Annotated in this window: 185 protein-coding genes, 10 tRNA genes, 7 rRNA genes and 1 other annotated feature (2 of these 203 only partly in view); of the genes, 192 read left to right on the top strand and 10 right to left on the bottom strand. The window is 54.6% G+C overall.

What is annotated here, in order from left to right:
- The 46 genes from mreB to FFV09_RS08225 all read left to right on the top strand — a co-directional run.
- Positions 1 to 963, top strand: partial view of a rod shape-determining protein gene (gene mreB / locus FFV09_RS08450; RefSeq protein ID WP_141447423.1) — the 3' portion only. It extends 36 nt beyond the left edge of the window; only the last 963 of its 999 coding nucleotides appear in the window; its start codon lies beyond the left edge, outside the window; it ends in the stop codon at positions 961 to 963.
- A 158-nt stretch (positions 964 to 1121) separates the two neighbouring features.
- Complete coding sequence (locus FFV09_RS08445; RefSeq protein ID WP_141447422.1) at positions 1122 to 2000, top strand: flagellar hook-basal body protein; 879 nt, start codon at positions 1122 to 1124, stop codon at positions 1998 to 2000.
- A gap of 16 nt (positions 2001 to 2016) precedes the next feature.
- Positions 2017 to 2820, top strand: a complete 804-nt coding sequence (locus FFV09_RS08440; protein ID WP_141447421.1) for a flagellar hook-basal body protein — start codon at positions 2017 to 2019, stop codon at positions 2818 to 2820.
- A gap of 92 nt (positions 2821 to 2912) precedes the next feature.
- Positions 2913 to 3131 carry a DNA-directed RNA polymerase subunit beta gene (locus tag FFV09_RS08435; protein WP_246098505.1) on the top strand — a complete coding sequence of 73 codons (219 nt, stop codon included), beginning with the start codon at positions 2913 to 2915 and terminating at the stop codon, positions 3129 to 3131.
- 229 nt (positions 3132 to 3360) lie between these two features.
- Positions 3361 to 3792, top strand: coding sequence for a 3-hydroxyacyl-ACP dehydratase FabZ (gene fabZ, locus FFV09_RS08430; RefSeq protein ID WP_141450396.1), 432 nt, complete (start codon positions 3361 to 3363; stop codon positions 3790 to 3792).
- 52 nt (positions 3793 to 3844) lie between these two features.
- Positions 3845 to 5557, top strand: coding sequence for a phospho-sugar mutase (locus FFV09_RS08425; RefSeq protein WP_141447420.1), 1713 nt, complete (start codon positions 3845 to 3847; stop codon positions 5555 to 5557).
- 215 nt (positions 5558 to 5772) lie between these two features.
- Complete coding sequence (locus tag FFV09_RS08420) at positions 5773 to 7791, top strand: DUF5693 family protein (RefSeq protein ID WP_141447419.1); 2019 nt, start codon at positions 5773 to 5775, stop codon at positions 7789 to 7791.
- Positions 7764 to 8891 (top strand): polysaccharide pyruvyl transferase CsaB, encoded by a 1128-nt coding sequence (gene csaB / locus FFV09_RS08415; RefSeq protein ID WP_141450394.1) that lies wholly within the window; start codon positions 7764 to 7766, stop codon positions 8889 to 8891. Before FFV09_RS08420 ends, csaB begins: the two co-directional genes overlap by 28 nt.
- Before the next feature lie 9 nt (positions 8892 to 8900).
- The gene (locus tag FFV09_RS08410) at positions 8901 to 9668 is read left to right on the top strand and encodes a WecB/TagA/CpsF family glycosyltransferase (protein ID WP_141447418.1); all 768 of its coding nucleotides are present in this window, start codon (positions 8901 to 8903) and stop codon (positions 9666 to 9668) included.
- A gap of 101 nt (positions 9669 to 9769) precedes the next feature.
- Positions 9770 to 10891, top strand: coding sequence for an MraY family glycosyltransferase (locus FFV09_RS08405; RefSeq protein WP_141447417.1), 1122 nt, complete (start codon positions 9770 to 9772; stop codon positions 10889 to 10891).
- Between the two features lie 239 nt (positions 10892 to 11130).
- On the top strand, positions 11131 to 14709 hold the full coding sequence (locus tag FFV09_RS08400) for an S-layer homology domain-containing protein (protein ID WP_141447416.1): 3579 nt from the start codon (positions 11131 to 11133) through the stop codon (positions 14707 to 14709).
- Positions 14710 to 14899: 190 nt separating this feature from the next.
- Positions 14900 to 15241, top strand: coding sequence for a hypothetical protein (locus tag FFV09_RS08395; RefSeq protein WP_141447415.1), 342 nt, complete (start codon positions 14900 to 14902; stop codon positions 15239 to 15241).
- A 564-nt stretch (positions 15242 to 15805) separates the two neighbouring features.
- Positions 15806 to 18832, top strand: a complete 3027-nt coding sequence (locus FFV09_RS08390) for an S-layer homology domain-containing protein (RefSeq protein WP_170314967.1) — start codon at positions 15806 to 15808, stop codon at positions 18830 to 18832.
- 208 nt (positions 18833 to 19040) lie between these two features.
- The gene (gene metK, locus FFV09_RS08385) at positions 19041 to 20246 is read left to right on the top strand and encodes a methionine adenosyltransferase (RefSeq protein ID WP_141447413.1); all 1206 of its coding nucleotides are present in this window, start codon (positions 19041 to 19043) and stop codon (positions 20244 to 20246) included.
- Between the two features lie 177 nt (positions 20247 to 20423).
- Positions 20424 to 24860 carry an Ig-like domain-containing protein gene (locus tag FFV09_RS08380; RefSeq protein ID WP_141447412.1) on the top strand — a complete coding sequence of 1479 codons (4437 nt, stop codon included), beginning with the start codon at positions 20424 to 20426 and terminating at the stop codon, positions 24858 to 24860.
- 292 nt (positions 24861 to 25152) lie between these two features.
- The gene (locus FFV09_RS08375; protein WP_141447411.1) at positions 25153 to 27849 is read left to right on the top strand and encodes a stalk domain-containing protein; all 2697 of its coding nucleotides are present in this window, start codon (positions 25153 to 25155) and stop codon (positions 27847 to 27849) included.
- 83 nt (positions 27850 to 27932) lie between these two features.
- Positions 27933 to 29129 (top strand): sensor histidine kinase, encoded by a 1197-nt coding sequence (locus FFV09_RS08370; RefSeq protein ID WP_141450392.1) that lies wholly within the window; start codon positions 27933 to 27935, stop codon positions 29127 to 29129.
- Complete coding sequence (locus tag FFV09_RS08365; RefSeq protein WP_141447410.1) at positions 29101 to 29826, top strand: response regulator; 726 nt, start codon at positions 29101 to 29103, stop codon at positions 29824 to 29826. Before FFV09_RS08370 ends, FFV09_RS08365 begins: the two co-directional genes overlap by 29 nt.
- 225 nt (positions 29827 to 30051) lie before the next feature.
- Positions 30052 to 32262, top strand: a complete 2211-nt coding sequence (locus FFV09_RS08360; protein ID WP_246098504.1) for an ATP-dependent helicase ComFA — start codon at positions 30052 to 30054, stop codon at positions 32260 to 32262.
- Positions 32259 to 33146 carry a ComFC family protein gene (locus FFV09_RS08355; protein ID WP_141447409.1) on the top strand — a complete coding sequence of 296 codons (888 nt, stop codon included), beginning with the start codon at positions 32259 to 32261 and terminating at the stop codon, positions 33144 to 33146. Before FFV09_RS08360 ends, FFV09_RS08355 begins: the two co-directional genes overlap by 4 nt.
- Before the next feature lie 138 nt (positions 33147 to 33284).
- Positions 33285 to 33689 carry a TIGR03826 family flagellar region protein gene (locus tag FFV09_RS08350; RefSeq protein WP_141447408.1) on the top strand — a complete coding sequence of 135 codons (405 nt, stop codon included), beginning with the start codon at positions 33285 to 33287 and terminating at the stop codon, positions 33687 to 33689.
- Between the two features lie 191 nt (positions 33690 to 33880).
- The gene (gene flgM, locus FFV09_RS08345; protein ID WP_141447407.1) at positions 33881 to 34150 is read left to right on the top strand and encodes a flagellar biosynthesis anti-sigma factor FlgM; all 270 of its coding nucleotides are present in this window, start codon (positions 33881 to 33883) and stop codon (positions 34148 to 34150) included.
- Positions 34151 to 34282: 132 nt separating this feature from the next.
- The gene (locus FFV09_RS08340; RefSeq protein WP_141447406.1) at positions 34283 to 34783 is read left to right on the top strand and encodes a flagellar protein FlgN; all 501 of its coding nucleotides are present in this window, start codon (positions 34283 to 34285) and stop codon (positions 34781 to 34783) included.
- 20 nt (positions 34784 to 34803) lie between these two features.
- Entirely contained in the window at positions 34804 to 36405 is a 1602-nt protein-coding gene (gene flgK, locus FFV09_RS08335; RefSeq protein WP_141447405.1) for a flagellar hook-associated protein FlgK, read from the top strand.
- Positions 36406 to 36435: 30 nt separating this feature from the next.
- Positions 36436 to 37350 (top strand): flagellar hook-associated protein FlgL, encoded by a 915-nt coding sequence (gene flgL, locus FFV09_RS08330; protein ID WP_141447404.1) that lies wholly within the window; start codon positions 36436 to 36438, stop codon positions 37348 to 37350.
- 24 nt (positions 37351 to 37374) lie between these two features.
- Positions 37375 to 37944: a DUF6470 family protein gene (locus FFV09_RS08325; RefSeq protein WP_141447403.1), complete on the top strand. Its 570-nt coding sequence runs from the start codon at positions 37375 to 37377 to the stop codon at positions 37942 to 37944.
- Positions 37945 to 38051: 107 nt separating this feature from the next.
- Positions 38052 to 38507 (top strand): flagellar assembly protein FliW, encoded by a 456-nt coding sequence (gene fliW / locus FFV09_RS08320; RefSeq protein WP_141447402.1) that lies wholly within the window; start codon positions 38052 to 38054, stop codon positions 38505 to 38507.
- Position 38508: 1 nt separating this feature from the next.
- A complete protein-coding gene (gene csrA / locus FFV09_RS08315; protein WP_141447401.1) occupies positions 38509 to 38748 on the top strand; it encodes a carbon storage regulator CsrA in 240 nt (79 codons plus the stop codon).
- Positions 38749 to 38888: 140 nt separating this feature from the next.
- Complete coding sequence (locus tag FFV09_RS08310; RefSeq protein WP_141447400.1) at positions 38889 to 39704, top strand: flagellin N-terminal helical domain-containing protein; 816 nt, start codon at positions 38889 to 38891, stop codon at positions 39702 to 39704.
- A gap of 216 nt (positions 39705 to 39920) precedes the next feature.
- On the top strand, positions 39921 to 40736 hold the full coding sequence (locus FFV09_RS08305) for a flagellin N-terminal helical domain-containing protein (protein ID WP_141447399.1): 816 nt from the start codon (positions 39921 to 39923) through the stop codon (positions 40734 to 40736).
- Between the two features lie 214 nt (positions 40737 to 40950).
- Complete coding sequence (locus FFV09_RS08300; RefSeq protein WP_141447398.1) at positions 40951 to 41766, top strand: flagellin N-terminal helical domain-containing protein; 816 nt, start codon at positions 40951 to 40953, stop codon at positions 41764 to 41766.
- Between the two features lie 214 nt (positions 41767 to 41980).
- Positions 41981 to 42796: a flagellin N-terminal helical domain-containing protein gene (locus tag FFV09_RS08295; RefSeq protein WP_141447397.1), complete on the top strand. Its 816-nt coding sequence runs from the start codon at positions 41981 to 41983 to the stop codon at positions 42794 to 42796.
- A 167-nt stretch (positions 42797 to 42963) separates the two neighbouring features.
- Positions 42964 to 44850: a glycosyltransferase family 2 protein gene (locus tag FFV09_RS08290; protein WP_141447396.1), complete on the top strand. Its 1887-nt coding sequence runs from the start codon at positions 42964 to 42966 to the stop codon at positions 44848 to 44850.
- Positions 44851 to 44908: 58 nt separating this feature from the next.
- The gene (locus FFV09_RS08285) at positions 44909 to 46831 is read left to right on the top strand and encodes a glycosyltransferase family 2 protein (protein WP_141447395.1); all 1923 of its coding nucleotides are present in this window, start codon (positions 44909 to 44911) and stop codon (positions 46829 to 46831) included.
- Positions 46832 to 46884: 53 nt separating this feature from the next.
- The gene (locus FFV09_RS08280) at positions 46885 to 47673 is read left to right on the top strand and encodes an FkbM family methyltransferase (RefSeq protein ID WP_141447394.1); all 789 of its coding nucleotides are present in this window, start codon (positions 46885 to 46887) and stop codon (positions 47671 to 47673) included.
- A gap of 134 nt (positions 47674 to 47807) precedes the next feature.
- Positions 47808 to 48194, top strand: a complete 387-nt coding sequence (locus FFV09_RS08275) for a flagellar protein FlaG (RefSeq protein WP_141447393.1) — start codon at positions 47808 to 47810, stop codon at positions 48192 to 48194.
- Positions 48195 to 48205: 11 nt separating this feature from the next.
- On the top strand, positions 48206 to 49687 hold the full coding sequence (gene fliD, locus FFV09_RS08270) for a flagellar filament capping protein FliD (protein ID WP_141447392.1): 1482 nt from the start codon (positions 48206 to 48208) through the stop codon (positions 49685 to 49687).
- A gap of 27 nt (positions 49688 to 49714) precedes the next feature.
- Positions 49715 to 50119, top strand: coding sequence for a flagellar export chaperone FliS (fliS, locus tag FFV09_RS08265; protein ID WP_141447391.1), 405 nt, complete (start codon positions 49715 to 49717; stop codon positions 50117 to 50119).
- Positions 50112 to 50447 (top strand): flagellar protein FliT, encoded by a 336-nt coding sequence (fliT, locus tag FFV09_RS08260; protein WP_141447390.1) that lies wholly within the window; start codon positions 50112 to 50114, stop codon positions 50445 to 50447. Before fliS ends, fliT begins: the two co-directional genes overlap by 8 nt.
- Positions 50448 to 50699: 252 nt before the next feature.
- Positions 50700 to 50897: a cold-shock protein gene (locus tag FFV09_RS08255; RefSeq protein WP_141447389.1), complete on the top strand. Its 198-nt coding sequence runs from the start codon at positions 50700 to 50702 to the stop codon at positions 50895 to 50897.
- Between the two features lie 207 nt (positions 50898 to 51104).
- A complete protein-coding gene (locus FFV09_RS08250; protein WP_141447388.1) occupies positions 51105 to 51827 on the top strand; it encodes a hypothetical protein in 723 nt (240 codons plus the stop codon).
- Between the two features lie 304 nt (positions 51828 to 52131).
- On the top strand, positions 52132 to 54696 hold the full coding sequence (locus FFV09_RS08245) for an LPXTG cell wall anchor domain-containing protein (RefSeq protein WP_141447387.1): 2565 nt from the start codon (positions 52132 to 52134) through the stop codon (positions 54694 to 54696).
- Positions 54697 to 54963: 267 nt separating this feature from the next.
- Complete coding sequence (gene hpf, locus FFV09_RS08240) at positions 54964 to 55530, top strand: ribosome hibernation-promoting factor, HPF/YfiA family (protein WP_141447386.1); 567 nt, start codon at positions 54964 to 54966, stop codon at positions 55528 to 55530.
- 197 nt (positions 55531 to 55727) lie between these two features.
- Positions 55728 to 58175 (top strand): preprotein translocase subunit SecA, encoded by a 2448-nt coding sequence (gene secA, locus FFV09_RS08235; protein ID WP_141447385.1) that lies wholly within the window; start codon positions 55728 to 55730, stop codon positions 58173 to 58175.
- A 240-nt stretch (positions 58176 to 58415) separates the two neighbouring features.
- Positions 58416 to 59532 (top strand): peptide chain release factor 2 gene (gene prfB, locus FFV09_RS08230; protein WP_237401851.1). Its coding sequence is split into 2 segments (ribosomal slippage): positions 58416 to 58487 and positions 58489 to 59532, totalling 1116 coding nucleotides; the frame shifts between segments, so codons are not numbered across the junction.
- 9 nt (positions 59533 to 59541) lie between these two features.
- A complete protein-coding gene (locus FFV09_RS08225; RefSeq protein WP_141447383.1) occupies positions 59542 to 60423 on the top strand; it encodes a YitT family protein in 882 nt (293 codons plus the stop codon).
- A gap of 77 nt (positions 60424 to 60500) precedes the next feature.
- On the opposite strand, the gene FFV09_RS08220 is transcribed toward FFV09_RS08225, so the two are convergent.
- Positions 60501 to 61481: an Rpn family recombination-promoting nuclease/putative transposase gene (locus FFV09_RS08220; RefSeq protein WP_141447382.1), complete on the bottom strand. Its 981-nt coding sequence runs from the start codon at positions 61479 to 61481 to the stop codon at positions 60501 to 60503.
- Between the two features lie 299 nt (positions 61482 to 61780).
- On the opposite strand from FFV09_RS08220, the gene argC reads away from it, so the two are divergent.
- The 8 genes from argC (at position 61781) to FFV09_RS08180 (ending at position 72287) form a co-directional block, all read left to right on the top strand.
- Positions 61781 to 62833: an N-acetyl-gamma-glutamyl-phosphate reductase gene (gene argC, locus FFV09_RS08215; protein ID WP_141447381.1), complete on the top strand. Its 1053-nt coding sequence runs from the start codon at positions 61781 to 61783 to the stop codon at positions 62831 to 62833.
- A 38-nt stretch (positions 62834 to 62871) separates the two neighbouring features.
- Entirely contained in the window at positions 62872 to 64101 is a 1230-nt protein-coding gene (gene argJ / locus FFV09_RS08210; RefSeq protein ID WP_141447380.1) for a bifunctional ornithine acetyltransferase/N-acetylglutamate synthase, read from the top strand.
- Between the two features lie 190 nt (positions 64102 to 64291).
- Complete coding sequence (argB, locus tag FFV09_RS08205) at positions 64292 to 65059, top strand: acetylglutamate kinase (protein WP_246098552.1); 768 nt, start codon at positions 64292 to 64294, stop codon at positions 65057 to 65059.
- Between the two features lie 158 nt (positions 65060 to 65217).
- Positions 65218 to 66405, top strand: a complete 1188-nt coding sequence (locus FFV09_RS08200) for an aspartate aminotransferase family protein (RefSeq protein WP_141447378.1) — start codon at positions 65218 to 65220, stop codon at positions 66403 to 66405.
- A 103-nt stretch (positions 66406 to 66508) separates the two neighbouring features.
- Complete coding sequence (gene argF, locus FFV09_RS08195; RefSeq protein ID WP_141447377.1) at positions 66509 to 67465, top strand: ornithine carbamoyltransferase; 957 nt, start codon at positions 66509 to 66511, stop codon at positions 67463 to 67465.
- A 156-nt stretch (positions 67466 to 67621) separates the two neighbouring features.
- Positions 67622 to 68854, top strand: a complete 1233-nt coding sequence (locus FFV09_RS08190) for an argininosuccinate synthase (protein ID WP_141447376.1) — start codon at positions 67622 to 67624, stop codon at positions 68852 to 68854.
- A gap of 684 nt (positions 68855 to 69538) precedes the next feature.
- The gene (argH, locus tag FFV09_RS08185; RefSeq protein WP_141447375.1) at positions 69539 to 70942 is read left to right on the top strand and encodes an argininosuccinate lyase; all 1404 of its coding nucleotides are present in this window, start codon (positions 69539 to 69541) and stop codon (positions 70940 to 70942) included.
- Between the two features lie 199 nt (positions 70943 to 71141).
- Positions 71142 to 72287, top strand: coding sequence for a GGDEF domain-containing protein (locus tag FFV09_RS08180; protein WP_141447374.1), 1146 nt, complete (start codon positions 71142 to 71144; stop codon positions 72285 to 72287).
- Between the two features lie 141 nt (positions 72288 to 72428).
- Here FFV09_RS08180 and FFV09_RS08175 read toward each other — a convergent pair whose 3' ends face one another.
- Positions 72429 to 73217 (bottom strand): alpha/beta hydrolase, encoded by a 789-nt coding sequence (locus tag FFV09_RS08175; RefSeq protein WP_141447373.1) that lies wholly within the window; start codon positions 73215 to 73217, stop codon positions 72429 to 72431.
- Between the two features lie 291 nt (positions 73218 to 73508).
- Between FFV09_RS08175 and FFV09_RS08170 the strand changes: the two genes are divergently transcribed.
- The 3 genes from FFV09_RS08170 to FFV09_RS08160 are packed head-to-tail and all read left to right on the top strand — an operon-like array spanning position 73509 to position 76514.
- Entirely contained in the window at positions 73509 to 74084 is a 576-nt protein-coding gene (locus tag FFV09_RS08170; RefSeq protein WP_170314966.1) for a prepilin-type N-terminal cleavage/methylation domain-containing protein, read from the top strand.
- Entirely contained in the window at positions 74065 to 74640 is a 576-nt protein-coding gene (locus FFV09_RS08165) for a pilus assembly FimT family protein (protein WP_141447371.1), read from the top strand. The genes FFV09_RS08170 and FFV09_RS08165 overlap by 20 nt, the downstream gene beginning before the upstream one ends.
- 38 nt (positions 74641 to 74678) lie before the next feature.
- The gene (locus FFV09_RS08160) at positions 74679 to 76514 is read left to right on the top strand and encodes a hypothetical protein (RefSeq protein ID WP_141447370.1); all 1836 of its coding nucleotides are present in this window, start codon (positions 74679 to 74681) and stop codon (positions 76512 to 76514) included.
- Positions 76515 to 76715: 201 nt separating this feature from the next.
- Here FFV09_RS08160 and FFV09_RS08155 read toward each other — a convergent pair whose 3' ends face one another.
- The gene (locus FFV09_RS08155) at positions 76716 to 81752 is read right to left on the bottom strand and encodes a choice-of-anchor A family protein (protein ID WP_170314965.1); all 5037 of its coding nucleotides are present in this window, start codon (positions 81750 to 81752) and stop codon (positions 76716 to 76718) included.
- A gap of 425 nt (positions 81753 to 82177) precedes the next feature.
- Between FFV09_RS08155 and FFV09_RS08150 the strand changes: the two genes are divergently transcribed.
- The 13 genes from FFV09_RS08150 (at position 82178) to FFV09_RS08090 (ending at position 98814) form a co-directional block, all read left to right on the top strand.
- Entirely contained in the window at positions 82178 to 83842 is a 1665-nt protein-coding gene (locus tag FFV09_RS08150) for a GspE/PulE family protein (protein ID WP_141447368.1), read from the top strand.
- A gap of 40 nt (positions 83843 to 83882) precedes the next feature.
- Positions 83883 to 84932 (top strand): type IV pilus twitching motility protein PilT, encoded by a 1050-nt coding sequence (locus FFV09_RS08145; RefSeq protein WP_141447367.1) that lies wholly within the window; start codon positions 83883 to 83885, stop codon positions 84930 to 84932.
- Positions 84932 to 86137: a type II secretion system F family protein gene (locus FFV09_RS08140; protein ID WP_141447366.1), complete on the top strand. Its 1206-nt coding sequence runs from the start codon at positions 84932 to 84934 to the stop codon at positions 86135 to 86137. Before FFV09_RS08145 ends, FFV09_RS08140 begins: the two co-directional genes overlap by 1 nt.
- A gap of 146 nt (positions 86138 to 86283) precedes the next feature.
- Entirely contained in the window at positions 86284 to 86787 is a 504-nt protein-coding gene (locus FFV09_RS08135) for a prepilin-type N-terminal cleavage/methylation domain-containing protein (RefSeq protein WP_141447365.1), read from the top strand.
- 171 nt (positions 86788 to 86958) lie between these two features.
- Entirely contained in the window at positions 86959 to 87714 is a 756-nt protein-coding gene (locus FFV09_RS08130) for a prepilin peptidase (RefSeq protein WP_141447364.1), read from the top strand.
- A 15-nt stretch (positions 87715 to 87729) separates the two neighbouring features.
- A complete protein-coding gene (gene pilM / locus FFV09_RS08125; protein WP_141447363.1) occupies positions 87730 to 89415 on the top strand; it encodes a pilus assembly protein PilM in 1686 nt (561 codons plus the stop codon).
- Complete coding sequence (locus FFV09_RS08120; protein ID WP_141447362.1) at positions 89396 to 90049, top strand: hypothetical protein; 654 nt, start codon at positions 89396 to 89398, stop codon at positions 90047 to 90049. The genes pilM and FFV09_RS08120 overlap by 20 nt, the downstream gene beginning before the upstream one ends.
- A 512-nt stretch (positions 90050 to 90561) precedes the next feature.
- Positions 90562 to 91248: a cell division ATP-binding protein FtsE gene (gene ftsE / locus FFV09_RS08115; RefSeq protein WP_141447361.1), complete on the top strand. Its 687-nt coding sequence runs from the start codon at positions 90562 to 90564 to the stop codon at positions 91246 to 91248.
- Positions 91238 to 92146: a permease-like cell division protein FtsX gene (ftsX, locus tag FFV09_RS08110; RefSeq protein WP_141447360.1), complete on the top strand. Its 909-nt coding sequence runs from the start codon at positions 91238 to 91240 to the stop codon at positions 92144 to 92146. Before ftsE ends, ftsX begins: the two co-directional genes overlap by 11 nt.
- 49 nt (positions 92147 to 92195) lie before the next feature.
- The gene (locus FFV09_RS08105) at positions 92196 to 93599 is read left to right on the top strand and encodes a murein hydrolase activator EnvC family protein (RefSeq protein WP_141447359.1); all 1404 of its coding nucleotides are present in this window, start codon (positions 92196 to 92198) and stop codon (positions 93597 to 93599) included.
- A gap of 116 nt (positions 93600 to 93715) precedes the next feature.
- Positions 93716 to 95179 carry a S41 family peptidase gene (locus FFV09_RS08100; RefSeq protein ID WP_141447358.1) on the top strand — a complete coding sequence of 488 codons (1464 nt, stop codon included), beginning with the start codon at positions 93716 to 93718 and terminating at the stop codon, positions 95177 to 95179.
- Positions 95180 to 95249: 70 nt separating this feature from the next.
- Complete coding sequence (locus FFV09_RS08095; RefSeq protein ID WP_141447357.1) at positions 95250 to 96668, top strand: PDZ domain-containing protein; 1419 nt, start codon at positions 95250 to 95252, stop codon at positions 96666 to 96668.
- Between the two features lie 292 nt (positions 96669 to 96960).
- Complete coding sequence (locus FFV09_RS08090) at positions 96961 to 98814, top strand: methyl-accepting chemotaxis protein (RefSeq protein ID WP_141447356.1); 1854 nt, start codon at positions 96961 to 96963, stop codon at positions 98812 to 98814.
- Positions 98815 to 99006: 192 nt separating this feature from the next.
- Here FFV09_RS08090 and FFV09_RS08085 read toward each other — a convergent pair whose 3' ends face one another.
- Together FFV09_RS08085 and FFV09_RS08080 are read right to left on the bottom strand one after the other, a co-directional pair.
- Positions 99007 to 99759, bottom strand: coding sequence for a response regulator transcription factor (locus FFV09_RS08085; protein ID WP_141447355.1), 753 nt, complete (start codon positions 99757 to 99759; stop codon positions 99007 to 99009).
- A gap of 133 nt (positions 99760 to 99892) precedes the next feature.
- Positions 99893 to 101140 (bottom strand): sensor histidine kinase, encoded by a 1248-nt coding sequence (locus FFV09_RS08080; protein ID WP_170314964.1) that lies wholly within the window; start codon positions 101138 to 101140, stop codon positions 99893 to 99895.
- Positions 101141 to 101342: 202 nt separating this feature from the next.
- On the opposite strand from FFV09_RS08080, the gene FFV09_RS08075 reads away from it, so the two are divergent.
- From FFV09_RS08075 to FFV09_RS08065, 3 genes are read left to right on the top strand one after another with little or no spacing between them, the layout of a single operon-like run.
- Complete coding sequence (locus FFV09_RS08075; RefSeq protein WP_141447353.1) at positions 101343 to 102278, top strand: ABC transporter ATP-binding protein; 936 nt, start codon at positions 101343 to 101345, stop codon at positions 102276 to 102278.
- Between the two features lie 31 nt (positions 102279 to 102309).
- On the top strand, positions 102310 to 103473 hold the full coding sequence (locus FFV09_RS08070; protein WP_141447352.1) for an ABC transporter permease: 1164 nt from the start codon (positions 102310 to 102312) through the stop codon (positions 103471 to 103473).
- Entirely contained in the window at positions 103466 to 104641 is a 1176-nt protein-coding gene (locus FFV09_RS08065) for an ABC transporter permease (protein WP_170314963.1), read from the top strand. The genes FFV09_RS08070 and FFV09_RS08065 overlap by 8 nt, the downstream gene beginning before the upstream one ends.
- A gap of 141 nt (positions 104642 to 104782) precedes the next feature.
- Here the strand turns inward: FFV09_RS08065 and FFV09_RS08060 are convergent, their stop codons facing one another.
- Both FFV09_RS08060 and FFV09_RS08055 read right to left on the bottom strand, forming a co-directional pair.
- Positions 104783 to 105628: an OmpA/MotB family protein gene (locus FFV09_RS08060; RefSeq protein ID WP_141447350.1), complete on the bottom strand. Its 846-nt coding sequence runs from the start codon at positions 105626 to 105628 to the stop codon at positions 104783 to 104785.
- A complete protein-coding gene (locus FFV09_RS08055; protein ID WP_141447349.1) occupies positions 105625 to 106404 on the bottom strand; it encodes a flagellar motor protein in 780 nt (259 codons plus the stop codon). Before FFV09_RS08055 ends, FFV09_RS08060 begins: the two co-directional genes overlap by 4 nt.
- Positions 106405 to 106842: 438 nt before the next feature.
- Between FFV09_RS08055 and uvrB the strand changes: the two genes are divergently transcribed.
- From uvrB to FFV09_RS08030, 5 genes are all read left to right on the top strand, one after another.
- Complete coding sequence (gene uvrB / locus FFV09_RS08050) at positions 106843 to 108843, top strand: excinuclease ABC subunit UvrB (protein ID WP_141447348.1); 2001 nt, start codon at positions 106843 to 106845, stop codon at positions 108841 to 108843.
- A gap of 172 nt (positions 108844 to 109015) precedes the next feature.
- Complete coding sequence (uvrA, locus tag FFV09_RS08045) at positions 109016 to 111892, top strand: excinuclease ABC subunit UvrA (protein ID WP_141447347.1); 2877 nt, start codon at positions 109016 to 109018, stop codon at positions 111890 to 111892.
- Positions 111893 to 112231: 339 nt separating this feature from the next.
- Positions 112232 to 113284, top strand: coding sequence for a S1C family serine protease (locus FFV09_RS08040; RefSeq protein WP_141447346.1), 1053 nt, complete (start codon positions 112232 to 112234; stop codon positions 113282 to 113284).
- Between the two features lie 13 nt (positions 113285 to 113297).
- A complete protein-coding gene (locus FFV09_RS08035) occupies positions 113298 to 115199 on the top strand; it encodes a stalk domain-containing protein (protein WP_141447345.1) in 1902 nt (633 codons plus the stop codon).
- A gap of 325 nt (positions 115200 to 115524) precedes the next feature.
- Positions 115525 to 118038, top strand: coding sequence for a U32 family peptidase (locus FFV09_RS08030; RefSeq protein WP_141447344.1), 2514 nt, complete (start codon positions 115525 to 115527; stop codon positions 118036 to 118038).
- Positions 118039 to 118174: 136 nt separating this feature from the next.
- Here the strand turns inward: FFV09_RS08030 and FFV09_RS08025 are convergent, their stop codons facing one another.
- A complete protein-coding gene (locus FFV09_RS08025; protein WP_246098503.1) occupies positions 118175 to 120523 on the bottom strand; it encodes an O-antigen ligase family protein in 2349 nt (782 codons plus the stop codon).
- A 527-nt stretch (positions 120524 to 121050) separates the two neighbouring features.
- On the opposite strand from FFV09_RS08025, the gene FFV09_RS08020 reads away from it, so the two are divergent.
- The 13 genes from FFV09_RS08020 to FFV09_RS07960 all read left to right on the top strand — a co-directional run bounded on the left by FFV09_RS08020 (position 121051) and on the right by FFV09_RS07960 (position 136722).
- Positions 121051 to 121971, top strand: coding sequence for an NAD-dependent epimerase/dehydratase family protein (locus tag FFV09_RS08020; protein ID WP_246098551.1), 921 nt, complete (start codon positions 121051 to 121053; stop codon positions 121969 to 121971).
- Positions 121972 to 122111: 140 nt separating this feature from the next.
- Positions 122112 to 123269 carry a class I SAM-dependent methyltransferase gene (locus FFV09_RS08015; RefSeq protein WP_141447341.1) on the top strand — a complete coding sequence of 386 codons (1158 nt, stop codon included), beginning with the start codon at positions 122112 to 122114 and terminating at the stop codon, positions 123267 to 123269.
- Positions 123270 to 123493: 224 nt separating this feature from the next.
- Positions 123494 to 126688, top strand: coding sequence for a glycosyltransferase (locus FFV09_RS08010; protein WP_141447340.1), 3195 nt, complete (start codon positions 123494 to 123496; stop codon positions 126686 to 126688).
- A gap of 42 nt (positions 126689 to 126730) precedes the next feature.
- The gene (locus FFV09_RS08005; protein ID WP_246098550.1) at positions 126731 to 127510 is read left to right on the top strand and encodes an ABC transporter permease; all 780 of its coding nucleotides are present in this window, start codon (positions 126731 to 126733) and stop codon (positions 127508 to 127510) included.
- A gap of 37 nt (positions 127511 to 127547) precedes the next feature.
- Positions 127548 to 128837, top strand: coding sequence for an ABC transporter ATP-binding protein (locus FFV09_RS08000; RefSeq protein ID WP_141447338.1), 1290 nt, complete (start codon positions 127548 to 127550; stop codon positions 128835 to 128837).
- A 16-nt stretch (positions 128838 to 128853) separates the two neighbouring features.
- Positions 128854 to 129825 carry a glycosyltransferase gene (locus FFV09_RS07995; RefSeq protein ID WP_141447337.1) on the top strand — a complete coding sequence of 324 codons (972 nt, stop codon included), beginning with the start codon at positions 128854 to 128856 and terminating at the stop codon, positions 129823 to 129825.
- A 215-nt stretch (positions 129826 to 130040) separates the two neighbouring features.
- Entirely contained in the window at positions 130041 to 130784 is a 744-nt protein-coding gene (locus FFV09_RS07990) for a sugar phosphate nucleotidyltransferase (protein WP_141447336.1), read from the top strand.
- Between the two features lie 16 nt (positions 130785 to 130800).
- Entirely contained in the window at positions 130801 to 131349 is a 549-nt protein-coding gene (rfbC, locus tag FFV09_RS07985; RefSeq protein ID WP_141447335.1) for a dTDP-4-dehydrorhamnose 3,5-epimerase, read from the top strand.
- 57 nt (positions 131350 to 131406) lie between these two features.
- Entirely contained in the window at positions 131407 to 132429 is a 1023-nt protein-coding gene (rfbB, locus tag FFV09_RS07980; protein ID WP_141447334.1) for a dTDP-glucose 4,6-dehydratase, read from the top strand.
- Positions 132426 to 133271 (top strand): dTDP-4-dehydrorhamnose reductase, encoded by an 846-nt coding sequence (rfbD, locus tag FFV09_RS07975; RefSeq protein WP_141447333.1) that lies wholly within the window; start codon positions 132426 to 132428, stop codon positions 133269 to 133271. Before rfbB ends, rfbD begins: the two co-directional genes overlap by 4 nt.
- Positions 133272 to 133280: 9 nt before the next feature.
- Entirely contained in the window at positions 133281 to 134207 is a 927-nt protein-coding gene (locus tag FFV09_RS07970; protein WP_141447332.1) for a glycosyltransferase family 2 protein, read from the top strand.
- Between the two features lie 182 nt (positions 134208 to 134389).
- Positions 134390 to 135343, top strand: a complete 954-nt coding sequence (locus FFV09_RS07965; protein WP_141447331.1) for a glycosyltransferase family 2 protein — start codon at positions 134390 to 134392, stop codon at positions 135341 to 135343.
- Entirely contained in the window at positions 135316 to 136722 is a 1407-nt protein-coding gene (locus tag FFV09_RS07960; RefSeq protein ID WP_141447330.1) for an undecaprenyl-phosphate glucose phosphotransferase, read from the top strand. Before FFV09_RS07965 ends, FFV09_RS07960 begins: the two co-directional genes overlap by 28 nt.
- 135 nt (positions 136723 to 136857) lie before the next feature.
- Here the strand turns inward: FFV09_RS07960 and mraY are convergent, their stop codons facing one another.
- Positions 136858 to 137811 (bottom strand): phospho-N-acetylmuramoyl-pentapeptide-transferase, encoded by a 954-nt coding sequence (gene mraY, locus FFV09_RS07955; protein ID WP_141447329.1) that lies wholly within the window; start codon positions 137809 to 137811, stop codon positions 136858 to 136860.
- 323 nt (positions 137812 to 138134) lie between these two features.
- On the opposite strand from mraY, the gene galU reads away from it, so the two are divergent.
- The 83 genes from galU (at position 138135) to rpsI (ending at position 217743) form a co-directional block, all read left to right on the top strand.
- Positions 138135 to 139031 carry a UTP--glucose-1-phosphate uridylyltransferase GalU gene (gene galU / locus FFV09_RS07950; protein WP_141447328.1) on the top strand — a complete coding sequence of 299 codons (897 nt, stop codon included), beginning with the start codon at positions 138135 to 138137 and terminating at the stop codon, positions 139029 to 139031.
- Between the two features lie 95 nt (positions 139032 to 139126).
- A complete protein-coding gene (locus tag FFV09_RS07945; protein WP_141447327.1) occupies positions 139127 to 139840 on the top strand; it encodes a glycosyltransferase family 2 protein in 714 nt (237 codons plus the stop codon).
- On the top strand, positions 139837 to 140232 hold the full coding sequence (locus FFV09_RS07940; RefSeq protein ID WP_141447326.1) for a DUF2304 domain-containing protein: 396 nt from the start codon (positions 139837 to 139839) through the stop codon (positions 140230 to 140232). The genes FFV09_RS07945 and FFV09_RS07940 overlap by 4 nt, the downstream gene beginning before the upstream one ends.
- A complete protein-coding gene (locus tag FFV09_RS07935; protein ID WP_141447325.1) occupies positions 140216 to 140677 on the top strand; it encodes a GtrA family protein in 462 nt (153 codons plus the stop codon). The genes FFV09_RS07940 and FFV09_RS07935 overlap by 17 nt, the downstream gene beginning before the upstream one ends.
- Positions 140677 to 141969 (top strand): ArnT family glycosyltransferase, encoded by a 1293-nt coding sequence (locus tag FFV09_RS07930; protein WP_141447324.1) that lies wholly within the window; start codon positions 140677 to 140679, stop codon positions 141967 to 141969. Before FFV09_RS07935 ends, FFV09_RS07930 begins: the two co-directional genes overlap by 1 nt.
- Before the next feature lie 237 nt (positions 141970 to 142206).
- On the top strand, positions 142207 to 142911 hold the full coding sequence (gene pcrB, locus FFV09_RS07925; RefSeq protein WP_141450389.1) for a heptaprenylglyceryl phosphate synthase: 705 nt from the start codon (positions 142207 to 142209) through the stop codon (positions 142909 to 142911).
- 223 nt (positions 142912 to 143134) lie between these two features.
- A complete protein-coding gene (pcrA, locus tag FFV09_RS07920; RefSeq protein WP_141447323.1) occupies positions 143135 to 145480 on the top strand; it encodes a DNA helicase PcrA in 2346 nt (781 codons plus the stop codon).
- Between the two features lie 17 nt (positions 145481 to 145497).
- Positions 145498 to 147510, top strand: a complete 2013-nt coding sequence (gene ligA / locus FFV09_RS07915) for an NAD-dependent DNA ligase LigA (protein WP_141447322.1) — start codon at positions 145498 to 145500, stop codon at positions 147508 to 147510.
- A gap of 451 nt (positions 147511 to 147961) precedes the next feature.
- Positions 147962 to 149513 (top strand): 16S ribosomal RNA (locus FFV09_RS07910).
- A 100-nt stretch (positions 149514 to 149613) separates the two neighbouring features.
- Positions 149614 to 149689 (top strand) — tRNA-Ala (locus tag FFV09_RS07905).
- A gap of 255 nt (positions 149690 to 149944) precedes the next feature.
- Positions 149945 to 152881, top strand: a 23S ribosomal RNA gene (locus FFV09_RS07900).
- 210 nt (positions 152882 to 153091) lie between these two features.
- Positions 153092 to 153208 (top strand): 5S ribosomal RNA (gene rrf, locus FFV09_RS07895).
- Together the 16S, 23S and 5S rRNA genes with 1 tRNA gene alongside form the textbook arrangement of a ribosomal RNA operon.
- A 126-nt stretch (positions 153209 to 153334) precedes the next feature.
- The gene (locus FFV09_RS07890; protein WP_141447321.1) at positions 153335 to 154381 is read left to right on the top strand and encodes a LacI family DNA-binding transcriptional regulator; all 1047 of its coding nucleotides are present in this window, start codon (positions 153335 to 153337) and stop codon (positions 154379 to 154381) included.
- Between the two features lie 171 nt (positions 154382 to 154552).
- A complete protein-coding gene (locus tag FFV09_RS07885; protein ID WP_141447320.1) occupies positions 154553 to 157003 on the top strand; it encodes a hypothetical protein in 2451 nt (816 codons plus the stop codon).
- 304 nt (positions 157004 to 157307) lie between these two features.
- The gene (locus tag FFV09_RS07880; protein ID WP_141447319.1) at positions 157308 to 158675 is read left to right on the top strand and encodes an ABC transporter substrate-binding protein; all 1368 of its coding nucleotides are present in this window, start codon (positions 157308 to 157310) and stop codon (positions 158673 to 158675) included.
- A 75-nt stretch (positions 158676 to 158750) separates the two neighbouring features.
- Positions 158751 to 159674: a carbohydrate ABC transporter permease gene (locus tag FFV09_RS07875; RefSeq protein WP_141447318.1), complete on the top strand. Its 924-nt coding sequence runs from the start codon at positions 158751 to 158753 to the stop codon at positions 159672 to 159674.
- Complete coding sequence (locus tag FFV09_RS07870; RefSeq protein WP_141447317.1) at positions 159671 to 160540, top strand: carbohydrate ABC transporter permease; 870 nt, start codon at positions 159671 to 159673, stop codon at positions 160538 to 160540. The genes FFV09_RS07875 and FFV09_RS07870 overlap by 4 nt, the downstream gene beginning before the upstream one ends.
- A 125-nt stretch (positions 160541 to 160665) precedes the next feature.
- Positions 160666 to 166011, top strand: a complete 5346-nt coding sequence (locus FFV09_RS07865) for a DUF5695 domain-containing protein (protein WP_170314962.1) — start codon at positions 160666 to 160668, stop codon at positions 166009 to 166011.
- A 180-nt stretch (positions 166012 to 166191) separates the two neighbouring features.
- A complete protein-coding gene (locus tag FFV09_RS07860) occupies positions 166192 to 167370 on the top strand; it encodes a right-handed parallel beta-helix repeat-containing protein (RefSeq protein ID WP_246098501.1) in 1179 nt (392 codons plus the stop codon).
- 292 nt (positions 167371 to 167662) lie between these two features.
- The gene (locus FFV09_RS07855; RefSeq protein WP_141447315.1) at positions 167663 to 168130 is read left to right on the top strand and encodes a CtsR family transcriptional regulator; all 468 of its coding nucleotides are present in this window, start codon (positions 167663 to 167665) and stop codon (positions 168128 to 168130) included.
- Positions 168131 to 168178: 48 nt separating this feature from the next.
- Positions 168179 to 168703 (top strand): protein-arginine kinase activator protein McsA, encoded by a 525-nt coding sequence (gene mcsA / locus FFV09_RS07850; RefSeq protein WP_141447314.1) that lies wholly within the window; start codon positions 168179 to 168181, stop codon positions 168701 to 168703.
- A 15-nt stretch (positions 168704 to 168718) separates the two neighbouring features.
- The gene (gene mcsB / locus FFV09_RS07845; protein WP_141447313.1) at positions 168719 to 169783 is read left to right on the top strand and encodes a protein arginine kinase; all 1065 of its coding nucleotides are present in this window, start codon (positions 168719 to 168721) and stop codon (positions 169781 to 169783) included.
- Between the two features lie 66 nt (positions 169784 to 169849).
- On the top strand, positions 169850 to 172312 hold the full coding sequence (clpC, locus tag FFV09_RS07840; protein ID WP_141447312.1) for an ATP-dependent protease ATP-binding subunit ClpC: 2463 nt from the start codon (positions 169850 to 169852) through the stop codon (positions 172310 to 172312).
- 286 nt (positions 172313 to 172598) lie between these two features.
- Positions 172599 to 173978: a DNA repair protein RadA gene (gene radA / locus FFV09_RS07835; RefSeq protein ID WP_141447311.1), complete on the top strand. Its 1380-nt coding sequence runs from the start codon at positions 172599 to 172601 to the stop codon at positions 173976 to 173978.
- Positions 173979 to 174016: 38 nt separating this feature from the next.
- On the top strand, positions 174017 to 175090 hold the full coding sequence (disA, locus tag FFV09_RS07830; RefSeq protein ID WP_141447310.1) for a DNA integrity scanning diadenylate cyclase DisA: 1074 nt from the start codon (positions 174017 to 174019) through the stop codon (positions 175088 to 175090).
- 171 nt (positions 175091 to 175261) lie between these two features.
- Positions 175262 to 175960 (top strand): 2-C-methyl-D-erythritol 4-phosphate cytidylyltransferase, encoded by a 699-nt coding sequence (ispD, locus tag FFV09_RS07825; protein ID WP_141447309.1) that lies wholly within the window; start codon positions 175262 to 175264, stop codon positions 175958 to 175960.
- On the top strand, positions 175960 to 176448 hold the full coding sequence (ispF, locus tag FFV09_RS07820; RefSeq protein WP_141450385.1) for a 2-C-methyl-D-erythritol 2,4-cyclodiphosphate synthase: 489 nt from the start codon (positions 175960 to 175962) through the stop codon (positions 176446 to 176448). Before ispD ends, ispF begins: the two co-directional genes overlap by 1 nt.
- 35 nt (positions 176449 to 176483) lie before the next feature.
- Positions 176484 to 177941, top strand: coding sequence for a glutamate--tRNA ligase (gltX, locus tag FFV09_RS07815; protein WP_141447308.1), 1458 nt, complete (start codon positions 176484 to 176486; stop codon positions 177939 to 177941).
- A 415-nt stretch (positions 177942 to 178356) separates the two neighbouring features.
- A complete protein-coding gene (gene cysE, locus FFV09_RS07810) occupies positions 178357 to 179034 on the top strand; it encodes a serine O-acetyltransferase (protein WP_141447307.1) in 678 nt (225 codons plus the stop codon).
- Positions 179035 to 179065: 31 nt separating this feature from the next.
- Complete coding sequence (cysS, locus tag FFV09_RS07805) at positions 179066 to 180469, top strand: cysteine--tRNA ligase (protein ID WP_141447306.1); 1404 nt, start codon at positions 179066 to 179068, stop codon at positions 180467 to 180469.
- Between the two features lies 1 nt (position 180470).
- Positions 180471 to 181040 (top strand): Mini-ribonuclease 3, encoded by a 570-nt coding sequence (locus FFV09_RS07800; RefSeq protein WP_141447305.1) that lies wholly within the window; start codon positions 180471 to 180473, stop codon positions 181038 to 181040.
- 55 nt (positions 181041 to 181095) lie between these two features.
- Positions 181096 to 181842, top strand: coding sequence for a 23S rRNA (guanosine(2251)-2'-O)-methyltransferase RlmB (gene rlmB / locus FFV09_RS07795; protein WP_141447304.1), 747 nt, complete (start codon positions 181096 to 181098; stop codon positions 181840 to 181842).
- 9 nt (positions 181843 to 181851) lie between these two features.
- Positions 181852 to 182373, top strand: a complete 522-nt coding sequence (locus FFV09_RS07790) for an NYN domain-containing protein (protein WP_141447303.1) — start codon at positions 181852 to 181854, stop codon at positions 182371 to 182373.
- Positions 182374 to 182554: 181 nt separating this feature from the next.
- Positions 182555 to 183202: an RNA polymerase sporulation sigma factor SigH gene (sigH, locus tag FFV09_RS07785; RefSeq protein WP_141447302.1), complete on the top strand. Its 648-nt coding sequence runs from the start codon at positions 182555 to 182557 to the stop codon at positions 183200 to 183202.
- A gap of 233 nt (positions 183203 to 183435) precedes the next feature.
- Positions 183436 to 183585 (top strand): 50S ribosomal protein L33, encoded by a 150-nt coding sequence (rpmG, locus tag FFV09_RS07780; RefSeq protein WP_087801972.1) that lies wholly within the window; start codon positions 183436 to 183438, stop codon positions 183583 to 183585.
- 21 nt (positions 183586 to 183606) lie between these two features.
- Complete coding sequence (gene secE, locus FFV09_RS07775) at positions 183607 to 183798, top strand: preprotein translocase subunit SecE (protein ID WP_026293958.1); 192 nt, start codon at positions 183607 to 183609, stop codon at positions 183796 to 183798.
- A gap of 24 nt (positions 183799 to 183822) precedes the next feature.
- Positions 183823 to 184356: a transcription termination/antitermination protein NusG gene (nusG, locus tag FFV09_RS07770; RefSeq protein WP_141447301.1), complete on the top strand. Its 534-nt coding sequence runs from the start codon at positions 183823 to 183825 to the stop codon at positions 184354 to 184356.
- A gap of 24 nt (positions 184357 to 184380) precedes the next feature.
- A complete protein-coding gene (gene rplK / locus FFV09_RS07765) occupies positions 184381 to 184806 on the top strand; it encodes a 50S ribosomal protein L11 (protein ID WP_018978381.1) in 426 nt (141 codons plus the stop codon).
- Between the two features lie 90 nt (positions 184807 to 184896).
- A complete protein-coding gene (gene rplA, locus FFV09_RS07760; protein WP_141447300.1) occupies positions 184897 to 185589 on the top strand; it encodes a 50S ribosomal protein L1 in 693 nt (230 codons plus the stop codon).
- Between the two features lie 74 nt (positions 185590 to 185663).
- Positions 185664 to 185795 (top strand) — a sequence feature (ribosomal protein L10 leader region).
- A gap of 104 nt (positions 185796 to 185899) precedes the next feature.
- Positions 185900 to 186406 (top strand): 50S ribosomal protein L10, encoded by a 507-nt coding sequence (rplJ, locus tag FFV09_RS07755; RefSeq protein ID WP_141447299.1) that lies wholly within the window; start codon positions 185900 to 185902, stop codon positions 186404 to 186406.
- 89 nt (positions 186407 to 186495) lie between these two features.
- A complete protein-coding gene (gene rplL / locus FFV09_RS07750; protein ID WP_141447298.1) occupies positions 186496 to 186855 on the top strand; it encodes a 50S ribosomal protein L7/L12 in 360 nt (119 codons plus the stop codon).
- 165 nt (positions 186856 to 187020) lie between these two features.
- A complete protein-coding gene (locus tag FFV09_RS07745) occupies positions 187021 to 187620 on the top strand; it encodes a class I SAM-dependent methyltransferase (RefSeq protein ID WP_170314961.1) in 600 nt (199 codons plus the stop codon).
- A gap of 448 nt (positions 187621 to 188068) precedes the next feature.
- On the top strand, positions 188069 to 191620 hold the full coding sequence (rpoB, locus tag FFV09_RS07740; RefSeq protein WP_141447296.1) for a DNA-directed RNA polymerase subunit beta: 3552 nt from the start codon (positions 188069 to 188071) through the stop codon (positions 191618 to 191620).
- A 40-nt stretch (positions 191621 to 191660) separates the two neighbouring features.
- Positions 191661 to 195275 (top strand): DNA-directed RNA polymerase subunit beta', encoded by a 3615-nt coding sequence (gene rpoC, locus FFV09_RS07735; protein ID WP_141447295.1) that lies wholly within the window; start codon positions 191661 to 191663, stop codon positions 195273 to 195275.
- Positions 195276 to 195427: 152 nt separating this feature from the next.
- Positions 195428 to 195676: a ribosomal L7Ae/L30e/S12e/Gadd45 family protein gene (locus FFV09_RS07730; RefSeq protein ID WP_141447294.1), complete on the top strand. Its 249-nt coding sequence runs from the start codon at positions 195428 to 195430 to the stop codon at positions 195674 to 195676.
- A 160-nt stretch (positions 195677 to 195836) separates the two neighbouring features.
- Positions 195837 to 196259, top strand: a complete 423-nt coding sequence (gene rpsL, locus FFV09_RS07725; RefSeq protein WP_026293957.1) for a 30S ribosomal protein S12 — start codon at positions 195837 to 195839, stop codon at positions 196257 to 196259.
- Between the two features lie 46 nt (positions 196260 to 196305).
- Positions 196306 to 196776, top strand: coding sequence for a 30S ribosomal protein S7 (rpsG, locus tag FFV09_RS07720; protein WP_141447293.1), 471 nt, complete (start codon positions 196306 to 196308; stop codon positions 196774 to 196776).
- A 49-nt stretch (positions 196777 to 196825) separates the two neighbouring features.
- Complete coding sequence (gene fusA / locus FFV09_RS07715; RefSeq protein WP_141447292.1) at positions 196826 to 198904, top strand: elongation factor G; 2079 nt, start codon at positions 196826 to 196828, stop codon at positions 198902 to 198904.
- A 101-nt stretch (positions 198905 to 199005) separates the two neighbouring features.
- A complete protein-coding gene (tuf, locus tag FFV09_RS07710; RefSeq protein WP_141447291.1) occupies positions 199006 to 200196 on the top strand; it encodes an elongation factor Tu in 1191 nt (396 codons plus the stop codon).
- Positions 200197 to 200502: 306 nt separating this feature from the next.
- Positions 200503 to 200811: a 30S ribosomal protein S10 gene (gene rpsJ / locus FFV09_RS07705; RefSeq protein ID WP_028609655.1), complete on the top strand. Its 309-nt coding sequence runs from the start codon at positions 200503 to 200505 to the stop codon at positions 200809 to 200811.
- A gap of 39 nt (positions 200812 to 200850) precedes the next feature.
- A complete protein-coding gene (gene rplC / locus FFV09_RS07700) occupies positions 200851 to 201474 on the top strand; it encodes a 50S ribosomal protein L3 (protein WP_141447290.1) in 624 nt (207 codons plus the stop codon).
- A gap of 30 nt (positions 201475 to 201504) precedes the next feature.
- Positions 201505 to 202128 (top strand): 50S ribosomal protein L4, encoded by a 624-nt coding sequence (gene rplD, locus FFV09_RS07695; protein ID WP_141447289.1) that lies wholly within the window; start codon positions 201505 to 201507, stop codon positions 202126 to 202128.
- A complete protein-coding gene (rplW, locus tag FFV09_RS07690) occupies positions 202128 to 202421 on the top strand; it encodes a 50S ribosomal protein L23 (RefSeq protein WP_141450384.1) in 294 nt (97 codons plus the stop codon). Before rplD ends, rplW begins: the two co-directional genes overlap by 1 nt.
- 14 nt (positions 202422 to 202435) lie before the next feature.
- Positions 202436 to 203266: a 50S ribosomal protein L2 gene (gene rplB, locus FFV09_RS07685; RefSeq protein ID WP_141447288.1), complete on the top strand. Its 831-nt coding sequence runs from the start codon at positions 202436 to 202438 to the stop codon at positions 203264 to 203266.
- A 70-nt stretch (positions 203267 to 203336) separates the two neighbouring features.
- The gene (gene rpsS / locus FFV09_RS07680) at positions 203337 to 203615 is read left to right on the top strand and encodes a 30S ribosomal protein S19 (RefSeq protein WP_141447287.1); all 279 of its coding nucleotides are present in this window, start codon (positions 203337 to 203339) and stop codon (positions 203613 to 203615) included.
- 39 nt (positions 203616 to 203654) lie between these two features.
- Positions 203655 to 203987, top strand: a complete 333-nt coding sequence (rplV, locus tag FFV09_RS07675) for a 50S ribosomal protein L22 (RefSeq protein WP_141447286.1) — start codon at positions 203655 to 203657, stop codon at positions 203985 to 203987.
- 12 nt (positions 203988 to 203999) lie between these two features.
- Positions 204000 to 204665, top strand: a complete 666-nt coding sequence (gene rpsC, locus FFV09_RS07670) for a 30S ribosomal protein S3 (protein WP_141447285.1) — start codon at positions 204000 to 204002, stop codon at positions 204663 to 204665.
- A 2-nt stretch (positions 204666 to 204667) separates the two neighbouring features.
- Complete coding sequence (gene rplP, locus FFV09_RS07665; RefSeq protein WP_141447284.1) at positions 204668 to 205102, top strand: 50S ribosomal protein L16; 435 nt, start codon at positions 204668 to 204670, stop codon at positions 205100 to 205102.
- Positions 205092 to 205292: a 50S ribosomal protein L29 gene (gene rpmC / locus FFV09_RS07660; RefSeq protein ID WP_018978360.1), complete on the top strand. Its 201-nt coding sequence runs from the start codon at positions 205092 to 205094 to the stop codon at positions 205290 to 205292. The genes rplP and rpmC overlap by 11 nt, the downstream gene beginning before the upstream one ends.
- A 52-nt stretch (positions 205293 to 205344) precedes the next feature.
- On the top strand, positions 205345 to 205611 hold the full coding sequence (gene rpsQ, locus FFV09_RS07655; RefSeq protein ID WP_141447283.1) for a 30S ribosomal protein S17: 267 nt from the start codon (positions 205345 to 205347) through the stop codon (positions 205609 to 205611).
- Between the two features lie 35 nt (positions 205612 to 205646).
- Positions 205647 to 206015 carry a 50S ribosomal protein L14 gene (gene rplN, locus FFV09_RS07650; protein ID WP_018978358.1) on the top strand — a complete coding sequence of 123 codons (369 nt, stop codon included), beginning with the start codon at positions 205647 to 205649 and terminating at the stop codon, positions 206013 to 206015.
- A 58-nt stretch (positions 206016 to 206073) separates the two neighbouring features.
- Positions 206074 to 206430, top strand: a complete 357-nt coding sequence (rplX, locus tag FFV09_RS07645) for a 50S ribosomal protein L24 (protein ID WP_141447282.1) — start codon at positions 206074 to 206076, stop codon at positions 206428 to 206430.
- 32 nt (positions 206431 to 206462) lie between these two features.
- Positions 206463 to 207005, top strand: a complete 543-nt coding sequence (gene rplE / locus FFV09_RS07640) for a 50S ribosomal protein L5 (RefSeq protein ID WP_141447281.1) — start codon at positions 206463 to 206465, stop codon at positions 207003 to 207005.
- 72 nt (positions 207006 to 207077) lie between these two features.
- Positions 207078 to 207263, top strand: coding sequence for a type Z 30S ribosomal protein S14 (locus FFV09_RS07635; protein ID WP_037291562.1), 186 nt, complete (start codon positions 207078 to 207080; stop codon positions 207261 to 207263).
- A 33-nt stretch (positions 207264 to 207296) separates the two neighbouring features.
- Entirely contained in the window at positions 207297 to 207695 is a 399-nt protein-coding gene (rpsH, locus tag FFV09_RS07630; protein ID WP_141447280.1) for a 30S ribosomal protein S8, read from the top strand.
- Positions 207696 to 207726: 31 nt separating this feature from the next.
- Complete coding sequence (gene rplF, locus FFV09_RS07625) at positions 207727 to 208269, top strand: 50S ribosomal protein L6 (RefSeq protein WP_141447279.1); 543 nt, start codon at positions 207727 to 207729, stop codon at positions 208267 to 208269.
- 85 nt (positions 208270 to 208354) lie between these two features.
- A complete protein-coding gene (gene rplR / locus FFV09_RS07620; protein ID WP_141447278.1) occupies positions 208355 to 208723 on the top strand; it encodes a 50S ribosomal protein L18 in 369 nt (122 codons plus the stop codon).
- Between the two features lie 23 nt (positions 208724 to 208746).
- Positions 208747 to 209247, top strand: a complete 501-nt coding sequence (gene rpsE, locus FFV09_RS07615; protein ID WP_037291553.1) for a 30S ribosomal protein S5 — start codon at positions 208747 to 208749, stop codon at positions 209245 to 209247.
- A 13-nt stretch (positions 209248 to 209260) separates the two neighbouring features.
- A complete protein-coding gene (gene rpmD / locus FFV09_RS07610) occupies positions 209261 to 209446 on the top strand; it encodes a 50S ribosomal protein L30 (protein WP_037291550.1) in 186 nt (61 codons plus the stop codon).
- 57 nt (positions 209447 to 209503) lie between these two features.
- Entirely contained in the window at positions 209504 to 209944 is a 441-nt protein-coding gene (gene rplO / locus FFV09_RS07605) for a 50S ribosomal protein L15 (RefSeq protein ID WP_141447277.1), read from the top strand.
- Entirely contained in the window at positions 209944 to 211242 is a 1299-nt protein-coding gene (gene secY / locus FFV09_RS07600; protein ID WP_141447276.1) for a preprotein translocase subunit SecY, read from the top strand. Before rplO ends, secY begins: the two co-directional genes overlap by 1 nt.
- 89 nt (positions 211243 to 211331) lie before the next feature.
- Positions 211332 to 211976: an adenylate kinase gene (locus FFV09_RS07595; protein WP_141447275.1), complete on the top strand. Its 645-nt coding sequence runs from the start codon at positions 211332 to 211334 to the stop codon at positions 211974 to 211976.
- A gap of 5 nt (positions 211977 to 211981) precedes the next feature.
- Positions 211982 to 212734: a type I methionyl aminopeptidase gene (gene map / locus FFV09_RS07590; RefSeq protein WP_141447274.1), complete on the top strand. Its 753-nt coding sequence runs from the start codon at positions 211982 to 211984 to the stop codon at positions 212732 to 212734.
- A gap of 9 nt (positions 212735 to 212743) precedes the next feature.
- The gene (locus tag FFV09_RS07585; RefSeq protein WP_141447273.1) at positions 212744 to 213052 is read left to right on the top strand and encodes a KOW domain-containing RNA-binding protein; all 309 of its coding nucleotides are present in this window, start codon (positions 212744 to 212746) and stop codon (positions 213050 to 213052) included.
- 2 nt (positions 213053 to 213054) lie between these two features.
- Positions 213055 to 213270 carry a translation initiation factor IF-1 gene (gene infA / locus FFV09_RS07580; protein WP_018978345.1) on the top strand — a complete coding sequence of 72 codons (216 nt, stop codon included), beginning with the start codon at positions 213055 to 213057 and terminating at the stop codon, positions 213268 to 213270.
- 108 nt (positions 213271 to 213378) lie between these two features.
- Positions 213379 to 213492, top strand: coding sequence for a 50S ribosomal protein L36 (rpmJ, locus tag FFV09_RS07575; RefSeq protein WP_037291536.1), 114 nt, complete (start codon positions 213379 to 213381; stop codon positions 213490 to 213492).
- A 21-nt stretch (positions 213493 to 213513) separates the two neighbouring features.
- Positions 213514 to 213882 (top strand): 30S ribosomal protein S13, encoded by a 369-nt coding sequence (gene rpsM, locus FFV09_RS07570; RefSeq protein WP_141447272.1) that lies wholly within the window; start codon positions 213514 to 213516, stop codon positions 213880 to 213882.
- A 19-nt stretch (positions 213883 to 213901) separates the two neighbouring features.
- Positions 213902 to 214297 carry a 30S ribosomal protein S11 gene (gene rpsK, locus FFV09_RS07565; RefSeq protein ID WP_037291530.1) on the top strand — a complete coding sequence of 132 codons (396 nt, stop codon included), beginning with the start codon at positions 213902 to 213904 and terminating at the stop codon, positions 214295 to 214297.
- Between the two features lie 70 nt (positions 214298 to 214367).
- Positions 214368 to 215312: a DNA-directed RNA polymerase subunit alpha gene (locus tag FFV09_RS07560; protein ID WP_141447271.1), complete on the top strand. Its 945-nt coding sequence runs from the start codon at positions 214368 to 214370 to the stop codon at positions 215310 to 215312.
- Between the two features lie 34 nt (positions 215313 to 215346).
- A complete protein-coding gene (gene rplQ / locus FFV09_RS07555) occupies positions 215347 to 215712 on the top strand; it encodes a 50S ribosomal protein L17 (protein WP_018978341.1) in 366 nt (121 codons plus the stop codon).
- A 137-nt stretch (positions 215713 to 215849) separates the two neighbouring features.
- Positions 215850 to 216635 (top strand): tRNA pseudouridine(38-40) synthase TruA, encoded by a 786-nt coding sequence (gene truA, locus FFV09_RS07550; RefSeq protein ID WP_141447270.1) that lies wholly within the window; start codon positions 215850 to 215852, stop codon positions 216633 to 216635.
- 258 nt (positions 216636 to 216893) lie between these two features.
- Complete coding sequence (gene rplM, locus FFV09_RS07545; protein WP_141447269.1) at positions 216894 to 217331, top strand: 50S ribosomal protein L13; 438 nt, start codon at positions 216894 to 216896, stop codon at positions 217329 to 217331.
- A gap of 19 nt (positions 217332 to 217350) precedes the next feature.
- Positions 217351 to 217743 (top strand): 30S ribosomal protein S9, encoded by a 393-nt coding sequence (gene rpsI / locus FFV09_RS07540; protein WP_141447268.1) that lies wholly within the window; start codon positions 217351 to 217353, stop codon positions 217741 to 217743.
- 92 nt (positions 217744 to 217835) lie between these two features.
- On the opposite strand, the gene FFV09_RS07535 is transcribed toward rpsI, so the two are convergent.
- The gene (locus FFV09_RS07535) at positions 217836 to 219590 is read right to left on the bottom strand and encodes a methyl-accepting chemotaxis protein (protein ID WP_141447267.1); all 1755 of its coding nucleotides are present in this window, start codon (positions 219588 to 219590) and stop codon (positions 217836 to 217838) included.
- Between the two features lie 247 nt (positions 219591 to 219837).
- Between FFV09_RS07535 and FFV09_RS07530 the strand changes: the two genes are divergently transcribed.
- The 18 genes from FFV09_RS07530 to FFV09_RS07445 form a co-directional block, all read left to right on the top strand.
- On the top strand, positions 219838 to 220530 hold the full coding sequence (locus FFV09_RS07530; protein WP_141447266.1) for a phosphoadenylyl-sulfate reductase: 693 nt from the start codon (positions 219838 to 219840) through the stop codon (positions 220528 to 220530).
- 47 nt (positions 220531 to 220577) lie between these two features.
- The gene (sat, locus tag FFV09_RS07525; RefSeq protein WP_141447265.1) at positions 220578 to 221747 is read left to right on the top strand and encodes a sulfate adenylyltransferase; all 1170 of its coding nucleotides are present in this window, start codon (positions 220578 to 220580) and stop codon (positions 221745 to 221747) included.
- A gap of 132 nt (positions 221748 to 221879) precedes the next feature.
- Entirely contained in the window at positions 221880 to 223016 is a 1137-nt protein-coding gene (locus FFV09_RS07520; RefSeq protein ID WP_141447264.1) for an Mrp/NBP35 family ATP-binding protein, read from the top strand.
- A 45-nt stretch (positions 223017 to 223061) separates the two neighbouring features.
- Entirely contained in the window at positions 223062 to 223682 is a 621-nt protein-coding gene (locus FFV09_RS07515; RefSeq protein ID WP_170314960.1) for a stage II sporulation protein M, read from the top strand.
- A gap of 109 nt (positions 223683 to 223791) precedes the next feature.
- Positions 223792 to 224019, top strand: coding sequence for a hypothetical protein (locus FFV09_RS07510; RefSeq protein ID WP_141447263.1), 228 nt, complete (start codon positions 223792 to 223794; stop codon positions 224017 to 224019).
- Positions 224020 to 224683: 664 nt separating this feature from the next.
- Positions 224684 to 226236: ribosomal RNA gene (locus FFV09_RS07505) — 16S ribosomal RNA — on the top strand.
- A gap of 124 nt (positions 226237 to 226360) precedes the next feature.
- A 5S ribosomal RNA gene (gene rrf / locus FFV09_RS07500) occupies positions 226361 to 226477 on the top strand.
- Positions 226478 to 226489: 12 nt separating this feature from the next.
- Positions 226490 to 226566: transfer RNA gene (locus FFV09_RS07495), tRNA-Ile, on the top strand.
- Positions 226567 to 226592: 26 nt separating this feature from the next.
- Positions 226593 to 226668, top strand: a tRNA-Ala gene (locus FFV09_RS07490).
- Between the two features lie 188 nt (positions 226669 to 226856).
- A 23S ribosomal RNA gene (locus FFV09_RS07485) occupies positions 226857 to 229790 on the top strand.
- Positions 229791 to 230000: 210 nt separating this feature from the next.
- Positions 230001 to 230117 (top strand): 5S ribosomal RNA (gene rrf / locus FFV09_RS07480).
- A gap of 31 nt (positions 230118 to 230148) precedes the next feature.
- Positions 230149 to 230224: transfer RNA gene (locus tag FFV09_RS07475), tRNA-Asn, on the top strand.
- 3 nt (positions 230225 to 230227) lie between these two features.
- Positions 230228 to 230301 (top strand) — tRNA-Thr (locus FFV09_RS07470).
- Between the two features lie 8 nt (positions 230302 to 230309).
- Positions 230310 to 230381, top strand: a tRNA-Glu gene (locus tag FFV09_RS07465).
- A gap of 7 nt (positions 230382 to 230388) precedes the next feature.
- Positions 230389 to 230464 (top strand) — tRNA-Val (locus tag FFV09_RS07460).
- A 15-nt stretch (positions 230465 to 230479) separates the two neighbouring features.
- A tRNA-Gln gene (locus FFV09_RS07455) sits at positions 230480 to 230554 on the top strand.
- A 5-nt stretch (positions 230555 to 230559) separates the two neighbouring features.
- Positions 230560 to 230635: transfer RNA gene (locus FFV09_RS07450), tRNA-Lys, on the top strand.
- An 18-nt stretch (positions 230636 to 230653) separates the two neighbouring features.
- Positions 230654 to 230686, top strand: a tRNA-Leu gene (locus tag FFV09_RS07445) (it continues 49 nt past the right edge of the window).

Here is a 230686-nt window from a genome sequence, read left to right as displayed (position 1 = left end):
GCGAACGTGCTGATTTACGTAAAGGGCAAAGGCGTCGTCATCGATGAGCCGTCGGTTGTGGCAGTGGAGAAAGAGTCGAAACGCGTGCTGGCTGTCGGCGAAGAAGCGCGCCGCATGGTCGGACGCACGCCCGGCAATATCGAAGTGGTGCGGCCGCTGCGCGACGGCGTCATCGCGGACTTCGATATTACGGAAGCGATGCTGCGTTACTTTATTAACAAAGTGGGCGGTCGCAGCTGGTACAGCAATCCGCGGATTTTGATCTGCGCGCCGACCAACATCACCTCCGTCGAGCAAAAAGCGATCCGTGAAGCGGCCCAGCGTACCGGAGCGAAAGACGTTTATCTGGAAGAAGAACCGAAAGCCGCGGCGATCGGAGCCGGCATGGACATTTACCAGCCGAGCGGGAATATGGTCGTCGATATCGGCGGCGGCACGACCGACGTGGCCGTCCTGTCGATGGGCGACATCGTGACGTCCTCCTCGATCAAAGTGGCGGGCGACACGTTCGACGAATCGATTATCCGTTATATCAAAAATAAATATAAGCTGCTGATCGGCGAACGGACGGCGGAAGATCTCAAAATCAATATCGCTTCCGTGCATCCGGACGGACGCCAGGCCGAAGTCGATATCCGCGGACGGGACATGGTAAGCGGCCTGCCGCGCACCGTGTCCGTCACGTCGGCCGAAGTCAAAGAAGCGCTGGACGAGTCGGTCGCTTTGATCGTTAGCGCCGCGAAGTCGGTGCTGGAACGCACTCCGCCGGAACTGTCGGCCGATATCATCGATCGCGGCGTCGTGCTGACGGGCGGGGGAGCCCTGCTGCACGGCCTGAACGACCTGCTGGCCAGCGAACTGCGGGTGCCGGTCTGGATCGCGGAAGACCCGATGCACTGCGTAGTCAAAGGAACGCAGAAGATGCTGGACCATCTCGATCAGACCGCAAAGAAAAAATTCTGATTTTCGCTTAATTATTTTCCGAATCTGCCGATATATATAACACAAGGCCGAGGGGCTTTTTTAAAGGCGCCGACGGCAGGGGAACGGACGGAGACAGCCGGGATTCATACACGAAGGAACAGACCGCATCCGCGATATCGGAAAGGGGAACACATCGAATGCTTAGAGGATTATACACGGCAACCGCAGGCATGATGACGCAGCAGCACAGACACGACACCGTTACGCAGAACATCGCCAACCTGAACACGACGGGGTACAAGCAGGTAGAGAGCGTGGCGCGTTCTTTTCCGGAAGTCATGGTGGCGCTGCAGAACGGTGACGAAGGCCGCGACAACCGCAGCGTGGGCAAGTTGAACACGGGCGTGTTCGCCGAAGAAAGCATTTCGATGATGGTACAGGGCGACGTGACGGAGACGCTGTCTTCGGACGACCTGGCTCTCACTTCCGATATTCAACTGGCCAATCCGCAGGGCGGCAACTTCGTGTTCGACGCTTCCGGCAAAGCGGTTCAGGGGAACGGCGATACGGTCTATAAGCCTCAGGCGTTTTTCAACGTACAGAATCCGCAGGGCGGCGTCAGCTACACGCGTGACGGCGACATGCATCTGGGCGTCGACGGACGTCTCCTGACCTCGATGAACCAGAGCGTGCTCGGACAGGACGGACAGCCGATCGTGCTGGCCGGCACGATGGACGACTACTGGGTACGGGAGAACGGAACCATTTTCAACAAAGCGACAGGGGCGGCTTCGGGCCGCATCGGCATAACGGTCGCGGAACGGCCGAACGAACTGACGCGAGACGGCGAAGGCTTGTTTACGGAGAAGACGCAGGGCGGAGCTTCGCTCCGGGCGGCTACCGACGCCGACCAGTTCGACGTGAAGCAGGGTTACCTGGAGCGCTCGACGGTAGACGCGGCCCAGTCGATGGTCGACATGACCGCCGCGCTGCGTGCATATGAAGCGAACCAGAAGGTCGTGCAGTTCTACGACAAGAGCCTGGAAAAAGCAGTTAACGAAGTCGGAAGAGTCTAACTAAGGGGGCATATTCATGAATAACTCGATGATCGGCGCCGCGGTAACGATGAACGGCCTCCAACGGAAGCTCGACCTCATTTCGGACAATATCGCAAACGTCGATACGGTCGGCTACAAAGCCAAGCAGGGCAGTTTCCAGGACGTCTTGACGCGCGTGCAGCAGCAGGGAGATTCGTTCCAACTGGGCGGACGCCGCACGGATGCCGGATACAACCTCGGCTTCGGCGCGCGAATGAGCGAAGTCACGATCGACCTGACCCAGGGGCCGCTTAAGGAAACGGGCAGCCTTTCGGATCTCGCGATCGAAGGCAACGCCGTATTCGAAGTTCAGGTAAACGGCGAGAAAGCGTGGACGCGCGAAGGCGGATTCCAACTCGCTTCGCTCGGCGACGATGCCCGGAACGTATATCTGATGACGAATCAGGGACACCCGGTCATGGGCACGAACGGACAGCCGATCCGCATCCCGGCCAACTCCAAGCTGCAAGTAGACAGCGACGGCAGCGTCCGGGCGCTGAATCCGAACGGCACGAGCACGGCGGCCGGCCAGATCTCGCTGGCGCGTGTGAATCGTTCGGAAGGACTGGTTCAGACGGAAGGCAACACCTTTGTGCTTGCCGAGGGCGCGAACGAAGCGGAAGTACTCGGCAACGCCGGACAAGCCCAGGTCAGACAAGGTTACGTGGAGCAATCGAACGTCGACCTGACCGCGCAGATGACCGAACTGCTGCAGGTGCAGCGCGCGTATCAGCTGGCCGCTAAGGCGCTGACTTCAAGCGATACGATGGCGACGATCGCCAACGGCATCCGTCAGTAATCGAATCACGTATAACTAAAAGTAATCAACAATAAGTCCGAAGCTCCGGCAGATGCCTGGGGCTTCGGACTTTGCGGCAAGGAGGGGTAGAAGTGGAAAAGGTGATGGACGAGCAGAACGAAGTTCCCGTACGCCGTAAAAGAAAGTTCGGCAGAAAGGCGCTGCGTTTTACTCTTTTCCTGCTTTTTTTCATCGTATGCCTGGCCGGAGGACTGGTGTTCGGCTACGTGTACGTCGGCAAGCAGCCGCTGGAAGAAGCTTTTCAGCCGGAAACGTGGGTGCACGTGTTCGATCTGGTGTTTGCTCCGTAGCAGCGGCGGGGACGCAAGCCTTCGGCACCAAGCGCGAAGTTCGCTCGGGAACGGCGTTTTGGCACGGTCCAATATTTGAAAAAGCCATGCCCTGTCGGGTAAGGCAGAGCCGCTTGTCGGGCCATTCGGCCCGGGGCGGCTTTTTTGATGCCCGGTTTTCCGCGATTTCTTTTTACGTCGGGAAACTGTATAATGATGGGGGAAATTGCCGAAGGGAGTTTTGCTCGTGATTTTGGATTCGCAGCAGATTCAAGAGATTATTCCGCACCGTCCGCCGTTCCTGTTGGTGGACCGGATTCTGGAGGTCGAACCGGGCAAGCGCGCGGTCGGCATCAAAAACGTAACCGTTAACGAACCTTTCTTTGCCGGACATTTTCCGGGTTATCCGGTCATGCCGGGGGTATTAATAGTTGAGGCTCTCGCCCAGGTCGGAAGCGTCGCGATGATGATCGTGGAAGAAAACCGCGGCAAGCTCGGGTTTTTTGCCGGCATCGACGGATTCCGTTTCCGGGGGCAGGTCAAGCCCGGCGATACGCTGCAGCTTGAGGTCGAGATGACCCGCTTCAAAGGGATGATCGGAAAAGGACACGCCGTGGCGAAAGTGGACGGAAAAGTGGTAGCCGAAGGCGACATGATGTTTGCGCTTGCGAACCGCGAATAACCGCACGGTTGCCTCTTCACCCCAACAATCCGGACAGGGAGGTACAAGAATTATGTTGAACGAAAAAACCGCGGCGGTGGTCAGCCAATGGCTGGAAGACCCAAGCATCGACGAAACGACCAAACAAGAGCTGCGCGCGCTGGAATCGCAGCCGGAAGAACTGGAAGATCGCTTTTACCGGGAGCTTGAATTCGGAACGGGCGGACTGCGCGGCGTGATCGGCGCCGGCAGCAACCGCATGAACCGGTATACGGTAGGCAAAGCGACGCAGGGCCTGGCTGAGTACATACTCGAAACGGCGCAGGGCAAAGACGGGCAGCCGTCCGTCATCATCGCGCACGATTCGCGCCATTTCTCGCCTGAATTTTCGCTCGAAGCGGCATTGGTCCTGGCGGCGAACGGAATCGTGGCCAAGCTGTATCCTTCGCTGCGCACGACGCCGCAGCTGTCGTTCTCGGTGCGCCATCTGCAGGCCGACGGCGGCATCATGGTCACGGCGAGCCATAACCCGCCGGAATACAACGGCTACAAAGTGTACAACCATGAAGGCGGACAGCTCGTACCGCATGAAGCGGAACGCGTGATCAGCCTCGTGCAGGGCGTGCAATCGTTCTCCGCAATCAAGCGTATCACCCGCGAAGAAGCGGAAGCGCAGGGTCTGCTGGTCTGGCTCGGCGACGCCGAAGACGAAGCGTTCATCGAGACGGTCGCAAGCCTGTCCCTGAGCCGCGAGCAGTTGGCCGCGGGCCAGGGCAGCGATCTGCAGGTCGTGTTCACTCCGCTGCACGGAACGGGCAATCTGCCGGTACGCCGCGTACTGGAGAAGATCGGCTTCAAGAACGTCGCTGTCGTGCCGGAGCAGGAGCAGCCGGACGGCGACTTCCCGACCGTCAAATCGCCGAACCCGGAAGAACGCGAAGCGTTCACGCTCGCGATGAAGCTCGGGGAACAACTCAATGCCGACATCCTGATCGGCACCGATCCCGACTGCGACCGCGTAGGCGCCGTCGTACGCAACAAGGAAGGCCAATACGTCGTCCTGAGCGGCAACCAATCGGGCGCGATCATGGTCGATTACGTGCTGGGCCGTATGAAAGAAGCGGGTACGCTGCCTAAGAACGGCGCGGTCATCAAAACGATCGTGACCAGCGAGATGGGTGCGGTTATTGCCCGTCATTACGGCGCGGAAGTGCTGAACACGCTGACGGGCTTCAAGTACATCGGCGAGAAAATGAACCAGTTCGAACAAAGCGGGGAGCACACTTTCCTGTTCGGCTACGAAGAAAGCTACGGCTACCTGGCCGGCAACTACGCACGCGACAAGGATGCGGTGCTGGCCTCTATGCTGCTGGCCGAAGCGGCGGCCTACTACAAGACGCAGGGCAAGACGCTGTACGAAGTGCTCGAAGGTTTGTACGAGCAGTTCGGCACATTCGTCGAACGCCTGGAATCGCGGACGATGAAAGGCAAGGACGGACTGGCCAAAATCCAGTCGATCATGTCCGATTGGCGCGAGAACCCGCCGACCGAAGTGGGCGGCGTCAAAGTCGTGCAGACGCTCGATTACGCGCAGGGCATCGACGGCCTGCCGTCGGAGAACGTGCTGAAGTACATGCTGGAGGATGACTCCTGGTTCGTGCTGCGTCCGTCGGGCACCGAGCCGAAGATCAAAGTCTATTTTGCGGTACGCGGCGATTCGCTCGCGGACGCGGAAGAAGCGGTAGGGCGCCTTGTGGCTGCCGTCACCGCGCGCGTGGATGCTTAACTTTAACACTTAAGTCGGCTTGGAACGATTGCTGTACCTACATCGAGACGACCGCGAACCCGCTTGTGCGCGTTCGCGGAAGTTTTTCCGGAATTCCCGAGGATGCCTCTTGCCAAAGCGCGCCGAAGCGGCGCGTTTCGGCAGGGGGCGTCTGACTTATACAACTTGAACAATGCCGGATGCGCAAGTCGTGCCGGCAAGGAGGTATATCGAACTTGAGTCAGAAGTGGCGGCAGTGGAACAAAGCTGCAAGTAAAGTGTTGTGGATCCTGGTGATCCTGGGAATAGTGGCTTCTCTTCCGGTCGCGTACGACCGCATCCGGACAGAAGGCACGTCCAAAAACGTGGAAATGATTTTCGATTACCGGGACCTGATCCAGGTATCGTCGTACCAGGGCAATCCGAACGCTTTTATCAATGAACAGCTCGACGTACTTCAAGAAGCCGGCATTCATACGATGGCCATTTACCAGGCTACGCTGACCGAGCTGTCCAACTCCCGCAGAATTACGGTATACAGCGAGCAGGATGCGGCACGTCTGACCGGCAAAGTGCTGACGGCCAACGAGAACGCTACATATCTGCTGTTTACGGACGCGGAGAGCCAGAGCCGGATCGAACCGATCATCCGCAAAGCGTTCGCCAGTCAGGAGATCGCCGTTGCGGACTGGTCCCTGAACGGACGAAACGGTCTGAAGATCGCGACTCCGCTGCAAAACGCCGTGCTCAAAACGATGGAACCCGACCCGATCTCGATGGAACGATTGGAGCAAAAAGGATTCCATCTGCTGCCGCGTATGGGCAACAGCGCCATTTACGATCAGGAAGCACTGGCTTCGCTGCTCGATCGATTCAAAGCCGCAGGCGTGGACCGCATTTTGTTCGACGGTGAAGAAACGCCGGGCTATGCGGAAGAGCCGGAAGACCGGCATCTGGACGAATTCGCCCAACTGCTGAACGAGCGCGGAATCGGTATCGCCGCGATCGAGAATCTGCGCGGAGCCCAGCGCGGGTTCGAGACGTTGGCAAAAGAGACCAACTATAACGTCGCCCGCCTCTATTCGCTCAGCGGACGCGACTCGGCGCTCGATCCGGACATTCTCGCCGATCGTTTCGCCCTGGCCGCCAAAGACCGCAACATCCGCATGATGTTTATTCATACGGCGGTTCAGACGAACAGCGTCGAAGGCAAAATTACCGACACGATCGAGAATATCGTCGAAAGCCTGGAAGGACCGGAAGGCGCTATCCAGCGCATTCAAAATTACGGTTTCGAAATGGGCACCGCGTCCGCGTTTGACGTGGCCGAAATGGCCGGGCAGAACTATTTCCGCTGGATCGCCATTATCGGAGCGGTCGCTCTGGTCGCGCTGCTGGTCTCCATTTTCGTGCCGCCGCTGACCCTGCTGTCCTTCGTGTTGGGATTGGTCGGAGTCGCCGGACTTTACGTGCTACGTCCGCATGTCATGGAGCAGGCGCTAGCGCTGTTCGCCGCGATCAGCGCGCCGACGATCGCGATGGTCTTCGCCGTTCGCAAAATCGATCGCCTGCATGAGGTTGGGCAGACAATGAGCACCGGCAGGCGGTTGGCGCACAGCATTTTGCTGTTCCTGCGCACGAGCGCAATGTCGCTTATGGCCGTTCCGTTCATCATCGCGCTGCTCCATCACGTTACGTACCAGCTCGTGCTGGACCAGTTCCGCGGAGTCAGCCTGCTGCATTTGGCACCGATCGCGCTGACCGCGTTGTATGTATTGTTTTATCGTAAAAACTCGGCATTCGGCAGCGTGGGCAAAATCATGCGCATGCCGGTTACGATCGCGATGGTCGTCATCGTGGCGATCGCCGGAGTGGCCGGACTTTACTACCTGTCCCGTACCGGAAACAGCGGCAGCGCAAGCTCCCTGGAGATCGCGTTCCGCAACCTGCTTGAGAATACGGTCGGCGTGCGTCCGCGTACCAAAGAATTCCTGCTGGGCCATCCGATCTTCATTGCCGGTATTTTCGTAGCGCTGAAATATCGTCATGCAATCTACGTGCTTATCATCGCGTCGATCGGCCAGCTGTCGATGGTCGATACATTCGCCCATATTCATACGCCGATTTGGATCTCCCTCGTCCGCGATCTGCTCGGAATCGGCTTCGGCATTATCGTCGGCCTGGTGTTCGTGCTCTTATGGCAAATCATCGAAAGGTGTTGGAAGAAATGGTCTCCGCTGCTCGCAAGATTGTAATATCGGGCTACTACGGATTCCGCAACAGTGGGGACGAGGCGGTGCTCAAGTCGATTCTGACCGCGCTGGAACAGGAAGGGAAACGGATCGGCATCGCATTCGAGCCGATCGTTCTCTCCGGGGATCCTTCCTGGACGTCGGGTATTTACGGCGTCAAGGCGGTGCACCGAATGAATATGAAGGAAGTGCGCCAGGCGATCAAGGAAAGCGACGGACTGATCAGCGGCGGCGGAAGCCTGCTGCAGGACGCGACCAGTGCCAAAACGATTCCTTACTACATCGGCGTGATCCGGCTGGCCCAATGGATCGGCAAGCCGGTGTTCATCTACGCGCAGGGCGTTGGTCCGGTCAGCCGCAAGTTTTTCTACCCGCTGATCCACGGTGCGTTCAAACGCAGCGCTTACGTATCGGTGCGCGATCAGGAATCCGCGCAGCTGCTGCATGCGATGCGGATGGACGGAAGCCGGATCGAAGTGGTGCCGGACCCGGTGATGGGACTGCCGCTGCCCGCGGGCGCGACGTCGAAATTTCCAGCCGAGAAGCCGGGCGACCTGCCGAAGATCGGCATCTCGGTCCGATTCTGGAATCCCGACCGGACCGAACTTGCGGGCATCGCCGACGGCCTGCGCAAATTGGCGGAGAGCCGCAGCGTCCACTTTTGCTTCCTGCCTTTTCACCTGCCGGACGACGAAGCCGCTTCGAATTACGTGATCGAACGGATGGGCGACGTCAAATCGCTCGGTTCGAAGATCACGACGCGTCAGACGGAAGATCCTCAGGCGATGCTGCTTGAAGTCGGCCGCTGTTCGGCGCTTGTCGGCATGCGTCTGCACAGCCTGATCTATGCCGCTTCCCAGCGTATTCCGCTTGCCGGCATTTCGTACGATCCGAAGATCGACAATTTCCTCGGCCGGTTAAAAGTCAAAGCGATCGGCACGAGCGAAGAAGTGCGCCCGGAGCGTCTGGCCGAAGAGCTGGCGCATCTGCTGGACGACGCCGAGAGCTGGAAATCGGACCGCGAGCCGCTGATTGCCGGTCTTCAAAGCGAAGCGGCGCGTCCCGCGCGGGCGATCGCCGAATATTTTGCACAAAAAGGATGAGCGAAACTTATGAGTCAAATCCATCTTGAAGACGGAGTCCGGCAGGTGCCGGTCACTTCGATCCTCGGCGTGAACGTCTCGAAGCTGGGCATGCGCGATACGGTCGACGTGCTGGAACGCGCCGTCGCTTCGGGCAAACCGCATCAGATCATTACGGCGAACCCGATCATGATCATGGCGGCGCTCGAGAGCGAAGACAATATGCGCGCGATGCGCGAAGCCGAACTGATCGTGCCGGACGGCGCGGGCGTCGTGTGGGCAGCCGAAGAATTCGGCGATCCGGTCGCCGAACGCGTCGCCGGATTCGATCTGCTGCACGAGCTGATGAAGCGCGGCGAGCAGTTGGGCTGGACCGCGTACCTGCTGGGAGCGGCGGAGGAAGTGGTTCAGGAAGCGGCAAGCCGGTTACAGAACCAATATCCGAAGGTTCGAATCGTCGGCGTCCGCAACGGATATTTCGGCGAGTCCGAAAATGCCGGCGTGATCGAACACATTCGCCAGGCGAAGCCCGATCTGCTGTTCGTGGCGCGGGACGCCAAGACGCAGGAGCCGTGGATCGCGCGCCATAAGCAGGAATTGGGCGCCGCGGTGATCATGGGCGTGGGCGGAAGTTTCGACGTAATCTCCGGCAAAACGAAGCGCGCTCCGGTGTTCATGCAGAAGCTGCGCCTCGAATGGTTTTACCGGCTGGCGAAGGAACCTTCGCGCCTGCCGCGGATGATGGCGCTGCCCCGGTTTATGCAAACGGTCAAAAAAGCGAAAAAAAGCACGGAATAAGCAGCTTTTTACGCCGAAAATCGCATATTCGTGCTGGCATTCAGCCGCGGGGCGCGGTATAATGATTCCCGGTTGAAACACATTGGAGGTTTGAGACAAACATGTTCATTGTCTATATTCTCGGTTTCGTACTTGCGCTCGGATTGGCTCTCGGTTTGACTCCGCTCGTCAAGCGGTTCGCCATCAAAGTCGGAGCGGTAGACGTGCCGAACGCAAGAAAAGTGCATACGCGCATCATGCCAAGACTCGGCGGACTCGGAATTTTTCTCGCTTTCGTCATCGCGCTGCTTGCCGTTCTGCCCTTCCTTCCGTTCGATTTGTCGCAGCGGGACGGGAACTTTATCAAGGCCTTCCTGACGGCCGGTACGATCATCGTGCTGACCGGTGCCCTGGACGACCGGTTCGACCTGAACGCCAAACTGAAGTTTCTTATTCAGATCGGTGCGGCTTCCGTCGTCGTGTTCGGATTCGGCATCAAAGTGGATTTCGTCAACATACCTTTTATGGATGCATATTCTTCGCTTGAAAACTGGATCGCCATTCCGCTGACCATCTTCTGGATCGTCGGCGTGACGAACGCGGTCAATCTGATCGACGGTCTCGACGGCCTGGCGGCCGGCGTGTCCGGCATCGCGATCGGCACCATCCTCGTGATGGCGCTGATCAACGGCAACCTGCTGGTAGCGATGCTCTGTCTGCTGCTGCTCGGCGGAATCGTCGGTTTCCTGTTCTTCAATTTCCATCCGGCCAAAATCTTTATGGGCGATACCGGCTCTCTTTTCCTCGGATTCAGCCTGGCCATGCTCTCGCTGCTCGGCTTCAAGCAGATCGCCGTCCTGTCCTTCATCACGCCGCTGATCATCATCGGCGTGCCGCTGTCGGATACGTTCTTCGCGATCGTGCGCCGCAAGCTGCAGAAGAAGCCGATCTTCGCCCCGGACAAAGGCCATTTGCACCACTGCCTGCGCGAACTCGGGTTCAGCCACCGCCAGACGGTGCTGATCATTTACGGCATCGCGGCATTCTTCGGCATTCTGGCCGTCATCCAATCCGCTTCCGCCATGTTCGAAGCGAACTGGGTCACGTTCGTCGTCATCTGCGTCATGATGTTCTTCCTGCAGATCGGCGCCGAAGTCATCGGCCTCGTCGGCCAGACCAAGCGTCCCGTGCTGCGATTCCTGGCGCGCTTCAAGGTGAAGCCGGGCGACCGGACGGAACCTTGAGTCATTTTCGCAAGCATCAAGAGCCTTATTCCATCTTTCCAAGATGGGGTAAGGCTTTTTTTATTCATAAATTAAGGGTTTTTTATAACATATTGCAGGGACAGGGCCGATAAAAAAGATAACGACGCGTAGTAAGAGTAAGCAGGAACAGTAAAGCGGGAAATGAGGGAGATCCATTGCGGAATGGCAACAACAACACGACGTTCATTGAACGTACGTCGAAAAGGGGAGCTGTACAAGTGGGTAAACAGGGCATTAAGTCTCTGCTGAGCTTAATGATGGCAGTCGTATTGATTTTCACCCTGCTTCCGGTCTATCCGGCAGCAGCGGCAGGCGGAAGCTTGAAAATCACCAATTTGAGTCCCGATATCAAGGCGCCTACCAACAGCGCCAACGGCAAGATTGACATTATCGGTACGTTTCAGGATGTGAACACGTCGACGATCACTTACGTGATCGAATCGATGGTAGGAGATAAGGTTGTCGGCAGCAGCAGCGGCGGCGACCGTCAACCGGATACGGGAGACAACAAGACGTTCAAGTTTTATCAGGTCAACGTGAAATCGGGACTTAACCGGATTACGGTCAAAGCGACCACCACGACCGGCCAGGAAGTTTCGAACCAGGCTTACGTCACGTTCATCGATGCTCCTAACCTTTCTTCCGTAAAAGTCGGAGCCGAAGATACGCAGGAAAACGTTCCGTTCGTCGTATCCTCGCAGACGCCTTCCATTACGGTAGAAGCTCCGAACGCAGCCGACGTCACGCTGAACGGCAATTCGATGTTCAGCGGCGGAGCCGGCACGTTCTACGCCACGCCGACGTTGACGCAGGGTTCCAACAAGCTGACGTTCGTAGTCAAGTCGGCTACGTCTTCGTACGCGGAGACACGGACACTCGTGTATTACGACGGCAACGCACAGGTATACAATACCAAGATCGGTACGACGGCGATCGAGCCGAATACGACCGTCGAAGGTTCGCCGTCCGGACAGCTGTCCGGCGAAGTCGTCATCGCCATGCCGGCAAGCGGCACGGCACCGAACACGCTGGACGGCAAGATCACGTTTAACAAAATCGTAGACAACACGCCGCAGGTGTATACGAACTTCAATGAAGCCAGCGTTACGCTGACGAAAAAAGATACGGTAGGCACTTCGCTGGTCATCTACAGCTTCCGGACGACCGCCTCCGTGGATGCGCTCGATTCGGGCTCGTATCAACTCGACCTGCGCGTCAACAGCCAACAGCGCGCAACCGTAAACTTCAAAGTGCGCGGAACGAACGATTCTTACATCAAAAGCATTTACCAGCTCTACGGAGTGACGAACGGCGCAAGCAGCATCAGCTCTTACAGCAGTAAAGTTCTTTTCGATGCGGGCACGTCTCCGTATGTTTCCGTTCCTGAACTTCCGCTGTGGATCGCCGTCGATACGGGCAACTCCGCCGCGGTCAATATCAAAGTCGACGGTACGGCGCTGCCGGCCGGCAACTACAAAGCTTTTACCGATTCGAGCGGCACAGGCTATAACGTGTACCAAATCACCAAGCTCCAAAGCGGACGCCAGACTCTGACTTTCGAATACGGAAGCGATTCGGTCTCCGTTCCGATCAACTATCAATCCGCTCCTTATATCCAGGTGACCAACCTGTATAACGAGCAGGTCTTCACGAGCGCCGAAGACGTCAAATCGGTTCAAGGCCGCCTGATTAACTTTACGGCAGCCACCAATACGGTTACGGTCGAATACAGCGGACGGACCAAAACCGTGACGTCTACGGACGGAACGTTCTCGCTCAGCTCCGCGGATTTCCCGCTGACGCTGACGCCGGGCTCCAACACGCTGACGCTGTCGGGTACGACGGACGGCAAAAAAGTCTCGACGACGCTGAATTTGTATCTGATCGAAAACGACAGCATTCAAATCGAAAATTTCCATCCGCTTCCGGTCAATTCCCTGACTCAGGACAATGCACTCTTTATTCCGGGGGAAAAAGACAAGTATACGACGAATGAATTGTCGATGGACGTCGAGTTCGCCATTACGCCTGCCGATACGGCAGACGAAATCATCGTGCGTCTGGACGGCAACAAAAAAGAAACGCGCCTGACTCGCGGAACCGGCACTTCGTGGTCCCAGTCCACGGGCGAACTGAGAGTAAGTTCCAAAGCAGGCACCGTAAACGGGTTTATTATCGAAGATCTGTCCCTTCCGACGACGGGCGACCTGAAAGTAACCGTATTTGTACGCAAAGGAACTTCGACGACATCGAAGACGCTGACGGTAACGCGCGAACTGCGTCCGTACACGATTTTGTCGCCGAAACTGCCTAACGAAAGCGTCATTACGCAAAACTTCCTGGATATCAGTATCCAAGCCGAAGGCGCGACAAGCGTGCTCGTGGGCAAACTGACTCTTGAAAAAGGCGACAAAGACATTTTCCGCGGCCGTCTTACCGGATTGAAAGCGGGCAAAAACACTGTTAAGTTCGTAGTCAATGCCGGAAAGACCAAAACCAACGGAACGTTCGAAGTGAACTACTCGTCCGAAAACGTACAGGGCGCGCAGTACAGCACGACGATGCCTTCCGGCGGCAAGCTCAAACTGTTCAAAGGGGATCTGCAAATTTCCCTGCCAAAAGGAACGCTGCTGAGAGAAATTAACCCGACGCCGGGCAGCCAGTCTCCGACGATCAGCTTGTTCGACAAGCAGGAATTGATCGCGGGAATCGCGAGCCCTCTGGATGGACGCACGCTTAAAATTTACAATCAAGTCAACGTAAACGACGGTCAGGGCGGATACCGCGACGGCCAGTTGAAACTGCTGGAATCCAACGGTACGATGATCAGCCGCATGGTGCCAAAGCCGCACTTCGGTTATGCTTCCAACTTGTACTGGACCGATGCCGGGTACTTCACGTCGACCGCTACAAGCGACGATTACAAAACCGTTCCGGGCAACCAGCCTTACACGACTCCGGGCTTCGAAAGCCGTTCGTCCAAGCAGTGGCTGGAACCGACCCAAACCGGTACGATCACCATCAAGTATGACCCTAAACTGGTCGATGCTTCGGCCGGCAACCTGGGGATCTGGAGATTGAACGGCAACGAATGGATCAACTTGGGCGGTACCGTCAACAAATCCGCTAAAACCGTTACGGCTCCGCTCGACGGATTCGGTTATTACGCCGTACTCGGCCTGCGTTACAGCTACGGCGACGTCATTGCCCAATCCGACCTGCGGGAATCCGTAGAGATGATGATGTCCCGCGGCGTGATGAAAGCCAAAGATGCCAACGAATTCGGCGTCAACGAAGTCATTACGCGCGGCGAGTTCGCGACGATGCTGGTGAGAATGCTGAACATTCCGCTGGATTACGACGAAGACATCACCAAACGTACTTTCGATGACGTGGGTCCCGTGACGAACCAGTACATGGATTATCGCTACATCGAAACGGCCGTACGCAAAGGGATCATTCGGGGTACGGGTCCGAGAGTGTTCATGCCTTACAACACGCTCAGCCGCGAAGATGCCACGATGATGATCGCCAGAGCGATGAACCTGAAGCTTACGGATAACACCAAAGCCAAAGCCGGTCTCGAAAAAGCGTTTACCGACGCCACGACCATCAATGCCAGCTACGCAGGCGCCGTTCTCGCGGTGACCAAAGGCAAGTATATGGAAGGCAAGGCCAACAAACTCGAAGAAGGCCAGAAGAAGGCGACGTACCGCTTCGATCCGAAAGCGACGTTCACGCGTGCCGAAGCTGCCGACATCGCAGTCAAGGTTATGAAGAAAATGAAGTCTCTGTAAGCTTGCAAGAATGATTTCGATTTAACGCAACTAAACTGAAGCATGGAGCGTCTCTATATTTTGGAGGCGCTTCTTGCTTTTTCTATGTCTGTACGCTTGAAAGATTGTCTAAAACCGTTTTTGTAATTTAAAGCAGTTTACGTTAAAATAACGAATAACAATACTTACTGCGAAGGTGGAAAACGTAGCGATGAAACCGATTAAGTCGAAAGCCCAGATCGATTACATGAAAGCCAAAACAAAGTTCGAGGAACGTTCCAAGGTATTGGAAGCACGTGTAGCCGAAGAACAGAAGACCGAAGAGGTTGAACAGGAACTGATGGAGAAGCTGGTCATCGAGACCGGATTCCACGACGCGTTCAACGAATTGGCAGAAGCCGAGAACGAGCTGATCTCGTGGTCGCATGCCACGATCAAGCACGACAAGACGTACAAGGACAACAAGAAGCCGATCGACGAAATGTACGAGAAGCTCGATGTCGATCCTCAGATGCGCGCCCGTATCATCCAGCTGGCTCTGCGTATTCGTTAAAAGCGGCTGCGTCCGGAGTTTGTAACCTTCTATAATAGAAGAACAAGATAGAAGAACACAAAAAGCGTCGATTCCCGGCGCTTTTTGTGTTTATAAAGATAAAAAGCGGTTTAAGTAAATGAGTGGACATCTCTCATAATGAGGAAAAGCGCTAGAAGTTACAGACATTTTAGAAAAACGAAAAAAACTTTTAAAATGCCGCAACTTTATTGTAACCTTCAGCGTCTAATCTATTGAGTGTCAAAACAAGACGCCTTTAGCTCCTGATTTTCCAAAGATTGGCCTTAAATCCGTAAAGTTGTGAGCGCTTGTGCGAAAATGGACTTTACGGCGGTTAGCGACCAATGTATAATACGGGAAGCGGGACTGGGTATCCTTTGTCTTTGCACTTACTTAACTACCGGTTTCAAGTTTCTGTGATACCCGTCACAGACCTTATTTATACTTATTTACCTGCTCTACTCTGGAAAGGGGGTGCAATCAGCGATTGGTAACATGAGCGAATGCGAACCGACTACAGACAAAAAAAACACAGCTTTACTCCAAGGAGGAGAACAAACAAGTATGAAGAAAATTGTATCCCTGGCCCTTTCTACGGCTATGGCTCTCTCGATGTTCGCTTCGGTAACATCGGCAGCAACGCTTACTACGCAAGAAAAGTATAACGCACTGGTTACTCAAGGTATCTTCGCCGGCTACCCAGACGGCAACGCTTACCTCGACAAAGACATGACTCGCGCTGAATTCGCGAAAGTAGTAGCTCTGCTGACTGGTCTGGAAACTTCGACTACTGGCACGAACTCCTACCAGGATCAAAACTATGCGAACGCTTGGTACAAGCCTTTCGTTGAAGCCGTAACGAAAGCCGGCTACATGCAAGGTACAACAACTGGAACTAAAAAACTGTTCAACCCGAACGGTAAAGTAACAGTTCAAGAAATGGCAGCTACACTGGTACGCGCAGCTAAGCTCGAAGTTCCAACTACGGGCATCAACAATAGCGCATCGGCTTGGGCCAAAGGCGAAGTACAAGCTGCAATCAACGCTGGCCTGATCAGCGGAACGTCGAACTTCACGGCAGCAGCAACACGCGGCCTGCTGGTTGACACAGCTTACTCGTACCAAACTGCAGTCGTTAAACCGGCTGTAACTTCGTACGAAGTAACAGACAACGGCGCAACTGTAGTGTTCACGCTGGCTAACGGTGAAAAAGTAACAGTTAAACCTACAACGGCTCTTAAGCCTAACGTAGCTACAACTGTAACATTCACTTACGACGGCAAAGATTACAGCGAAAGCGTAACTTGGAAAGTAACGGACGCTACTAAGGTTGACAGCGCTGCTGCAAGCAACCTGAAGCAAGTAACTGTAATGTTCGACGGACAAGTGGACAAGGTTTCCGCAGAAAACGTCAACAACTACAGCATCCCGGACGTAACGATCGAAAGCGCTATGCTGTCGGCCGACAACCGTTCGGTTACCCTGCTGCTGGCTGACACAGCCAACAACATGCTTACTAACAACCGTCAAACTTCGGTTAAAGTTAGCAACGTGAAGCAAAACACTGGAGCGACTGTAATCTCCGGCACTGTAAACTTCACACCTTCGGACGTAGCAGTTCCAACAATCACTGAAGTTAACGCTCTGGGCACTGGCGCAGTAGAAGTTATGTTCAGCGAGCCAGTTGTAGCTAGCTCCATCACAGTTGCCGGCATCAACATCGACGGCCGCGCAGTAGCTGCAAACTTCAACTACGACTACGACAGAAACTCGGTTGTGATCGAGACTCCTCTGACAGTAGGCGAGCACACAATCAGCCTGTCGGGCGTACGCGATTACTCGGGTCTGGTAATGGCTCCGGTACAACGTACATTCACAGTAGTTGCGGACACGACTGCTCCTACGATCGCTTCGACAACTTCGAACGATCTGCGTGAAGTGACTGTAACATTCAGTGAGCCAGTTCGCAGCATTGCAAGCGCACGCGCTAACAATGTATCGACTCCAGCAAACGTTGAACTGTCCGGCAGAACGGCTAAACTGACGTTCTCCAGCAACCTGAGCTTCTCCGCTAACACGATTACGCTGACTGGCGTAACGGATTACAGCGGCAACGCTGCTCAAACGCTGACAGCTACAGTAACGCCTACACTGGATCTGACTGCTCCTACCGTACTGGGTACTAGCGTTGGTACAGCAAACGGCAACTACTATGTAGACGTTCAGTTCAGCAAAGCTGTAAACGTTGCTGGAACCGAAGCGGGTTCGGCTCTGAACCGTAACAACTACACGCTGAGAAGCACAAGCGGCGCAGTTGTAACGAGCGCAGGTCTGACTAGCGAAGGACATCCGGTTGTAGCTCCTGCAACACAAGGAACGAACAACCGTACCGTTCGCATCACGTTGGGTCCTACAACGGCTCTGACAGCAACTAGCTACACGCTGGAAGTAGCAGGCGTACGTGACGTGACAACGGCTCAGAACATTCTGACTCCGTACAGCGCACAAATCAACCTGACTCAAGCGGCTGCTGCTACCCTGGAACGCACTTGGGTTAGCGGATCGTGGGTATATGTTCAATTCTCCGGTCAAATCGCAACTAGCGGAACAGGGAACGCTTTGGAAGCAAACAAATACCGTCTGGCTAGAGCACTTCAAAACGGTACAGCAGCTGGAACTACTATTCTGACTGATCGCAATGCAGATGTAGAACCAGTAGGTGCAAACACAGTGCGCATCTACGCTAGAAACTTCTTGAACAATTCTGGTTCTGCTACAATTCTGGAAGGACAAGAATTGGTAGCAAGTTATGTAGGTAACACTTCCGGAAACTTCTTCACGACTCCGAACACTGAAGGCCGAGTTGAAGCAAGAAAAACTATTACTAATGCACGTGAATCGATCGGCGCTAACGGAACTCCAAGCGTAGGCAACGATCGCACAGTTGCAGTAACATTTGATGCTCCAGTATCCGGAGCAACAACAAATAATGTTACATTCAACTATGTAAATGCTGCAGGTGTAGAAGCGGTTGCGACTCCTTCTAACGTTGTTGCATCGAACAGCAACAAAACAGTAACGGTTACACTGCCAGATACTGTACCAGCTGATTTCACTAATGGCAGATTGGTATTCAGCACATTGAATGACCAGTTTGGCAACTCGGCTGCTCAAACTGTTCGTGTAACAAATGCAATCAGACCAGTTGGAACAGCAGCAACTGTTACAGCTCGCACTTACGCTAATTCGACAGATACCCTTACAGTACAAATCCCAGTTACAAGAGGCGTATATGTAAACGGTGGTGCTGAATCTGCTGCAAGATTGTTCACGCTCAACCTGGGTACGAACACTCCTGTAAAAGCAACAAGCGTTACTACAGCTAATAATGCTGTTGCAAGCAACACTTTGACAGTAATTTTCAACGTTCGTGATGCCGGCGCAGCTAGCGCTTCCGCAATCATTTCGTTCGATGGAACTGCTAACGCTACAACTAAGCAAATTGGCACATCTTCGGTCGTAAACGCAGATGACAATGCAGCTCTTGCTACCTTCAGCGTTAACGCTACTGTACCAGCACGTCAACAATAATTTCCTAATCTGATTTAATTCTCAATCAGACAAAGTTACGGAAAAACACCCCGGGACGCCGGGGTGTTTTTTTGTTTTATTTGACACCCCATCCCAAATCCGCTACCATTACAACCGAGGATGGAATCATTAACCTTTTCCCGATTGGGAAAGGTTCGTTTTTTGTATACGGGAAATTTTAAGGTGGAATTCAAGGAGGTACACGCTTATGTCGCTTCAAGGACGGCGTTTATTTACGTCTGAATCCGTAACGGAAGGTCATCCGGACAAGATCTGCGATCAGATCTCCGATGCGGTTTTGGATGCGTTTTTGGTTAATGATCCGAATGCCCGGGTAGCTTGCGAAGTCGCTGTTGCGACGGGACTGGTACTCGTCATCGGCGAGATCAGCACGAAATCGGAATACGTGGACATTCCGGCCATCGTGCGTAACACGATCAAGGAAATCGGGTATACCCGTGCCAAATACGGGTTCGATTACAATACGTGCGCGGTGCTGACTTCGCTTAACGAACAGTCGGCTGACATTGCGCAGGGCGTCAATTCGGCGCTGGAGACACGCGATCCCGAGCAAATGAAGCTTGAAACGGAAAACATCGGTGCCGGCGACCAGGGACTCATGTTCGGCTTCGCGTCGAATGAGACGCCGGAACTGATGCCGCTTCCGATCGCGCTGTCGCATCGCATTGCTCGCCGCTTGGCGGAAGTTCGCAAGAACGGAACGCTCGAATACCTGCGGCCCGACGGCAAAACGCAGGTGACGATCGAATATGACGGCGATACGCCGGTTCGTGTCGATGCGATTGTCGTCTCCACGCAGCATGCCGAAGAAATCACGTTGGAGCAAATTCAGCGCGATATCAAAGAACATGTTATTCTGCCGGTTGTACCGGCCGAACTGCTGGACGACGCCACCCAATACTTCATCAATCCGACCGGGCGTTTCGTGATCGGAGGCCCGCAGGGAGACGCAGGACTGACGGGACGTAAGATCATCGTCGATACGTACGGCGGTTATGCACGCCACGGCGGCGGCGCTTTCTCGGGCAAAGATCCGACCAAAGTCGACCGTTCCGCGGCTTATGCGGCCCGTTACGTAGCCAAGAACCTGGTAGCCGCCGGGTTGGCCGACAAATGCGAGATTCAGCTGGCGTATGCGATCGGCGTAGCCAACCCGGTTTCGATCAGTATCGATACGTACGGAACCGGTACGGTCAGCGAAGAGACGCTTGTGAAGCTTGTGCGCAAGAACTTCGATCTGCGCCCGACTGGCATCATTCGCATGCTGGATCTGCGCCGCCCGCTGTACAAGCAAACGGCAGCCTACGGCCACTTCGGACGTACGGACATCGATCTGCCTTGGGAACGTACGGACAAAGCGGAAGATCTCAAAAGCCAGGCAGGCGTCTCTTAAAGGTTCGTTTTCCTGTTCGTTTACAGCGGTCATTACGTGAAAAAGGGTCTCCTTCGGGAGGCCCTTTTTGCGCTGCATCCCTCCACGTCCGCGGGCTGCTTGGCTAATCATTTTCTTGCTCTCTTCCGATATAGAAAAAGACGGTCTGTTACGGATTTCGGAAGGAGAGATGTACGAATGAAAAATAAAATCGCATTGGCCATGGCTTCCTTGATGATGATCAATCTGCTTGCGCCCGCCGCATGGGAAACGATGGGTGGAGCGCAAAGCTCGAATATCGCGGCCGCTGCCGAGGCGGAAGCGACCGCTTCCGTTCAAGTGTATTCGCCCGCCGTCAAAGCGCCCAACGTGTCTTTGACACCCGGGTTTTTGCTGACTTTTGATCGTGCGGTCAAGTTGGCCGAAGGGGCAGCGGACAAAACTTTCGTGTTGAAAAAACAAAGCGATAACACGACGGTACGCACAATCAGAGGCAGAGAACTTCAATTTCAAACCGAAGGGACTCAAGTGGTGCTTCCAAGCGATCAGCTCAAGCTTGAGCCCAACACCGGCTACTATATTTTGGCCGATGCGGGCATACTGTCTCCGGTTCTGAAAGATACGGAGATTCAGCAGGGCGTTTCCGCCAAAGTCTGGACGGGCATTACGAGCGCAATCACCTGGACGTTCAAAACGGGGGCGGAAGCCGATACGACCGATCCCGAATTGACCGCAACGAGCCCGTCGAACGACGAGATCGGAGTGAAAAGCGGCTTCAAAATGGGGTTGGCTTTTTCGGAAGCCGTTGCCGCGGCAGAAGGCGATATTGTCTTGACGCAAGAAGATCCGGCGCTGCCGGATAACAAAGCGATTCTTAAAATTCCCGTTCTCTCGGAAAAGGTAAGCGGATTGGGTACGGCTAACGTATCGATCAAACCGGATGCGGAATTTTTGAAGCCCGGCGTTCGATATCGGGCGCATGTCGATGCCAACGTGTTTGCGGACATGTCGGGACGATTCTACGCCAAGGCGATCGACTGGACGTTCCGAACCGAGTCGGCGAACAACGTGGCACCGACGATTTTAACGCAAAATCCGCAGAACGGCTTGTCGGGAGCAGGGACGGACGGAACGTTGTCGATTCGGTTCAGCGAGCCGGTCGTACCGAATAAAGGGACCGAAGCTTTGCCAAACAAAGGCGGCGTCTCGATTTATCGGCTGAACGACGGTAAACTCATTCAGACGCTGACGCCAAGCGAATTCAAAATGGACAGCGAGACGGGTGCGCAGGCGTCCGCTTCTTACAAAGGACTGGAACGCGGCACGACTTATTATGTACTGGCCGATGCCGACCTGTTCCGCGATTTGGACGGCACGCCGTTCGCCGGCATTCCGACTTCCCGGACGTGGACGTTTACGACGACGGGAGACGCTTTGGCTTTGTCCGCAATGACTCCTCAGACCGGGACGACAGGCGTGACGGCCGGCTCCAACCTGCAGCTGACGTTCAGCCGTAACGTGTATCCGAACAGCGGCACGGGAAGCCTTCGAATCGTCAGAAACGACGGAGTCACGGATACCGTGACGCTGGGCTCCGGACGCATTACCGGCGGCGGAACGAAGACGATGACCATTACGCCGGCGACGCCGCTTGTGAGCGGGTATACGTATACGGTGGAAGTTCCGGCCGGCCTGTTCGGAGATTCGGAAGGCAACGTCTATCCGAAAGCCGGACAGCCTCTGACTTGGAGCTTTTCGACGATGGCGGATACGGGACTGCTGCAAATGTCCAGCCTGTATCCGACCGATCGCAGTACGAGCGTCCCTACCGATGCCAAGCCGACTATCCGCTTCAACCGAAACGTGGCTTTGAGCGGCACGGGGATTACGTTGTATCGCAGCGGAGGAGCGAAGGTCGAAGCGGAAGCTGTCGTCAATCCCGCCAACGCGGCGGAAGTCATCCTCACGCCCAAAGAGAAACTTGCGCCGGGAACGTTCTATTACGTCGACTTGGAAAATGGTGCGGTCAGAGATCGGGTGAATACCGGGATTGCTTTTGCCGGGATCAAAGGGAGCACGTCGTGGAGCTTCCAGACGTCTTCTTCCGACAGCACGCTGCCGGTCATCCAAAGTGCCAAAATGGACAGCCCTACATTGATTCGTCTCGCCTACAACAAGTCGCTGAACGTGTCGCAGACGCCTCTGCTGGCCAGTTACACCGTATGGGTGAACGGAGAGAAGCGTGTGCCGGGCAGCGCGTATATTAGCGGAGACAGCGTGTATATCCGTTTGGATACGGGAATTGCGGTCGGCCAGGACGTGAAAGTGTCTTACGATCCCGGAGTCCGTCCGCTGATCGATTATAACGCGAACGCGGCCGCTTCCCTGTCTTCTTACGCGGTAACGAACGGGATCGACAGCGCCATGCCTAAGCCAAAAGAAGGCAACGTATACGGCAGCATGATTACGTTGATTTTCGAGAACGGCGTTAAAGCGCCTACGTCGCAAGCCGCAAGGCAGTTTACGGTAACGGCAGGCGGACGCAGCTATGAGGTTCGTTCGCTCAGCAGCAGTGCCCAGGCGCTTCTGCTGTATCTGGATGCGGCAGTGCCGGACGGAGCCGTCGTAAAAGTGAACTACACGCCTGCCGGATATCCGCTGCAGGACGTGCTGGGTCAAAATATCTCCGCCTTTTCCGACTTCAGCATTCGAAACCTGATGGATACCCGTCCGCCGGAGTTCGTGAATGCGGAACTTGCCGGCACGGAGTTGGTCCTGAATTACAACGAGACGCTCAGAACGGACGCGCTGCCGACCAACAGCCAATTTTCGGTACTGTCGGGCGGCAACCCGGTATATGTGAACGGAGTCAAAGTTACGGGCAGCCAGGTTCGCTTGACGCTTGCTTCTTCCTTGATCGCAAACGGAAATATCACGGTATCGTATGTTCCGGGGACGTTGAAGCTGGCCGACCTTAACGCCAACGCCGCCGGTTACCTGAATCTCCAACCGGTCGATGCGGCTTCCGGCACCAGCGGAATTCGTACGGCGAGCGGGAATGCGGGACAGGTCGCGGTAACGTTCACCGGTTCCCTGCTTACGCCGGCAGAAGCGGCTTACAAGCAGTTTTCGGTTACGGCGGACAACAACGCACTGGAAGTGACTTCGGCTTCGTTCGCGGGCAGCACCCTGACGCTCAAACTCGGAACCGAATTAAAAGCCGGGCAAGTCGTTATGTTGTCCTATATGCCGGGCGGAACACCGCTCAAGAACGTATCGGGAACACCGGTCATCGGCTTCAACCGCATGCCGGTACAAAACGTCACCGGAACGACGAAGGCGACAGATCCGGCGACTACGCCCGCAGCGGACGGATCGATTCTACCGGCATCCGAATTCGGCAAGGAAATGACGATTCTTGCGCGCTCTGCGGCCGTTTCGTCCGATGCGACTTCGGCGCTCAATACGAATACGCACCGGTATACGCTTAATGCGGCCGAGCTGCAAAAAGCGTTGGATGCCGCTTTTGCGCGCAGCTCCAAAAACGGCGCCGTCGTTTTTGAAGTACCCGACGCGGAAACGGCCGGAGTCGTCGCGATTCCGATCCAGCCATTGAAAGACGCTTACGCCAAACACGATGGCCTGTCGTTTACGGTTCGGCACAAAGACATCGCCTACGAACTGCCGCTGGCTTCGCTGGCCGGCGTATCCGGCGGAAGCGATGCACAGCTGAACGTACAGCTTGAGACGGTGCCTGCGGCCTCGCTCGGTCGCACCATCACCATGCTGAGCGATGCGGACGCGCAAATGCTGACCGGTCCCGTCGATATTCGAACTTCCGTCAGTCCGTCGGGCAGTGCCCAATCTTCCGGCCAAAACGTTGACCTGCTGGGCACGTACCGGCTGAAGCTGAACGTGAACGCTCCGGCCTCGCGGACGTCCGTCGTCTATTTCGACGGCACGTCGACCTCCCCGTCTTTTGTGCCGACCAAAACGAATGCACAATCCGCGGGCATGCTGTTGACCGGGGATTTCACGGGCGGACGTACGCTGATTCCGGTCAATTCGACCCGCACGGTCAGCGGAGCAGCCGGACATTGGTCGCAGGACACGGTTAACGAACTGGGCGCCAAATATGTGCTGAGTCCGACTTTGTTCAATGCGTTCGCTCCAAAAGCCAACATGACGCGCGGCGAGTTTGCCGAACTCATCTCGCGCGGCTTCGGATTAAGTTCCGACGCCGCGGCTGCGGCCGCTTTTAGCGATATCGGATACAGCAAAGTGCCGATCGGATCGATCGGTGCCGCCGTCAAGGCAGGCATCATTAACGGAAATACCGACGGTACGTTCCGACCGAATGATTCGATCACGCGCGAGCAGATGGCGATCATGATGGTCCGGGCGTTGAATTATACGGGAACCGAGCTGACGCTTGACGGCAGCGCAAGCCAGGTATTGTCCTCTTTCAAAGACAAAGCCAAGATCAAATTCGTTGACGAAGCCGCCAAAGCGGTACAAGCCGGCGTCATTCAAGGAGCGAGCGGCGGTAAATTTAATCCGCAGGGCAGCGCGACCAAAGCGGAAGCGGCGACGATGCTGCAGCGCGTTCTCCAAAAATCGGGATATTTGAACTAAATTCCTGCCTAAATCAAAAGTCCCAAGCATTTTCTTCTTCTTCAACCAAACTTTATACACGTGTAAACAAAAGCGATCATTTCTTCGGATTATTTGAGGAAATGATCGCTTTTTCTCTTTTCATTTTGCTGAAGTAAGGTAAAATTAGTTATTGTGATTTCTTTTTTGTCGAATTTGCAGGAACTTTTTTACGCCGTTTCAGTCTATTAGAATAGTGGCGTATATAGGTCTACACTACACAGTCGTACATACGCGAACGAATCTGCACAGATAGGGAGCGAAACTCAACCTCATGAACAAGCAGGGCAGCAAAACGTTGAAAACGAGCCGAAAGTGGATGATCGCCGCGCTGGCCGGAGCCTTGATCGTACAACCGCTGGCCGTACCGGGCTGGGGAGCGCTGACAGGTACGTACACCGCTTCCGCGGCGGCAGCCGTGTCGATCGAGAAGGCGTCGGAAGAGATCATTACGTCGGGCGCCAAACTGATGACCTATAAATATTCCGTACCCCGCTCGGGCAAAACGGCTTCGGGACTGGCGGACGTGATCCAGGTGGATCTGAAAAACCCGTACGTGAAAATGGATGTCATGACCGGACGCGGCGGCAAGTTTACCACGCTTCAGACCGTCAGCGGCATGGCCAAAGAAACCGGTGCGGTAGCCGGCGTCAACGGGGATTACTTCAACACGGCGGCGGAAGGGGCTCCGATGGGCGCGCAGGTATCGAACGGCGTCCTGATGTCCAGCCCGTCGGATCTCAAAGGCATGTACGCGTTCGGCGTGACGAAGGACCGCAAACCGGTGATCGACCAATACGATTTTGCGGGCACGGTCACAGCGAACGGCGGGCAGCCGTTTGAACTGTCCGGCATCAATTTGGTCTCGTATTCGACAGAGTCGGGCAAAACCTACAGCCACGTGGACGCGATGTACATGTACACGGAAGCGTGGGGCAACGCGGAACGTCCGAAGAACAGCGCGACGATTCCGTCCGAAGCGCTCGTGCAAGACGGCGTCGTGACGAAAGTCTCGCTCGGCAAAGCGCTGGAAGGCACCGTCCCGGCAGGCGGCTACATTTTGCGAGCGCACGGAACGGCGGCGGCGTATCTCAAAGCGAATCTGACCGTCGGCGCCAAAGTCCAGACCGATTACAGCCTCGTGTCCAAAACGAACGGGCAAAAGCTCGATCCGAATTCGCTGGAAGTGATGATCGGCGGGCATACCATTCTGGTCGATAACGGCAAAGCGTCTTCGTTTTCCCGCAATGTCGATTCGATCGGCGGATACCGCGCACGGACGGCGCTCGGCTACTCCCAGAGCGGACAGTACGCGTATATCGTGACGGTGCAGGACAACGACGGCAGCAGCGGCATGTCGCTGACCGAGCTTCAGGGACTGATGACGAGTCTCGGTATCTGGAAAGGCATGAACCTCGACGGAGGCGGATCGACGACGATGGTGACGCGTCCGCTCGGCGAAGAGCAGGCGCAGCTGACGTTCACGACCGAATACGGCGGAGAGGTGCAGCGCAGCGTCGTCAACGGGCTCGGCGTCTATACGACGGCTCCGGCAGGCCAGTTGAAAGGCTTCGCGGTCAGCGGCAAAAAGCAGTTGCTGATCGGCGAGAGCGCAAGTTACAGCGTCAAAGGGTACGATACCTACTATAATCCGATCGCCGCGTCGAGCATCAATCCGGCGTGGAAATCGAGCAATGCGAACGTCGCGGTCAGCGGAAGCACGTTTACGGCGAAAAAAGCGGGCACATCGACGATTACGGCCACAAGCGGCGGAGTGACTTCCACTTTGCAGGTCGAAGTCGTGGGCGCGGATTCGTTGTCGGCGCTGAATCTCGGCACGGTCTCGGCTCCGCTCAAGGCAGGCACGACGATTCCGCTGCCGGCAACGGCGACGCTGAAGTCCGGCGCTACGGTCAGCATCGATCCTTCGGCGCTGCAGTGGGAGTTCGTCGGGTTCAAAGGCAGCATCAAAGACGGGGCATTGAACGTGACTTCGGTCGATGCCGGAACCAAAGTCGGCTATGCGATCGCAAGCTACGAAGGGTTCAAAAGCATGCTGACGCTGGCGGACGTTCAGGAGAACAGTTGGGAAAACTTCGAGAACGTTACCTACGGATTGGGCTTTACCGGCAGTCCGTCGGCGGTGACCGGCAGCGCGCAGATCAAAGCGGGGAGCGGCACGCATGCCAACTCCAAAGTGCTGCGGATCGACTACGATACGACGGGAGGCACGGGCAACAAGTACGCCTACGCCAATCTGAACGGTTCGTCCGGCAAAACGCTATCATCGGGCGCAGGTTCGATGAGTCTCGACGTATTGGGCGATAACAGTTACAATTGGCTACGTGCCGAAGTTGTCGGCGCCGACGGCAAAACCGTCTACGTCGACCTGGCCAAAAGCCTGAACTTTACCGGTTGGAAAACACTGACCGTCAACTTGAACCAATACGGCAGCATCGCGTATCCGGCCAAGTTGAAACGGATTTACGTGGTGAATCTGGCAGAAGGACAAGACGAACGTTCGGCCAGCGGCTTCGTGGAAATCGATAATATCAAAACGATGTCCACGGCTTCCGCGGGCTCGCTGGACCTTCCGTCCGGTGTAACCGCGAAGATGACCGTCGGTTCGAAAACGCTGCTCACGAACGGAACTTCCAGCACAATGGATGCGGCTCCGGTCGTGCAGGGCGGCGTCACCTATCTGCCGGTCAAATATATCACCGATGCGTTCGGAGGAACGTCGGGCTGGGAAGCGAAGACCGGTTCGATTGCCGTTCGGCGCGGCGATCAACTGCTTGTACTGAATTTGAATAAAAAGGACTATATCCTCAACGGAAAACGCAAAACGGCCGAAGCGGCGACGATAAGTATCTCTAATAGGACTTTAGTCCCTGTTAGACTTGTTTCCGAGCAGCTCGGATTGTCCGTAAAATGGGAACAAAAAACGAAGACCGTGACTATCGAGTCATGATACGATAGGTTCTGAACGATCACCCTTACAATAGGAAGGCTAGCAAAAAGGTGAACGCCAGAAGAATGGAGTCGATTTTGCCCGTGGATTTCCAAGCGGATGCTTTAGACCGAGTCATCAAAAATGCCATTCAAGTCGTGGAAGACAGCAAGTATCAAATTTTTGAGATATTGGATCAGTCCCGCGCCGAACTCAACTCACTCACCGAAGAACTGCAGAAGGTCATCAAGGATACTTCGGACACCGCCGACAAAGTCGACGATCTCGAAGGTAAATTCCGTCTTTCCCGTATCCGGCTCACGGAAGTGAGCCGGGATTTCGTAAAATATACGGAGAATGATATTCGGCAGGCTTATGAACGGGCGACGCAGTTTCAGTTGGAGCTTTCGGTGTATCGGGAGAAAGAAGCTTATTTGAGAGCCAGGCGCGATGAGCTTCAGCTTCGTGTGCGCAATTCGATGAACGCGATCGAGCGCGCCGAGACGCTGGGCTCGCAGATGAGCGTCGTCACCGAATACTTGTCCGGCGGAGAAGTCGGTCAGGCGACCAAAATGCTGGAATCCGCCAAAACCCGTCAGATGGTCGGCCTGAAAATCATTCTGGCTCAGGAAGAAGAACGCAAACGCATTTCCAGGGAAATTCATGACGGTCCGGCGCAACTAATGGCTAATATGGCGCTCCGGACCGAAATCGTCGAGCGCATGCTGAGCAAAAAAGATTACGGCCGCGTTCAAGAAGAAGTGGCGGATCTCAAAAAGCAGGTACGTTACAGCCTGGAAGAGATCCGCAAAGTTATTTTTAACCTCCGTCCCATGGCGCTTGACGACCTCGGATTGATTCCGACGCTTCGCAAGTACACGCGCGATTACGAGGATAAGAACCGGATTCGTACCGTATTCGAGACGAGGGGCAAAGAGTATCGGCTCTCTTCCGCAATGGAGGCTGCCGTCTTCCGTTTGATTCAGGAGGCGCTCACCAATGCGGCCAAGCACGGGGACCCGACTCATGTCGTCGTCGAGATCGCCTACCAGACGCAGCTTGTCAAAATCTCGATTCGGGATAACGGGCGCGGTTTTAACACGGAAATCTTGGAGCAAAAGGCGAATCAGCATGTGCACTTCGGTCTGATTGGAATGCGGGAAAGAGTCGAGCTGCTTGAGGGAAGAATGGAGATCGAATCAGCCGAGAATCAAGGAACTAAAATCGTGATCCATATCCCGACGAATGTAGAAAATGGAAAGGGGTATGAAGATGGAGAGCATGAACTCGGAACAAATTAAAATTAAAGTGCTTTTGGCTGACGATCACCAGTTGTTCCGTGAGGGATTGAAAAGGATTTTGAACATGGAGGACGACATCGAGGTCATCGGGGAGTGCAGCGACGGCATTCAGGTGCTGGAATTTTGCAATTCCCTCAAACCCGACGTCATCCTGATGGACATCAACATGCCCAACGAGAACGGCGTGGAAGCGACGGCGAAACTCCGCGAGATTTTTCCGGATATCAAAGTCATCATGCTGTCGATTCATGACGATGAAAGCTATGTCTTCGAGACGCTTCGCAAGGGAGCAAGCGGCTATCTCTTGAAAGACATGGAAGCGGAATCGCTGATCAACGCAATCCGCAGCGTAGCGGCCGGCCACGCCTATATTCATCCCAAAGTGACGGGCAAACTGATTCAACAGCTGCAGCGCATGACGTTCGTCAACGAGCGCGGCGCGATGTTCGAAAGCACGCAGAACGAGGAAGCCGGCGTCAAGTTCATCGGCGGGGAAGACAATCCGCTGACGCGCCGCGAAGCGGAAGTGCTGCGTCTCATGTCGGAAGGCAAGAGCAACAAGGCGATCGGCGAGTTCCTGTTTATCAGCGAGAAAACGGTCAAGAACCATGTCAGCAGCATTTTGCAAAAGATGGAAGTCGAAGACCGTACGCAGGCCGTAATCAATGCGATCAAAATGGGCTGGGTTACGCTGTAAGTTAGACGATTCGCGAAGGCAGGAAGACGCATTTTTATTTCATGAGCGAAAGTAGGGAATTGATAGAACTTGGAAAAGGTTAGTAAGTGAACAAAATAACGTAAAATCCGAAACGGTCCCAGACCGGTCGGAAGGAATGAAGCACACTCCTTATACGCTCCCAAGAGCGAAAAGGGTGTGCTTTTTTTGTGGAATTTTCTAAAAAATTTGGTGGGAGGCCTGAACATGAAAGCTTCATTGTATGCGGCGGGAGACGGGCACGAGAGAAAATTATATCTATCGCTAGATTTGAAAGCGGACTTTCTGTGGTGGGGAGAGTTGGGCGCCGCGGGATACGGCAAGGCCGGCTCGCTGCCTATGCAATTGGTTTCTTCCGGCATGCCGCTGCAGTGGGCCGCGCGGCTGAGCGGGAAAACCGTGCCCGAATCGGCGGACCGTTGGAGTCACCGGGAGTGGGAGCGGTATATTCGCCGGTGGCTCGCACCTGAGCTTGCGGCCGAAGCCCCCCATTCGATCGCTTCGCTGCTCGGGATGGAGGAGGAGGCGGCGGACTGCCGGAGCGCGGGGCAAAGCTGGACAGGAGCGGCAGGACGGGAACCGGGCGAGCCCGACATCGATCAACTGGAAAAGAAACAGCGTTTGAACGAGCAGGCCACCGTACTCGGAGAACTGCTGGAAGGCCGGTCGCTGCTCGGCCGCGAACTGCTTGCGATGATTCGCGAGATCGCCCCGGAGCTGGAACGCGATTGGAAAGCGATCGTGCAGTGGGCGTATTTGCAGGGACGGCTCACCTTATCGGGCGCGGTGGAGAAGACCGCGGGAGCCGGCCCAAGTCGGCTTTTCGGCCGACTGAACGGGCAAGCGCGCATGTGCGGCTTGTCCGGCGGCCGCTTCGCCGCCGCGGCCCGCGCCGCGCATCGCTGCGTGCGCTGCGGCAGCGAAGCTGCGGGCGGCCCCTGCGCCGCCTGCGGCTCGGCGGACTGCGCACGCTGCGAAGCGTGCCGTGCGCTCGGGCGCAGCCGCTCCTGCGAGCCGCTGCTGCAGAGCCTGCCGCGCGCGCCGCGCCGCGGCGGGCAGGGCGGCCCGGGCGCTGCGCCGCCCGGGCCCGGGCTTCCGGCCGATGCGGAGCCGGAAGCCGCCCTGCGCGCGAGACTCGCGCGCTGGAAGCTCAGCCCGGCGCAGACGGCCGCGTCTGAGCTTGCGGTCCGGTTCCTCGAAGCGGAACCGGGACCTGCGCGGCCCGGCAGGGCCGGGCGCGAACCGCGTGCGCCGCGCCGCGTGCCGCACGCTTCGGCGCCGCCGCCCCGGCGAGCCGGCGCCCTGCGGCTCGCCGCCACCGCCATGCTTGGCGCGGCCTGGCCCGGCGCGCGGCCGGACACGTCCGGCTATGCCGCGGCCGATCCGGCCAGCCGCTTTCTGCTCTGGGCGGTGACAGGCGCCGGCAAGACGGAAATGCTGTTTCCGCTGATCGAGAGCGCGCTGCGCCGCGGAGGGCGCGTATTGGTCGCGACTCCGCGGCGCGACGTCGTGCTGGAACTTGCGCCCCGATTGCGCAGGGCTTTCCCGCACGAGCCGCTGACGGCTTTGTATGGGGGCAGCGAAGAACGCTGGCAGAGAGGTCGGATCACGCTTGCGACGACCCATCAGCTGCTGCGATTCGCGCGGGCGTTCGATCTGGTCGTGATCGACGAATTGGACGCTTTTCCTTTTCACGGCGATCCGATGCTGTCCTATGCCGCCGAGACCTGCCGGACAGACGGCGGCAGGACCGTTTACCTGTCCGCCACGCCGCCGCGCGGCATGCTGGCGCTCGTCCGCCGCGGCCGGCTGGCCTGCGCCAAAGTGCCTGTGCGCTACCATCGGCATCCGCTGCCTGTGCCGGAACCGCTGCGTATGCTTTCGCTTGCGGAGTGTCTGCGCCGGGGCCGCCTGCCGGACGCTTTGCTGCGCAGATGCGGGCAATCGCTGCGCCGGGGTGCCCAACTTTTCGTTTTTGTTCCGAAAATTGTGTACGCCGAACGTCTGGCCGCCCTGCTGCGCCGAGCTTTTCCGGGCATAGCAGTCGGCGCCACTTCTTCGCAAGACGGAAAGCGCGGCGACAAAGTGCTGTCTTTTCGCTCCGCCGAGTTCCGGATTTTGGTCACGACGACCATTTTGGAACGCGGCGTGACCGTTCCCCGCAGCGACGTCTATATTCTGGATGCGGACAGCCGATTGTTCGACGAAGCTTCTCTCGTACAGATGGCCGGTCGCGCGGGCCGGTCGGCCGAAGATCCGTCGGGCCGCGTCGTGTTCGCTTCCGCGCAGCATACGGCTGCCCAGGCGGGAGCGCGCCGCCAGATCCGCCGGATGAACAGATGGGCCAAGCCTTTTCTGCTGACCGCCCCCGGCGAAGACCCCAGTCCTGTTCGTTCGCCCGGAGAGCCAAGACGATGAACGGATTCCCGAATCCCTCTGCCACTCTGCGCCGTCTGCTGTCTCCGCGGCTCGACACCTGCCTGGCCTGCGGCCGTCCCGCTCTTTTGGGTGCGTCGCTGCCGCTGCTGTGTCGGCGCTGCGCCGCCCTCGTGCCGTGGATCACGGAGCCCCGCTGCCTCGTCTGCGGGCGGGCGCAGGGCTGTCCCGATTGTCTGCGCCCCGATGCGGCCCGCCGGGCCTTTACGCTGAATCGCAGCGCGGCGCTGTATGACAAGACGATGCGGGAATGGATCGCCGCGTACAAATACGGCGGACAGGAGCTGTTCGCCGAACCGTTCTCGCTCATGCTGGAACAGGCGTACCGCCGGATGCGCAGCGAGTTGTCGGCGCGAAGCGAAGCGGACTCGGCGCATGCGGACAGGACAGTGATCGAGAAGCGGCTGCTTTCCCGTTTTCGGCATGCTTTCCGCTCCGATGCCTGGAGTGCGGACTGCGTCACATGGGTCCCGGTCAGCGCGGAGCGGCTGGAGGAACGGGGCTTTAATCAGGCGGAGCGGATGGCGCGCCGTTTGGCGAAGCATATGCGGCTGCCGGCCCACGAACTGCTTGCGCGTACACGGCATACCGGCAAACAGAGTTTCAAGACGCGGGCGCAGCGGCTGCATAATCTGAACGGCGCTTTTTGCCCCGCTCCTAATTTGGACCCCCGGATCTTTAAGGAATGGGACCTTATAGGAAGAACAAAACAACCCGGAGGGTCTTTTCCTATTCGAATCCTATTGATCGACGATATTTATACGACGGGAACGACCGCCGCCGTCTGCGCTTCGGCTTTGCAGAGACTGGAAGAACGTTCGGGACGCCCCGTTTCCGTCTACAGCCTGACGCTCGCCCGTTCGTAAAAGCGCTTGTAATCGCTCTGCTTTCGGTTAAAATGGGAGAAGCGGGATGCTTTTTAACGGAAAAGAGAACGATATCCGATATATAATTCGAGGTTTGTTTTTTTATAGGAACAACGAAAGACGAGGAGGCACTTCAAGATGAATTTGGCGAACTGTCCGCGCTGCGGCAAGGTTTTCGTGATGAATTACAAAGGAATCTGCGCCAACTGCGCAAAAGATATCGAGAACGAATACGAGGCCTGCGTCAAATATTTGCGCGATAACAAAGGCGCCCACATGCAGGAGTTGTCGGACGAGACCGGCGTCAGCATCCGGCAGATCACGACGTTTATCCGCGAAGGACGCATCTCCACCGCGAGCGCGCCCAACCTGAGCTACGAATGCGAAGTGTGCGGAACGTTTATCCGGGAAGGAAATATGTGCGATTCCTGCCGGACCAAGCTCGCCGGAGACCTGCGCCAGGCCGGCAAAGAGACCGCGCCCGTTCAGAAAAACAATTCGACCGGCGCCTACAAGGCGTTCGACCGCAACCGGCCGCTGTAAAATTCGTGCAGCTTTACCCAGCAATAGGAATAGCGAAACGGAAATAGCCCGAATTTACGCTTGACAATTTAATTTTTTTCTTTGAATAGCTCTAAACAATGTTTGAAGAGGCGCCGATAAACTTAGTATAAGCTTATCGGTGCTTTTTCCTAGCCAGCGAAAATACAAACCTTTAGGAGGTTGAATATATTATGAAGATCAACGAACCATCGAGAATCGGTGCCTTGAACCCTTACCAACGGACCCAAGAGACGCAGCGTACCGAAGAAACGAAGAAGACGGCGCGCAAGGACGAAGTTACGATTTCCACGGAGGCGATGGAGATGCTGCAAGCTGCCAACAAGCCGGCTGAAAGCGACCGCGCTGCACGTATTCAGGAATTGAAGCAGCAGGTATCTGCCGGAACTTATTCGGTGGACGCAAATAAAATTGCCGAGAAACTCTTACCTTTTCTTACGTAATGACCGATAAAGGTTATAACGGAATGGGGGACTTTTTCAGAAGCCCGGCAGGTCCGGAGCTTTTGGGGAAGTCCTCTTTTTAAATACAGAGCATTCAACTACAAATATATAAAGAAGACAGGTGAACGAACAGTGGCATTGAACCGACTGATTGAGATTTTGGAACAAATGGAAGCGGCGCACAAGCGGATGTTGGAACTTGGCGAACAGAAGAAGACGGCAATCATGGCAAACGACGTCGATCGTGTGATTGTCATCAACAACCAGGAGTCCAAGATCGTCAAAATGATCGGAGCACTGGACCAAGAGCGCACGGAAGCAGCTTTTTCTTTTATGCAGGCAATGGGAATCAAGTCAAATTTGAACCTCAAGCTCAGTGAACTTACCCGTCTGGTTTTTGATGTCGAGGACAAGGCTCGTCTGGTAGACGTTCAGCATAGACTTGCCACCATACTGCAGAAGCTCAAATCGCTCAACGACATTAACCAGCAGTTGACCGAGCAGTCGCTTACATTCATTAATCTTTCGATTGATCTGCTTGTCGGAACTCCGACAGACAGCCACACATATACGCATCCGGCCAGCACATCTACCGGTTATCGCAATCAAGGCTTCTATAATGCAAGAGGGTAAAAGGGGGATTAGCGAACAATATGGCATCTACATTTCATGGAATCGAGACGGCGCGTCGCAGCTTGATGACTCAAAGAACGGCACTGGATACGACAGGACATAACATTGCGAACGCAAATACGGAAGGGTATACGCGTCAGCGCGTTAACATGCAAGCGTCCATTCCTATGGAAGCCTATGGTGCAATGCGTTCGCTTAACCCCGGACAGCTGGGTACCGGCGTGGAATTTACAAGCATTACTCGGATTCGCGAAAGTTATTTGGATACGCAGTTCCGGAGCGAGAACAGCTCTTTGGGAACGCTGACAACTCAAGCGGATGCTCTAAGCAAACTGGAAGGGATCGTTAACGAGCCTTCCGACACCGGTTTACGTACGGTAATGGACAAGTTTTGGAAATCCGTATCGGATTTAAGCAAAGATACGGAGAGCATGACCGCGCGGAAAGTAGTCAAAGAGGCCGCTCTTGCTCTGACGGATACGTTTAATCATACGTCCAAACAACTCAGCGACATGAATGCGGATCTCACCTCGAATATCGCACTCAAAGGAAAAGAGCTTCAGTCCAACATCGATTCGATCGCGGATCTGAATCGATCGATTTCGCGAATCGAAAGTCTGGGCGACAATGCCAACGATCTCCGCGACCAGAGAGATTTGCTGACCGATAAACTTTCCAAGCTCGTAAATATTACGGTCACGGATACGGATGCCGGTTACAACATCAGTATGGGCGGGCAAGCTCTTGTAAACGGTACGACGGCTACGCAGCTTCCTGTAGACCAGCCTGCGGCCAAAGGGAGTGCGCTGGAGACGATTCTGAGTACGGCAACCGGCGGCGAAATTCACGGGATGTTCCTGGGTCGTGACAAATATACGGCCGATTACCAGGTTCAATTGGACCAAATTGCAAATACGTTGGCTAACGGAAACGTAGATGTCACTTTCCCGGCCGGTTCTTCTTTCCCTGAGGGCACCATGTTATCCAAAGAAGTCGTGCTCTCAAACGGTGCAACACTCCCTGCAAATACGGCTTTCCCAAAAGGCGCATCTTTAAAAGACGACAGTACGTTAACGGTAGCAGGTATTAACGGATTGCAGCAAATGGGCTTGACTACGGACGGTAGTTCACAGCGGGGAGTTCCTCTTTTCGTAAGTACGGGCGGAGGAACGACGATCACAGCATCTTCGATTGCTCTCAATTCCGTCATTGCCAACAATCCCGACAAGCTGGCTTCTTCAATTCGTACCGATGCTAGCGGAAATGCGATCAAAGGCAATAATGGGCTAGCTTTAATCATGGCAGATTTGAAAAATAGCAAATTTACTGTTACAGATGCCGCCGGAAATACCACGAATGCCACAATCGGCGATCGTTACAGCGGAATGGTAGGTCAACTTGGTATTCAAGCGCAGGAAGCTAATCGCAAAATGGCAAATGCAGAATCGTTGAAGACCCAGGTCGATACGAATCGCCAGTCGGTCAGCGGGGTATCGCAGGACGAAGAAATGACGAATTTGGTCAAATTCCAACAAGCGTATAACGCTTCGGCCCGTTTTATGACCACCTATGATGAGATGCTCGATAAATTGATTAACGGTACGGGAACAGTCGGAAGATAAAATCGAAATAAGAAGGGAGTCGTCATAATTATGAGAGTAACGTCAGGGATGATGAGCAATCACTTATTGAATAACCTGAATCGAACAGCATCGAAAATGAATGATACCCAGCTTCAAATGACAACAGGCATGAAGATTAACAAGCCTTCCGATGATCCGACAGGCATCACTTATTCGCTGCGGTATCGGCAAGAGCTGTCTTCGAACGAACAGTATCAACGCAATACGGACAGTGCGTTATCGTGGTTAGGATTTAATGATGATGTGCTGACCGAAGTTAATTCCGTCATGCAGCGTGTGCGTGAATTGACCGTTCAAGCATCGACAGGAACCAATTCCCAAGAGTCGCATAACAGCATCCAGGCCGAAATCAAACAGCTCAAAGAGCAAATGATCGATGTCGGTAACAGCCAATTTAACGGCAAATACATTTTTAACGGCGAAACTTACGATCAAAAACCGTACGGGTTTGCCAAAGTAAATGGAGTTTCCGACACTTCGGCTGCTCGATCGCTTGTTTTGGATCAGGGTCAGGTTAAATATACGGTCGGCGCCGGGGTGCAAATGTCTATCAATACTTCGGGGAATACGGTATTCGGCGGCGATGAAGCCGATAACATGTTTGCTATTTTCAATAATCTTGAAGCGGCACTTGATAATGGTGACTTGAAAGCGATCGGTGCTCAGTTGGATATGATCGATTCGCGAACAAATAAGTTTGCTGTTGTTCATGCGGAAGTCGGTGCAAAAACGAATCGTCTTGAATTGATGGAGAACCGTCTTGGGAATTTGGAAACTAACTTGACCGAACTTCAATCCAAAACGGAAGACGCTGATTATGCAAAATTGATGATCAAGTCGAAGATCGAAGAAAGCGTCTATAATGCCTCCCTGTCTGTTGGAGCCAAAATTATCAGCACTTCCCTGGTTGATTTTATGAGATAAAGCCGCGGAAAGGTGGGTGCTTCCATGCCTTCTATTCCTCAAATTCAAATTAGGCAAACTCCGGCCAAGATTGGGATCGAAACGACGCGTGGACAGATGGAGATTCGTCAGCCCAAGCCGCAGATGCAGCAGGAAACTCAGGCTGCACAGCTGTCTATCGAGCAGTACAAACCTCAGCTGACCATTGACCAGAGCAAAGCTTTTGCAGCATATACGGGTGGGACGATGCGAGAACTGAATGATCGTCTTGTTTCGGGGTATCAGCAAAATTTTATGCAGGCTTTGGCTAAGCGTGTCGATGCGGGCAATCAATTGGCTGCCATTCATAAGCCGGGCAACACCATCGCAGAGATCTATGGAACAGACAACAAGGCGCTGCCGATACCGGAATCTCGAGGACCGGCTTCAATGGGAAATGTACAAATTCGTTTCGAGACGCCACCGCCCAAAATCGATTTTAGAGCGGCTAAAGTAGACATTCGAATCGAGACACAGCCTGTAGAGATCAATTACACGGTAGGCAGTATCAACATGTATTTGCTTCAGAAGAACACGTTTGAGATTATTCCGCCTTCGATTGATACAATTGGATAAATGCCTTAACATGAGTCGTGACACGCAATAGATTGTGGTGCCCGGCTTTTTTTTATTCTATAATCGCAATACAGGATTTTTAATCGAGAAATCGAGGAGTGATCGGATTGATTATCGAGACAGCCACTTTGGGCAGTACAGAAATTACGGTAGAGCAGATCTATCATTTTGAAAAAGGTATCCCTGGTTTCGACGAAGAAACAGAGTTTGCGCTTATTCCCGTAGAAGATAGTCCGTTTTTTCATTTCCAATCTCTAAAAGAGAAACATCTGTCTTTTTTGCTTGTCGATCCGTTCGTGTTTTTCCCGGAATATGAATTTGAACTTGGAAGTTCTGAAAAGGAAGCGTTGGGAATTCATTCAGATGTAGTCGTACGCAGCATAGTAACTTTGCATGAAGAAGTCGAGAAATCCACAATGAACATTTTGGCGCCAATCGTACTGAACCCAAAAAAACGCAAGGGTCTTCAAGTTGTTTTGCATAATTCTTCCTATCCTACCAAACATCTACTCTGGCCAAGTGAGCTGGAATCTGCTATAAACCCTGTCGAAGGAGGGGAATGATATGTTGGTGCTTTCCCGGAAAAAGGGAGAAACAATCGTAATTCAAGATAATATCGAAGTTACGGTGATTGCTGTAGAAGGCGAGACTGTGCGCATTGGCATACAGGCACCGAAACAAGTCGATATTTTTCGTAAAGAAGTCTATGAGTTGATTCAGCAATCCAATCGGGAATCCGCTGCTCCGGCTTCGCAAGACGTTGCACGTCTGATGAAGCATATGAAAAATAGCCCTAAAAAATGATTGGCAAAACTGAAATTTAGCTATAAACTTACAGGCTTTACATCCGATATATATAGTAAGCTGGTGGAGAGCTGAAAAGCTCAACGCCAGAACCACCACATGGATGTGGAATTAACCAACTTCAGGGAGGAACTACCACAATGATTATCAACCACAATATTTCGGCCATGAACACACACCGTCAGCTGAGCACCAACTCTGCGAACACTGCAAAATCGATCGAGAAACTGTCTTCGGGTCTTCGGATCAACCGTGCAGGCGACGACGCTGCCGGCCTGGCGATCTCCGAGAAAATGCGCGGTCAGATCCGCGGTCTGGATATGGCTTCGAAGAATGCTCAAGACGGCATCTCGCTGATCCAAACGGCGGAAGGCGCCCTGAACGAAACGCACAGCATTCTGCAGCGCGTACGCGAACTGTCGGTTCAATCGTCCAATGATACGAACACGAACGACGACCGTGCAGAACTGCAAAAAGAAGTAGCGGAACTGACGAAAGAAGTACAACGGATCTCGACAGATACCGAGTTCAACACGAAGAAATTGTTGGACGGTGCTGGAGTCAGCGGAGCGGTCCTGCATATCGGTGCCAACGCGAGCCAAGCGATCACGTTGAGCATTGCTAACATGGGTTCGGCTTCTCTGGGTATCGATACGGTGAACATCGCTACGCAAACCGGAGCCAATGCCGCTATCACGGCACTGGACGCAGCGATCAAGAGCGTGTCGGCCGAGCGTTCGAAACTGGGTGCGAACCAGAACCGTCTGGAGCACACAATCAACAACCTGGGCACGACGTCGGAGAACCTGTCGGCTGCGGAATCCCGTATCCGCGACGTCGACATGGCGAAAGAAATGATGAGCCAAACGAAGAGCAACATTCTGGCTCAAGCTTCGCAAGCGATGCTCGCGCAAGCGAACCAACAGCCGCAGGGCGTACTGCAGCTGCTTCGTTAATACTTCAACGCCAAAGCGGCTCTCCTTCGGGAGAGCTGCTTTTTTTTGGAATTCTTTATCTAAAGTTTATAATTAAATTTAAAAAAGCAATAAAAACCTAAACAGAAAGATAAGATCGACCGATATATATAATAAGCTGGTAGAGAGCTGCAAAGCTCAACGCCAGAACCACCACATGGATGTGGAATTAACCAACTTCAGGGAGGAACTACCACAATGATTATCAACCACAATATTTCGGCCATGAACACGCACCGTCAGCTGAGCGCCAACTCCGCAAATACCGCAAAATCGATCGAGAAACTGTCTTCGGGTCTTCGGATCAACCGTGCAGGCGACGACGCTGCCGGCCTGGCAATCTCCGAGAAAATGCGCGGCCAGATCCGCGGTCTGGATATGGCTTCGAAGAATGCTCAAGACGGCATTTCGTTGATCCAAACGGCGGAAGGCGCCCTGAACGAAACGCACAGCATTCTGCAGCGCGTACGCGAACTGTCGGTTCAATCGTCCAATGATACGAACACGAACGACGACCGTGCAGAACTGCAAAAAGAAGTAGCGGAACTGACGAAAGAAGTACAACGGATCTCGACAGATACCGAGTTCAACACGAAGAAATTGTTGGACGGTGCTGGAGTCAGCGGAGCGGTCCTGCATATCGGTGCCAACGCGAGCCAAGCGATCACGTTGAGCATTGCTAACATGGGCGCGGCTTCGCTGGGTATCGATACGGTGAATATCGCTACGCAAACCGGAGCCAATGCCGCTATCACGGCACTGGACGCAGCGATCAAGAGCGTGTCGGCCGAGCGTTCGAAACTGGGTGCGAACCAGAACCGTCTGGAGCACACGATCAACAACCTGGGCACGACGTCGGAGAACCTGTCGGCTGCGGAATCCCGTATCCGCGACGTCGACATGGCGAAAGAAATGATGAGCCAAACGAAGAGCAACATTCTGGCTCAAGCTTCGCAAGCGATGCTCGCGCAAGCGAACCAACAGCCGCAGGGCGTACTGCAGCTGCTTCGTTAATACTTCAACGCCAAAGCGGCTCTCCTTCGGGAGAGCCGCTTTTTTTGGATACGGCTAATCAATAAGAAAATAAATTAAAATAAAAAATTAATAGATCTAAATAAAAGTAATAATTAACCGATATATATAATAAGCTAGTGAAGAGCAGCCAAGCTCAACACCGGCACAACCACATGGATGTGGGAATAACTAATTTCAGGGAGGAACTACCACAATGATTATCAACCACAACATTTCGGCCATGAACACGCACCGCCAGCTGAGCGCGAACACCGTGAACACCGCAAAATCGATCGAGAAACTGTCTTCGGGTCTTCGGATCAACCGTGCAGGCGACGACGCTGCCGGCCTGGCGATCTCCGAGAAAATGCGCGGCCAGATCCGCGGTCTGGACATGGCTTCGAAGAACGCTCAAGACGGCATCTCGCTGATCCAAACGGCGGAAGGCGCGATGAACGAAACGCACAGCATTCTGCAGCGCATCCGCGAATTGGCGGTCCAGTCTGCGAATGATACGAACACAAATGACGACCGTGCGGAACTGCAAAGAGAAGTAGCGCAGCTCAACAGTGAAGTAACGCGGATCTCGACAGATACTGAATTCAATACGAAGAAATTGTTGAACGGTGCTGGAGTCAGCGCAGCGGTCCTGCATATCGGTGCCAACGCGAGCCAAGCGATCACGCTGAGTATCGCCAACATCGGAGCATCTGCACTGGGTATCGATAGTATTGCTATCGGCACGCAAACCGGAGCCAACGCGGCTATCACGGCACTGGATGCGGCGATGAAGACTGTATCAGCCGAGCGTTCGCAATTGGGTGCGATCCAGAACCGTCTGGAGCACACAATCAACAACCTGGGCACGACGTCGGAGAACCTGTCGGCTGCGGAATCCCGTATCCGCGACGTCGACATGGCGAAAGAAATGATGAGCCAAACGAAGAGCAACATTCTGGCTCAAGCTTCGCAAGCGATGCTTGCGCAAGCGAACCAACAGCCGCAGGGCGTACTGCAGCTGCTTCGTTAATACTTCAACGCCAAAGCGGCTCTCCTTCGGGAGAGCCGCTTTTTTTGGATACGGCTAATCAATAAGAAAATAAATTAAAATAAAAAATTAATAGATCTAAATAAAAGTAATAATTAACCGATATATATAATAAGCTAGTGAAGAGCAGCCAAGCTCAACACCGGCACAACCACATGGATGTGGGAATAACTAATTTCAGGGAGGAACTACCACAATGATTATCAACCACAACATTTCGGCCATGAACACGCACCGCCAGCTGAGCGCGAACACCGTGAACACCGCAAAATCGATCGAGAAACTGTCTTCGGGTCTTCGGATCAACCGTGCAGGCGACGACGCTGCCGGCCTGGCGATCTCCGAGAAAATGCGCGGCCAGATCCGCGGTCTGGACATGGCTTCGAAGAACGCTCAAGACGGCATCTCGCTGATCCAAACGGCGGAAGGCGCGATGAACGAAACGCACAGCATTCTGCAGCGCATCCGCGAATTGGCGGTCCAGTCTGCGAATGATACGAACACAAATGACGACCGTGCGGAACTGCAAAGAGAAGTAGCGCAGCTCAACAGTGAAGTAACGCGGATCTCGACAGATACTGAATTCAATACGAAGAAATTGTTGAACGGTGCTGGAGTCAGCGCAGCGGTCCTGCATATCGGTGCCAACGCGAGCCAAGCGATCACGCTGAGTATCGCCAACATCGGAGCATCTGCACTGGGTATCGATAGTATTGCTATCGGCACGCAAACCGGAGCCAACGCGGCTATCACGGCACTGGATGCGGCGATGAAGACTGTATCAGCCGAGCGTTCGCAATTGGGTGCGATCCAGAACCGTCTGGAGCACACGATCAACAACCTGGGCACGACGTCGGAGAACCTGTCGGCTGCGGAATCCCGTATCCGCGACGTCGACATGGCGAAAGAAATGATGAACCAAACGAAGAGCAACATTCTGGCTCAAGCTTCGCAAGCGATGCTTGCGCAAGCGAACCAACAGCCGCAAAGCGTACTGCAACTTCTTCGTTAATCCAGAAAAAACAAAAAGACTGCCATATTGGTGGTCTTTTTGTTTTTTTATTACATATTTACTTTAAAGAGCTGATGAGTTTGATTTTGCAGCGCCTAATAATAAAAAGTAGTTAGACCGATAAAGAAATATAGGGTTTTTTACTCAGGAATGAGAGGGAAGAAATAATGAAAAAAACAATTGCTCTGTGCATGATCGTCAAAGACGAAGAAAAGCATTTGAAAAAGTGCTTGGATAGCGTAGCATCGGTGGTCGATCAGATTGTTATTGTAGACACAGGATCAACAGATCGAACTCTTGAAATTGCCGAGCAATATCAAGCAGAAATTCATCATTTTGAATGGATCAATGATTTTTCGGCGGCAAGAAATAAAGCGATCAAGTATGCCCATACAGATTACATTCTTGTTCTGGATGCGGATGAATATTTACCTGAAGATGCTGATCTGCAAAACGATATCTCTTCAGAAGACGATTATTATTTTGTGAAAATTCACAATTTGCTTTCTGGGGAACGTGCTCTCAACCATTTAGCTATCCGTTTATTTGCGAATCATAAAGGATTAAATTATAAAAATCGATTACATGAACATTTGGATGTTACAGGCGAAGGTGCTCACTTAATTGCCGGGCATGCAAATTCTGTGATCATGCATGTAGGTTATACAGATGATATGATGCAGGATCGCAATAAAGCTAATCGTAACCTTGCTCTAATTCTTAAAGGAGCGGAAGAAGATCCAAGCGCTTATAATTTATTCAACCTAGGAAGAACTTATTTTTGGGTAGGAGAATATCAAAAGGCAATGACTTTTTTGAAAAAGGCTTATTCTCTAAGTAAGGGACTTACAATCTTACCTGAGCTTGTAACAACGCTTTGCAAAGCATTGGGTGAGCTGAAGCGATATGAAGAAGCATTAGTTATTTTGATTGATGCGGTTAATGTATATCCTAATGAAACAGACCTTCTTCATTTGAAAGCTTTATTCTTCAAGGAAATCGGTTATAAAAAAGATGCGATCCGTACAATGGAAGCATGCATTGAACTTGGTGACCAAGGAATCACTGTATCTGAAGGGAACGGTGGATACATTGCACATTTGAGACTCGCAGAATGGTATGAAGAAGTTAATCAAATCGAAAAAAGTTATGCACATATTGAACAAGCTCTTCATATGAAAAATGATTTGACGGTTGGGATTTATAAATATGTTGAGATCTTATCTAAAGCGGGGGTTACGGGAGAAGATGCTTACTTAAGTATAAAAAACTTATACCCTCTCTCAGGGATTCAAAGTTTAAAAAACATTATAGAAGTTTTTTACAGTCTGAAAAGTCCTCTTCTCCTTCATTGTTTGAATGAGTATGCAGTTAACGTAGAGGAGCATATCACTGCATTAGCGCTACAGTATGCAAAGCGTTATACCGAAGCAAGAAAAATGTGGCTAGCCCTGAATTCGATTCCAGAAGTTAATGGAATCGACGTTATAGTATTGGCGATTTTGCAAGAAGATATCGAATTGCTGAATAAAGGATTTATGGCATTAAACCTCAGTAAATCCGAGAAAAAAGCTATTACCAGCCTTGTAACTAGAGAAAGTCATAAGGAATTCAAGGTTACATCAACTTTAGAAAAAGTTTTTGATTATATTCTTGTTCAACTGATTAAGCTTCAAGAATTTGAAGTATTTGAGCAAGTTTTGAATAATGTTTGGGATTCTTCAAAGGAATTGAATTTTATTATTTGTAAAAGATTAATGGAATACGGATTTTCCGATACAGCCTTAGATCTTTTAATGAATGAGTATCAAAAGCGCCCTAATGAATTCAACAGTGTTGAGCTGCTGGCAAGGATTTGTGAAAAACAAGAACAGCCTGAAAATGCTATATTCTTTTATGCACGCTTGGTCGAAAAACGTTCAAATTATAAAGATTATGAGAATTTGTACAACTTCTATGAGCTTTCAGGAGATAAGAATAACGCAAAAATGATTTCTGATTATATAAGGGAAGCTTATCCGTTGTGTGAATGGGTTAGAGAAAAAAATGCTTAACCTTATAAAATAGAAATTTATTTAATAAAGCGAGATGAAAATGATAGGAGTGACAATTGTGACAGCGAAAAGAGTTTTAATTGGTAGTCCAATCAAGCAAAAGCCAGTTATTCTTAAAGAATTTTTATTGTCTTTATCCGAGCTTGATCAAGAAGGTTTGGAACTGAGCTACCTTTTTGCTGATGACAACGAAGAAGTGTTATCGAGTAAGCTTCTTGAAAAATTTGCTCAAACTCATTCAAATGTTACTGTTTATAAAAGTGAGAGTAATGACAAATATGTTAAAGATGATTTCACTCACAATTGGAATGAAAAGTTAGTTTGGAAGGTAGCCAGGCTTAAAGATATCATGATACAAATTGCTAAAGAATTTAATTATGATTATTTATTTTTAGTGGACTCAGATATTGTATTAAATCCTGCTACTGTGAAACATTTAATTTCTTTGGAAAAAAGCATTATCTCTGAAGTGTTTTGGACTAGATGGAAACCGGAGATTCCAGAACTTCCTCAGGTATGGCTGACTGATCATTACGACTTGTTTTATAAACATAGAAATGAAATTTTATCTGAAGAAGAACTGAGTAGACGGGAACAAGAATTTATTGCCAAGATGCGAATTCCAGGGGTGTATGAGGTGGGAGGGTTAGGGGCCTGTACATTACTTAGTAAAGAAGCCTTGCAAAAAGGAGTCAATTTCAAAGAAATTAAAAATATTTCCTTTTGGGGAGAAGATCGTCATTTTTGCATAAGAGCAGCAGCGCTCGGCATACCTTTATTTGTAGATACTCACTTTCCGGCCTATCATATTTATCGAGATAGTGATCTTAAAGGGATAACCGGATATAAACAAAGTATCAAAGAGAAAAATAGCAGTGTAGAAGTAAGTAAAGCTGTAAATATTGCAAAACAAGGAATGGAAGCGTTAGGAACATTCCATTATGCTCTTGGGTATGCAACAGATTGGAAGCTGTTTTTCGACGAGAATGCAGGGAAAAGTATCGAAGAAAATATTCAGGAACAAAAAGAAATGACTATTAAAAATCATTTGAAAGTAAATGCTTACGTAGAAGAACTAAAGTATGCAGCCTACGACAACAGTACCAACACCCACACTGTAGAATTCGAATTGTACAATTATATTCTAAAGCAAGGGGAAAAAGCAGCAGAACATTATCGTTGTACTTGCAATATTACTGAGATGGATCAGACATTTAAAATTACTTCGTTTTCAGTAGAAGAACAACTGCCGTTGGGTATTCAACCTTCTCATCATAAAAGACCAGGAAAAATCACACTTTCTATGGTAGTAAAAAATGAAAGCGATAGATTTTTGAAAGAGGCTCTAGCACAACATGTGAAATACATTGATAGTGCTGTTATTATTGACGATGCCAGTGAGGATACAACGGCTTCCATTTGTAAAGAAATGCTTTCCAGCGTTAAGCATACCATTATAAAAAATAAAGAATCAAAGTTTAACAATGAAGTAGAATTGAGACGACAGCAATGGGAAGCGACGATCCAAGAAGACCCGGATTGGATATTGAATGTAGATGCCGATGAAGTTTTTGAAGAACTTTTCAATACAAATATCCATGTAATTGTTCAGAGGGCAGATGTTAAAACCGTTTCTTTCCGCTTATATGATATGTGGGATTCGACACATTATCGAGAAGACGAATATTGGTATGCTCACAATACTCTTCGTCCTTTTATGATAAGATATTGCCCGGATGCAGAGTATGAATGGCTAGAAGAAAAGCAGCATTGCGGACGTTTTCCTAAAAACATTTTAAATATTGGATTGAATGCAAAGTCCGATTTGAGACTCAAACATTTAGGCTGGAGTAGAAAAGAAGATAGAGAATTCAAATACAAACGGTATCAACTACTTGATGTTGAAAAAAATGATATTCGTTCTCAACAGTATGAATCTATTCTTGATGAAAATCCTAATCTGATTGCCTGGAAAGATTAACGAAGCAGATTTTGCAGTACTTTATTTAAATGAATAAAGGAGATGACACAAGTATGCATGGTACATACATTGGCGGAAATAAAATGTTGATATCTCCAGTATTTGGTGGAAAATTGATAGTGCCTTCGAACGATTTAAGTTTGTCACCTGACTTAATTATTAATGGGGTAATCGAAGGCCCCTTGACAAAGTTCTTGGCCAAGCAGGTGAAGCAAGGTGACATAGTAGTTGACGTTGGCGCAAATATCGGCTATTTTTCAGTTCTTTTAGGATATTTAGTAGGTAGTGGAGGTCGTGTTTTCAGCTTTGAAGCCAATAAATACTTATATGAATATTTGATTGATAACCTTTCTATAAATTATCTTAGAGATAGAGTTTCCTCATACAATATTGCAATTTATTCAGAAAGAAAAAAGCTTGATTTTTATGCCTCAAAGAAATTTATGGGGAATAGTTCGATTCATGAGCATAGCGATGAATACAAAGCTAACTATGAAGATGAATTCGAAAAATTAGAAGTTGATGCTATTACCTTACCAGAAGCTATTGGGAATATTGAAGAAATTAAATTTTTGAAAATCGATATTGAGGGCGGCGAGCTCCAAGCTTTTATAGGAATGGATGACTGGTTAAGAAGCGGCAGGATTAAAACAGTAATTTTTGAATTGAACCAAGGAATGCTGCAAGGGGATTGGGAAGACTTTACTTCCATGATTCTGAATTACGAGCAATCAGGAAAAACTTTTTATGGGTTATCAGACGAAGGAGATTTAATTGCAATTAAAGTGAATGATGTTATTGAACTAGGGGGATATCCGTTTGTGGTAATGAGTGAGCAGTAATAGCTGGATAGGAAGAAAAGAAGGCTGTCATAAAGATATGACAGCCTTCTATTAATGTAAGTCACTTCTTTGCTATTCATTTTTTTTGATTTTGTCCGATAAAAAAGATAAATAAAACAAGTGGAGGTTGTCAGATGAATCTGCAGTTTTCTGTATCGGCCAGTCCTGCGGGAGGGCTTACAAAAGCCGTTCAAACAAGCAGCGTTTCTTCCACTATAGACAACCAGATGATACAAGCAGCGAGAAACACAGGGGAATTGACGAAATTGGAACATCAAGGAGTTTCTATTTCGATCAGCGACGAACAACTGCTCAAAACGATCGATCGCGCCGTGAAAGCTATGCAAGGACCGGAAACGACGCTTGAGATTAACATTCATGAGAAAACGCATCAGTTGATGATTAAAGTGTTAAACAAGGAAAGCGGAGAGCTGATTCGCGAAATTCCGCCTGAGAAAACACTGGATCTTGTAGCCAAAATGATGGAAATTGCGGGAATCTTGGTCGACCAGAAAGTATAGGGGGAATCGAAATGCGTATCAATGGTTTTTCGGGCATGGATATCGACAGTATGGTCAAGTCCCTTATGACTGTTCAACGTGTGCCTTTGGATAAGATGAATCAGCAGAAGCAGACGCTTCAATGGACACGTGACAATTATAGAGAATTCAACAGCCAGCTTGTTAATTTCAAGAATAAATTGTCCGACTTTGGCAAACAATCGACGACCAATACTCAGGTATCTACCGTTTCGGGTAATACCACTGCCGTCAAAGCAGAAGCAAATGCAAGTGCCAGCGTAGAACCTATGGAAGTGATCGTGAATAAACTTGCTACCAAGTCGACGGCTTCAAGTACGGCTGAATTGACGGCAGGCACTGCAGCTACAACCCTCAAAACGACACTGTCGCAAATTACGGGTGCAGGGTCGTCGGACAATTATAAAATGAAGATCAATAACAAAGAGATCGATGTATCGTCCAGCGACACCATAGAAGCTGTAATTATTAAAATCAATTCATCTGGCGCAGGGGTTACGGCTAGTTTTGACCAAATAAGCGGCAAGTTCTCTGTTTTGGCCAAAGAATATGGAGCTGCCGCAAATGTTAACATAGAATCCGGAGCTGCAACCGCAACTAGCGGAGATCTCTCGGGGCTGCTTAAATTATCCGTAACAAATGCCGTAGATGGACAGGTGACGATCAAAAACGCAGCTTATCCAAGTGGCAGAACGTTCGACACTTCCGATAATACGCTTAACGTAAACGGAATAAAGTTGACCATGCTGCAAGCAACCGGAACAAGCGGCTCTTCAATCGTCAATACCCAGTCCGATCCTACCAAAGCGTTGGATTCGGTAAAAGCGTTTGTCAACTTGTATAATGAGCTGGTTGACAAAATTAATACCAAAACCACTGAAGCCCGCTATAAAAATTTCACGCCATTATCCGATGAACAGAAGAAGGAAATGAAAGAGTCCGAAATCAAGCAATGGGAAGATAAAGCAAAAAGCGGTTTGTTGAAAGGCGATAGCATTCTGACATCCGCTGCTTCGAATATGCGATCGACTGTAGTAAGTTATCTCGGAGATTTAAGTTCGGTAGGGATTACAACCGGGCTTTATCACGAAAATGGCAAATTGAAGATTGATGAAGAAAAACTCAAAAACGCTTTGAGCACAGATCCACAGAAAGTGCTTAACATTTTTCAAGGTTCAAGCGCGGATCCTTCCAAAAAGGGACTTTTTGCGGATTTGAGCAAACAGGTTAATGGTACTTTGGATCAAATGGTGTCCAAAGTAGGTACGTCCAAATTCGATACTGCTGTTACGGGAGTGTTCAAGCAGGAGAGCATGATAGGACGACAGATCAAAGACTACGACAAAAGAATCAGTTCCATGACTGTACGCATGAATGCTATGGAAACTCGTTATTATAAGCAATTCTCTGCCATGGAAGAAGCGATGAGCAAAATGCAGGCACAGTCCTCCAGTCTGACTAATTCCTTAGGTTGATCATTAATCCAGTAAAGGGTGGGACAATTGATTAATTCTCCTTATGAAAGATATCGCCAATCTTCCGTTCAAACTTCTAATCCGGCACAACTTGTAGTGATGTTGTATGATGGAGCAATCCGTTTTGTGAATACGGCAATGAACGGACTTAAAGAACGCAAGTACGAGACGGTCAATACTAATCTGGGTAAAGCGCAAACGATTATCAGCGAATTGATGTCGACTTTGAACTTTGCTTATCCGATTTCGAAAGAACTCTTTTCTCTTTACGAATATATTAATCACCTTTTGATTCAGTCCAATATCAAAAAGCAGGAAGAACCGGCTGTCGAAGCTTTGGGGTACTTATCCGAACTGAGAGAAACGTGGTTGGAAGCCAGTAAAGCTTACGCTGCGGCTGGTGGAATATCTGCCGGAGTTTCTCATGGATAATTGGATTGCTCAATTGGAGGAGCTTACTCACCGAGCGGTGAATCAAGTCGAATCTATGCCTTACGAGGAATTTGAGCAGTTTGTGGAAAAAAGGCAAATCATTATCGATCAGTTGGAAAGCATTTTGATGGTAACCGCCGCAAATCCTCAACAAAAACAACGGTTATCCCAAGTGTTACAGCATGATGCGATTCTTTTGAATCGAATGAATACGCTGAAAGAAGAAGCTCATTCGAAGATCCAACAACGCGGACAAGCCAAAGCGCAAAGAAGCGCCTATGAAAGCCATTATTCTCCGGAAGCCATACTTATGGATCGACGCAAATAACATTCAAATTCCCCTGTTTTCTCTGTTTCGATACAGAGAGAGCAGGGTATTTGTTTTTTAATCCCTTTACTTGATTTAAGCCCTAGATTTGTGATTGCAAAAGGAGTTTTTGACTAATTATTTCGAATGATTATGATGTAACATATTGTAATGTAATCATTTTATATTCCAATTGACAGTCGCGAAGACAGGGTGGTATATTCGAGTAGTGGATCACACATTTTTATCTGATAACGAAGGGAATGTTCGTGCATGCAAGGTAAAGTGAAATGGTTTAACGCAGAAAAAGGTTACGGTTTCATCGAGACGGAAGAAGGCGGCGACGTTTTCGTTCACTTCTCGGCGATTCAAATTGAAGGATTCAAGACGCTGGAAGAAGGACAAGCCGTTGAGTTCGACATCGTTGAAGGCGCTCGCGGACCGCAAGCTTCCAACGTTACTCCTCTGTAAGTCGCGACAGCCGTATACCTGACCTACATAGAGAATTGTGCGTCAACGATTTATGCTGGTTGGAGACACATGGCTCAGCAGGAAGGCCCCGCTTATGCGGGGTCTTTTTCTGTTGATCTTATGAAATTCAGAAAAATTGACGATATAGCATATGAGTTATACAAAAACTGATTATATGTACTGAGAACAAGGAGTGGAAGTAGAATCATGGAAAAGAATATCGTTTATTTGTATTCAGTAGTTTTTAACGTTCTAAAGTATGTATCCGTATTGAATTTGTTTAAATTGATAAGAGTGAACCAATTGGTTTTCAGAAAGGTCACAGAACCTTCGGTTCGAATTGAATTATGGGTTTTTTTTAATTTTGCTTTAGCTTTATTGTCTGTTTATCTGGTTTACTTTTTTAAAGACTATAAAGCGATTACAATTCTGCTTTTAGGATATGGAATTATTAGAGTTTTTGAGATCGTGATTACGCAAATCAACATTTTATTGTTTGACCAATATAGAGCTGAACGAAAAAAGTATGGGGAAATACAGGCAGCAGAAGTTTTGGGAGACTATGCGGAAGCTGAACGTCTGCGTAAAGAAACGGCTTATACGATTGCTGGATTTCGAAGAATGGCCATTCTGCTTATACATAATTTTTTTGAGATCATTTTCTGGTTTACGGTTTCTTACCAAGTCATTGATCAGTCTTTCAAAATAGATGGCGACTTCGGGAACCCATTGGGTCAGGCTTTGTACATCAGTTTTGTTACTATGACTACATTTGGATCTCCTAACTTTGGCATTAAGGATAATTGGAGCCTGACTGTTATCTCGATTCAGTCCGCTATCGGAGTTGTAATGACTTTATTGACTTTTGCTCGCTTTATTTCTCTTCTGCCTCAGACTAAATCTGCAAACATACTGGAAAAAAAACAATAAAACTTGCAAACTGAATTTAAAATAAAAATTTAGGACTTTATCTTTTGATAGAGTCTTTTTGGCTTTTTAAATTTTCACACGGTCTTTAGATATGAAAATATCCCTTTATACCTAAGTTTTCGCTTTTCTCTAGCAAAAGATTTCTTTTATTAGATAAAAATAAATTAAAAGAAAAAATACAAGGAGAAACCGGTTTACAAGGCGTTTTTTGCGTTTAACAAGAATAGAGTAAGGATAGGGACTATTTTACTGGTTTTTCGTCCCGTACATTAGTTCGACCACATCTAAGGAGGGATCACACAAAGTGAGGGGAAAGAACAAAAAAGTATGGGCCATTTTGATTGCCCTGGTACTCGTCTTACATACTATGCTCGGCGCGGGAATCGGTCAGGCAAGGGCGGAGGAAGCGGCGCCAGCCGGAGAGACCGTTGAGCAGCAAGTCACATCCTCGACGGAAGGCAGCGTCGTTCAAGCGGACGTGCCATCCGAATCCGGACAGACCGGAGACCCAATCGTCGTTGAAGAAAGTCCTATAAGCGCAAACGAAGCAGCGGTGGAAGAAGTTCCTGCCGCGGACGCCGGAACTCCTGCCGTGGAAGCGGAAGAAGAAACGGCTCCGGCAGCGGATGCCGCGGCTCCTGTCGCCGAAGAAGAAACAGCTCCCGCAGAGAGCGTAGAGACGCCTGCCGTTGATACGGAAACGCCGGCGGCAGATGAATCGACTCCTGCGACCGACGAAGAGCAGACGCCGGAAACCGACGTCGAAACTCCTGCAAGCGAGGAAGAAGCGGCTGCAACCAAAGAAGAAGCAGACAAAGCGAAAGCCGAACTTGCTGCTAAAGAAGCAGCAGAGGCAGACGCAAAAGTAACACCCGTGATCGAAGAAAACATCATCACGAACGTGTCGATCACGAACCAAAACGGAAGTGTGATCGATGCCGACCACCCGGTTGACGTCAACGATGCGCTTCAACTGAATTATCAGTTCGCTCTCCCGGACGGTAAAGGATACGGAGAAGGTTCGACCTTCGATTTCAACGTTCCTTCGCAATTCCCGATTTACAACGCAGTCAATGCCCCTCTGTTCGCTACCGATAGCTCGGGCGAGACGATCGGTACGCTTCAAGTTACCACGGACGGTCACGTCAAACTCACGTTTAACGATTACATTGCCAAGCATTCCGATGTAAAAGGCAACTTGACGATCGGTACGGTACTGACGGAACAAACCGTAAATAACCAGGAGCAGGTTACTATTTCTTTCCCGATCGCGGGCGGACTCGTACCGGTTATCCTTTATGTCACAAAACCGGACAATACCGATCCGATTCGAAACGATGCCAACCTTTTCTACAAACTGCATACCTCTACCAATTACGCGGATAAACAGGCTGCATGGGGTATTTTCATCAACAAAGATATGCTCTCGCTTAACAAGGTTGTCGTAAAGGACACGTTCCCGAACGGTGGGCTTGAACTGGTCAAAGCTTCGATCGCTGTCGAAGTCGAAGGCACTGAAAATGGCAAAGGAAACGGTCAGTACAGTGCTTATGCAGGCAGCTACACGGTAGAAGTTTTGGAAAACAATTTGCGTAAAGGGTTCGTCGTAACTTTCAATGAGCCTGTAACGCAAAGTCTTCGCATTACTTATACGACCAATTACGACAGCAGTAAATTGACGGACGCTACAGTGAATCAAGGATTCGTCAATCGTGCGAATCTGACTGCCGAGATCCTTGGCAAAGACGGACAAGGCCCTGCGGAACAGATTACCAAAGAATCGCAAATCGCCTTCTACGAGCCTTTCGTTGACAAAGACGGCGCGCAGAACGGAGATCGCCTGAATTGGTCGATCACGATCAACAAAAACCAGTCCACGATCACCAATGCGACCATTATCGATACGGCGGGCAACAGCCAGACGCTGGATCGCGAATCCTTCCGTCTGTACCAAGCGGCCGTGGATCGCAATGGCGTGGTAACCAAGACGGGTACCCTGCTGACAGAAGGCACGGATTATATGTTGAATATGGCAGCGGACGGCACAACCGGATTTACCCTGTCGTTCAACAATCCGATCAATTCCACTTACGTGCTGGAATACGCTTCGACCTTTAACGCCGCTGAGACGAAAGACCTTACGGAAATCGTCAACAACGTTCGTTTTACAGGTGAAGGCATTCGGGGCGGGATCGTGGAAAGTCAAAGCAAAATCACGGTACGCGTAACGACGGGTTCCGGTTCGGGTTCCGGGACGATCCCGGTAACACCGCCGACGACGCCACCAACAACGCCGCCGACGACGCCACCAACAACGCCGCCGACGACAGAGACGCCTCCGCCAACGACGACGCCACCGACAACGGAGACGCCGCCAACGACGGTAACGCCGCCGGATACGACTGTACCGGAAAATCCGGTTCCCGTAGGACCGCCGGTCATCGTGGTGCCGACTCCGCCGACGCCGGTAACGCCGACGCCGGATACGACGATTCCGGACGATACAACGCCGGTTGGACCTCCGGTCGTGCCGACTGAGCCGGATACGACGATTCCGGACGACACGACGCCGGTTGGACCTCCGGCCGTGCCGACGGAACCGGTTATGCCGATTCCGGACGAGACGATCCCGCAGGGACCTCCGATCGTTCCGGTTCAAGAGCAGCCGATTCCGATGCAGCCGATCGTTTCGATCCCTGACGACTCCGTGCCGCAAGGAATGCCAGTAGTCGAAGGAACGGTAGTGCCGAACGAAGAGACACTGCCGCAGACCGGCGAAAGCAGCAGCCTGCCGTACGTGATGGCCGGTGCCGGCCTGATCCTGTTCGGACTGCTGATGAGACGCCGTTCCGCTAAAAACGCCGAATAAGCGCTTTTCGCGGCAAATACGAAGCAGCCTGCCCCCGTTTTCGCGACTCCCGCGAAAGCGGGGGTTTTTGCATGCGTGCGGCTTTGGCTTTTATGCGTACATGCGTTCCTGCGTTTGCCCGGCGGCTTTTAAGGTTAAAAGAGAAGATAGCGGCAAGTCGGAAACGGAGTCCCGGACGAGGTGATCCGATTTGCCGATAAAGCGTTAACACTCTTTTTACTCGGCGTTAACGCTGTGCTATAATGGTGATATAAGGAGGAGTGCCCTATGGATTTTGCGATTCGCGGACAACACATTGAAGTTACTGACGCTCTGAAGGATTACATCGACAAGAGACTCAGCCGACTCGAGAAGTACTTCGATATTCCCCCTGCTACGGAAGGTACGGTTACGCTTAGCGTGACGCGCGGCATTCACAAAGTAGAGGTGACGATCCCTCTTCCAGGCGGCGTGTTCCTGCGCGCGGAAGATCGGAGCGACGACATGTACACGTCGATCGACTCGGTGCTGTCGAAACTTGAGCGCCAGATTCGCAAACACAAGACCAAAATGAACCGCAGGTTCCGTCAGGACGAAAGCCTCAAAGGGTTGTTCGTCGACGAGGGTGCCAACGCTTCCGTCTCCCCGTCCACGGACGAGGAAGAGGCCGAGGACGAACTCCAAGTGGTACGCAGCAAGCGATTCCTGCTCAAACCGATGGACGTCGAAGAAGCTATTCTGCAGATGAACATGATCGGCCACAACTTCTTCGTCTTTTCGAACATCGAATCCGAGACGGTCAACGTCGTGTATCGCCGTAACGACGGCAAATACGGCCTGATCGAACAGGAATAAGGCACGACTTTCACAAAAAAATCAAATTTTTTTAAGAAAAAGGGCCTTATCCGCATCGGATGAGGCTCTTTGTGCGTATATAATATGTTGGAAGTTTTACGGAAGAGCGGCCAGGCGGCCTTTTGCGCGGTTGCCCGTGCCCGCTCAAGCTGGTACAATTTAGGCAAACCATCCGTTTTGCACGAAAGGGGCACAACATGTTAGGACTTGTCAAAAAAATCTTCGGGGATATGAACGAACGGGACGTCAAGAAGTTCATGCGCACCGTGGAGATCATCAATAAAATGGAACCCGATTTCGAGAAGCTTACCGATGACGAATTGAAGCATAAGACGGTCGAGTTCCGTGAGCGCCTGGCCAAGGGCGAATCGGTTGACAGCCTGCTGCCGGAAGCTTTCGCAACGACGCGTGAAGCGTCCAAGCGTACGCTCGGCAAGCGCCATTACGACGTGCAGTTGGTCGGCGGCATCGCCCTGCATAACGGCCGGATCGCGGAAATGAAAACAGGGGAAGGCAAGACGCTCGTCGGCACCCTCCCGGTCTATCTGAATGCTCTCGTCGGCAAAGGCGTGCACGTCGTTACCGTCAACGATTATCTCGCCCAGCGCGATAGCGAGGAAATGGCTCAAGTCTACAATTTCCTTGGCATGACCGTAGGTCTCAACCTGAGCGGCATGGAGCACTCGCAGAAGCAGGAAGCTTACGGCTGCGACATCACGTACGGCACGAACAACGAGTACGGGTTCGACTACCTGCGCGACAACATGGTGCTGTACAAAGAGCAAATGGTACAGCGCCCGCTGTATTTCTGCATCATCGACGAAGTGGATTCCATCCTGATCGACGAAGCGCGTACGCCGCTGATCATCTCCGGCCAGGCGCAAAAATCAACCGAGCTGTATTTCCTTGCGGACCGTTTCGTGAAGCGTCTGCAGGTGGAAGAGGATTACACCGTCGACATCAAGATCAAATCGGTCTCGCTGTCGGATAAAGGCGCGGCCAAAGCCGAGCGCGACTTCGGCATCGACAATCTGTACGACCAAAAGCACGTCATGCTGAACCATCATATCGTGCAGGCGCTCAAAGCGAACGTAATCATGCGCCGCGATGTCGACTACGTCGTCGTCGAAGACGAAGTTGTCATCGTCGACGACTTTACGGGCCGCCTGATGGCCGGCCGCCGTTACAGCGACGGCCTGCACCAGGCGATTGAAGCGAAGGAAGGCATCACGGTTCAGAACGAGAGCATGACGCTCGCGACGATCACGTTCCAGAACTACTTCCGGATGTACCGCAAGCTGGCCGGCATGACCGGTACGGCAAAAACGGAAGAAGAAGAATTCAAAAAGGTATACGGCCTCGAAGTGCTGCAGGTGCCGACGAACCGGCCGAACCAGCGTCAGGATTCGCCGGACGTCGTCTACAAAAGCGTCGCCAGCAAATTCCGTGCGGTCGTAACCGAGATCGAAGAACGCCATGCCAAAAACCAACCGATCCTGGTCGGTACGGTCTCGATCGAGAACTCCGAAGTGCTGTCGGAAATGCTGAAGAAAAAAGGCATTCGTCACCAGGTACTGAACGCGAAGTACCACGCCGAAGAAGCCGAAATTATCTCCAGCGCCGGTCAACCGGGCGCGGTTACAATCGCGACCAACATGGCGGGACGCGGTACCGACATCATGCTGGGCGAAGGCGTGCAAGCTGTAGGCGGCCTGCACATCATCGGTACGGAGCGCCACGAATCGCGCCGGATCGATAACCAGCTGCGCGGCCGTGCCGGACGTCAGGGCGACCCGGGTTCGACGCAGTTCTACCTGTCGCTCGGCGACGAACTGATGAAGCGTTTCGGCGCGGATAACGTGCTGAACATGATGGAGCGCCTGGGCTTCGAAGAAGACCAGCCGATCGAGAGCCGCATGATCACCCGCGCGGTGGAATCGGCGCAGAAGCGGGTCGAAGGCAACAACTTCGATACGCGCAAAATCGTGCTCCAATACGATGACGTGATGAACCAGCAGCGCGGCGTGATCTACAAGCAGCGTATGGAGCTGCTGGAAGCCGACAACGTCAAGCAGATCGTGCTCGACATGATCCGCGGCACGATCGAGCGGATCGTCGAAGCGCATACGGGCGACGATATCCCGGAAAACTGGGAATTGGAGCAGGTGGCCGAGTATATCAACGCCAAGCTGCTTGAAGAAGGCGAGATTACCCGCGACGAGCTGTGGGGCAAAGAATCTTCGGAGATTACGGAGTACCTGTACGACAAAGTCGAACAGCGCTACAACGAACGCGAAGCTTCCCTCGGCGAAGCGATGGTCCGCGAATTCGAGAAAGTCATCGCGCTGCGCGCGGTCGACCGGAAATGGATGGATCATATCGACGCCATGGATCAGCTCCGTCAAGGTATCCACCTGCGGGCATACGGCGGTACCGATCCGCTGCGCGAATACCAGTTCGAAGGTTACGAAATGTTCAATCAGATGATCGCCGGCATCCAGGAAGAGGTGGCGACGTACATCATGAAAGCACGCGTCGAATCGAACCAGCAGCGCGAAGCCGTGATCGACGAGAAGAAGATCAGCACCAACAGTCCGACGCCGGAAAAGAAAGCTTCCCGCAAAGACCGTCGCGCCCAACGTTAATCGTACACCCTCCTGCATGAGCAGGTAACAGCTCCCCGATGAGTTCGGCGGCTGCGTTCGGAATCCCGCGGCACGACCGCCGGATTCCGGCGTACCGCGGCGCGAGCCCGGGCATACGGCCCGGTTTCCGAAGTTCTTTTCGGAAGCCGGGCCGAAGGGCTGTTTACGGGCGGTTTATCCGCCGACATAAACGAGAGAAGCCGCAAGCGGCTTTTTAGACTACCAACGAGGTGAAGAAAAATGATCGATCCGAATGTCAGACACGATCTGCGCGAGTTGACGCAGAAATTAACCAACCTTAGGGGGTCACTTTGACTTAGATCTCAAAGAAGAAATGATCTCCAACTTCGAAGAGAAAATGGCCGCTCCCGGTTTTTGGGACGACAGCGATAAAGCGCAGGCGCTGATTGCGGACATGAACGCGGTCAAAGGCTCGCTTGACCAATATCTGAAAATGCAGCAGGATTTCGACGACGCCGTGCTGATGGCGGAACTCGCCGACGACGAAGACGATCAGGAAATGGCGGATGAAGTGGCGGCAAGCGTAGCCGATCTCATGACGCGCATGGGCGAGTTCGAACTGCAGCTGCTGCTGAGCGAACCTTACGACAAGCTGAACGCCATTCTGGAGCTGCATCCGGGCGCCGGCGGCACCGAGTCGCAGGATTGGGGACTTCAGCTGCTGCGGATGTATACGCGTTGGGCCGAGAAGCGCGGCTTCAAAGTCGAGACGCTCGATTACCTGCCGGGCGAAGAAGCCGGCATCAAAAGCGTGACGCTGCTGATCAAAGGCCATAACGCCTACGGCTATCTCAAAGCGGAAAAAGGCGTGCATCGCCTCGTCCGCATCTCGCCGTTCGATTCATCGGGCCGCCGCCATACGTCGTTCGTATCGTGCGACGTCGTGCCGGAGATCGACGACACGATCGATATCGATATTCGCACGGAAGACCTGAAGATCGACACGTACCGCGCAAGCGGCGCGGGCGGTCAGCATATCAATACGACCGATTCGGCCGTCCGGATTACCCACCTTCCGACCGGCGTGGTCGTGACGTGCCAGAATGAACGCTCGCAGATCAAAAACCGCGAACAGGCCATGACGATGCTCCGTTCCAAGCTGTATGAACGGGAGATCGAAGAACAAAAGCGGCAGTTGGCAGAGATTCGCGGCGAACAGTCGGAGATCGGCTGGGGCAGCCAGATCCGCTCGTACGTGTTCCATCCTTACAGCATGGTCAAAGACCATCGCACGTCGCATGAAGTCGGCAACATCGGCGCGGTCATGGACGGCGATCTGGACGGATTCATCGACGCTTACTTGCGCAGCCAGCTGAAGATCGAACCGTCGGAGTAAGCGGGAGCCATGTCAACGAGCAAAGGCGGCAGAAAGCCGCTGGTCCCGCTTCACGGCGCCAAACGAAACGCCCTCGATACGACGCTGATTGTCGTGGGCGCTTTTATTACGGCGATCGCGTTCAACCTGTTCCTGCTGCCGAATCAGATCGCGTCCGGCGGCGTGTCCGGCCTGTCGATCATTATCAAGGAATGGTTCGATTTCGAGCCTGCTTTTACCCAGTGGATCTTCAATATCCCGTTGTTTATCGCCGGGGTGATTTTTCTGGGCAAACAGTACGGGGCGCGCACGCTCGTCGGTACGATTTGCCTGCCGCTTTTCATCTTCCTCACGCGCGACTGGCCGATCTCGACAACCAATCCGCTGCTCGGTTCGCTGTATGGCGGAATCGGCGTCGGCTTGGGCCTCGGACTCGTGTTCCGCGGGCGCGGCTCGACCGGCGGCCTGTCGATCGTGGCGCATCTGCTGCAAAAGTTCAGCGGACTCAGCCTGTCGCTGAGCGTCATGCTGGTCGACGGCACGGTTATCGTGCTGGCCGGCTTCACGTTGTCGTTCGAAAATGCGCTGTATGCACTGATCGGGCTGTACGTGACGGGCAAAGTGATCGACGCGGTGGAGATGGGCCTCGGGTATACGAAAGTGGCCTACATTATTACGGATAAGCGCGAAGAGCTTACCCGGGTGATTTTGCAGGACCTCGACCGCGGCTTGACCGAACTCAGCGCACGCGGTGGCTATACCGGCGAGTCCAGGCCGATGCTCATGGTCGTAATCGGCCAGAGCGAGACGAGCCGGCTGAAGACGCTGGTGCGCTCGGTCGATCCCGAAGCGTTCGTCGTGATCAGCAACGCGCAGGAAGTGCTGGGCAAAGGATTCAAGATCCAGATCTGAGCGAAAACCTGCGCAAAACAAAAACCGCTTCCGGAGTCTCTCGACTTTGGAGGCGGTTTTTGCATATGGAATCGGATCTAGGTCGACAGCCGGTCGATCTCTTCCCGCGTCAGGCCGGATAACCGCATCGTCTGTTCGGCGCTCATGCCTTCCGCGAGCAGATTGCGGGCGATTTCCTGCCTCGCTGCCCGTTCGCCTTCGGCTTTGCCTGCCGCCATACCTTCAACCTTGCCTTCTTCCAAGCCTTTACGCCGCATTTCGTAATACTCGTCGCGCAGCGCTTTTGTCAGATTCGAAATCATGCTATCCACTCCTTTGGGATCGTTGAACTCGTCGAGAATATGGCCGATCTGTTCGGTTTCCTTCGGATTGATCAGTTTGAACCACGATTTGAACAGCCGGAAAAGTTCGGGACTGAGTGTTTGCAGCATGCGGCTCGACTTCTTCAACTGTGCGGTGAACGATTCGGCACCCGGATGCTGCTCCACGAGAAAGATGAGCCCCATCAAGTTATCCATCTCCTGCAGTTTGCGTTCGTCAAGCCGTTTGACGTCAAGGAGCACGTAACGAAAATTCAACAGTTCTTCGCCGAAATGCTGCTCGCCGCCCAGCATTTCGCGAAAAGAACGGGCCGCGGTCCATGCGGAACTTCCATTGTATAAAACGATCGGCACGATCGCGGGCAGCCGATAACTTTTTCTGCGCACCTCGGCGGGCGGAGCGTTAAGGCTGACGTCGCGCCAGATCTCCGTCATGTACGTCAGCAGCCGGTGCGGCATCTCGAAGTCGACCCGGGATTGGAACTCCAGCAGCAAATAAAAGTAAAACTCCTGTCCCCGTATACAGGCTCGGTAGACGAGATCCGACTCTTTTTCCTTATAATCGCTCAAAATATACGACTTGTCGACCCGCAGCAGGTCTTCCCCGGCAATTTGCCGCGCCCATTCGCCGGGCACGAAGTTCTGCAGCAGTTCGGCGAACAGGGAACGGCTGGACAGCAGCGATTTGTAGGCTTTGTCGTAAGGGTGATGCAGCGGTCTTTTTCGATCCGGATGCATAGCGCAATCTTCCTCTCGGGAACAAATGATTCAAAGGAGATCGCGCCGGGGTCGGAAGATGCGCCGGATCTTTTCTTTTTATGAAGTATACTCTTTTCATGAAGAAAAGGGAATGTATGTTCCTGTTTTCGTATCTGCTTTTTTTCTCCTTGCACGGAATGTAAACTTTTTCGCGCAAGGTTGTATTTATATGATACCGAACGTATAATAATACATATTATTCACGTTCTATGCACGGTATATGCATGTATGCCACATATTCATTCGAAAGAACCTTATAGAGCGGAGGCCAGGAAGAAATGAGCAAAGACAAGATCAAAGCGGCGATCGTAGGCGCGACCGGTTACGGCGGGGCGGAGCTGATCCGTCTGCTCCAGGCGCATCCCCATGTCGAAGTCAGCTGCGTGCTGTCGTCGTCGAGCAGCGGCGTTCCGCTGAGCGCGAGCTTTCCCCATCTGACGAACCTTATCGAACTGGAGCTTGAATCGATCGAGCCGGCGAATATCAAAGCCAAAGCCGATGTCGTCTTCCTGGCCACGCCTGCGGGCGTAAGCGCCGAGCTGACGCCTAAGCTGCTGGAACAAGGACTCAAAGTCATCGATTTGTCGGGCGATCTTCGTCTCAAGGACGGAGCCGTCTACGAGAAATGGTACAAACGTCCTCCGGCATCCGAAGACGTGCTGGCCCAGGCGGTATACGGGCTGAGCGAGATCTACGGTGAGTCCGTCGTCGGGCGTGCGGCGATCTCGAATCCGGGCTGCTTTCCGACGGCGACGCTGCTCGGCCTGATCCCGGCGGTGAAAGCGGACTGGATCGACCCGGCGACGATCATCATCGATGCCAAAACCGGCGTGTCCGGCGCGGGACGCGGAACCGGGCTCGGCACGCATTACGGCGAGATTAACGAAAGCGTGAAAGCCTATAAGGTCAACGCGCATCAACATATTCCGGAAATCGAGCAGGTGCTCGGCGAAGCAGCCGGCGCGGAAGTGGTCGTGACGTTCACGACACACTTGATTCCGATGACCCGCGGCATTCTGAGCACGATGTACGCTTCGGTCAACGAAAAGCGGAGCACGCAGGAATTCATCGATTTGTATCGAACCTTTTATGCAGGGCGTCCGTTCGTGCGCATTCGGGAAAACGGCGTCATGCCGGCAACCAAAGAAGTCTCGGGCTCGAATTACTGCGATATCGGGTTTTCGGCGGACGAACGGACCGGCCGCGTCACGATCGTGTCGGTCATCGACAATATGGTCAAAGGCGCGGCGGGACAGGCGATCCAGAACCTGAATCTCATGATGGGCTGGGACGAAGCGGAAGGTCTCCGTTTCGTTCCGATGTATCCTTGATTCCATAGCGATTATATACCGAAAGGCGGAAGCGGCTCATGGCAGTTCCTTCTTATACCGTCGTCGAAGGCGGATCAATCATTACGCCGAAGGGATTCCGGGCATCCGGTCTTCACTGCGGTTTGAAAAAAACGGACAGAAACGATATCGGCGCCATCGTGTGCGAGGTTCCCGCTTCGGCGGCGGCCGTCTATACGACGAACCTGTTCCAGGCGGCTCCGCTGCAGACGACCCGCGACAGCCTGGCGAACGGCGTGCTGCGCGCGGTCATTGTGAACAGCGGCAACGCCAATGCGTGCACGGGGACCCAGGGCGACGCGGACGCGTCCGAAATGCGCGATCTGGCAGCTAAAAGTTTCGGCGTGAACCCGGAAGACGTGGCGGTCGCTTCGACCGGCGTCATCGGAGAGAATCTGAAGATGGACTGCGTGCGAAGCGGCATCGCCCGCCTGGCGGACGTGCTGGCAGGCGACGCGGATGCCGGAGAACAATTCAGCCAGGCGATTCTGACGACCGATCTGGTCAAAAAAGAGCTGTGCGTCTCGCTGCCGATCGACGGGCAGACCGTGACGATCGCGGGCGCGGCCAAAGGCTCCGGCATGATTCATCCGAACATGGCGACCATGCTGGCCTTTATGACGACGGATGCCAAAATCGGCAGCGAAGCGCTGCACAAGCTGCTGCGGCGCACGACCGAAAACACGTTCAACATGATTACGGTGGACGGCGATACGAGTACCAACGACATGCTGGTCGTTATGGCGAGCGGTCTGTCGGGGCAGAAGCAGGAGCTGGACGAAGCCCATCCGGATTGGGCGGCTTTCGCCGAAGCGTTCGTGCGGGTCTGCGAGCATCTGGCCAAAGCGATTGCCCGCGACGGCGAAGGCGCGACCAAGCTGGTCGAAGTAACCGTAAGCGGCGCGGAGAGCGAAGAGTCCGCACGGGCCGTCGCGAAGACGGTCATCGGCTCCAGCCTCGTCAAAACGGCCGTATACGGCGCGGACGCCAACTGGGGACGCATTATCGCGGCCGTCGGACGCGCGGGCGTGCCCGTTCATCCGCATACGGTCGATATCAAGCTCGGCGATATCGTCGTGCTGACGTCTTCCCAGCCGGTCGCGTTCGACGAAGAGTTGGCGCTGGAATATTTAAAAGGCGATACCGTGACCATCTCGGTCGAGCTGAACATGGGCGAAGCGCAGGCGACTGCCTGGGGCTGCGACCTGACTTACGATTACGTGCGCATCAATGCGGCGTACCGGACATAAATCGAACCTATTGCCGTACCAAGCGCGGCCGGCGCAGGCCGAACCGCGAATCGATACAAAGCCGGAAGTTACCGGCGCATCTGGAGGGATAGTCATGCAGCGACAGTCGTACCGCTTCCCGCACGACAAAGGGTCTTCGGCCCCGCTTCGGCAGGATTCGGACACATCCGACGTGCAAGCCTCGTTCGTCATGAAATGCGGCGGCAGCACGCTGGCCGCTTTGCCGGAAGCATTCTTTGCCGATCTGGCGCAGCTTCAGGCAGACGGCGTGCGGCCGGTCATCGTGCACGGCGGCGGCCCGGCGATCTCCGACAATCTGGAGAAGCTCGGCATTCCGACGGAGTTCGTGCACGGCCTTCGCCGCACGACCGAAGAAGTGCTCGACGTCGTGGAAATGGTGCTTGCCGGAACGATCAACAAATTGATCGTGCGGCGCATTCAGTCCGCCGGCGGCAAAGCGCTCGGGCTGTCCGGCTCCGACGGCTCGCTGATCCAGGCCGAGCCGGTCGCGAATGCCGCCGAAGTCGGCCTGGTCGGCGACGTCGTGCGCGTGGAAGCGGACATCGTCGCCGGCGTGCTGAGCATGGGCTACATGCCCGTCATCGCTCCACTGGGCGTCGACGCCCAGGGACAGCGCTATAATATCAACGCCGACACGGCGGCCGGCGCGGTCGCTTCCTTCGTCGGCGCGCGGCGCATGATCGTCGTGACCGACGTGCCCGGCATCCTCAAGACGGTCGACGGCGTCAAAGCGGCGCTGCCGTCCGTCACTTTTGCCGAGATCGAAGACATGATCGCAAGCGGCGAGATCTACGGCGGCATGATCCCGAAAGTCCGCGCCGCGATGAAGTGCCTTCACGGCAACGTCGAAGAAGTCGTGATCGTCGACGGCAGCGAAGAGAGAGTGCTGAGCCGGCTTCTGTCCGGCGAAGCGATCGGAACGACGATCCGGCGATAACGTTCGGAAGAACGGACTTGAACAATACCCTAATCCCTGATTTTTGTGAATGATGACCCCGATGAAGCAGGCCAAGCGGAGGGAGAAGTGCAGGGAAGAAGCGCCAACGCACTTCTCCCGCAGCTTCTCGCCGAACCCAGGAAGGAGCGTGCAAGACCATGACCGAAGAAAGCGCATTGTTTCAAACGTACGCCCGCAACCCGCTCGCCCTCGTCAAAGGCGAAGGCAGCTGGCTGTGGGACGACCAGGGCAACAAGTATCTCGACTTCATGAGCGGCCTCGCCGTCACCAATCTCGGCCACGCGCCGAAAAAGGTCGGAGACAAGCTCAAGGAGCAGATCGATACGCTGTGGCATACGTCGAATCTGTTCGTCATTCCGAAGCAGGAAGAAGCCGCGAAGAAGCTTGCCGAAGTCGCGCAGGCCGACGCCGTCTTTTTCTGCAACAGCGGCGCCGAATCGAACGAAGCCGCGATCAAGCTTGCGCGCCGTTATTTCCAGAAGGTGAAGGGCGAGGAACGCTACGAGATCATCACGCTCGGCAAATCGTTCCACGGCCGCACGCTGGCTACGCTGACCGCGACCGGCCAGGACAAAGTCAAAGAAGGCTTCCTGCCGCTGCCAGCCGGCTTCGTCACCGTGCCTCCGCATGACATTACGGCGATCGAGCAGGCGATCAACGAGCATACGGCCGCCGTCATGATCGAAATGGTGCAGGCCGAAGGCGGCGTCTATCCGCTGGATCAGGCGTACGCGCAGCAGATCGAACAGCTGTGCCGCGACAAAGGCATCCTGCTGATCGTCGACGAAGTGCAGACCGGCATGGGCCGGACCGGCGCCTGGTTCGCGCATCATCGCTACGGCATCAAGCCGGATATTTTCACCGTCGCCAAAGGCATCGCTTCAGGCTTCCCGGCCGGCGCCATGATCGGGCGCGCCTATCTCAAAGAAGCGTTCACCGCGGGCAGTCACGCGACGACGTTCGGCGGTACGCCGCTGGCTTCGTCCGCGATCATCGCGACGATCGAGACGATGCAGGAAGACCGCCTGCCGGAGCGGGCCGCGGCAATCGGCGATCTGCTGATGAACAAGCTGCGCGAGCGTCTGCACGGCAATCCTTTCGTCAAGGAAGTACGCGGACTGGGTCTGCTGATCGGTATCGAATGCGCGGAGCCCGTCAGCGAACTGGTCATGGCCGGACAGCGCCGCGGCCTGCTGTTCGTGTCGGCCGGCCCGAACGTGATCCGCCTGCTGCCGAACCTGTACGTGACCGAAGAACAAGTCATGCAGGCGGTCGAGATCGTCGCTTCGGTGATCGAGGAGAAAGTACCGACGCCGAGCGCGTAGGCGCGGGCGGCGCCGACAGAGCGTTCGGCGAACCGGGCGACGGATGCCGGGTTCGCGAACGCTCTCTTTTTACGAAATCGACGCATTCCAAGGAGGACTTGATATGGATCTGACTCAACAGGCGTACGGGGCGGCTCTCAAAGGGCGCGACCTCGTCGAACTGACCGACTATACGACGGAAGAAATCCAGTACCTGCTCGATCTCGCGATCGAACTCAAACGCAAACAGAAAACCGGCGAGACGTTCCGGCCGCTGGAAGGCAAAACGCTGGGCATGATCTTCGAAAAATCGTCCACGCGCACCCGCGTTTCGTTCGAAGTGGGCATGTTCCAGCTCGGCGGACACGCTCTTTTCCTCAGCAAAAACGATATTCAGCTCGGACGCGGCGAAGCGATCCCGGATACGGCCGGCGTTCTGTCCCGCTATCTCGACGGCATCATGATCCGGACGTTCGGCCACGAAAACGTGACGGAGCTCGCCAAATACGCGGATATTCCGGTCATCAACGCGCTGAGCGATCTCGGCCATCCGTGCCAGGTACTGGCGGATTTGCAGACGATCCAGGAGCACAAAGGATCGCTGCGCGGCCGCAAGCTGGCCTACATCGGCGACGGCAACAACATGGCCCATTCGCTGCTGCTCGGCGGCGCGAAGATGGGCATGGACGTCAGCATCGCGAGTCCCGAAGGCTACGAGTCGGATGCCGATATCGTGCGCCAGGCCCGCGAGATCGCGAACGTCACCGGCGCGAAGATCTCGATCGTGCGCGACGCGCGCGAAGCGATCGAAAACGCCGACGCCGTGTACACGGACGTCTGGGCGAGCATGGGCTTCGAGGAAGAACAGAAAGTGCGCGAGCTCGCGTTCAAGGATTATCAGGTGAACGAAGAGCTGGTGCAGCATGCCAAGTCCGATTATCTGTTCCTGCACTGCCTCCCGGCGCATCGCGGCGAAGAAGTGAGCGCGGGCGTGATCGACGGCAAAAACAGCGTTATTTTCGACGAGGCCGAGAACCGGCTGCATGCGCAAAAAGCGGTCATGGCGACGCTGATGGCGTAACGATCTCCCCGGATCGTCGATCGCAAGGGGCAAAAAGAAGGGCGGCCGATCCTGCGCAGGCAGGAGAACGCCGCTCTTGCGCCGAACAAGGATAGATCGAAGTGATACAGGAACGCAGACAAGCATCGAACTTTTAGAGCGGAGGATCATATACTTATGGCAAAAGAAAAAATTGTACTCGCCTATTCCGGCGGACTGGATACGTCGATCATTTTGAAATGGCTCAAAGAAACGTATGACGCGGAGATCATTGCTTTTACCGCGGACATCGGGCAAAAGGAAGAACTGGACGGCCTGGAAGAAAAGGCACTCGCGACCGGCGCTTCGAAAGTGTACATCGACGACCTGCAGGCCGAATTCGCTTCGGACTTCATCTATCCGATGTTCCAATCCGGCGCCCTGTACGAAGGGCAGTATCTGCTCGGCACCAGCATCGCGCGTCCGCTGATCGCCAAGCGGATGGTCGAAATCGCCCGCGCCGAAGGCGCGACGATGATCGCCCACGGCGCGACGGGCAAAGGCAACGACCAGGTTCGGTTCGAACTCGGCGTCGCCGCGCTTGCCCCGGACATCAAAGTGGTCGCTCCGTGGAGACTCGACACGTTCCGCGAGACGTTCCCGGGCCGCGCCGAGATGATTGCCTATGCGGAGCAGCATGGCATCCCGGTCACCGCTTCGGCCGCCAAGCCGTATTCGACCGACCGCAACCTGCTGCATATCAGCTATGAGAGCGGCGTGCTCGAAGATCCGTGGTTCGATCCGAGCGCTCCGGAGAACAAAGAGATGTTCCTGCTCAGCGCCGATCCGCAGGACGCGCCCGACAAGCCGGAAATGCTGGAGATCGAATTCGAGCAGGGCAACGCCGTCGCCCTGAACGGCGAAGCGCTCAGCCCGCTGCAGGTTATGGACAAGCTGAACGAACTCGGCGGCAAGCACGGCATCGGCCGCGTCGACATGGTCGAGAACCGTTTTGTCGGCATGAAGAGCCGCGGCGTGTACGAGACGCCGGGCGGCACGATCCTGTTCACCGCCCACCGCAAAATGGAATCGCTGACGATGGACCGCGAAGTCATGAACCTGCGCGACTCCCTGCTGACCCGCTACAGCACGCTCGTCTACAACGGCTTCTGGTTCGCGCCGGAACGTCTTGCGCTCCAGGCGCTGGTAACGGAAAGCCAGAAAAACGTAACCGGCACCGTCCGCGTCAAGCTGTACAAAGGCAACGTCATCGGCGCCGGCGTCAAAAGCCCGGTCAGCCTGTATAACCCGGACATCGCCACGATGGAAGCCGACCCGAGCCAGGCTTACGACCAGAACGACGCGACGGGCTTTATCAGCCTGAACGCGCTGCGCCTGAAAGTCGCAACCAGCGTAGAACAAAACAAATAAGACCGAAGGCGCAAAAACCGTTCCTGCGCACAGGACTTTGCACAGCCCTTCCCGTTCCTCCCGAACGGGGCCCCGGTCGAACAGGAGCCGCATAGCCGCTCCGCCTTCGACCCATCGGCCGCACAGGAACGACGAAGTGTTCCGCCTGCGGCCCCGGCTCTACCCGGTCGAACAGGAGCCGCGCAGCTGCTCCACCTTCGACCCCCGGCCTCTGGCCGCACAGGAACGACGAAGTGTTCCGCCTGCGGCCCCGGCCCTACCGGTCGAACAGGAGCCGCGCAGCTGCTCCGCCTTCGACCCCCGGCCCCTGGCCGCACAGGAACGACGAAGTGTTCCGCCTGCGGCCCCGGCCCTACCGGTCGAACAGGAGCCGCGCAGCCGCTCCGCCTTCGACCCATCGGCCGCACAGGAACAACGAAGTGTTCCGCCTGCGGCCCCGGCCCCAAGTCCCGGCCGAGCGCCGCACCAGGCAGCGAACAGCTGCCCTCACCGAGCGCCTCCGCTCGCCTGACAGCTGCGGCCGCCGGAGGCAGGCCGGGCAGCGCCACCACGCACCCGCACCGCCAATACACGCACACCCCCCGCCGCCCGCGACCAAAAGTTCTGCAACGTTCGGGTGTCCAGAGGGCAGACGCCCTTTGGGGCCCTCCCTCGGGGAGGGTTTGGGAGGGGAAAGGAGTTCAGATGAACAAACTATGGGGAGGCCGCTTCACGAAGCCGACCGACCGTCTGGTGGAAGAATACACCGCCTCCATCAATTTCGATAAAGCGCTGGCCGAAGAAGATATTCAAGGCAGCCTGGCGCACGTGGCCATGCTGGGCAAATGCGGCATCATTCCGCAGGAAGACGCCGACACGATCGCGGAGGGCCTGATCAAGGTGCTGCACAAGATCGAAGCCGGACAGGTGGAATTCTCCGTCTCCGACGAAGACATCCATATGAACATCGAGAAGCACCTGATCGAAGAAGTCGGTCCGGTCGGCGGCAAGCTGCATACGGGCCGCAGCCGGAACGACCAGGTGGCGACCGACATGCACCTGTATCTGCGCAGCCGCGTCGTCGAGCTGACAGGCCTCGTGCAGGCTGTGCAGCAGGCGCTGCTCGATCAGGCGAAGCAGCATACGGACACGATTCTGCCGGGCTACACGCATCTGCAGCGCGCGCAGCCGATCCTGTTCGCGCATCATCTGCTCGCTTACGTCTCGATGTTCCAGCGCGACGCGGAGCGCCTGATGGACAGCTACAAGCGGATCAACATCCTGCCGCTCGGAGCGGGCGCGCTTGCGGGCACGACGTTCCCGATCGACCGCCATTTCGTCGCCGAACAGCTCGGCTTCGACGGCGTGTACGAGAACAGTCTGGATGCCGTCAGCGACCGCGACTTCATCCTGGAGTTCCTGGCCGGCGCGTCCATTCTCATGATGCACATGTCCCGCCTCTGCGAAGAGATGGTGCTGTGGAGCAGCACGGAATTCGGCTTCGTCGAACTCGACGACGCGTTCTGCACGGGCAGCAGCATTATGCCGCAGAAGAAAAATCCGGACGTGGCCGAACTGGTCCGCGGCAAGACCGGACGCGTGTACGGCAACCTCATGGGGCTGCTGACCGTGCTGAAGTCGCTGCCGCTCGCCTACAACAAAGACATGCAGGAAGACAAAGAAGGCATGTTCGATACGGTGGCGACGCTTGACGGCGCACTGCGCCTGTTCGCTCCGATGATCGCGACGATGAAAGTGCGGACCGGCCGCATGCGCGAAGCGGTCAACAAAGACTTCTCGAACGCGACCGATATCGCGGACTTCCTGGTCGGCAAAGGGCTTCCTTTCCGTCAGGCACACGAAGTCATCGGCAAAACGGTGCTGTACTGTATCGAGAACGGCAAGTATTTGCTCGATCTCAGTCTGGACGAGTTCAAAAGCTTCTCGGACCTGTTCGACGAAAAGATCTATGCCGTGCTCCAGCCGGAGAACGTGGTCAACGCCCGCAACGTATACGGCGGTACCGCAGCTCCGCAGGTGGAAGCGGCGATCGGACGCGCGGAAACGACGCTCGGATGGACGACGGATTGGCTGAACGGCCGTCTGTAACCGTCTATGCCCGCTCTGCCGAATCCGTAACCGACTAAAGGCCTCCTTCGGGAGGCCTTTTTTTCGTGCAAAGTCCGGGTTCAAAGCGCCAAAGTGCATTTGCAGAAAGCCGCGAATGGGGTAGAATATAGGAAAAGCGGCTGTGTAACGCTGACAGCGGCTCAATTTGCATGGGTGCAGACTGCGAGGCCAAACTTTTATGTTCAAAGACCTGTTCGTCAATTTCACGATCCTGGCGACGCTGCTGTTTTTCGGCAACGTATTTTTTAACCGCTTTCGCAAATCTTCCTGGGCGGTCGCTTCGGCTTCGAGTGCCTGGCTGCCCTGGGCAACGGGAATCGCGCTCGGCTTGGTCGGCATCGTCCTGATGGAATTTTCGTTCCCGATCGGCCGGAATTCGGTCGTCGACCTGCGTCAGACCGCGATCATTATCGCGATTTACGTCGCGGGCATCCCCGGAGGGCTGGGAGCCGGCCTGCTGATCGGCGTGTTTCGCCTGTTTTTCTTCGGCGAGTTCGGCCTGTCTTCGTACGTCGGCGGCACGAACGCGATCGTCACTTTTATTTGCGTGGCTCTGGTGCTGCGCAAAGGACGGCTCGAACCGCTCCGCTGGGCGGCGGCTTTCGCGATTCAATTCGTGCTGCTGATGATCAGTTTGTATATCATGGTAGGGACGACCGCCCTGCATATCATCCCCGTCTATTCCGTCATTATTGCCGGTACCGGCGTGTTTACCTTTTTCATGCTGCGCCATCTTAACAACTCCAATGAACTGTTCGCTTTCATGGAAGATGCCGCGCACCGCGATTTTCTGACCGGTCTGCATAATCCCCGTTCTTTTCATTTCGCCTACGACCGCCGAATGAAGCGCACGCTGAAGAACGATGAAGGATTTGGCCTCATTTTGCTCGATATCGATCATTTCAAGCGCGTCAATGATACGCACGGCCATCCGGCCGGCGATCTTGTGCTGCAGCAGCTGGGCAAAATCCTGATGTCCTGCTCGCCGGCCGACAGCTACTGCGCGCGCAACGGCGGCGAAGAATTCGCGGTCGTGCTCGATCGCCGCGAAGAAGACGCGGTCATGCGGCTGGCGGAGAAAATCCGTGCGGCGGTGGAAAGCCATGCTTTTCTGCTCGATGACGGAACGAAGCTGAAGCTGACCGTTTCGATCGGGTACGGCCGCACGGAAGAAGGATCGCCGAGAACGCTGTTCCGCCGGGTCGACGACGCGTTGTACCACGCCAAGGAAAGCGGACGGAACCGGATCAGCAAAGCGTCCTCCGAGATCGGAAGCGGCGAAAGTCCTCCGGACTCCGGTTCCGCCCCGAACCCGCCTTCTTGAAGAAGGTGCGGGTGCAGGCCGTGCGCGGGAGGCGGGAGCGTCCGAACACGGCGGCCCGCCCCGAGCAGTCCGCATCGAAAAGCCCTTGTTCCGATTTCCCGGACAAGGGCTTTTTTTAACGCATCCAAACGCAGGACCCGCTTATTTCTTCGGCTCGCCGAGCGGCAGCCATTCCAGCACGCGCTGGATCATCGTATCCCAATAACCCCATTCGTGCTCGCCCGGGCCTTCCTCGTACGTAAAGTCCAACCCGCTGCTTTCGGCCGCTTTTTTGAACGTTTGATTGTCTTTGTACAAAAAGTCTTCCGTGCCGCAGCATTGGTACAGCTTGGGCTTCGGTGCGGACCCTTTTGCCGTGCGATCGAGCAGGAACAGCAGATCGTCTTCGCTGCCGCGCACTTTTTGCTCGCCAAAAATCGTGTCCAGCAGGCCGGCGCGCGGATTGTTGCCGTTCTCCACCATGGAAGCAATATCGAGTGCCCCCGAGAGACTGGCTCCCGCCGCGAATCGATCCGGCCGGCGCAAAGCCAGCTTGAACGCGCCGTAACCGCCCATCGACAGTCCCGCCGCGAAGTTGTCTTCGCGTTCGGCGGACAGCGGGAAGAACGAGCGTGCCAATTCCGGCAGTTCTTCGCTAATGAATTCCCAATATTTTTCGCCGTGCGCCATGTCCGTGTAGAAGCTCCGGTGTACCTGCGGCATCACGATCGCGATACCGTAGGCGGCGGCGTAACGTTCGATCGACGTACGCCGCACCCAGATCGTGTCGTCGTCCGACAGGCCGTGCAGCAGATACAACGTTTTGTGCGGTCCCGGCCGTTTGACGTTTTCCATGCCGATCTGCGAACGGGTCTGCTGCGGCAAGATGACGTTCATCGACGTGCTGAGACCAAGCGATTCGGAAAAAAAGTTGCAGGTAAGTAAAGCCATGCTGTAAGTTCCTCCTTCGTGGGTTTCTTCAAAACCGGGCGAATTCGCGGTCTGCGCTGTCGGTCCGATTTTAAAGAAAACGCTTTATCGTAAACCATTTCGGGTTCGGTCCGGGCAATTCCTGCACAACAATCCAACTAGGGCCGAAAGACCTAAATAATCGTTGCCGGTCCCACAAGCGGAACATATAATGAAAGAAGCGAAAAAGACCGATATATAAGCGAATGCCGCCTGTGAGGCCGTCGTTTTGACGGAGATTTGTAGGCGTGCCGGAAGGAGGAGACCTTTTTGTTGGATCGGCTTAAAAAGGAACAGGGATTCACGTTGATCGAAGTGCTGGCGTCGCTGCTGATCCTGTCGATCGTGGCCCTGGCCTTCACCGCTTACTTTAGCAATGCGCTGACTTTCGCGAAGAGCAACCAGAACAAGACGATCATGTCGAATCTGGCCCGCAACGCGCTTGTGTATATGCAGAAGCAGGATTTTGACCGGATGGAAAGCTATTTCGAATCGGGTATCGCGACCGTCGTTCGTCCGGGCAATTCCCCAGGTACCGAGCGGGTCGGCATCGCGCCGGAGACGTTCGGAAGCTGCACCAATGATACGTCGGGCGTGTGCGTATTCCGTGACATGTTCGAGAACCGCAATCTGGAACCGCTGAGAGCCGTGCTGGAGCCGCGGGTGAACGGCGTCCAATACCGGGTCGTGATCGAATATCAAAAAGAGTTGAACCGTACGGAGGCCGAAGGAGGCGCTCTGCTGCTGCCGATTCGGGCCACGGTCACGACGGCGGAAGCCGGATCGGGCGGACCGGGAGCGGACGCGGTAACGGTGGAGGGATACGTCAATGCGCAATCGATTCGCTAACATGTGGAAGCGCGAAGAAGGCGTCACGCTTATCGAGCTGATCGCCGTGCTGTCGTTAATGTCGATGATCCTCGGGATCATCTCGACGACGATCTTCTTCGGCTTCCGAAGCTACAACACGGTCGGCGTGGAGAACCGGCTGCGCGAAGAAGGCGACATCCTGATGTCGTCCATCATTACGGAACTGTACGTGTTTGCCCCGGACCACGTCTATCCGCTGGCGAACGGAACCGGCTTCCGCATGCTGCACGTAACGGCCGACGGAACCGAAGATCCTTCCGACGCCACGACCGTAAGGATCAATGCCGAGACGGGACAACTGGAAATTCAAAAAGCGAACGTCGATTATTCCAAGATGGCGGACCCGTACCAGTCGACGAAGATCAACGGCACAATCGTGCAGGGGCTGTCTTCGATCACGCTTGAAGGCGACACGGCCGGCGGTTTCGACTATTATACGACCGGGTCGATCAACATCAAGCTTGCGCTGACGCTCGGTACGGGAACGGGAACGGACGGTTCGCAAATCGAATTGGAGAGCCGTTTCGGCTTCTGATGAAAACACAGACACAAGGGAAAGGGGAACAGGCTCCGATGAGACGTTTCCGCGAAGAAAAAGGCTCGGCGCTCGTAATGGTCATGTTCATGATGCTGATCCTGACGCTGCTGGGCGTAGCGGTACTGAGCGCGACCGTCGGCGGGGCAAGACGCACGCTGACCCGGGAGAATGATATCCAAAGCTTGCAGCTGACGCAAAAAACGCTGGACGAGTCGGTGGCGTACATCGCGGCCAACCTGGACGGCAAACAGATCAAAGCGGATATGCTGGGCTCGACTCTGCAGAGCGTCGTGAACAGCATTCCGGCCCTTGCCGCAGGGGGAGAGTCGGCCGAGTCGGAAAACGGAGTCAAGACCGAAGTGGCTCTGGCTTCGACGCAGCTGATCTCCGCCAAGCCGCAAGCGGATTTCGGCGGCAGCACGGTCAAAGGCAGCACTTCCTATACGGTGACCCTGATCGCCAAGAGCGACGTGAACGGAGTCGACCGCGTGCTGAGACAGAAAGTGCGCGTCAGCGTGTATCCGGACTTTCTGAATTATGCGTTCGGTTCCGAAGAAGATCTGATTCTTAACGGTTCGCCGCAGATCAAAGGCAATATCTATGCAGGTAAAACGCTCCGCGTCAGCAACGTGGCGAATTATGCCTATAACGCTCAAAGTTTGCAGAAGCAAAGTCTGTTCCCGAAAATGGAAGAACGGGACGGCGGCGTGAAGCCGTTGGCGTTTATCCAGTCGCTGGACCAGTTCAACCTGTCCGAGAACAACTACCCGGCAAGGCAGGTTAATCGCGGAGCAGACGGCGCCGCTCTGAGCGGAGAGCTGACGAAAGCGAACGTGCTCAAAGCGCTGGGCATCGATCTGAGCCAGGTGCGCGTTCGCAAAAGCGAGCAGTTCGTCCGGGTAGACGTCAATCAATCGTTCAAGGACAAATTCGCGCAGGCGTTCAATCTGGGCGATGCCGCGGTTCCGGAAGATAACGCGGCCATGTCCGCTTATTTGAAAAGTTACCCGAATGCGCTGCGCATGCCGACCGAGCCGATCAAGCCGATCCGGCCGGTGAATCCGGCTTCGACCGACCCGCAGACGCAGAAGAAGTACGAGCAGCAGCTGGACGAATACGAAAAAGCGTACACGCAGTACATCAAGTTTGATCTCCCGAAGTACGAGAAAGCGCTCAGAGACCTGGCGACCACCCTTACGAATATGCAAGGTACGGTCGTCTTCGACGGCGATCTCAACGTGGACGGAGAATGGCTGAGAGGCTTGATCCAGACCAGACGGGACCCTTCTTCCTGGTTGATCGTGAACGGCAGCCTGACGATCAACAATACGATCGACAAGGCGCCGCTTAATCTGTACGGCAGCGTTCTCGTGACGGGTTCCGTGAATTTGCAGGGCCATATCAACGTGGACTCCACACTGTTCACGCTGGGCAGCACGAAGATTCAGGATGCGACCATTACCGGAGCCGACGGCAGCAAAGAAATCGTGCTCATCTCCAAAGGGCCGATCCTGCTCAACCGGGTCGATGCTTTCACCCCGGCCGCTGTCGCCCAAACGCTGCGCGGGTTTTTCTACACCGACGCAACGGCCGAACTGTACGGAGTAGGCTCGAATTTCGATCTGCAGGGCGGATTTTTCGCCAAAGGCAATCTGACCGTGAATGCCGTCGTCGGCAATTCGACGGAAGACGCAAGCCGTCAAATGATCAATTTCGACGATCAGGCTTACGGCAAAGCGAGCCGCTTCAAAGTCAATTACAACGACGGCGTGTTCGAGCACCAGGGATTGGCGCTGCCGCGGGTCGATCAGGTCAGCGTGAAGGCCGAGAAGATCGAATTGATTCAAGAGTCCGAGATCACTGCGCCTTAGCCTTAGAGCGGCCGCTTTGCGGCTTGGTCACCAAAGGCGGAAAACTTCCGCAAGCAGCAAGAAGCCCCTACCTGTACAGGTAGGGGCTTCTTTTTCATACACGGGATAAGGACAAGGCCGAACGGTCAGCCGCCGCGGTTCAAGCGAACCTGCGGGCGGCGCCGTGCGAGCAAATCCAGTGAATCGAGCGTATCAAACGTATCAGTAGCGGTCGCCGTCGGTCGGCGCATTCGGATCGACCGCTTTGGCGACGATGACCCGGGTCGAAGTGGTAATGGCTTCGGAATTCGGCGTTCTTTTGTAAGAAACGGTGACCAGGACTTCCTGACCTTCCAGCAGGCCGGTAACGAGCCCGTTCTTGTCCACGCTGACCGCGGATGGGTTTGCCGTCGTCCAGACCAGCTGGCTTTGAATATCCTGCAGCGGAATGGAGATCGGGTTGATCATCAGCGGTCCGCGGCTGATCAGGTCGAACGGCATGCCTTGTTCGACTTTGACCGTCGGAGGCAGCAGGAGCGCCGTCACGACCGGCTTGATCGTGACCGGACGGGTCACGGTGAAGTCTCCGGCCGGCGTAGTGAGCACGGCCGTTACGTTGACCTTGCCCGCGGTCGAGCCGGTCAGGGCGGCGGTACTGCCCGAGCTTGTGCCCGACGGAGCGGCACTCGTTCCGAACTGGGCATACGGATTGGTGCCGGGACCGGAGTTCGGGATGTTCGCTACCGACCATTTGACCGGAGCGAGGCTGCCCGGGTAATTGGCCGGCAGCAGGGAAGCGCTCATGTTGATCGAATCGCCGACGTAGACCGTATCCGGCCCTGTCATGGCGAAGTCCAGTACCCAAATCGTCTTGGTGACGGTGCGTTCAACCGGGTTGTCTCCGGCCGTGCGTACCGTGACGCTGACCGTAACCGGACCCGGCGCGACGCCCTGCAGAGAGGCCGTCTTCGAAGGAACCGGGCTGCCCGGCGTCAGCACCGCATTGCCTTGTCCGTCGGTGACGGTCCAGGAGATGCTGCCGATATTGGCGGTAGCCGGCAGAATCACCGTGCTGAGGTCGATCGTGCCGCCTTTTTTGACCGTATCCGGTCCGTTGATCACGACGCTGTCGAGGTTGTCGATGACGGTGATGTCTTTGAACGCGACCAGAGGCCGGCTCGTATTCGTTCTCGTGTTCGTAATGGTTGCGGTCGCTTCCAGACGGATCGTGCCGCTTTTGACGCCGGTCAAGTGGAGCGAGGTCGGATCGACCTGTTGACCCAAAGTGACGTTGGCCACGTTGGAGCTGATCACGCGCCACTGCACGCCGTCGATACGCAGGTTGGACGCATTGACTACGGCTTTGAGATCGCGGATCGTCTGTCCGACGTTGACGGACGAACTGCCTTCGATCGTCAATGCCGGCGCTTCGACCGTAATGGTCGCCGTGCCTACGATGCCGCTGCCGTCGGAAGCCGCTGCCGTGATACGGGCGGTGCCCGGCTGCAGGCCGGTGACGCTAAGGCTGGACGATTTGCCGTTGTTCGTGCCGTTCGGATACGAGATCTTCACGGCAGGGTCCGGACTGGACCAGGTGAGCAGCGGCGCCGGATTCGTCGTGCCGTCCGTCATGACGACGTTCGGGACGAGAACCGTCGAGTCGCCGACCCAGATCGATTGATCCGGCAGAGCGATACTTCTCGTCTTGACGATGGCGTTGAAGGTCACGTCCGGGAACTGGATCGTGCGATTTTCGCCCGGCGTCGAAGCGGCGGACGGAGCCGCTCCCCCGAACGTGCCGCTGCCGATCGACGTCCAACCGGTCGTCTTGTAACTGCCGGCTACGATCGTGCCGGAGATATCGCCGCCGTTGAAGTTTACTGTCGCCTGCGGAGCGAGCAGCGTGCCTCTCAAGCCGACCGAAGTCAGCGTGACCGAACCGGTGCCCACATAGTTGACGATCACTTTGTCGGCTGTGGCGCCAATCAGGTCGAACCCGCCCGAGAACGTGACGTTTCCTCCGACGACGTTCAATATGGCCGTGGAACCGGCAGGCACTTGAATCTTGAGGTTATTCAGGTTCGGAAGCTGGGAGCCGTCCACTTTGAATACGTTGACCGCAGGATCGGTTCCCTTGAACACGATGCCGCTCTGGTCGGAAGCATCCCGCGCCCCGTTTGCGGTCAGGGCGCCGTACGTGTTGGACAGATTTGTCAGCTGCTGCTTGACGGCTTCGAAATCCGAGACGCCTTTGGCGTTGGTCGCATTCTTCTGCGTGTCGAACTGCGACTTGACGGCGGCCGGCGTGGAAGCGGTGACGTAAGGGCTCGTGAAATTCGACGTGCCTCCGTAGACGACGCTGCCTCCATTCATTCCGCCGCCGGTCAACGCGAAGTTGCCTGCCGTGCGGAAGTTCAGGCCGTTATCCACGTAATAATTGTTCAGGGTCAGGTTGCCGCCGGCCCATACGGAAGAATTGCTCAAACCGTTGTTGCCGTTCAGGTTCACATTGCCGCCGGCGAGGATCGTCGTGTTGCTGATCCCGAAGCCGGTCGAAGTGAAAGCTCCTCCGGACAAAATCGGTCCTTTGCTGATCGATCCGCCGTTGATCGTCAGGTCGCCCTTGGTCGCTACGGTAGGGAACGCCGCGTCATAACCCGGCAGTCCTTCGCCGATGCTGAAATTGCTCAACGCCGCGGGGCCGCTGAACAAGGCGCGTCCTTGCATCGAGCCTCCGGTAATCGTGGTCGTGTCCGGACCGAGCGTGATGAGACTGTAGCCGTTCATCAGGGAAATCGTGCCGGCCCCCGCTGCGGCATTGTCGGCCGCGTGCACGTCCTCGTAAGACAAACGGGCCTGGTTCAGGTTATAGGTCGCTTTTGCCGTCGGAATCGTATTCAGATGGAACGAGAATAGGCTGCCGGCGTTCGGCACGTACGAGCTGCCGTTCAGCGTATACGTGATTTTGTCGAACGTCTTGCTCAGCGTATAGCCGGCGGCGAGCGTGCCGGTCTTGGTCATGCCCGGCGGCAGGGCGCCCGAGATCTCAAGGCCGGCCGGAAGTTTCTCCGTATACGCGACGTTCGAAATCTCCAGCGTTTGCAGGCCGTTCTCGCCGGTGCGGATATCCGCGGCCGGTATCGACTGCGGCGTCACTTTGTACGTCATGCCGACCGTGCTGCCCGTCAGGAATTCGTAGTTGGCCGGGATCGTGTCCAGCGTGCGTTCCGTCAGCAGATTCGCCGATACTTTTTGCAAAGTCAGGTCGATCGTTTTGACGGCGGTCGCACCCTGCTTGTCGCGGGCCTTGATTTCGATCTGAACCGTTCCCTGCTGCAGCAGCAGCGGATTTTTGAACTTCTCGATGATGACCGAACCTTTCGGCACGTTTTTCTCCGCGATATTCATGCTGTCCACGTACTGTCCGTTGACTTTGAAGCGAACGGAAGAGTAGACGGTAGGGTCCTGCAGGTCAAGGTCGTCCACCTGGTAGCTGAATACCAAATCTTTCAAATAAGAAGGTTTGGTCGTTTCCGCCGCCGTCGGCGAAATGACGGTGACGCTCGGCGCGTGGTTCGAACCGATAAAGGCGCGGAACATCGTGTTAACGAACAATTTTTGCTCCCATTCCGGGAAGTTCGTATTCGTATGGCCCGTGCCGGAGTACGTGACGTTGCCTTTGGAATACGTGTAGTAGTGGTCGTAGCTGTCGTCGCTGTCGCGCTTGTAGTTGGCGGCGTCCGCGTCTTCGCTCACGATGTTGTACCACGGAACGATGTTCGGGTCTTCGAGATCCAGCATGTAGTATTGGTCGTGCGTGCGCGCGATTTGTCCGACGTAACCGTTCGTATTGCCCGGCTTGAGCGAAAGGTCGAACGGGAATTGGGTCAGCAAGCCGCTGTTGACGATTTTGGTACGGGTGGACGGGTTGGGCGCTCCCAGACCCATATTCGTGTACGCGCCGGTCTGGCCGGTCGTTTTCTGGAAATTTTTGATCCAGGGATTGGAGGCGCTGCCGATCATCGTATCGTGCGTGAACATGACGGCCTGGCCGGTATTGATAAAAGCATTGACGCCCGCCGCGGCCGCGTCGGTCAGGGAGCCGGACGTCTGCGTGTTGTAGTTGTCGACGAACCCGAACATGACCATGTCGTACTTGCCGTTCAGGTTGGCGTAGGAGTTCGCATTGCTCGCCATGTTGAATTCGTTGAACAGAACCGGCGTGATCTGGATATCGTAATCGTTTGTCCGCAGATACGACGGATTCATGTTGTTGGTTCTCAGCATGCTGCTGTTATCGTTGTTCGGCATAACCTGCAGCACGCGGATAACGGTCTGCTTGTCGCGTACCCGGAAAGCTCCTTCCGCGTAATCGCTCAGGCCGTTCGCCGTCAGTTCCAGTTTCCAATAGATCGGACCCGAATAAGTCTGCGGCAGTTTGTACGTCAGCGTGCCGCTGCGGGAAGAGAGCGTGGAGCTGGCGACGACGTTTTCTTCCGACAGCGGAAGCACCTTGTCGACGCTGGCATACAGCTTGGCATTCACGGGCGTGTTGAAATCCCGGACATTGTTGGCATTGAACGTAAAGCTCAGCGTGTTGCCGGTCGTATAGACCGTCGTCGAACCGGCAAGGAAGTCGGCCGGCTTGGAGACGATTTCGACGTGGGGCCGCTGCTTGTACAGCGCGCTGCCGCTTTTGATATTCGCCGCAACGGTGCTGACCAGGTTCGAATCCGACACGAACAGCGTATTGCTCGCACGGCTCGCGGCGCTGGCATACTTATTGTAGAGAGCGTACAGGTTGCCGCGCGGACTCTGACCGGCGATCGAGGTGTGGAAAATAACCGGCAGGCCTTTGAGGATGTACTCGGCCTCGATTTCGCCCGCTTTGAGCTTGGTGATGTCGTTCATGATCGCGGTGGTGTTGTGGGCGGCCCGCTGCTCGTTGGAAGGGCCGGTGGTGAAAGTCTGTGCCTGCGTCGTGCTGTACGAGCCTTTGCCGAAGTAGATGGCGTCGTACTTGCCTTCCAATTCGGTGCGCATCGCGACGAACGTCTTCATGCGCATCGTGTCGACCGTAACGTTGGCCGTTCCGGCCAAAGCGTCATTCAGCGCGTAAGTTCCGTTGTCGACGATCTCAAGAATCTTGATCTGGTAAGGCGGCTCCGTATCGGCCAACGCTTTCCACATGCCGAAAGGCACGCTTACCGCGACGATCGCCAACACGAGAGCCAAAATACCCACGTACTTTTTCTTCACTAAAATTCCTCCTCGGATCGCCGGTTCGTAATAAAATCGGGTGATCATGCACTTCGCTTGCTTATCGTTCCGTGTACCTATGAAAACCTGGAACAGGGAGTGTTTGTCTAAGTAAATTGTCAAAATCGAAACGCTGTGGTATATAATCATTTTAGGTCATAAGACTTAGGTTCACAACACTATTTACACACTCCGCCTGTATAAATCGCGTGAAATTATATTTTTTCGAATATTTTCGATTTTTTTCTGAAATCCTCTAAAAAAGCCCTCCCGATTCTACGATATAAAGAAAGACGCTTCGGTCGATGGTCCCTGTTTTTATAAACCGTATGGCTTATGCGCTTGTAGATCCCTATTCTTTTTTCGGTTGGAAACGGCAAAGTTTGAATCTCAAATTTCAATAAATATGCGGAGATGAAGCGGGAATGGCAATCATTAAGAAAAGGCTCGGCGATTTGCTCGTCGAGAACGGCATTATTTCCGAAGAGCAGCTGCAGCAGGCACTCGTCGAGCAGCGGGAGACCAAGCGCAAGCTCGGCGACCATCTGATCGCGCAGGGCACGATCACGGAGCAGCAGCTGATCGAAGTGCTGGAGTTCCAGCTCGGGATTCCCCATGTCAGCCTGTTCAAATACCAGATCGACCCGGCCATCACGCAGATCATTCCGGAGAGCATGGCCAAGCGCTATCAGGTACTGCCATTTATGAAAGAAGGCGGCAAGCTGATGGTCGCCATGGCCGATCCGCTCGATTACTTCGCGATCGAAGACCTGCGCATGAGCACGGGCTTCCGGATCGAGCCGGCCATCTGTACGCGGGACGAGCTGCAGCGGGCGATCGCCCGGCATTACGGCCTGCGCGATTCGATGAACCAGATGATGGGCGAACTGCCGAGCGCGGAAGAGATCGAAGAGACCGAGATTACCGACGAGGATTCGCCGATCGTCAAGCTGGTCAACCAGATGATCCAGCAGGCCGCCCAACTGCGCGCTTCCGACATTCACGTCGATCCGGGCGAGAACAATCTGGCGATCCGCTACCGGATCGACGGCTCGCTGCGGACCGAACGGATGATTCCGAAGCAGATGCAGGGCTTTATCACGGCGCGCCTGAAGATCATGGCCAAGCTGAACATCGCCGAGCGGCGCCTGCCGCAGGACGGAAGGATCAAGATGCAGGTCGATTACCGCATGATCGATATCCGGGTATCGTCGCTCCCGACGGTGCACGGCGAGAAGATCGTACTTCGTCTGCTCGACCTGACGACCGGCGTGCAGTCGATGGACAAGCTCGGCTTCGACGACCGCAACTCTACCGTGTTCAAGGAAATGATCGAACGCCCGTACGGCATCATGCTGCTTACCGGTCCGACCGGCAGCGGCAAGACGACGACGCTCTATTCCGCGCTGAACCATCTCAATACCGAAGAAGCGAACATCATTACCGTCGAAGACCCGGTCGAGTACCAGATCGAAGGCATCAATCAGGTTCACGTGAACCCGGCCATCGGCCTGACGTTCGCGGCTGGCCTGCGCTCCATTCTCCGTCAGGATCCGAATATCGTCATGGTCGGGGAGATCCGGGATACGGAGACGGCCGAGATCGCGGTTCGCGCTTCGCTGACAGGCCACCTGGTGCTGTCGACGCTGCATACGAACGACGCGGTCAGCAGCGTAACGCGTCTGCGCGACATGGGCATCGAGCCGTACCTGATCGCTTCGTCGCTGATCGGCGTCGTCGCCCAGCGGCTGGTCAGGAAAATATGCCCGGAATGCAAAGCGGAGTACACGCCTTCGGAACAGGAGAAAATTCTCATGCACAGTCACGGGATTTTCGCCGATAAGCTATATAAAGGAAGAGGATGCGGCAACTGCAGCACGACCGGCTACCGAGGCCGGGTCGCGATCCACGAAGTGCTGCCGATGAGCGACGCGCTGCGCCGCCTCGTCAACGAATCGGGTACCATCGAAGACATGCGCAACGTGGCCAAGCGCGAAGGCATGAAGTCGCTGCTCGAAGACGGCTTCCGCAAAGTCGGCATGGGCATCACGACGCTTCAGGAAGTCATGAAAGAAACGGTAGCCCACTAAACGCAAGGGCTTCCGACGAACGGCGGAGGAGCTGCAGAAGATGAACGAACACAACCGGACAATCGAAGAGCTGCTGCGCGAGATGCACGCCAGAGGATCGTCGGACCTGCATATCGCGGTCGGCGCGCCACCGAGCGTACGCATCCACGGTTCGCTGATGCCGCTGGCCGGCGAACCGGTCAGTCCGGCGGAAGCGGAACGAATGGCGGCCGACCTGCTCGGCGAAGAACGCGCCCTTCGCTTCCGGACCGAAGGCGAACTCGACTTCGCCTATGCCCTGCCGGGCGCGGACCGGTTCCGGATCAACGTCTACCGGCAAAAAGGCCATGCGGCGATCTCGGCCCGTTCCATTCCGGAACGCATTCCGACGATGGAGCAGCTCGGCCTTCCCGGGGCGCTGGCTTTGCTGGCGCACCGGCCGCAGGGACTGATTCTCGTCACCGGCCCGACCGGCAGCGGCAAGTCTTCGACGCTCGCAGCCATGATTCACGACATCAATACGAAGACCAGCAAGCATATCGTTACGCTGGAAGATCCGATCGAATTCATGCACGACCATCGCAAATCGCTCGTCCATCAGCGCGAAGTCGGACTGGATACGGCAAGCTTCGCGGACGGCCTGCGGGCCGCGCTCCGGCAGGACCCGGACGTAATCCTGGTCGGCGAAATGCGGGATCTGGAGACGATCTCGGCGGCGATTACGGCCGCGGAGACGGGCCATCTGGTGCTGGCGACGCTGCATACGACGGACGCGCCGAAGACGATCGACCGGATCATCGACGCTTTCCCGGGCCACCAGCAGCCGCAGGTGCGCACCCAGCTCGCTTCGGTCCTGACCGCCGTCATCTCGCAGCGCCTGCTGCCGAACCGCGGCGGGCAGGGGCGGACCTGCGCGACGGAAGTGCTGATCAATACGCCGGCCGTCGCCAACCTGATCCGCTCGGAGAAGATCCACCAGATCCGCAGCGTCATGCAGACCGGCAAAGCGCACGGCATGCACACGCTGGAGATGAATATCCGCGAGCATTTGCAGCGCGGACAGGTTGATCCGGCGGCCGCCAAAGAGTACATGACGGAGGTGACCGCCTGATGGCGCAGTTCGAATATCAGGTGCGAACCGGCAGCGGCAAGCGGCTCAAAGGCAAGATGAACGCGAGCGACAAAGCCGCCGCCATGGAAGAACTCCGCAAACGCGGATTGAAAGTCTTCTCGCTCGTCGAGAAGAACAATACGGTCTTGTCCAAAGAAATCTATATCGGCAATCCGGTCAAGTCGATCCATTTCATCATCTACTGCCGCCAGTTCGCCACGCTGATGCGCGCCGGCATCACCATCGTGGACGCGACGACGATCCTGGCCGGACAGACCGAGAGCAAAGCGCTCAAAAGCGCCTTGATCCAGGTCTCGTCGAGCCTGCTCAAAGGCATTCCGTTCTCGCAGGCCGTGCAGGAACACCGCAAAATCTTTCCGTCTCTGTTCGTGAGCATGGTGCGGGCGGGGGAAGAGACGGGGGACCTCGAAGGCACGCTGGATCGCCTGGCGATGTTCTTCGAGAAGCAGCACTCGACCCGGGAAAAAGTGAAGTCGGCGCTGACTTACCCGGCGACGGTCGCCGTCTTGGCGATCGTATCCACGGTGTATCTGCTGTGGGCGATCGTGCCGCAGTTCATCACGATGTTCGATTCGTTCGACGCGGAACTGCCGGCGATCACGATTGCGGTTCTGGCGCTCAGCAACAGCATCCAGCATTACTGGTACTTATGGGGGCTCGCGATCCTGATTCTTATCGCCGCTTTCTTCGTGGCCAAGCGTACCGAACAGGGCGCGTACTGGATCGATTACATGAAGCTCAAAGTTCCGGTGTTCGGCAAGCTGAATCAGAAAAGCTCGATCGCGCAGTTCACCCGTACGTTCTCTTCATTATATGCAAGCGCCGTGCCCGTCCTGCAGTCGCTGACGATCGTCGAAGACGTCGCCGGCAACCGGGTCATCGGCCAGGTTATCCGCAGCGCCGGCGATTCGCTCCGTCAGGGACGTTCGCTCTCGGGGCCGTTGGAAAAATCGTGGGTCTTCCCGCCGCTCGTCACGCAGATGATCGCGATCGGCGAAGAGACCGGAGCATTGGGGGACATGCTCGCCAAAGTCGCCGATTTCTACGAGATGGACGTGGACAACACGGTCGATCGGTTGAAATCGCTGCTGGAACCGCTGCTGATCGTGTTTCTGGCGGCGGTAGTCGGAACGATCATGGCCGCGATCATGCTGCCGATGTTTACGTTATACAGCAGTTTTTAAAAAAAGCACGCGGCTCTTCATGAAGCGCTATGCCCAGAGTTCGGTATAGATATGTGGAGCGCCGCGAAATCGGCTTTCGCAGACGCGGAAGTCGAAAGGCAAGACCCGGTAAAATCCGGAAAATAAAACCACGGGAGTGACACAAGATGAACGAAGCAGCAGGAATGGTCAATGAAGTAGAAGTCAAGAAAGCCGGCAAATCGAAGTTCATGCAAAGCGTACTGAGAAAAATGGGCAAAGAAGAAAAAGGCTTCACCCTGATCGAGCTCTTGGCCGTACTGGTTATCATCGCGATCATCGCGGTTATCGCGATTCCTCTGATCGGTAACATCATCAACAAGTCGAGAGACAACGGCGACTTGAGCACGGCGAGCCAAGTTTACAACGCTGCTAGAATGTACGTTATCGATACGAAAAACGGAGATTTCCAAAAGGCTGCTACAGTAACTCTGAAAGAAATGGTTGATGGAAAGTACATTGAAAAAGACATTGTACTGCCAAGTTCCAAAGCAGCGCTGGTTGAAGGAACTCAAGTTACTTTTGATAAAACTGGAGCCTTGACAGAAGTTATTTTGAATGATGGTGAAAAATATACATTTACTGCTAAAGAAGTATTGAGTGCTACCAAAACACCGGCTAAAACTCCTTAATAAATAATGATTATTATCTAAGTTTAGAGCATAGAACAAACCGGAAAAACCCACCCGTTTTTCCGGTTTCTCTTTATCTCTTGAACTTTTATCTTATCCGAAAATTGGAGGGCAACAGCGATTGGAACAACCTTTTGGACTGGAGCGCCTTACTCCAACGTACCTTACCTGATGACTATTTTTATCGCCATCTACGTCACCGTCGTGGGCCTGTTATTCGGCTCTTTTTTCAATGTCGTCGGCCTTCGGGTTCCTGTAGGGGAGTCCGTCGTGCATCCGCCGTCGCGCTGCGGGAACTGCGGTACGCGTCTGGGCGCCAAAGACATGGTTCCGGTATTCAGCTATATGTTTTCAAAAGGTAAATGCAGGCACTGCGGGATCAAATTCTCGCCGATCTACCCGCTGTTCGAAGCGGCGACCGGAATCCTTTTCCTCTGGATGTTTCTGCGCTTCGGCCTGACGGGGGCAGCCGGGCTCGGTCTCGTGCTGGTCAGCCTGTGCGTGATCGTCACGGTGGCGGATTTGAAATACATGCTCATTCCGAACAAAGTGCTGCTCTTTTTCGCGCCGATCCTGATCGTGCTGCGCCTGGCGTTCATGGACGCGCCGTGGTGGCATTACGGATTGGGCGGCCTGTTCGGCGGCGGGCTGATCCTGTTGATCGTGCTGCTGACCCAAGGCGGCATGGGCATGGGGGACGTCAAGCTGTTCGCGCTGTGCGGATTCGTGCTCGGGATCGGGCCGGCCGTGCTCGCGTTCATGCTGGCCTGCGCGCTGGGCACGATCGTGGGCGTACTTCTGATTTCTTTTAAAATCGTGCAGCGCCGTCAGCCCGTTCCGTTCGGACCGTGGCTTGCGCTGGGCACGCTGATCGCTTATCTCTACGGAACGCAGATTATCGGCGGATATTTCTCGCTGATCGGTTAGGAGGACACACCAGGCATGCTGGGACTCGGAAGCAAAAAAGCGGGACTTACGATCGAACAGACCGGGGTCCGCTTCATCCAACTCAAAAACAACAAAACCTGGGAGATCGAACAGCAGAGCTTTTTGCCGCTCGAACCCGGAACCATTATCGAAAACCAGATCGCCGACGAGGAAAAGCTGCGTACGCAGATTCGGGATTGGGTCGAGCAGGAGGGCCTCAAAGGCAGCCGGGTCGCGCTGTCGGTGCCGCCTTCGCAGGTCATTATCCGCAAAATGAACATCTCCGCCGTCAATCCGAAGCAGGTGGAACAGCTGGTCGCGCTCGAAGTCGAGACCGGGCTGCATCTGCCGTTCGAAGAACCGGTGTACGATTTCATCCCGATCGGCCGCGAGAAGATTACGCAGGAAGACGGGATCGAAGAAGAAGTGACGCGGGTGCTCGTATTTGCGGCGCCGAGCCGGCTGATCAACGAATATATCGGCATTTTGGACGAAGCGGGCGTCAAGACGGACAGCGTGGAAGTGTCGGCGACGGCGCTTGCCCGGATGACCGGAATCGCGCAGAACAAGCCTTTTGCCGATACGATGCTCGTGCATCTGGAACATTCGCAAATGGACGTCTACATGTTCCGCGAAGGCAATCCGGTGTTCATGCGCACGATCAACCTGCTCGACCTGGCCGACGAAGCGCCGATGTTCCAATCCGAGTCCTACCTGGCCCAAAAAGCCGCGCTCGGGGAAGACAGCCTGTCGACCGAGCAGATCGTGGAAATTACAGCCGAAATCTCGCGTATGCTCAACTTCTACCAATACAGCCTGCATGACGGCGCCGCGCGGATCAACGAGCTGGTCGTCACCGGCCCGGAAGCGATTCGCCGGCAGCTCGTGAACGAACTGCGGCTTGCGCTGGCGGAGATCGATATTCAGGAACTGCAGCTGGAAGCCGTGCCCGGCAAAAGCGAAGATTCGTCGCTCAACCTGTACCGCGTCGCGGTCGGGGCCGCGCTGCGGGACGACAAGAACAGCCTGATCGACCTGCTGCCGCGGGAAGACCGCGACGTGAAGGTGCTGCCGTATGCGCTCGTTGCGCTGCTGCTGATCTGGGTGCTGGCGGCAGGAGGCGTGACGGTCACTTATCTGGCTCAAAAAAGCGAACTGGCCGACCGGACCGCGCAGGTCGCGTCGCTTCAGTCGGACAGCCAGGTCAAGCAGCTCGAATTGGCCGGCCTGCAAGGAGGCGGAGGCTCTCCGGCCGCGCTGATCCTGCAGCTGGAAGCCGCGCGCATGGACGCGACGGCGGTATTGGAGCAGTTGGACGCCCAGCTTCCGAAGCGCGGCGTCATCCGCGACATCTCCTATTCGCAAAGCAGCACGATCGACCTGACGGTCGACGTGGGCAAGATCGAAGACGCCGCGGCTTATCTGGCCCGGTTGAAGCGTCTCGATTTCGTCTCGAACGCCACGATTGCCAGCCTCGCGGAAGAAGGCGACACGGGGAACGGAAGCACGGCAGGCGCGACCGGCTTGTACGCGGCCGTGTACAGCGTGTCCCTGCAGGGGATGCAGGCCGCTGCTGCGCAGAACGGAGCGGACGCGGCCGCCGACTCGACGCGGTCGATCGGCAACGCGATCGCGCCGGGTGCGGCGTCTTCGGATCTTACGACACAGGAGGAAAGCGTCAATGATGGAACGAATCCATAATAACCGTCAGGCGCTCATACTGGGCGTCGCCGTGCTGTTCATGCTACTGCTGGTGCCTTACATGCTCATGATTCGCCCGCAGTCGGAAGAGATCGCCGCAACCGACGGCGAGATTGTCCGGCTCCAGCAGGAGAACGGGATTTACCAGCGCAAAATCGACGAGCTGACGACCGAAGGAACGAGCGAGCTGAGCGAGGAAGAGATCGCGCGCCGGCTGCCGGCCGATCCGAATCAGGAGCAGATCGTAAACGATCTCTACAACGTGGGACTGGCTACAAGCGTGCGCCTGTCCGACGCCACGTTCGCGAACGAAAACACGGCGGGCGGCGATCAGGCGGCGGCGAGCGCAGCCGAACCGGCTTCCGGCCAGGTGCGTTCGATCTACGTGACCGCCAATATTCAGGGCAGTTACGCCGCCATCAAGGCGTGGATGAGCGCGATTCAGGACCTGCCGCGTCTGACGTCCGTGGAACAATTCACGCTGAACAAGCCTTACGACTTCAACGGCGCGCTGCTTGAAGCGACCGTAACGTTCACGGCCAGCTATGTGCCGCAGTCGGCTCCGGCCGATGCGGCCGCGGGGACAGACCCGGCCGGCGCAGCGGCGGACGGAAGCGGCACGGCTGCTCCGTAACGGGGCGTCTTCGGCGAAGTGGACGCGGCCGGGGAGCATCGGTTATACTGGGTGTGCGCGTGCGCGCCGGACTATATGCCCGGCGGGTCGTTGAACGCACCGCGCGGCGTTCGTTCGGAAATCGTAGGCTCCCGGTCGGCGCATCGGGTTCATCATAGTCGGAATCAAGGAATCAAGGCCGGAACGAGTCTTTTCGGCCCGGGGAAGTCCCCCGTAAGCTTCGGAGCCGCTTGCTAGCGTGCCCGAAGCTTTTTTGCAAGAGGTCGCAATAAGAAAAACCTCCCCCTTCGCTTTGTGCAGGATGGGAAGACCGGCTCTCTACTCATATGGATACAAATTTGTTACAATGAACTACATAGAGGAGAGTTGAACGGGCACGAACGGTTAAGCAGCGACGTTCGGGCTTGAATAGATACAGGGCCGCGGCACGTCCGGCGGCACCGGGGAACGAGAGGCGCGCGGGGGACGCGAATGCGCCTTGAGCTTCAAATCCAAATTCGGGAAGTGATACCGTGATCGACATGCAGGATGTGTGGAAGACATATCCGAACGGAACCCACGCGCTTCAAGGGGTTTCGCTCCAGATCGACCGCAGCGAATTCGTCTACGTCGTCGGCCCTTCGGGCGCCGGCAAATCGACGTTCATGAAGCTGATCTACAGGGAAGAAGTGCCGACCAAGGGACAGATTTCCGTGAACGGATTCAACCTCGGCAAGCTCAAGCAGCGCAATATTCCGCTGCTGCGCCGGAATATCGGGGTTATTTTCCAGGATTATCGTCTGCTGCCGAAACTGACCGCTTACGAAAACGTCGCCTTCGCGATGGAAGTCATCGAGGCGCCGAGAAAGATCATGAAGAAAAGAGTCATGGAAGTGCTCGACCTGGTCGGGCTGAAGAGCAAAGCGAATCGCGAACCGGCGCATCTGTCCGGCGGCGAGCAGCAGCGCGTGGCGATCGCCCGTGCGATCGTCAACAACCCTTCGGTCATCGTCGCGGACGAGCCGACCGGCAACCTCGACCCGGAGACGTCGTGGGGCATCATGCAGCTGCTCGACGAGATCAATTTCCGCGGCACGACGATCGTCATGGCGACCCACAACAAGGAGATCGTCAACACGATGCGCAAGCGGGTCTTGGCGATCGAGAACGGGCACGTCGTGCGCGACCAGCTGAGGGGAGAATACGGTTATGAATTTTAATACCCTTCTGCGGCACTTTCGCGAGGGCACGAAAAACGTATTCCGCAACGGCTGGATGTCGGTCGCTTCGATGCTGTCCATCATCGTGTCGCTGGCTCTGCTCGGCGTCGCCCTGCTGCTCGTCCTGAACCTGGACCGGGCCGCCGACGCGGCCGACAAGCAGGTCGAGATCAGCGTCTACCTCAATTTGGATATTCAGCAGGCCGAACGCGAAGTGATCGAGCAGGAGATTCGCAGCATGCCCGAAGTGCAGCAGCTGACGTTCATTTCCAAGGAAGAAGGACTTGAGACGATGCGCGAAAGACTCGGCGACGCCATGGTCAAAGGCTACGAGGAGACGGGAACGAACCCGCTTCCGGATACGCTTCAGGTGCAGGTCGTCGAAGCGACGACGGTGCCGTTCGTGGCGGACAAGATTATGGCGCTGAACGCGGCGCATACGGACGAGCCGATTTACGAAGTCGATTACGGAAAAGGCACGGCGGAACAGCTGTTCAAATGGACGCAGACCATCCGCATCGTCGGACTGGTGCTCGTCATCGGGCTCGGCGCCATGGCCATGTTCCTGATCGCGAACACGATCAAGGTCACGATCATCGCCCGCCGCAGGGAGATCGCGATCATGAAGCTGGTCGGCGCGACCAACCGCTTCATCCGCTGGCCGTTCTTTATCGAGGGCGTGCTCGTCGGCATGACGGGTTCGGCGCTGACCCTGGTCATTTTGCTGTACGGCTACTATCGGGTGGAGCTTGCCGCGGCAGGCTGGGCGCAGACCCTGTTCACCCTCATTCCGCTGCAGGAAATCTGGCTCTGGTTCAGCCTGCTGATCCTACTGCTCGGATTCCTGATCGGAGCTTGGGGCAGCACCATTTCGATCCGTAAATTTTTGAAGGTCTGACGCGACGACGCCCGCAACAATAATTCGGAATAAAGGATGGGAAACCGCTTTGAAAAAAACAGCTTCGGTATTGGCCGGCCTTTTGTTGGCCGCAGCGATCGTTCAGCCCGCCAGCCTCCATGCCGCTTCCGCTCCTTCGACAGACAAGATCGATCGCCAGCTTCAAGAGCTGCAGCAGAAGGAAAAGAAAGCGCAGGCCCAGAAAAAATCGGCGGAATCCAACAAAAAGAAAGCCGAGCATTACAAAAATAAAACGGCGGAGTACCTGGAGCAGGTGCTGGCGAATATCGAAGCGGTAGGCAGCAAGCTGACCCAGGTTACCGTGGAGCTGTCGGAGACCGAAATGCAGCTGGAGCAGACCGAACAAGATCTCGAAGCCGCCAAGAAGCGCATCGCGGAGCGCGAAGGGCTGCTCGATACCCGCGTTCGTATGATGTACACCGACGGCGCCGTTTCTTATCTCGACGTATTGATGGCTTCGGCCGATTTCGGCGATTTCCTCGGCCGGGCCGATTCGATCAAGCGGATCATCGGCCAGGACAACACGATCCTAGAAGACCACAAGCGCGATCAGCAGATCGTGATCGAGAAGCAGGCGGATCTGGAGACGCAGCATGCCAAGCAGAAGACGCTGCTCGCCGAAGTGGAAGCCCACAAAAAAGAGCTCGACTCCAAAGAGCAGGAAAAGCGCGAGCTGATCGCCAAGTACGAGCTGGACATCGAAGAAGCCGGCGAGATCAGCCAGGAGCAGGATTCCATGCTGGTCGAGTTCGCGACGAAGCGTTCCGATCTGGAACGCGAGAAGCGCGAGATCGAAGAAGCGCGCCGCAGAGCGGCGGCAGAAGCGGCGCTGCGCGTCGCGCAGGAGAAAGCGCGTCAGGCTGCGGCGGCCCAGCAGGCCGAAGAACAGCGTCTGGCCGAAGCGGAAGCCGCCAAAGCGCAGGCTGAAGTGCAGGCGGCGCAGTCTCCGTCTTCGAGCGACTATTCGTACAACGCGGAGAGCACTCCGGCGCCCGAAGCGACGCCGGATACCGGTTCGACGGCCGCGCCCGGCAGCGGCTTGATGCTGACGCCGGTCGATCATTACCGGATGTCGTCGGGCTTCGGCACGCGCGTGCACCCGATCACGGGCAAAATCAAGAAGCATACGGGCGTCGATATGGCCGCTCCGCAGGGCACCGACATCCATGCCGCCGAAGGCGGCGTCGTCACGGTAGCCCAGTGGTGGAACGGTTACGGCAACACCGTCGTAATCGACCACGGCAACGGCATCTGGACGCTGTACGGCCATATTCGCGACGGCGGCGTCATGGTCTCGTCGGGCCAGACGGTGCAGCGCGGACAGAAGATCGCCGAGATCGGCTCGACCGGCAATTCGACCGGTCCCCACCTGCATTTCGAAGTGCGCGAAAACGGCGAACCGGTCAATCCCGGCCCTTACCTGGGCTGGTAAGTTCCACTAACGGAAGATTTCAGGCTTTCAAGGTCCCGCCCGGCGCTTTTTCGGGGCGGGTCTTGCGCTTCATATTCGGAACGTAAACTTAGGATATTTCCAAGGAGGCTTGCACCATGGTGAAAAAACGGACAGCGGTTCTGTTGGTCATTCTGGCAATGATCATCGGAGGGGGAGCGATGCTGGCCTTGACGAATTATCCGATCTTCGCAAGCAGCGGAGCGAGTTCAAGTGCAAGCGCAAGTACCGGACTGAGCCGGGTCGACATGAACAAGCTCAATGCGGCGGTCAAGCTGATCGAAGACAACTATTACAAGGAAGTGGATCACGAGAAGCTCGTGACGGGCGCGATCAACGGCATCGTCGGCTCGCTCGAAGATCCGTATTCCGCTTATATGCCGGCCGAACAGGCGAGCGAGTTCAACGAGTCGATCCAGGGTTCGTTTACCGGAATCGGCGCGGAAGTGGAACTGAAGAACGAACAGGTGACGGTCATCTCCCCGATCAAGGGATCGCCGGCTGAAAAAGCGGGCGTGCAGGCCAAAGACGTCCTGCTGTCGGTCGACGGCGAATCGCTGGCGGGGCTTGACCTGCAGACGGCCGTATCCAAAATTCGCGGTCCCAAAGGCAGCAAAGTGACGGTCATGATCAAGCGTCCGGGCACGCAGGACCCGATCAAGTTCGAGATTACCCGCTCGGATATCAAGCTGGAGACCGTGAACGCGCGGATGGAAGACGGCGGCATCGGCATTATCGAAGTGACGCAGTTCTCGACCAACACGGGCGAACGGTTCAAGGAAGAACTGTCCAAGCTTGAGCAAAAAGGCATGGAAGGGCTCGTGATCGATCTGCGCAGCAATCCGGGCGGCCTGCTCGACGTCGTCGTCGACATGTCCAAGGAATTCGTGCCGAAAGGCAGCATCATCGTGCAGGAAGAAGAACGCGGCGTGGCGCGCAAAGTGTTCCGTTCGTCGGGCACGGCAAAGCTCAAAGATTACCCGGTCACGGTCTTGATCAACGGCGGCAGCGCAAGCGCGTCGGAGATCATGGCGGGCGCGCTTCAAGAATCCGCGGGAGCCAAGCTGCTCGGGGAGAACTCGTTCGGCAAAGGCACCGTGCAGACGAGCGTTCCGAACGAACTCGGCAAAGGCACGCTGCTCAAACTGACCATCGCCAAATGGCTGACGCCGGATGCCGAATGGATTCACGAAAAAGGAATCAAACCGGACGAGAAAGTCAGCCAGCCGGACTATTTCACCGTCGCTCCGATCAACAAGGAGAAGACATGGAAATCCGACATGAACAACGAAAGCATCAAAAGCGCGCAGGTCATGCTGAGCGGACTCGGCTATGACACCAAGCGCAAAGACGGATATTTCGATGCCGAAACGAAGAAACAGGTTCAAGCGTTCCAACAAGCGCAAAAGATGACGGTCAGCGGCATGATCGACGAAAAAACGGCGGTCGCTCTCGAAGCGGCCACGCTTGAAGCGATTACCGATCCGGCCAACGATACCCAGTTGAATCGGGCGATCAAGGAATTGAAGCAGGGAACGCTCGCTCCGGCGTCGAACTCCTAAACTTAGCGGTTTGAACGAAAAGAAGGCGCGAGCCTTCTTTTTTTAGAAGCGGGACGAAAAGGAGAAACCGATGAACGCATACCTGGAAATCATCCTGTCGGCACTGCTGGAACTTGTGATTCAGCCTTTCTATTGGGCGGGGCTTTTGATCCTGCTGTTATATTATCGTCGTCAGGGGCTGCTGGAGCGCAAGCTGTTTCATATCCGGCTGCACGGATACGGCGGCTTTGCGGCGCGTGCGCTGCTCGGCGGATTATGCGCCGGCGCGGCCGTGTCGCTGGTGCTGGCCGGGCTCGGCTTTACGTTGACGCCGCAGGGCGCGACCGCCGTATGGGTCACGGCCCTGATCCTGCTCGCGATCCGCGTCCGCTTCGCGAACTTCGCGTATGCGGTCGGCGCGCTCGGCGCGCTGCAGTTTGTGCTGGGCCTTGTTCCCGGGCTGCCGCAGGGCGGCTTCTGGGGCACGGCGTTCGCGGCCGTCGAAGGGCTGAACGTGCCCGCGCTGCTCGTGCTGGCCGCCCTGCTGCATCTGGCGGAGAGCGGATTGATCGCCTGGCAGGGCAAGTCGTTTGCCCTGCCGACCTACATACCGGGCAAGCGCGGCCGTCCGGTCGGGGCTTACGTCCTGCGCATGCTGTGGCTTGCGCCGACGCTGCTGCTCGTGCCGTCGGAGAACGGCCCGATCGGCACCCTGCCGTGGCAGCCGCCGCTGAACGGCTGGCTGGGCCTGCCGGAGGCGGCCGGCTACACGCTGCTGGCGCTGCCGGTCATGTTCGGCATGGCGGAAGCGACGTGGACGCTGCTGCCGGAGCGCAAAGCCGCCCGCGCGGCGCGGCGCGGGCTTATGTTCGGCGCGGCGCTGCTGGCGCTTGCGTTCGGCGCCGTCTTCTGGCCGCCGATGACGCTGATCGCGGCTGTCGCGGGCATCGCCCTGCGCGAAGCGCTGCTGCGCGACGGCGTCCGCGAAGAAGACGGCCAGCAGGCGATGTACGCGCACGAAGGCCGCGGACTCAAGGTCCTGGCCGTCCAGCCCGGCAGTCCGGCCGAGGACATGGGCATCCTGCCGGGCGAGACGCTGCTCAAAGTCAACGGCAGCCCGGTCTTCACCGAGCAGCAGATGCACGAAGCGCTGCGCATGAACTCGGCGTTTTGCAAGCTGCAGGTGGAGAACCGCCGCGGAGACAGCAAGTTTCTCCAGCGCCCGATCTATGCGGGCGACCATCACCAGCTGGGGTTCGTGTTCGCGCCGGACGACGCTTCGCTGTCCGAACAGCCGTACCGGCCGCTGTCGCTGCCGGGCCTGTGGAGCGTGCACGCCGAGCAGGGCCGCGCCGGCGCGGCGCCCGCCCTTCTGCCGCCGGCCCCGGCTGCCGCCGATAACGGCGCCCGGTCGATAAGCGGTCCGGAAGGCGAGACGTCCGGGCAGGCTGCCGCGGACCCGGCGGATGAAGCTGCGGACGTATCGGCCGCTTCTTCGAAAGCCGATTGAATCCGGCGGTGCCTCATGACACGGATATAGGTTCGATCCACACAAGACGGAATTCCCCGCTGCGGGAATTCCGTCTTTTTTTGCTGTATTCGGCAGAGTAACGGATTATAACTGACATGATCCTTTCGGCCTATGTATGAATAGGTCAAATGTATCCGCTTACGCAGAAAAAGTCACAAAAAAGGGTGTTTTATTCATAAAAACCATGCACAGAATTTACGGGAAGCTGATAGAATGAAGAAAATTGAGCAACAGAGAGACTTTCAGACTAGTTGAGGAAGCGGTGAACGAAATGCGAAACTTCAAGGTTCAAACTAAAATTTTGGCGCTTACCCTGCTGTCGGGAATCATGCTGCTGGTTGTCGGGTACACCGGTTTTTCCGCAATGAAGACGATGGCCGAAAAATCGGAAAACATGTATCGGAACAACGTGCTGTCGCTGAACTCGATCGGACAGGTCAGCTCCAATAACAGCGCGATCGAAGCTTACGTCATGGAGATGATTTTGAACGAGGATTATACGGCGAACCAAAATTTGTCGATGAGCATCAGCGATCGCACGGCGCGCAACGCGATGGCGTACGCGGCGCTGGAAGAGACGGCGCTGAGTCCGAACGCCAAAGCGCTGTACGATACCTATAACGGACTGACGCCGGAGTATTTCAACGTCCGTTCGCGGATCGTCGATCTGGCATCGCGCAATCAGGGCGAAGAAGCGTACCGGTTGTTCCAGGCGGAACTGCAGCCGATCCGCGAGGAGGTCAACCGGACCGTCAACCAGCTGAACTCGCAGCTGCTCAGAGAAGCGCAGGGCAACAATGCCGCTTCGCTGGAAGCGGCCCAGAGCTCGACGCTGCTGATCCTCGTCTGCATCGCCGTGGGCGTGCTACTGGTCGCGGGCGGCGGGCTGCTGATCGCCCGCCTCGTCGCGCGTCCGCTGCGCGGCATGCAGAAGATGATGGAACAAGCCGAGAGCGGAGATCTCAGCGTGCAGGGCACGTATTTGTTCCGCGACGAGATCGGACAGGTGACGCTGTCGTTCAACCGGATGATCGACGGGCTGCGCGACATGGTCCGCCGGATCGACGAGAGTGCCGTTACGCTGTCCGCTTCTTCGCAGCAGCTTACGGCGGGCGCGGAACAGACGACCGGAGCGGCCGAGCATATCGCGACTTCTTCGGCGGCACTGACGGACGGCTTCGAGACGCAGGCCAAATCGATCGCCGGCGTCAGCGGCTTCGTGGACGAGATGGAGAACCATATGCGTCTGCTGGACCAAAACGGCAAAGGCATCGCCAATTCTGTCCGGTTGGCCAACGAAGCGGCCGAACTCGGCAGCGAGGAAGTGCGCAGGACGATCGGCCGTATGAACGAGATCGAGCGCAGCGTGACGCAGGCGCTTGAAGTCGTGACCGGACTTCGCCGCCGCTCCGAAGAGATCGGCGCAGCCGCCGGACTGATCGATCAGGTCGCGCGCCAGACTAATCTGCTGTCGCTCAACGCTTCGATCGAAGCGGCAAGAGCCGGAGAAGCCGGCCGGGGCTTTGCCGTCGTCGCCCAGGAGATCCGCAAACTGGCGGAAAGCTCGGCCGAATCGACGCGCACGATCAGCGAGATCATCGCGGCGATTCAGACAGAATCGGAAGCGGCCGTCGACTCGTTGAACGAAGGCGCGCAGCGGGTGAAGCTCGGCGTGGAGAGCGGCCGGGAGATCTCGGAAGTGTTCGGCCGAATCCGCGGTTCGGTCTCGGGTGTGGCCCAGGAGACCGGCCAAGCGAGCGAATTGATCGATACGCTGCTCGAGCAGACAACGCAGGTAGCCGACGCGATGCGCGAAGTCAGCTCGATTGCCCAGCAGGGAGCCGCCGGCATCGAAGAAGTCAGCGCCGCCGGCGAAGAGCAGCTGTCCACGATGGAAGAAGTGCAGGGTTCGGCGAAGTTCCTCTCGCAGCTGGCGGAAGAGCTGCAGGGCACGCTTGCCCGCTTCAAGCTGGACCAGGCGGAAGTTTCCGCCGCTTCGCCTGCCGAAGCCGCCGAAGCGCAGCGGCTGGAGCGCGAAACGTTCGGCGCGCAGGCGGAGCCGGCCGACGATGCCGGCACGCGCGAGCCGAACGCCCCGGCCGCCAACTGGAATCCGGTCGCTTGACCGCGCTCGGCCCGCCGATTGCCCGGTCTATCCATGCCTAAGCGCCCCGCTCAAAAAGCCCGACATCCGGAAGTTTCCGGGCGTCGGGCTTTTTTGCTGAGCTTTGTTCCGGGACTTGTTCCAGCGCGTGTTCCGGCCTTTGTTCCGGAACTTGTTCTGCCGTTTTTTCTCACGAAGATTCCCCCCGAACCGCTACCGTCTGCGCAAATAAAAGATCGCGATCTGCGTCCGGTCGCGCAGCGACAGCTTGGACAGAATCTCCGTGACGTAATTTTTGACCGTGCCTTCGCTCAGGTACAGCCGGCCCGCGATCTCGCGGTTGGACAGTCCTTCGGCGATCAGGCCGACGACCTGGCATTCCGACGGAGTCAACCCGTACTCCGCCAGCCGTGCCCGCGCGTCCGCCGCGTGCCGCGCTTCGGACGCCTCTGACGCCGGGGCCGAAACCGCCTGAACCGCCGGAACTGCGCCGGCCGCAGCGGCATGGGGAGCCTGCGCCGCCATCCGAGCTTTTTGTGACGCAGGAGGCGCCAGCAGTCCCGCCAGCTTGGCCGCGATATCGGGATGGATCAGCATGCTGCCTTCGTGCACCGTTTTGATGCCTTTGATAATCCGGTCGGGCGGAATATTTTTGAGCAGGTAGCCGCTCGCGCCTCCGCGGATCGCTTCGGCAATGAATTCGTCGTCGTCGAACGTGGTGAGCACGAGCACGCGCACATGCGGGAAGCGCGACTTGATCTGCCGCGTGCCTTCCACGCCGTCGCATACCGGCATGCGGATGTCCATCAGCACGAGATCGGCCGCTATGCCCTGCTCCAGCAGCTGAAGTGCTTCTTCGCCGTTGCCGGCCGACCCCACGACCTCGATCTCGGGGTCCATGCCGAGCATGATGTGCAGACTTTCCCGGATGAAAATATCGTCGTCGGCGATGATGAGCCGGATCATGCGGTTTCCTCCTCTTGCGCAGCCAGCGGCGAATGACCGCCGGCTGCGCCTTGTTTGTCAGCGTCTTCGCTGTCGTCTTCACTGTATTCTGCGCCGAGCTATTCGCTGCACGCTTCGCGGCGCGCGTTCGCCTTCATTCCGCCGCTTTATGAACGCGGACCGGCAGCCGGGTCACCACGGTGAACGGCGGGCCCGGCTCGATCCGCAGTTCGCCGCCGAGGTGCCGCGTACGCTCCGCCATGCCGCGTATGCCCATGCCCGGACGAATCTTCGTCCGTTCCGGCTCCGCCCGCTTCTGCCGCGCAAATTCCGCAGCCGGCACTTGAAGCGGCACATCGTCTGCCCGCTGCGCGCCGTCCGCCCGCTGCACCGCTTCCAAACGCTGCACGTCCGCGTCGTCTGTCCGCCCGCTCCGAATCTCCGTCACGACGGCGTCCGGCTCGTAGATGAGCGTCAGTTCGACGTAGTCGGCTCGGCCGTGCCGCAGCGCGTTGGTCAGCGCTTCCCGCGCATTTTGGTACAGCGTCACGCGGTAGCTCGGATACAGCGCGTAAGGCAGGCCGCGGATCAGGTACGAAGTGCGGATACCGGCCTGCTCGCCCGTCTCGCCGAGCAGGCGGTCGAGCGCGTACTCGTGCTCGGCGCGGCTTGCCGTCGTGCCTTTTTTGACCGACAGCCGGATCTCTTCCATGCTCTCTTCGAGCTGCCGGCGAATCTGCTCCAGCATCGCCGCGGCCCGTTCGCGTTCCGTCGGCAGGATATGCAGCGCCGCTTCCATCATCATTTTGATACGGATCAGCCGGTGGCCGATATCGTCGTGCAGTTTGCGGGCGATCCGCACGCGCTCTTCGTCCTGCGCTTCCTCTTCGATCCGCGCCGCGAACGCCGCCAGGCGCTCGCGTTCTTCGTGCAGCTCAAAATGGCGCAGCCGCAGCCCGTCGTAGCGCCGCCGGATCTCGCGTTCGCTCCGTTCGCTGCCGCCCAGCAGCCCAAGCAGGCCCGCGCTCAGCAGAAAAGCCAGATTGGCGTTGACCCGCGTCGGAACGTCTGCGCCGGCCAGCGCCAGATTCAGCGCCAGCAGGTGGGCAGCCGCCAGCAGCCCTTCGGGAACCGTCCCGCTGCGCAGGTATCCCGGCAGGCTCGACAGGGAGAGGAACAGCATCGCCGGCCCGAACCGCTCCGTCAGCCAGAACGCGCACAGAAGCTGCGCCGCATGCAGGGCGATGCGCAGCCGGTCCGGCAGGCCGAAGCGTTCCGCCGCCGTCAGCGCCGCGAACGCCAGCACGCCCGTCGTATACGTTGGCAGTTCGCCGGGCTGCGCGGTGTACAGGCCAGCCGCCGCCGAGACGAAGATCAAGCCTCCACGTATCGCAAACTTCACTTGGCCTCCACTCCCGTGTTCGCAGTTTGACGCCGTGCGCGCCTTTTTCCGATTATAGCATGCGTACCCGGCCAAGACGGAGGTGACTTTGGTCATGCCTGGTTTTGAACTCATGACTTTTTGTACCTGCAAGCGGCGCCGAACCTACGTACAATGCGAGTATAAGCCGAAGCAACGGGCATAACGAAAGGGGAACGAGGCAATGTCTTTTATCGAAATCAACGACGTGGTGAAGCGCTACGGCAGCCGCATTTCGGTCGACCATCTGAGTCTGAACGTGGAAGAAGGAGAGGTGCTGGGGCTGCTCGGGCCGAACGGCGCAGGCAAAAGCACGACGATCGGCATGATCTGCGGGCTGATCGGCATCGACAGCGGCGAGATCCGCGTCGGCGGCATCTCGGTCCGGAAGTCGCCGATCGAAGTCAAGCGCATGCTCGGACTCGTGCCGCAGGACCTGGCGCTGTACGAAAAAATGTCGGCCGCGGAAAACGTGACGTTTTTTGCGCGATTGTACGGCCTGCGCGGCGCCCTGCTCAAGCAGCGGGTCGGGGAAGCGCTGGAATTCGTCGGGCTCGAAGACAAGGCGAGAGAGCTGCCGGCGACGTTCTCGGGCGGCATGAAGCGGCGGCTCAATATCGCCTGCGCGATCATGCACCGGCCGAAGCTGATCATCATGGACGAACCGACGGTAGGTATCGATCCGCAGTCGCGCAACCATATCCTCGATTCGGTGCGCGAGCTGAACCGGGCGGGCTCGACGATCGTCTATACGAGCCATTACATGGAGGAAGTTGAAGCGGTCAGCTCCCGGGTGGCGATCGTCGACCGCGGGCATCTGATCGCTTCCGGCAGCCAGGCGGAGCTGCGCGAGCGGGCGGCCCAGCAGGAACGGATTCTGCTGCAGGCTTCGCCGGTGACGGACGAGCTGCTGCGTGAACTCAAGGAACATCCGCGCATCGAAGCCGTCGAAGCGGAAGGCGACCGGATCACGCTCTATCTGCCTTCCGCGCAGCGCAGCCTGCAGGATGTGCTGTTCATCTGCGCGCGGCACGAAGCGCTGATCGCCTCGCTCGAATGCGAAGCGCCGAACCTCGAATCGCTGTTTCTGAATTTGACCGGCCGCACGCTGAGAGACTGAAGCTGAGAAACGGAAGAGGAGGAGAAACGGAATGCGAACTTTTTATGTCGTGGCGCTCCACCAGTTAAAAAGAACGCTGAGGATGCGGACGGTGCCGATCAATTTGTTTCTGCTGCCATTGATTATTATTTTCCTGCTCGGCACGGCGCTTGCGGGAGTGACCGACGCCGGCAATACCGAAGACGCGAACATCGAGCCGGTGAGACTCGCGTTTGTGCAGGGCGAAGTCTCGCCGCTGGTGGACGGTTATTTGGCGGAAGCGGGCGTGGCCGCTTACATCGACGTCGTTGAAGCGGCGGACCGGGCGCAGGCGGACAGCATGCTGCGATCCGGCACCGCGGATTACGCACTCGTCGTGCCTGCGGACTTCGACGGAGCCGTCATGTCCGGCGGCGCAAGCTCGCTGGAACTGATCCGCGGCAAGAGCCAATCCGACAACCGCGTCGCCGAAAACGTGCTGCGTCCGTTCGTCGACGCGATCAACGATCGTTCGGCGGCAGCCGGGCTGCTCGGCCCGCAGGTGCTTGAGGCGTACGCGCAGCTGCCGGCTCCGGCTTCGCAGGTGCAGAGCGGCGCGCTTGGAGCCGAAGGGACCAGCTATACGGCGTTTCAATATTACGCGGCGTCGATGCTGATCATGTTCGTCATGTACGCCGGACTCAGTCTGAGCAGCAGCCTGTACGGCGAACGGGAGAACCGGACGCTGCAGCGCATGTATGCGATGCCGATTCGGCCGGTGTATCTGTTCGCGGGCAAAGTGGCCGCGGCCGGCGCGGTAGCGGGTATGCAGGCGCTGACGATCGTGCTCGTGTCCAAATGGGTCTTCGGCGTCGATTGGGGCGCACAGCCGCTGCTGCTGATCGGCGTATGCCTGCTGATGATCCTGTTCACGATGGGCATGTCGATCGCGGTCACGTTCCTGACGACGTCGCAGGCGCAGAGCGCTTCGATCATTCAGGGATTGATCGTGGGCATGACGTTTCTCAGCGGAGGCTTCGTGCCGTTCGAAGGCTGGCTGCAGCGGCTGGGCGACTTCACGATGAACCGCTGGGCCGCGGAAAGCATGCTGCGCATGATGCTGCACGAACCGTCCGCGCACGTCGGCGCGTCGATCGGTATCCTGGCCGCAGTCAGCGTCGGCGTGCTTGCGATCGCGCTCGCGATCTATGCCAGAAAGGGGTACGCGTATGAATAGTGTATGGATGGCCTGGAATTTGATTCGGCGGGCGCTCGGCAGCTTCAGGGGCGTACTCTCGTACCTGATCCTGCCGGTAGCGATCGTCTCCGGCGCAGTCGGGCTGCTCGGCAGCGGAATTTCGTCGCCGCCCGCGCCGGTCGGATACGTCAATCTGGACGCGGGGCCGGCGGGAGAACGTCTGCTGGGCGAACTGGGGCAGCGGGAGAACAGGGAGCTGAGCGAGGCGTCAGGCGAAGAGACTCTCCGGCAGGCCGTGACCGACCGGGATCTGGCGTTCGGCATCGTGATTCCGGCCGATTACAGCCGTTCGCTGCTGAGCGGAGGTTCGGCCGCGCCGATCTACTACCAGCTGAATCCGACCGAAGATTCGATTCTGCTGAAGCTGACGCTGGACGGGCAGCACAGACGGTTGGCGGATGCGGCGGCCTTGATTCGTTCTGCGGAAAAAGAAAGCGGGAACGCCGCGGCCGGAGGGATGTCGGCGGAGACCCGCTTCGCCGAACTGCTCAAAGCGCAGGGCAGCGAAGCGGTGAAGACGGTGCTGACCGATGAACAGCTGTATCCGCGCCAAGGACTGAACAACGTAATCGGCTTTACGCTGCTGTTCCTGATGGGCTTGTCCGGCACCTGCGTATCGCTGATCCTCGAAGACCGCAGGCAGGGTACGATGGCGCGCGTCTATACCGCACCGACGAGTTCGTTGCAGATCGCGCTGGGCAATTTTCTCGGCTGCTTCGCGCTCGGTTGGCTTCAGATCGCTCTGCTGCTGCTCGTGACGCGGGGATTGCTGCGCTACGATTACGGCGTGCCGGTCTGGCTGCATGCCGCGGTACTGACCGCGTTCATGCTCGTGACGATCGGCCTTGCGAGCGCGGTAGCCGGCCTCGTGCGCAACGCGGACAATGCGCCGATGCTCAACACGCTGATCATTACGCCGACCTGCATGCTCGGCGGCTGCTTCTGGCCGATCTCGATCATGCCGGGATATTTGCAGACCGCATCGAACTTTGTGCCGCAGAAATGGGCGATCGAAGCCGTGCAGCGGATCGCGGACGGCGGCAGCTTGAGCGAAGCGGCTCTGCCGCTGCTTATCCTGCTGCTGATGGCGTTCGTGCTGCTTGCGATCGGCTCGGTCATCTTGAAGCCGGGCGAGAGCGCGGCCTGAACGCACAAAAACACCCGGTCGGCCTTCGCGTCAAATGCGGAGGCTGCCGGGTGCTTTTTTGTGCTCATTCATGGCAGTGTGGGACAGAAGTCCGGGAAAAGCGGGCTATAAATCAAAAGAGGGTCACGCGTTCTGCCGGAATCACTCGGCCGAAGCCGCGGGCGCCGTCGTTCCGTCGGATCGAAGCTGACGCAGCACCGTGATCTCGACCCTGCGGTTCTGCTGGCGGCCCGCAAGCGTGGCGTTGTCGCCGACCGGGCGCGTGTCCGCGTAGCCGGCGTACTGGAACTGCGTCGGGTTCAGGCCGCGGTTGTCGATGAAGTAGCGCAGTACCGATAGTGCCCGGTCGCCGGACAGCTCCCAGTTGTCCGTATAACGTCCGCCGCGGATCGGCTGGTTGTCCGTATGGCCTTCGATGCTGATCGCGGCGTCGATGCTGCCGAACAGGCTGGACAGCCGGTCCAGGATGCCGGCGGCGCCGGGCTTCAGCTGCGCCTGGCCGACGTCGAACAGGAAGCGGTCGCTCAGCGTGATCGAGATGCCCTGCGGCTTGTCGGCCACGAAGATCTGGTCCTGCAAATTGTTGTCCGCCACGTAGGATTCGATCGTCTCCAGAAAACCGGCCAACTGGCGTTCCTGCTCGCGAAAAGCGAGTTCGCGCGCCGTCGGTTCGGTCTCCGGGTCCGGCGCGATCTGCGCGTCCCCGCCGCCGGACGGAGCGCCCGAGCCGTTCCCGGCGCTGCCGGGCGTCTGCTGCCCTTGCTGTCCGGTGATCTTCGGTCCGCCGTCCAGAATGCTGCTGCCCGCCTGAAACGTCGTCTGAAGCGAACCGGAGACGGCTTCGTATTTTTCCGCATCGATCGTGCTGACCGCGTACATGATAATGAAAAAGATAAGCAGGAGCGTCAACAGGTCGGCATACGTGATCAGCCAGCGTTCCTGCTGATGCGAAGGGCCTTCGTTGCGGCGTCTGCGGCGTCTGCTCATCGGCGATCCGCTCCAACCGGTCTTTCGTCTTCATAATCGTCGAGGTAGGTCGACAGTTTTTTGCGGACCATATTCGGATTCTCCGCGTTCTGAACGGCAAGCAGTCCTTCGAGCATCATCTCCATCACTTGGACCTCCTCTTCGCCGCGCGCCCGGATCTTGGAAGCGATCGGCAGGAAAATCAGGTTGGCGCTGGCGACCCCGTACAGCGTGGCGATAAAAGCGACGGCGATCGACGAGCCCAGATTGGCCGGTTCCGTCAGACTGCCGAGTACGCGAATGAGTCCCATGACCGTTCCGATGATGCCCATCGTCGGGGCGTACCCGCCGGCGGATTCGAAAATTTTGGCGTAACCGTCGAACTTGTCCTGCTTTTTGTCGATTTCGAGTTCGAGGATATGCCGCATCAGCGGCTGGTCGCTTCCGTCCACGATCAGGCCGAGCCCTTCGCGCATAAAAGGATCTTCGTGCGTTTCCGCGGTCTTCTCCAGCGCCAGGATGCCCGAGCGTCGCGCGGTCGAAGACAAGGAAGCCAGGTCTTCGACCAATTCCCCGGCGTTCAGGCCGCGCGAGCCGAACGCGACCTTCAGCGCCTCGGGCAGCGTGCGCAGCCTTTTCCACGGAAAACTGATGACGACCGCGGCCGCCGTTCCGCCGAATACGATCAGGGCCGCGGCCCCCTGCAGCAGGCCTCCGGCCTGTCCGCCTTCCCACAGAAATCCGCCGATCAGCGCAGCGAATCCCGCAATGATTCCGATAATGATAGTGATGTCCATGCGTTCGTTCCTCTCTGCGGCAAAAGCTTGAAATAAGCATCTTCCGTTTTCATAAATAATTGCAACAGGGGTGGAAAAAGAGTATACTTAACGGGAACAGGTATTCTTATCTTCCGGCAGCCGGCGGGCGGAGGACGTTCCGTCCCTGCCGCCCGAATCCGCTTTTTCGAAGCGGATTTTACTTCATGTCCGGTCGCCGGAAGGCGAACGCAGTCTTTATTTTCGACCGACGCGCGAGGCCTTGAGCCGTTGCTCGGCGGACCTTTTCCGCGTTTTCGAACCGGGGGAGTCCGACCGCCGATCGTTTTCCGCGCGGAAATCTGGTTATTTACAATATAAGCATCCGGACGGCGTATCAAACGAAAGCGATGCGTCGGTTTTTTCTTATTCTCTGCTTCAAATACTATCACTTCAAACGACGAGGGTGAAATAGGGCCAATGAGCGATATTGAAATCAGCAGCAAACCGTTCGAGATCGTCTCGGAGTTCTCGCCGCAGGGCGACCAGCCCCGGGCGATCGAACAACTGGTCGAAGGGATTCACGCAGGCAAGAAGCACCAGACCCTGCTCGGCGCGACCGGCACGGGCAAGACGTTCACGATCGCGCAGACGATCTCGAAATTGAACCGTCCGACGCTTGTCATCGCCCACAACAAGACGCTTGCCGCCCAGCTGGCGAGCGAATTCAAGGAATTTTTGCCGAACAACTCCGTTGACTACTTCGTCAGCTACTATGACTATTTCCAGCCGGAAGCCTATGTTCCTTCTTCCGATACGTATATCGAAAAAGATTCCAGCATCAACGAAGAGATCGACCGGCTGCGCCACTCCGCGACCAGCTCGCTGTTCGAGCGGCGCGACGTCGTCATCGTGGCGAGCGTCTCGTGTATCTACGGCCTCGGTTCGCCGCAGGAATACGGCAACCTGCTGCTGTCGCTGCGCGTCGGCATGGAGAAATCCCGGCAGGAGATTTTGTCGCGTCTGGTCGATATCCAGTATCAGCGCAACGATATCAACTTCGTCCGCGGCACGTTCCGCGTACGCGGCGACGTAGTCGAGATTTTCCCGGCTTCGCGCGAAGAACATGCGGTGCGGATCGAACTGTTCGGCGACGAAATCGAACGGATCAGCGAGATCAACGTGCTGACCGGCGAGATCACCGGCGAGCGCGACCATGTCGCCATCTTCCCGGCGTCCCACTTTGTCACCCGCGAAGAGAAAATGAAGATCGCCATCACGAATATCGAGCGGGAGCTGGAAGAACGCCTCGCCGTATTCAAGGAAGAAGGCAAGCTGCTCGAAGCGCAGCGGCTGGAACAGCGCACGCGCTACGACATCGAGATGATGAAGGAAGTCGGATTCTGTTCCGGCATCGAGAACTATTCCGGTCCGCTGACGTTCCGCGAACGCGGCGCCACGCCGTACACGCTCATGGATTATTTCCCGGACGACCTGCTGATCGTAATCGACGAATCCCACGTGACGCTGCCGCAGATCCGCGCGATGTACAACGGCGACCAGGCGCGCAAGAACGTGCTTGTCGATTACGGGTTCCGCCTGCCTTCGGCGCTCGACAACCGTCCGCTGAAGTTCGACGAATTCGAACAAAAAGCGGATCAGCTCATCTACGTCTCGGCGACGCCGGGACCGTACGAGATGGAACACTGCCCGACGATGGTCGAGCAGATCATCCGGCCGACCGGCCTGCTTGACCCGATCATCGAAGTGCGCAAGACGGACGGACAGATCGACGATCTCATCGGCGAGATCCGCGACCGTATCGAGAAGGACGAGCGCGTGCTCGTCACGACGCTGACCAAGAAAATGTCCGAAGATCTGACCGATTACCTCAAGGAAGTCGGGATCAAGGTCCGCTACCTGCACTCGGACATCAAGACGCTGGAACGGATCGCGATTTTGCGCGACCTGCGGCTCGGCGTTTTCCACGTCCTCGTCGGCATCAACCTGCTGCGCGAAGGCCTCGACCTGCCGGAAGTGTCGCTCGTCACGATTCTCGACGCCGACAAGGAAGGTTTCCTGCGTTCCGAGCGCTCGCTGATCCAGACGATCGGCCGGGCCGCCCGCAACTCGGAAGGCCGGGTTATCCTGTACGCCGACAAGATCACCGAGTCGATGGACAAGGCGATGAAGGAAACACAGCGCCGCCGCGAGATCCAGCATGCGTACAATCTGGAGCACGGCGTGACGCCGCAGACGATCAAGAAGAAAGTGCGCGACGTCATCGAAGCGACCAAGGCGGCCGAGACCGGCGCGGACTTCCTGTCCGGCATCGACGGCAGCACGAAGCTGACGAAGAGAGATCGCGAGAAGCTCGTTATGCGTCTGGAAAAAGAAATGAAAGAGTCCGCCAAAAACCTCAACTTCGAACGCGCCGCCGAACTGCGCGACGCCCTGCTGGAACTCCGCGCCGCGGAGTGACCCGCAGCCTTTCCCTATACTCTATACGTACAGTCAAGCGTCCGCATCCGTGCGGGCGCAATCTTTTTCCCAAGACCCAGGACTGTTCCGGCCGAGCATTTCTACAAAAATCGCAAAAACACTCTGCCGGACAAGTCGACAAACAGAATGATTCATGTGGAGGTTGAGGCCGGTGGCAAGCGAAAATATCGTAATCAAAGGTGCCAGAGCACACAACTTGAAAAATATCGACGTCACGATCCCCCGCGATCGTTTCGTCGTCCTGACGGGCCTCAGCGGCTCGGGCAAGTCTTCGCTCGCATTCGATACCATCTATGCCGAAGGCCAGCGCCGTTACGTCGAGTCGCTGTCCGCTTACGCGCGACAGTTCCTCGGCCAGATGGAGAAGCCGGACGTGGATTCGATCGACGGATTGTCTCCCGCCATCTCGATCGACCAGAAGACGACGAGCCGCAACCCGCGTTCGACCGTCGGCACCGTCACGGAAATTTACGACTACCTGCGGCTGCTGTTCGCGCGAATCGGCAAGCCGCATTGTCCCGATCACGGCGTGGAGATCACTTCGCAGACCGTCGAACAGATGGTGGACCGCATCATGCAGTTCCCGGAGAAGACCCGGATGCAGATTCTCGCGCCCGTCATTTCCGGCAAGAAGGGCGAACACAAGAGCCTGTTCACCGAAATTTCCAAGCAGGGCTTCGTCCGCGTGCGCGTCGACGGCGAGCTGCGCGACCTGTCCGAGACGATCGAGCTTGAGAAAAACAAAAAGCATACGATCGAAATCGTCGTCGACCGGATCGTGATCAAGGAAGACGTCCAGACGCGTCTGGCCGATTCGATCGAGACGGCGCTGAAGCTGTCCGGCGGACAGCTGCTCGTCGACATCATGGGCCAGGAAGAACTGCGGTTCAGTTCCAACTTCGCCTGCCCGATCTGCGGATTCAGCATGGAAGAACTGGCGCCGCGCATGTTCTCGTTCAACAGCCCGTTCGGCGCCTGCCCGGACTGCGACGGACTCGGCGTGAAGATGGTCGTCGATCCGGAACTGCTGGTACCGGACGAGCGCAAGACGATCGAAGACGGCGCGTTTACCGCGTGGAGCGGCGGACTGTCGAACTACTATCCGCAGTTTCTCGCCGCGATGTGCGAACATTACAAGATTCCGACGAACGTGCCGGTGTCCGAACTGACGGCGGATCAGACGAACAAGATTCTGTACGGCACCGACGGCCAGAAAGTCAAATTCCGCTATGAAGGCGACTTCGGCCGCAGCAAGGAAGTGACCGTCGCGTTCGAAGGCATCATTCCGAATCTGGAGCGCCGCTACCGCGATACGTCGTCCGAGAGTATGCGCGAATATATCGAAGGCTTCATGGGCACCAAGCCGTGCGGCACGTGCAAAGGCCAGCGGCTGAAGCGCGAAATTCTGGCCGTGACGGTCGGGGGAGTCAGCATCTCGCATGTGACGGACCTGTCGATCTCCAAAGCGACGGAATTTTTCAACGAACTCGAACTGTCGGAAAAAGAGCGTTCGATCGCGAACCTGATCCTCAAGGAAGTGTGCAGCCGCCTCGGTTTCCTCGAAAACGTCGGCTTGACGTACCTGACGCTCAGCCGCGCGGCCGGCACGCTGTCCGGCGGCGAAGCCCAGCGGATTCGCCTTGCGACGCAGATCGGGTCTAGCCTCATGGGCGTGCTCTACATTCTCGACGAGCCGAGCATCGGCCTGCACCAGCGCGATAACGACCGCCTGATCAAGACGCTGCTGCATATGCGCGATCTCGGCAACACGCTGATCGTCGTCGAGCACGACGAAGACACGATGATGGCCAGCGATTATATTATCGATATCGGGCCGGGAGCCGGCGTGCACGGCGGCCGGATCATCGCGGAAGGCACGCCGCAGGAAGTTATGGACAATCCGGACTCGCTGACAGGCCAGTATTTGAGCGGGCGCCGCTTCATTCCGGTTCCGCTGAGCCGCCGCAAGCCGGGCGAACGCTGGCTGGAGATCCGCGGCGCGAAAGAAAACAACCTGAGCAACGTCAACGTGAAGGTGCCGATCGGACTGTTCACGGCGGTCACCGGCGTGTCCGGTTCCGGCAAGTCGTCGCTCGTCAACGGCGTGCTGCACAAAGCGCTGGCCCGCGACCTCAACCGGGCGCGCGTCAAGCCGGGCAAGCACAAAGAGATTCGCGGCATGGAACACGTCGACAAAGTCGTCGAAGTCGACCAGTCGCCGATCGGCCGCACGCCGCGGTCCAATCCGGCGACGTATACCGGCGTGTTCGACAACATCCGCGACCTGTTCGCGACGACGAACGAAGCCAAAGTGCGCGGCTATCAGAAAGGCCGCTTCAGCTTCAACACGAAGGGCGGCCGCTGCGAAGCGTGCAAAGGCGACGGGATCATCAAGATCGAGATGCACTTCCTGCCGGACATCTACGTGCCGTGCGAAGTGTGCAAAGGCAAGCGCTACAACCGCGAGACACTGGAAGTGAAATACAAAAACAAAAACATTTCCGACGTGCTGGAGATGACGATCGAAGACGCGGTCGAATTTTTCCAGAACGTACCGAAGATCAGCCGCAAGCTGCAGACGCTGCTTGACGTCGGTCTCGGCTACGTCAAGATGGGCCAGCCGGCCACGACGCTGTCGGGCGGCGAAGCGCAGCGCGTCAAGCTCGCTTCCGAGCTGCACCGCCGCAGCACCGGCAAAACGATCTACATCCTCGACGAGCCGACGACGGGCCTGCACGTGGACGATATCGATCGCCTGCTGAACGTGCTGCACCGCCTCGTCGAATCGGGCGATACCGTCCTCGTGATCGAGCACAATCTCGACGTGATCAAGACGGCCGATTACCTGATCGATATGGGACCGGAAGGCGGCAGCGGAGGCGGAGACGTCGTCGCGACCGGCACGCCGGAGCAGGTGTCCAAAGTCAAAGGGTCGTATACCGGCCATTACCTGGCTCCGGTCCTCGAACGCGATACGCAGCGGACGCGGCAGGAAGCCGAGCCCGAAGCCCAGACCGCGGACAAGTAAGTCCGCTTCTGAATCCGGAGCCGTATTCGGACCGTATTCGCCCGGAGATTCATTCGAAAAAAAGATGCAAGCAAGCGACGATTGCGGAAGAACGGCGTTCCGCCGCGATCCGGAAGCGGCTGCCTAGAGGCGGCCGCTTTTTTTCTTTTCTGCCGCAAGCGAAAATAGTTTATAAAAACGTCTTCAATTTTTCTAAAAGATGGAATAAAGTGAAGAGAGAAGTTCGAGTAGGGCAGAAAATCGGCAAATGGCGGCTGTCTTGTTCTGCCCGGCAGGGCGAAAAGAACGTATTCACCGTGCCGGAACCCGGACCTGCGAATAAAGAGGGGTGTCGACGAGATGAGTAAAACAGGAACAAAAGCGGCAGGTCTGCTGCTGTCGGGCGCGATCGCAATCGGCGGTTGGGGGATATCCCCGCACACGCACGCCGCGGCGGCAGCGTCCGCAAAATCGTCCGCCCCGGCCCAAACGATTCCGCAGATCATTGCGAAAGTCTCGCCTTCGGTCGTCGGCATTATCGGCGAAGTGCCGGTCGGCGCTTCGGAAGATTGGGGCGGCGAAGACAGCGGGAGCGCGGAGGACGGCTACGATCTCGCGCACGGCTCCGGCGTCATCATCCGTTCGAACGGCTGGATCGTGACGAATGCGCATGTCGTGGAAGATATGGACCATATTCAGGTTGTCACGTCCGAAGGCAAATCGTACAAAGTGCGGGAAGTGTACAGCGATCCGACCAGCGATCTGGCGCTGATCAAGATCAACGTCTCCGGCTTCAAGCCGGCCACTTTCGTCTCGACGAAAGAAACGACGCTCGTAGGCGAGCCGGTTATTGCGATCGGCACGCCGGTCTCGCTGTCGCTGCGCAATTCGGCCACGCTTGGCATCGTTAGCGGCCTGAACCGCGCGGCCGGCGCGGAATACCGGCTGATCCAGACCGATGCGACCATCAACCCGGGCAACAGCGGCGGTCCGCTGGTCAATATGCGCGGCGAGATTCTCGGCATCAATTCGATGAAATACGCGGCCGTCGATATCGACAATACCGGATTTACGATTCCCGCGGCCACCGTCCAGTATATCGTGAAGCAGCTGTTCGCCCAGGGAGAAGTGATTCGCGCCGGGCTGGGCCTTGAACTCGAAGAAAGCTTTTCGGCCACCGTCGGCCTGCCTTCGGAAGATCCGCTGACCGTCAGCGAAGTGATGTCGGACGAAGCCCGCAGAGCGGGCGTGCGCGAAGGCGACGTGCTGTACAGCGTGGCCGGCCACCGGATCACCGCGCTCGTCGATTTGAACGAACTGATGAAAGCGTACGTGCCCGGACAGACGGTGCGCGTGCTTATGCAGACGGACGGCGATATCGTGGAACGCCGCATCGTGCTGACGAACGAGTAGAGGAGGAGAGCGGTTGAGACTGGCTAAAAAAAGTATCGCGCTGTGGTTCGTGCTGCTGCTCATGATCGGAACGTCGGTGCCCGCTTTCGCGGCCGAGACGGTTACGCTGACTTTGCAGGTACGCCTCGGCAGTACGAAGGCGCTTGTGAACGGCAGCGAGCAGAAGATCGAGAAGCCGTACACGCAAAATGGAATGGTCATGGTTCCGCTGGGCGTCTTCCAGCGGGCATTCGGAACGACAAGCCGCCTCGAAGGCGACAACGTCGTTCGCGTTAGCTACGGCGCGCGCGTCGCGACGTTTACGATCGGCAGCAAGACCGTCTGGACGAACGGCACCAAAAAGGTATGGGCCGCGGCGCCGGTCATGAAAAACGGCACGCTGATGGTACCGCTGCGTCCGGTCGCGGACCTGATGGGCGCCGGGGTCAAAACGAATGCCGGCACGGTCACGGTGACGTTGAAGTCGGATAACGGCATCCCGGGGCAGCCTGTGAAGCCGGGAGAAGACGCGGAAGAGATCACGGGCCGGGTCGGCAGCAGTTATGCCGGCTGGTCGATCGATTCGCCGGCCGGTTCGATGGCCGAATTGGGCGACGACGAATATTCGGCGGCGATCGGCGATGCGGACGGCACGTACATGCTTCAGATCCATGTCTGGGACGAAGAAGCCGGCACGTCCGTGCCCGTCTCCGATCTGCTGGAGCAGTTGGAGCAGGAAGCGCTGGACAGCGGCGAGACGATCGTCGACCGCCGGACGGTCCCGAACGCCGGACGGCCTTACGCGCGGTTGATCAGCCGCGATCTGGACGGCATTTATTGGGAAGCGCGCCGCTATGACGACAAAGGGCGCATCTACAGCCTCTACCTCGGCGATTCGCTGATCGAGGATTACCGGGCCTTCGAAGATCGGGCGCCGCTGCTCGATTCGTTCCGAACTTCGTTCGCCACGTCGGGGATGCAGACGAAAGACCTGTCCGCCGTCGTCGACGGGCAGATGAACGTCTCGGCGCCCGATTACGGCGTGTCGATGAAGATTCCGGCCGAATGGTCGCCTGCGGCATCGGGCTTGTTCCAATACGGCGGAGAAGACGGTTCGGTCCTGGCGATGCAGGTCATTTCGGCCGAACCGGGCGAGACGCTGGACGGTTGGCATAACCTGCTCAAGCAAAGAACCGGCGAACTGTTCCTGCCCGAGTATCTCAATCCGATCGTCAGCGAATCGCTGACAGTGTCCGGGCAGGACGCCAGGATCGAGAAGATGACTTACAATCTCGGCAGCGGAAGCGTCTACTGGAACTGGCTCGTCCTGAGAGGCAAAGAGCATTTCTACGTGCTGCGCTACTCCGCGCCGGAAGGGGCTTACCGGGAGCAGACGCTCCGGCGGATCGCCGATTCGGTGGAAGTCGATTTCAGCGTCGTCGAAGATTCGTTCGGCAAGCTCGGACAGATTCCCTATCTCAAAGACAAGACGCTTAACATAAGCAAAAGCACGCCCGAGATGAAGATCAGCGTGCCGGCTTACTGGACGCCGCAGGCGATGGCCGATTCGGAGTTCGATCTGGGTTATTTCCTGCCGGGCGGTTCGTTTGAACTGACCGATGTCGAAGAAGGTCCGGAAGCGGCGGTGGCCCAGGCCGTTCGGCGCTACGCCGACTGGAAGCTCGACGACGCCACGCTGAAGCACGAAGCGCCGCAGCGGACCGAATTCGCGGGCGTTCCGGCCGTACGTATCGCGTATACGGGCACGGACGGCAATGCTTACCGGGCCGAGGATATTTATTTCCGGCACGGCGGCACGACGTATTGGATTCATTACCGGATCGATCTCGGCATGGCGACGCAGCCGCAGCTGGACGGTATCGAACGCGCGCTGCGCTCGGTCAAGTTTCTCAAGTCATCCATAACGGGTTCATAGCTCATCCATAGCTCATCCATAGCGCGACATTGGGGAAGACCGGTACCGCCGGAGGGCGGGCCGGTCTTTAAAATTTTGAAAAAGAGCGAAATGCTTGTAGGCATGAAGGTTACAGTCTGTTAAAATAAGTGAGATAAACGTCGTGATGAAGTTTGGGCGACGAATTGAAGTGCGTGTACAGGATGCTAATGATTCCCGCGGGGTTCGGCCCGGCGGGATTTTTGTCGGATATGCGAATAAGGAACGAACATTATACGGCGGCCGCTGCCAGGGCAGAGATGCATCATTGACGGAAAAAGCGGCCGCGCGGAGGGATCTTACTGTTATGAATACTCAAGGCATTACGAGACGCGACGTCGAACTGCTGGCTCCGGCCGGCGATTGGGATTGCATGCGCGCAGCCGTCGCAAACGGGGCGGACGCGGTCTTTTTCGGAGTCGAAAAATTCAACGCCCGGGCACGCGCCAATAACTTCCGGATGGACGAACTGCCGGAAATCATGGGCTTTTTGCATAGCTACGGGGTCAAAGGATTTTTGACGTTCAATATCCTCGTATTCGAAAACGAACTGGAAGACGCGCGCGAACTGATCGACGCCTGCGTCGTAGCCGGCGTGGACGCGGTCATCGTGCAGGATTTGGGTCTGGTCAAAATGATCCGCGAAATCTCGCCCGACTTCCCGATTCACGGCTCGACGCAGATGACGATCACGTCGCCGGAAGCGGTCGAGTTCACGAAGCCGTTCAACATGGAGCGGGTCGTGCTGGGCCGGGAGAACAACCTCAAGCAGATTCGCAAGATCGGCGACCAGGCCAAGCTGCCGATGGAAGTGTTCGTGCACGGCGCGCTGTGCGTGTCGTATTCGGGGCAGTGTCTGACGTCGGAAATGTGGGGCGGACGTTCCGCCAACCGCGGTGAGTGCGCGCAGGCGTGCCGCCTGCCGTACGACCTGATGGTCGACGGCGAGCATAAGCCGATGGGCGATATCGCTTACCTGCTGTCGCCCAAAGACCTCGCGGCAATCGATATCATGCCGGAGCTGATCGAAGCGGGCGTGACGTCGTTCAAGATCGAAGGCCGCCTCAAGACGCCGGAATACGTAGCGAACGTGGTCAGCAAGTACAATGCCGCGATCAACCGCTATTTCGACGGCGACGACGCGAAGCCTTCGGAAGAAGAAGTGCGCGAACTGCAGCAGAGCTTCTCGCGCGGCCTGACGCACGGCTTCCTGGACGGTACGAACAACAAGCAGCTCGTGGAAGGCACTTTTCCCAAGAGCCGCGGCGTATACCTCGGCCGCGTGGAACAAATTTTGCGCGACGGCGTCGTCTGCCGCATCGAAGCGCCGCTCAAGCGCGGCGACGGCATCGTGTTTGACGCCGGAGACCCGACGAAGAAGGAAGAAGGCGGCCGCGTCTACGACGTGCGCCGCAAAGGCGTCAAGCTCGAAGGCGAAGCCGGACAAGGCTGGGTCATCGACATCGTGCCGGGCCGCAATGACGTTGACCTGCGCCGCCTGCACGTGGGCGACCGCATCTGGAAGACGAACGACCCCGCGCTTGATCGCCGCCTGCGCCAGACGTACGAGACGGACAAGCCTTACCGCGTGTTCCCGTTGACCGTCAAAGTCATGGGCAACCCGGGGCAGCCGCTCGTCTCGATCTGGACCGATACGGACAAAGGCACGACCGTGCGCGTCGAATCCGAGATGGAACTTGAGATCGCCAAGAAGCGTCCGCTCGGCTACGAGATTCTGGAAGAGCAGTTCGGCCGTCTCGGCGGCACCGTCTACCAGCTGGAAGAGCTGGACGTGCAGCTGCACGGCGACGTCATCGTGCCGATGCGCGAGCTGAACGCCATGCGCCGCCGCGCCGTCGACGAACTGTCCGGCGAGCGTCCGAAGCCGCCGGTCTACGTGCAGCGCGATATCGCCGTATACGGCGATTCCAAGCAGCCCGCGCAGCCGATGGAGCGCTCCGAAGCGCGCATCACGGCGCTGTGCCGGAGCCTGCCGCAGGTCGAAGCGGCACTGGAAGCCGGCGTAGGCATGATCTACGCCGACTTCGAATTCATCAAGCAGTTCCCGGCGGCCGTCGCAGCCGTACGGGCAGCCGGCAAGCAAATCGCGCTGGCGACGCCGCGCATTCACATGCCGGGCGAGAACGGCTACCACGCGAACATTCTGCGTCTTGCGCCGGATGCCGTGCTCGTCCGTAATACCGGTGCCCTGTATTACTACCTGCGCCACCGCCAGGAGAACCCGGATCAGAACCATCCGGAACTGATCGGCGACTTCTCGCTCAACGTAGCGAACCACAAAGCCGTCGACTTGTTCCTCGAAGCCGGCCTCGACCGCGTTACGCCGTCGTACGACCTGAACATCCAGCAGATGGTCGATCTGCTCGGCCGTTCGCAGACGGACAAGCTGGAGATCGTCATCCATCAGCATATGCCGATGTTCCATACCGAACACTGCGTCTACTGCACGTTCATGAGCGAAGGCACCGACTTCACGAACTGCGGCCGCCCTTGCGAAGAGCAGCGCGCGTCGCTGCGCGACCGGATCGGCATGTCCCACCCGGTCCGCGTCGACGAAGGCTGCCGCAACACTGTCTACAACGCCATCGAGCAGTCCGGCGCCGAGTATCTGAACGAGTTCCTCAGCGCCGGCGTGCCGAGCTACCGGATCGAGTTCCTCGAAGAAACGCCGGAGCAGGTGCACGAAGTGCTCGACCTGTACACCCGCGCCCTGAACGGCCAGATCAGCGGTTCCGAAGTGTGGCGCAAGCTCAAAGCGACGAATCAGCTTGGGGTAACGAGAGGGCAGTTGGTGAAGTAAGCCGGATCCATGTTCGAAAAAGACCGCAAAAAAGCCGCGCATTTGTATGCGCGGCTTTTTGTTATCTTTGGACGCCTCCGTCGATCCCTCGGCAACGACGAACGGCTTCGGATCAAAATAGAGATTAAAATGCAGATCAAAATTCGATCGAAGAGAGCGTATCGATCTGTTCTTTGGCCGAAGAATCGGCTTGGATCACTTTGTCGTACACCGCCTGATCCGTCTGACCGGATTTTTTGAGCGCGATCAGATACCAGCGGGCGGCTTCCAGATTGTCCGGATTGGCATAGTCGTCCGTCAACATGCTTTTGAGCAGGGTCGCCGCTTCTTCCGGTTTGCCCGCCAAATAATTCGATTTGCCGGCATTCAACGTCAACTGCGGAGTGATCGCGAACTCGCGGCCCTGCAGCTGGCCTTCCGGAAGCGTCTTCAGATGTTCGACGCCGGCCTGCATTTTGGCGTAGGCGGCCGCTCCCTGCTCGGCATACAGCTTCTGGGTGTCGAAGTCGCCCTGCCCAAAAGCCTGATAAGCAAGATTGGAAGCTTGCAGGATCACCTGGTTGTACCACTGCATATCCCAGGCGAATTGATCCAGATTGTCCGCATACAGCATAAAGCTGCTTTTGGCATCGTTTTTCAGCGCATAGACCGAAGCCAGTTGGTTGATCAGTTCTTTGCTGCTGCGTTCTTTGGCGAGGGCGGCTTTGAGGCGCGACTCGGCTTCGTCCAGGTAGTTGACGTCCTGCGTGCTGTTATACACGCCCTGCAGCAGCGAAGAGAGCTGCGACACGGTCGACGGGTACGTCGGCCGGGCGTCGAGCGCCCGGTCGAGCGGCTCGCGGACCTGTTCGTAATTGATCTGTCCCGTGCCCTGCAGCAGGGCCGAAGCTTCTTCGCCGGCTTTGATCGAAGCGAGATAACGGCTGGATACGACCACCAGCACGATCGCGACGACGCTGCCGACGACGGCATACAACGTCGGGAAGCCCGTGCCGCTGCTTTCGCCTTCGACTTTTTCGGTCTTTTTCTTTTTCCCGAACAGAGGCTTGGCCTGGATGCCCGCCGCCATGCCGCCCAGCGTAAAGAATACGAGCAGGCTGATGTAGACGTAGCTCATGTTGAAATCGAGCAGGCTGTGCATCAGAATCGAGAACGCGATCAGGAAATAGAAGAAATGAGCGTGTCGTTTTTCTTCGTTTTCTGTCCGGTAATAACTGCGAATATACTGATAGAACACGTAAACGAGGAACGACAGCAGGATCAAAAGTCCTACGATACCGGTCTCGTCCAAATATTGCAGGAAGTAGTTGTGCGTCTGGTTGCTGATGTACGGATTGTTTTGATACTTCTCGTACAGGGCTGCCCAGGCCCCGCCGCCGCCGCCGAGTACCGGATAGTCGGCCACGAGCTTCAGCGAGTCTTTGTAGAACGTAATCCGTTCCAGGACGCTGTGCTGCTGGAAGTTGATGTTCTCCACGCGTCCGCGCATATTTTCCGGCAGCGCGTTGCGCAGTCCGGTTCCGATCAGCAGGAAAGCCAGCACCGCAATGACGAGGACGCCGCCCAGCGGAAGCCAGAGGCTTGCCGTTTTGCGCGCCGACCATCCGGCGAACTTCGTGTCCAGCCACGGCTGCACGTAGCGGCCCACGAGCCAGACCAGCGCCGCATTGACCGCCGAAGCCCCGATCAGCAGGCCCCAGCCCTTGAACGCGTCTGCGCCGTTATAGACCTGGTTCAGGCTGAGCCCGAGTTGCGTGATCGGATTGAGCACGATCAGCGCAAGGCCTACCGAAAGCAGCAGGTTGATCGTCCAGACGATCTGCCGGGCCGGCTTGAGCAGCAGCAGCACGAGCACGAATACGATCGGCAGCATGACCAGTCCGCCGCGCGAGAGCGTGAGCGCGATCGACAGCACGATCGGCACGAGCATGAAGCCGTGTATCAGCCGGTCATAGACCTTAACCGAGCGAATGGCCGTAAACAGAACCGCGAACAGCATCGCCATCAGGAAAGCGGCGTACGTATTCGCGTACTGGAACACCGAAGCCAACCGCAGACCGTTGGAGTCCGTCATGACCGCGTCGGCGTACACGCCGTTGCTGACGATATGGGTGAACCAGCCAACCAGGCTGCCCGCGAACAATCGCTGGCCGAACCAGTTGATGAAGCCGTAGATCACGACGAAGTAAGTCGTCCAGAGCAGCGCGGCACGCATGACCCGCCCGGCTGCCCGATGCTGAAGCAGGAATACGCCGATCGAGAAAAACGCCGCGTTGGCGCACATGATCAGAATCATGTCGATCGCCATGTAATGCGAAACAGCCGGGATCAGCGAGAGTATGTAGGTCAGCGGAAGCAGCCATACCCATACCGCCGTAATCTCCCGGCGATCCGTGATGCGCATATGCTTCACGAACGCCGCCGCGCACAGCAGCATCAGCGCAGCCGCCCAGATCACCGCCCAATAGATCGGCCTCTCGAACATGGCCTGCTGCCCGTTAAACAATCCCTGCTGGAAAGGCGCCCAGATTAAGAATATAATGAGGGCTGATACGAGCGTCCAGATTAGCGTTGAGCCGTTAGTCATCTGTTCAATGGGTGTTCGTTCCTTAGTGCTCGACTCGTCATACATATTACCGTATACTTGGTTAGTCAAGGTGATAGCTCCTTAGTTTGAAAATGATAGTATTTTTAATGATTTACACATGAAACATATATTTAAGTGTAACATCGATACAACTTATCGGTAACAAATGAATCACCAACTCCGTAATAAAAATTAATACGTAATTTAATATCATTGTAACAGGGAGAAAGTAAGCTTAAAATATTTTTTTGATTTTTAAGTGTTCCTTATTTTTTAAAAAATAATCATATAAACAAATGAATTATATTTTAATGTTGTTTTTCAAACAATTCTGGAGCAGATAGAGTAATATTATGTAACTTTTAATGAATTATTTAAATGAATAATTTAACCGCTGATCCGAATAAGAAAATTCTAACGTGAAAATGGAGGAGCAAATGCAAAGTATACTAATTATTGGATGTGGATATTTAGGCTCACATCTTGCTAATTATTTCAATCAAAAAAAATGGAATGTGACGATTGTTGGAAAAAAATCTACTTATGAAAAGCATTTAGATAAGAATGTTACATTTAAGGAACTCGATATAAATACATTCGTCAATTTTGAGACTTTAATCAAACCAGGGGATACTGTTCTTTATGCCATAGGGTCGATAAATGCAACAAACACATTTAATGACTTAGAAAAAGATATTTTGAATAATTACATTCCCTTTTTAAAGTTACTTGATCATTGTTTTCAAAATAAAATTTCTAAATTTGTATTTCTTTCATCTGCAGGTACAGTTTATGGCGATTCAGATAAATACGCTACAGAAGATGATTGTCTTAATCCAGTAAATATATACGGTTTGCAAAAATTATATTTTGAAAATTTGATCAAGATTAAACAATATGAAACAAATCGATTTCCTTTTCTTATTTTGAGAGTGTCTAATCCTTATGGTGGCATACAAAATCCTCAGAGAAATCAAGGGATTATCCCTGTACTTATTGATAAAATTAGTAATAGCGAGGAATTTGTTTTTTGGGGGGACACGGCAGCAGTAAGAGACTTTATTTATATTGACGATTTCTTAGAAGCTACGTATCGATCAGTAATGAATGTATCTAATGAGATTGTTAATATATCTAGTGGAGTTTGTACTAGCATATCAACAGTTATTCAAACTGTTGAAGAAGTCATGGACTCGTCAGTCTATTTAACAAAAAAAGCATCAACAAATAAAACTTTGATGAAGAATAAAGTGGACAACACCAAAATGAGTAGTTTGACTGGCTATCATCCTTCAATATCTTTAAAACAAGGAATAGAAAAAATGATCTTCGAAACCCTTAGATAAAATTATGGTTCTACTTTATTTAATACGAAGAAAGTAAAAATTATAAACAAAAAATTTCTTTACAGACTTTATTTTGCATTTAGGTGCAACTTCAACGAACTATTTTATGAATGATTTTAATCAGGAGGTTTTAAGAACTTATGAAATATACAGGTGAAAGATTTATCCCCGATAGTGATGGGTTGGAGATTGAAGCAGAGCACGTTCATCGTTATTCTATCATATCTAAAAACTTGAGAGACATGAAAGTTTTGGATGCAGGATGTGGTACCGGGTATGGTTCTTTATTGATGTCTCAGTATGCTGATAGTGTAGTGGGAATTGATATCTCTGAAGAATCAGTAGAGTGGTGCAAACAAAAATATGTAGCACAGAAAAATTTAAGCTTTGTACTGGGTTCACTGGAAGAGCTTCCGTTTGCTGATGAAGAATTTGATTGTATCATCTGTTTGGAAGTGATTGAGCATGTAGATCAAGCTATTCAAAAACGCTTTCTAGAAGAAGCAAAACGTGTGCTTTCTAAGAATGGAATATTGATTATTTCAACACCCAATAAGTTGCTTTATACGGACCGAAGTGGATATCACAATCCATATCATATTCATGAATTTTATGTTGAGGAGTATAAGGAATTTTTACAGCGAGAATTCATGTATTTGAAAATGTATAATCAATCTCTTTATGCGGTATCAAGTATATTTGAAGAAATGCATGCTGATCATAAAGTACAGCTATTAAAAAATGCTGACATTGATGAAAATGGAAAATATATGATCGCTATCTGTTCCAATAATGAGCAGGCATTTTCGAATTTAAACTTAAATTCAGTTTACAAATATGATAATCCTGCTGGACTCAATATTGCGTCACTATATGTTGCTTCCGATGAGCAGCCGTATTCTCCAGAACATAAAGAAACGGGAGTCATGGTCAGTTATGAAGATAACAAGTTTTCAGTGACATTCGATCTCACTCATCATAATAATATTTCTAAATTAAGATTCGACCCGATTGAGGATAACTTTTGTATTTGTAATATTGAAAAAATTCAAACGGATGGCATTACGCATGACGCTTTACCATTAAATGCACTTCAATACTATCGACAAGGTTTTTTATTCATTAATATTGATCCTCAGTTTGAGGTTAGAGGTGATTTTGAAAATGCTACATACATTACGCTTAATGGATATTTTAAAATCTTGTCGCAAGTTGAAGTTAGTGAATTTGTAGATGTTTTTTACAATAAAATGATCATCGCTATGAAAGAGAATCAAAATGAAGAAGAATCTACTTGAATAGCAAGTATACTTGAATATTTCTGGAATTTATTTAAGAAAAATCTAAATTAGAGAAAAATTTTCAAATGATTAAACAGCTGGTACAACAAATCGTTCCTTGGATTTATTGTATACCAACCAATATAATACGTTGATCTTACTTTTGTACTTTGACTTGCATAAGCAGGATCGTGTGATATCAAAAAGTAATCATTATAAATTTTTCATATGGCGGTGTTGAAATGCAAGTTAGCGTGATTATAGCAGTATATAACCGGGCTTCACTTTTAACTGAACTGCTCGAACAATGGAGAAAAGTTAATAAAGTAACGAATTATGAATATGAATTGATTTTCTCTGATGATGAATCTTCTGATAATTCAGTAGAGGTCTTAAAAGCTTGTCATGATCTTCCTATGCGGGTCTTAGAAAATAAGCATGGAGGAGCTTCTAAAGCGAGAAACCATGCTTATCAATATGCAAAAGGGGAATTGATAATATTCACGGGAGATGATATTTTCCCTAGTTTGAATTTTGTTAATGAACATTATGAAGCATATTTGAAAAATGGTAGCAATTTTGCTTCGCTTGGATGTATTGATTGGCGCCCTGGTATTAAAATGAATCATTTAATGAAACATATTACGGATATTGGTTGTGAACAATTCGGCTTTGTGGGTATGCGACCTTTTGAAGTTGTGGATTTTCGACATTTCTATACATCTAACATAAGCGTAGCTCGTGAAAAGCTTGAACAAGTAAAAGGGTTATTCAGTTTAGAATTCAAAAAGTATGGATTTGAAGATGTTGATCTAGGTTATCGCTTACATAAAAAAGGTGTTCAAATCATCTATAATCCCAATGCTTTAGGCTATCATGATCATATTTACGATAGTGTAGAAAAATTTTGCAAAAGGCAAGAGTCTGCTGGTGGAGAATTGAATACATTCAAACGTCTGCATCCTAACCTTAATAAAGAAGAAATAAAATTGGATATTGATGAGTTCCATTACAAATACAGTGAGTATATTGATGAGAATTTAAAAGTTGACATGATAGGAGACGGAGGACGAATACTCATATATTTGATGATTCAAATGACAAAGATTATGGAAAGACTAATGCGGTACAAGCAATATGATTTAATCGAGAAAATATGTTCCAAATTGTACTCGATTATATTTAGGTACTATATGTATTTGGGATTAGCGTATGATTACGCTGGTTTGCCTAACTTGCCTAAGTATAAAGCTAAAAGATATACATTTAGATATTTGTTTTTTGGAAGAGCACAGATATTTTATGATAAAAGCAATCAGTTTACAGAAACAAAATCAGAAGTTTTTCATACTGCGGGTTCGAAAATTGTTAAGTTGAGTATTGATATACCTGCTGTAGATTTAGGACGAATAAGATTTGATGCATTAGATGATTTTTGCAAAATTCGTCTTTTAAGTGCTGTAGCATATGTTAATCAAGTGAAAAAGGAAGATATCTTATTTGAATATACAAATGCAAAAAAAGTGAAGAATCAGAAATATAATTTTTCGAATCAAATCGATCCTATACTAATCAGTAAAGAATTGCCGAAAAATACGGAATACATTGAAATCAAATATCAAGTTAATTATCTTTTGTTCAAAAGAATAATATATCAATTTCGTAATGTTGCTAAATTGGGAAAGAGAATTTTGAAGAAAATCTTAAATGGTCCTAAGCCTGCTAAGAGAGCTAATCAACCTTTGATCGATGGAAATATTGTTGCAAAGAGAAAAGTATGGATTACTGTTAAAACGCCATCTCACATAAATCAAAAGGGCTTAATTGAACAGTATTCTTCTATATGTTCCCATCTTGAAGACGTGAAAATAACTGCCGATACTAGGCCAAATACTGAAAAATCCTATACCGAATATATTTACGAAATCTCAAATATGCATCATAGTCTCGAACCCGTACAATTCTTAAATGCTAGCCTATGTCTGTTACAGTATAATTATGATTTTATCATTTTATCGGATGGATTAAGCTCGTATCCTAATATCTACAACTTTTCATTACAAGATTGTACACTTATAGCTGCTTCATATGGAAGCTACAATCAGTTGGTGAATGGTGAAGCTAACACGGCTGCTCGAGGGAAAATATTGCGTATCCCTGGTAGCAAAAAAATTGAACAGCAGATTGATTTAACAGATGCCATTCCTAATATAAATAAATTAGAGGATGGTACATTAAGAATCTGGAAGCCAGAAACGAAGTTATTATTCAATGATCAGTCCAGTTTTTCACTCAAAGCCAAGAATAAGCCGGTAGTATTCGTATTACCTGTATTTATGGCTGTAGGAGGGGTAGAGCGGAATACAATTGAATTAATGAGTCGCTTAAAGAGTGATTATGATTTTGTTGTTATTACCTTTGAATCACATCGATTTGAACAAGGAAGCCTATTTTACCAAATTGTACAGCTAGGTATTGATTATTATGACTTTGCTGAAATCTCTTCTTTTGAAAATTATAATTATTTATTAGAAAAATTGAATTTTTCTTATTCTACAGATTTAGTATGGATATGTAACAACTCACCATGGATGATGAATAATTCAAGCGAGATAAGAAGGATATTTCACTCTATTCCAATCGTTGTTCAAGATGTCTATGATTATCAGTACGGCTGGATTGAATATTACAACCGACCTGCTATTCATTCATATGATCGTTACATTGCGGTTAACAAAAAAATTCAAGAGAAATTTGTTAACGCATATGGAATTTCGGCTGCTGATATTGATTTGATTTATTCTGCAACGGATACTGAAAAAATAAAAAAAATGACAGAAGAAGGGTATATGAGGGATTCGGTTCTTCAAGAATTAAATTTAGATGCTAAGAAAAAATATTTTGCCTTCATTGGTCGATTTACTGAGCAAAAGCAGCCTTTGAAATTAACTGAACTTGCTAAATATATTGTAGAAAAGTATGAACATATAGATTTTATTATGGTTGGTGATGGAGAGCTATCTGAAAAGGTCGATGAAAGAATAAATCAATATCAATTAAATGATAGAATCCATAGAATTAAGTACATTTCAAATGTATCTCAGTTTGTCAAAGCGTTAGAAGGGTTGTTTATTACTTCTCTCTACGAAGGCTTACCTATTGTTACAATTGAAGCCATGTGCGTAGGAACACCTATATTTTCTACAGATGTTGGAGATATCGGATTATTTGTAACTGAAAATAACATTGGAAAAGTATCACAAAGTAATGAAATAGGGCAGCTGAAAAAAGAATTCGACAATTTCTATTCTGATTTAACCTTGTACAAAGAGAATGCAAGTAAAAATGCTTTTCAAAATATTGATTTTTTCTCATCTAGGAGAGCCGCAGAATTGATGAAAGATTCTTTCCAGAAAGCTTTAGAAAAATATGAATAGCAGACTTGTTTTAATTAAAGGAGAGAGCAACTAGTGAGTGTAATGCGAGAATTTTGGAACAACAGAAAATTGCTCATAAATATGTCCAAAAGTGATTTTAAAAACCGATATTCTGGATCTTACTTCGGTGTTCTGTGGGCAGTTGTTCAGCCTCTTATGACTATCCTGATTTTTTGGTTTGTATTTCAAGTTGGATTTCGAGCACAACCAATTTCAAATGTACCATTTATTCTTTGGTTGTGCGCAGCAATGATTCCTTGGAACTTTTTTGCAGACGCAGTGATCAATTCAACAGGTGCTTTTACAAGTTATTCTTTTGTAGTTAAAAAGCTTGTTTTCAAAATAGCCTTATTGCCTTTAGTTAAAGTCACAGCATCGTTTTTTTTGAATATAGCTTTTAATATTTTGCTAATTTTGATTTATAGTCTTTATGGAGACTTTCCAGGGATTCATTTATTGAGCATTCTTTATTTCAATATTTGCTTGTTTGCGTTAATCACAGCTTTATCTTATTTTTTAGCTACACTAAATGTTTTCTTCAGAGACACTACACAAATTGTAGGGATATTTCTTCAATTCGGAATATGGCTCACTCCAATTATGTGGCAGGAATCTATAATTCCTCATAATTTACTGTGGTTAGTTAAATTAAATCCTATATATTATATTATTAATGGATATCGAGATGCTCTTATTGAAGATAAGTGGTTTTTCGAACACCCTACTCAAACTATTTATTTTTGGGGGATTACTTTATTATTAGCTTTGATATCACTGGTTTTCTATAAAAAGATGAAATCTCACTTTGCAGACGTACTATAAGAACAGATTGGTTTACGCAGATATAGGAGGTAATGTTTTGGAAGAGCGCTTGATTGATATAAATGCCGTCTCTAAAATTTATAAGCTATATAATCAGCCGATGGATCGTGTACGAGAAGTTTTGAATCCTCTGAAGAAAAAATACCATAAAGATTTTTATGCAGTAGACAATCTTACTTTTAATGTTAAAAGAGGAGAGACCGTAGGCATTATCGGTAAAAATGGATCAGGAAAATCAACTTTGTTAAAAATGATAGCAGGCGTATTATCTCCTTCTTCAGGAACAATTGAAGTCAAAGGGAATGTATCGGCTTTACTTGAATTGGGAGCAGGATTTAATGGAGATCTATCTGGTTTAGAAAACATTTATTTGAATGGAACGTTATTAGGTTACACTAAAGAATATGTAGATAATAGTATACCGGAAATTTTAGAATTTGCAGACATAGGAGATTTTATTTATCAGCCAGTTAAAACATATTCTAGCGGCATGTTTGTGAGACTTGCTTTTGCTATCGCTATCAATATTAATCCGGAAATATTGATAGTTGATGAGGCTCTGAGTGTAGGAGATATGCGTTTTCAACAAAAGTGTTATCGTAAAATTCGTGAAGTCAAAAAAACCGGTACAGTGTTGTTTGTAAGTCACGATACAGGGATTTTAGCAAGTTTTTGTGATCGTATAATTTGGATGGACGAAGGAAAGATATTCAAAGAAGGTAGACCAGATAAAATCCTAGACGAATATCAAGCATTTATGAGCTATGATATTAAAGAAATGCAAGCAGTTACAACCTATAATGGTGAATATCAAGTTAACTCTGAAGTTGATTCTGAAGTAAAGAGTGCTTTATCTGGAATAATTCGTGCCCAAACTTTTGGCAATGGAGATGGTTTTTTTGAAACAGTACGTTTAATCAATCTAGAAACAGGTGCGGAAGCAAATGTGGTTGCGGGAGGAGATAAAGTTGCTCTCGACTTCAAGGTTAAATTGAAAAAAAAAGTTGATATGCCGATATTTGGGTTCACTCTTAAAGATGCCTTAGGAAACTCAGTCATTGTAACAAATACACATTTTGAAAAAGTTGAGCTAGAAACTTTGGAATCTAATAAGTCCTATCATTACCAATTCAAAATGGAATTTCCCTATCTGAGAAACGGAAAATATTCCTTAGACATTGCTTTAGCTACAGGAACTTATCAAGCTCATGAGCAGATCCAGTGGATTAACGATGTACTAGTCATTGTGGTAAGAGATATGCGACCATATCAGGAAGGACGAGGGTATCTTGTCCCCAAAGATATAAACTTCGAAAAAATATTATGAGAGGGAGATGCTAAGAATGTTTTTCAAAAAAAAAAGTAGTATACCTCAGGCAGATAAAATTTCTGTAGTTATTCCGTTGTACAACCATGAACAATTCATTGAAGAAGCAATTAATAGTGTCTTGAATCAGACGTATCAGAATTTAGAGCTAATTATAATTGATGATGGTTCCAAAGATCGTTCCCTAAATATCGCTCAATCTTTTAATGACCCACGACTGCAAGTGATTGCTCAGGAAAATAAAGGAGCACATAATACTATTAATCGTGGATTAGAGCTTGCAACAGGTGAATATCTCACGATATTAAATTCAGACGATGTATATGAAAAAGAACGATTCGCTAAGTTGATCAAATATTTTCATGAAAATAGAGAAGTTAAGCTGTTATGCTCTTACATCAAGATAATTGATGAGAAAGGGAAAGTTTTAGGAGTGAAGCAAGGTTGGAGAAATATGGAACCTTGGCCAGTGGCGGATAAAAAAAAATCCTTTGCAGGAGCGAATGATTTTACTAAAAACTTAATAATGTCTAACTTCATTTCAACTACAAGCAATATGATGTTTACTAAGGAATTATACGAATCAATTGGAGGAATGCGTAATTTGCGTTTTGCGCATGACTGGGATTTTGCTCTGAGAGCTGCTGATTTTGGAGAATGCGTTCTTATAGAAGAAGCATTAATACGTTATCGCATCCATGGAACAAATACGATCCATACTAATCGAAAACATATGTTATTTGAGATCTGTTGGATCTATGCGGCGCACATTCATCGTTTTGAAGAAAAGAAAATTTTCGCTGAGAACCTGATTACAGATATCGAACAATTAATAGAATCAATTAATCTACAAGGCAATGATAAGCTCCTTTGGGTTTTGCTTATGTACCTAGAAGCAGCTACTAGAAAAGGGGAAAAGGAACCTGAATTAATTTTTTTGAATGATGCGAAGCTTAGAGAATCTTTGTATAAATATTTACAAGAATAGACCAATTAACATTCATTTTTATAAAAACTCTTAATACTTAAGGGTTTTTAAAATTAGCCTTTTTGTGTCAAAATTCGTTGCTTTCTGTATTTCATTTACCTTTTCATATTTATGGAATCATAGGTTCACAATTTCTGTAGTAGTTTCTATTCCTATTTCATTTTTTCAAAACTAATTAATTACAAATAGAAGGAAAAGTAGAGGAGAGATATGCGATGAAAGGTATAATTTTAGCTGGGGGTACTGGCTCACGCCTTTATCCGCTCACCAAAGTTACAAATAAACACCTTCTCCCAGTAGGGAAATACCCGATGATTTTCCACTCGGTTTACAAATTGAAGTCTGCCGGAATCGAAGACATTCTTATTGTAACAGGCAAAGATCATATGGGCGATGTTGTAAACCTACTCGGCAGCGGGTCGAATATGGGCGTATCTTTTACATACAAAGTACAAGACGAAGCCGGAGGCATTGCCCAAGCTTTGAATCTTGCCGAGCACTTCGTCGGTGAAGATCAAATGGTCGTGATCTTGGGAGATAACGTCTTTGAAGACGATATTACACCGTTCGTTGAAAACTTCCGTACCCAGATGCTTGGGGCCAAGATTCTGATCCAAGAAGTCCATGATCCTAAGCGCTTCGGTGTTCCGGAAATCGACGGGGATAAGATCGTATCGATCGAGGAAAAACCACAAGAGCCTAAAAGCAGTTATGCGGTAACCGGCATTTACATGTTTGACCGGAGCGTGTTTGATATCGTCAAAACGCTCAAGCCGTCCGCTCGCGGAGAACTTGAGATTACCGACGTGAACAACGCTTATATTGCCAACGGGCAGTTGACTTATGATGTGCTCACAGGCTGGTGGACGGATGCCGGGACTCATGCTTCCCTTGCGCGTGCCAATGAATTGGCTCAAGAGATCATCTTTGGAGAAGAATTCGGCAAGCTCAAACTTTGACAGGAGGGATTTGACTATGAAGGTTACTCCTTTAAGACTCGAAGGGGCTGCGTTGATCGAACCTATCGTACACGGCGATCATCGCGGATTTTTCATGGAAAGTTACAACGAAACCCTGATGCATGAAGCGGGCGTCAAATATAACTTCATCCAGGACAATCAGTCTTTATCTGCTCAGCCCAGCGTACTACGAGGCCTGCACTACCAACTGAACCCCAAAGCCCAGACCAAGCTGCTTCGCGTCGTCGCCGGTGCAATCTACGACGTCATCGTCGATATCCGCCGCGGGTCGCCGACTTTCGGCCAATGGGAAGGGTTTATCTTAAGCGAATACAATCATCGCCAACTGCTCGTTCCGCAAGGTTTTGCGCACGGCTTCTGCACGTTGGTTCCCAACACTCAGGTCATGTACAAAGTCGACGAGTATTACTCGCCGGAGCACGACCGGGGCATCCTGTGGAATGATCCGGCACTTGGCATCGACTGGCCAACGTCCAACCCGGTCTTGTCGGAAAAAGATCAAAAGCATCCGCTGCTGCAAGACGCGGAACTGAACTTCGAATAAGATACAGGGCTCTCCGCAAGGAGAGCTTTTTACACGAGAACAGGAGGCAACTAACCCATGAAACTACTCATCACCGGCGGAGCCGGCTTTATCGGCAGCAACTTCGTGTTATACATGCTTCAGCAGCATCCCGAGTACGAAATCGTCAACGTGGATGCGCTCACCTATGCAGGCAACCTGGAGAACCTCAAGGCCATTGAGCAGAATCCGAAGCATACGTTTGTCAAAGCCGACATCTGCGATGCGGCCAAGATGGACGAGCTGATCGGGCAGGGCGTAGACATCGTCGTCAACTTTGCGGCGGAATCGCATGTGGATCGCAGTATTTTGGAACCGGACGTGTTCGTGAAGACGAACGTGCTCGGCACTCAGGTGCTGCTCGACGCGGCCAAAAAGCATAACGTGACCAAATTCGTGCAGGTGTCCACCGACGAAGTGTACGGGACGCTCGGCGAGACCGGCCTGTTCACGGAAGAAACGCCGCTGACGCCGAACAGTCCTTACTCCGCTTCCAAAGCGGGCGGCGATCTGCTCGTACGCGCTTACCACGAGACGTTCGGACTGCCTGTCAATATTACGCGCTGCTCCAACAACTACGGCCCGTATCAATTCCCGGAGAAGCTGATCCCGCTCATTATCTCCAAAGCGCTGAACGACCAGCCGCTGCCGGTATACGGCGACGGTCTTAACATCCGGGATTGGCTGTACGTCGAAGACCACTGCAGCGCGATCGACCTTGTCATTCACGAAGGGGTGAACGGCGAAGTGTACAACATCGGGGGCAACAACGAGCGGACCAATCTGCATATCATCCGCACGATTCTGGAACAGCTCGGCAAGCCGGAATCGTTGATTACGTATGTGCAGGACCGTCCGGGCCATGACCGCCGCTACGGTATCGATCCGGCGAAGATCACGAACGAACTCGGCTGGAAGCCGAAGCATAATTTCGAGACCGGCATTCGCGAGACGATCGCCTGGTACCTGGACAACAAAGAATGGTGGACCCGGATTCAATCCGGCGAATACGAACAGTATTATGCCCAGCAGTACGGCGAACGACTTGGAGAATCGCAATGAAGGTGCTCGTTACCGGCGCGAACGGACAGCTCGGCAGCGACGTCGTGGCTTTGCTGAAGCAGGAGGGCCATGAAGTCCGAGGGTGCGGCCGGGCAGAACTTGATATCGCCGATCCGCGGCGGTGCGATGAAGTAATCGGCGATTTTATGCCGGAAGTCATCATTCACTGCGCTGCCTACACGGCTGTCGATGCGGCGGAAGAAGACGCGGACGGCGCTTATCGCGTTAACGCTGCCGGAACGCGCAACCTGGCCGTCGCCGCCGAACAGGCCGGAGCCAAGTTCGTGTATATCAGCACGGACTACGTGTTCGACGGACAGGCCGATCGCCCGTACCGGGAATACGACAACACGGCTCCGCAGACCGTCTACGGCGAGAGCAAGCGGGCGGGCGAAGTGCTGACCCAGTCGCTCAGTTCGAAATATTTTATCGTGAGAACTTCGTGGGTATACGGGCCGCGCGGCAGCAACTTCGTCAAAACGATGCTGAAGCTGGGAGCGGACCGTGACAGCGTGAGCGTTGTGCATGACCAAGTGGGCTCGCCGACGTATACGGTGGATCTGGCCGTCTTCCTGCTGCAGCTGATCCAAACGGAAAAATACGGCGTTTACCACGCATCCAATGCCGGACATTGTTCCTGGCACGAGTTTGCGGAAGCGATATTTGCGGAAGCCGGCCTTGAAGTCGACGTGCTGCCGGTCACGACGGAGCAGTTTCCCCGTCCGGCCAAGCGCCCGGCGTACTCGGTGATGGACCACACGGCGATCCGCGCCAACGATCTCGAAGACCTACCGCATTGGCGGGACGGATTGCAGCGTTTTATGACACAAGCCAAGCAATGAGGGTGAACGATGAACAGAGTCGAAGTACTGCTGTCCGCCTATAACGGGGAGAGCTATATCCAGGCGCAGTTGAACAGTTTGTCCGGGCAGGGGCATGGGGGATGGTCGCTTCGCGTTCGTGACGACGGTTCTTCCGACGCAACGGCCGCGATCGTCGAACGGTATCGGACATCGGAATCCCATGACATCGTTTTGGAAAAAGGCGAGAACATAGGCGTTATCCCGAGCTTTTTCGAACTGATTCGCCAAGCGGATGAGACGGCCGACTACTTCTGCTTCTGCGATCAGGACGACGTCTGGCTGCCGGATAAAATGGAGCGGGCGGCAGGTCGTCTGTCCGATGTGAAGGCCGGCGTTCCGGCGATGGTGTTCACGTCGACGCAGCTGGCCGACGCGGACTTGAATCCGCTGGGACAATGGCCGGAGCGGCCGCAGCGGGAACCCGCTTTTTATAATGCGCTCGTGCAGAACATCGCGGTCGGCGCCACCGTCACGTTCAACCGCGCGGCGCTGCAGCTGATTCGGGAGCATATGCCGCAAACGGACAAAGTGCTCATGCACGACTGGTGGTTGTATCTGTGCGTGTCCGCGTTCGGGGAAGCGATCTACGATCCGCAGCCTTCGATCCTGTATCGGCAGCACGGCGGCAACGCGGTCGGCGGCGAAGTGTCGGCGCTCGGCAAGCTTAAGAAAAAATGGGGCAGCTTCCGCAAGCATCGGGGGGCGCACAAGCTGGTCGCGCAGGCCAGGGAATTTCATCGTCTGTATGGCGGGCAGCTCGGCGATTCCGAGAAGCTGCGGCAGCTGGAAGCCTTTATCGCGCCGCGGACGACTCCGGGGCAGCGCGCGGCTTACCTGAGAAGCTCCAAGCTGTACCGCCAGTCCGCTCTGGAGAACAGGCTGTTTCGCCTGCTGATTCTGAGCGGTTATATTTAAATCGGGGCCGTTATGAAGTTCATGGGGAACACTTCCAAGTCTTTCCTTAACCGAATCCAAAGTTCCATTCCTGCGATCTCTGTGGTACTCTGTATAGAGGAATCCGGAGGTCTTTTTTTCGTTCGTCTTTTTTTGACCACATAGATATTTATCATTACATTTGTCAGGAGCGTAATCAGATCATGGACGTAAGTATACTGATTCTCAACTATAATACGTGCCAGCTGACGACAGACTGCATCCGTTCGGTGTTTGCTTCGCAAACCCGCTACCGCTACGAAATCATTCTGATCGACAACAACTCGTCCGATAACTCGGTCGAGGTCCTGTCGCGTACTTTCCCTTCTATCCCGCTTATTGCCAATCGCGAGAATGTCGGGTTTGCCAAAGCCAACAATCAGGGCATGAAGATCGCCAAAGGCCGCTACGTGCTGCTGCTCAATTCGGATACGGTCATTCAGTCCGATACGCTGCAAACGATGGTGACTTACATGGACGAGAATCCGCACGCGGGCGCGGCAGGCTGCAAAGTGCTGCTGGCCGACGGATCGCTCGACAAGACTTGCAAGCGGGGGCTGCCGACGCCGTCCGCTTCGTTCTACTACATGTTCGGCGTGTCCAAGATGTTCCCGGACAAGCCGAAGTACAACCAGTACCAGCTAAGCTACCTGGACCCGGACGAAGAGCACGCGGTAGACTGCCTCGTCGGAGCTTTCATGCTCGTGCGCGCGGAAGCGATTCGGGAAGTCGGCATGCTGGACGAGAACTTTTTCATGTACGGCGAAGACCTGGACTGGTGCTACCGCATCAAGCAGGCCGGTTGGGCGATCCTGTATTATCCGCGGACGTTCATCCTGCATTACAAAGGCGCCAGCAGCAAGCGTCGGCCGGTCAAGCTGCTGTACGAGTTCCATCGGGCGATGATCTTGTTCTACCGCAAACATTACCGGGAAAAATACGCCTGGCCGGTCAACGGATTCATTTACACGGGGATCGGAGTGAAGTTTGCGATGACGCTCGTGCGCAACCGGCTGCGTCCGGTCAAGGATACGCAGGCTCCGCCTCCGGGCGGGGGAGAAAGTTCGGCTCTGCCGGGTCGAGGTGAAGCATGCTCCGCAAAAATCAGCAATTTCTGACCCAGGTCTACATGGTCGCCGACATGGCGGTCATTCAGGCGTCGTTTCTGCTTGCCTGGTGGCTGCGGTTCGAGAGCGGGTTGTTCGGCTTCGTCTATCCGATTCCGATCAAGTATTACCTCGTCTGGAGTCTCGTGTACGGCGCGATCGCGCTGCTCACCGGGCTGATCAGCGGCCTGTATTCGCCCAAGCGGCGCAAACGGTTCGCGGACGATTTCATCCGGGTCGTGCAGACGCATGTCATCGGTTTTTTCCTGCTGCTCGGCACGATGTATTTTGCCAAAGAAATCAATATTTCGCGTTCCTACTTATTCCTCTACATGGCGCTGAGCGTCGTACTTATCGTGCTGTATCGCTATGTCGTCAAGCAGGTGCTGCGAACGATGCGGCGCCGCGGCTATAACAAGCAGTACATGCTGATCGTGGGCGCGGGAGCGCTCGGTCGGCGGTTCTATCTGAATCTTCAGCATCATCCGGAACTCGGGTACGACGTGGTCGGGTTTCTGGACGACGAGCTGGATTGGAAAAAAGGGCAGACCGAATACCCCGAAGTGCTCGGCAAACTGGACGATTTGCAGGCGATGCTCGATCGCTTCCGCATTATTGACGAAGTCATTCTGGCGATGCCGTACGGCCATTCGGACCGGTATCCGGAACTGATGGAGATCTGCGAGCGGGCCGGCGTACATACGATGATCGTTCCGGACTACTACGACTTTTTGCCGACCCGTCCCGTGTTCGACAATTTTGCCGGCATGCCGCTGATCAACGTGCGCGAAGTGCCGCTCGATCTGGCCGCCAACCGCTTTTTCAAAAGGCTGTTCGACGTTGTGTTCGCGGCAATCGCGGTCATCCTGACGTCGCCGATCATGCTGGCGGTGGCGATCGGAGTGAAGCTGACTTCGCCCGGGCCGGTCATTTTCAAGCAGGAGCGGGTCGGGTTCAACCGGCGGACTTTTCAGATGTACAAGTTCCGCTCGATGCAGGCTCAGGTATCCGATGACGAAGATACGGGCTGGACGACGGAGAACGATCCGCGCCGCACCAAATTCGGCACGTTCATCCGCCGCACCAGCCTGGACGAGCTGCCGCAGTTTTTCAACGTGCTGCTGGGACAGATGAGCGTCGTCGGACCCCGGCCGGAACGGCCGCATTACGTGGAGTTGTTCCGCGAACGGATCCCGAATTACATGCTGAAGCATCACGTGCATCCCGGCATTACCGGATACGCCCAGTGCGCCGGGCTGCGGGGCGACACGTCGATCGAGAAGCGGATCGAATACGATTTGTTTTATATCGAGAACTGGACGCTTCTGTTCGACATTCGGCTCGTGTTCATTACGGTGTACAAGATGCTGACGGATCGGAATGCTTATTAAAATAAGGAAAAGAACGGGTTTCGGCATTTTGCCGATATCCGTTCTTTTTATTTGAGTTCCCTATTTCCTGATCAACGCGTATTGCAAAAAGACCTGCTGCCTCTCGAAAGGCAGCAGGTCTTTTATAGTCCAAGCTTACATCCACAAATACCAGATCAACCAGCTCAAGAACGCTCCGAGCCACGAGACGTTGCCGAATACGGCCACGATTTTGCGTTCGTTCCAGCCGTATTTCAGACTGTAATGGTAATGGATCGGCGTCATGCGGAAAATCCGCTTTTTGGTACGTTTGTAGTAGGCGACCTGGATAATGACCGAGAACTGTTCCGCAAAATAGATGACGAACAGCAGCGGGACGAGAATCTCGACTTTTTCGATGACCGCCATCAGCGACAGCGAGCCGCCGATCGCAAGCGAACCGGTGTCGCCCATGAACGCTTTGGCCGGATATTTGTTGTACAGGAACAATCCGAGCAGCGCGCCGACCATAACGAGCGAGAACAACTTGATCGCCGGCTCGTCCGAGATGACGAAGAAGAACAGGTAGGTCGGAATGGCGACGATAATCAGCAGGCCGTCCAGACCGTCGGTGAAGTTGATCGCGTTGGCCGAGCCGACGATGAACAGCAGCATGATCACGAAGTAGACGGCGGCCGGCAGCGTCCAGACGAAGCCGCCCGGGAACGCGATCGTCGGCTCGACGCCGAAACTGTTCATCGCGATCAGCAGCAGCGCAATCGTGAACGTGAACTGCATGACCAGTTTGGCTTTGCCCGAAATGCCCTGTGGGTCCTGGAAAGCGGCTTTTTTGAAATCGTCGCTGAAGCCCACGATGCCGAGCAGGATGAATGAAGCGGCCAGCAGCCACATCATCGGCGTCGGCTGGGCGATCAGCGAGATAAGCACGCCGATCATGAACACCATGCCCGCCATGAGCGGCGTACCTTTTTTGGCCTGATGATCGGGCGGCAGTTCCTTGCGGATCGGCTGCAGCCAGCCGATGCGGCGAAGCGTGCGAATCCAGACCGGCGACAGCAGGGCGACGAGGACAAACGAGAGGATAGCGGCGATCAATGTGTAAAAATTCATGGTTTTCAGTATTCTCCAATCGGCATTTCGGATTTTGAAGCGGCTCTATCGGTTAATAATAGACATCGAGGTTATGTAGGACGCGAATGCGAACGCTGTAACTCCCTTATTTTAAGCAATTTGTACGTCCGCTACAAGAGAAGCCGGACACAATTTGGCTTTTTCCGGTTCACGCGTCTAGAATGAGAGCAGCCGGGCAGGAACGTCGGCTCCTATTTCATTCGCTTTTATGCGAAACCGGCAAAGCGGACCCCGCGGCCGGATGCAATCGATCCCTGGATTCACCTACATAGTTAAGTCCACATTTTCTAGGAGGAATTATAATGAATACACAGAAAATCCGCAAAGCGATCATTCCGGCAGCCGGTCTCGGCACGCGCTTCCTGCCGGCTACCAAAGCCATGCCCAAAGAAATGCTGCCGATCGTCGACAAGCCGACGATTCAGTATATCGTCGAAGAAGCCGTGAAATCGGGTATTGAAGACATCATCATCGTGACGGGCAAAGAAAAGCGCGCCATCGAAGATCACTTCGACACTTCGTTCGAGTTGGAGCACAATCTGGAAGAGAACGAGAAATGGGCGATGCTCGAAGAGGTGCGCAACGCCTCCAACATGGCCGATATTCATTATATCCGCCAAAAAGAACCGAAAGGTCTCGGCCATGCGATCTGGTGCGCCCGCAAGTTTATCGGCAACGAACCGTTTGCCGTTCTGCTCGGCGACGATATCGTCGAATCCGACACGCCGTGCCTCAAGCAGATGCTCGACGTGTTCGACAAGCATCAGGCTTCGGTCGTCGGCGTGCAGGAAGTGCCGTGGGAAGACGTGTTCCGTTACGGCATCGTGGACAGCGAAGCGATGGAAGGCGAAGATCGCACCTTCCGCGCGAACGGCCTCGTCGAGAAGCCGGACCGGGAAGACGCGCCGTCGAACCTGGCTATTATGGGCCGCTACATCCTGACTCCGGAAATCTTCGATATTCTGGAACATCAGACGACCGGCGCGGGCGGCGAGATCCAGCTGACGGACGCGATCGCGACGCTCGGAGAGACGCAGGAAGTGCTGGCGTACAACTTCGAAGGACAGCGTCACGACGTGGGCGTCAAGCTCGGCTTTATCGAGACGACGATCCATTACGCGCTGCAAAAAGACGAAATGCGCGAGCCGCTGGCCGCTTATATGAAGAAGGCACTGGCCGAACTCGAAGAAAAGCGTTAAAATAGCACAAACAAGAAGCCCGGCCGCGAGGCCGGGCTTCCTTGTGACGTTCTAACGCCAGATTTGACTATAAGAGGCCAAAGGGGAACTGCGCATTGCCGCCTAATCCGAAAGTGTTGTTGATCATTCCCGCTTTCAACGAAAGCGAAAGCATCGGCCCGCTGCTCATCGCGCTGCGGGAGCAGGGGCTGACCGCGCTTGTCGTCAACGACGGCTCGACCGACGAGACCGCCGAAGTCTGCGCCGCCGCCGGGGCGGACCTCATCACCCTGCCCTGCAATCTCGGCATCGGCGGAGCCGTGCAGACCGGCTACAAATACGCGTACGCGCACGGCTACGATATCGCGATCCAATTCGACGGCGACGGCCAGCACCGGGCGGAGTTCGTTCCGGCGCTGATCGAACCGCTGCTCAGCGGCCGGGCCGACCTGTCGATCGGCTCGCGCTATATCGAGAAGGAAGGCTTCCAGTCGACCTTGCTGCGCCGCGCCGGCATCCGGTATTTCAGCGGGCTGATCCGCCTGATCAGCGGGCAGACCGTCACCGATCCCACCTCGGGCTTCCGGGCGGTCAACCGCAGCATCATGGCGATGTTCGCCGCCCAGTATCCGACCGATTACCCCGAACCCGAATCGATCGTGCACGTGCTGCGCCTCGGCGGCCGGATCGTCGAAGTGCCCGTGCTCATGTCCGAACGGGTCGGCGGCCGCTCGTCGATCCGCAGCCTGCGCTCGGTCTATTACATGATCAAAGTATCGCTGGCGATCCTGATCGACGCGCTGCGCAGAAGCGGGGCGAAGTCGCTATGATTACCCTCAAGCTGCAGCTGCTGCTGATCCTGTTCAGCGTCGTCGTCTTCGCCGTCTTCATCAACCGGACGCGGCGGTACAAGCTCGAACTGAAATACGCGCTGGTGTGGATTTTCCTGAGCACGGCAGGCGTAATCGTGGCCGTTTTCCCGCAGATCTTCTTTTTCATCGCGGACGTCATGGGGATCGAAGTGCCTGTGAACGCGGTGTTCCTGCTTGCCGTCTCGGCCATTTTCCTCATCCTGTACAGCATGACCGCTTCGCTCTCCAATCATTCCCGCAAGCTGCGTACGCTGACCCAGGAACTCGGATTGATGCGCCACCGGATGGAGCAGTTGGAACGCCGGCTGGAACGGACCGAAGGAGGGACGGCGGATGCGGACGAACGATAGAACGCGGAAGCCGGGCCAAAGCCTGCTGCGCCTGCTGCCGCCGTTTCTGCGCGACCATCTGCCCGATTTTATCAAGTACGGCGTGATCGGGGTCGGCGGGACGCTGCTTCAGACCGGGACCCTGCTGCTCTACGTGGAAAAAGGGCACGGCAGCCCGTTGGTCGGATCGACGCTCGGATTCGTGCTGTCGCTGCTGTTCTCGTACGCCGCCAATGCCAGATGGACGTTCAAGCAAAGCAAGCGTTCGGCTTCCGTTCTGGTCAAGTATACGGTCGTGTCCCTGGTGGGGCTGCTGCTGAACCTGCTGATTCTGTACCTGTTCGACCAAGTGTTCGGTTGGTGGTACGTATACGGACAGATTACGTCGATCGTACTCGTCCCGATTCATAACTTCATTTTGAACAAAGCGTGGGCGTTCCGGACGCCGAAGCGGGAAAGAAGGTAATGGTGTTCTCCTTAAAAAATGAAACCGCGCAAACGCGCAGACGCCTGCTGCTGCTGTGCCTGCTCGTATTTGCCGCAAGCTGTATCGTTTCGCTCGCCTACGGCGACCGGCTGCTGCTCGGCTCGTACGCGAAGATGAACGACGACGACGTCAAGTACGCCCAGACCGCCGACCGGCTGCTGGAGACGGGCGTGCTGTCCTATAATACCGGCGAAGCGCCGTCCACGTTCATCATGCCGCTGTTTCCGCTGCTGCTGGCCGGCGCCAAATGGATCGCGGGCGAAGCCGGAGGCGTCATCTTGCTGCGGCTTCTGCAGGGAGCCTTTCAGGCGTTCGGCGTGTATCTGATGTTCGTGCTGGCTCGGCGGGTATTCGGCAGCGGACGGACCGCGATGACGGCAGCGGTGCTGCTCGCTGTTTATTTGCCCGACTACTTCGTCTCCGGTTCGATCCTGACCGAGTCCGGCTTCCGGCTGTGCCTGATGCTGAGTGTCTGCTGGCTGTTCAAAGGGCTGGACAAGCCCGGTGTTCTCAACTGGGCGCTGTTCGCCGTCTTCTGGACCGCGCTCTGCTATTTCAAGCCGCATGCCGCGCTGCTGCCGCTCGTGCCGGGGCTGTTCTGGTTGGCGCGGCGGTATGCTTTCGACAAAATGCTGGGTTATACCGCGGTCATTCTGGGCGTGTTCGCCCTGTTGATGTCGCCGTGGTGGATACGCAACTACGAGGCGTTCGGCCGGTTCATTCCGTTTACCGAAGCGGTCGGCAGTCCGATGATTCTCGGCTCGACCGCGTTCGGGCAGGTGCCGGACGGCTTCTACGACAAATACCCCGAATACGGGGGCGACGTCATGAGCGGTTCCGACGACTCGATGGCGCAGGCCGCCGGGCGCATGGTCGCCTACGGGTTCATGCACGAACCGTTCAAATACGCGGCGTTCTACACGGCAGGCAAGTTCGGCGGGTTGTACGGTATCGCTTACTGGGAACGCCCGATTATGGGCCTGACCTGGGCGCCGTATTTCCCGATCCATGCCGCGTACGTGCTGCTCGGCCTTTACGGGATATGGCTGGCGTATCGAAAAAAATGGAGCGGCGCTTCCGTGCCGCTCGCCGTGCTGGCCTACTTTACGCTGATCTACGTGCCGTTTATCGCGATTCCGCGTTACGGCTACCCGAACCTGTTCCTGTTCGCGCTGTTCGCCGCGCCGGCGCTGCTGGCGCTGCATGACCGGTACCGGGCCCGCCGCGCCGCGCTTCGCGGGGAAGGAACGGCCGTCCGCTCAGATCTGTAAGCAGCGCGCAAGAGCGGCTTGCGCAAGCCGCATGCGTTACCCCGAACCTGCCCCGAACCGCCCCGCTGCCGGGGCGGTTTTTGGTTCGCCCAATGGCTGTTCCAAACTGTTCGCATTCCATGCGAACAAAGAATTGACACGCCTCTGCACGTAGCATAGACTTATGTTGGAACAGCCTGCCTGAACGCCCCGATGGAGCCGTGCCGGCAGGCCGACAAGGCGGATGGAGGAATGGCATTGAGTCACCTATTCGAGACATGGCGACATGTTTTCAAGCTGGATCCGGATCGGGAATTGTCCGATCAGGATCTGGACGCGATCTGCCTGTCGGGCAGCGACGCGATTCTGGTCGGCGGGTCGAGCGGCGTCACCTACGACAACACGGTCGATCTCATGTCGCGCATTCGGCGTTACGAACTGCCCTGCGCGCAGGAGGTCTCGACGCTGGATTCGGTCGTGCCGGGATTCGATCTGTACCTCATTCCGATGATTCTGAACACGGATCGGGCGGAATGGATTACCGGGCACCACCGGGCGGGCCTGGAGAGCTTCGGGGAAGTCATCCCGTGGGATATGCTGGCCGCCGAGGGGTACATCGTGCTGAACCCCGATTCCACCGTCGCGCACCTGACCGGAGCGCAGGCGGAGATCGACGCGGCTGCCGCCGCGGCCTGCGCCCGTATGGCCGACAAGCTGATGCGGCTGCCGATCGTATACGTCGAATACAGCGGCATGTACGGCGATCTTGAGCTCGTGCGCGAAGTGCGCCGGGTGACGGGCGAAGCATCCGTCTTCTACGGCGGCGGCATTCGCGATTACGGGACCGCCCTGGCGGCGGCCGAAGCCGCCGATACGGTCGTCGTCGGCAATATCGTCTACGACGACCTGAAGGCCGCTCTCGATACCGTTCGCGGCGTCCGGAGCGCCAAATCGCCGACCTGAGCTTTAATCAATCCCTTTTGAAGCGGACTCCGCTTTCGGTACGCGCAGCCGCGCGGATATCGGAGTCCTTGCAGCAGCCTATCCCGGAATGCATAATCTTGTGCATTCCTTGTACGCTTTTGTCTCTTGATCTTTTATGTTGGATTATCGATTATTCATTCCCTATCTCAACCGACGCCAATGCGCAGCGTCTCTCCGAGCGCAACGAAAGGAGCACCACATCATGTTTAACCTCGACGAATCGATCGCCCGCCTGAATCCGCAGCAGCGCAAAGCCGCTCTCAAGACGGAAGGCCCGCTGCTGATCATGGCCGGTGCGGGCAGCGGCAAGACCCGGGTGCTGACGCACCGGATCGCCCACCTCATCCGCGCCAAGAAGAGCGCGCCGTGGGGCATTTTGGCGATCACGTTCACGAACAAAGCCGCCCGCGAGATGCAGGAACGGGTCTCGGCGCTCGTCGGACCCGAAGGCAAGGAGATCTGGGTCTCGACGTTCCACTCGATGTGCGTCCGCATCCTGCGCCGCGATATCGACCGGATCGGGTTCTCGTCCAGCTTTTCCATTCTCGACTCCGGCGACCAGCTGTCCGTCATCCGCAACTGCATGAAGGACCTGAACCTCGACACGAAGAAGTTCGAACCCAAAGCCGTTCAGGCGCTCGTCAGCGCGGCGAAGAACGAACTGATCACGCCCAAGATGTACGAGCAAAAAGCCGGCGGAGACTTTATGGAGTCCATCGCGGCCAAAGTGTACGGCATGTACCAGAAGCGCCTGCGCAGCAACAACTCGCTCGACTTCGACGACCTGATCATGAAGACGATCGAGCTGTTCAACGAAGTGCCCGAAGTGCTGGAGTCCTACCAGAAAAAATTCCGCTACATCCACGTCGACGAATACCAGGATACCAACCGCGCGCAGTACATGCTGTGCCGCATGCTGGCCGACAAGCACCATCAGATTTGCGTCGTGGGCGACAGCGACCAGTCCATCTACCGGTGGCGCGGCGCCGACATCACGAACATCCTGAATTTTGAGCAAGATTACCCGGAAGCCGAAACGATCCTGTTGGAGCAAAATTACCGTTCTACCGCGAATATCCTGAATGCCGCCAACAGCGTCATCGGGCGCAACACCGGACGCAAGCCGAAGAACCTGTGGACCGATCAGGAAGGCGGCGCCAAAATCCGCGTGTTCCGCGGCAGCACCGAGCATGACGAAGGATACTTCGTAACCGGTGAGATCCACAAAAATATCAAAAAAGGCATGGTCTACAAAGACCACGCTGTTCTGTACCGCACGAACGCCCAGTCCCGGGTCATCGAGGAAATTCTGATCAAGTCGGATATTCCGTACCAGATCGTCGGCGGCATCAAGTTCTACGATCGCAAAGAAATCAAGGATCTGCTCGCCTACCTGCGCCTGCTGTCCAACCCGGACGACGATCTCAGCCTCGTGCGCGTCATCAACGTGCCCAAGCGCGGGATCGGCGACACGAGCGTGGCCAAGCTGGCCGCGGCGGCGACCGAGCGGGGCATTTCCATGTTCAAGGTGCTCGAAGTGGTGGACGATCTCGGCTTTGCCGGGCGGACCCGCAACGCGCTGGTCGAGTTCTATGACATGATCGTCGCCCTGCACCGCATGGTCGATTATTTGTCCGTCACCGAATTGACCGAGAAGATTTTGGAGATGAGCCAATACCGCGTCGAGATGCAAAAAGAAAACACGCTGGAGTCCAAAGCCCGTATCGAGAACATCGACGAGTTCCTGTCCGTTACGCTGGAGTTCGAAGCGCGGACGGAAGAGAAGACGCTCGTCGCGTTCCTGACCGACCTTGCGCTGATCGCGGACATCGACACGGTCAACGACGACGAGAAAGACAAAAATCCCGACGATGCCGTCGTCCTCATGACGATGCACAGCGCCAAAGGCCTGGAGTTCCCGGTCGTGTTCGTTATCGGCATGGAGGAAGGCGTCTTCCCGCACAGCCGGGCTTTCCTCGACAATGACGAACTGGAAGAAGAACGCCGCCTGGCCTACGTGGGCATCACCCGCGCGGAAAAGCAGCTGTACCTCTCCTGCGCGCAGATGCGGACGCTGTTCGGCCGCACGACGGCCAATCCGCCTTCCCGGTTCCTGCAGGAGATTCCGGAAGAGCTGAAGGAAGATACCGGAGTCAATCCCGACCGGTACCGCCGCGGCGGCGATCCCGACAAAGGCTACGGCAATTCGCGCGGCGGCGGACGGGGCTTCGGCGGCGGATCGTCGACCGGCGGCTTCGGCCGTCCGGCTTCGAGCACCGCGCCTACGGGCATGGGCCGACCGGCCGTCGCTCCCCGCGGTTCCGGCGTGACCGTCACCCCGGCGGGCGGCAAGCCTGCCGCGCGCAGCACGAACAACACCGGCGCGTTCCAGGTCGGCGACAAAGTCGCGCACGGCAAATGGGGCGAAGGCACCATCGTGTCGATCAAGGGCAGCGGCAACGATACGGAGTTGAACATCGCTTTTAAAGCGCCGACCGGCATCAAGCGCCTGCTGGCCGGATTTGCGCCGATTACCAAAGTCGAATAAAAAAGGACGGGAAGACGATGGATGCGATGCACGAGATGGAAGGGTTGGTCGAGCAGCTCAACCGCTACAGCTACGAATACTATACGCTGGACCGGCCGACGGTCAGCGACAAGGAATACGATGTACTCTACGACCGGCTGATCAAGCTGGAACAGGAGAGCGGCTTCGTTCTGCCGGATTCTCCGACGCTGCGGGTAGGCGGCGAACTGCTCAAAGGGTTTGCGCCGCATCGGCATCTGGCTCCGCTCTGGAGTCTCGACAAAGCGCAAAACGAAGAAGAGCTGGGAACCTGGAATACGCGGACGCTGAAGCTGTGGAACGACTACAACACCAAGAATCCCGAAAATCCGCTGCCGGAACTGGAATATGCGTTGGAACTGAAGTTCGACGGGCTGACGCTGAACCTGACTTATACGGACGGCAAGTTGGTGCAGGCGGCGACGCGCGGCAACGGCACGGTCGGCGAAGGGATTTTGGAACAGGTCAAAACGATCCGCTCCGTGCCGCTGTCCATTCCGTTCAAGGACGGCACGATCGAAGTACAGGGCGAAGGCATCATGAACCTGTCGGCGCTGGAGACGTACAACAAGACCGCGCAGGAACCGCTCAAGAACGCCCGGAACGCCGCGGCCGGCGCGCTGCGCAACCTGAATCCCAAAGTGACGGCGAGCCGCAAACTGAGCGCTTTCTTCTATAATATCGGGTACAGCGATACGAAGACGTTTGCGAGCCACCTGGAGATGATGGACTTTTTGCGGGACAATCACTTCAAGGTGAATCCGTACATTTTCTATTTCAACAAGTTCGAGGACGTCATGGAGCAGCTGCACGATATCGTCAAAGGGCGCAGCGGGCTCGATTACCTGATCGATGGTGCGGTTATCAAAATCGTCGATGTGCGCACGCGCTCCGTGCTCGGCTATACGGGCAAGTTTCCGCGTTGGGCGGTTGCGTACAAGTTCGAAGCGGAAGAGACAACCACCGTGCTGGAGTCCGTATCGTGGGAAGTGGGCCGCACAGGCAAAATCACGCCGATCGCGCGGCTTGAAGCGGTGGAACTTGCCGGTGTCACGGTCAAAAACTGCACGCTCAACAACGTCGGCGATATCGAACGCAAAAATCTCAAGCATGCGCTGGGGACGAGAGTGTTCATCCGCCGCTCGAACGACGTCATTCCCGAGATTCTGGGCAAAGTGACGGAAGAGAGCGACGGCGAAGAGATCGTCTATCCGGAAAATTGTCCGGCGTGCGGTTTCCCGCTCGTTCAGCGCGGCGCGCATCTGTTTTGCGATAACCGCTTGTCTTGCAAACCGCAGGCGATCGGACGGATTGCGCATTTCGCTTCGCGCGACGCGATGGATATCGAGACGTTCAGCATCAAGACGGCGACGCAGCTCTACGACGAACTTAACGTTCGCGAGCCTGCCGAACTGTATGAACTGGAGCAGGAGTCGCTGGTCAAGCTGGAGCGGTTCGGGGAACGCAAAGCCGCCAATCTAATCGAAGCGCTGGAGCAGAGCAAGACCCGCGACCTGGCTTCGTTCCTGTTCGGCCTCGGCATTCCGAATACCGGCAAGTCGACGACGAAGATGTTGGCGGAACATTATCGGGATCTCGATAAAGTGATGAACGCGACGGCTGAAGAATTGATCGAGCTGCCGGACGTGGGCGGAATCGTAGCCGAGAGTATCGTGACTTTCTTCAACGATCCGTTCATGCGGGCGGGCGTCGAGAAAATGCGGGAGTTGGGCGTACAGCCGACCGTTCCTGCAGCGCCGCCCGAAGTCAAAGCCGATTCCTATTTCAGCGGCAAAACGGTCGTGCTGACCGGTACGCTGCATCAGCTGACGCGCGAAGAAGCGGCGGAGCGCCTGGAAGCGTTGGGAGCCAAAGTGACCGGCAGCGTGTCCAAGAAAACGGATATCGTAATTGCCGGAGAAAAAGCGGGCAGCAAGCTTACCAAAGCGCGGGAGCTGGACATTGAAGTCATTGAAGACGAAGACGAGCTTGTGCGGCTGCTGAACGAATAGCGGCTGTTTGAAGGAAGAAGGGGCCGGGCAGCCGGCCTTTTTCTTTTCGTTCAAAGGATGTAGAAAAAGCAATTCAGAAAAAGCCTTGCATTATTGTTAGCTAGGTGGTAAGATATTTCTTGTCGCTTCTGACAGCTGCTCAACACCATAAAACATCGGGTTGTGAAACTTGAGAAATAAGTTGTTGACAACGAGAACGACGCATGATAAGATATAAAACGTTCGGCAAACAAGTTGCCGGTCGCAAGTTCTTTGAAAACTGAACAGTGAGTGAGTTGCGACAATGCAGATTGTCGTAAGAATATAAGGTTCTTGAGCAATCGAGAATCGCCACGTTTTAACGAGCACATGGTGCTTTCTTGACAAGTCAACTTCAAGACCATCCGCTTTATCCGAATCCAGGCCCTATGGGGTCTCTAATCGGAGTCGCGGGTGCAACAGAGGTTGCACCTTAATGGAGAGTTTGATCCTGGCTCAGGACGAACGCTGGCGGCATGCCTAATACATGCAAGTCGAGCGGACTTGAAGAGGAGCTTGCTTCTCTGACGGTTAGCGGCGGACGGGTGAGTAACACGTAGGCAACCTGCCTTTTAGCCTGGGATAACTTCCGGAAACGGATGCTAATACCGGATACATCGTTTCTCCGCATGGAGAGATGAGGAAAGACGGCGCAAGCTGTCACTGAGAGATGGGCCTGCGGCGCATTAGCTAGTTGGTGGGGTAACGGCTCACCAAGGCGACGATGCGTAGCCGACCTGAGAGGGTGAACGGCCACACTGGGACTGAGACACGGCCCAGACTCCTACGGGAGGCAGCAGTAGGGAATCTTCCACAATGGGCGAAAGCCTGATGGAGCAATGCCGCGTGAGTGATGAAGGTTTTCGGATCGTAAAGCTCTGTTGCCAGGGAAGAACGTCCGGGTGAGTAACTACACTCGGAGTGACGGTACCTGAGAAGAAAGCCCCGGCTAACTACGTGCCAGCAGCCGCGGTAATACGTAGGGGGCAAGCGTTGTCCGGAATTATTGGGCGTAAAGCGCGTGCAGGCGGCGGGTTAAGTCGGATGTTTAAGATCGGGGCTCAACCCCGATTCGCATCCGAAACTGGCCCGCTTGAGTGTAGGAGAGGAAAGTGGAATTCCACGTGTAGCGGTGAAATGCGTAGAGATGTGGAGGAACACCAGTGGCGAAGGCGACTTTCTGGCCTATAACTGACGCTGAGGCGCGAAAGCGTGGGGAGCAAACAGGATTAGATACCCTGGTAGTCCACGCTGTAAACGATGAGTGCTAGGTGTTCGGGGTTTCGATACCCTGGGTGCCGAAGTTAACGCATTAAGCACTCCGCCTGGGGAGTACGGTCGCAAGACTGAAACTCAAAGGAATTGACGGGGACCCGCACAAGCAGTGGAGTATGTGGTTTAATTCGAAGCAACGCGAAGAACCTTACCAGGTCTTGACATCGGCATGACCGGCTTAGAGATAAGCTTTTCCTTCGGGACATGCCAGACAGGTGGTGCATGGTTGTCGTCAGCTCGTGTCGTGAGATGTTGGGTTAAGTCCCGCAACGAGCGCAACCCTTGACTTTAGTTGCCAGCATCTTGGATGGGCACTCTAGAGTGACTGCCGGTGACAAACCGGAGGAAGGCGGGGATGACGTCAAATCATCATGCCCCTTATGACCTGGGCTACACACGTACTACAATGGCCGGTACAGAGGGCTGCGAAGCCGCGAGGTGGAGCCAATCCCAGAAAGCCGGTCTCAGTTCGGATTGCAGGCTGCAACTCGCCTGCATGAAGTCGGAATTGCTAGTAATCGCGGATCAGCATGCCGCGGTGAATACGTTCCCGGGTCTTGTACACACCGCCCGTCACACCACGAGAGTTTATAACACCCGAAGTCGGTGAGGTAACCGCAAGGAGCCAGCCGCCGAAGGTGGGATAGATGATTGGGGTGAAGTCGTAACAAGGTAGCCGTATCGGAAGGTGCGGCTGGATCACCTCCTTTCTATGGAGAATCGTTTCCTGCAACGGAAACATTCAGTCCCGTCTCTCTCGGGAGTTAAAAATTAGAGACTCACTCACTGTTCGGTTTTGATGGAATTTGCGGGGCCATAGCTCAGCTGGGAGAGCGCCTGCCTTGCAAGCAGGAGGTCAGCGGTTCGATCCCGCTTGGCTCCACCATAAATTTCATCTGTTAAATATGGATTCAGACCGATTTGGTGTGTCTGGAAACATTAAAAAGGGTCATTTCTTGTAGATTCAAGAGATTTCGAACTAAGAGATTTCGAATTAAGAGATTTCGCTTAGCGCGTGAACCATTTTTGATCCACACGAAGTGATGCACCCAAAAATTGTTCCTTGAAAACTGGATACCGAAACGAAAAACTTCGCGTCTGGACTATTCTTCTTACGAAGACGTAGTTCCAAATGAAGTTTGGTTAAGCAAGTAAGAGCGCACGGTGGATGCCTAGGCACCAGGAGCCGACGAAGGACGCGACGAACCGCGATAGTGCTTCGGGGAGCTGTAAGTGAGCGTTGATCCGGAGATTTCCGAATGGGGGAACCCAGCTGGACTCATACCCAGTTACTGACCGAGTGAATTCATAGCTCGGCAGAGGCAGACCGGGGGAACTGAAACATCTAAGTACCCCGAGGAAGAGAAAACAATAGTGATTCCGTCAGTAGCGGCGAGCGAACGCGGAACAGCCCAAACCAGAGAGCTTGCTCTCTGGGGTTGTGGGACGTCTCACACGGAGTTACAAAGGAGTTTGGTAGGCGAAGAGGTTTGGAACGACCCGCCACAGCAGGTGATAGCCCTGTAGCCGAAAGCAAGCTCTCTCCGAGACGGATCCCGAGTAGTGCGGGGCACGTGAAACCCCGTATGAATCCGGCAGGACCATCTGCCAAGGCTAAATACTCCCTGGTGACCGATAGCGAAGCAGTACCGTGAGGGAAAGGTGAAAAGGACCTCGGAAGAGGAGTGAAATAGAACCTGAAACCGTGCGCTTACAAAAAGTCAGAGCCCAATTAAGGGGTGATGGCGTGCCTTTTGTAGAATGAACCGGCGAGTTACGTTTACATGCAAGGTTAAGGTGAGAAGCCGGAGCCGCAGCGAAAGCGAGTCTGAATAGGGCGACGTAGTATGTAGGTGTAGACCCGAAACCGGGTGATCTACCCCTGTCCAGGGTGAAGGTGCGGTAACACGCACTGGAGGCCCGAACCCACGTACGTTGAAAAGTGCGGGGATGAGGTGGGGGTAGCGGAGAAATTCCAATCGAACCCGGAGATAGCTGGTTCTCCCCGAAATAGCTTTAGGGCTAGCCTCGGATGAAGAGTTGTGGAGGTAGAGCACTGATTGGGTGCGGGGCCCGCCAAGGGTTACCAAGTCCAGTCAAACTCCGAATGCCATCAACTTATATCCGGGAGTCAGACAGTGAGTGCTAAGATCCATTGTCAAAAGGGAAACAGCCCAGACCATCGGTTAAGGTCCCCAAGTGTGTGTTAAGTGGGAAAGGATGTGGAGTTGCCCAGACAACCAGGATGTTGGCTTAGAAGCAGCCACCATTTAAAGAGTGCGTAATAGCTCACTGGTCGAGTGACTCTGCGCCGAAAATGTAACGGGGCTAAACACACCACCGAAACCATGGCTTGATGCGCTTGCGCATCAGGGGTAGGGGAGCGTTGAATACGGATTGAAGGTGTACTGGAAAGAGCGCTGGACTGTATTCAAGTGAGAATGCCGGTATGAGTAACGAAAAGATCAGTGAGAATCTGATCCGCCGAAAACCCAAGGATTCCTGAGGAAGGCTCGTCCGCTCAGGGTTAGTCGGGACCTAAGGCGAGGCCGAAAGGCGTAGTCGATGGACAACAGGTGGATATTCCTGTACCGCCGTAAACCGTTACGAGCAATGGAGTGACGCAGGAGGGAAGGGACGCGGACTGATGGAAGTGTCCGTCCAAGTAACAAGTTTTGTCGGTAGGCAAATCCGCCGGCTTTAAGAACAAGTTGCGATGGGGAGCGAAAATTACAGTAGCGAAGGTCCTGGGCTCACACTGCCAAGAAAAGCTTCTAGCCAGGTGAAGGCGCCCGTACCGCAAACCGACACAGGTGGGTGGGAAGAGTATTCTAAGGCGCGCGGAAGAACTCTCGTTAAGGAACTCGGCAAAATGACCCCGTAACTTCGGGAGAAGGGGTGCCCCGGTAGTGTGAATAGCACGAGGGGGCCGCAGTGAAAAGGCCCAAGCGACTGTTTAGCAAAAACACAGGTCTGTGCGAAGCCGCAAGGCGAAGTATACGGGCTGACGCCTGCCCGGTGCTGGAAGGTTAAGAGGAGGGGTTAGCAGCAATGCGAAGCTCTGAATTGAAGCCCCAGTAAACGGCGGCCGTAACTATAACGGTCCTAAGGTAGCGAAATTCCTTGTCAGGTAAATTCTGACCCGCACGAATGGCGTAACGACTTGGGCGCTGTCTCAACGAGAGATCCGGTGAAATTTTAATACCTGTGAAGATGCAGGTTACCCGCGACAAGACGGAAAGACCCCATGGAGCTTTACTGCAGCTTGATATTGGACTGGGGTGCGATTTGTACAGCATAGGTGGGAGCCTTAGATCTCGGAGCGCCAGCTTCGGGGGAGGCGCCGTTGGGATACCACCCTGATCGCATGCTAGTTCTAACCTCGTACCGTAATCCGGTACAGGGACCGTGTCAGGCGGGCAGTTTGACTGGGGCGGTCGCCTCCTAAAATGTAACGGAGGCGCCCAAAGGTTCCCTCAGAATGGTTGGAAATCATTCGCAGCGTGTAAAGGCATAAGGGAGCTTGACTGCGAGACGGACAGGTCGAGCAGGGACGAAAGTCGGGCTTAGTGATCCGGTGGTACCGCATGGAAGGGCCATCGCTCAACGGATAAAAGCTACCCTGGGGATAACAGGCTTATCTCCCCCAAGAGTCCACATCGACGGGGAGGTTTGGCACCTCGATGTCGGCTCATCGCATCCTGGGGCTGAAGTAGGTCCCAAGGGTTGGGCTGTTCGCCCATTAAAGCGGTACGCGAGCTGGGTTCAGAACGTCGTGAGACAGTTCGGTCCCTATCTGTCGTGGGCGTTGGAAATTTGAGAGGAGCTGTCCTTAGTACGAGAGGACCGGGATGGACGCACCGCTGGTGCACCAGTTGTTCCGCCAGGAGCATCGCTGGGTAGCTACGTGCGGAAGGGATAAACGCTGAAAGCATCTAAGCGTGAAGCCCCCCTCAAGATGAGATTTCCCACACGCAAGTGGTAAGACCCCTTGGAGACGACGAGGTAGATAGGCAGGAGGTCGAAGCGTAGCAATACGTGTAGCTGACCTGTACTAATCGGTCGAGGGCTTATCCTATAGACTTGCGCAGCCAGACTCTTCGGAAGCATCCGCTTCGGTTGAGACTTCTGCGCGAGCAAACACTTCATGACGCGAAGTGGATCGTTTCGGATCCGGTTTTCAAGGTGCAAACCTTGTACAAGACAGAGCTTGTTTAGGAAACACAGGCCCAATCGGGATATTCGTTTCCTAAAGACAATCTGTTCCGGCTTACTTCGTAAGCCTAGGTTTGGTGGTGATGGCAGAGGGGTTCCACACGTTCCCATCTCGAACACGACCGTTAAGCCCTCTAGCGCCGATGGTACTTGGACCGCAGGGTCCTGGGAGAGTAGGAAGCCGCCAAGCCAAAGAAACCACTATCGATTTTAATCGGTAGTGGTTTTTCTTTTTTGTTTTAACGTTAATTTGAATCTGGATTATGTAAATGCTATAATAAATGATAATGTGAAATGTTTGGTAAAGGTGAAAAACATGAAAAAAATCGGGATCAAAGAGATCGCCCTGCACGCGGAAGTATCGACAGCAACCGTTTCTTACGTGTTGAATGGTACTCGCAACGTCAGCTTCAAAACCAAAGAAAGAGTATTGAAGGTTATTGAAGAGCTCAATTATATGCCGAACGATATCGCCAAAAGTCTCAAAAGCAACAAAACGAATACGATCGGGGTCATTGCGGAAGATCTCACCGTTTTTAACGCCCCCGAAATCATCGACGGAATCAACGAATACGCCGAGAAAAACGATTTGCAGATCCTGCTGACGAATCTGCGCCTGCAAAAGCGGGTAGGGTACGATTACGCGAATACGGAAGCCTACCAGAAGCGGGCGCAGGAAGCCGTCTCCAGTCTTTTATCCAAGCAGGTGGAAGGCATTATCTACGTAGGCGTTCATGCACGTGACATCACGGGGCTGATTAATACGTACGAGAAACCGATCGTGTACACGTATTGCTATGCGGAAGGCGAAAGTTCTATCCAATACAACGACGAGCAGGCCGCTTACGATGCCATGGCCTATCTGGTGGGCAAAGGACATACCCGAATCGGGATCATTAGCGGGTTGATGGATTCGATCCCTTCCAGGCTGCGCTTTAATGGCTATTACAAAGCGATGACCGAATTCCAGCTGCCGTTTGATCCGCAGTTTATACGAATCGGCAACTGGAGCTCGGAGTCCGGGTACCGGCTCACCGGTGAGCTTATGCAGCTTACGAACCGGCCTACGGCTCTTTTGATCATGAACGATTTGATGGCCGTGGGTGCTCTGAAGGCAGCTGCGGAACAAGGCGTATGTGTACCAAGCGACCTGTCGCTGATCGGGTTCGACAACCGGGAATTCAGTGCGTACTTGAGCCCAGGCATTACGACGATGGACGTTCCTCTGCACGAGATCGGCATCCTGGCCATGAAGACACTGCGCAGCAAGATCGACGGCCAACCCGTTCCGGAGGAAGAAGCTCCTCTTTGCACCTTGATCGAACGGGAGTCGGTCGCCCAAATCGAACCGGAGAAGCTATAGCAAGAAGTAGCTTCTTTTTTTTGCGTAAAAAGAGAAGGTCGATGTCGCACGAAGGTCTGAGTGAATCCAGCATCCGGGCTCAAAATAAACAAGTTGATCAAGATTTGACGATGTGCTAGAATGAATAAAATATTTAAACGTTTAAATACCGAGAATATAAGGAGGATACTCTTGAGACATCTTTATAACGATACGTTTAAAATGGCTGTATCCGAGCAGGGGACGGTTGAATCGTTGTTCCTGATCGAAGACCCCGAACAGATGAACTGGGTCATTGATTCGGAGTATGCGGAGGAAGCCGGCTACGCGGATCGGCATAAGAGCCTTGGGCAGTGGACCGCGCAGGTTGACGGCGAGACGATCGAGAGCATCAACTTGAAGCCGCATATCGAAGGGTTGGGCGACCAAGCGGTAATCGTCAATTTTGCGCATCCCAAATTCGAAGTTCGCATGCAATATTTGTTGACGGACGAAGGCGAGTGGACATGGCATATCCGGTGTTCCAATCCAACGGGCGAAGCTGTTAACGTCACCGGATTTCACAGCTGGTTTTCGCTGGCTTATATCATGTTCCGCGATCGCAGCGTACTCCGAAACATGAATCATTCCTGTGCGGTATTTCCACATCTGGGCGGAGACTTCTCCAAATTCGCGGCGGTACGCAGAAGCGATACGGCGCCTCATCTGGGCATCTACAGCACCGGCGAACGGGTAAGCGCTTTGGGGACGCACTGCAGCTACCTGAATCGCTTTTTGGATCAGGTCTCTCCTTCGCTGGACGGAATACTGTATCATCGGCTCTCCCTGGTGGAAGACGGCAGCTCCATGCCGCAGTCGGCAGAGCACGATTGGATCTACGGAGACGGCTACGTCTCGCTAACGCTTGAACCGGCAGAAGAGAAAAGATGGAGTTTCGTTTTTGCTCCTTTCGGCGATCAAGAAGAATTTTACCAAAAGGCAAAGATGTACGGACATCCGTACTGGGACTATTCGCCGGTCACGACGACGGAAGGAAAGTTCTGGGCCGAAGTCGAACTGCCGGAGCATAATGCTCTGCGCGCCGTTACGCTGTTTGGCGCAGCTGGCGAATCGATCACCGAAACGGACCTTCTGCCGAAGTTCAAAGCGGTACATACGGAAAAATCTAAACGTTTACGCGTCGTCGTTCCAGTGAAGTCGGCGGGAGAGCTCAAGCTGGTCGCCGAGTTCGAAGACGGAAGGCGCGACGTATTGGTGGGCAGCGTGCTTGAACCGGTGCATCGGATCATGGAGGAGCGCGCACGGTGGTTATGCGAGCACAGCTTCAACGGGATCGACGGAGAGCGTCCGTACGCGTCGCTGCCGCTGTCCAATCAAGGGGAGTCGCTGGGCAAACTGACCTTTATTTTAATGAAAAACCGGTTGGCGCCTCCGGAGCCGGCAGAAGTGCAAAAAGTCGAGTTGGCCGCATTTTTCGATGTAAGGGATCATTGGTTTGAACAAGGGCAGTTCGCGGTTCCTACACCGTTATACGGTTCGTTCTATCGCATTTACGATTTTGATTACATCGGCCACGTCTATTACTTGCTGTCCAAGTTCGAGCCGCCTTTGCTGCGCTATGCCAATCCCGAGACTTATTTGAGTTGGGCGGCCGAAGTGATGTGCATGAGACTTGATCCGGAGTGCCATTTGAACGTGCGCGAAAAAGAAGAGTCCCAGCTGGTCGGAGTATTTACTTTGTACATCGTTGATTTGTTGGAAGATCTGAGAACGCACGATTTGCTGCATCTGTACCATGAACTCAATCGGCTGTGGGTGAGCTTCGCCGCCAAATTGAAGCAGGATTCAAGCCGGTACGAAGGAGCGATCACCGAACACTTTTACGACAATGCCGGATTTGGACTGACCTGCGAAGCCCTCTGCCTGGCCGGGCACCTGGAAGAAGCCGAACGATATGCGCCCCTCGTTACCGCCAACATAGGGTTCAGCAACGACTACAGAGCCAATGCCCCGGATCGCTGGTGGGAAGCCCTGTCCTACATGACCCATTCCCTCTGGGGAGGATTGGTGGCCGGCGCTGCTCGCGCTTCCTATGAAAAGCTCGAAGACGTACAGCTGCTCAAAGGCGGCTACCGAGCGACAATGGCGATGTTCAACTGCTACGACTGGAACGTCCGCTCGACGCCGCGCCTCTTGCAGCGGGGAGAAGCCGCGTCCACGTACAGTATCGCCGCCCCGAATTTGAACATGCCGGAGCTCTCCCGGAACCGCTTCGGGCAGTCCATTTTCAAGCATTCCGACGATCCGCTGTTCAGCCATCTGTTCGCGGACGTCGAAGGCGACGATTGGGACATGGGCGAAGAATTGGTCGCTTATCTGCTTGGTTTCGGTTCGACAACCTATCTGTATACCGATGACGAAGGAGAACTGAAATGTATCAACGGTTTTATCGAGCCGGTGGACAAAGGATGGGAGATTACGAGCTACGCCGCTTATCCGACGAGATATGTCATGCTGGAGAGAGGGCTTTGTTTCATGTCGCCGCAAGGAGAACTTCTCAAAAAGATAAGATTCGTTAACGGAAAGTTCAAGCAGATCTACGCGGAAAATCCGAATACGGCCGCAATTGAAGCCAATCATTAATTTAATTGATCGTAGGTTAATAGTTGAACAAGTTCAAATAGTTATAAAAATAGTTTAAAAAGAGCATTTTCAAACGTAATAATCGGTGCTATACTTCCCTTGTAAACGCTACCAATCATGCAGGAAGACACTTCAGGCAGAGACAGGAGCGCTTCAAAAACGGAAGGTCTTCTTGGTCCGGGACGTCCACAGAGTCGTTTCGGACAAAATCTAAACGTTTAACATTCAGTTTGCGGGAGCTGAGACGGTCGGGACGGGGGATGGCAGGCACGCGTTTCATAAAGTTTAGAGGGGGTCACGAACGATGAAAGCAGCAAAAAGACTGGGAGCAGGACTTATGATCGGGGCGTTGATGTTCAGCATGCTGGGCTGCGGAAACCCGGACACGAATGCCGGAGCCGGCGGTTCCGACAACGGCAAGGTCAAGATTTTGTATTCGATGTGGGGAAGCGCGGCAGACGGCAGCAAAACGCAGGAGGTCGCGGACAAGTTCAACGCTTCGCAGGATCGAATCGAAGTCGAAGTGCAGGCGGTTCCGTGGGAAAGCTACATGACCAAGTTGAATACGCTTGCAACGGCGGATCAACTGCCCGACTCGGGCATGATGAAGGAAGACGGCGTCATTCAATGGTCTACCGAAGGCATGCTGAACGACGTCAGCTCCATGTACGAAGGAAGCGAGAGCCAACCGCTTGAGAGTCTGGCGTACAAAGCCAACGGCAAGACGGTCGCGTACGCCGCGGCGAACGAAGTGCTGCTGCTGTATTACAACAAGGACATGTTCGACAAAGCCAAAGTTCCTTATCCGCCGGCCGTGCTCGACAAAGCCTGGACCTGGGACGACTTCGTGGCAACGGCCAAGCAGTTGACGATCGACAAAAACGGGAAGCATCCCGACGAGGCCGGATTCGATCCGCAGAGTATCGTGCAGTACGGCGCATCTGTCGAAAACCTGCCGTGGCAGTTGGAGACATGGGCGCTGAGCAATGGCGGAGGCTATTACTCGGCAGACGGCAAAGAAGTTCGGATCGGGGAAAAACCGAGCATCGATGCGATCCAGAAAGTCGCCGACCTGTACCTGAAAGATCACGTGGCGCCTCTGTCCGTCGGACAGACCGATGACGGCGTGCAGCGTACCGTCATTGCCGGCACTACCGCCATGGCTACAAACGGGGCCTGGAATGTAGGCACAAGCTTGAATACGGCCAAAGAAGAAGGACTGAACTACGGCGTAGCCGTGCTGCCTTACATGCAGGACAAAGTGACCATCAACACGGGCGGAGCCAACGTCGTCTTTTCCCAAAGCAAGCATCCCGAAGAAGCGATGGAATGGTTGAAATGGTACAACTCCGAAGAAAACAATTGGTCGCTGATCTCTTCCGGCATCTGGATGCCGACATTGGAGAAATGGTACACGGATGAAGCGTTGACCCGCAAATGGGTTGAGAATCCGAACTTCCCGAAATACGAAGAATACAAATCGGCTGTCGTGGACTATGCGCGTTCGTCCGCCGCAAGACCGGCCGCGTGGTTCTATACGAATAACACGACGGATTTCAATACGCTGCTCGGATCGATCCTGGGCGATGTCTGGACCGGGAAGAAGAGTGCCGAAGAAGTCATCACGCAAAACCTTGACGCTTTGAAAGCCGCGCACGCAGGCAGCAACTAAACAAGGCGGAAGGACCGCCGTGCGGCAAGCGGGGCGGTCCTTTTTTTAACGGAATAGAGAAAGGGGGAGCGCACTATGGGGACTCTTCGTAAAATCAAAAAAAGCGGGTTCCGAATTCTTTTCAGCGAGTCGGGCGTGGCGTACATCTGTTTGATTCCTGCGTTCATAGGGCTGTTATTTCTGACGTATCTGCCTCTGTTGGGCGTGGTGGGCATCAGCCTGACGAATTGGAGCGGATTAAGAAGCCCCGATTTCGTCGGTTTGGACAATTACGTCAAACTGTTCACGACCGATCCCTACATCAAGGATTCCATTATCGCGACGCTTTACTTTGCGGTAATCTCGGTGATCGGGAGCATGTTCTATTCGCTGTTCATCGCTCTGCTGCTCAATCGCAAAATACCGGGGAGGGCTTTTTTTAGAGCCGTGTTCTACGTCCCTTACGTGCTGCCGGCCGCCGCGGTCTACGTGGGATGGTCGTGGCTGTACGAAGGGAACTTCGGATTTTTCAACTACGTACTCTCCGAGCTCGGCCTGGACAAAATCTTGTTCATTGCCGACTCCAGTTACGTGATCCCGTCGCTGGCCCTGATTTCGGTATGGCTGTCGGGCAACTTGATCGTGATCTTTTTGGCGGGGCTTCAGAACGTTCCGGCGATCTACCATGAAGCGGCCGAGATGGACGGAGCCAACGGATGGCAGCGGTTTATTCATATCACGCTTCCTTCGATGTCGCCGATTATTTTCTACAACTTGTTGATGAGCCTGATCTTTAACATTCAGGTCGTTACGCCGGCGCTTGCTTTGACCAACGGCGGACCGGGCAATTCGTCGCGATTCCTGACTTATCTGATGTACGATCAAGCGTTCGTCAACCATAAGTTGGGGTACGCCAGCGCCACGACGGTCGTCATCTTCGCGATTCTCTCGGTCTTTACGTTCTTGTTGTTCAAAACGTCCAAACGCTGGATTTACAACGAAGGAGGCGACGACAAATGAGCACGGCCTCTTACACCCGCCTCACGAGCCAGAAGCGCCGGAAAAGAACGATGAACATCCTCACTTTTATCGCGGTGATCCTGCTGGCCGTAGTCGCTATTTTTCCGATCTGGTGGATCTTCCGGACGTCGCTCATGTCGAGTGCGGAAATCTACCGATACCCGCCTTCGTTGTTCCCTGACAAGTGGCTGTTCTCCAATTACGAGAAAACGTTGGAAGTGTTTATGTTCTGGAAGTACCTGTGGAACACGATGCTGATCATCGTTCCTTCGTGCCTGGCGGGAACGTTTACGGCGACGCTTTGCGGATACGCGTTTGCCAGACTGAGATTCCGGGGGAAAAACTGGATCTGGATGCTGTGCATCGGCTCGATGCTGCTGCCTCCGATGGTTACGCTCGTTCCGCTGTATATCGGCTGGACGCGGGGTCTCGGGGTGAGCGACAGCTATCTGCCGCTTATCATTCCGTACTTCTGCGGCGGCGGCGCTTTTAACATCTTCCTGATCCGGCAGTTCATGATGTCGATCCCCAAAGAGCTGGATCAAGCGGCCACGATCGACGGAGCCGGGTACTTCCGGATACTGTTCAGCATCCTGATGCCCGCGATCCGTCCGGCGATGATCGTCATTGCCTTGTTCATCTTCATTGGACTGTGGAACGATCTGCTGCAGCAGATGATCTATATCAACTCCAGCGAAAAATATACGATAGCGCTCGGATTGACCAACTTCAGGGGACAGCTGAAAAGCGACTGGGCTTTGACGATGGCGGCGACCTGCTTGTCTTTTGCTCCCGGAGTGATCTTCTACCTGATCGGCCAACGTTATTTCGTGGAAGGCATCACGCTGACCGGATTGAAGAATTGATCGACAGAAGGCTCAGCCTACCGCGTGGGCCTTCTATTATATGTATAGTCCACACAGTCGTCAGGTCAGGTCCAAAACGTCGGGTCCGCTTCATGAACGTCAAAAAGAAACAAGGAGGCTTGATGATGAGAGCGTTTACAAAACGGCTGATTTCGTTATCCCTTTCTTCCCTGCTGTTGGTTCAAATGGTACCGCCGCAAGCGAACGTGGCTTCCGCCGCCACAGCCAGTACCAGTACCCCGAAGGTTGATATCTCGAACCCCAGCCTGTCCGTCAAAATCGGAGGATTGGGACAGATCGAACAACTGTTTATCAAAAACAATCCGCTGAACAAAAACGCGCAGCCGATCAATTTCGTGCTGCCCAACGACACGCTGCCCCAGAACGGCGTCCAACACCAATGGATGGGCGAGATGCTGTTTTCTTACCGGACCGGCAATACGGCGCAGTTTCCGAATAACCGGAACGGATTCGTGGAAGTGGATACCAACAAAACGCTGGCGGCGGGAGGATCGACGACGGCTTCCAATCTCAATGCCCAGAATCCCTATATAAACAAAACCGCTTCATCCGACGGCAAAAAAGTCGAAATCAACTATATCGGACAAAATCTGAACTCTACCGTCGATCGGGCGATGAAAGGGTTCGACGTCAAATCCGTATTCGATATGGGTACGACCGACGGCTCCATGCAGTGGTCCATTACGGTCAAGAACAAAAGCAACAAATATATCGAATTCGGCGATATCGGCCTGCCGATGCCGTGGAACAACAAGTATCTGAACGTGTCGGACACGTATGACAACCGACTGACGGTACACAACTTTGCCGGTGCCGACAGCGGCTACAGCTATGCGATCCGCAACAGCGGCGAAGGCAACTTCATGATGTTCACCCCGGTGCCGGAAAGCGGCTCCCGGATCGAATACGTCGATTATTGGATGAACGAACAGGGCGAAGTCCGCTCCGGAGACAAGTTCTCCAACTGGACCGGCGACAGCGGCGGCTGGTTCCCGGGACTGAACGTGCTGTACATTCACTCCAAAGACATCCAAAAAACCGGTCGCGGGTACTTCAAAGACGCTACCAGCCTCGTTCTGGCGCCGAACCAGGAGAAAACGTACAAGTTCAAGTTTTCGGCCGTACGGGCGGGAGACAACCAGCCGCAGCAAAACGCCGCCAGCCCGAACAACGCTTCCACTTCCATGGAAGAACGGGAGCAGAACCTGCGGTCCGTCTTGTACAAATCGGGCATGATCGACGCGGTCGCGCTGCCCGGCTTCCAGACGGCCATCAACATGCCGGTCAAACTTGATCTGCATTACGACGACAAATTGGTCAACGTGCAGTCGATCGATATTCAAAACGTGCTGGAGAACGATCCGTTCGACGCCGGTCATATTCCCGCGATCAAGCCCGGCGAGACGCGGGAAGCCATGATCAACAACTCCCGTACCGGCCGCGGACTTCCGCAAGGCAATCCCGGCTATACGGAATCGTATGAGCGGCTGGAGACGAAGATCGTCAACGGAGAGCAGCATCATATTTATGCGCTCAAGTTCGGCAATCTCGGCAACAACAGCGTTCGCGTGAATTACAAGCTGAAAGTCGGCAGCCAGTGGGTCAACAAATTCACGCAGTACGAATTCAACGTGCTGGCCGAGCTGGACCAGACGACGGAAGCGCATGCCAAATTTATGGTGGAAAAAAGGCAGGATAACGATCCGAACAGTCCGACGTACGGCAACTATCGGGACTGGTTCCTGACGGACGGGCTCGATCAAAACGTAGGGCATTGGGGAGACGATTGGAGTCATGGCAGCATCAACTTCATGACGATGAAAAACTATCTGGCCCCCAACGAAGACGAGATCCGTTCCATCGAACGGTATTTGATCGATTTTATGTGGGAACGCTTCATGAAGCATACCCATGACAGCTTTACCGTAGCGAACTGGCTCAGGGATTCGGGATCTTTTACCGATAAAGACAAACCGTATTCCCGCGAATTTTCCGAGATCATGGTCGCAACCGGATTTTTCAACATGTACCGGATCCAGAAAGCTTATCCTCACCTGCTTGAATACCGCGAATCGCCGCAGTATTATCTGGAAAAGGCGTATGGCATCTACTATAACCGGATTTCGAGCGATGCGGTCGGATACTACGGCGAGCAGCAGATTCCGGACATGATCGAAGCGTTAAAAGAAGAAGGCATGAATACGGAATACGAAAACCTGAAAAACAAGTTCGCCCTGACCAAAGGACGGAGCATGACGTTTGCCCCGTATCCTTATGGCTCGGAATTCGAATACGACAACACGGGCGAAGAAGGCGCCTATGCGGCGGCGAAGGCGCTTCGCGCCTATTATCCGCAGGACGGCCAGGCGGCTGAAGCCAAGCGCAGCATGCAGATGGCCGACTGGAAAACGCGGGCGATGCGCGGGCTCCAACCGAACTGGTTCCATTATTCCGTTCCGGTATTCCGCGGCGGCGAAGGCTGGTGGAACTTCCAGTACACGGCGTCGCTGGCCGGCTACATCATGGATGACTGGCTGCGGTATCAAGCGGACGGCCGAACGCCTGCCCAGACGGCGGTCGCGCAGCAGCGCAACTATGCGGCGAAAATTTCGAACTTCAATGCGATCAACATGGGGCAGATCTCCTCGCAGTCTGTCGGCGGCACGTCCTGGAGATATTCCATGTACAAAGGAGGCACCGGTACGAAGAACGTATTCGACGAAGGCTCCCGCGTCATGAGCAACGGCTGGAACGATTTTTCCGGCGAAGCCGGCGAAGGCCTGTACGGCTCCCTGCTGAGCATCAGCTCGGACGTCGTGACCGATCCGGTATTCGGGCTGTTCGGCTACGGAACGTTGGTTACGGATGACGGCAGCAGCTACAAGATCACGCCGAAAGACGGTTTTGGCAAACGGATCAACCTTCTTAACGAGAAGATCTACCTGGTCTCGCAAAATGAAAAAATCCAAAACGCCGAAATCAAAAAAGACGGCACCTTATTTAAGCTGTCTCTCGTGAATCTCGACAAAAAAGAGCACGCTTCGAGAATTCGTATGGACGGAGCCGGACTGCAAAATGGATACTATACGATGAAGCTGAACGGACAAACGGCCGGACAGTTCTACGTGAACAACAACAAAGGAACGGCGATGTTCCAAATGACCGGCGCCCCGACGGCGGAATTGACGATCGAAAAGCTGACTTCGGGTACGAACCAGGCACCGCAGGTGAAAGCGGAGGTCTCGACGCCTGCACCGCAGGCGCTCAAATCGTTCATGCTGAACGGAATCGTAAGCGACGACGGCGCTCCGGACGGCAAGCTGACGTACAAGTGGGAAACGGTACGTACTCCGCAAAACGCCAAGTTAACTTTTGGCTATCCGAATGCCAATACGACCAAAGCGACCGGCACGCGGGCAGGCAGCTACACGGTCAAGATCACGGCTGCCGACGGTCAGAAGCAAAGCTCCAGCGAATTGACGTTCCAGCTGGCCGCTCCGCAGGACAAGCAGCCTCCGCAGATTAGCGAAGCGGCAGCCGTTCAAGACGCGAACAACGAAAGCATTGTCGTCTTGTCCGGCAAAGCGATCCCGGACCCTGTCTACGGAGCCGCGTTCGAGCCCCAACTGACGTATGCCTGGACGCTGAAGTCCAAACCGGCGAACGCAGGCGAAGTGAAAATCGTCGGCGCCGACAAGCCGACGGCCTATGCACGGGTAAGCAAAGCGGGCTCCTATACGTTTACGCTCACGGCAGGCGACGAAGGCAAGATATCAAGCAAAGACGTGACGATCTCGCTTGCGGCCGACCCTTCGGCCGTCTATCGGATCGCAAGCAGCATTACGGCAAAAGGAACCGCTCCGGCGCTCCCGAACGCGATCAGCGTGTTGTCGGATGCCGGTTACAAGGAAAGTCCGATCCGATGGAATCCGGTTGATCCGCGCAGCTATGCGAACGCCGGCAGCTTCACCGTGCGCGGCACGGTTCAAGGCAGCACCGACGAAGTCACCGCTGCGGTGTTCGTGGTCGAAGGGCCGATCTCCAACGCGGCCTTGACCGCCACGCCGGCCGCAAGCTATATCAGCAGCGGCGGCGCTTTTATCGAAGCGTTGAATAACGGCGTCGAACCGCGCGATTCCGGAGACTTCTCGCCGAATCGCGGCGCTCCGAACATGGCCTGGCACACTTGGGAAAGAGAAGGAGACCCGGCTTGGGTAACGTACGAATGGGCGCAGCCGATTCTCGCTTCCTCGACCGATATGTACTTCTTCCAGGATCCGTCCGGCAACTTCCGTCCGAAAGACATCAAGCTGACGCTGCGCGGCGAGGACGGCAAATGGTATACGCCCAGAGCGCTGCGCGGCGTGGACAATCAACTGAACAAATACAATACGGCGACGTTCGAGCCTGCCTACATTACGGGCATGCGGCTGGACATGAAGCCTTCTGCCAGCGGAGTCGGTATGTTGGAATGGAAAGTGAACGGCTATGCCAAATCGGCAGGCCCAGCAGCAGGTACAGCGGTAGGCAAGCCGGAATTAACCAAACTGCTCAATCATGCCAACGCTTTGAAAGCCGCGCAGTTCGTCGACGAAGGCCTTGCGCCGATCTCGGAAGCCAAAACGAACGCTTCCGCCTTGATCGAGAAGCCGAACGCGACGGAAGCGGAAATCGCTCTGGCGTACGACAAGCTGTTGGCCGATCTGAGACTGCTGCGCCCGCTTGATCAGAATATGGCGTACGCGGCTTCGGTCTCGACGAGCCATACTTCTCCGTGGGAACAGCTCGGGGCGGTCAACGACGGCCGATATGCCCAAAACGACGCTCCGAGATGGGGCACGTGGGGACATGCGGGAGCCCAAGAGTGGGTGCAATACGACTGGCCGCAGGGAGCCGAGATCGCCCAATCCGACCTGATCGTCTGGGCGGACCAACAAGGCATTCAAGCGCCGACCCAATACGAATACTCTTATATTCCGTTCGATAGTCAGACGGGCGAATGGGTAACGGCGGCGACGATCGACGCCAACATTGCCGCCGTGCCGAACACGCCCGCCGGTTCGTCCAACCTGCACGAATTCGACCAGCCTTTGCGGGTCAAAGCGATGCGCGTAACCCTGACCAAGCCGGCAGGCGGCAGCGCGGTCGGCGTCGGATTATGGGAATGGATCGTGACGACGCCGGAAGGCCAAGCACAGAACCGAAGCCGGCTTCAGGAACAGGAACTGACCAAAGAGCAAGAACTCAATAAGGGAAAAGAACCGAACCTGACAGAAGGAAAAGAAGAAGCGCCGAGTGAGAAACAGCAGCCGGTGCCGAGCCAAGAACCGAACAAAGCACCGAATCAAGAACCGAACAAAGAACCGGCCCAACAACCGGAACCGGTTCGGGAAGGGACGCTTCCGCAAGAAAAGCCGCTGGATCAGCCGGCACCCGTTCCGGGCAGCTAACGGAGCGGCTGCACACCTCTGGCAGCTGAACAAGCGGGACGATCGTCAAATCTCATAAAAAGTACGGAAAAACATCATGTTTTTCCGTATTTTTTTGCTTTTGGATTTATTTTGTTTGGGAAAAGATAAATATGGGTATGTGGTGGAAGGAAAACAGACATAAAGGAGTGGATGAGAAATATGAAGCAAAAGAAAAATGCGAAAACGGCGTGGAGGCGGATCGGCGTGCTCGGAATCGCAGGGCTGCTCGCTTGGCAGGCTCCGGCGATGTACCCGGGAGCGTCGAACACCGTTTACGGCAGCAGCGCGATTTCCGCGCAATCGCTGCAGGGGGTCAAACCGCAAAATTCGGTGTCCGTGACGGCTTACGGAGCGATCGGCAACGGCAAAACCGATGCTCTGGCTTCTTTTAACCAAGCGATCAAAGCCGCCCGCAATCAGCGTAAAACGCTGTACGTGCCGCCGGGCAACTACCTGCTCAGCGGGATGCTGCAGGTCACGGGCGTGCAGATCGTCGGAGCGGGTGCGGAGCGGACCGTGCTGACGTCGACGAATCCGGCCGCCGGATCGATTAATCTCAAAGGCAAAAATCCGGAATTGAGCCAGCTGACCCATGTATACAAAAATACGGGACGGCGCGACGGTTCCGATAACAAGAACAGCGTGACGGTACTGGGCGCTTCGGACTTTGCGATTCGCGACGTGCGGATTATCGGCGCCGGCACGGCCGGCATTCTGGTCCGCGACGGTGCGACCGACGGCGTCATCGCCGGCAACGTTATCAAAAGCACCCGGGCCGACGGTATCCATATCACAGGCGGCAGCAGCCGCATCACGGTCGAAAACAATACGGTGAAGCAGACCGGCGACGACGCTATCGCCGTAGTCAGCTACCAAAAAGACGCAGCAGCGACGAGCGACATCGTTATTCGGGGCAACTCGGTCGGCTACGCATCCAAGGCGCGGGGCATATCGGTCGTCGGCGGAAGTTCGGTCACGATCGACAAAAACGCGATCAGCAACACGGAAATGGCCGGCATCTACATCGCGGTCGAACGACATTGGAATACGCGAAGCGTAAGCGGCGTGAACGTGAGCGGCAACAAGATCGTGAATGCGGGAACCCGTCCGACCGACGACCATCCGAACGTGCTGGTGTTCGCGGATCAGGGCAGCATCGACGAAGTCCGGTTTACCGGCAACCTGATTTCCGATTCGGTCAATGCGGGCATCGGTGTATGGGGAGACGGGCAAATCGGCAATATTTACTTCACGTCGAACCAGATCACGAATCCGGGCGGATCGGCCACGACGTTCAAAAAAGGCGAGATCCATGCCGAAGGCAACAGCGGATTCTAAGCGGAATTCACCATGGAACGGGGACTGCGGATTTCCGCGGTCTTTTTTTGCTTTCGATTTCCTGCGGCGCTTGGCAATTCAAAAAAACATGATATAATATATACAAAGTCAAAGAAAGTCAAAGTCAACGGAAAGAATATTCGTACAAGACTCTGTGACACGCCGCAAACGGACGGTGCCTCAAAAAAACCAGACGTTTCTTCCTTTTTGCGGAAGGGTTATTTTAAGAGTAGGCTCCACATCCGGACAATAGGCCGAGCGGCGGCTCAGGCAGATAGTGGAGGGTGGATCGATGCGTAATATTTCCGATATCATCGAACATTATTTAAAAACGGTACTGCAGGAAAGTCACGGAGGCATGATCGAGATTCAGCGCAACGATTTGGCCGATCGCTTTTCCTGCGTGCCTTCGCAGATCAATTATGTCATCAGCACGCGTTTTACGTTGGAAAAAGGGTATCTGGTCGAAAGCAAACGGGGCGGAGGCGGCTATATTCGTATCCAGCGGATCGATCTGCCGATGCATTCCGAGCTGCATGCCCACGTGCACGAGACGATCGGCAGCGAGATGAGCCAATCCGCGGCCGAAGGCTTGATCTACCGGCTGGTGGAGGCGAACCTTATCACCGGGCGCGAAGCGGCGCTGATGCGTTCGGCCGTTCTGCGCAATACGCTGCTGCTCAAGCTTCCTTACCGGGACGAGATGAGAGCGCGCATCATGAAGGCGATGCTGATCGCTTTGATGGGACAATCGGACTGACCGGAACTTTTGTTGTTCGGGCGTTTATTTTGCGAAGGAGGTGGGCGAGTGCTTTGTCAGGAATGCCAGCAGAGGCCCGCAACCCTGCATTTTACGAAGATCATCAGCGGCGAAAAAAACGAATTCCATATTTGTGAGCACTGCGCAAGGGAAAAAGGCGAGATGCTGCCCGGCCATTCCGGCGGCTTTTCGATCCACAATCTGCTGTCCGGCTTTCTCGATTTTGATATGGCCGGCAAAACGCAGTCCGGAAGCGCGGCGCAGGCTCCGCGGCTTCAATGCGAAGAATGCGGGATGACGTATGCGCAGTTCCGCAAAATCGGGCGGTTCGGATGCAGTTCCTGCTACAAGCATTTTGACGGCAAGATCGATCCGCTGCTCAAGCGCGTTCACGGCGGTACCGTGCATGTCGGCAAAGTGCCGAAGCGCGGAGGCGCCGACCTGCAGGTGCAGCGGGAGATCGAGGCGCTCAAGCAGGAGTTGCAGGAACGGATTGAAAAACAGGAATTCGAAACGGCCGCGCAGCTCAGGGACCGCATCCGCGAACTTGAACTGAAGCGGTCCCAGCGGTAGAGGAGGAACCGAACCATGTCGGATTTTGCGTTTACGGAACATGCGCTGAGCAGTTGGATGAAAGCCGAAGGCCAGGACTCCGATATCGTGGTCAGCAGCCGGGTGCGTATCGCGCGCAATTTGCGGGCGCTCCCGTTTCCGCTCGTGGCGAGCGAAGAGCAGGCCGAGGAAGTGCGCGTCCGGCTCGTCGAAGCGGCCGAACAGGCGTCAGGAGAGCTCGGGACGCTGCACGCGATCCGGCTCGACGAGCTGAACGAGATCGACCGGCAGGTGCTGGTCGAGAAACATCTGGTCAGTCCGGCGCTCGCCAACGAGTCGCAGGAAGCGGCCGTCGTCCTCAGCGACGACGAATCGCTCAGCATCATGGTCAACGAAGAAGACCATCTGCGTATTCAATGCCTGTACTCCGGCTTTCAGGTCAAGCGTGCCTGGGAGCGGGCGACGTCGGTGGACGACGTGCTGGAAGCTTACGTCGATTACGCGTTCGACGACCGGCGCGGGTATCTCACCAGCTGTCCGACAAACGTGGGCACGGGGCTCCGGGCGTCGGTCATGGTCCATCTGCCCGCTCTCGTCATGACCCACCAGATCGGCCGCGTCCTGAACGCGGTCTCCCAGGTGGGACTGACCGTTCGCGGCATCTACGGCGAAGGCAGCGAAGCGCAGGGGAATCTTTTCCAGATCTCCAACCAGATTACGCTCGGCCAGAGCGAAATCGAGATTGTGGACAACCTGGAAGGAATTGCGGCCCAGATCATCGAATATGAACGTCAAGCACGCAGCAGGCTCGTCGCGGAGTCCAAGATCCGGTTGTACGACCGGGTCATGCGCTCGTACGGCATTTTGACCCATGCCGCGATCATCGACGGCAAAGAAGCCGCTCAGCGGCTGTCCGATCTTCGGCTGGGCGTCGATCTGGGCTGGATCGAAAAGTTGACGACGACGCTGCTGAACGAGTTAACCATTTTGACGCAACCTCATTTCCTTCAGAAAACGTTCGGTGCTACAATGAATGCAGCGGAGAAAGACATGTACCGGGCGCAGCTGATCCGGGATAAGCTGGTCAAAAGCAAGGAATAATACCCGGTTCGGCGGTCGGATCCGTATTCGGCCTGGAGCTTACTACTTTGTGGAGGTGCTTTGTATATGATGTTTGGCAGATTTACGGAACGTGCGCAAAAAGTGCTGGCTCTTGCCCAGGAAGAAGCGGTAAGACTCGGACATAACAATATCGGCACGGAACATATCCTGCTCGGTCTGATTCGCGAAGGCGAAGGAATCGCGGCCAAAGCTTTGATCGGCCTCGGCCTCGGACTGGAACAAATCCAGAACGAAGTCGAGACGCTGATCGGGCGCGGCCAGGAACAGCCGACCAATATCGCCTATACGCCGCGCGCGAAAAAGGTCATTGAATTGTCGATGGACGAAGCGCGTAAGCTCGGCCACACGTATGTAGGCACGGAGCATATCCTGCTCGGCCTGATCCGTGAAGGCGAAGGCGTAGCGGCTCGCGTGCTGAACAACCTCGGCATCAGCCTGAACAAAGCCCGCCAGCAGGTGCTGCAGCTGCTCGGCAGCAGCGAAGCGGTATCGAGCCACCACGGCACGCCGGCCAACGTCAGTACGCCTACGCTGGACAGTCTGGCGCGCGACTTGACGGCCTATGCCAAAGACGGCAATATCGATCCGGTCATCGGCCGCAGCAAAGAGATCGAACGCGTGATCCAGGTGCTCAGCCGCCGGACCAAAAACAATCCGGTGCTGATCGGCGAACCGGGTGTCGGCAAGACCGCGATCGCGGAAGGCCTGGCGCAGAAAATCATCAATAACGAAATTCCGGAAACGCTGCGCGAAAAGCGCGTCATGACGCTCGATATGGGCTCTGTCGTGGCGGGCACCAAATACCGCGGCGAATTCGAAGACCGCCTCAAAAAAATCATGGACGAGATTCGCCAGGCGGGTAACGTCATCCTGTTCATCGACGAACTGCATACGCTGATCGGCGCAGGCGGGGCGGAAGGCGCGATCGACGCGTCGAACATCCTCAAGCCTTCGCTGGCGCGCGGAGAACTGCAGTGCATCGGGGCGACGACGCTGGACGAATACCGCAAATATATCGAGAAAGATGCCGCGCTTGAGCGCCGGTTCCAGCCGATCAAGGTAGAACCGCCTTCCGTGGACGAAGCGATTCAGATTCTCCACGGCCTGCGCGACCGTTACGAAGCGCATCACCGCGTCAAGATTACGGACGAAGCGATCGAACAAGCCGTCAAGCTGTCGGACCGTTACATCACGGACCGCTTCCTGCCGGACAAAGCGATCGACCTGATCGACGAAGCGGGTTCGAAAGTCAGACTGAACTCCTACACCGTACCGCCGAACCTCAAGCAGCTGGAAAATCGTCTCGACGATATCCGCAAAGAAAAAGATTCGGCCGTGCAGAGCCAGGAGTTCGAGAAAGCGGCTGCGCTGCGCGATACCGAGCAGAAGATCCGCGAAGAACTGGAAATGACGCGCAACCAGTGGAAAGAAAAGCAGGGACGTACCGATTCCGAAGTGACGCCCGAAGATATTGCGGACGTGGTGGGCAGCTGGACCGGCATTCCGGTCAACAAGCTCAAGGAAGAAGAGACGGACCGCCTGCTCAACATGGAAAGCCTGCTGCATGACCGGGTCATCGGCCAGGACGAAGCGGTCGTCGCCGTCAGCCGGGCAATCCGCCGCGCCCGTGCCGGCCTCAAAGATCCGAAGCGTCCGATGGGCTCCTTCATCTTCCTCGGCCCTACAGGCGTCGGCAAGACGGAGCTGGCGCGTGCGCTGGCCGAGTCGATGTTCGGCGACGAGAACGCGGTCATCCGCATCGACATGTCCGAGTACATGGAGAAGCATTCGACTTCGCGCCTCGTCGGAGCGCCTCCGGGATACGTGGGCTATGAAGAAGGCGGCCAGCTGACCGAGAAAGTACGCCGCAAGCCGTACTCCGTCGTGCTGCTGGACGAGATCGAAAAAGCGCATCCGGAAGTGTTCAACATTCTGCTGCAGGTGCTGGAAGACGGACGCCTGACCGACTCCAAAGGCCGCGTGGTCGATTTCCGCAATACGCTGATCATTCTGACGTCCAACGTCGGCGCGGACGCGATTCGCCGCAATTCGACGCTCGGCTTCACGGCCGCGGTCGACAGCGGAGCGGAATACAAGAACATGAAAGGCAAAGTCATGGAAGAGCTGAAGAAAAGCTTCCGTCCCGAGTTCCTGAACCGGATCGACGAAAGTATCGTCTTCCATTCCCTCGACGAGAAACATATCGCCGAGATCGTGACTTTGATGTCCGAAGAACTGCGCAAACGCCTGAACGAATACGGCGTGAACTTCAAGCTGACCGACGCCGCCAAAGCGTTCCTGGCCAAGGAAGGTTACGATCCGGCTTACGGCGCGCGTCCGCTGCGCCGGGCGATCCAGAAGCATATCGAGGACCGTTTGTCCGAAGAACTGCTGACGGGCCACGTCTCCAAAGGCGATTTCTTGATGATCGACGAGAAAGACGGTGCGCTGTCCGTCGAGAAAGCCGAAGAACAGCCGGCCGTATCGGTGGAGAAATCGGAAGAATAACGGTATTGCCGGAACGAGCGCAGCCGACTGCGAAGTTCCGTTCTCCATACTACCCAGCCCGGACCGGGCGATGCTGCGCGCTTTCCCGGTCTGCCGGCGGCCTAAGGCCGGATCGCGGAATTTTTTCCGCGGTCCGGCTTTTTCGCGCAGCGCCGGATTTTGCCAATTCGTGAACCCTTACTTTTGGAAGCAATAAATGATAAACTTTTAAGGAAGAGCTTTCCGCATTTGCCGGAGGCGAGCGGACGGTTTCGGACTGCCGGAAGACCGGCGAGAGAGGAGATCCATGGCCAAGACGAAAACGAAGTTTTATTGCACCGAGTGCGGCTATGAGTCGCCGAAATGGTACGGAAAATGTCCCGGCTGCCAATCGTGGAATTCCATGGTGGAAGAAACGGTCAGCAGCAGCGTGAAGACCCAGGGGATGGGCGGCATGAATTCTTCCCTGCTGCAGGGTACGCAGAAGCCACTGTCCATCGTGGATATCGAAGGCGGGCAGGAACCCCGCGTAGATACGAAGATCGGCGAACTGAACCGGGTGCTCGGCGGGGGCATGGTACCCGGTTCGCTGATTCTCGTCGGCGGCGATCCCGGCATCGGCAAATCGACGCTGCTGCTGCAAACGTCGCATTCGCTTGCGGCCACGGGACTCAAAGTGCTGTACATTTCCGGCGAGGAATCGGTGAAGCAGACGAAGCTGCGCGCCGAGCGGCTCGGCGCGCTGTCGCCGCAGCTGTACGTCCTGTGCGAGAGCAACATGGAGCAGGTCGAGCTTGCGATCGAACAGATCGCGCCGGACTTCCTCGTCATCGACTCTATTCAGACCGTGTACCAACCGGACGTGACGAGCGCGCCGGGCAGCGTCTCGCAGGTGCGGGAATGCACGGCCCGGTTCATGCGGATTGCCAAGAACGGCGGCATCGCGACCGTGCTGGTCGGCCATGTCACGAAGGAAGGCGCAATCGCCGGACCGCGGATGCTGGAACATATGGTCGACTGCGTCTTGTATTTCGAAGGCGAGCGCCATCACACGTACCGGATTTTGCGGGCGGTCAAGAACCGCTTCGGATCGACGAATGAAATGGGCATTTTCGAGATGCGCGAGGAAGGCCTCGAAGAGGTCACCAATCCGTCGGAGCTGTTCTTGTCCGAGCGGGCCATGGGCGTATCCGGCACGACCGTCGTCGCCAGCATGGAAGGCACGCGTCCCGTGCTGGTCGAGCTGCAGGCGCTGGTCGCGACGACGCATTTCCCTTCGCCGAGAAGAATGGGCACCGGCATCGACTACAATCGGCTGAACCTGATCATCGCCGTGCTGGAGAAACGGATGGGCCTGTACATGCAGACGCAGGACGCCTACGTCAACGTGGCGGGCGGCGTCCGGCTGGACGAGCCGGCGGTCGACCTGGCCGTGGCGGTCTGCATCGCCTCAAGCGTCCAGGACAAGCCGACACGGCCGTACGACGTCGTCTTCGGCGAGATCGGCCTTACCGGCGAGGTGCGGGCCGTGTCGCGGGCGGAGCAGCGCGTCAAGGAAGCGTTGAAATTGGGATTCAAACGGGTTATTTTGCCCGCGAAAAGTTTAAAAGGATGGAAGCACCCGCAAGGGATCGAGCTGATCGGCGTAGAGACCGTTTCGCAGGCGCTCAAAGCGGCGCTAGAGTAGGGCGTTGACCGCAGGGTCGACGCAAGGGGAGGCAGGCAATGAAAGAATCGGAATCCGTAAAAATGAATGAACTGCTCAAACTCGTCGCACCGGGAGCGCCTTTCCGCGACGGGCTTGAGAACGTGCTGCGTGCCAAGACCGGCGCCCTGCTGGTTGTCGGCTACAGTCCCGAAGTGATGGAAGTGGTCGACGGCGGCTTTTCCATCAACTGCGATTTTTCGCCGAACTATTTGTACGAGCTGGCCAAAATGGACGGCGCGATCATCTTGAGCGAAGACCTCAAGCGTATTCTGTACGCCAACACGCAGCTGATCCCGGACTCGGCGATCTCGTCGTCGGAGACGGGCATCCGCCACCGGACGGCGGAGCGGGTCGCCAAGCAGACCGGCAAGCTGGTCGTGTCCATCTCGCAGCGCCGCAACATCATCACGCTGTACCTCGGCAACCTGCGGTATACGCTCAAAGAGATCGGCGTCATTCTGACCAAAGCCAATCAGGCAATTCAGACGCTTGAACGGTACAAGGCGGTGCTGACGCAGGCGTTGACCAACCTGACCGCTTCGGAATTCGAAGAGCTGGTCACGCTGACCGAAGTCGTCGGCGTGATCCGCCGCGTCGAAATGGTGCTGCGCATCAAGACGGAGATCCAGCGCTACATCAGCGAACTCGGCAACGAAGGCCGGCTGATCTCCATGCAGATGGAGGAGCTGGTCGGCAATACCGAGCGCGAAGTGCTGCTGCTGCTCAAAGACTACACGGCTCAGCCCGGCGATGAGAAAGCGAGAGAAATTCTCGCTTCGCTGCGCCGCTCGACCGACGACGAACTGCTGGATGCGGCGCATATCGTGCGTCTGCTCGGTTATCCGGCTTCGACATCGCCGGCCGACGAGATGCTTACGCCGCGCGGCTACCGCGTGCTGAGCAAGATTCCGCGCCTGCCGAATGTGATCGTGAACAACCTGACCGAACATTTCGGCAGATTGGGACAGGTCGTGAAGGCGGAGCTGGAAGAGTTGGACGAGGTCGACGGTATCGGCGGAGCCCGGGCCCGGACGATCAAGGAAGGCCTGCGGCGCCTGCAGGACCAGGTGTTTATCGATCGCCAGGTGTAACCGCCGCATGATCCGAAAAGCGTCTTCCCAGGGAAGGCGCTTTTTCGCCGTGCAGGCCCGCGATTTTTTCGGATCGGCGTTTTCGGGGCTGCCGTGTAGTTTTCGCCCCCTCCCGGGGGTATACTAAAGAGACGCGAAAAAAGCGAAACGGGCACAAAGGCGGGCGGGAAAATGGAACGAAACTTGAGCGTGATCGTGGTCGCGGCCGGCCGCGGTTCTCGCATGGGCACCAAAGAAAGCAAGCAGTTTCTTGAACTGGGCGGACGTCCGCTGTTTCTCCGATCGGTCGAAGCGTTCGGGCGATTCGGCGCGACCGCGGAAATTATCGTCGTGACCGGGACCGCCGACGTCGAGCGCTGCGCCGGGTATATCGAAGAAGCGGGCTGTCCGCTCGTGAAGACGGTCGTGGCCGGCGGATCGGAGCGTCAGCATTCCGTGTACGAAGGCTTGAAGGCGGCGTCCTTCCCCTGGGTGATGGTCCACGACGGCGTGCGGCCGTTCGTCCGGGAGCGGGACATCGCGGCCTGCTACGACGAGATGCGGCGCAGCGGGGCGGCCGTACTGGCCGTGCCGGTCAAGGACACGATCAAGACCGTCGAAGCCGGCAGCCGGATCGTCGATACGCCCGACCGCAGCCTGCTGTGGGCGATCCAGACCCCGCAGGGGTTCCGGACGGAAGAACTGCTGCGCGCGCACGAGCTTGCGGCCGGCGAAGGCTTCCTCGGCACCGACGATTCGATGCTGGTCGAACGTCAGGGCATCGCGGTAAACGTGGCCCGGGGCGATTACGCAAATATCAAGATTACGACGCCGGAAGATTTGGATTATGCGGAGTTTTTGCTTCGGGCGGAAACGAAGGAGAGAACATGATGATCAGAGTGGGACAAGGATTCGACGTGCATCAGTTGGTGGAAGGCAGGCCGTGCATTATCGGGGGCGTGACCATTCCGCATGAAAAAGGACTGCTCGGGCATTCGGACGCCGACGTGCTGCTGCACACGATCAGCGACGCCATTCTGGGCGCGCTGGCGCTGGGCGACATCGGCCGCCATTTTCCGGATACCGATCCGGAATTCAAGGACGCGGACAGCCTGAAATTGTTGGAACACGTATGGAAAATGGCGGAAGAACGCGGGTACTCTCTCGGCAACGTGGATGCGACGATCATCGCGCAGCAGCCGAAAATGGCGCCGCATATTCCGCAAATGATCACCGTGATCGCCGGGGCGCTTGGCGCGGACGAGTCGCAGGTCAACGTCAAGGCGACCACGACCGAATGGCTCGGTTTTGCCGGACGGGGCGAAGGCATCGCGGCCCAGGCCGTTGTCTGCTTGACGAAGGGTATGCTATCATCTTGAAAGAGTTTTAGAAACGATACGGGAGGCACACAATCATGACTCAGGAAATACGCGTACGTTACGCACCGAGCCCTACGGGCCATCTGCATATCGGCAACGCCAGAACGGCGCTGTTCAATTATTTGTTCGCGCGCAGCCAGGGCGGCAAGTTCATCGTGCGGATCGAAGACACGGACGTCAAGCGCAACGTTGTGGGCGGCGAAGAAAGCCAGCTCAACTACATGAAATGGCTCGGCATCGAGTGGGACGAAAGCATCGACGTCGGCGGCGAATACGGACCTTACCGCCAGACCGAACGGCTTGATATTTACAAAAAATATTGGCAGGAGCTGCTCGACAAAGGGCTGGCCTATTTGTGTTACTGCACCGAGGAAGAGTTGGAAAAAGAACGCGAAGAGCAGATGGCCGCGGGCGAAACGCCCCGCTATTCCGGCAAGCACCGCGATCTGACACCGGAGCAGCGCGAAGCTTTTGCGGCGGAAGGCCGCGTGCCGAGCGTACGTTTCCGCGTGCCGGCGAACAAGACGTACACGTTCGACGATATGGTCAAAGGCGAGATTTCTTTTACCACCGAAGATACGGGCGACTTCGTCATCGTGAAGCGCGACGGCATTCCGACGTACAACTTCGCCGTCGTGCTTGACGACCACCTCATGAAGATCAGCCACGTGCTGCGCGGGGAAGACCATATCTCCAACACGCCGCGCCAGCTCATGATCTACGAAGCGCTGGGCTTCGAGCCGCCGCGCTTCGGCCATATGACGCTGATCGTGGGCGACGACCACAAAAAGCTCAGCAAGCGCAACGAGTCGATCATCCAGTTCATTTCGCAGTACGAAGAACTCGGTTACCTGCCGGAAGCGCTGTTCAACTTCATCGCGCTGCTCGGCTGGTCCCCGGAAGGCGAAGAAGAGATCTTCACGCGCGAGCAGCTGATCTCGATCTTCGACGCCAAGCGGCTGTCCAAAAGCCCGGCCGTGTTCGATCCGAACAAACTGGCGCATATCGACAATCATTACATCAAACACGCGGACGCGCAGCGGATCGCCGACCTCGCCATTCCCCATCTGCAAAAAGCGGGGCTGCTGCCGGACGAGCTTGACGCCGACCGTCGGGACTGGGCGGAACGCCTGGTCGAGCTGTACCGCGAACAGATGAACGCCGCTTCCGACATCGTGGCGCTGTCCGAGATGTTCTTCCGCGACGAAGTGCACTTCGGCGACGAAGAGCGCGAAGTGCTGGCGGACGAAAAAGCGCCGGTGGCGCTGGGCGCTTTCCTGGCCAAAGTCGAAGCGTCCGACGAGTTCTCGCCGGAACGCATGGCCGCGCTGATCAAGGAAGTGCAAAAAGAGAACGGCATCAAAGGCAAGCAGCTGTTTATGCCGATCCGCGTCGCGCTGACCGGGCAGATGCACGGACGCGACCTCAACCGCACGATCTACCTGCTCGGCAAAGAACGCGTCATCGAGCGCCTGAAGGCGCAGACGGCCTAAACGCCGCACGATTCCGATTGTCAGACCGCGGCGATTCGTTTATAATGGCTAAACAACATCTATCCGATCACGCCTTTAATCGAATATTTCTATAGCGAAGAACAGGAGAAGTACGTCGTACGCCGAATCCCCCAGAGAGGACGGCCGAACGTTCCCTGCCCGTAGAGGCAGAGGACGCGGGCTGGGAACCGTCCGGAATCGGCAGACCGAAATGCGCCTGGGAGCTGCGGATTCGAAGCCCGTCTTTTTGCGAAGACGCGGTCTAGAGTCCGCCGGCCGGTCCCCGTTACGGGCTTTGAACGAGATGGACGCCGGTCGACGGCCGTCCAAGCAGAGTGGAACCGCGGTCTAACGCCTCTGCAGCATAATGCTGCCGGGGCGTTTTTATTTTGGGCAATGGAAGCGAGGAAGCGTAATGTTCAAATCGGTCAAGTCCGATATCCGTGCGGTATTCGACAACGATCCGGCGGCGAGAAGCATGTTTGAAGTCGTGTTCACCTACTCGGGCCTGCATGCGATTTGGGCGCACCGGGTAGCGCATAAGCTGTACAAGTGGCGGCGGTTCACGCTGGCGAGATTCGTGTCGCAGGGCAGCCGCTTTTTTACCGGAATCGAGATACATCCGGGCGCGACGATCGGACGCCGCCTGTTTATCGACCACGGCATGGGCGTCGTGATCGGCGAGACGTGCGAGATCGGCGACGACGTGGTCATCTATCAGGGCGTCACGCTCGGAGGCACGGGTAAAGAAAAAGGAAAGCGGCATCCGACGATCGGCAACAACGTCGTGGTCGGATCGGGCGCGAAAGTGCTCGGTTCCATCACGATCGGCGACCAGAGCAATATCGGTTCGAATTCCGTCGTCCTCAAGGAAGTGCCGCCGAACAGTACGGTCGTGGGCATTCCGGGGCAGATCGTCCGGCAGCACGGGCGCAAGGTCGACCGGCTGAACCACCAGATGCCGGACCCTTCGCACGACGCGATCTGCGAGCTTCGGCGCCAGATCGGGGAGCTGCAGCAGGAACTGGAACAGGTGCGGCGCGGCGGGTACGAAGAACGTCCGCGCGCGGCAGGCGGAGACAATCGGGAATAAGCAGCGAGAACGAGAGAGGAACGTGAATGGAATGACCCTGCAAATTTACAATACGATGACGAGAGAAAAAGAAAAGTTCGTGCCGGTGGAGCCGGATAAAGTGAACATGTACGTGTGCGGTCCGACCGTATACGACTATATCCATATCGGCAACGCGCGCCCCGTCATCTTTTTCGACGTGGTACGCGCTTATTTGGAAGATCGGGGCTATGCGGTCAATTACGTGGTCAACTTCACCGACGTGGACGACAAACTGATCCGCAAAGCGGAAGCGATGGACACGACCGTGCAGGAAGTGGCGGAGAAATTTATCGCGGCGTATTACGAAGACCTTGAAGGACTCGGCGTGGAAAAAGCGACCCTGAACCCCCGCGTGACGGAAAACATGGACGACATCGTCGCTTTTATCGGCGAACTGGTGGAGACCGGCCATGCTTATCCGAGCGGCGGCGACGTGTATTTCCGGACGTCCAGCTTCGAGGAATACGGCAAGCTGTCGCGCCAGAACCTCGACCAGCTGCAGTTCGGCATCCGGATCGAAGTCGACGCGCGCAAAGAAAACCAGGAAGACTTCGTGCTCTGGAAAGGCGTAAAGCCGGGCGAGATTTTCTGGGAAAGCCCGTGGGGACCGGGACGTCCGGGCTGGCATATCGAATGCTCGGCGATGGCCCGTCGTTATCTGGGCGATACGCTCGATATTCACGGCGGCGGACAGGATCTCCAGTTCCCGCACCACGAATGCGAGATCGCCCAATCCGAATGCCTGACCGGCCACCCGCTGTCCAATTACTGGATGCATAACGGCTACGTCAATATCGACAACGAGAAAATGTCCAAGTCGCTCGGCAACGGCATCACGGTGCAGGATCTGCGCGGCCGTTACAAAAAAGAAGCGCTGCGCTATTTCGTCCTCTCGACGCATTACCGCAACCCGCTCAACTTCAGCCAGGACAATATGCAGCAGGCGCTCAACAGCGTGGAGCGGATCGAGAACGCCGTCGCCGGCGTACATCACCGCCTCGGAGCGGCCACGGACGCTTCCGGAGGTGTCACGCCGACGCTGCGCGTCAAGCTGGACGCCGTGCTGAACGATTTTTACGCCAAAATGGACGACGATTTCAACACGCCGGATGCGGTGACCGCCCTGTTCGAATGGGTGAACGAAGCCAACCTCGTGCTGCGCGGCGAAGTGGCGCGCAAGGCCGACCTGGACGCGCTGCTTGAAGCATTCGCCAAGATGAACGCCGTGCTGCGCGTGGCGGCCGAACCGGGCGCCGAACTGCTGGACGAAGAGGTCGAAGCGCTGATCGCCGAACGCGTCGAAGCCCGCAAGACCAAAAACTGGAGCCGTTCCGACGAAATCCGCGACCTGCTGGCCGAACGCGGCATCGCGCTGGAAGACACGCCGCAGGGCATGAGATGGCGGAGAAAATAAGATGACCGGACACGACAGACAAGACGGAGCGGAGACGGGCGGGCCGGAACGGGAACTGCCGGAACAAGCGGCCCGTGCGGAGGAGCGGACGGACCTGCTGTTCGGCTTCCCGCCGTCCAAAGCGCCGGGACTGCTGCCGCCGATCGTGCTGGCCTATATCGGCGACGCGGTGTTCGAGGTCGCGATCCGGCAGTATCTGATCGGGCACACGAACCTGCGTCCGCACCACCTGCACCGCGAAGCGACGAAATGGGTCTCGGCCGGCGCGCAGGCCCGGATGCTGTTTCGCATCGAAGGGGAATTGACGGAAGAAGAAGCGGATATCGTCCGCCGCGGCCGCAACGCCAAGTCGGGCTCCATTCCGAAAAATGCCGACGCGCTCGACTACCGGCATGCGACGGCGCTGGAAAGCCTGGCCGGGTATTTGTATTACCGCGGTCAGGCCGGCCGATTGGAACAACTGATCCGCCTGGGGCTTGCGCCGGAGATCGAATCGGCGTCCGGCGGAGAGGCGGGCGGGTCCGAAGCGCCGGGAATGCCGGAATCGACAGAACCGCCCGAAGAGACATGAGACATCATCTTACAGAGCGGCGGCCGAACGCCGCCGGCGGAAGGGGAACGACAGCATGGAAGAAGAATTGATTGCCGGCAAGCACTCGGTCGCCGAGGCGCTCAGAGCCGGACGCAGCATCAACAAGATCTGGATCGCGGAGGGCACGCAGCAGAAGCAGATGCAGCCGATCCTGACGGAAGCGAAAAGCCGCGGCGTCGTCGTGCAGACCGCCGACAAGCGCAAGCTGGACACGCTCGTGCCGGGCATCCAGCACCAGGGCGTCGTCGCGCAGGCCGCGCCGTATATCTACGCGGAAGTGGAAGACCTGCTCGCCGCCGCGGCGGCCAAGGACGAAGATCCGTTCCTGCTCATTCTGGACGAGATCGAAGATCCGCATAATCTCGGTTCGATCCTGCGTACGGCCGACTGCACGGGCGTGCACGGCGTCATCATTCCGAAGCGCCGGTCGGCCCAGGTCAACGTCACGGTGTCCAAGACGAGTGCCGGCGCGGCGGAATACGTGCCGGTCGCGCGGGTGACGAACCTCGTGCAGACGATCGAGAAGCTCAAGGAGTCGGGCGTCTGGATCGCGGGTACCGACGTCCGGGCCGAAGGAGAGATCTACGACACGGATATTTTCAAAGGACCGCTCGCGATCGTGATCGGCAACGAAGGCGAAGGCATGGGCCGTCTCATTCGGGAGAAATGCGACGTGCTGATCAAGCTGCCGATGCAGGGCCGAATCAATTCGCTGAACGCTTCCGTTGCCGCAGGCGTCGTCATGTACGAAGTGCTGCGCCAGCGCGGCAGCAGAAAGTAGCGTGTAACGATGGCCGATTTGCGGGATGTGCTTCTGGTGGACGGCTACAACATGATCGGAGCCTGGCCCGACCTGGCTTCGCTGTCGCAAATCGACATGAATGAGGCGCGCGACCGCCTGCTCGAACGCTTGGCCGATTATCAGGCTTTCACGGGGCGGCGCGTCATCGCCGTGTTCGACGCTTACCGGGTACCGGGCAAAGGCCGGACGTTCGAGCAGGGACGGGTCGAAGTGTATTTTACCCGGGAAAAGGAAACCGCGGACGAAGCGGTGGAACGCTTTGCCGGGCAGTTTCGCAGAAAGCGGCGCGACGTGTACGTGGCTACGAGCGACTTCGTGGAGCAGAGCGTCGCGTTCGCGCAGGGCGCGCTGCGGATGCCGGCGCTCGAACTGCTCAGCGAAGTGGAGCAGAGCGAGCGCGAGATCAGCAAGCGGATCGCCGAACAGGCGCGGAGCGAAAGCCGCAATACGATTGACGGCAAACTGACGCCCGAGCAGCTGCGGCTGTTCGAACGCTGGCGCCGCGAATAGAAATCGCGGCACGGCGCGGAAGGAAGCGTTTTTTTGCAAGCGGTGACGCAAAAAGGAATTTTCCGGTATCCGCGCCCACTTTTAGGTGCCGCGCGGTTGACGTTGGAAGGTGACATAATATATACTGAGGCTAACTTTTACGACAGGCTCGAAACTTGCGCCGCGGCCGGAGGGATTGCTGGTGAGTGTAGATCTCAAAGACGTCATAGTTTCACCTTACGATTTCCAATGCGACGAAGAAGTCGTGGAGGCGTTTCGTGCCGGAGATAGCGAGGCACTGGAATATCTGATTAACAAGTACCGTAATTTCGTGCGCGCAAAAGCCCGGTCTTATTTCCTGATCGGAGCCGACCGCGAAGACATTATCCAGGAAGGCATGATCGGCCTGTACAAAGCGGTTCGCGATTTTCGCGGCGACAGGCTGGCTTCTTTCAAGGCGTTCGCCGAGATTTGCATTACGCGGCAGATCATTACGGCGATCAAGACGGCGACCCGGCAGAAGCATATTCCGCTGAATTCGTACGTGTCGCTGGACAAGCCGATTTACGAAGAAGACTCGGACCGGACGCTGCTCGACGTCATCTGCGTATCCCAGGTGTGCGATCCGGAAGAACTGATCATCAATCGGGAAGACTTCAATGGACTGGAACACAAGATGGCCGAGATTTTGAGCGAGCTCGAACGGCAGGTGCTTATGCTGTACCTGGACGGGCGCTCCTATCAGGAGATCGCCGTCGACCTGCGGAGACACGTGAAGTCGATCGACAACGCGCTGCAGCGGGTCAAGCGCAAGCTGGAACGGTATTTGGAAATTCGGGATCAGGTATAAGGCGTTCGTTTGCGATCTACATAGGCAGCAAGGCGGCCCGGCAGAGGGCGAAAAGGGAAGGCTCCGGGATCGGAGCCTTTTTTTGCGGGGACGAAAAGCATTGTCCTTTCAAGCTTTTTCGTTGACAGTATATACCGGCTATGCTAAAGTGTCTTAGGTAGGCCTAAAATCATGATTTTAGGCTCAATACGAGTTCTTCTTGATTGAAGGATATCTTCGGGAGGTGTACATCTATGCGGGTTATTATCACGTTGGCATGCACGCAGTGCAAGCAGCGCAATTATACAACGATGAAGAACAAACGTAATCACCCTGACCGCATGGAGATGAAGAAGTATTGCAAGTATTGTAACTCGCAAACTCCTCATCGTGAGACCAGATAGTTTGTTGGAGGTGTCGTCGGCGTGAAAAAGAGCTTCAAGTCTATGTTTTCCTTTTTCTCCGAAAGCTGGGCTGAACTTAAAAAGGTTCGCTGGCCCAATCGCAAAGAACTGACCAATTACACGCTTGTTGTTTTGGGCACGATTGTTGTGATGGCTGTATTCTTTTGGGTAATCGACATTGGACTCTCCTATGCGATTGAAGCGATAATTTAAGGAAGGGCCTGTAGGTGGCTTGATATGGAAAAAAGATGGTACGTCGTTCATACCTATTCCGGGTATGAGAACAAAGTCAAAGCCAATTTGGAAAAGCGCGTAGAATCGATGGGCATGGAAGACAAGATTTTCCGGGTTCTTGTTCCGATGGAAGAAGAAATAGTCGACAAAGACGGCAAGAAAAAAACCGTCATGCGTAAAGTCTATCCGGGTTATGTCTTGGTGGAAATGATCCAGACCGATGATTCTTGGTACGTTGTTCGCAACACGCCGGGCGTCACCGGGTTTGTAGGTTCGACGGGTTCCGGTTCCAAGCCGACAGCCCTGCTTCCGGAAGAGGTAGAACAAATTCTGAAGCACATGGGCATGTCCGAGCCGAAACCGAAGATCGAATTCGATCTGAAGGAATCCGTGCGCATCAAAGTGGGGCCTTTTGCGAACTTTGTCGGAACAGTGGAAGAAATTCTGCTGGAGAAGAGCAAGCTCAAGGTACACGTCAACATGTTCGGGCGGGAAACGCCGCTTGAATTGGATTACACGCAAGTCGAGAAGATTTAACTAAGCGCAAGGAGGTGTTTCTCAATGGCAAAGAAAGTCATTAAAATGGTGAAACTTCAAATTCCTGCAGGTAAAGCTAACCCGGCGCCTCCAGTAGGTCCAGCACTGGGTCAAGCAGGTGTGAACATCATGGCATTCTGTAAAGAATTCAATGCTCGCACAGCCGACCAGGCAGGTCTGATCATTCCGGTCGAGATCTCCGTATTTGAAGACCGTTCTTTCACTTTCATCACGAAAACTCCGCCGGCTGCAGTTCTGCTGCGTGTCGCTGCGAAGATCGAGAAGGGTTCGGGCGAACCGAACAAGAAGAAAGTGGCTACCGTTAACCGCGATACCGTTCGTCAAATCGCCGAACAAAAAATGCCTGACCTTAACGCAGCGAGCGTAGAGTCCGCTATGCGTATGGTTGAAGGTACAGCCCGCAGCATGGGCATCACGATCCAAGACTAGTTCTTGAACTATCGTTCCAAAGCCGAGCCCCAAGGCAGTGCGGCATATGTGGGAGGGTAACCCGCTAACACCACAAAGGAGGAATACACAATGGCTAAACACGGTAAAAAATACGTAGAAGCTGCTAAGCTGTTCGACAGCGAAACAGTTTACGAACCAGCCGAAGCTGTAAGTCTCGTAAAAAAGACGGCAACAGCTAAATTCGACGAAACTGTCGAAGCGGCAGTGCGTTTGGGCGTAGACCCACGTAAACAAGACCAAGCCGTTCGCGGCGTCGTTGTCCTGCCACACGGCACAGGCAAAACGCAGCGCGTATTGGTATTTGCAAAAGGCGATAAGGCGAAGGAAGCGGAAGCTGCCGGAGCTGACTTCGTAGGCGATCAGGACATGATCAACAAGATCCAACAAGGTTGGTTCGAGTTCGACGTCTGCGTAGCAACGCCTGACATGATGAGCGAAGTCGGTAAACTGGGTCGTCTGCTCGGCGGTAAAGGCCTCATGCCTAACCCTAAAGCAGGTACAGTTACTTTCGACGTTACCAAGGCTGTGCAAGAAATCAAAGCCGGTAAAATCGAATACCGTCTGGACAAAGCAGGCCAAATCCATGCACCGATCGGCAAAGCGTCGTTCAGTGAGGATCAGTTGAACGAGAACCTGAAAGCACTGATGGAGGCGCTCAACCGCGCTAAACCTGCTGCTGCCAAGGGCGTTTACCTGAGAGGCGTAGCGATGTCCGCAACGATGGGACCGAGCATTCGCGTTAACACAACTTCTTACAAATAAAAAAGTGTTGACTCCGGTCGATATTTTCGATACATTGTAGAAGCTGTTTCATTCCGTTATCCGTAACGGTCTGGTAAATTTGAATATGCTTACCGTAGACAGTAGGTGCTTTCGGGCTTAATTTCCTACCGAGGTGTGTGATAGAATTTCAGCTCTGCTGATTCGTCAAGCCTTCGTACTTCTGCGGAGGCTTTTCTTATTGCATACGCCGCACGTTAAGTTTTACTTGAATGTGGCAAAAGTGGAGGCGACCGCATCGTCCGCTGCGGCGGTTCGGCGCTTCACTCCAATTCAACAGGAGGTGTACGATTTGGCTAACGCAAAACTGATTCAATCCAAACAAGAGTCGGTAGACGTAATCGCCGGTAAACTGCGCGAAAGCGTATCGACCGTGGTTGTCGACTATCGTGGTCTGAACGTTGCTCAAGTTACCGAGCTGCGTAAACAGCTTCGCGAAGCGGGCATCGAGTTTCAGGTTCTGAAAAACTCGCTGGTTCGCCGTGCGGCTGCGGCTGCCGAACTGAGCGAGCTCGAAGGAGTCCTTACAGGACCTACCGCGATCGCGTTCGGAACGGAAGACGTTGTGACTCCAGCCAAAATCCTGAACGACTTCGCGAAAACGAATGACGCTCTGGAACTTAAAGGTGGAGTTGTAGAAGGTCGCGTAGTAGGAGCCGAAGAACTCAAAGCTCTGGCTTCCCTGCCTTCCCGCGAAGGTTTGCTGTCCATGCTCCTCAGCGTGCTTCAAGCTCCGGTGCGCAACTTCGCACTGGCAGTCAAAGCCGTTGCGGACAAAGACGAACAGCAATCCGCGTAATAAGCTTTTTGCATCGCACAAGCTTCATCCCGTATTACAATCGACAGCCTTAACCGGCTGATCCCACATACCCAAATGGAGGTTCACTCATGAGTAACGAGCAAATTCTTGAAGCCATCAAAGGCATGACTGTACTGGAACTGAACGACCTGGTTAAAGCAATCGAAGAAGAATTCGGCGTAACTGCAGCAGCTCCAGTAGCAGCAGCAGGCGGCGCAGCAGCTGTTGAAGCTGAGCAAACTGAATTCGACGTTATCCTGACAAGCGCTGGCGCTTCGAAGATCAACGTTATCAAAGCGGTTCGCGAAATCACAGGTCTCGGCCTGAAAGAAGCAAAAGAAGTTGTAGACAACGCTCCAAAAGCAATCAAAGAAAAAGTAAGCAAAGAAGAAGCCGAAACAGTACAAGCTAAACTTGCTGAAGCAGGCGCTTCCGTAGAAGTTAAGTAATTTCTTTTTCAAACGAGCATTACACAGGGCAGACCCTCGAAGTTATCCTGCTTCGGGGGTCTGTTCTCGTATTTCATGCCAATCCCGAAATAAGCCGGCTTTGCTTCGTTTCTTTATTTCGGAATGGCAGGCGGATCTCCGATCAACGGCAAAGGGGTTGAAACTGTGTCGGATCATTATTATTCCAATCGTCCTTCCGCAGCGCATGACCGCAAAACGGTCGAAGTCGAACTGCGCGGCAAGAAAGTGCGACTCGTGACGGATGCCGGTGTCTTTTCCAAAAGCGGTCTGGACTACGGAAGCCGCGTGCTGATCGATGCCCTGGATTTTCCCGCGGGAGCTTCGGTGTTGGACGTAGGCTGCGGGTACGGTCCGATCGGAATCGCAGCGGGAATCATGGGCGCTTCAAGCATTACGATGCTGGACGTCAACGAAAGAGCGGTCGAACTCGCGGGCGAGAACGCCGCGGCCAACGGCATTGCACAGGCCAAGGCCATGCAGAGCGATCTGCTTGAAGCGGTATCGCAGCAGAGTTTCGACGTCATTATCAGCAATCCGCCGATTCGAGCCGGCAAAGAGACCGTTCACCGGTTGTTCGACCAGGCTTACGGATGTTTGAATCCGAACGGCGCGTTATGGATCGTCATTCAGAAAAAGCAGGGAGCTCCGTCGGCGAAAGCCAAACTGGACACTCTGTTCGACCGGGTGGAGGAAGTAACGAAAGACAAAGGTTATCGCATCTACAAAGCGGTCAAAGGAAGTTAAGCGAAGGTCGAACATTCTTTTGCGAAAAACGCGGAGAAGGGCTTGACCGGTCCGAAAGGCCGTGTTATAGTTATAAAATGTCAGTATAGAATGCCCTACGTGGCTTTAGCATATCAAAATTTCAAGCGGCTCCGCAAAACAGCAAAGAAGCGCGGTTTTGTTTGGGGCTTCCTATTTTGATAGGGCTTTGCGCGTACAACGGCATTTCTGAAGACATCGTGAAAGATATCCAGCGACGTTTCAATTCCAGCTTCGATTTATTTTGATCCGTTCATGCGACGCTCTTTTTTCGAATAAACTCGATAAGGGCTTTTCTGCATGTATGGGTCGCGACTCTTTTGAACTCATTATACGTGATTCAAAGTAGGGGTCGCAATGGAATTTTTAAACTCGGCATTTTTCATCCAAAAGTGCCTAAAGTTGAGTAGACATTGAGGGGTGAGTATAGTTGACGGGACATCTTGTTCAATATGGTCGACGCACTCGGCGGAGTTATTCGCGAATTCATGAGGTGCTCGAAGTTCCGAATCTGATCGAGATTCAGCAGAAATCTTACGAATGGTTTCTTGAGGAAGGCCTGCGGGAAATGTTTCATGACATTTCGCCGATTCAGGACTTCACCGGTAATCTCATTCTGGAATTTATCGATTACAGTCTTGGAGAACCGAAATACACGACAGACGATGCCAAAGAGCGTGACGTAACGTACGCGGCGCCGCTTCGTGTGAAAGTCCGCCTGATTAACAAAGAAACGGGCGAAGTCAAAGAGCAGGAAGTATTTATGGGCGACTTCCCGCTGATGACCGAAACCGGTACGTTTATCATAAACGGTGCGGAACGGGTTATTGTCAGTCAGTTGGTTCGCTCTCCAAGCGTCTACTTCAATAATAAAGTGGACAAAAACGGAAAGAAAACATACAGCGCGACTGTCATCCCGAACCGCGGCGCATGGCTCGAACTCGAGACCGATGCCAAAGACATCATCTACGTCCGGATCGACCGCACCCGGAAAATTCCGGTTACGGTACTGCTCCGTGCGCTCGGTTTCGGCAGCGATGCCGAAATTCTGGATCTGCTCGGCAACGACGAGTATATCCGCAACACCCTCGACAAAGACAACACGGACTCGACGGAGAAAGCCCTGATCGAGATCTACGAGCGTCTGCGTCCGGGCGAACCGCCTACGCTGGACAACGCGAGAAGCCTGCTGATCGCACGTTTCTTCGACCCGAAGAGATACGATCTGGCAAGCGTTGGCCGCTACAAAATGAACAAGAAGCTTCATATCAAAAACCGCTTGTTCAATCAAAAACTGGCAGAAACGCTGATCGACACCGTAACGGGCGAGATCATCGCGGAAGCCGGCCAGATGGTAGACCGTCGACTGCTCGACGAGATCCTGCCTTACCTGGAAAGCGAGCACAGCGTGAAGACGTATCATGTCGCAGGCGGCGTTCTCGACGCCAACGACATTCCGATGCAGTCTATCGAAGTGTTCTCGCCGATCGAAGACGGCAAAGTCGTTAAAGTCATTGCCAACGGTCTGATCGACAAAGGCGTCAAGAACATTACGCCGGCCGACATCATCGCTTCGATCAGCTACTTCATCGACCTGCTGCACGGCATCGGCGATACCGACGATATCGATCACCTCGGCAACCGCCGTCTGCGTTCCGTAGGCGAGCTGCTGCAGAACCAGTTCCGGATCGGTTTGTCCCGGATGGAACGCGTTGTGCGCGAACGGATGTCGATTCAGGACGCGAACGTGATCACGCCTCAGGCGCTGATCAACATACGTCCGGTCATCGCGTCGATCAAGGAGTTCTTCGGTAGTTCGCAGCTCTCCCAGTTCATGGACCAGACGAACCCTCTGGCCGAACTGACGCACAAACGCCGTCTGTCCGCTCTCGGACCCGGCGGTCTGACCCGCGAACGCGCGGGCTTCGAAGTTCGAGACGTTCACGCCAGCCACTACGGCCGGATGTGTCCGATCGAGACGCCGGAAGGACCGAACATCGGTCTGATCAACTCCTTGTCCACGTTCGCGCGGATCAACGAGTACGGCTTCATCGAAGCGCCTTACCGCCGCGTCGATCCGAAGACGAACAAAGTCACGGAAACGATCGATTACCTGACCGCAGACGAAGAAGACAACTACGTGGTTGCCCAGGCTAACGCCCAGCTGACCGAAGACGACTCCTTCGCCGACGACATGGTTATCGTCCGTTACAACAAACAGGCCGACAACATCCTGCCGATGCCGAGCGATCGCGTCGACTACATGGACGTTTCGCCGAAACAGGTCGTATCCGTCGCGACGGCGCTCATCCCGTTCCTTGAGAACGATGACTCCAACCGCGCACTGATGGGATCGAACATGCAGCGTCAGGCCGTTCCTCTGTTGATTCCGAAGGCACCGCTCGTCGGTACCGGCATGGAACACAAGTCGGCCAAAGATTCGGGCGTATGTATCGTAGCCAAGCATGACGGCTACATCGAACGTTCGACCGCCAGCGAAATTACGCTGCGCCGCGTTGAGAATGTGGACGGCCAGGAAGTCAAAGGCGACTTGGTCACTTATAAATTACACAAATTCATGCGTTCGAACCAAGGCACATGCATCAACCAGCGGCCGATCGTTCGTGCGGGTGACGTTGTGCGAAAAGGCGATATCCTGGCGGACGGTCCTTCGACCGAAATGGGCGAATTGGCTTTGGGCCGCAACGTTGTCGTAGCCTTCATGACTTGGGAAGGTTACAACTACGAGGATGCCATCCTGCTGAGCGAGAAGCTCGTCAAGGAAGACGTATACACTTCGATCCATATCGAGGAATACGAATCCGACGCGCGCGACACGAAGCTCGGACCGGAAGAAATTACGCGCGACATCCCGAATGTCGGCGAAGAAGCGCTGAAGAACCTCGACGATCGCGGCATTATCCGCATCGGCGCGGAAATCGCTGCCGGCGATATCCTCGTGGGCAAAGTAACGCCGAAAGGCGTAACGGAGCTGACGGCGGAAGAACGCCTGCTGCACGCGATCTTCGGCGAAAAAGCACGCGAAGTGCGCGACACTTCCCTGAGAGTGCCTCACGGTACGGACGGTATTGTCGTGGACGTCAAAGTCTTTACCCGCGAAAACGGGGACGAGCTGCCTCCGGGCGTTAACCAGCTCGTACGCGTCTACATCGCGCAGAAACGGAAAATCTCCCAGGGCGACAAGATGGCGGGACGTCACGGTAACAAAGGTGTCGTATCGCGTATCATGCCTGAAGAAGATATGCCGTTCCTGCCGGACGGCACGCCGGTTCAGATCGTACTGAACCCGCTGGGCGTACCTTCGCGGATGAATATCGGACAGATTTTGGAAGTCCACCTCGGCATGGCCGCGCAGCGTCTCGGTATCCACGTAGCCACTCCGGTATTCGACGGAGCGAACGAATACGACGTATTCGATACGATGGAAGAAGCCGGCATGCAGCGCAACGGCAAAACGATTCTGTACGACGGCCGTACCGGCGAACGCTTCGAGCGCGAAGTTACGGTTGGCGTCATGCACATGATCAAGCTGGCGCACATGGTCGACGACAAAATCCACGCCCGTTCCACGGGTCCTTACTCGCTCGTTACGCAGCAGCCTCTGGGCGGTAAAGCACAGTTCGGCGGACAGCGTTTCGGGGAAATGGAAGTATGGGCACTGGAAGCCTACGGCGCGGCATACACGCTGCAGGAAATTCTGACGGTCAAGTCCGATGACGTGGTCGGCCGCGTGAAAACGTACGAATCCATCGTCAAGGGCGAGAACGTTCCGGAACCTGGCGTACCGGAAGCGTTCAAGGTTTTGATCAAGGAACTGCAGAGCTTGGGCATGGACGTCAAAATCCTTGGCGAAGACGAGCAGGAGATCGAAATGAAAGAACTGGACGACGAGGAAGAACCGACCGGCGGCGACAAACTGGGCCTCAATCTTGAAGGTTCGGAAGTCACCGCAGAACAATAATGTTTAAAAATCAGGAACCGGATATAGGGAGGGTTGCTCCTTGTTGGATGTAAACAACTTCGAGTTTATCAAGATCGGGCTCGCTTCGCCGGACAAGATTCGTTCTTGGTCCCGCGGCGAAGTGAAGAAGCCGGAAACGATCAACTATCGTACGCTCAAACCGGAGAAAGAAGGTCTTTTCTGCGAAAAGATCTTCGGACCGACCAAAGACTGGGAGTGCCATTGCGGCAAGTACAAACGGGTACGCTATAAAGGCGTCGTCTGCGATCGCTGCGGCGTTGAAGTTACCCGTGCGAAAGTACGCCGCGAGCGGATGGGCCATATCGAGCTCGCCGCTCCGGTTTCCCACATCTGGTACTTCAAAGGGATTCCGAGCCGTATGGGCCTGGCACTGGATATGTCGCCGCGCTCGCTCGAAGAAGTCATTTACTTCGCTTCGTATGTCGTCACCGATCCGGGCGAAACGCCGCTTGAAAGAAAGCAGCTCCTGTCCGAAAAGGAATACCGCAGCTACCGTGAAAAATACGGCTACGGATTCCATGCCGGCATGGGCGCCGAAGCGGTCAAAAAGCTGCTTCAGGACATGGATGTCGACAAAGAGCTGGAGTTCCTCAAGGAGGAGCTCCGTACGACTCAGGGACAACGCAGAAGCCGTGCGATCAAACGTCTGGAAGTCATCGAAGCGTTCAAGAGCTCGGGTAACAACCCGGACTGGATGATCCTCGACGTGCTTCCGGTCATTCCGCCGGAACTTCGCCCGATGGTCCAATTGGACGGCGGCCGCTTCGCGACCTCCGACCTTAACGATCTGTACCGCCGCGTCATCAACCGGAACAACCGTCTGAAAAGACTGCTTGATCTGGGCGCTCCGGACATTATCGTACAGAACGAAAAACGCATGCTGCAGGAAGCGGTAGACGCCCTGATCGACAACGGCCGTCGCGGCCGTCCGGTCACAGGCCCGGGTAACCGTCCGCTCAAATCCCTCAGCCATATGCTCAAAGGTAAACAAGGCCGTTTCCGTCAGAACTTGCTCGGTAAACGGGTCGACTATTCCGGCCGTTCCGTTATCGTCGTAGGTCCTAACCTGAAGATGTACCAATGCGGTCTTCCGAAGGAAATGGCACTGGAGCTGTTCAAGCCTTTCGTTATGAAAGAGCTTGTCAACAAAGGTCTGGCCCACAACATCAAGAGTGCGAAGCGCAAAGTCGAACGCGTAAGCGCCGAAGTGTGGGACGTGCTTGAAGAAGTCATCAAGGAGCATCCGGTTCTGTTGAACCGTGCCCCTACGCTTCACCGTCTCGGTATCCAGGCATTCGAACCGATTCTGGTCGAAGGCAAAGCGATTCGCCTTCACCCGCTCGTATGTACGGCTTACAACGCCGACTTCGACGGCGACCAGATGGCCGTGCACGTTCCGCTGTCCGCGGAAGCGCAGGCCGAAGCCCGCATTCTTATGCTGGCGTCCGGTAACATCCTGAACCCGAAAGACGGCAAACCTGTCGTTACCCCTTCGCAGGATATGGTCCTCGGAACGTATTACCTGACGATGGACAACAACCAGGCCATGGGCGCAGGCATGATTTTGCGTAACATCAACGAAGCGGTGTCCGCTTACCAGCGCGGCACGGCCGAACTCCACGCCCGCGTGGCGATTCCGGTCAAAGCTCTCAATAAAACAAGCTTCACCGACAAACAGCAAGGCGCGATGCTGATTACGACGATCGGCCGGATTATTTTCAACGAGATTTTCCCGGCAAGCTTCCCGTATATCAACGACGCTACCCGCGCGAACCTGTTCGACGGCGTGGCCGAAGACTTCTTCATCTATGAAAAAGGGGAGAACGTTACCGACCGCATCATGAACGCTCCGCAAACGAAGGGCATCGGCAAAGAGTATCTGGGCGAAATCATCGGACGCTGCTTCGAGGTCTACCAGACGACTCAAACTTCGATGATCCTCGACGAAATCAAACAGCTCGGCTTTACGTACTCGACTCGTTCGGGCGTAACCGTAGCCGTTTCCGACGTCGTTGTACCGCCGGAGAAAAAAGCGCTGATGGAAGAGTCGGACAAGAAAGTCGCGGTCATTACGAACCAGTACCGCCGCGGCCTGATTACCAATGAAGAACGGTACGACCGGGTTATCGAGATCTGGTCGCATGCCAAAGATCAAATCAGTGACATTCTGATGAAATCGATGGACCGTTACAATTCCATCATGCTCATGGTCGATTCCAAAGCCCGGGGCAACAAATCGCAGATCACCCAGCTGGGCGGCATGCGCGGCCTGATGGCCAACCCGTCGGGTCGGATCATCGAGCTCCCGATCAAGTCGAACTTCCGCGAAGGCCTTACGGTCCTCGAATACTTCCTGTCTACGCACGGCGCGCGTAAAGGTCTGGCCGATACCGCGCTTCGTACCGCCGACTCGGGTTACCTGACCCGTCGTCTGGTCGACGTAGCCCAGGACGTTATCGTGCGCGAAGACGACTGCGGCACGGATAAAGGCTTCAGCGTAAGCCGTATCCAGGACGGCAAGGAAGTCATCGAAGACCTGTACGACCGGATCGAAGGTCGTTACTGCTTCGAGACGGTACGCCATCCGCAAACGAACGAAATCATCGCGACCCGCAACGAACTGATTACTTCCGACAAAGCGGAAGAAATCATCAAAGCGGGCGTGGAGAAACTGCAAATCCGTTCCGTACTGAGCTGCCGCGCACGTCACGGCGTCTGCAAAAAGTGCTACGGACGGAACCTTGCTACGGGTAAACACGTCGAAATCGGCGAAGCGGTCGGCATCATCGCCGCTCAATCGATCGGCGAGCCGGGAACCCAGCTCACCATGCGTACGTTCCACACCGGCGGCGTTGCCGGCGACGACATCACGCAGGGTCTGCCGCGTATCCAGGAGCTGTTCGAGGCCCGTAACCCTAAAGGTCAGGCCACGATCAGTGAGATTGACGGCGTCGTGAAAGAGATCCGCGAAGCGAAAGACCGTCGCGAGATCGAAATTCAGGGCGAAGCCGAAAGCAAAACGTATTTGGTTACCTACGGTTCCCGTCTGCGCGTACGCGAAGGCATGGCCGTGGAAGCCGGAGACGAGCTGACGGACGGTTCGATCGACCCGAAAGAAATGCTGCGCATCAAAGGCATCCGCGGCGTGCAGAACTATATCCTTCAGGAAGTTCAGCGCGTATACCGGAACCAGGGCGTAGAAATCAACGACAAGCACGTCGAAGTCATGATTCGTCAGATGCTGCGCAAAATCCGCATCGTCGACGCAGGCGAAACGACGCTGCTGCCGGGATCGTTCGTGGAAATCCACGAGTACGAAAAGGCGAACAAAGAAGCGATGTTGAACGGCAAAGATCCGGCTGTAGCCAAACCGATCCTGCTCGGTATCACCAAAGCGTCCCTGGAGACCGATTCCTTCCTGTCGGCCGCATCGTTCCAGGAAACGACGAGAGTGCTTACCGACGCCGCGATCAAAGGCAAAGTCGATCAGCTGCTCGGCCTCAAAGAAAACGTGTTGATCGGTAAGCTGATTCCTGCCGGTACCGGCATGAGCCGTTACCGCAATGTGCGTTTCGAAGATCCGGAAGGCGCAGCAAGCGGAGAAGCGACGCTGGAGCCCGTTACGACCGAATAAGGTCGTGCGGGATCCGGAATCGGAGTGGAGGGAAAGAGCAATCTTTCCTGAAACTCCGTATTCTTTGCTTGACACAACGCGCTCCCAGGTGCTAATATAGCAAAGGTGCGTGAGCAGGTACTACTCATCCTGTCTTTTGGAGGATATGCCGAATGTCTAATGATAAAGGACTTCAGGATGCTCATGTCAAAATCGGTACCAAGCAGACTGTGCGAGCAGTCGAACTTGGGCAAGCTTCCGAAGTTTATGTAGCCATGGACGCAGACCAGCGGATGATCGCGAAGATCACATCGCTGTGCGGCAAGTCCGATGTGAAGATCACCGAGGTGGAGACGATGCGAGAGCTCGGAAAAGCCTGCGGAATCGAAGTCGGAGCGGCGATGGTTGCGATTCTGAAGTGAGAACGTTATAACTGTGTGAGGATGTTTTTGTTTCAGAAGCGTCAAGCGTCTGAGACAAAAACTTTCATTTGTTCTTTTATGAACCACCTGGGTCTGTGGACTTGAGGGAACGGTTCATAACAAGGATGTTTACCAATATGGGAAGGGGGTGGCAATGAAAATGCCAACAATTAACCAACTCGTCCGTAAAGGACGTCAAGCGAAAGTCGTGAAGTCGAAATCCCCAGCTCTGCAAAAGGGTTTCAACGCACTCAAACGTGAAGAAACAAACCTGAGCGCCCCGCAAAAACGCGGTGTCTGCACTCGTGTAGGTACAATGACTCCACGTAAACCAAACTCCGCGCTTCGTAAGTATGCCCGTGTTCGTCTGACGAACCGTATCGAGGTGACTGCTTACATTCCGGGTATTGGACACAACCTGCAAGAACACAGCGTCGTGCTGGTTCGCGGAGGTCGCGTAAAGGACTTGGCGGGTGTACGTTACCATATCGTTCGCGGTGCTCTTGATACTGCAGGCGTAAACGGACGTATGCAAGCCCGTTCGAAATACGGCGCTAAGCGTCCAAAAGAAAAGAAAAACTAATTTGAGCGCCTAAGGGCGTTCAACTATAAGAGAAAGGGGGATATCCATGCCACGCAAAGGTCCCGTTACAAAAAGAGACGTACTGCCGGATCCGCTGTACAGCAGCAAACTGGTTACTCGTCTGATCAACCGCATTATGGTCGACGGTAAACGCGGTGTAGCTCAAAACATCCTTTATAACTCGTTCAAATTGATTCAAGAACGTACGGGCAACGACCCGATGGAAGTTTTTGAAGCTGCAATCAAGAACATCATGCCTGTTCTCGAAGTTAAAGCACGCCGTGTAGGCGGTGCAAACTACCAAGTGCCGATCGAAGTCAAGCCAGAAAGACGGACGGCTCTCGGTCTCCGTTGGCTCGTCAACTACTCCCGTAACCGCGGTGAGAAGACGATGGAAGAGCGTTTGGCGGCTGAAATCATCGATGCATCGAACAACACAGGCGCATCCGTGAAGAAACGCGAAGACACGCACAAAATGGCTGAAGCGAACAAAGCGTTTGCTCACTACCGCTGGTAGGATTTCGGCTTAGCACCCAAAACAGAATTTTGAAGGGAGAATCCCATTCATGGCAAGAGAGTTCTCCTTGAAAAATACACGTAACATCGGGATCATGGCGCATATTGACGCCGGTAAAACGACGACTACGGAACGGATTCTGTTCTACACGGGCATCACGCACAAAATCGGTGAAGTACACGATGGCGCAGCGACGATGGACTGGATGGAGCAGGAGCAGGAGCGCGGAATCACGATTACTTCCGCCGCTACGACCGCTCAATGGCACGGTTACCGCGTCAATATCATTGATACCCCGGGACACGTAGACTTCACGGTTGAAGTTGAACGTTCCCTTCGTGTATTGGACGGGGCAGTAGGCGTATTCAGCGCCAAAGAAGGTGTCGAGCCTCAGTCGGAAACCGTATGGAGACAAGCTGACCGGTATGGCGTTCCTCGGATCGCTTATGTCAACAAGATGGACATTATCGGCGCTGACTTCCTGAACGTTGTCAAAGATATGGGCGAGCGTCTCCAAGCTAATGCGGTAGCGATCCAGCTGCCAATCGGCGCGGAAAACGACTTCACCGGCATCATTGACCTCGTTGAGCAAAAAGCTCACATGTACAAAGACGATCTCGGCCAGAACATTGAAGTTGTCGACATCCCGGAAGAATATCTGGGCCAAGTCGAAGAACTTCGTGCTCTCCTGATCGAGAAAGTCTCGGAACTGGACGAAGATTTGACAATGAAATACCTGGAAGGCGAAGAAATCTCGGTTGACGAGATCAAAGCCGCTCTGCGTAAAGGCGTTGTCGATGTTAAGATTTTCCCGGTTATCTGCGGATCTTCTTACAAAAACAAAGGCATTCAGCTTATGCTGGACGCTGTTGTCGATTATCTTCCAGCTCCAATCGATGTACCTGCGATCCAAGGTACGCTTGAAGACGGTACGGAAGCGATTCGTCATTCTTCGGATGAAGAGCCGTTCTCCGCACTCGCTTTCAAAATCATGACAGACCCTTACGTGGGTAAACTTACGTTCTTCCGTGTATACTCCGGTACGCTTCAATCCGGTTCGTATGTACTGAATGCATCGAAAGGCAAACGTGAGCGGATCGGTCGTATCCTGCAAATGCACGCCAACAGCCGTCAAGAAATCAGCGTAGTATACTCCGGTGATATCGCGGCAGCCGTTGGTTTGAAAGATACGGGTACAGGTGATACACTGTGTGATGAGAAGAACCCGGTCATTCTCGAGTCGATGAACTTCCCGGATCCCGTTATCGAGATCGCCGTGGAACCGAAAACCAAAGCCGACCAAGATAAATTGGGCGTCGCTCTTGGTAAATTGACAGAAGAAGATCCGACCCTTCGTGCCCACACGGACGAAGAAACCGGCCAGACGATTCTGGCAGGTATGGGCGAACTCCACCTTGATATCATTATCGACCGGATGCGTCGGGAGTTTAAGGTAGAGACTAACGTGGGTAAACCACAGGTCGCTTACCGTGAAACCTTCCGTGAAGCAGCCCGCGTAGAAGGCAAGTTCGTTCGTCAATCCGGCGGCCGTGGTCAATACGGTCACGTATGGGTTGAATTCGAACCGCTGGAGCCGGGTACAGGCAGCCAATTCGAAAGCAAAGTAGTCGGCGGTTCGGTTCCTCGCGAATACGTACAGCCTGCACTTGCTGGTATCGAAGAACAGATGAAGAGCGGCGTTATCGCGGGCTTCCCGCTGGTAGACGTTAAAGCGACAATCGTCGACGGCTCTTATCACGATGTCGATTCCAACGAAATGGCGTTCAAAATTGCCGGTTCGATGGCACTCAAAGCAGCGAAGGAAAAGTGTAAGCCTGTCCTGCTTGAGCCAATCATGAAAGTCGAAGTAACGGTTCCCGAGGAGTATATGGGCGACGTTATGGGTATGCTGAGTTCCCGCCGCGGCCGTATCGAAGGTATGGATTCCCGCAGTGGCGCTCAAATCATCCGTGCGAAGGTACCTCTCTCCGAAATGTTCGGTTACTCGACGACTCTGCGCTCCGGTACGCAAGGACGCGGCGTATTCTCGATGGAACTTTCTCACTATGAAGAAGTGCCTAAGACAATCGCCGAAGAAATCGTATCGAAGAACAAAGCAGGGGAGTAATCCTCGTTTTCACCGCCGGTCGACGGATGCTTTCGGGCTTCCGTTTTCCGGATTGAGCTTAACCCAAATAATCTTTCTACATTAAGGAGGAACTGTTTCAAATGGCAAAAGCTAAATTTGAACGTAACAAGCCGCACGTCAATATCGGTACTATCGGTCACGTCGACCATGGTAAAACGACTCTGACTGCCGCAATCACGACTGTACTCTCCAAAACCTATGGTGGTGCCGCTGTAGCCTTCGACCAAATCGACAAGGCTCCGGAAGAAAGAGAACGTGGTATCACGATCTCGACAGCTCACGTAGAATATGAGACTCCTGCTCGTCACTACGCACACGTAGACTGCCCAGGACACGCCGACTATGTTAAAAACATGATCACCGGCGCTGCCCAAATGGACGGAGCGATCCTGGTTGTATCCGCAGCTGACGGCCCTATGCCGCAAACTCGCGAACACATCCTTCTCTCCCGTCAAGTAGGCGTTCCTTACATCGTCGTATTCCTCAACAAATGCGACATGGTTGAAGACGAAGAGCTGTTGGAACTGGTTGAAATGGAAGTACGTGACCTGCTGAGCGAATATGACTTCCCAGGCGACGACACTCCAATCATCCAAGGTTCCGCTCGTGAAGCGCTGCAAAACCCTGATGGCGAATGGGCTCAGAAGATCGTTGAAATGTTCAACATCATCGACGAGTACATCCCGACTCCAGAGCGCGACACTGAGAAGCCTTTCCTGATGCCAGTCGAGGACGTGTTCTCGATCACTGGCCGTGGTACGGTAGCAACAGGCCGTATCGAACGCGGTACAGTTAAGATCGGCGACGAAATCGAAATCGTTGGTATTGCTGAAGAGTCCAAAAAATCGGTTGTTACGGGCGTAGAAATGTTCCGTAAACTGATGGATTCCGCTCAAGCCGGCGACAACATCGGCGCCCTGCTGCGCGGTGTTGACCGTCAGCAAATCGAGCGTGGACAAGTACTGTCGAAGCCGGGTTCGGTTAAGCCGCACACGGAATTCACAGCTCAAATCTACGTTCTGACCAAAGAAGAAGGTGGCCGTCACAAGCCTTTCTTCACTGGATACCGTCCTCAGTTCTACTTCCGTACAACTGACGTAACGGGCATCATCAACCTGCCAGAAGGTACGGAAATGGTAATGCCGGGCGATAACATCACGGTTACCGTTTCGCTGATCGCTCCAATCGCTATCGAAGAAGGAACTAAGTTCTCTATTCGTGAAGGCGGACGTACAGTGGGCGCCGGTGCCGTAGCATCGATCCAAAAATAAGACGGTTCTTAACCGTTTATAGAGCAACAGTGTACTGGAACGAGTAACGATGTATTGTAAAGGAAAGCGCGAAGGCGGGGCCATTATCCCGGTGTCGGGATGGGGCCTCGCTTTCTTTTTGTGTAATTTCGAAAAAGTATTGCATTGTTGCGACTTATTCTATATAATAATAAATGTTGTTCTGCGACGTTGCGATGATGCGAGAGGTTACCGACACACCCGGCTCCTTTGCCATAGTGATGTGAGCGGAAAATTTTCGCGGAGTATGTCCGATACCAAATTGGGCGATAGAAGGAGGGACTATTAATGGCTAAGCAAAAAATTCGTATTCGCTTGAAAGCATACGACCATCGGATTCTTGATCAATCCGCTGAAAAGATCGTTGAAACGGCAAAACGTTCCGGTGCAGGTGTTTCCGGGCCGATTCCACTGCCAACTGAAAAACAAATCATCACCGTTCTCCGTGCGGTACACAAGTACAAGGACTCGCGCGAGCAATTCGAGCAGCGTACACACAAACGCTTGATCGACATTGTGAACCCAACTCCACAGACCGTGGACGCGCTGATGCGCCTGGACTTGCCGTCCGGTGTAGATATCGAAATCAAACTGTAAGACTCCTGAATAAGGACATAAATGAAAAGAGGTGTCAACATGAAAGGTATCTTAGGGAAAAAACTGGGCATGACCCAAGTGTTCACCGCTGAAGGTAACGTCGTTCCGGTAACGGTTATCGAAGCAGGCCCTTGCGTGGTTCTGCAGAAGAAAGACCTGGAAAATGACGGTTACGAAGCGGTACAAATCGGTTTTATGGACAAAAAGTCTAGCCGTTCCAATAAACCCGAGGCAGGTCACGCCAAAAAGGCTGACACTGCACCTAAGCGCTACATTCGCGAACTTCGCGGTGTTGACCTCGGAACTTACGAGGTTGGACAAGTGCTTAAAGCGGACGTATTCGCAGAAGGCGAATTCGTTGACGTAAGCGGCGTATCCAAAGGTAAAGGTTTTGCCGGCGTTATCAAACGTTGGGGACAAAGCCGCGGACCAATGGCGCACGGCTCGCGTTACCACCGCAGACCGGGTTCGATGGGTTCCATCCAGGCTAACCGTGTACCGAAAGGTAAACGCCTGCCAGGACACATGGGCCACGACTCGATCACTGTTCAAAACCTCGAAATCGTAAGAGTCGATACGGAACGCAATGTACTGCTGGTTAAAGGCTCCATTCCGGGTCCTAAAAACGGCTTCGTACGGGTTCGCGGATCGATCAAGAAATAATAAACCTTTAGAAGAAAGGAGGAACATGAAATGCCTAAAGTAGCAGTTTTCAATATCGAAGGCAGCCAGGTTGGAGAAATCGAACTGAGCGACTCGGTATTCGGTATCAATCCTAACGGACACGTGCTTCACCAGGCAGTCGTGATGCAACAAGCATCGCTTCGCTCGGGTACGCACAAAGTAAAAGGACGCTCGGAAGTTCGTGGCGGCGGTCGTAAACCTTGGAAACAAAAAGGTACGGGACGCGCTCGTCAAGGCTCCATTCGTTCGCCACAATGGAGAGGCGGCGGTATCGTCTTCGGACCAACTCCGCGCAGCTATTCCTTCAAACTGCCTAAAAAAGTTCGTCGTCTGGCGATCAAATCGGCACTGTCTTCGAAAGTTATCGCAAACGAGATCATCGTTCTGGATACACTGAACCTGAGCTCGCCGAAGACAAAAGAATTCGCGGGAATCCTGAGCAAATTGAACGTAGACCGTAAAGCCCTCGTAGTGGCTCCGGAATACGACAACAACGTAGCTCTTTCCGCTCGTAACATCCCGGGCGTCAAATTCGTCCAGGCTGATGGCATCAATGTTCTCGACGTGCTCGTGTATGATAAGCTTATCATCACGAAGGACGCAGTTCATAAGGTAGAGGAGGTATTCGCATGATGAAAGATCCTCGTGACCTTATCAAACGTCCGATCATTACGGAACGTACTGCCGAAGCGATGAGTCAGTCCAAGTACGTCTTCGAAGTACAAATGAGCGCCAACAAAACGGAAGTTAAAAAGGCAGTAGAATCGATCTTCGGCGTGAAAGTGGCTAAAGTCAATGTTCTGCGCGTGCCGGCTAAGCCGAAACGCTACGGCCGTCATTCCGGTTATACGAGCGAATGGAAAAAAGCGATCGTGACGCTGACTCCAGATAGCAAATCGCTCGAATTCTTTGAATCTGCAGAGTAAGGAGGGAAACTAACGTGCCAATCAAAAAGTACAAACCAACATCCCCGGCCCGACGCGCGATGAGCGTGTCGACTTTCGAAGAAATCACCACGAATCAGCCGGAGAAATCGTTGTTGTCGCCGCTCTTCAAAAAAGCGGGCCGTAATAACCAGGGTAAAATTACGGTTCGTCACCATGGCGGCGGACACAAACGTAAATATCGTATCATCGACTTCAAACGTACCAAAGACGGAATTCCAGGCCACGTTGCCACGATCGAATACGATCCGAACCGGACTTCCAACATCGCATTGATCCACTATGCAGACGGCGAAAAGCGCTACATCATCGCGCCTAAGGGTCTGAAAGTTGGCGATACGATCTACTCCGGTCCTGAATCGGACATCAAGATCGGTAACGCGCTGCCACTGGAAAACATTCCGGTAGGTACGGTTATCCACAACATCGAGTTGAAACCGGGTAAAGGCGGCCAAATGGTCCGCGCAGCCGGCACAGAAGCTCAGCTGCTGGGTAAAGAAGAGCGTTACGTATCGATCCGCCTGTCTTCGGGCGAAGTTCGCCGCGTCCTCAAAGTTTGCCGCGCTACAATCGGTTCGGTAGGCAACCAGGATCACGAGCTCGTGAAGATCGGTAAAGCAGGACGTAACCGTTGGTTGGGCAACCGCCCTCAAGTCCGCGGCGTAGTCATGAACCCGAACGATCACCCACACGGTGGTGGTGAAGGTCGCGCTCCAATCGGACGTAAGTCCCCGCTCTCGCCTTGGGGCAAGCCGACTCTTGGTTACAAAACACGCAAGAAAAACAAATCTTCGGATCAATACATCATCCGTCGCCGCACGAAGTAATGCGCTTATCCCGCATTGCTTCGCCGGCTAGGATTATGGAACAAGCCAGCTGAAGGGAGGACTACAATCGATGACACGCAGTCTCAAAAAAGGCCCTTTCATTGACGGATACCTGCTCAAAAAGGTAGAAGTACTGAACGAAGCCAGCAAAAAGGCCGTTATCAAAACTTGGTCCCGACGCTCCACGATCTTCCCACAATTCATCGGACACACTTTCGCCGTTTATGACGGTCGCAAGCACGTGCCGGTATACGTGACGGAAGACATGGTCGGACACAAACTTGGTGAGTTCGCGCCGACGCGTACTTACAAAGGCCATACCGACGACGACAAGAAAACAAGACGCTAAAACGGACATCATTAAAGTCCGAAGGGAGGTTATGATAGCATGGAAGCACAAGCGCACTTGAAATATTCCCGCATTTCTCCACGTAAAGCGCAACTGGTCGCTGACCTGATTCGCGGCAAACACGTGGGTGAAGCTATCGCGATTCTGCGCCACACTCCGAAAGCGGCATCCCCGCTCATGGAGAAGCTGCTGAACTCGGCGATCGCAAACGCAGAGCATAATCATTCGCTGGACGTCAGCAAACTGGTTATCTCGCAAGTTTACGTCAACCAAGGACCGACTCTGAAACGTTTCCGCCCTCGGGCAATGGGACGCGCAAGCCGGATCAATAAACGCACCAGCCATATCACTTTGGCTGTATCCGAAAAGTAAGGAGGGACAACTGTGGGACAAAAAGTAAATCCGGTCGGACTCCGCGTAGGGATCATCCGTGACTGGGAATCCAAATGGTACGCAGGTAAAGACTTCGGCACACTGCTGATGGAAGACGTGAGAATTCGCGAATACCTGAAAGCTAAACTTAAAGAATCCGCTGTCTCCAAGATCGAGATCGAAAGAGCGGCTAACCGCGTAAACGTGACGATCCACACTGCTAAACCGGGTATGGTCATCGGACGTGGCGGCGCAGAAGTTGAAGTACTGCGTGGCGAAATCACCAAGATTTCGAACGGCAAAAAAGTACACATCAACATCGCTGAAATCAAAAACCAAGAACTCGACGCTATTCTGGTCGCTGAAAGCATCGCACAACAACTGGAGCGTCGCGTATCGTTCCGTCGTGCTCTGAAACAGTCGATGCAGCGCACTATGCGTTCGGGCGCAAAAGGAATCAAAACTGCGGTTAGCGGACGTCTCGGCGGCGCTGAAATCGCTCGTTCGGAAGGCTACAGCGAAGGAACTGTTCCACTTCATACCCTGCGTGCCGACATCGATTACGGTACAGCTGAAGCGCACACGACTTATGGTCGTATCGGCGTTAAAGTATGGATCTATCGTGGAGAGATTCTTCCGCCAGCTAAGAAACAAGCTGCTCAGGAAGGAGGCAACTAATCATGTTGGTACCTAAACGTGTAAAACACCGTAAACAGCAACGCGGCAGTCTGGCCGGTCGTGCTAAAGGCGGTACTGAATTGAACTTCGGCGAATTCGGCCTGCAGGCGACTGAACCTTCTTGGATCACGAACCGTCAGATCGAAGCTGCTCGTATCGCCATGACCCGTTACATCAAACGGGGCGGTAAAGTCTGGATCAAGATTTTCCCTGACAAGCCGATTACTCAAAAGCCTCTCGAGGTTCGGATGGGTAGCGGTAAAGGTAACGTTGAGAAATGGGTAGCGGTTGTAAAACCGGGCAAGATCATGTTCGAACTTGCTGGCGTATCCGAAGAAATCGCTCGTGAAGCGATGCGTCTTGCTTCTCACAAACTGCCTGTCAAAACCAAGTTTGTGAAACGTGAAGAAGTGGGTGGTGAAGCAAATGAAGGCTAAGGAACTGCGTGACCTGACTACTGCCGAAATCGAACAGAAGGTCTCCGGATTCAAAGAGGAACTCTTTAATCTGCGCTTTCAGCTCGCTACCGGTCAGCTCGATAACCCGACTCGCATCAGCGTTGTCCGCAAGGAAATCGCTCGTGCCAAAACGGTTCTGCGTCAAAGAGAACTCGGGATCACTTCGTAATTCATTTTAACCCTCCGGGTATCAGGCCCGTTATTCAGGAAGGAGGCTAACCATGACCGAACAACGCAACTCGCGTAAAGTGTTGGTGGGTAAAGTCGTAAGCGACAAAATGGACAAGACGATCGTTGTTGTTGTAGAAACTTACAAAAAACACGAACTCTATCATAAACGCATCAAATCGACTAAGAAGTTCAAAGCGCATGATGAGAACAATGAAGCGAAAATCGGCGATACAGTAAGAATCGTTGAGACACGCCCGTTGTCGAAAGACAAGCGCTGGAGACTGGCTGCAGTCACTGAAAAAGCAATCATCATCTAATGAACGATAAGCTCGTCCGAAAGGAGGAAATATAAATGATTCAACCATTTACACGTTTGGCTGTAGCCGATAACTCCGGTGCGAAGGAACTGATGTGTATCCGCGTCCTCGGCGGTACGGGACGTCGTACGGCTAACATTGGAGACCTGATCGTTTGCTCGGTAAAACAAGCAACACCAGGAGGCGTTGTCAAAAAAGGCGACGTAGTTAAAGCGGTAGTCGTTCGCACGAAGCGTTCGGTACGTCGTAAAGACGGATCGTATATCGCATTCGACGAGAATGCAGCAGTTGTGGTAAAAGACGATCGCGGCCCGCGCGGCACGCGTATCTTCGGACCAGTAGCCCGTGAACTTCGCGACAAGGACTTCATGAAAATCGTTTCCTTGGCCCCGGAAGTTATCTAATATAATGCACGATTTTCTTAGCGGCCTGCCGGCCGGTGAGTCATAGGAGGTGTACCTGATGGCAAGAGTGAAAAAAGTTCTGGAATCCCACAACAACAAACTTCACGTGAAAAAAGACGATGTCGTTATCGTGATCAGCGGTAAAGACAAAGGCAAAAAAGCGCGCGTTATCGCCGCTTACCCTCGTGAAAACCGCGTGCTGGTCGAAGGCGTGAACATGGTGAAAAAACACCAGAAGCCAAGCCAAAACAACCCGCAAGGCGGAATCGTGGAGCAAGAAGCTTCGATCCACGTGTCGAACGTGATGCACGTTGACCCGAAAGACGGCGGCAAAGTAACCCGCGTAGGTTACAAGACGTTGGATAACGGCAAAAAAGTGCGCGTTGCGAAACGGTCCGGAGAAGTTATCGAATAATATCATTTTTTTGGAAAGGAGGTTCATCTTTCATGGTAACAAGACTGAAAGAACGTTATTTGAACGAAAGCACTCCTGCTTTGATGCAGAAGTTCAACTATACATCGGTAATGCAAGTTCCTAAGCTGGAGAAAGTTGTCATCAACATGGGTGTCGGCGAAGCCGTATCCAACTCCAAGGTTCTGGACACTGCCGTAGCCGAACTTGAGCAGATCGCAGGTCAAAAGCCTGTTATCACTCGTGCTAAAAAGTCGATCGCAGGTTTCAAACTGCGTGAAGACATGCCGATCGGAACGAAGGTTACACTGCGCGGCGAGCGTATGTACCAGTTCCTCGACAAACTGTTCAACGTTGCGCTTCCGCGCGTACGTGACTTCCAGGGTGTATCCAACAAAGCCTTCGACGGCCGCGGCAACTACACACTGGGTCTGAAAGAACAGCTTATCTTCCCAGAAATCCAATACGATCAAGTGGACAAAGTCCGCGGTATGGATATCGTCATCGTAACTACGGCGAAAACGGACGAAGAAGGCCGCGAGCTGCTCGCAGGTCTCGGAATGCCTTTCGCAAAATAATATCGGCCAGTATCTAGGGCCATGATCCATGACCCTGTTCTTCCGAAACTATCCAGGAGGTGTCAGGCTAAAGTGGCAAAAACTTCGATGAAAGTTAAACAGCAACGTACACCAAAATTCAAAGTGCGTGCTTACACGCGCTGCGAACGTTGCGGTCGTCCACACTCGGTGTTACAAAAGTTCAAGATCTGCCGTATTTGCTTCCGCGAATTGGCTCATAAAGGCCAGATCCCTGGCGTTAAAAAAGCAAGCTGGTAATTACCGCATAACAAGGAAGGAGGTTCACACATTATGACTATGTCCGATCCGATTGCAGATATGCTTACACGCATTCGCAACGCGAACGTGGTGCGTCACGAGAAAGTCGAAATGCCGGCTTCCGCGATGAAAAAGCAAATTGCCGAGATCCTGAAACGCGAAGGTTTTATCCGCGACGCGGAATTCGTACAGGATAACAAACAAGGCATGATTCGTATTTTCCTGAAATACGGTCAAAACAACGAACGCGTTATTACTGGTCTGAAAAGAATCAGTAAGCCTGGTCTGCGCGTGTACACGAAGAGCAACGAAGTTCCTCGCGTACTGGGCGGCCTGGGTATCGCGATTATCTCCACGTCCAAGGGAGTTATGACCGACAAAGAAGCTCGTCAAGCGAAAGCTGGCGGCGAAGTAATCTGCTACGTTTGGTAATCACGTCAGAACACAAGGAGGTGCAACAAATATGTCGCGTATTGGTCGCAAACCAATCGAAGTACCGGGCGGTGTTGAAGTAACGCTGAATAACACGGCGATTACGGTCAAAGGCCCTAAAGGTACTCTCACTCGTGAACTTCATAGAGATATGAAAGTAACGGTGGAAGCTAACACAATTACGGTAGAACGTCCTTCCGACAACAAAGAGCATCGTTCCCTTCACGGAACGACCCGCAGCGTTGTCAGCAACATGGTAAGTGGTGTAACGGAAGGTTTCTCCAAGTCGCTTGAACTGGTCGGGGTCGGATACCGTGCCAGCAAGTCCGGAGAAAAAATCGTCTTGAACGTAGGCTACTCCCACCCGGTCGAAATCACGCCGGAATCGGGAATCGAGTTCGAAGTTCCTTCGAACACGAAAATCATCGTTCGCGGAATTGACAAAGAGCGCGTAGGCGCTTATGCTGCTCAAATCCGTAAAGTACGCGAACCTGAGCCGTATAAAGGCAAAGGGATCAAGTACGAAGGCGAACGCATCATCCGTAAAGAAGGTAAAGCCGGTAAGAAGAAATAAACCGTTGCCTTTAACCTTATCCACAACCATAGCTTGCTCATGTAAAGCTGCTTAATAGGCAGATTGGGAAGGAGTGAAAGTACTCATGATTACCAAAGGTGATAAAAATAAAGCTCGCTTGAAAAGACACTTGCGTGTACGCAAGAAAATTCAAGGTACGGTTGAGCGCCCTCGTCTGAACGTATACCGTTCGGAAAAGCACATCTATGCCCAACTGATCGACGACGTAAACGGTGTAACCATCGTTTCCGCATCGACTATGGACAAAGAGCTGAAAAGCGAAATCACAAACGGCGGCAACGTTGAAGCTGCTGCCAAAGTTGGCACACTGGTTGCAAACCGCGCTAAGGAAAAAGGTCATGCCGTTGTCGTCTTCGACCGCGGAGGATACCTCTACCATGGACGGATTCAAGCACTGGCCGACGCAGCCCGCGAAGCCGGACTGGAATTCTAAAACGAAAAAAGGAGGTTAACGACTTGCGTGTAGATATGAGCACTGTAGGAGAACTGACGGAGCGCGTTGTACACATCAACCGCGTAGCTAAAGTTGTAAAGGGCGGACGCCGCTTTAGCTTTAGCGCACTGGTTGTCGTGGGCGACGGCCAAGGCAACGTTGGAGCAGGAATCGGCAAAGCCGGAGAAGTTCCGGATGCGATCCGTAAAGGTATCGAAGATGCCAAGAAAAACCTGATCCACGTTCCTCTCGTCGGAACAACAATCACTCACCTGGTAACGGGTAAATTCGGAGCGGGCAGCGTACTGCTGAAACCGGCATCCGAAGGTACCGGAGTCATCGCCGGCGGTCCTGTACGTGCAGTACTGGAACTGGCAGGCGTAGGCGACATCTTGACAAAATCCCTGGGTTCTTCGAACTCCATGAACATGGTCAACGCGACTTTGGAAGGATTGTCCCGTTTGAAGCGTGCCGAAGATGTGGCAAAGCTTCGCGGCAAATCCGTCGAAGAACTGAGAGGCTAAGGAGGGAACAACAATGGCTAAATTGGAAATTACCCTCGTACGCAGCCTGATCGGACGTCCGAAAAACCAACGCACGACCGTCAACACGCTCGGACTGCGTAAAACGAATCAAGTCGTCGTTCAAAACGACAACGCTGCGATTCGCGGTATGGTCAACCAAGTCAAGCACTTGGTTTCCGTAAAAGAAATCGAAGCTTAAATCCATCGCTCCGCAAGGAGCGAATTAATAGAATGAATCAAGGAGGTGCAACGAACGATGAAGTTACATGAGCTTTCTCCTGCTCCAGGTTCCAAAAAAGAGCGGAAACGCATCGGTCGCGGTACGAGTAGCGGTACGGGTAAAACAGCCGGACGCGGTCACAAAGGCCAAAACTCCCGCTCCGGCGGCGGTGTTCGTCCAGGTTTCGAAGGCGGTCAGAACCCATTGTACCGTCGTCTGCCAAAACGCGGATTCGTTAACCCGACCCGCAAAGAATACGCCATCGTCAACATCGAAGAACTGAACAACTTTGCAGAAAACACCGAAATCACTCCTGAGCTGCTTAAGGAACAAGGTATCGTCAAAGATGCCAAGAGCGGTATCAAGATCCTTGGCAATGGCGATGTGACGGTGAAATTGACTGTCAAAGCAAACAAGTTCTCTCAATCTGCGGTGGAGAAAATCGAGGCTGCCGGCGGTAAAACCGAGGTGATCTAATGTTCAACACCCTGAAGAATATATGGCGGGTCGACGACCTCCGTAAACGAATCCTGTTTACGCTGATGGTTCTGGTGATCTACCGTATCGGTACGTTCATTCCCGTTCCGGGAGTCAACACGGACGTGCTTCAGTCGGCTAACGAAGCCGGCAGCCAGTTGATGGGACTGCTGAACACCTTCTCCGGAGGGGCGCTCATGCAGTTCTCGATCTTCGCCCTCAGTATCTATCCGTACGTTACGGCATCGATCATCGTGCAGCTGCTGTCGATGGATGTCATTCCGAAATTCACCGAGTGGTCCAAACAAGGTGAACACGGTAAGAAAAAGCTGGCGCAGATCACTCGATACGGCACCATAGTTCTGGGTTTGGTTCAGGCGTTCGCCACGGCGATCGGATTCAACCGCATTTATAATGCGGAGATGATTCCGAACGCTACGACCGTCGATTATATCCTGATTGCGATCGTCCTGACTGCCGGTACATCCCTCTTGATGTGGATGGGCGAGCAGATCACGGAAAAGGGCATCGGCAACGGGATCTCGATTCTCATCTTTGCCGGGATCGTCGCAAACATTCCGGGGTATATCTCGACGACGGCTCAATCCGATTTCATCGTGGACGGTCAAACGTTCTTGAACGCGATGAAAACCGTGATTATCGTTCTGGTCTTGATCCTGATTATTGTCGGTGTTATCTTTATTCAGCAGGGGATCCGGAAAGTTCCGGTCCAATATGCGAAGCGGGTAGTCGGCAATAAAATGTACGGCGGTCAAAACACTCACATTCCGTTGAAAGTCAACGCTGCGGGTGTCATCCCGGTTATCTTCGCCGTTTCTCTGCTGCAGTTCCCGGTTATTCTCGCAAACTTCTGGTCGGGCTATGCCTGGGCAGCTTGGGTGCAAAACAACTTGAACTACAGTCAACCGCTTGGCATGGCGCTTTACGCGCTCATGATCATCGGTTTCACGTTCTTCTACACCTTCGTGCAGATCAATCCGCAGCAGATGGCGGAGAACATGAAGAAAAACGGAGGTTACATCCCAGGAGTTCGTCCGGGTAAAGCGACCGAGAAGTACATCACTCGCGTGATGTCGCGTCTCACCGTGACCGGTGCGGTATTCTTGACAGTCATTTCCCTGCTGCCGATCGCGTTCGGTTCGCTCTCCGGTCTTCCCCAATCGGTTCAAATCGGCGGCACTTCGCTGCTGATCGTCGTCGGGGTTGCGCTGGATACGATGAAGACGATTGAAAGTCAGCTGATTAAACGGCACTATAAAGGTTTTATCAATAAATAGCTCAGGTTCCGGACGGGTCCGACTCCATGCGCTCGCCCGGCGCCTTTTGTGCGGTTAGGCATGGGTTAGACGTAAGGAGTTGACATGACGTGAACATTCTATTCATGGGGCCTCCCGGGGCAGGTAAAGGAACACAGGCACAGGTCATTGTCGATGCATTCGGTCTTCCTCATATTTCGACGGGCGATGCTTTTCGCCTGGCGATCAAAGAGGGAACCCCAATCGGGGTCAAAGCCAAAGAATACATCGATCAAGGGCTGCTCGTACCGGATGACGTAACGAACGGTATCGTCCGCGAACGGCTGAGTCAGCCGGATTGCGAAAAAGGTTTCTTGCTCGACGGATTTCCGAGAACTCTGCTGCAGGCCGAAGCTTTGGATACACTTTTGCTCGAGTCTGGCCGTAAGCTTGATCATGTTATCAATCTGAATGTCGATCCGGAGAAGCTTCTTGTCCGGATTACGGGTCGTCGGATCTGCAGAACTTGCGGAACGACCTATCATGTAATCTTCAACCCGCCGAAGCAGGAAGGCGTGTGTGACAAAGACGGTGGCGAACTTTACCAGCGTCCGGATGACAATGAAGAGAGCGTACGCACGCGGCTTGAGGAATATGCAAGCAAAACGGCGCCTCTGATCGATTACTATGCAAACAAAGGCTTGCTGCGGCAGATCGACGGAGACCAGGAGATCGGTACGGTATCGGAAGGTATCCTATCCGTACTGCGAGGTTAACTGTAATGATCATTTGCAAGTCCGAAACGGAGCTCGGCTTTATGAGAGAAGCGGGACGGATTGTGGCTGAGACTCACCGTGTGTTGGAGAAAGCGATCAAGCCGGGCGTTACGACGGCCGAACTTGATGCGCTGGCCGACGCAACCATCCGCAGCCAGGATGCGGTGCCGTCTTTCAAAGGCTATAATGGTTTTCCGGCCAGCATATGTGCGTCGGTCAACGACCAGCTGGTTCACGGATTCCCCAGCGAGCGCAAGCTTCGGGAAGGCGATATCGTCACTTTCGATATCGGCGCGCAGTACCGCGGTTATCACGGCGATTCCGCCTGGACCTACCCGGTAGGGCGAATTTCCGATCAAGCCCAGCGGCTGCTGGACGTTACGGAAGGCTCCCTGTACGCAGGACTGGCACTTATTAAGCCGGATGTGCGTCTGTTTACCATTTCGCATGCGATTCAGCGATACATCGAAGCATCCGGAATGTCGGTCGTTCGGGAATTCGTGGGGCACGGCATCGGCCGGGACCTGCACGAAGAACCGAACATACCGAACTACGGCATCGAAGGACGCGGTCCTCAGCTGAAGCCCGGCATGGTGCTCGCTATCGAACCGATGGTCAACCTCGGCGGAAGACAAGTTCGGACGCTGGAGGATCAATGGACCGTCGTAACGGCAGACGGCTCGCTGTGCGCTCATTTCGAGCATACGGTGGCGGTTACCCCGAGCGGATTGGAAATTTTCACAAAATTGAGCGCGTAGGTGATAAACTTGAAAAAGGAACATCCCCTGCAGCCCGGTCAACTCGTGAAGATCCGCAGAGGCCGCGATGCCGGGCAGGCGGCGGTGGTCGTCAGACTCGACGAAGAGCAGGGTATTTGGATCGCGGACGGACACAAACGCAAGTTTGACCGCCCGAAGAAGAAGAACCGGCTCCATCTAGAGCCTCAGGCGACGATCAGCAGCGAAGTCGTAAACAGTTTGCAGGAGAGCGGCAGGGTTACGAACGCGAAGCTGCGTCATGCGGTCAACGCGTTTCTGGAATCCGACGCACATCATGTTAAGCAGAAAGGAGAATGATTATGGCCAAGGAAGATGTCATTGAAATCGAAGGCGTGGTTATCGAACCGCTGCCGAATGCGATGTTCAAGGTGGAACTCGAGAACGGTCATCAAATTCTCGCTCACGTTTCCGGTAAGCTGCGCATGCACTTTATCCGTATTCTGACGGGAGATAAAGTGGTCGTACAGTTATCGCCTTACGATCTGACTCGCGGCCGTATCACTTACCGCAAGTAAGGATACGTCGCCTTTTGGATATACAACGTTCTGGTGCAAGGAACGCTTCCGGCTGGACCGGCACGTTTCGGCACGAGCAAACCGAATGCTTTTGAGGAGGTAATAATCATGAAGGTTAGACCGTCGGTCAAACCAATGTGCGAAAAATGCAAAGTCATTCGTCGCAAAGGGAATGTCATGGTAATCTGCGAAAATCCGAAACACAAACAAAAACAAGGATAAATTAGAAGGGGGTGTAGCGTAATGGCTCGTATTGCTGGTGTGGATTTACCACGTGACAAACGCGTTGAGATCGCCTTGACTTACATTTTCGGAATCGGTAGAACGACTTCCCAAAAACTCCTGAGCCAAACAGGAATCAGCTCCGAGACTCGTGTTCGCGATCTGACTGAGGATGAAGTAGGCAAGCTGCGTGAAGCGATTGACGCTGACGTAAAAGTGGAGGGCGACCTTCGCCGCGAAGTTTCTTTGAACATCAAACGTCTGATCGAAATCGGCTCTTACCGCGGTATCCGTCATCGTCGTGGATTGCCGGTACGCGGACAACGCACGAAGACGAATGCTCGTACTCGTAAAGGTCCTCGTCGTACTGTAGCGAACAAGAAGAAGTAAGAAAGGGGGATAACTGACAATGGCTAAACCGAAAAAAGTCGTACGTACGAAACGTCGCGACCGTAAAAATATCGAATCCGGCGTGGCACACATTCGTTCCACGTTTAACAATACGATCGTCACGATTACGGATCCGCACGGAAACGCGATCTCCTGGGCAAGCTCCGGCGGTCTCGGTTTCAGAGGTTCCCGTAAATCGACTCCATTCGCTGCTCAGCTTGCTGCCGAAACAGCTGCTAAAGCTGCCATGGAGCACGGTCTGAAAACCGTTGAAGTTATGGTTAAAGGTCCTGGCGCAGGCCGTGAAGCGGCTATCCGCTCCCTGCAAGCAACAGGTCTGGAAATCAACCTGATCAAGGACGTAACACCGGTTCCTCACAACGGATGCCGTCCTCCTAAGCGTCGCCGCGTATAGTATTCATAAGCATTGTGCATTCAGTATGCTTGGTTTCACGGAAGCGACGTTTTGAAGGAGGGGTATTGTAGTGATAGAAATCGAAAAGCCGAAAATCGAGACCGTCGAGATCAACGACGGAGGCACGTACGGTAAGTTTGTCGTTGAGCCTCTGGAACGTGGATACGGTACGACGCTTGGAAACTCGCTTCGTCGCATCCTGCTGTCGTCGCTTCCCGGCGCAGCGGTCACTTCGGTCCAGATTGACGGCGTTCTGCACGAGTTTTCGACGATCCCCGGCGTTACGGAAGACGTAACGGAAATCATCCTGAATCTCAAAGCCTTGTCGCTGAAGATTCATTCCGATGAAGAAAAGGTACTGGAAATCGACGCGGAAGGCGAAGGCCTGATAACGGCTGGAGACATCCGCGCAGATAGCGACGTGGAGATCCTTAACCCGGATCTGCACATCGCCACTCTGGCACCGGGATCTAGACTGCATGTACGCATCTTCGCAGGCCGCGGCCGCGGTTACGTACAGTCCGTCAAAAACAAACGTGACGATCAGCCGATCGGCGTCATTCCGATCGATTCGATCTACACCCCGATTTCCCGCGTAAACTACGCGGTCGAAAACACGCGGGTCGGACAAGTCACGAACTACGACAAGCTCACTCTTGAAGTCTGGACCGATGGCAGCATTCGTCCAGAAGAAGCAGTAAGTCTTGGCGCCAAAATTTTGACCGAGCACGTGCTGCTCTTCGTGGGTCTGACCGACGAAGCCCGCGACGCGGAGATCATGGTCGAAAAAGAAGAAGACAAGAAAGAGAAAGTGCTGGAAATGACGATCGAAGAACTCGATCTTTCCGTACGTTCTTATAACTGTCTGAAACGTGCCGGCATCAATACGGTACAAGAGCTGACTACGAAATCGGAAGAAGACATGATGAAAGTCCGCAACCTGGGCCGCAAGTCTTTGGAAGAAGTTCAAGAGAAGCTCGAAGAGCTGGGCCTCGGTCTTCGTCAAGAAGACTAAGAACGAAAAGTATGATGTAGAAGGAGGGAAAACAATGGCATACCAAAAGTTGGGACGTAACTCCAGCGCTCGTAAAGCACTGCTTCGCGACCTGGTAACCGACCTGTTCCTGTATGAGCGTATCGAGACGACTGAAGCGAAAGCCAAAGAAGCTCGTTCCGTTGCCGAGAAACTGATCACCCTTTCCAAACGCGGAGACCTGCATGCACGCCGTCAAGTGGCTGCATACGTTCGTCGCGAGACGATCGACGGTGAGCAGGATGCAATCCAAAAACTGTTCGCAGATCTGGCACCGCGCTATGCGGACCGTCCGGGCGGATACACACGTATCCTCAAACTGGGACCACGCCGCGGAGACGCAGCGCCTATGGTTTACCTGGAACTGGTTGACCGCGCCTAGTAGCCGGTTAGACCGTTTAAGGCAGGGGTAACCCTGCCTGCGGGATTCCGAGAAACGTATGCCGCCTGTCCAAGGCGGCAGAGCCGTTTCTTTTTTTTTGAACTGCGATGCACGACGAACACATGGAGGTGGAACCTTTGCGCAATCTGTGCATGACCGTCGCTTACGACGGCACGAACTATAACGGTTTTCAAACGCAGCCGATCGGCAGCACCGTCCAGGACGAGCTGGAAGCGTCCATCTTGTCCCTGACGGGGCATAAGCCCAAGATCATCGCTTCGGGCCGTACGGACGCCGGCGTGCACGCCTATGCCCAGGTATTCAACTTCCATGTTGCTTCGAAGATCCCCGCGGAACGCTGGCCGCTCGCGCTTAATGCCCGGCTGCCTCAGGACATCGTCGTGACCCGCTCCTGGGAAGTACCGCTTGAATTCAATTCCCGCCATGCGGCCAAGCGCAAAACGTATCGTTATACGATTAACGCCAACCGTCATCCGGACGTTTTCCAGCGGCATATGCAGTTTCATCATCCGGTTCCCCGGCTCGATATCGGGGCAATGGAAGAAGCGCTGCAGCAGTTGGTAGGCACGCACGACTTCACGTCGTTTGCCTCCACGCAATCCCAGAAAGCGGATCATGTACGGACGCTGCTCGAAGCGCGTATCGAGGTGGATGCCAGCACCTGCCGGCCGGGAACGGTCGATCAGGGCTTCATCCATATTTTCCTGACCGGCACCGGGTTTCTGCAGCATATGGTCCGCATCATCACGGGCACGCTTATTCAAGTGGGAGAAGGCAAGCGCAAGCCCGAGGAGATGAAGGCCATTTTGCAAGCCTGCGATCGCGCGGCGGCAGGACCGACCGCGGTGGGGAAAGGCCTTGCTCTCTGGAACGTCGACTATGGCGATCTACTGCCGGAGTAGCCGAAAGTTCTTTGGAGAATTGCTTGAAAATGTATTGCAGTTTAACCAATGATCATGTAGAATAAAAGTTGTGTTTTCTTGAAGGCTTCCCACGGCCCCCAATCAAGAAAACGGTACGGAATTATCCGTTTTAACTCTTACTATCCATGATCGCAAACATACACTGTTCCGGCAGCCCCGGATCTTAGCCCGGCGGCATGGAACTTTTTGACACCGAAACCGAACTTTATTGCAAAGATTAGAAGGAGGAACTTATTCATGCGTACTACCTACATGGCTAAGCCGAGCGAAGTTGAGCGCAACTGGCATATCATCGACGCTGAAGGCAAAACGCTGGGCCGTCTGGCTAGCGAAGCGGCTGCCCTCATCCGCGGCAAGCACAAGACCCAATTCACTCCACACGTTGACGGCGGCGACTTCGTTGTCGTAATCAACGTAGAGAAGATTCACCTCACAGGCAACAAAATGCAGGACAAGAAATACTACCGTCACTCGATGCACCCGGGCGGCCTGAAAGTTACAAGCGCCGGCGAAATGATCAAGAACAAGCCTGAACGGATTCTGGAACTCGCCGTAACCGGCATGCTTCCTAAGACTCGCATGGGCGACAGAATGAAACTCAGACTCAAAGCGTATGCCGGAGCCGAGCATCCACATGCAGCACAAAAACCGGAAGTTTACGAACTTCGCGGCTAAATAAAAGGAGGACCCTTTCATGGCAACTGTACAATACTATGGGACTGGTCGTCGTAAACATTCGGTAGCACGTGTTCGCCTCGTACCGGGTGAAGGACGCATCGTCATCAACAAGCGTGGAATCGACGAATACTTCGGTCTGGAGACGCTCAAACTGATCGTCAACCAACCGCTGAACCTGACTGAAACGATTGGCAAGTACGATGTAATCGTACTCGCACACGGCGGCGGCACTTCGGGCCAAGCCGGCGCTATCCGTCACGGCATCTCGCGCGCTCTGCTCAAAGCAGACCCTGAGCTGCGCGGTTCGCTCAAAAAAGCGGGCTTCCTGACTCGTGACCCACGTATGAAAGAACGTAAAAAATACGGCCTCAAAGCCGCACGTCGCGCTCCACAGTTCTCGAAGCGTTAAGAACTGCCGGACGTTATGCAAACAGCCTGCTCCCGATTTACTCGGAGGCAGGCTGTTTTTTTGTGCTTTTTTTAGAGGCGTGAGGTCTGGAGTTACAATTCGAATTTGGCGATCGTGTTCTCCAGGCTGGCGCTGCTCTGCTCCAGCCATTTTGTCGTTTCCGCGATATTTTTGGACGCTTCGAGCTGGTCGCGCGACAGCTTTTGCAGGGAAACGGTGTAATCGGCAGTCACTTTCGAAATCTGCGAAATCTCTTCGATCGAAGCCGACACTTCTTCGGAGCCGGCCAGAATCTCTTCCGCGGAAGCGGACAGATCCTCCATATGCAGGCTGATCTCGTTGAAGCGCACGACCGTATGCTCGAACAGCTGTCCGGCACGCGTCGACAGTTCGCCGCTTTTCTGAATCTCTGCGCTTTCCTTGTTCATTCGCTCTCCGATCGTCGAAGCTTCCTGTCCGATTTTGGTTAGCAGTTCGGCGACATGCGAAGCCGAGGTGGACGACAGGCCGGCCAGCTTGCGGATCTCTCCGGCCACGACGGCGAATCCGGCGCCTTCTTCGCCCGCTCTGGCCGCTTCGATAGAAGCGTTCAAGGCCAGCAGATTCGTTTGCTCCGCGATGCTCGTAATCGCCTGCAGGACCGGTCCGATTTCATCCATATAACGATGCAGCGTATGCACCGAAGCCGACGTCTGTCCGACGAGTTGGGACATTTCCGCGATTTGCAGCTGCAAGCCGTCCATCGACGTCCGCCCTTCGGATGCTTTCTCCAGCACTTCGCGGGAAACGCCCGACACGTTGGCCGACGAGTGGGTGACACGTTCGATCGCGGACGTGATCTCCTGCATGGACCGGGCACACTCCGTCGCTCCCGCGTATTGATTGTTCGCTTCGACGGCCAACGTGCCCGCCGACTCGTTCAACTGATCGTTCATGTTCAGGAGCAGGTTCGCTTCCGAAGAGAAACGCTGGGAAGATTGCACGAGCGTTTGCGTCGTATCCTGCATGTCCCGCATGACGTCGCCGAGCGTTATTCCGAGCCGATGGCTCATTTTGACCATCGCTTCGTATGTCTGTCCGATTTCGTCCCGCGAAGGTTTGCCTACCGCGCTTAACAGCTGGTTGGCTTTGCCGATCTCGCCATCCGCTATCGCCTGCGCCCCGCGCACGATAAAGCCCAGAGGCCGCAGCGCCCGGTACAGGAACAAGGAGATGACCGCGAAGATCAGCAGCGTCAGCGCGCCCATCAGCACATAGAACCAGACGCTGTCGTCGGTAAACTGCTTGAAAATCTGATTGGACACGGTCACGTCCGTATCGATACCCAGAATGCCGATGACCGTACCGTCGGCGCCGCGCATCGGCACGTAGGAAGAGATGTAGCTTCCGTATTCGGGATGGACGAGAATGCCCGTTTGGGCCGACTCTCCCTGTAACAGCTTTTCGATCGCATCGGCCGGAATGTCCGTCACTTCTCCGATCGGCGACGCGCTATCCGAATCCGCCGGCTGTCCGTCGATCAGCAGAATAGGCTGCTTGTTATCGTCGATCCGGACCGTATACACGTACATCGCCCCGATTTCGCTGCGATATTGATCGAGTTGTTCGCGAATCTGCCAGTATAGATCGTTCTCCGTCGCGTCGGCCAAATACGATTGATACCCGGCGACATCGAACTGCGTGACAAAAGCTTCGGCCATTTTGGTGTTGAAGCTGCTGATCGTGTACTGACTCGCTTTTTTTACGTTTTGGTTCTGCATGTAGACGAAGACCGTAAATAAAACGAGCAGCACGGCAAAGATCATGAGCGCCAGCTTAACGGCCAGCTTTTTAGTAATGATAGACATAAGTGCCACCTTCCCCAATTTTCTGTCCCCATTGTACTACGGACCGGAGTTGCTTGCTTCCTTAAAAGTTTTTGTCATTTTGAAATAAAGAATTGATTGTTGCCGCGTAAAGTTTTATACTTATAAATAATTCAGATTAGAATAGTTGGTTTTATCCGTTAAAGAGTTAATCCGCCGATATGAAGTTCTCCTGCCGGAGGTTTCAATCCTTATTCAATTTGCCATTCAGAGATGGAGGGTTTTGAACATGAACTTATTGGAAAAAGAAGAGTTTGCGCGCATAAAAGCCGAAGAGTTGGAACAGTTGAGCGCCGAGGAAGTGATCCGGTTCGCCGCGCAGCAGTATGACAGCCTGACGTTCGCCTGCAGCTTCGGAGCGGAAGACGTCGTGATCGTCGACATGCTTCAGCATATCAGCCCGTCGACCGACGTCTTTTACCTCGATACGGACTTTCACTTCAAAGAGACGTACGAGACGCGTGACCGCATGATCGAACGGTACGGTCTGGACTTCGTGCGCGTCTCTCCGCTGCTGACGCCGGCCGAGCAGGACGTGCAGCATGCTCCGCAGTTGTGGACGTCGGACCCCAACCTGTGCTGCAATATCCGCAAGGTCGAGCCGCTGACCCGCAATCTGTCGCGTTACGATGCCTGGATCACGGGGATTCGCCGCGATCAGGCCCCGACCCGCGCCAATTCCAAAAAGGTCGAGTACGATTACAAGTTCGGCCTGATGAAGTTCAATCCGCTCGCGGACTGGACCAGCGAAGACGTCTGGGCCTATATCCGCGACAACGACGTCATCTACAATCCGCTGCATGACCGCAATTTCCCGAGCATCGGCTGCGAGCAGTGCACCCGCCAGGTTATGCCGGGCGAAGATCCGCGCGCGGGACGCTGGGCAGGCAACGACAAGACGGAATGCGGATTGCACAAGTAAGACCCGAACAGGAACCCGAACCCCCGACAAAGGAGCGACTGCCGATTATGACTTCCATCAAGCCGCATGGCGGCACTTTGATCAACCGTCTCGCCGAAGGTGCGGAACGCGACGCGCTGCTGGACGAAGCGAAGACCCTGCGACAGATCCCGATCAACACCTGGGTGCTGTCCGACCTCGATCTGATCGCGGTGGGCGCTTTTTCCCCATTGACCGGATTTTTGAACGAAGAAGATTACGTTAGCGTCGTCGAGCGGATGAGACTTGCGGACGGTACCGTATGGAGCATTCCGATTACGCTGCCGCTCGAAGGGGCGGAAGACTCTCTTCGGGGAGAGCGGGTAGCGCTGGTCGGCGAAAGCGACGGTGTCGTCTACGCCATCCTGGACGTGGAGAGCGTCTACCGGATCGATCGCCGTCAGGAAGCGGTCAACGTGTTCAAGACGGACGATCCCGAGCACCCGGGCGTCAAAAAGCTGTTCGAGCGGCCCATCGAGCGGATCGGCGGTTCGGTCCGCGTGCTCAATCGCCCGCAGCCGGAGCGCTTCAACGAATTTTACTTCGACCCTGCCGAGACCCGGCGCCTGTTCGCGGAAAAAGGCTGGAATTCCGTCGTCGGCTTCCAGACCCGCAACCCGGTACACCGGGCGCACGAGTATATCCAGAAGTCGGCGCTTGAGACGGTGGACGCGCTGTTCCTGAACCCGCTCGTGGGCGAGACCAAGTCCGACGACGTGCCCGCGGATATCCGGATGCGCAGTTATCTGGTTCTGTTGGAAAACTATTATCCGGCCGCGCGGACGTTTCTGGGCGTATTCCCGGCGGCGATGCGTTACGCGGGACCGCGCGAAGCGATTTTCCATGCGATTGTACGTAAAAATTACGGCTGTACCCACTTTATCGTCGGACGCGACCATGCCGGGGTAGGCGACTACTACGGCACGTACGAGGCGCAGGAGATTTTCTCGAACTTCGAACCGGAGGAACTGCAGATCACGCCGCTCTTTTTCGAACACAGTTTCTTCTGCACGCACTGCGGCAACATGGCGACGAGCAAGACGTGTCCGCATGGCAAGGAGAAGCATCTGACCCTGTCGGGCACCAAAGTGCGCGCCCTGCTGCGTAACGGAGAATGCCCGCCGCCGGAGTTCACCCGTCCCGAAGTGGCGGAAGTGCTGATCGAAGGCATGCGCGATCGCGCGGCGCAGCAAGTCTAGTAAGCCAAGTTCCCCGATAGACGGGGCCATACTATACGCCGGACCGTTTTCCTTAGGGAGACGGTCCGGCGTTTTCGTTTCATGTATAATAAGAACAGGTTTTCCTAACGAGTGGAAGAGAGGATGAACGCAATGGTAACGAGAGAAGAAGTTGTGGAAGCGCTTGAAGCCGTGGTAGACCCGGTCTATCGCGTACGCTTGTCCGACCTGCGGTTGATCCGCGACGTCGTGGTTCGGGAAGGACGGGTATCGCTGAGCGTCGTATGTCTGGATAACGCGGACGAGAGCCGGCAGGGGCTGGAGACGCAGGTGCGCTCCATTTTGCGGTCGCTGGAAGTGGAAGACGTGCATATCCGCTTCAAGGAAGCGACAGAACTGGAGAAGGAACGCAGCCGCGCGATTATCGAAGACAATCGAACCGACCGGGACGAGCAGGAAGAGGACGATGATCCGGTGTTGGTCAAAGGCCATGCGGCCGGTCTCGAGAACCTGCCGATCCTGAGCGCCGACTCTCCGACCGTGTTCATCTCCGTGGCGAGCGGCAAAGGCGGGGTAGGCAAATCGACGGTAGCCGTCAATTTGGCGGTATCGCTTGCGCGGGCCGGCAAAAAGGTCGGTCTTATCGATGCCGACATCTACGGGTTCAGCGTACCGGATATGATGGGGATCGAAGAAGGGCCGGAAGTGATCGAAGGGCTTCTGCGTCCGGTCGAGCGTTTCGGGGTCAAGGTGATGTCGATGGGCTTCTTTATCCGTGAAAATAACCCCGTCGTCTGGCGCGGTCCTCTGCTGGGACGGATGCTCCGGCAGTTCTTCGAAGAGACAGAGTGGGGCGAGATCGATTACATGCTGCTCGATCTGCCTCCGGGTACGGGCGACGTGGCGCTTGACGTGCATCAGCTGCTGCCTCAGAGCAAGCAGATCATCGTGACCACCCCGCACGGCACGGCGGCCTTCGTCGCGGCGAGAGCGGGCGCCATGGCGCTGCAGACAGGGCACGAGATTCTCGGCGTCGTCGAGAACATGGCGTATTACGAGAAAAACGGGGAGCGGGACTACGTCTTCGGCCGCGGAGGCGGTGGACGCCTGGCAGAGACGCTGCATACCGGCCTGCTGGCCCAGATTCCGCTCGGCGTGCCGGACAACCACGTATCCGAACGGGACTTCTCCCCTTCCGTCTATAAGGCGGAGACGGCGACCGGCGCCATGTACGACGAAATGGCCCAGGCGCTGATCGGCAAGACCGACAAAAGCGGCAGTGCGCAGTAAGACTACGCTGTTCGATCCCATAACGTCACGGCAAGGAGGCCAATCATGAAGATGCTGTCGTTCGGTCGCTTTATCCGGGGACTGGCGGAGAACAAAGGGTATATGCTGTCGGCGGCGGCGCTGTTTATCGCTGCTATCGCTTTGGGCACGATCAACGCGGACGGGCTGCAGCGCCTGCTGCTGTCCCAGATCGAAGGCCTGCAGGGAGTCGTGCAAAATCTCCAACAGTCGGATAACGTGACGCTGAGCTTTTTTACGTTTATCTTTTTAAACAATGCGATCAAATCGGTTCTGGTCATACTGTTGGGCGCTTTCTTCGGACTGATTCCGCTGATCTTCCTTCTTATTAACGGCATGGTGCTCGGATTCGTCGTCATGGTGAGCCATGAGCAGGGAGAGAATATCACGGAACTGATCTTCAAGGGACTGCTGCCGCACGGCATCCTCGAACTGCCTGCGATCGTGATCGCCTGCGCCTACGGGATGAAATTCGGGGGACTGGTCATCGGAAGCCTGTTCAGCCTCGGCGCGGGCAAAAGAGAGCGTCTGGCGGCCCGCTGGGAGCACGGAATGAAGCAAATGCTCGGGGCCGCGTTCTGGATCGTCATTATGCTGTTTGTGGCCGCGGCGATCGAAAGTACGATCACTTTGCAGCTCATGCGGTAGTTTTGTAAACTTTTACGCATGGAACGGTTATCAAGACTCCATTTTGGGTTAAATCAAAGTTGAACTGGCAAACCAACTATAGAGGGAACCCGAAAGAGGAGGGGCTGCAATGCTCGGTATGATGTTCAGCGAAATGGAGTGTAAAGAATTCGGGTATGTACTGCGCAAAGAGCTGGACGAGATGCTGTTCGACCTCAGCGACAAGCGCTTGGATAAAGATATGCGCAAAGCGATATCGAAGCGGTATCAAACCATTTTTCAAATGTATGCGAGGGTTGCGCCGGCCAAAGAGCTGTCGAAGTACGTGAGAGACAAGCGGCACGGCGGCGAACGGTGAAGCCCGAGCATTGTTTATAAAAGGCAGGGAAAGCGGTCGGAGGATTCCGGGCCGCTTTTGATGCGTTAAGGGACGGTAAGGCATGGTAAGGCACGATCAAGCGCACTGCGGTTATTTGTAAAAAGGTGTTGACTTGCTGTGTTGCTATGTGGTAAATTAAATCTCGGCCCTTCGAGAGAGCGCCGACGCAGTCCAGAAGCGAAGATCACTGAAAAAGAGTTTTAAAAAAAGTGCTTGACAAACTGCTGGTCACTGTGATAGGATATAAAAGTCGCCGCTGAGATGCGGTGGTGAACAAAAGAAACAAGCAAGACAAGCAAATTAACGAGTTTGTTCTTTGAAAACTGAACAGTGAGTAACGAGAATCACGGAACCCAGCCGGGCCAAGTGATTCGAGGAACCGCGCTTAGCGAAGGGTTTTGATCTTCGGATCTGAATCTTGAAGCCTAAGACGGTTTAGAGTGAATATAGGGAATGAAAATTCCCGCCAGCCGGAACGAAAATTGCTGACCCCTTTGGGCAAAGCGATTGGCAGTTCCAGCGTCTAGCTAGAACGAGCACATGGTGCTTTCTTGACAAGTCAACTTCAAGACCATCCGCTTTATCCGAATCCAGGCCCTATGGGGTCTCTAATCGGAGTCGCGGGTGCAACAGAGGTTGCACCTTAATGGAGAGTTTGATCCTGGCTCAGGACGAACGCTGGCGGCATGCCTAATACATGCAAGTCGAGCGGACTTGAAGAGAAGCTTGCTTCTCTGACAGTTAGCGGCGGACGGGTGAGTAACACGTAGGCAACCTGCCTTTCAGTCTGGGATAACTTCCGGAAACGGATGCTAATACCGGATACATCATTTTCTGGCATCGGAGAATGAGGAAAGACGGCGCAAGCTGTCACTGAGAGATGGGCCTGCGGCGCATTAGCTAGTTGGTGGGGTAACGGCTCACCAAGGCGACGATGCGTAGCCGACCTGAGAGGGTGAACGGCCACACTGGGACTGAGACACGGCCCAGACTCCTACGGGAGGCAGCAGTAGGGAATCTTCCACAATGGGCGAAAGCCTGATGGAGCAATGCCGCGTGAGTGATGAAGGTTTTCGGATCGTAAAGCTCTGTTGCCAGGGAAGAACGTCCGGGTGAGTAACTGCACCCGGAGTGACGGTACCTGAGAAGAAAGCCCCGGCTAACTACGTGCCAGCAGCCGCGGTAATACGTAGGGGGCAAGCGTTGTCCGGAATTATTGGGCGTAAAGCGCGTGCAGGCGGCGGGTTAAGTCGGATGTTTAAGATCGGGGCTCAACCCCGATTCGCATCCGAAACTGGCCCGCTTGAGTGTAGGAGAGGAAAGTGGAATTCCACGTGTAGCGGTGAAATGCGTAGAGATGTGGAGGAACACCAGTGGCGAAGGCGACTTTCTGGCCTATAACTGACGCTGAGGCGCGAAAGCGTGGGGAGCAAACAGGATTAGATACCCTGGTAGTCCACGCTGTAAACGATGAGTGCTAGGTGTTCGGGGTTTCGATACCCTGGGTGCCGAAGTTAACGCATTAAGCACTCCGCCTGGGGAGTACGGTCGCAAGACTGAAACTCAAAGGAATTGACGGGGACCCGCACAAGCAGTGGAGTATGTGGTTTAATTCGAAGCAACGCGAAGAACCTTACCAGGTCTTGACATCGGTATGACCGGCTTAGAGATAAGCCTTTCCTTCGGGACATGCCAGACAGGTGGTGCATGGTTGTCGTCAGCTCGTGTCGTGAGATGTTGGGTTAAGTCCCGCAACGAGCGCAACCCTTGACTTTAGTTGCCAGCATTTTAAGATGGGCACTCTAGAGTGACTGCCGGTGACAAACCGGAGGAAGGCGGGGATGACGTCAAATCATCATGCCCCTTATGACCTGGGCTACACACGTACTACAATGGCCGGTACAGAGGGCTGCGAAGCCGCGAGGTGGAGCCAATCCCAGAAAGCCGGTCTCAGTTCGGATTGCAGGCTGCAACTCGCCTGCATGAAGTCGGAATTGCTAGTAATCGCGGATCAGCATGCCGCGGTGAATACGTTCCCGGGTCTTGTACACACCGCCCGTCACACCACGAGAGTTTATAACACCCGAAGTCGGTGAGGTAACCGCAAGGAGCCAGCCGCCGAAGGTGGGATAGATGATTGGGGTGAAGTCGTAACAAGGTAGCCGTATCGGAAGGTGCGGCTGGATCACCTCCTTTCTATGGAGAATCGTTTCCGGAGAGCGGAAACATTCAGTCCCGCTTTTCTAGGGAAATAAAAAATAGAAACACTCAAACTCACTGTTCGGTTTTGAGAGAGGGAACTCTTTCAATTAAATATGCGTTTGGTAGTAATGGCGGAGGGGTTCCACACGTACCCATCTCGAACACGACCGTTAAGCCCTCTAGCGCCGATGGTACTTGGACCGCAGGGTCCCGGGAGAGTAGGAAGCTGCCAAGCGCATCCTTTTATGGGCCCTTAGCTCAGCTGGTTAGAGCGCACCCCTGATAAGGGTGAGGTCGGTGGTTCGAGTCCACTAGGGCCCACCATTTCCAACATCATATTTTCCTTTTATGGGGCCATAGCTCAGCTGGGAGAGCGCCTGCCTTGCAAGCAGGAGGTCAGCGGTTCGATCCCGCTTGGCTCCACCATAATTGCTTAACTGCTTGGAAAGATCAATTGATTTCGAGCTAAGAGATTTCGCTTAGCGCGTGAACAACTTTTGGTCCGCACAACAGTGATGCACACAAAATTTGTTCCTTGAAAACTGGATACCGAAACGAAAAACTTCGCGTCTGGAATATCTCTTCTATATGAGGAAATATTTCAAATGAAGTTTGGTTAAGCAAGTAAGAGCGCACGGTGGATGCCTAGGCACCAGGAGCCGACGAAGGACGCGACGAACCGCGATAGTGCTTCGGGGAGCTGTAAGTGAGCGTTGATCCGGAGATTTCCGAATGGGGGAACCCAGCTGGACTCATACCCAGTTACTGACCGAGTGAATTCATAGCTCGGCAGAGGCAGACCGGGGGAACTGAAACATCTAAGTACCCCGAGGAAGAGAAAACAATAGTGATTCCGTCAGTAGCGGCGAGCGAACGCGGAACAGCCCAAACCAGAGAGCTTGCTCTCTGGGGTTGTGGGACGTCTCACACGGAGTTACAAAGGAGTTTGGTAGGCGAAGAGGTTTGGAACGACCCGCCACAGCAGGTGATAGCCCTGTAGCCGAAAGCAAGCTCTCTCCGAGACGGATCCCGAGTAGTGCGGGGCACGTGAAACCCCGTATGAATCCGGCAGGACCATCTGCCAAGGCTAAATACTCCCTGGTGACCGATAGCGAAGCAGTACCGTGAGGGAAAGGTGAAAAGGACCTCGGAAGAGGAGTGAAATAGAACCTGAAACCGTGCGCTTACAAAAAGTCAGAGCCCAATTAAGGGGTGATGGCGTGCCTTTTGTAGAATGAACCGGCGAGTTACGTTTACATGCAAGGTTAAGGTGAGAAGCCGGAGCCGCAGCGAAAGCGAGTCTGAATAGGGCGATATAGTATGTAGGTGTAGACCCGAAACCGGGTGATCTACCCCTGTCCAGGGTGAAGGTGCGGTAACACGCACTGGAGGCCCGAACCCACGTACGTTGAAAAGTGCGGGGATGAGGTGGGGGTAGCGGAGAAATTCCAATCGAACCCGGAGATAGCTGGTTCTCCCCGAAATAGCTTTAGGGCTAGCCTCGGATGAAGAGTTGTGGAGGTAGAGCACTGATTGGGTGCGGGGCCCGCCAAGGGTTACCAAGTCCAGTCAAACTCCGAATGCCATCAACTTATATCCGGGAGTCAGACAGTGAGTGCTAAGATCCATTGTCAAAAGGGAAACAGCCCAGACCATCGGTTAAGGTCCCCAAGTGTGTGTTAAGTGGGAAAGGATGTGGAGTTGCCCAGACAACCAGGATGTTGGCTTAGAAGCAGCCACCATTTAAAGAGTGCGTAATAGCTCACTGGTCGAGTGACTCTGCGCCGAAAATGTAACGGGGCTAAACACACCACCGAAACCATGGCTTGATGCCTTGCGCATCAGGGGTAGGGGAGCGTTGAATACGGATTGAAGGTGTACTGGAAAGAGCGCTGGACTGTATTCAAGTGAGAATGCCGGTATGAGTAACGAAAAGATCAGTGAGAATCTGATCCGCCGAAAACCCAAGGATTCCTGAGGAAGGCTCGTCCGCTCAGGGTTAGTCGGGACCTAAGGCGAGGCCGAAAGGCGTAGTCGATGGACAACAGGTGGATATTCCTGTACCGCCGTAAACCGTTACGAGCAATGGAGTGACGCAGGAGGGAAGGGACGCGGACTGATGGAAGTGTCCGTCCAAGTAACAAGTCTGGTATGTAGGCAAATCCGCATATCTGAGGACAAGTTGCGATGGGGAGCGAAAATTACAGTAGCGAAGGTCCTGGGCTCACACTGCCAAGAAAAGCTTCTAGCCAGGTGAAGGCGCCCGTACCGCAAACCGACACAGGTGGGTGGGAAGAGTATTCTAAGGCGCGCGGAAGAACTCTCGTTAAGGAACTCGGCAAAATGACCCCGTAACTTCGGGAGAAGGGGTGCCCGGTAGTGTGAATAGCACGAGGGGGCCGCAGTGAAAAGGCCCAAGCGACTGTTTAGCAAAAACACAGGTCTGTGCGAAGCCGCAAGGCGAAGTATACGGGCTGACGCCTGCCCGGTGCTGGAAGGTTAAGAGGAGGGGTTAGCGGCAACGCGAAGCTCTGAATTGAAGCCCCAGTAAACGGCGGCCGTAACTATAACGGTCCTAAGGTAGCGAAATTCCTTGTCAGGTAAATTCTGACCCGCACGAATGGCGTAACGACTTGGGCGCTGTCTCAACGAGAGATCCGGTGAAATTTTAATACCTGTGAAGATGCAGGTTACCCGCGACAAGACGGAAAGACCCCATGGAGCTTTACTGCAGCTTGATATTGGACTGGGGTGCGATTTGTACAGCATAGGTGGGAGCCTTAGATCTCGGAGCGCCAGCTTCGGGGGAGGCGCCGTTGGGATACCACCCTGATCGCATGCTAGTTCTAACCTCGTACCGTCATCCGGTACAGGGACCGTGTCAGGCGGGCAGTTTGACTGGGGCGGTCGCCTCCTAAAATGTAACGGAGGCGCCCAAAGGTTCCCTCAGAATGGTTGGAAATCATTCGCAGCGTGTAAAGGCATAAGGGAGCTTGACTGCGAGACGGACAGGTCGAGCAGGGACGAAAGTCGGGCTTAGTGATCCGGTGGTACCGCATGGAAGGGCCATCGCTCAACGGATAAAAGCTACCCTGGGGATAACAGGCTTATCTCCCCCAAGAGTCCACATCGACGGGGAGGTTTGGCACCTCGATGTCGGCTCATCGCATCCTGGGGCTGAAGTAGGTCCCAAGGGTTGGGCTGTTCGCCCATTAAAGCGGTACGCGAGCTGGGTTCAGAACGTCGTGAGACAGTTCGGTCCCTATCTGTCGTGGGCGTTGGAAATTTGAGAGGAGCTGTCCTTAGTACGAGAGGACCGGGATGGACGCACCGCTGGTGTACCAGTTGTTCCGCCAGGAGCATCGCTGGGTAGCTACGTGCGGAAGGGATAAACGCTGAAAGCATCTAAGCGTGAAGCCCCCCTCAAGATGAGATTTCCCACACGCAAGTGGTAAGACCCCTTGGAGACGACGAGGTAGATAGGCAGGAGGTCGAAGCGTAGCAATACGTGTAGCTGACCTGTACTAATCGGTCGAGGGCTTATCCTATAGACTTGCGCAGCCAGACTCTTCGGAAGCCTCTGCTTCGGTTGAGCACACTGCGTAGGCAAACACTTCATGACGCGAAGTGGATCGTTTCGGATCCGGTTTTCAAGGTGCAAACCTTGTACAAGACAGAGCTTGTTTAGGAAACACAGGCCCAATCGGGATATTCGTTTCCTAAAGAGAATCTGTTCCGGCTTACTTCGTAAGCCTAGGTTTGGTGGTGATGGCAGAGGGGTTCCACACGTTCCCATCTCGAACACGACCGTTAAGCCCTCTAGCGCCGATGGTACTTGGACCGCAGGGTCCTGGGAGAGTAGGAAGCCGCCAAGCCGTTCGCGACTCCTCTGGAGTCGCACAATTTTCCCTGATAGCTCAGTTGGTAGAGCACTCGACTGTTAATCGAGTTGTCACAGGTTCGAGTCCTGTTCGGGGAGCCATTTGCTCTCATAGCTCAGTTAGGTAGAGTGCATCCATGGTAAGGATGAGGTCACCGGTTCGAGCCCGGTTGAGAGCTTGTTACAAGGCCCGTTGGTCAAGGGGTTAAGACACCTCCCTTTCACGGAGGTAACAGGGGTTCGAATCCCCTACGGGTCATACATATGGAGGCTTAGCTCAGCTGGGAGAGCATCTGCCTTACAAGCAGAGGGTCGGGGGTTCGAGCCCCTCAGCCTCCACCATATGTACTCTCTTGTTGGGGGTTAGCCAAGCGGTAAGGCAACGGACTTTGACTCCGTCACGCATAGGTTCAAATCCTATACCCCCAGCCATTTGAGAGCCATTAGCTCAGTTGGTAGAGCACCTGACTTTTAATCAGGGTGTCGAAGGTTCGAGTCCTTCATGGCTCACCATTTACACCATTCGTATTTGCGCGTGTGGCGGAATTGGCAGACGCACTAGAC

Origin of the sequence: Saccharibacillus brassicae (assembly GCF_006542275.1) — a bacterium.
Taxonomy (GTDB): domain Bacteria; phylum Bacillota; class Bacilli; order Paenibacillales; family Paenibacillaceae; genus Saccharibacillus; species Saccharibacillus brassicae.
The sequence above is the reverse complement of the archived record's forward strand: the minus strand, read 5'-3'. Positions and strand labels throughout refer to the sequence as shown.

What these genes read in the sequence shown, in the direction of transcription:
- FFV09_RS08445 (WP_141447422.1), top strand. Translation starts at nt 1,122, where the DNA reads ATGCTTAGAGGATTATACACGGCAACCGCAGGCATGATGACGCAGCAG.
- FFV09_RS08440 (WP_141447421.1), top strand. Translation starts at nt 2,017, where the DNA reads ATGAATAACTCGATGATCGGCGCCGCGGTAACGATGAACGGCCTCCAA.
- FFV09_RS08425 (WP_141447420.1), top strand. Translation starts at nt 3,845, where the DNA reads ATGTTGAACGAAAAAACCGCGGCGGTGGTCAGCCAATGGCTGGAAGAC.
- csaB (WP_141450394.1), top strand. Translation starts at nt 7,764, where the DNA reads ATGGTCTCCGCTGCTCGCAAGATTGTAATATCGGGCTACTACGGATTC.
- FFV09_RS08410 (WP_141447418.1), top strand. Translation starts at nt 8,901, where the DNA reads ATGAGTCAAATCCATCTTGAAGACGGAGTCCGGCAGGTGCCGGTCACT.
- FFV09_RS08405 (WP_141447417.1), top strand. Translation starts at nt 9,770, where the DNA reads ATGTTCATTGTCTATATTCTCGGTTTCGTACTTGCGCTCGGATTGGCT.
- FFV09_RS08395 (WP_141447415.1), top strand. Translation starts at nt 14,900, where the DNA reads ATGAAACCGATTAAGTCGAAAGCCCAGATCGATTACATGAAAGCCAAA.
- FFV09_RS08390 (WP_170314967.1), top strand. Translation starts at nt 15,806, where the DNA reads ATGAAGAAAATTGTATCCCTGGCCCTTTCTACGGCTATGGCTCTCTCG.
- metK (WP_141447413.1), top strand. Translation starts at nt 19,041, where the DNA reads ATGTCGCTTCAAGGACGGCGTTTATTTACGTCTGAATCCGTAACGGAA.
- FFV09_RS08380 (WP_141447412.1), top strand. Translation starts at nt 20,424, where the DNA reads ATGAAAAATAAAATCGCATTGGCCATGGCTTCCTTGATGATGATCAAT.
- FFV09_RS08375 (WP_141447411.1), top strand. Translation starts at nt 25,153, where the DNA reads ATGAACAAGCAGGGCAGCAAAACGTTGAAAACGAGCCGAAAGTGGATG.
- FFV09_RS08365 (WP_141447410.1), top strand. Translation starts at nt 29,101, where the DNA reads ATGGAGAGCATGAACTCGGAACAAATTAAAATTAAAGTGCTTTTGGCT.
- FFV09_RS08360 (WP_246098504.1), top strand. Translation starts at nt 30,052, where the DNA reads ATGAAAGCTTCATTGTATGCGGCGGGAGACGGGCACGAGAGAAAATTA.
- FFV09_RS08355 (WP_141447409.1), top strand. Translation starts at nt 32,259, where the DNA reads ATGAACGGATTCCCGAATCCCTCTGCCACTCTGCGCCGTCTGCTGTCT.
- FFV09_RS08350 (WP_141447408.1), top strand. Translation starts at nt 33,285, where the DNA reads ATGAATTTGGCGAACTGTCCGCGCTGCGGCAAGGTTTTCGTGATGAAT.
- flgM (WP_141447407.1), top strand. Translation starts at nt 33,881, where the DNA reads ATGAAGATCAACGAACCATCGAGAATCGGTGCCTTGAACCCTTACCAA.
- flgK (WP_141447405.1), top strand. Translation starts at nt 34,804, where the DNA reads ATGGCATCTACATTTCATGGAATCGAGACGGCGCGTCGCAGCTTGATG.
- flgL (WP_141447404.1), top strand. Translation starts at nt 36,436, where the DNA reads ATGAGAGTAACGTCAGGGATGATGAGCAATCACTTATTGAATAACCTG.
- FFV09_RS08325 (WP_141447403.1), top strand. Translation starts at nt 37,375, where the DNA reads ATGCCTTCTATTCCTCAAATTCAAATTAGGCAAACTCCGGCCAAGATT.
- csrA (WP_141447401.1), top strand. Translation starts at nt 38,509, where the DNA reads ATGTTGGTGCTTTCCCGGAAAAAGGGAGAAACAATCGTAATTCAAGAT.
- FFV09_RS08310 (WP_141447400.1), top strand. Translation starts at nt 38,889, where the DNA reads ATGATTATCAACCACAATATTTCGGCCATGAACACACACCGTCAGCTG.
- FFV09_RS08305 (WP_141447399.1), top strand. Translation starts at nt 39,921, where the DNA reads ATGATTATCAACCACAATATTTCGGCCATGAACACGCACCGTCAGCTG.
- FFV09_RS08300 (WP_141447398.1), top strand. Translation starts at nt 40,951, where the DNA reads ATGATTATCAACCACAACATTTCGGCCATGAACACGCACCGCCAGCTG.
- FFV09_RS08295 (WP_141447397.1), top strand. Translation starts at nt 41,981, where the DNA reads ATGATTATCAACCACAACATTTCGGCCATGAACACGCACCGCCAGCTG.
- FFV09_RS08290 (WP_141447396.1), top strand. Translation starts at nt 42,964, where the DNA reads ATGAAAAAAACAATTGCTCTGTGCATGATCGTCAAAGACGAAGAAAAG.
- FFV09_RS08280 (WP_141447394.1), top strand. Translation starts at nt 46,885, where the DNA reads ATGCATGGTACATACATTGGCGGAAATAAAATGTTGATATCTCCAGTA.
- FFV09_RS08275 (WP_141447393.1), top strand. Translation starts at nt 47,808, where the DNA reads ATGAATCTGCAGTTTTCTGTATCGGCCAGTCCTGCGGGAGGGCTTACA.
- fliD (WP_141447392.1), top strand. Translation starts at nt 48,206, where the DNA reads ATGCGTATCAATGGTTTTTCGGGCATGGATATCGACAGTATGGTCAAG.
- fliT (WP_141447390.1), top strand. Translation starts at nt 50,112, where the DNA reads ATGGATAATTGGATTGCTCAATTGGAGGAGCTTACTCACCGAGCGGTG.
- FFV09_RS08255 (WP_141447389.1), top strand. Translation starts at nt 50,700, where the DNA reads ATGCAAGGTAAAGTGAAATGGTTTAACGCAGAAAAAGGTTACGGTTTC.
- FFV09_RS08250 (WP_141447388.1), top strand. Translation starts at nt 51,105, where the DNA reads ATGGAAAAGAATATCGTTTATTTGTATTCAGTAGTTTTTAACGTTCTA.
- hpf (WP_141447386.1), top strand. Translation starts at nt 54,964, where the DNA reads ATGGATTTTGCGATTCGCGGACAACACATTGAAGTTACTGACGCTCTG.
- secA (WP_141447385.1), top strand. Translation starts at nt 55,728, where the DNA reads ATGTTAGGACTTGTCAAAAAAATCTTCGGGGATATGAACGAACGGGAC.
- FFV09_RS08225 (WP_141447383.1), top strand. Translation starts at nt 59,542, where the DNA reads ATGTCAACGAGCAAAGGCGGCAGAAAGCCGCTGGTCCCGCTTCACGGC.
- FFV09_RS08220 (WP_141447382.1), bottom strand. Translation starts at nt 61,481, where the DNA reads ATGCATCCGGATCGAAAAAGACCGCTGCATCACCCTTACGACAAAGCC.
- argC (WP_141447381.1), top strand. Translation starts at nt 61,781, where the DNA reads ATGAGCAAAGACAAGATCAAAGCGGCGATCGTAGGCGCGACCGGTTAC.
- argJ (WP_141447380.1), top strand. Translation starts at nt 62,872, where the DNA reads ATGGCAGTTCCTTCTTATACCGTCGTCGAAGGCGGATCAATCATTACG.
- argB (WP_246098552.1), top strand. Translation starts at nt 64,292, where the DNA reads ATGAAATGCGGCGGCAGCACGCTGGCCGCTTTGCCGGAAGCATTCTTT.
- FFV09_RS08200 (WP_141447378.1), top strand. Translation starts at nt 65,218, where the DNA reads ATGACCGAAGAAAGCGCATTGTTTCAAACGTACGCCCGCAACCCGCTC.
- argF (WP_141447377.1), top strand. Translation starts at nt 66,509, where the DNA reads ATGGATCTGACTCAACAGGCGTACGGGGCGGCTCTCAAAGGGCGCGAC.
- FFV09_RS08190 (WP_141447376.1), top strand. Translation starts at nt 67,622, where the DNA reads ATGGCAAAAGAAAAAATTGTACTCGCCTATTCCGGCGGACTGGATACG.
- argH (WP_141447375.1), top strand. Translation starts at nt 69,539, where the DNA reads ATGAACAAACTATGGGGAGGCCGCTTCACGAAGCCGACCGACCGTCTG.
- FFV09_RS08180 (WP_141447374.1), top strand. Translation starts at nt 71,142, where the DNA reads ATGTTCAAAGACCTGTTCGTCAATTTCACGATCCTGGCGACGCTGCTG.
- FFV09_RS08175 (WP_141447373.1), bottom strand. Translation starts at nt 73,217, where the DNA reads ATGGCTTTACTTACCTGCAACTTTTTTTCCGAATCGCTTGGTCTCAGC.
- FFV09_RS08165 (WP_141447371.1), top strand. Translation starts at nt 74,065, where the DNA reads ATGCGCAATCGATTCGCTAACATGTGGAAGCGCGAAGAAGGCGTCACG.
- FFV09_RS08160 (WP_141447370.1), top strand. Translation starts at nt 74,679, where the DNA reads ATGAGACGTTTCCGCGAAGAAAAAGGCTCGGCGCTCGTAATGGTCATG.
- FFV09_RS08150 (WP_141447368.1), top strand. Translation starts at nt 82,178, where the DNA reads ATGGCAATCATTAAGAAAAGGCTCGGCGATTTGCTCGTCGAGAACGGC.
- FFV09_RS08145 (WP_141447367.1), top strand. Translation starts at nt 83,883, where the DNA reads ATGAACGAACACAACCGGACAATCGAAGAGCTGCTGCGCGAGATGCAC.
- FFV09_RS08140 (WP_141447366.1), top strand. Translation starts at nt 84,932, where the DNA reads ATGGCGCAGTTCGAATATCAGGTGCGAACCGGCAGCGGCAAGCGGCTC.
- FFV09_RS08135 (WP_141447365.1), top strand. Translation starts at nt 86,284, where the DNA reads ATGAACGAAGCAGCAGGAATGGTCAATGAAGTAGAAGTCAAGAAAGCC.
- FFV09_RS08130 (WP_141447364.1), top strand. Translation starts at nt 86,959, where the DNA reads ATGACTATTTTTATCGCCATCTACGTCACCGTCGTGGGCCTGTTATTC.
- pilM (WP_141447363.1), top strand. Translation starts at nt 87,730, where the DNA reads ATGCTGGGACTCGGAAGCAAAAAAGCGGGACTTACGATCGAACAGACC.
- FFV09_RS08120 (WP_141447362.1), top strand. Translation starts at nt 89,396, where the DNA reads ATGATGGAACGAATCCATAATAACCGTCAGGCGCTCATACTGGGCGTC.
- ftsX (WP_141447360.1), top strand. Translation starts at nt 91,238, where the DNA reads ATGAATTTTAATACCCTTCTGCGGCACTTTCGCGAGGGCACGAAAAAC.
- FFV09_RS08100 (WP_141447358.1), top strand. Translation starts at nt 93,716, where the DNA reads ATGGTGAAAAAACGGACAGCGGTTCTGTTGGTCATTCTGGCAATGATC.
- FFV09_RS08095 (WP_141447357.1), top strand. Translation starts at nt 95,250, where the DNA reads ATGAACGCATACCTGGAAATCATCCTGTCGGCACTGCTGGAACTTGTG.
- FFV09_RS08090 (WP_141447356.1), top strand. Translation starts at nt 96,961, where the DNA reads ATGCGAAACTTCAAGGTTCAAACTAAAATTTTGGCGCTTACCCTGCTG.
- FFV09_RS08085 (WP_141447355.1), bottom strand. Translation starts at nt 99,759, where the DNA reads ATGATCCGGCTCATCATCGCCGACGACGATATTTTCATCCGGGAAAGT.
- FFV09_RS08075 (WP_141447353.1), top strand. Translation starts at nt 101,343, where the DNA reads ATGTCTTTTATCGAAATCAACGACGTGGTGAAGCGCTACGGCAGCCGC.
- FFV09_RS08070 (WP_141447352.1), top strand. Translation starts at nt 102,310, where the DNA reads ATGCGAACTTTTTATGTCGTGGCGCTCCACCAGTTAAAAAGAACGCTG.
- FFV09_RS08065 (WP_170314963.1), top strand. Translation starts at nt 103,466, where the DNA reads ATGAATAGTGTATGGATGGCCTGGAATTTGATTCGGCGGGCGCTCGGC.
- FFV09_RS08060 (WP_141447350.1), bottom strand. Translation starts at nt 105,628, where the DNA reads ATGAGCAGACGCCGCAGACGCCGCAACGAAGGCCCTTCGCATCAGCAG.
- FFV09_RS08055 (WP_141447349.1), bottom strand. Translation starts at nt 106,404, where the DNA reads ATGGACATCACTATCATTATCGGAATCATTGCGGGATTCGCTGCGCTG.
- uvrB (WP_141447348.1), top strand. Translation starts at nt 106,843, where the DNA reads ATGAGCGATATTGAAATCAGCAGCAAACCGTTCGAGATCGTCTCGGAG.
- FFV09_RS08040 (WP_141447346.1), top strand. Translation starts at nt 112,232, where the DNA reads ATGAGTAAAACAGGAACAAAAGCGGCAGGTCTGCTGCTGTCGGGCGCG.
- FFV09_RS08030 (WP_141447344.1), top strand. Translation starts at nt 115,525, where the DNA reads ATGAATACTCAAGGCATTACGAGACGCGACGTCGAACTGCTGGCTCCG.
- FFV09_RS08025 (WP_246098503.1), bottom strand. Translation starts at nt 120,523, where the DNA reads ATGTTCGAGAGGCCGATCTATTGGGCGGTGATCTGGGCGGCTGCGCTG.
- FFV09_RS08020 (WP_246098551.1), top strand. Translation starts at nt 121,051, where the DNA reads ATGGAGGAGCAAATGCAAAGTATACTAATTATTGGATGTGGATATTTA.
- FFV09_RS08015 (WP_141447341.1), top strand. Translation starts at nt 122,112, where the DNA reads ATGAAATATACAGGTGAAAGATTTATCCCCGATAGTGATGGGTTGGAG.
- FFV09_RS08010 (WP_141447340.1), top strand. Translation starts at nt 123,494, where the DNA reads ATGCAAGTTAGCGTGATTATAGCAGTATATAACCGGGCTTCACTTTTA.
- FFV09_RS08005 (WP_246098550.1), top strand. Translation starts at nt 126,731, where the DNA reads ATGCGAGAATTTTGGAACAACAGAAAATTGCTCATAAATATGTCCAAA.
- FFV09_RS07995 (WP_141447337.1), top strand. Translation starts at nt 128,854, where the DNA reads ATGTTTTTCAAAAAAAAAAGTAGTATACCTCAGGCAGATAAAATTTCT.
- FFV09_RS07990 (WP_141447336.1), top strand. Translation starts at nt 130,041, where the DNA reads ATGAAAGGTATAATTTTAGCTGGGGGTACTGGCTCACGCCTTTATCCG.
- rfbC (WP_141447335.1), top strand. Translation starts at nt 130,801, where the DNA reads ATGAAGGTTACTCCTTTAAGACTCGAAGGGGCTGCGTTGATCGAACCT.
- rfbB (WP_141447334.1), top strand. Translation starts at nt 131,407, where the DNA reads ATGAAACTACTCATCACCGGCGGAGCCGGCTTTATCGGCAGCAACTTC.
- rfbD (WP_141447333.1), top strand. Translation starts at nt 132,426, where the DNA reads ATGAAGGTGCTCGTTACCGGCGCGAACGGACAGCTCGGCAGCGACGTC.
- FFV09_RS07970 (WP_141447332.1), top strand. Translation starts at nt 133,281, where the DNA reads ATGAACAGAGTCGAAGTACTGCTGTCCGCCTATAACGGGGAGAGCTAT.
- FFV09_RS07965 (WP_141447331.1), top strand. Translation starts at nt 134,390, where the DNA reads ATGGACGTAAGTATACTGATTCTCAACTATAATACGTGCCAGCTGACG.
- FFV09_RS07960 (WP_141447330.1), top strand. Translation starts at nt 135,316, where the DNA reads ATGCTCCGCAAAAATCAGCAATTTCTGACCCAGGTCTACATGGTCGCC.
- mraY (WP_141447329.1), bottom strand. Translation starts at nt 137,811, where the DNA reads ATGAATTTTTACACATTGATCGCCGCTATCCTCTCGTTTGTCCTCGTC.
- galU (WP_141447328.1), top strand. Translation starts at nt 138,135, where the DNA reads ATGAATACACAGAAAATCCGCAAAGCGATCATTCCGGCAGCCGGTCTC.
- FFV09_RS07940 (WP_141447326.1), top strand. Translation starts at nt 139,837, where the DNA reads ATGATTACCCTCAAGCTGCAGCTGCTGCTGATCCTGTTCAGCGTCGTC.
- FFV09_RS07935 (WP_141447325.1), top strand. Translation starts at nt 140,216, where the DNA reads ATGCGGACGAACGATAGAACGCGGAAGCCGGGCCAAAGCCTGCTGCGC.
- FFV09_RS07930 (WP_141447324.1), top strand. Translation starts at nt 140,677, where the DNA reads ATGGTGTTCTCCTTAAAAAATGAAACCGCGCAAACGCGCAGACGCCTG.
- pcrA (WP_141447323.1), top strand. Translation starts at nt 143,135, where the DNA reads ATGTTTAACCTCGACGAATCGATCGCCCGCCTGAATCCGCAGCAGCGC.
- ligA (WP_141447322.1), top strand. Translation starts at nt 145,498, where the DNA reads ATGGATGCGATGCACGAGATGGAAGGGTTGGTCGAGCAGCTCAACCGC.
- FFV09_RS07890 (WP_141447321.1), top strand. Translation starts at nt 153,335, where the DNA reads ATGAAAAAAATCGGGATCAAAGAGATCGCCCTGCACGCGGAAGTATCG.
- FFV09_RS07880 (WP_141447319.1), top strand. Translation starts at nt 157,308, where the DNA reads ATGAAAGCAGCAAAAAGACTGGGAGCAGGACTTATGATCGGGGCGTTG.
- FFV09_RS07875 (WP_141447318.1), top strand. Translation starts at nt 158,751, where the DNA reads ATGGGGACTCTTCGTAAAATCAAAAAAAGCGGGTTCCGAATTCTTTTC.
- FFV09_RS07870 (WP_141447317.1), top strand. Translation starts at nt 159,671, where the DNA reads ATGAGCACGGCCTCTTACACCCGCCTCACGAGCCAGAAGCGCCGGAAA.
- FFV09_RS07865 (WP_170314962.1), top strand. Translation starts at nt 160,666, where the DNA reads ATGAGAGCGTTTACAAAACGGCTGATTTCGTTATCCCTTTCTTCCCTG.
- FFV09_RS07860 (WP_246098501.1), top strand. Translation starts at nt 166,192, where the DNA reads ATGAAGCAAAAGAAAAATGCGAAAACGGCGTGGAGGCGGATCGGCGTG.
- FFV09_RS07855 (WP_141447315.1), top strand. Translation starts at nt 167,663, where the DNA reads ATGCGTAATATTTCCGATATCATCGAACATTATTTAAAAACGGTACTG.
- mcsB (WP_141447313.1), top strand. Translation starts at nt 168,719, where the DNA reads ATGTCGGATTTTGCGTTTACGGAACATGCGCTGAGCAGTTGGATGAAA.
- clpC (WP_141447312.1), top strand. Translation starts at nt 169,850, where the DNA reads ATGATGTTTGGCAGATTTACGGAACGTGCGCAAAAAGTGCTGGCTCTT.
- radA (WP_141447311.1), top strand. Translation starts at nt 172,599, where the DNA reads ATGGCCAAGACGAAAACGAAGTTTTATTGCACCGAGTGCGGCTATGAG.
- disA (WP_141447310.1), top strand. Translation starts at nt 174,017, where the DNA reads ATGAAAGAATCGGAATCCGTAAAAATGAATGAACTGCTCAAACTCGTC.
- ispD (WP_141447309.1), top strand. Translation starts at nt 175,262, where the DNA reads ATGGAACGAAACTTGAGCGTGATCGTGGTCGCGGCCGGCCGCGGTTCT.
- ispF (WP_141450385.1), top strand. Translation starts at nt 175,960, where the DNA reads ATGATCAGAGTGGGACAAGGATTCGACGTGCATCAGTTGGTGGAAGGC.
- gltX (WP_141447308.1), top strand. Translation starts at nt 176,484, where the DNA reads ATGACTCAGGAAATACGCGTACGTTACGCACCGAGCCCTACGGGCCAT.
- cysE (WP_141447307.1), top strand. Translation starts at nt 178,357, where the DNA reads ATGTTCAAATCGGTCAAGTCCGATATCCGTGCGGTATTCGACAACGAT.
- cysS (WP_141447306.1), top strand. Translation starts at nt 179,066, where the DNA reads ATGACCCTGCAAATTTACAATACGATGACGAGAGAAAAAGAAAAGTTC.
- FFV09_RS07800 (WP_141447305.1), top strand. Translation starts at nt 180,471, where the DNA reads ATGACCGGACACGACAGACAAGACGGAGCGGAGACGGGCGGGCCGGAA.
- rlmB (WP_141447304.1), top strand. Translation starts at nt 181,096, where the DNA reads ATGGAAGAAGAATTGATTGCCGGCAAGCACTCGGTCGCCGAGGCGCTC.
- FFV09_RS07790 (WP_141447303.1), top strand. Translation starts at nt 181,852, where the DNA reads ATGGCCGATTTGCGGGATGTGCTTCTGGTGGACGGCTACAACATGATC.
- rpmG (WP_087801972.1), top strand. Translation starts at nt 183,436, where the DNA reads ATGCGGGTTATTATCACGTTGGCATGCACGCAGTGCAAGCAGCGCAAT.
- nusG (WP_141447301.1), top strand. Translation starts at nt 183,823, where the DNA reads ATGGAAAAAAGATGGTACGTCGTTCATACCTATTCCGGGTATGAGAAC.
- rplK (WP_018978381.1), top strand. Translation starts at nt 184,381, where the DNA reads ATGGCAAAGAAAGTCATTAAAATGGTGAAACTTCAAATTCCTGCAGGT.
- rplA (WP_141447300.1), top strand. Translation starts at nt 184,897, where the DNA reads ATGGCTAAACACGGTAAAAAATACGTAGAAGCTGCTAAGCTGTTCGAC.
- rplL (WP_141447298.1), top strand. Translation starts at nt 186,496, where the DNA reads ATGAGTAACGAGCAAATTCTTGAAGCCATCAAAGGCATGACTGTACTG.
- FFV09_RS07730 (WP_141447294.1), top strand. Translation starts at nt 195,428, where the DNA reads ATGTCTAATGATAAAGGACTTCAGGATGCTCATGTCAAAATCGGTACC.
- rpsL (WP_026293957.1), top strand. Translation starts at nt 195,837, where the DNA reads ATGCCAACAATTAACCAACTCGTCCGTAAAGGACGTCAAGCGAAAGTC.
- rpsG (WP_141447293.1), top strand. Translation starts at nt 196,306, where the DNA reads ATGCCACGCAAAGGTCCCGTTACAAAAAGAGACGTACTGCCGGATCCG.
- fusA (WP_141447292.1), top strand. Translation starts at nt 196,826, where the DNA reads ATGGCAAGAGAGTTCTCCTTGAAAAATACACGTAACATCGGGATCATG.
- tuf (WP_141447291.1), top strand. Translation starts at nt 199,006, where the DNA reads ATGGCAAAAGCTAAATTTGAACGTAACAAGCCGCACGTCAATATCGGT.
- rpsJ (WP_028609655.1), top strand. Translation starts at nt 200,503, where the DNA reads ATGGCTAAGCAAAAAATTCGTATTCGCTTGAAAGCATACGACCATCGG.
- rplC (WP_141447290.1), top strand. Translation starts at nt 200,851, where the DNA reads ATGAAAGGTATCTTAGGGAAAAAACTGGGCATGACCCAAGTGTTCACC.
- rplD (WP_141447289.1), top strand. Translation starts at nt 201,505, where the DNA reads ATGCCTAAAGTAGCAGTTTTCAATATCGAAGGCAGCCAGGTTGGAGAA.
- rplW (WP_141450384.1), top strand. Translation starts at nt 202,128, where the DNA reads ATGAAAGATCCTCGTGACCTTATCAAACGTCCGATCATTACGGAACGT.
- rpsS (WP_141447287.1), top strand. Translation starts at nt 203,337, where the DNA reads ATGACACGCAGTCTCAAAAAAGGCCCTTTCATTGACGGATACCTGCTC.
- rplV (WP_141447286.1), top strand. Translation starts at nt 203,655, where the DNA reads ATGGAAGCACAAGCGCACTTGAAATATTCCCGCATTTCTCCACGTAAA.
- rplP (WP_141447284.1), top strand. Translation starts at nt 204,668, where the DNA reads ATGTTGGTACCTAAACGTGTAAAACACCGTAAACAGCAACGCGGCAGT.
- rpmC (WP_018978360.1), top strand. Translation starts at nt 205,092, where the DNA reads ATGAAGGCTAAGGAACTGCGTGACCTGACTACTGCCGAAATCGAACAG.
- rpsQ (WP_141447283.1), top strand. Translation starts at nt 205,345, where the DNA reads ATGACCGAACAACGCAACTCGCGTAAAGTGTTGGTGGGTAAAGTCGTA.
- rplN (WP_018978358.1), top strand. Translation starts at nt 205,647, where the DNA reads ATGATTCAACCATTTACACGTTTGGCTGTAGCCGATAACTCCGGTGCG.
- rplX (WP_141447282.1), top strand. Translation starts at nt 206,074, where the DNA reads ATGGCAAGAGTGAAAAAAGTTCTGGAATCCCACAACAACAAACTTCAC.
- rplE (WP_141447281.1), top strand. Translation starts at nt 206,463, where the DNA reads ATGGTAACAAGACTGAAAGAACGTTATTTGAACGAAAGCACTCCTGCT.
- rpsH (WP_141447280.1), top strand. Translation starts at nt 207,297, where the DNA reads ATGACTATGTCCGATCCGATTGCAGATATGCTTACACGCATTCGCAAC.
- rplF (WP_141447279.1), top strand. Translation starts at nt 207,727, where the DNA reads ATGTCGCGTATTGGTCGCAAACCAATCGAAGTACCGGGCGGTGTTGAA.
- rplR (WP_141447278.1), top strand. Translation starts at nt 208,355, where the DNA reads ATGATTACCAAAGGTGATAAAAATAAAGCTCGCTTGAAAAGACACTTG.
- rpmD (WP_037291550.1), top strand. Translation starts at nt 209,261, where the DNA reads ATGGCTAAATTGGAAATTACCCTCGTACGCAGCCTGATCGGACGTCCG.
- rplO (WP_141447277.1), top strand. Translation starts at nt 209,504, where the DNA reads ATGAAGTTACATGAGCTTTCTCCTGCTCCAGGTTCCAAAAAAGAGCGG.
- secY (WP_141447276.1), top strand. Translation starts at nt 209,944, where the DNA reads ATGTTCAACACCCTGAAGAATATATGGCGGGTCGACGACCTCCGTAAA.
- map (WP_141447274.1), top strand. Translation starts at nt 211,982, where the DNA reads ATGATCATTTGCAAGTCCGAAACGGAGCTCGGCTTTATGAGAGAAGCG.
- infA (WP_018978345.1), top strand. Translation starts at nt 213,055, where the DNA reads ATGGCCAAGGAAGATGTCATTGAAATCGAAGGCGTGGTTATCGAACCG.
- rpmJ (WP_037291536.1), top strand. Translation starts at nt 213,379, where the DNA reads ATGAAGGTTAGACCGTCGGTCAAACCAATGTGCGAAAAATGCAAAGTC.
- rpsM (WP_141447272.1), top strand. Translation starts at nt 213,514, where the DNA reads ATGGCTCGTATTGCTGGTGTGGATTTACCACGTGACAAACGCGTTGAG.
- rpsK (WP_037291530.1), top strand. Translation starts at nt 213,902, where the DNA reads ATGGCTAAACCGAAAAAAGTCGTACGTACGAAACGTCGCGACCGTAAA.
- rplQ (WP_018978341.1), top strand. Translation starts at nt 215,347, where the DNA reads ATGGCATACCAAAAGTTGGGACGTAACTCCAGCGCTCGTAAAGCACTG.
- rplM (WP_141447269.1), top strand. Translation starts at nt 216,894, where the DNA reads ATGCGTACTACCTACATGGCTAAGCCGAGCGAAGTTGAGCGCAACTGG.
- rpsI (WP_141447268.1), top strand. Translation starts at nt 217,351, where the DNA reads ATGGCAACTGTACAATACTATGGGACTGGTCGTCGTAAACATTCGGTA.
- FFV09_RS07535 (WP_141447267.1), bottom strand. Translation starts at nt 219,590, where the DNA reads ATGTCTATCATTACTAAAAAGCTGGCCGTTAAGCTGGCGCTCATGATC.
- FFV09_RS07530 (WP_141447266.1), top strand. Translation starts at nt 219,838, where the DNA reads ATGAACTTATTGGAAAAAGAAGAGTTTGCGCGCATAAAAGCCGAAGAG.
- sat (WP_141447265.1), top strand. Translation starts at nt 220,578, where the DNA reads ATGACTTCCATCAAGCCGCATGGCGGCACTTTGATCAACCGTCTCGCC.
- FFV09_RS07520 (WP_141447264.1), top strand. Translation starts at nt 221,880, where the DNA reads ATGGTAACGAGAGAAGAAGTTGTGGAAGCGCTTGAAGCCGTGGTAGAC.
- FFV09_RS07515 (WP_170314960.1), top strand. Translation starts at nt 223,062, where the DNA reads ATGAAGATGCTGTCGTTCGGTCGCTTTATCCGGGGACTGGCGGAGAAC.
- FFV09_RS07510 (WP_141447263.1), top strand. Translation starts at nt 223,792, where the DNA reads ATGCTCGGTATGATGTTCAGCGAAATGGAGTGTAAAGAATTCGGGTAT.